Annotated in this window: 227 protein-coding genes, 2 tRNA genes and 2 pseudogenes (1 of these 231 only partly in view); 118 read left to right on the top strand and 113 right to left on the bottom strand. The window is 73.0% G+C overall.

Features of this window, described 5'->3' with window-relative positions; genetic code table 11:
* On the top strand, positions 1–531 hold the 3' portion of the coding sequence (locus A6A27_RS29195; protein ID WP_198940499.1) for a phosphatase PAP2 family protein. It extends 207 nt beyond the left edge of the window; only the last 531 of its 738 coding nucleotides appear in the window; the start codon falls outside the window, past its left edge; it ends in the stop codon at positions 529–531.
* Between the two features lie 4 nt (positions 532–535).
* Here A6A27_RS29195 and A6A27_RS29190 read toward each other — a convergent pair whose 3' ends face one another.
* Positions 536–2314 (bottom strand): potassium channel protein, encoded by a 1779-nt coding sequence (locus tag A6A27_RS29190; RefSeq protein ID WP_198940491.1) that lies wholly within the window; start codon positions 2312–2314, stop codon positions 536–538.
* 87 nt (positions 2315–2401) lie between these two features.
* Between A6A27_RS29190 and A6A27_RS29185 the strand changes: the two genes are divergently transcribed.
* From A6A27_RS29185 to A6A27_RS29175, 3 genes are all read left to right on the top strand, one after another.
* Entirely contained in the window at positions 2402–2893 is a 492-nt protein-coding gene (locus A6A27_RS29185; protein ID WP_073837839.1) for an MSMEG_6728 family protein, read from the top strand.
* A gap of 42 nt (positions 2894–2935) precedes the next feature.
* On the top strand, positions 2936–4459 hold the full coding sequence (locus A6A27_RS29180) for an FAD-dependent oxidoreductase (RefSeq protein WP_073837915.1): 1524 nt from the start codon (positions 2936–2938) through the stop codon (positions 4457–4459).
* Between the two features lie 257 nt (positions 4460–4716).
* The gene (locus A6A27_RS29175; RefSeq protein WP_073837838.1) at positions 4717–5160 is read left to right on the top strand and encodes an HNH endonuclease; all 444 of its coding nucleotides are present in this window, start codon (positions 4717–4719) and stop codon (positions 5158–5160) included.
* Between the two features lie 96 nt (positions 5161–5256).
* On the opposite strand, the gene A6A27_RS29170 is transcribed toward A6A27_RS29175, so the two are convergent.
* Together A6A27_RS29170 and A6A27_RS29165 are read right to left on the bottom strand one after the other, a co-directional pair.
* Positions 5257–6024 (bottom strand): enoyl-CoA hydratase/isomerase family protein, encoded by a 768-nt coding sequence (locus A6A27_RS29170; RefSeq protein ID WP_073837837.1) that lies wholly within the window; start codon positions 6022–6024, stop codon positions 5257–5259.
* A 98-nt stretch (positions 6025–6122) separates the two neighbouring features.
* Positions 6123–8516, bottom strand: coding sequence for a M4 family metallopeptidase (locus A6A27_RS29165; RefSeq protein WP_073837836.1), 2394 nt, complete (start codon positions 8514–8516; stop codon positions 6123–6125).
* Positions 8517–8687: 171 nt separating this feature from the next.
* Here A6A27_RS29165 and A6A27_RS29160 point away from each other — a divergent pair, with 171 nt between their 5' ends.
* Positions 8688–9236, top strand: a complete 549-nt coding sequence (locus A6A27_RS29160) for a hypothetical protein (RefSeq protein ID WP_073837835.1) — start codon at positions 8688–8690, stop codon at positions 9234–9236.
* Positions 9237–9339: 103 nt separating this feature from the next.
* Here A6A27_RS29160 and A6A27_RS29155 read toward each other — a convergent pair whose 3' ends face one another.
* The 4 genes from A6A27_RS29155 to A6A27_RS29140 form a co-directional block, all read right to left on the bottom strand.
* The gene (locus tag A6A27_RS29155; protein ID WP_083672953.1) at positions 9340–10002 is read right to left on the bottom strand and encodes a DUF998 domain-containing protein; all 663 of its coding nucleotides are present in this window, start codon (positions 10000–10002) and stop codon (positions 9340–9342) included.
* A gap of 13 nt (positions 10003–10015) precedes the next feature.
* Positions 10016–10435, bottom strand: coding sequence for a VOC family protein (locus tag A6A27_RS29150; RefSeq protein WP_073837834.1), 420 nt, complete (start codon positions 10433–10435; stop codon positions 10016–10018).
* A gap of 61 nt (positions 10436–10496) precedes the next feature.
* On the bottom strand, positions 10497–10898 hold the full coding sequence (locus A6A27_RS29145; RefSeq protein WP_198940490.1) for a helix-turn-helix domain-containing protein: 402 nt from the start codon (positions 10896–10898) through the stop codon (positions 10497–10499).
* Complete coding sequence (locus tag A6A27_RS29140; RefSeq protein WP_073837833.1) at positions 10895–11770, bottom strand: sigma-70 family RNA polymerase sigma factor; 876 nt, start codon at positions 11768–11770, stop codon at positions 10895–10897. The genes A6A27_RS29145 and A6A27_RS29140 overlap by 4 nt, the downstream gene beginning before the upstream one ends.
* 145 nt (positions 11771–11915) lie before the next feature.
* On the opposite strand from A6A27_RS29140, the gene A6A27_RS29135 reads away from it, so the two are divergent.
* On the top strand, positions 11916–12380 hold the full coding sequence (locus A6A27_RS29135) for a carboxymuconolactone decarboxylase family protein (protein WP_073837832.1): 465 nt from the start codon (positions 11916–11918) through the stop codon (positions 12378–12380).
* Between the two features lie 60 nt (positions 12381–12440).
* Here A6A27_RS29135 and A6A27_RS29130 read toward each other — a convergent pair whose 3' ends face one another.
* On the bottom strand, positions 12441–12908 hold the full coding sequence (locus A6A27_RS29130; protein ID WP_198940497.1) for a MarR family winged helix-turn-helix transcriptional regulator: 468 nt from the start codon (positions 12906–12908) through the stop codon (positions 12441–12443).
* A gap of 113 nt (positions 12909–13021) precedes the next feature.
* Between A6A27_RS29130 and A6A27_RS29125 the strand changes: the two genes are divergently transcribed.
* The gene (locus A6A27_RS29125; protein ID WP_073837831.1) at positions 13022–13240 is read left to right on the top strand and encodes a hypothetical protein; all 219 of its coding nucleotides are present in this window, start codon (positions 13022–13024) and stop codon (positions 13238–13240) included.
* A gap of 167 nt (positions 13241–13407) precedes the next feature.
* On the opposite strand, the gene A6A27_RS29120 is transcribed toward A6A27_RS29125, so the two are convergent.
* Positions 13408–13908 carry a helix-turn-helix domain-containing protein gene (locus A6A27_RS29120; protein ID WP_083672952.1) on the bottom strand — a complete coding sequence of 167 codons (501 nt, stop codon included), beginning with the start codon at positions 13906–13908 and terminating at the stop codon, positions 13408–13410.
* A gap of 208 nt (positions 13909–14116) precedes the next feature.
* Here A6A27_RS29120 and A6A27_RS29115 point away from each other — a divergent pair, with 208 nt between their 5' ends.
* The 40 genes from A6A27_RS29115 (at position 14117) to A6A27_RS28935 (ending at position 42685) form a co-directional block, all read left to right on the top strand.
* Entirely contained in the window at positions 14117–14368 is a 252-nt protein-coding gene (locus tag A6A27_RS29115) for a helix-turn-helix domain-containing protein (RefSeq protein WP_073837829.1), read from the top strand.
* The gene (locus A6A27_RS29110) at positions 14368–14646 is read left to right on the top strand and encodes a hypothetical protein (protein WP_083672951.1); all 279 of its coding nucleotides are present in this window, start codon (positions 14368–14370) and stop codon (positions 14644–14646) included. Before A6A27_RS29115 ends, A6A27_RS29110 begins: the two co-directional genes overlap by 1 nt.
* Positions 14647–14725: 79 nt before the next feature.
* Positions 14726–15262, top strand: a complete 537-nt coding sequence (locus tag A6A27_RS29105) for a hypothetical protein (protein WP_073837828.1) — start codon at positions 14726–14728, stop codon at positions 15260–15262.
* Positions 15259–16098: a hypothetical protein gene (locus A6A27_RS29100; RefSeq protein ID WP_073837827.1), complete on the top strand. Its 840-nt coding sequence runs from the start codon at positions 15259–15261 to the stop codon at positions 16096–16098. Before A6A27_RS29105 ends, A6A27_RS29100 begins: the two co-directional genes overlap by 4 nt.
* Entirely contained in the window at positions 16086–16625 is a 540-nt protein-coding gene (locus A6A27_RS29095; protein WP_073837826.1) for a hypothetical protein, read from the top strand. Before A6A27_RS29100 ends, A6A27_RS29095 begins: the two co-directional genes overlap by 13 nt.
* Complete coding sequence (locus tag A6A27_RS29090; protein ID WP_073837825.1) at positions 16622–16984, top strand: hypothetical protein; 363 nt, start codon at positions 16622–16624, stop codon at positions 16982–16984. Before A6A27_RS29095 ends, A6A27_RS29090 begins: the two co-directional genes overlap by 4 nt.
* Complete coding sequence (locus A6A27_RS29085) at positions 16977–17213, top strand: hypothetical protein (protein WP_143194239.1); 237 nt, start codon at positions 16977–16979, stop codon at positions 17211–17213. Before A6A27_RS29090 ends, A6A27_RS29085 begins: the two co-directional genes overlap by 8 nt.
* Entirely contained in the window at positions 17213–17542 is a 330-nt protein-coding gene (locus tag A6A27_RS29080) for a hypothetical protein (RefSeq protein WP_143194238.1), read from the top strand. Before A6A27_RS29085 ends, A6A27_RS29080 begins: the two co-directional genes overlap by 1 nt.
* Positions 17535–17744: a hypothetical protein gene (locus A6A27_RS43575; RefSeq protein ID WP_143194237.1), complete on the top strand. Its 210-nt coding sequence runs from the start codon at positions 17535–17537 to the stop codon at positions 17742–17744. The genes A6A27_RS29080 and A6A27_RS43575 overlap by 8 nt, the downstream gene beginning before the upstream one ends.
* 1 nt (position 17745) lies before the next feature.
* Positions 17746–18810 carry a hypothetical protein gene (locus A6A27_RS29075; protein ID WP_073837822.1) on the top strand — a complete coding sequence of 355 codons (1065 nt, stop codon included), beginning with the start codon at positions 17746–17748 and terminating at the stop codon, positions 18808–18810.
* The gene (locus A6A27_RS29070) at positions 18810–19112 is read left to right on the top strand and encodes a hypothetical protein (protein WP_073837821.1); all 303 of its coding nucleotides are present in this window, start codon (positions 18810–18812) and stop codon (positions 19110–19112) included. The genes A6A27_RS29075 and A6A27_RS29070 overlap by 1 nt, the downstream gene beginning before the upstream one ends.
* The gene (locus A6A27_RS43570; RefSeq protein ID WP_143194236.1) at positions 19109–19297 is read left to right on the top strand and encodes a hypothetical protein; all 189 of its coding nucleotides are present in this window, start codon (positions 19109–19111) and stop codon (positions 19295–19297) included. The genes A6A27_RS29070 and A6A27_RS43570 overlap by 4 nt, the downstream gene beginning before the upstream one ends.
* A gap of 123 nt (positions 19298–19420) precedes the next feature.
* Entirely contained in the window at positions 19421–20509 is a 1089-nt protein-coding gene (locus A6A27_RS29065) for a hypothetical protein (RefSeq protein WP_073837820.1), read from the top strand.
* Positions 20506–20787 (top strand): hypothetical protein, encoded by a 282-nt coding sequence (locus tag A6A27_RS43565; RefSeq protein WP_143194235.1) that lies wholly within the window; start codon positions 20506–20508, stop codon positions 20785–20787. Before A6A27_RS29065 ends, A6A27_RS43565 begins: the two co-directional genes overlap by 4 nt.
* Positions 20784–21437, top strand: a complete 654-nt coding sequence (locus A6A27_RS29060; protein ID WP_073837819.1) for a hypothetical protein — start codon at positions 20784–20786, stop codon at positions 21435–21437. The genes A6A27_RS43565 and A6A27_RS29060 overlap by 4 nt, the downstream gene beginning before the upstream one ends.
* 99 nt (positions 21438–21536) lie before the next feature.
* On the top strand, positions 21537–22607 hold the full coding sequence (locus A6A27_RS29055) for an HNH endonuclease (RefSeq protein WP_073837818.1): 1071 nt from the start codon (positions 21537–21539) through the stop codon (positions 22605–22607).
* Positions 22604–23704, top strand: coding sequence for a hypothetical protein (locus A6A27_RS29050; RefSeq protein ID WP_073837817.1), 1101 nt, complete (start codon positions 22604–22606; stop codon positions 23702–23704). The genes A6A27_RS29055 and A6A27_RS29050 overlap by 4 nt, the downstream gene beginning before the upstream one ends.
* Before the next feature lie 67 nt (positions 23705–23771).
* Positions 23772–24617 (top strand): DNA methyltransferase, encoded by an 846-nt coding sequence (locus tag A6A27_RS29045; protein WP_083672950.1) that lies wholly within the window; start codon positions 23772–23774, stop codon positions 24615–24617.
* 307 nt (positions 24618–24924) lie between these two features.
* Positions 24925–25176, top strand: a complete 252-nt coding sequence (locus A6A27_RS47740) for an HNH endonuclease (RefSeq protein WP_443190014.1) — start codon at positions 24925–24927, stop codon at positions 25174–25176.
* 126 nt (positions 25177–25302) lie between these two features.
* Entirely contained in the window at positions 25303–25671 is a 369-nt protein-coding gene (locus A6A27_RS29035; RefSeq protein ID WP_143194234.1) for a hypothetical protein, read from the top strand.
* Entirely contained in the window at positions 25655–26152 is a 498-nt protein-coding gene (locus tag A6A27_RS29030; RefSeq protein WP_073837814.1) for a phage terminase small subunit P27 family, read from the top strand. Before A6A27_RS29035 ends, A6A27_RS29030 begins: the two co-directional genes overlap by 17 nt.
* A complete protein-coding gene (locus A6A27_RS29025; protein ID WP_083672949.1) occupies positions 26109–27881 on the top strand; it encodes a terminase large subunit in 1773 nt (590 codons plus the stop codon). The genes A6A27_RS29030 and A6A27_RS29025 overlap by 44 nt, the downstream gene beginning before the upstream one ends.
* 10 nt (positions 27882–27891) lie before the next feature.
* Entirely contained in the window at positions 27892–28101 is a 210-nt protein-coding gene (locus A6A27_RS29020; RefSeq protein WP_073837813.1) for a hypothetical protein, read from the top strand.
* Positions 28101–30065 carry a phage portal protein gene (locus tag A6A27_RS29015; protein ID WP_083672948.1) on the top strand — a complete coding sequence of 655 codons (1965 nt, stop codon included), beginning with the start codon at positions 28101–28103 and terminating at the stop codon, positions 30063–30065. The genes A6A27_RS29020 and A6A27_RS29015 overlap by 1 nt, the downstream gene beginning before the upstream one ends.
* Positions 30065–30853, top strand: a complete 789-nt coding sequence (locus A6A27_RS29010) for an HK97 family phage prohead protease (RefSeq protein ID WP_073837812.1) — start codon at positions 30065–30067, stop codon at positions 30851–30853. Before A6A27_RS29015 ends, A6A27_RS29010 begins: the two co-directional genes overlap by 1 nt.
* Positions 30850–32154, top strand: coding sequence for a phage major capsid protein (locus tag A6A27_RS29005; protein ID WP_073837811.1), 1305 nt, complete (start codon positions 30850–30852; stop codon positions 32152–32154). Before A6A27_RS29010 ends, A6A27_RS29005 begins: the two co-directional genes overlap by 4 nt.
* 91 nt (positions 32155–32245) lie before the next feature.
* Positions 32246–32647 carry a hypothetical protein gene (locus A6A27_RS29000; protein WP_073837810.1) on the top strand — a complete coding sequence of 134 codons (402 nt, stop codon included), beginning with the start codon at positions 32246–32248 and terminating at the stop codon, positions 32645–32647.
* Positions 32631–33185 carry a hypothetical protein gene (locus tag A6A27_RS28995; protein WP_073837809.1) on the top strand — a complete coding sequence of 185 codons (555 nt, stop codon included), beginning with the start codon at positions 32631–32633 and terminating at the stop codon, positions 33183–33185. The genes A6A27_RS29000 and A6A27_RS28995 overlap by 17 nt, the downstream gene beginning before the upstream one ends.
* Positions 33185–33535: a phage head completion protein gene (locus tag A6A27_RS28990; protein WP_073837808.1), complete on the top strand. Its 351-nt coding sequence runs from the start codon at positions 33185–33187 to the stop codon at positions 33533–33535. Before A6A27_RS28995 ends, A6A27_RS28990 begins: the two co-directional genes overlap by 1 nt.
* Before the next feature lie 9 nt (positions 33536–33544).
* Positions 33545–33826, top strand: a complete 282-nt coding sequence (locus A6A27_RS45220; protein ID WP_198940489.1) for a hypothetical protein — start codon at positions 33545–33547, stop codon at positions 33824–33826.
* Positions 33826–34257, top strand: coding sequence for a hypothetical protein (locus A6A27_RS28980; protein WP_073837807.1), 432 nt, complete (start codon positions 33826–33828; stop codon positions 34255–34257). The genes A6A27_RS45220 and A6A27_RS28980 overlap by 1 nt, the downstream gene beginning before the upstream one ends.
* A complete protein-coding gene (locus A6A27_RS28975) occupies positions 34257–34523 on the top strand; it encodes a hypothetical protein (RefSeq protein ID WP_073837806.1) in 267 nt (88 codons plus the stop codon). The genes A6A27_RS28980 and A6A27_RS28975 overlap by 1 nt, the downstream gene beginning before the upstream one ends.
* 42 nt (positions 34524–34565) lie before the next feature.
* Entirely contained in the window at positions 34566–35096 is a 531-nt protein-coding gene (locus tag A6A27_RS28970) for a hypothetical protein (RefSeq protein WP_073837805.1), read from the top strand.
* Positions 35097–35186: 90 nt separating this feature from the next.
* The gene (locus A6A27_RS28965) at positions 35187–35849 is read left to right on the top strand and encodes a hypothetical protein (protein ID WP_073837804.1); all 663 of its coding nucleotides are present in this window, start codon (positions 35187–35189) and stop codon (positions 35847–35849) included.
* The gene (locus A6A27_RS28960) at positions 35732–36199 is read left to right on the top strand and encodes a hypothetical protein (protein WP_198940488.1); all 468 of its coding nucleotides are present in this window, start codon (positions 35732–35734) and stop codon (positions 36197–36199) included. Before A6A27_RS28965 ends, A6A27_RS28960 begins: the two co-directional genes overlap by 118 nt.
* Before the next feature lie 3 nt (positions 36200–36202).
* Complete coding sequence (locus tag A6A27_RS28955) at positions 36203–38866, top strand: phage tail protein (protein ID WP_073837803.1); 2664 nt, start codon at positions 36203–36205, stop codon at positions 38864–38866.
* Positions 38853–39719: a hypothetical protein gene (locus A6A27_RS28950; protein WP_143194232.1), complete on the top strand. Its 867-nt coding sequence runs from the start codon at positions 38853–38855 to the stop codon at positions 39717–39719. The genes A6A27_RS28955 and A6A27_RS28950 overlap by 14 nt, the downstream gene beginning before the upstream one ends.
* 10 nt (positions 39720–39729) lie before the next feature.
* Positions 39730–40809, top strand: a complete 1080-nt coding sequence (locus A6A27_RS28945; protein WP_073837801.1) for a hypothetical protein — start codon at positions 39730–39732, stop codon at positions 40807–40809.
* Entirely contained in the window at positions 40809–41939 is a 1131-nt protein-coding gene (locus tag A6A27_RS28940) for a hypothetical protein (RefSeq protein WP_073837800.1), read from the top strand. Before A6A27_RS28945 ends, A6A27_RS28940 begins: the two co-directional genes overlap by 1 nt.
* Positions 41936–42685 (top strand): hypothetical protein, encoded by a 750-nt coding sequence (locus A6A27_RS28935; protein ID WP_073837799.1) that lies wholly within the window; start codon positions 41936–41938, stop codon positions 42683–42685. Before A6A27_RS28940 ends, A6A27_RS28935 begins: the two co-directional genes overlap by 4 nt.
* On the opposite strand, the gene A6A27_RS43560 is transcribed toward A6A27_RS28935, so the two are convergent.
* Positions 42682–43215 (bottom strand): hypothetical protein, encoded by a 534-nt coding sequence (locus A6A27_RS43560; protein ID WP_143194231.1) that lies wholly within the window; start codon positions 43213–43215, stop codon positions 42682–42684. The two genes, A6A27_RS28935 and A6A27_RS43560, sit on opposite strands and share 4 nt — an antisense overlap.
* An 88-nt stretch (positions 43216–43303) precedes the next feature.
* Here A6A27_RS43560 and A6A27_RS43555 point away from each other — a divergent pair, with 88 nt between their 5' ends.
* On the top strand, positions 43304–44128 hold the full coding sequence (locus A6A27_RS43555; RefSeq protein WP_143194230.1) for an N-acetylmuramoyl-L-alanine amidase: 825 nt from the start codon (positions 43304–43306) through the stop codon (positions 44126–44128).
* A gap of 4 nt (positions 44129–44132) precedes the next feature.
* Entirely contained in the window at positions 44133–44660 is a 528-nt protein-coding gene (locus A6A27_RS28920) for a hypothetical protein (RefSeq protein ID WP_073837797.1), read from the top strand.
* A 10-nt stretch (positions 44661–44670) separates the two neighbouring features.
* On the opposite strand, the gene A6A27_RS28915 is transcribed toward A6A27_RS28920, so the two are convergent.
* Positions 44671–44997 (bottom strand): hypothetical protein, encoded by a 327-nt coding sequence (locus A6A27_RS28915; protein WP_073837796.1) that lies wholly within the window; start codon positions 44995–44997, stop codon positions 44671–44673.
* Between the two features lie 21 nt (positions 44998–45018).
* Between A6A27_RS28915 and A6A27_RS28910 the strand changes: the two genes are divergently transcribed.
* Positions 45019–45360: a hypothetical protein gene (locus tag A6A27_RS28910; RefSeq protein WP_073837795.1), complete on the top strand. Its 342-nt coding sequence runs from the start codon at positions 45019–45021 to the stop codon at positions 45358–45360.
* 142 nt (positions 45361–45502) lie between these two features.
* Here the strand turns inward: A6A27_RS28910 and A6A27_RS28905 are convergent, their stop codons facing one another.
* The 7 genes from A6A27_RS28905 to A6A27_RS28875 all read right to left on the bottom strand — a co-directional run bounded on the left by A6A27_RS28905 (position 45503) and on the right by A6A27_RS28875 (position 50015).
* The gene (locus A6A27_RS28905; protein WP_073837794.1) at positions 45503–46327 is read right to left on the bottom strand and encodes a ComF family protein; all 825 of its coding nucleotides are present in this window, start codon (positions 46325–46327) and stop codon (positions 45503–45505) included.
* Between the two features lie 21 nt (positions 46328–46348).
* On the bottom strand, positions 46349–47290 hold the full coding sequence (gene dprA / locus A6A27_RS28900; RefSeq protein WP_073837793.1) for a DNA-processing protein DprA: 942 nt from the start codon (positions 47288–47290) through the stop codon (positions 46349–46351).
* 199 nt (positions 47291–47489) lie between these two features.
* Positions 47490–47960, bottom strand: a complete 471-nt coding sequence (locus A6A27_RS28895) for a hypothetical protein (protein WP_073837792.1) — start codon at positions 47958–47960, stop codon at positions 47490–47492.
* Positions 47960–48565, bottom strand: coding sequence for a hypothetical protein (locus A6A27_RS28890; RefSeq protein WP_073837791.1), 606 nt, complete (start codon positions 48563–48565; stop codon positions 47960–47962). The genes A6A27_RS28895 and A6A27_RS28890 overlap by 1 nt, the downstream gene beginning before the upstream one ends.
* Positions 48565–48801, bottom strand: a complete 237-nt coding sequence (locus A6A27_RS28885) for a hypothetical protein (RefSeq protein ID WP_073837790.1) — start codon at positions 48799–48801, stop codon at positions 48565–48567. Before A6A27_RS28885 ends, A6A27_RS28890 begins: the two co-directional genes overlap by 1 nt.
* The gene (locus A6A27_RS28880) at positions 48801–49148 is read right to left on the bottom strand and encodes a hypothetical protein (protein WP_073837789.1); all 348 of its coding nucleotides are present in this window, start codon (positions 49146–49148) and stop codon (positions 48801–48803) included. The genes A6A27_RS28885 and A6A27_RS28880 overlap by 1 nt, the downstream gene beginning before the upstream one ends.
* A 72-nt stretch (positions 49149–49220) precedes the next feature.
* Positions 49221–50015 carry an ABC transporter permease gene (locus tag A6A27_RS28875; protein ID WP_073837788.1) on the bottom strand — a complete coding sequence of 265 codons (795 nt, stop codon included), beginning with the start codon at positions 50013–50015 and terminating at the stop codon, positions 49221–49223.
* Between the two features lie 175 nt (positions 50016–50190).
* On the opposite strand from A6A27_RS28875, the gene A6A27_RS28870 reads away from it, so the two are divergent.
* Positions 50191–50370 (top strand): hypothetical protein, encoded by a 180-nt coding sequence (locus A6A27_RS28870; RefSeq protein WP_143194229.1) that lies wholly within the window; start codon positions 50191–50193, stop codon positions 50368–50370.
* Positions 50371–50431: 61 nt separating this feature from the next.
* Here the strand turns inward: A6A27_RS28870 and A6A27_RS28865 are convergent, their stop codons facing one another.
* Genes A6A27_RS28865 through A6A27_RS43550 form a run of 3 tightly spaced genes read right to left on the bottom strand, consistent with a single transcriptional unit; the run spans position 50432 to position 51065 of the window.
* Positions 50432–50632 carry a DUF397 domain-containing protein gene (locus A6A27_RS28865; protein ID WP_073837786.1) on the bottom strand — a complete coding sequence of 67 codons (201 nt, stop codon included), beginning with the start codon at positions 50630–50632 and terminating at the stop codon, positions 50432–50434.
* On the bottom strand, positions 50632–50868 hold the full coding sequence (locus tag A6A27_RS28860) for a hypothetical protein (protein ID WP_073837785.1): 237 nt from the start codon (positions 50866–50868) through the stop codon (positions 50632–50634). Before A6A27_RS28860 ends, A6A27_RS28865 begins: the two co-directional genes overlap by 1 nt.
* The gene (locus tag A6A27_RS43550) at positions 50865–51065 is read right to left on the bottom strand and encodes a hypothetical protein (protein ID WP_143194228.1); all 201 of its coding nucleotides are present in this window, start codon (positions 51063–51065) and stop codon (positions 50865–50867) included. The genes A6A27_RS28860 and A6A27_RS43550 overlap by 4 nt, the downstream gene beginning before the upstream one ends.
* 174 nt (positions 51066–51239) lie before the next feature.
* On the opposite strand from A6A27_RS43550, the gene A6A27_RS28855 reads away from it, so the two are divergent.
* Together A6A27_RS28855 and A6A27_RS28850 are read left to right on the top strand one after the other, a co-directional pair.
* Positions 51240–51500, top strand: a complete 261-nt coding sequence (locus tag A6A27_RS28855) for a winged helix-turn-helix domain-containing protein (RefSeq protein ID WP_443190013.1) — start codon at positions 51240–51242, stop codon at positions 51498–51500.
* A 180-nt stretch (positions 51501–51680) separates the two neighbouring features.
* Positions 51681–51902 carry a winged helix-turn-helix domain-containing protein gene (locus A6A27_RS28850; protein ID WP_073837784.1) on the top strand — a complete coding sequence of 74 codons (222 nt, stop codon included), beginning with the start codon at positions 51681–51683 and terminating at the stop codon, positions 51900–51902.
* Positions 51903–52665: 763 nt separating this feature from the next.
* On the opposite strand, the gene A6A27_RS28845 is transcribed toward A6A27_RS28850, so the two are convergent.
* Positions 52666–53664 (bottom strand): tyrosine-type recombinase/integrase, encoded by a 999-nt coding sequence (locus A6A27_RS28845; protein WP_241825502.1) that lies wholly within the window; start codon positions 53662–53664, stop codon positions 52666–52668.
* Between the two features lie 133 nt (positions 53665–53797).
* Positions 53798–53871, bottom strand: a tRNA-Thr gene (locus A6A27_RS28840).
* 366 nt (positions 53872–54237) lie between these two features.
* Here A6A27_RS28840 and A6A27_RS28835 point away from each other — a divergent pair.
* A complete protein-coding gene (locus A6A27_RS28835; RefSeq protein ID WP_073837783.1) occupies positions 54238–55329 on the top strand; it encodes an ABC transporter ATP-binding protein in 1092 nt (363 codons plus the stop codon).
* 63 nt (positions 55330–55392) lie between these two features.
* On the opposite strand, the gene rlmB is transcribed toward A6A27_RS28835, so the two are convergent.
* Positions 55393–56508 carry a 23S rRNA (guanosine(2251)-2'-O)-methyltransferase RlmB gene (gene rlmB, locus A6A27_RS28830; protein WP_073837782.1) on the bottom strand — a complete coding sequence of 372 codons (1116 nt, stop codon included), beginning with the start codon at positions 56506–56508 and terminating at the stop codon, positions 55393–55395.
* The gene (gene cysS, locus A6A27_RS28825; RefSeq protein ID WP_073837781.1) at positions 56508–57923 is read right to left on the bottom strand and encodes a cysteine--tRNA ligase; all 1416 of its coding nucleotides are present in this window, start codon (positions 57921–57923) and stop codon (positions 56508–56510) included. Before cysS ends, rlmB begins: the two co-directional genes overlap by 1 nt.
* A gap of 63 nt (positions 57924–57986) precedes the next feature.
* On the opposite strand from cysS, the gene A6A27_RS28820 reads away from it, so the two are divergent.
* Both A6A27_RS28820 and A6A27_RS28815 read left to right on the top strand, forming a co-directional pair.
* Positions 57987–58634, top strand: coding sequence for an IclR family transcriptional regulator (locus tag A6A27_RS28820; protein ID WP_073837780.1), 648 nt, complete (start codon positions 57987–57989; stop codon positions 58632–58634).
* 131 nt (positions 58635–58765) lie between these two features.
* Positions 58766–59734: a hypothetical protein gene (locus tag A6A27_RS28815; RefSeq protein WP_073837779.1), complete on the top strand. Its 969-nt coding sequence runs from the start codon at positions 58766–58768 to the stop codon at positions 59732–59734.
* 91 nt (positions 59735–59825) lie between these two features.
* Here the strand turns inward: A6A27_RS28815 and A6A27_RS28810 are convergent, their stop codons facing one another.
* Together A6A27_RS28810 and A6A27_RS28805 are read right to left on the bottom strand one after the other, a co-directional pair.
* Positions 59826–60521: an HAD family hydrolase gene (locus A6A27_RS28810; protein WP_073837778.1), complete on the bottom strand. Its 696-nt coding sequence runs from the start codon at positions 60519–60521 to the stop codon at positions 59826–59828.
* Positions 60518–61477: an EamA family transporter gene (locus A6A27_RS28805; protein ID WP_073837904.1), complete on the bottom strand. Its 960-nt coding sequence runs from the start codon at positions 61475–61477 to the stop codon at positions 60518–60520. The genes A6A27_RS28810 and A6A27_RS28805 overlap by 4 nt, the downstream gene beginning before the upstream one ends.
* Before the next feature lie 85 nt (positions 61478–61562).
* On the opposite strand from A6A27_RS28805, the gene A6A27_RS28800 reads away from it, so the two are divergent.
* On the top strand, positions 61563–62108 hold the full coding sequence (locus A6A27_RS28800) for a CGNR zinc finger domain-containing protein (protein WP_073837777.1): 546 nt from the start codon (positions 61563–61565) through the stop codon (positions 62106–62108).
* 26 nt (positions 62109–62134) lie between these two features.
* Here A6A27_RS28800 and A6A27_RS28795 read toward each other — a convergent pair whose 3' ends face one another.
* The 4 genes from A6A27_RS28795 to A6A27_RS28780 all read right to left on the bottom strand — a co-directional run bounded on the left by A6A27_RS28795 (position 62135) and on the right by A6A27_RS28780 (position 67667).
* Positions 62135–63544, bottom strand: a complete 1410-nt coding sequence (locus A6A27_RS28795; protein WP_198940487.1) for a class II fumarate hydratase — start codon at positions 63542–63544, stop codon at positions 62135–62137.
* A gap of 340 nt (positions 63545–63884) precedes the next feature.
* On the bottom strand, positions 63885–65552 hold the full coding sequence (locus tag A6A27_RS28790) for a fumarate hydratase (RefSeq protein ID WP_073837775.1): 1668 nt from the start codon (positions 65550–65552) through the stop codon (positions 63885–63887).
* A 67-nt stretch (positions 65553–65619) separates the two neighbouring features.
* On the bottom strand, positions 65620–67068 hold the full coding sequence (locus tag A6A27_RS28785) for an outer membrane protein assembly factor BamB family protein (protein WP_083672957.1): 1449 nt from the start codon (positions 67066–67068) through the stop codon (positions 65620–65622).
* Positions 67069–67169: 101 nt separating this feature from the next.
* Positions 67170–67667, bottom strand: a complete 498-nt coding sequence (locus tag A6A27_RS28780; protein ID WP_073837774.1) for an Lrp/AsnC family transcriptional regulator — start codon at positions 67665–67667, stop codon at positions 67170–67172.
* A gap of 139 nt (positions 67668–67806) precedes the next feature.
* Here A6A27_RS28780 and hppD point away from each other — a divergent pair, with 139 nt between their 5' ends.
* The 4 genes from hppD to hisC are packed head-to-tail and all read left to right on the top strand — an operon-like array spanning position 67807 to position 71890.
* Positions 67807–69012: a 4-hydroxyphenylpyruvate dioxygenase gene (hppD, locus tag A6A27_RS28775; protein ID WP_073837773.1), complete on the top strand. Its 1206-nt coding sequence runs from the start codon at positions 67807–67809 to the stop codon at positions 69010–69012.
* Between the two features lie 10 nt (positions 69013–69022).
* The gene (locus A6A27_RS28770) at positions 69023–69736 is read left to right on the top strand and encodes an RDD family protein (protein WP_073837772.1); all 714 of its coding nucleotides are present in this window, start codon (positions 69023–69025) and stop codon (positions 69734–69736) included.
* 22 nt (positions 69737–69758) lie between these two features.
* A complete protein-coding gene (locus A6A27_RS28765) occupies positions 69759–70790 on the top strand; it encodes an RDD family protein (protein WP_073837771.1) in 1032 nt (343 codons plus the stop codon).
* Positions 70787–71890, top strand: coding sequence for a histidinol-phosphate transaminase (gene hisC, locus A6A27_RS28760; protein ID WP_073837770.1), 1104 nt, complete (start codon positions 70787–70789; stop codon positions 71888–71890). Before A6A27_RS28765 ends, hisC begins: the two co-directional genes overlap by 4 nt.
* Positions 71891–71975: 85 nt before the next feature.
* On the opposite strand, the gene A6A27_RS28755 is transcribed toward hisC, so the two are convergent.
* From A6A27_RS28755 to A6A27_RS28735, 5 genes are all read right to left on the bottom strand, one after another.
* The gene (locus tag A6A27_RS28755) at positions 71976–73241 is read right to left on the bottom strand and encodes an outer membrane protein assembly factor BamB family protein (protein WP_073837769.1); all 1266 of its coding nucleotides are present in this window, start codon (positions 73239–73241) and stop codon (positions 71976–71978) included.
* 62 nt (positions 73242–73303) lie between these two features.
* The gene (locus tag A6A27_RS28750) at positions 73304–73786 is read right to left on the bottom strand and encodes an SRPBCC family protein (protein ID WP_073837768.1); all 483 of its coding nucleotides are present in this window, start codon (positions 73784–73786) and stop codon (positions 73304–73306) included.
* A 116-nt stretch (positions 73787–73902) separates the two neighbouring features.
* Positions 73903–74112, bottom strand: coding sequence for a DUF397 domain-containing protein (locus tag A6A27_RS28745; RefSeq protein WP_073837767.1), 210 nt, complete (start codon positions 74110–74112; stop codon positions 73903–73905).
* Between the two features lie 138 nt (positions 74113–74250).
* Positions 74251–75450 (bottom strand): fumarylacetoacetase, encoded by a 1200-nt coding sequence (fahA, locus tag A6A27_RS28740; RefSeq protein ID WP_073837766.1) that lies wholly within the window; start codon positions 75448–75450, stop codon positions 74251–74253.
* 4 nt (positions 75451–75454) lie between these two features.
* Positions 75455–76321, bottom strand: coding sequence for a hypothetical protein (locus A6A27_RS28735; protein ID WP_073837765.1), 867 nt, complete (start codon positions 76319–76321; stop codon positions 75455–75457).
* 94 nt (positions 76322–76415) lie between these two features.
* On the opposite strand from A6A27_RS28735, the gene A6A27_RS28730 reads away from it, so the two are divergent.
* Positions 76416–77585, top strand: coding sequence for a homogentisate 1,2-dioxygenase (locus A6A27_RS28730; RefSeq protein WP_073837764.1), 1170 nt, complete (start codon positions 76416–76418; stop codon positions 77583–77585).
* Here A6A27_RS28730 and A6A27_RS28725 read toward each other — a convergent pair.
* Genes A6A27_RS28725 through A6A27_RS28715 form a run of 3 tightly spaced genes read right to left on the bottom strand, consistent with a single transcriptional unit; the run spans position 77578 to position 80101 of the window.
* Entirely contained in the window at positions 77578–78603 is a 1026-nt protein-coding gene (locus A6A27_RS28725; RefSeq protein WP_073837763.1) for a tetratricopeptide repeat protein, read from the bottom strand. The two genes, A6A27_RS28730 and A6A27_RS28725, sit on opposite strands and share 8 nt — an antisense overlap.
* Positions 78604–78641: 38 nt before the next feature.
* Positions 78642–79127, bottom strand: a complete 486-nt coding sequence (ispF, locus tag A6A27_RS28720) for a 2-C-methyl-D-erythritol 2,4-cyclodiphosphate synthase (protein ID WP_073837902.1) — start codon at positions 79125–79127, stop codon at positions 78642–78644.
* A gap of 17 nt (positions 79128–79144) precedes the next feature.
* On the bottom strand, positions 79145–80101 hold the full coding sequence (locus A6A27_RS28715) for a helix-turn-helix transcriptional regulator (protein ID WP_073837762.1): 957 nt from the start codon (positions 80099–80101) through the stop codon (positions 79145–79147).
* Between the two features lie 135 nt (positions 80102–80236).
* On the opposite strand from A6A27_RS28715, the gene A6A27_RS28710 reads away from it, so the two are divergent.
* Together A6A27_RS28710 and A6A27_RS28705 are read left to right on the top strand one after the other, a co-directional pair.
* The gene (locus tag A6A27_RS28710) at positions 80237–80788 is read left to right on the top strand and encodes a hypothetical protein (RefSeq protein ID WP_143194227.1); all 552 of its coding nucleotides are present in this window, start codon (positions 80237–80239) and stop codon (positions 80786–80788) included.
* Positions 80789–80814: 26 nt separating this feature from the next.
* The gene (locus A6A27_RS28705) at positions 80815–81411 is read left to right on the top strand and encodes a hypothetical protein (protein ID WP_073837760.1); all 597 of its coding nucleotides are present in this window, start codon (positions 80815–80817) and stop codon (positions 81409–81411) included.
* On the opposite strand, the gene ispD is transcribed toward A6A27_RS28705, so the two are convergent.
* Both ispD and A6A27_RS28695 read right to left on the bottom strand, forming a co-directional pair.
* A complete protein-coding gene (gene ispD / locus A6A27_RS28700) occupies positions 81391–82092 on the bottom strand; it encodes a 2-C-methyl-D-erythritol 4-phosphate cytidylyltransferase (RefSeq protein WP_073837759.1) in 702 nt (233 codons plus the stop codon). The genes A6A27_RS28705 and ispD overlap by 21 nt on opposite strands.
* Before the next feature lie 54 nt (positions 82093–82146).
* Positions 82147–82632 carry a CarD family transcriptional regulator gene (locus A6A27_RS28695; RefSeq protein ID WP_007073334.1) on the bottom strand — a complete coding sequence of 162 codons (486 nt, stop codon included), beginning with the start codon at positions 82630–82632 and terminating at the stop codon, positions 82147–82149.
* 328 nt (positions 82633–82960) lie between these two features.
* On the opposite strand from A6A27_RS28695, the gene A6A27_RS28690 reads away from it, so the two are divergent.
* A complete protein-coding gene (locus A6A27_RS28690) occupies positions 82961–83653 on the top strand; it encodes a hypothetical protein (protein ID WP_073837758.1) in 693 nt (230 codons plus the stop codon).
* Between the two features lie 3 nt (positions 83654–83656).
* Here A6A27_RS28690 and A6A27_RS28685 read toward each other — a convergent pair whose 3' ends face one another.
* The 4 genes from A6A27_RS28685 to A6A27_RS28670 all read right to left on the bottom strand — a co-directional run bounded on the left by A6A27_RS28685 (position 83657) and on the right by A6A27_RS28670 (position 87499).
* Positions 83657–84241: a hypothetical protein gene (locus tag A6A27_RS28685; protein ID WP_073837757.1), complete on the bottom strand. Its 585-nt coding sequence runs from the start codon at positions 84239–84241 to the stop codon at positions 83657–83659.
* Positions 84242–84289: 48 nt separating this feature from the next.
* Positions 84290–85339 (bottom strand): type III polyketide synthase, encoded by a 1050-nt coding sequence (locus A6A27_RS28680; RefSeq protein ID WP_073837901.1) that lies wholly within the window; start codon positions 85337–85339, stop codon positions 84290–84292.
* Between the two features lie 185 nt (positions 85340–85524).
* Positions 85525–86691, bottom strand: coding sequence for an acyl-CoA dehydrogenase family protein (locus A6A27_RS28675; protein WP_073837756.1), 1167 nt, complete (start codon positions 86689–86691; stop codon positions 85525–85527).
* 46 nt (positions 86692–86737) lie between these two features.
* Complete coding sequence (locus A6A27_RS28670) at positions 86738–87499, bottom strand: methyltransferase domain-containing protein (protein WP_073837755.1); 762 nt, start codon at positions 87497–87499, stop codon at positions 86738–86740.
* A 45-nt stretch (positions 87500–87544) separates the two neighbouring features.
* On the opposite strand from A6A27_RS28670, the gene A6A27_RS28665 reads away from it, so the two are divergent.
* From A6A27_RS28665 to disA, 4 genes are all read left to right on the top strand, one after another.
* Positions 87545–88384 carry a UbiA family prenyltransferase gene (locus A6A27_RS28665; RefSeq protein WP_083672945.1) on the top strand — a complete coding sequence of 280 codons (840 nt, stop codon included), beginning with the start codon at positions 87545–87547 and terminating at the stop codon, positions 88382–88384.
* 140 nt (positions 88385–88524) lie between these two features.
* The gene (locus A6A27_RS28660) at positions 88525–89271 is read left to right on the top strand and encodes a hypothetical protein (protein ID WP_073837753.1); all 747 of its coding nucleotides are present in this window, start codon (positions 88525–88527) and stop codon (positions 89269–89271) included.
* Between the two features lie 103 nt (positions 89272–89374).
* Entirely contained in the window at positions 89375–90829 is a 1455-nt protein-coding gene (gene radA / locus A6A27_RS28655; RefSeq protein ID WP_073837752.1) for a DNA repair protein RadA, read from the top strand.
* A gap of 141 nt (positions 90830–90970) precedes the next feature.
* A complete protein-coding gene (disA, locus tag A6A27_RS28650; protein WP_073837900.1) occupies positions 90971–92152 on the top strand; it encodes a DNA integrity scanning diadenylate cyclase DisA in 1182 nt (393 codons plus the stop codon).
* Between the two features lie 39 nt (positions 92153–92191).
* Here disA and A6A27_RS28645 read toward each other — a convergent pair whose 3' ends face one another.
* From A6A27_RS28645 to A6A27_RS28635, 3 genes are all read right to left on the bottom strand, one after another.
* On the bottom strand, positions 92192–92917 hold the full coding sequence (locus A6A27_RS28645; RefSeq protein WP_073837751.1) for a hypothetical protein: 726 nt from the start codon (positions 92915–92917) through the stop codon (positions 92192–92194).
* Positions 92918–93063: 146 nt separating this feature from the next.
* Positions 93064–93624, bottom strand: a complete 561-nt coding sequence (locus A6A27_RS28640) for a peptide deformylase (RefSeq protein ID WP_073837750.1) — start codon at positions 93622–93624, stop codon at positions 93064–93066.
* Positions 93621–94133, bottom strand: a complete 513-nt coding sequence (locus tag A6A27_RS28635; RefSeq protein WP_073837749.1) for a glycine cleavage system protein R — start codon at positions 94131–94133, stop codon at positions 93621–93623. Before A6A27_RS28635 ends, A6A27_RS28640 begins: the two co-directional genes overlap by 4 nt.
* Before the next feature lie 96 nt (positions 94134–94229).
* On the opposite strand from A6A27_RS28635, the gene A6A27_RS28630 reads away from it, so the two are divergent.
* Entirely contained in the window at positions 94230–95135 is a 906-nt protein-coding gene (locus A6A27_RS28630) for an A/G-specific adenine glycosylase (RefSeq protein WP_073837899.1), read from the top strand.
* A 450-nt stretch (positions 95136–95585) separates the two neighbouring features.
* On the opposite strand, the gene A6A27_RS28625 is transcribed toward A6A27_RS28630, so the two are convergent.
* The 3 genes from A6A27_RS28625 to lysS all read right to left on the bottom strand — a co-directional run bounded on the left by A6A27_RS28625 (position 95586) and on the right by lysS (position 100613).
* A complete protein-coding gene (locus A6A27_RS28625; RefSeq protein WP_073837748.1) occupies positions 95586–98117 on the bottom strand; it encodes an ATP-dependent Clp protease ATP-binding subunit in 2532 nt (843 codons plus the stop codon).
* A gap of 523 nt (positions 98118–98640) precedes the next feature.
* Positions 98641–98991 (bottom strand): histone-like nucleoid-structuring protein Lsr2, encoded by a 351-nt coding sequence (locus A6A27_RS28620; protein ID WP_073837747.1) that lies wholly within the window; start codon positions 98989–98991, stop codon positions 98641–98643.
* A gap of 113 nt (positions 98992–99104) precedes the next feature.
* A complete protein-coding gene (gene lysS, locus A6A27_RS28615) occupies positions 99105–100613 on the bottom strand; it encodes a lysine--tRNA ligase (RefSeq protein WP_073837746.1) in 1509 nt (502 codons plus the stop codon).
* A gap of 92 nt (positions 100614–100705) precedes the next feature.
* Here lysS and A6A27_RS28610 point away from each other — a divergent pair, with 92 nt between their 5' ends.
* Positions 100706–101446 (top strand): class I SAM-dependent methyltransferase, encoded by a 741-nt coding sequence (locus A6A27_RS28610; RefSeq protein WP_073837745.1) that lies wholly within the window; start codon positions 100706–100708, stop codon positions 101444–101446.
* A gap of 19 nt (positions 101447–101465) precedes the next feature.
* Here the strand turns inward: A6A27_RS28610 and A6A27_RS28605 are convergent, their stop codons facing one another.
* The 7 genes from A6A27_RS28605 to A6A27_RS28575 all read right to left on the bottom strand — a co-directional run bounded on the left by A6A27_RS28605 (position 101466) and on the right by A6A27_RS28575 (position 108283).
* A complete protein-coding gene (locus A6A27_RS28605; RefSeq protein ID WP_073837744.1) occupies positions 101466–102224 on the bottom strand; it encodes a type III pantothenate kinase in 759 nt (252 codons plus the stop codon).
* A gap of 93 nt (positions 102225–102317) precedes the next feature.
* Positions 102318–103214, bottom strand: a complete 897-nt coding sequence (gene nadC / locus A6A27_RS28600) for a carboxylating nicotinate-nucleotide diphosphorylase (RefSeq protein WP_073837743.1) — start codon at positions 103212–103214, stop codon at positions 102318–102320.
* Positions 103215–103269: 55 nt separating this feature from the next.
* The gene (locus A6A27_RS28595; RefSeq protein ID WP_073837742.1) at positions 103270–104955 is read right to left on the bottom strand and encodes an L-aspartate oxidase; all 1686 of its coding nucleotides are present in this window, start codon (positions 104953–104955) and stop codon (positions 103270–103272) included.
* A 61-nt stretch (positions 104956–105016) separates the two neighbouring features.
* A complete protein-coding gene (locus tag A6A27_RS28590) occupies positions 105017–105910 on the bottom strand; it encodes a septum formation family protein (protein ID WP_073837741.1) in 894 nt (297 codons plus the stop codon).
* An 89-nt stretch (positions 105911–105999) separates the two neighbouring features.
* A complete protein-coding gene (panD, locus tag A6A27_RS28585; RefSeq protein WP_073837740.1) occupies positions 106000–106428 on the bottom strand; it encodes an aspartate 1-decarboxylase in 429 nt (142 codons plus the stop codon).
* 32 nt (positions 106429–106460) lie between these two features.
* Positions 106461–107309, bottom strand: coding sequence for a pantoate--beta-alanine ligase (gene panC / locus A6A27_RS28580; protein WP_073837739.1), 849 nt, complete (start codon positions 107307–107309; stop codon positions 106461–106463).
* Positions 107306–108283, bottom strand: coding sequence for a Rossmann-like and DUF2520 domain-containing protein (locus A6A27_RS28575; RefSeq protein ID WP_073837738.1), 978 nt, complete (start codon positions 108281–108283; stop codon positions 107306–107308). The genes panC and A6A27_RS28575 overlap by 4 nt, the downstream gene beginning before the upstream one ends.
* 173 nt (positions 108284–108456) lie before the next feature.
* On the opposite strand from A6A27_RS28575, the gene A6A27_RS28570 reads away from it, so the two are divergent.
* Positions 108457–109707, top strand: coding sequence for an SAM-dependent methyltransferase (locus A6A27_RS28570; protein ID WP_073837737.1), 1251 nt, complete (start codon positions 108457–108459; stop codon positions 109705–109707).
* Positions 109704–110873: an NADH-quinone oxidoreductase subunit D gene (locus A6A27_RS28565; RefSeq protein ID WP_198940486.1), complete on the top strand. Its 1170-nt coding sequence runs from the start codon at positions 109704–109706 to the stop codon at positions 110871–110873. Before A6A27_RS28570 ends, A6A27_RS28565 begins: the two co-directional genes overlap by 4 nt.
* A gap of 25 nt (positions 110874–110898) precedes the next feature.
* Here the strand turns inward: A6A27_RS28565 and A6A27_RS28560 are convergent, their stop codons facing one another.
* The 4 genes from A6A27_RS28560 to A6A27_RS28545 form a co-directional block, all read right to left on the bottom strand.
* Positions 110899–112521, bottom strand: coding sequence for a hypothetical protein (locus tag A6A27_RS28560; RefSeq protein WP_073837735.1), 1623 nt, complete (start codon positions 112519–112521; stop codon positions 110899–110901).
* A gap of 195 nt (positions 112522–112716) precedes the next feature.
* The gene (locus A6A27_RS28555) at positions 112717–113721 is read right to left on the bottom strand and encodes a glycine betaine ABC transporter substrate-binding protein (RefSeq protein WP_073837734.1); all 1005 of its coding nucleotides are present in this window, start codon (positions 113719–113721) and stop codon (positions 112717–112719) included.
* A gap of 171 nt (positions 113722–113892) precedes the next feature.
* Positions 113893–114615, bottom strand: a complete 723-nt coding sequence (locus tag A6A27_RS28550) for an ABC transporter permease (protein ID WP_073837733.1) — start codon at positions 114613–114615, stop codon at positions 113893–113895.
* Complete coding sequence (locus A6A27_RS28545; RefSeq protein ID WP_073837732.1) at positions 114612–115298, bottom strand: ABC transporter permease; 687 nt, start codon at positions 115296–115298, stop codon at positions 114612–114614. The genes A6A27_RS28550 and A6A27_RS28545 overlap by 4 nt, the downstream gene beginning before the upstream one ends.
* Before the next feature lie 2 nt (positions 115299–115300).
* Between A6A27_RS28545 and A6A27_RS28540 the strand changes: the two genes are divergently transcribed.
* On the top strand, positions 115301–116296 hold the full coding sequence (locus A6A27_RS28540) for an ABC transporter ATP-binding protein (protein ID WP_073837731.1): 996 nt from the start codon (positions 115301–115303) through the stop codon (positions 116294–116296).
* A gap of 149 nt (positions 116297–116445) precedes the next feature.
* Here A6A27_RS28540 and A6A27_RS28535 read toward each other — a convergent pair whose 3' ends face one another.
* The 7 genes from A6A27_RS28535 to folP all read right to left on the bottom strand — a co-directional run bounded on the left by A6A27_RS28535 (position 116446) and on the right by folP (position 121245).
* Positions 116446–116946: a hypothetical protein gene (locus A6A27_RS28535; RefSeq protein WP_073837730.1), complete on the bottom strand. Its 501-nt coding sequence runs from the start codon at positions 116944–116946 to the stop codon at positions 116446–116448.
* A 75-nt stretch (positions 116947–117021) separates the two neighbouring features.
* Positions 117022–117330 carry a hypothetical protein gene (locus A6A27_RS28530; RefSeq protein WP_073837729.1) on the bottom strand — a complete coding sequence of 103 codons (309 nt, stop codon included), beginning with the start codon at positions 117328–117330 and terminating at the stop codon, positions 117022–117024.
* Positions 117331–117487: 157 nt separating this feature from the next.
* Positions 117488–118693 carry an ABC transporter permease gene (locus tag A6A27_RS28525; RefSeq protein ID WP_073837728.1) on the bottom strand — a complete coding sequence of 402 codons (1206 nt, stop codon included), beginning with the start codon at positions 118691–118693 and terminating at the stop codon, positions 117488–117490.
* Between the two features lie 119 nt (positions 118694–118812).
* On the bottom strand, positions 118813–119301 hold the full coding sequence (locus tag A6A27_RS28520; protein ID WP_198940496.1) for a DUF3180 domain-containing protein: 489 nt from the start codon (positions 119299–119301) through the stop codon (positions 118813–118815).
* Between the two features lie 141 nt (positions 119302–119442).
* The gene (folK, locus tag A6A27_RS28515; protein WP_073837726.1) at positions 119443–119970 is read right to left on the bottom strand and encodes a 2-amino-4-hydroxy-6-hydroxymethyldihydropteridine diphosphokinase; all 528 of its coding nucleotides are present in this window, start codon (positions 119968–119970) and stop codon (positions 119443–119445) included.
* The gene (folB, locus tag A6A27_RS28510; protein WP_073837725.1) at positions 119967–120326 is read right to left on the bottom strand and encodes a dihydroneopterin aldolase; all 360 of its coding nucleotides are present in this window, start codon (positions 120324–120326) and stop codon (positions 119967–119969) included. The genes folK and folB overlap by 4 nt, the downstream gene beginning before the upstream one ends.
* 55 nt (positions 120327–120381) lie before the next feature.
* Positions 120382–121245: a dihydropteroate synthase gene (gene folP, locus A6A27_RS28505; protein WP_073837724.1), complete on the bottom strand. Its 864-nt coding sequence runs from the start codon at positions 121243–121245 to the stop codon at positions 120382–120384.
* Between the two features lie 356 nt (positions 121246–121601).
* On the opposite strand from folP, the gene A6A27_RS28500 reads away from it, so the two are divergent.
* Genes A6A27_RS28500 through A6A27_RS28470 form a run of 7 tightly spaced genes read left to right on the top strand, consistent with a single transcriptional unit; the run spans position 121602 to position 130029 of the window.
* On the top strand, positions 121602–121916 hold the full coding sequence (locus tag A6A27_RS28500) for a hypothetical protein (RefSeq protein WP_073837723.1): 315 nt from the start codon (positions 121602–121604) through the stop codon (positions 121914–121916).
* A gap of 12 nt (positions 121917–121928) precedes the next feature.
* Positions 121929–122291: a hypothetical protein gene (locus tag A6A27_RS28495; protein ID WP_073837722.1), complete on the top strand. Its 363-nt coding sequence runs from the start codon at positions 121929–121931 to the stop codon at positions 122289–122291.
* A 49-nt stretch (positions 122292–122340) separates the two neighbouring features.
* Positions 122341–125757, top strand: coding sequence for an ATP-binding protein (locus A6A27_RS28490; RefSeq protein ID WP_073837721.1), 3417 nt, complete (start codon positions 122341–122343; stop codon positions 125755–125757).
* A 1-nt stretch (position 125758) separates the two neighbouring features.
* On the top strand, positions 125759–127687 hold the full coding sequence (locus A6A27_RS28485) for a hypothetical protein (RefSeq protein WP_073837720.1): 1929 nt from the start codon (positions 125759–125761) through the stop codon (positions 127685–127687).
* Between the two features lie 5 nt (positions 127688–127692).
* Complete coding sequence (locus tag A6A27_RS28480; protein ID WP_073837719.1) at positions 127693–128244, top strand: hypothetical protein; 552 nt, start codon at positions 127693–127695, stop codon at positions 128242–128244.
* Positions 128241–129416: a M23 family metallopeptidase gene (locus A6A27_RS28475; protein WP_073837718.1), complete on the top strand. Its 1176-nt coding sequence runs from the start codon at positions 128241–128243 to the stop codon at positions 129414–129416. The genes A6A27_RS28480 and A6A27_RS28475 overlap by 4 nt, the downstream gene beginning before the upstream one ends.
* A gap of 13 nt (positions 129417–129429) precedes the next feature.
* Entirely contained in the window at positions 129430–130029 is a 600-nt protein-coding gene (locus A6A27_RS28470; RefSeq protein ID WP_073837717.1) for a hypothetical protein, read from the top strand.
* 7 nt (positions 130030–130036) lie between these two features.
* On the opposite strand, the gene A6A27_RS28465 is transcribed toward A6A27_RS28470, so the two are convergent.
* Positions 130037–130594: a hypothetical protein gene (locus A6A27_RS28465; protein WP_073837716.1), complete on the bottom strand. Its 558-nt coding sequence runs from the start codon at positions 130592–130594 to the stop codon at positions 130037–130039.
* 249 nt (positions 130595–130843) lie between these two features.
* Here A6A27_RS28465 and A6A27_RS28460 point away from each other — a divergent pair, with 249 nt between their 5' ends.
* Positions 130844–133369, top strand: coding sequence for an FtsK/SpoIIIE domain-containing protein (locus A6A27_RS28460; protein WP_198940485.1), 2526 nt, complete (start codon positions 130844–130846; stop codon positions 133367–133369).
* Positions 133370–133433: 64 nt separating this feature from the next.
* Complete coding sequence (locus tag A6A27_RS28455) at positions 133434–134135, top strand: hypothetical protein (protein WP_073837714.1); 702 nt, start codon at positions 133434–133436, stop codon at positions 134133–134135.
* Positions 134136–134262: 127 nt separating this feature from the next.
* On the opposite strand, the gene folE is transcribed toward A6A27_RS28455, so the two are convergent.
* The 4 genes from folE to A6A27_RS44535 all read right to left on the bottom strand — a co-directional run bounded on the left by folE (position 134263) and on the right by A6A27_RS44535 (position 138199).
* Positions 134263–134928, bottom strand: coding sequence for a GTP cyclohydrolase I FolE (folE, locus tag A6A27_RS28450; RefSeq protein ID WP_073837713.1), 666 nt, complete (start codon positions 134926–134928; stop codon positions 134263–134265).
* Positions 134929–134963: 35 nt separating this feature from the next.
* The gene (ftsH, locus tag A6A27_RS28445; RefSeq protein ID WP_073837712.1) at positions 134964–136970 is read right to left on the bottom strand and encodes an ATP-dependent zinc metalloprotease FtsH; all 2007 of its coding nucleotides are present in this window, start codon (positions 136968–136970) and stop codon (positions 134964–134966) included.
* Positions 136971–137373: 403 nt separating this feature from the next.
* Positions 137374–137949 (bottom strand): hypoxanthine phosphoribosyltransferase, encoded by a 576-nt coding sequence (gene hpt / locus A6A27_RS28440; protein ID WP_073837711.1) that lies wholly within the window; start codon positions 137947–137949, stop codon positions 137374–137376.
* Between the two features lie 100 nt (positions 137950–138049).
* The gene (locus tag A6A27_RS44535; RefSeq protein ID WP_158074087.1) at positions 138050–138199 is read right to left on the bottom strand and encodes a hypothetical protein; all 150 of its coding nucleotides are present in this window, start codon (positions 138197–138199) and stop codon (positions 138050–138052) included.
* 138 nt (positions 138200–138337) lie between these two features.
* Here A6A27_RS44535 and A6A27_RS28430 point away from each other — a divergent pair, with 138 nt between their 5' ends.
* Entirely contained in the window at positions 138338–139297 is a 960-nt protein-coding gene (locus A6A27_RS28430) for a GlxA family transcriptional regulator (protein ID WP_073837709.1), read from the top strand.
* Here the strand turns inward: A6A27_RS28430 and A6A27_RS28425 are convergent, their stop codons facing one another.
* The 4 genes from A6A27_RS28425 to dacB form a co-directional block, all read right to left on the bottom strand.
* The gene (locus tag A6A27_RS28425) at positions 139298–140926 is read right to left on the bottom strand and encodes a gamma-glutamyltransferase family protein (protein ID WP_073837708.1); all 1629 of its coding nucleotides are present in this window, start codon (positions 140924–140926) and stop codon (positions 139298–139300) included.
* A 101-nt stretch (positions 140927–141027) separates the two neighbouring features.
* Positions 141028–142008 carry a tRNA lysidine(34) synthetase TilS gene (tilS, locus tag A6A27_RS28420; protein ID WP_073837707.1) on the bottom strand — a complete coding sequence of 327 codons (981 nt, stop codon included), beginning with the start codon at positions 142006–142008 and terminating at the stop codon, positions 141028–141030.
* 4 nt (positions 142009–142012) lie between these two features.
* Complete coding sequence (locus A6A27_RS28415; RefSeq protein ID WP_073837898.1) at positions 142013–143080, bottom strand: zinc-dependent metalloprotease; 1068 nt, start codon at positions 143078–143080, stop codon at positions 142013–142015.
* A 71-nt stretch (positions 143081–143151) separates the two neighbouring features.
* Positions 143152–144663, bottom strand: a complete 1512-nt coding sequence (gene dacB / locus A6A27_RS28410; RefSeq protein ID WP_198940495.1) for a D-alanyl-D-alanine carboxypeptidase/D-alanyl-D-alanine endopeptidase — start codon at positions 144661–144663, stop codon at positions 143152–143154.
* Between the two features lie 447 nt (positions 144664–145110).
* On the opposite strand from dacB, the gene A6A27_RS28405 reads away from it, so the two are divergent.
* The 4 genes and pseudogenes from A6A27_RS28405 (at position 145111) to A6A27_RS28390 (ending at position 150920) form a co-directional block, all read left to right on the top strand.
* Positions 145111–145611 (top strand): inorganic diphosphatase, encoded by a 501-nt coding sequence (locus tag A6A27_RS28405; RefSeq protein ID WP_073837705.1) that lies wholly within the window; start codon positions 145111–145113, stop codon positions 145609–145611.
* A gap of 136 nt (positions 145612–145747) precedes the next feature.
* Positions 145748–148684, top strand: a pseudogene (eccCb, locus tag A6A27_RS28400) (type VII secretion protein EccCb); the annotation flags it as partial.
* Between the two features lie 86 nt (positions 148685–148770).
* Positions 148771–150084, top strand: coding sequence for a type VII secretion-associated serine protease mycosin (gene mycP / locus A6A27_RS28395; RefSeq protein ID WP_073837704.1), 1314 nt, complete (start codon positions 148771–148773; stop codon positions 150082–150084).
* Positions 150085–150131: 47 nt separating this feature from the next.
* A complete protein-coding gene (locus A6A27_RS28390) occupies positions 150132–150920 on the top strand; it encodes a phosphatase PAP2 family protein (protein WP_073837703.1) in 789 nt (262 codons plus the stop codon).
* A gap of 58 nt (positions 150921–150978) precedes the next feature.
* Here A6A27_RS28390 and A6A27_RS28385 read toward each other — a convergent pair whose 3' ends face one another.
* The 6 genes from A6A27_RS28385 to A6A27_RS28360 all read right to left on the bottom strand — a co-directional run bounded on the left by A6A27_RS28385 (position 150979) and on the right by A6A27_RS28360 (position 156340).
* Positions 150979–152157 carry a MarP family serine protease gene (locus A6A27_RS28385; protein WP_073837702.1) on the bottom strand — a complete coding sequence of 393 codons (1179 nt, stop codon included), beginning with the start codon at positions 152155–152157 and terminating at the stop codon, positions 150979–150981.
* 86 nt (positions 152158–152243) lie between these two features.
* A complete protein-coding gene (locus A6A27_RS28380; protein ID WP_073837701.1) occupies positions 152244–152951 on the bottom strand; it encodes an NUDIX hydrolase in 708 nt (235 codons plus the stop codon).
* Between the two features lie 22 nt (positions 152952–152973).
* Positions 152974–153582: a TlpA family protein disulfide reductase gene (locus tag A6A27_RS28375; protein ID WP_073837700.1), complete on the bottom strand. Its 609-nt coding sequence runs from the start codon at positions 153580–153582 to the stop codon at positions 152974–152976.
* Positions 153579–154358, bottom strand: a complete 780-nt coding sequence (gene nth / locus A6A27_RS28370; protein WP_073837699.1) for an endonuclease III — start codon at positions 154356–154358, stop codon at positions 153579–153581. The genes A6A27_RS28375 and nth overlap by 4 nt, the downstream gene beginning before the upstream one ends.
* A gap of 57 nt (positions 154359–154415) precedes the next feature.
* Entirely contained in the window at positions 154416–155591 is a 1176-nt protein-coding gene (locus tag A6A27_RS28365) for a CapA family protein (RefSeq protein WP_073837698.1), read from the bottom strand.
* 86 nt (positions 155592–155677) lie between these two features.
* The gene (locus tag A6A27_RS28360; protein ID WP_073837697.1) at positions 155678–156340 is read right to left on the bottom strand and encodes an adenosylcobinamide amidohydrolase; all 663 of its coding nucleotides are present in this window, start codon (positions 156338–156340) and stop codon (positions 155678–155680) included.
* Between the two features lie 130 nt (positions 156341–156470).
* Here A6A27_RS28360 and A6A27_RS28355 point away from each other — a divergent pair, with 130 nt between their 5' ends.
* The 9 genes from A6A27_RS28355 to A6A27_RS28315 all read left to right on the top strand — a co-directional run bounded on the left by A6A27_RS28355 (position 156471) and on the right by A6A27_RS28315 (position 167295).
* Entirely contained in the window at positions 156471–157148 is a 678-nt protein-coding gene (locus A6A27_RS28355; RefSeq protein WP_007073398.1) for a Crp/Fnr family transcriptional regulator, read from the top strand.
* 181 nt (positions 157149–157329) lie between these two features.
* A complete protein-coding gene (locus A6A27_RS28350; protein WP_073837696.1) occupies positions 157330–158082 on the top strand; it encodes a metallophosphoesterase family protein in 753 nt (250 codons plus the stop codon).
* A gap of 46 nt (positions 158083–158128) precedes the next feature.
* Positions 158129–158782 carry a TetR/AcrR family transcriptional regulator gene (locus tag A6A27_RS28345; RefSeq protein ID WP_073837695.1) on the top strand — a complete coding sequence of 218 codons (654 nt, stop codon included), beginning with the start codon at positions 158129–158131 and terminating at the stop codon, positions 158780–158782.
* A gap of 32 nt (positions 158783–158814) precedes the next feature.
* The gene (locus A6A27_RS28340) at positions 158815–159618 is read left to right on the top strand and encodes a TIGR03084 family metal-binding protein (protein WP_073837694.1); all 804 of its coding nucleotides are present in this window, start codon (positions 158815–158817) and stop codon (positions 159616–159618) included.
* Positions 159615–161348, top strand: coding sequence for an acyclic terpene utilization AtuA family protein (locus A6A27_RS28335; RefSeq protein ID WP_073837693.1), 1734 nt, complete (start codon positions 159615–159617; stop codon positions 161346–161348). The genes A6A27_RS28340 and A6A27_RS28335 overlap by 4 nt, the downstream gene beginning before the upstream one ends.
* On the top strand, positions 161345–162484 hold the full coding sequence (locus A6A27_RS28330; RefSeq protein WP_073837692.1) for an acyl-CoA dehydrogenase family protein: 1140 nt from the start codon (positions 161345–161347) through the stop codon (positions 162482–162484). Before A6A27_RS28335 ends, A6A27_RS28330 begins: the two co-directional genes overlap by 4 nt.
* Complete coding sequence (locus A6A27_RS28325; RefSeq protein ID WP_073837691.1) at positions 162481–164082, top strand: acyl-CoA carboxylase subunit beta; 1602 nt, start codon at positions 162481–162483, stop codon at positions 164080–164082. The genes A6A27_RS28330 and A6A27_RS28325 overlap by 4 nt, the downstream gene beginning before the upstream one ends.
* A gap of 7 nt (positions 164083–164089) precedes the next feature.
* Positions 164090–166135 carry an acetyl/propionyl/methylcrotonyl-CoA carboxylase subunit alpha gene (locus A6A27_RS28320; protein WP_073837690.1) on the top strand — a complete coding sequence of 682 codons (2046 nt, stop codon included), beginning with the start codon at positions 164090–164092 and terminating at the stop codon, positions 166133–166135.
* Positions 166132–167295, top strand: a complete 1164-nt coding sequence (locus tag A6A27_RS28315; RefSeq protein WP_073837689.1) for an acyl-CoA dehydrogenase family protein — start codon at positions 166132–166134, stop codon at positions 167293–167295. Before A6A27_RS28320 ends, A6A27_RS28315 begins: the two co-directional genes overlap by 4 nt.
* 24 nt (positions 167296–167319) lie before the next feature.
* On the opposite strand, the gene A6A27_RS45215 is transcribed toward A6A27_RS28315, so the two are convergent.
* The 3 genes from A6A27_RS45215 to A6A27_RS28300 form a co-directional block, all read right to left on the bottom strand.
* A complete protein-coding gene (locus A6A27_RS45215) occupies positions 167320–168372 on the bottom strand; it encodes a hypothetical protein (RefSeq protein WP_073837688.1) in 1053 nt (350 codons plus the stop codon).
* Positions 168369–169310: a transporter substrate-binding domain-containing protein gene (locus tag A6A27_RS28305; RefSeq protein WP_073837687.1), complete on the bottom strand. Its 942-nt coding sequence runs from the start codon at positions 169308–169310 to the stop codon at positions 168369–168371. Before A6A27_RS28305 ends, A6A27_RS45215 begins: the two co-directional genes overlap by 4 nt.
* Before the next feature lie 66 nt (positions 169311–169376).
* The gene (locus tag A6A27_RS28300) at positions 169377–173144 is read right to left on the bottom strand and encodes a CHAT domain-containing protein (protein ID WP_073837686.1); all 3768 of its coding nucleotides are present in this window, start codon (positions 173142–173144) and stop codon (positions 169377–169379) included.
* A gap of 180 nt (positions 173145–173324) precedes the next feature.
* On the opposite strand from A6A27_RS28300, the gene A6A27_RS28295 reads away from it, so the two are divergent.
* Together A6A27_RS28295 and A6A27_RS28290 are read left to right on the top strand one after the other, a co-directional pair.
* Positions 173325–173702, top strand: a complete 378-nt coding sequence (locus A6A27_RS28295; protein ID WP_073837685.1) for a hypothetical protein — start codon at positions 173325–173327, stop codon at positions 173700–173702.
* Positions 173699–174634, top strand: coding sequence for a hypothetical protein (locus tag A6A27_RS28290; protein ID WP_073837684.1), 936 nt, complete (start codon positions 173699–173701; stop codon positions 174632–174634). The genes A6A27_RS28295 and A6A27_RS28290 overlap by 4 nt, the downstream gene beginning before the upstream one ends.
* An 18-nt stretch (positions 174635–174652) precedes the next feature.
* Here the strand turns inward: A6A27_RS28290 and A6A27_RS28285 are convergent, their stop codons facing one another.
* Together A6A27_RS28285 and A6A27_RS28280 are read right to left on the bottom strand one after the other, a co-directional pair.
* Complete coding sequence (locus A6A27_RS28285; protein ID WP_073837683.1) at positions 174653–175678, bottom strand: tetratricopeptide repeat protein; 1026 nt, start codon at positions 175676–175678, stop codon at positions 174653–174655.
* A gap of 86 nt (positions 175679–175764) precedes the next feature.
* Positions 175765–177552 (bottom strand): alpha/beta hydrolase, encoded by a 1788-nt coding sequence (locus tag A6A27_RS28280; protein WP_073837682.1) that lies wholly within the window; start codon positions 177550–177552, stop codon positions 175765–175767.
* A 202-nt stretch (positions 177553–177754) separates the two neighbouring features.
* Here A6A27_RS28280 and A6A27_RS28275 point away from each other — a divergent pair, with 202 nt between their 5' ends.
* Positions 177755–178081 carry a hypothetical protein gene (locus tag A6A27_RS28275; protein ID WP_073837681.1) on the top strand — a complete coding sequence of 109 codons (327 nt, stop codon included), beginning with the start codon at positions 177755–177757 and terminating at the stop codon, positions 178079–178081.
* Here the strand turns inward: A6A27_RS28275 and A6A27_RS28270 are convergent.
* The 7 genes from A6A27_RS28270 to A6A27_RS28240 form a co-directional block, all read right to left on the bottom strand.
* Positions 178068–179585 (bottom strand): serine/threonine-protein kinase, encoded by a 1518-nt coding sequence (locus A6A27_RS28270; protein ID WP_073837680.1) that lies wholly within the window; start codon positions 179583–179585, stop codon positions 178068–178070. The genes A6A27_RS28275 and A6A27_RS28270 overlap by 14 nt on opposite strands.
* 30 nt (positions 179586–179615) lie before the next feature.
* Complete coding sequence (locus A6A27_RS28265; protein WP_073837679.1) at positions 179616–180086, bottom strand: hypothetical protein; 471 nt, start codon at positions 180084–180086, stop codon at positions 179616–179618.
* A 186-nt stretch (positions 180087–180272) separates the two neighbouring features.
* Positions 180273–183845, bottom strand: a complete 3573-nt coding sequence (locus tag A6A27_RS28260; RefSeq protein ID WP_073837678.1) for an adenylate/guanylate cyclase domain-containing protein — start codon at positions 183843–183845, stop codon at positions 180273–180275.
* Positions 183842–184633 carry an MBL fold metallo-hydrolase gene (locus A6A27_RS28255; protein WP_073837677.1) on the bottom strand — a complete coding sequence of 264 codons (792 nt, stop codon included), beginning with the start codon at positions 184631–184633 and terminating at the stop codon, positions 183842–183844. The genes A6A27_RS28260 and A6A27_RS28255 overlap by 4 nt, the downstream gene beginning before the upstream one ends.
* 129 nt (positions 184634–184762) lie before the next feature.
* The gene (locus A6A27_RS28250; RefSeq protein WP_073837897.1) at positions 184763–185224 is read right to left on the bottom strand and encodes a RidA family protein; all 462 of its coding nucleotides are present in this window, start codon (positions 185222–185224) and stop codon (positions 184763–184765) included.
* A gap of 5 nt (positions 185225–185229) precedes the next feature.
* Positions 185230–185385 (bottom strand): DUF4177 domain-containing protein, encoded by a 156-nt coding sequence (locus A6A27_RS43540; protein WP_013736319.1) that lies wholly within the window; start codon positions 185383–185385, stop codon positions 185230–185232.
* A 61-nt stretch (positions 185386–185446) separates the two neighbouring features.
* Complete coding sequence (locus A6A27_RS28240; RefSeq protein ID WP_073837676.1) at positions 185447–185896, bottom strand: hypothetical protein; 450 nt, start codon at positions 185894–185896, stop codon at positions 185447–185449.
* 346 nt (positions 185897–186242) lie between these two features.
* Here A6A27_RS28240 and A6A27_RS28235 point away from each other — a divergent pair, with 346 nt between their 5' ends.
* The 3 genes from A6A27_RS28235 to A6A27_RS28225 are packed head-to-tail and all read left to right on the top strand — an operon-like array spanning position 186243 to position 189147.
* Positions 186243–186929, top strand: a complete 687-nt coding sequence (locus A6A27_RS28235; RefSeq protein ID WP_073837675.1) for an Rv0361 family membrane protein — start codon at positions 186243–186245, stop codon at positions 186927–186929.
* A 34-nt stretch (positions 186930–186963) separates the two neighbouring features.
* Positions 186964–187941, top strand: coding sequence for an ArsA-related P-loop ATPase (locus A6A27_RS28230; protein ID WP_073837674.1), 978 nt, complete (start codon positions 186964–186966; stop codon positions 187939–187941).
* Positions 187942–187995: 54 nt separating this feature from the next.
* Positions 187996–189147 carry an ArsA family ATPase gene (locus A6A27_RS28225; RefSeq protein WP_073837673.1) on the top strand — a complete coding sequence of 384 codons (1152 nt, stop codon included), beginning with the start codon at positions 187996–187998 and terminating at the stop codon, positions 189145–189147.
* A 25-nt stretch (positions 189148–189172) separates the two neighbouring features.
* Here A6A27_RS28225 and A6A27_RS28220 read toward each other — a convergent pair whose 3' ends face one another.
* A complete protein-coding gene (locus A6A27_RS28220) occupies positions 189173–189493 on the bottom strand; it encodes a WhiB family transcriptional regulator (RefSeq protein WP_073837672.1) in 321 nt (106 codons plus the stop codon).
* A gap of 399 nt (positions 189494–189892) precedes the next feature.
* Between A6A27_RS28220 and A6A27_RS28215 the strand changes: the two genes are divergently transcribed.
* Complete coding sequence (locus A6A27_RS28215; RefSeq protein WP_073837671.1) at positions 189893–192325, top strand: transglycosylase domain-containing protein; 2433 nt, start codon at positions 189893–189895, stop codon at positions 192323–192325.
* Between the two features lie 59 nt (positions 192326–192384).
* Here A6A27_RS28215 and A6A27_RS28210 read toward each other — a convergent pair whose 3' ends face one another.
* Entirely contained in the window at positions 192385–192840 is a 456-nt protein-coding gene (locus A6A27_RS28210; RefSeq protein ID WP_073837670.1) for a GatB/YqeY domain-containing protein, read from the bottom strand.
* A gap of 25 nt (positions 192841–192865) precedes the next feature.
* Between A6A27_RS28210 and A6A27_RS28205 the strand changes: the two genes are divergently transcribed.
* The 3 genes from A6A27_RS28205 to A6A27_RS28195 all read left to right on the top strand — a co-directional run bounded on the left by A6A27_RS28205 (position 192866) and on the right by A6A27_RS28195 (position 195144).
* Positions 192866–193759: a metallophosphoesterase gene (locus A6A27_RS28205; RefSeq protein WP_073837669.1), complete on the top strand. Its 894-nt coding sequence runs from the start codon at positions 192866–192868 to the stop codon at positions 193757–193759.
* A 71-nt stretch (positions 193760–193830) separates the two neighbouring features.
* Positions 193831–193907 (top strand) — tRNA-Pro (locus A6A27_RS28200).
* Between the two features lie 124 nt (positions 193908–194031).
* Complete coding sequence (locus tag A6A27_RS28195) at positions 194032–195144, top strand: calcium:proton antiporter (protein ID WP_073837668.1); 1113 nt, start codon at positions 194032–194034, stop codon at positions 195142–195144.
* 24 nt (positions 195145–195168) lie between these two features.
* Here A6A27_RS28195 and A6A27_RS28190 read toward each other — a convergent pair whose 3' ends face one another.
* A complete protein-coding gene (locus tag A6A27_RS28190) occupies positions 195169–195642 on the bottom strand; it encodes a hypothetical protein (protein ID WP_073837667.1) in 474 nt (157 codons plus the stop codon).
* 110 nt (positions 195643–195752) lie between these two features.
* Here A6A27_RS28190 and A6A27_RS28185 point away from each other — a divergent pair, with 110 nt between their 5' ends.
* A complete protein-coding gene (locus A6A27_RS28185; RefSeq protein WP_073837666.1) occupies positions 195753–197033 on the top strand; it encodes an MFS transporter in 1281 nt (426 codons plus the stop codon).
* 97 nt (positions 197034–197130) lie between these two features.
* On the opposite strand, the gene A6A27_RS28180 is transcribed toward A6A27_RS28185, so the two are convergent.
* The gene (locus A6A27_RS28180; RefSeq protein WP_073837665.1) at positions 197131–198870 is read right to left on the bottom strand and encodes a bifunctional metallophosphatase/5'-nucleotidase; all 1740 of its coding nucleotides are present in this window, start codon (positions 198868–198870) and stop codon (positions 197131–197133) included.
* A 289-nt stretch (positions 198871–199159) separates the two neighbouring features.
* On the opposite strand from A6A27_RS28180, the gene A6A27_RS28175 reads away from it, so the two are divergent.
* On the top strand, positions 199160–199963 hold the full coding sequence (locus A6A27_RS28175) for an alpha/beta fold hydrolase (protein ID WP_073837664.1): 804 nt from the start codon (positions 199160–199162) through the stop codon (positions 199961–199963).
* A 42-nt stretch (positions 199964–200005) separates the two neighbouring features.
* Here the strand turns inward: A6A27_RS28175 and A6A27_RS28170 are convergent, their stop codons facing one another.
* The gene (locus A6A27_RS28170; RefSeq protein ID WP_073837663.1) at positions 200006–200785 is read right to left on the bottom strand and encodes a metallophosphoesterase; all 780 of its coding nucleotides are present in this window, start codon (positions 200783–200785) and stop codon (positions 200006–200008) included.
* A 216-nt stretch (positions 200786–201001) separates the two neighbouring features.
* Between A6A27_RS28170 and A6A27_RS28165 the strand changes: the two genes are divergently transcribed.
* Positions 201002–202378: a diguanylate cyclase gene (locus A6A27_RS28165; protein ID WP_443190012.1), complete on the top strand. Its 1377-nt coding sequence runs from the start codon at positions 201002–201004 to the stop codon at positions 202376–202378.
* A 159-nt stretch (positions 202379–202537) separates the two neighbouring features.
* Here the strand turns inward: A6A27_RS28165 and A6A27_RS28160 are convergent, their stop codons facing one another.
* Both A6A27_RS28160 and A6A27_RS28155 read right to left on the bottom strand, forming a co-directional pair.
* Entirely contained in the window at positions 202538–203599 is a 1062-nt protein-coding gene (locus A6A27_RS28160) for an aspartate-semialdehyde dehydrogenase (RefSeq protein ID WP_073837661.1), read from the bottom strand.
* Positions 203600–203605: 6 nt separating this feature from the next.
* Complete coding sequence (locus A6A27_RS28155; RefSeq protein ID WP_073837660.1) at positions 203606–204871, bottom strand: aspartate kinase; 1266 nt, start codon at positions 204869–204871, stop codon at positions 203606–203608.
* A gap of 247 nt (positions 204872–205118) precedes the next feature.
* Here A6A27_RS28155 and A6A27_RS28150 point away from each other — a divergent pair, with 247 nt between their 5' ends.
* The gene (locus A6A27_RS28150; protein WP_241825501.1) at positions 205119–205895 is read left to right on the top strand and encodes a hypothetical protein; all 777 of its coding nucleotides are present in this window, start codon (positions 205119–205121) and stop codon (positions 205893–205895) included.
* 85 nt (positions 205896–205980) lie between these two features.
* Entirely contained in the window at positions 205981–206511 is a 531-nt protein-coding gene (locus A6A27_RS28145) for a nitroreductase family protein (RefSeq protein ID WP_073837659.1), read from the top strand.
* Between the two features lie 117 nt (positions 206512–206628).
* On the opposite strand, the gene A6A27_RS28140 is transcribed toward A6A27_RS28145, so the two are convergent.
* Positions 206629–207618 (bottom strand): ArsR/SmtB family transcription factor, encoded by a 990-nt coding sequence (locus A6A27_RS28140; protein WP_073837895.1) that lies wholly within the window; start codon positions 207616–207618, stop codon positions 206629–206631.
* 76 nt (positions 207619–207694) lie between these two features.
* Here A6A27_RS28140 and A6A27_RS28135 point away from each other — a divergent pair, with 76 nt between their 5' ends.
* Positions 207695–209005: an MFS transporter gene (locus tag A6A27_RS28135; RefSeq protein ID WP_073837658.1), complete on the top strand. Its 1311-nt coding sequence runs from the start codon at positions 207695–207697 to the stop codon at positions 209003–209005.
* 349 nt (positions 209006–209354) lie between these two features.
* Positions 209355–211106, top strand: coding sequence for a 2-isopropylmalate synthase (leuA, locus tag A6A27_RS28130; RefSeq protein ID WP_073837657.1), 1752 nt, complete (start codon positions 209355–209357; stop codon positions 211104–211106).
* A 120-nt stretch (positions 211107–211226) separates the two neighbouring features.
* Here leuA and A6A27_RS28125 read toward each other — a convergent pair whose 3' ends face one another.
* Positions 211227–212708, bottom strand: a complete 1482-nt coding sequence (locus tag A6A27_RS28125; RefSeq protein WP_073837656.1) for an MFS transporter — start codon at positions 212706–212708, stop codon at positions 211227–211229.
* Positions 212709–212817: 109 nt separating this feature from the next.
* Here A6A27_RS28125 and A6A27_RS28120 point away from each other — a divergent pair, with 109 nt between their 5' ends.
* The 4 genes from A6A27_RS28120 (at position 212818) to A6A27_RS28105 (ending at position 215041) form a co-directional block, all read left to right on the top strand.
* The gene (locus tag A6A27_RS28120; RefSeq protein ID WP_073837655.1) at positions 212818–213462 is read left to right on the top strand and encodes an HNH endonuclease family protein; all 645 of its coding nucleotides are present in this window, start codon (positions 212818–212820) and stop codon (positions 213460–213462) included.
* On the top strand, positions 213459–213887 hold the full coding sequence (locus A6A27_RS28115) for a hypothetical protein (protein ID WP_073837654.1): 429 nt from the start codon (positions 213459–213461) through the stop codon (positions 213885–213887). Before A6A27_RS28120 ends, A6A27_RS28115 begins: the two co-directional genes overlap by 4 nt.
* Positions 213888–214256: 369 nt before the next feature.
* Positions 214257–214586 (top strand): RNHCP domain-containing protein, encoded by a 330-nt coding sequence (locus tag A6A27_RS28110; protein WP_083672939.1) that lies wholly within the window; start codon positions 214257–214259, stop codon positions 214584–214586.
* Positions 214587–214600: 14 nt separating this feature from the next.
* Positions 214601–215041: an RNHCP domain-containing protein gene (locus A6A27_RS28105; RefSeq protein WP_073837652.1), complete on the top strand. Its 441-nt coding sequence runs from the start codon at positions 214601–214603 to the stop codon at positions 215039–215041.
* Between the two features lie 108 nt (positions 215042–215149).
* On the opposite strand, the gene A6A27_RS28100 is transcribed toward A6A27_RS28105, so the two are convergent.
* The 8 genes and pseudogenes from A6A27_RS28100 to A6A27_RS28065 form a co-directional block, all read right to left on the bottom strand.
* A complete protein-coding gene (locus A6A27_RS28100) occupies positions 215150–216247 on the bottom strand; it encodes an ABC transporter ATP-binding protein (RefSeq protein WP_073837651.1) in 1098 nt (365 codons plus the stop codon).
* Positions 216244–217230 (bottom strand): ABC transporter ATP-binding protein, encoded by a 987-nt coding sequence (locus tag A6A27_RS28095; protein WP_073837650.1) that lies wholly within the window; start codon positions 217228–217230, stop codon positions 216244–216246. The genes A6A27_RS28100 and A6A27_RS28095 overlap by 4 nt, the downstream gene beginning before the upstream one ends.
* Before the next feature lie 55 nt (positions 217231–217285).
* On the bottom strand, positions 217286–218326 hold the full coding sequence (locus A6A27_RS28090) for an ABC transporter permease (protein WP_083672938.1): 1041 nt from the start codon (positions 218324–218326) through the stop codon (positions 217286–217288).
* A complete protein-coding gene (locus A6A27_RS28085; protein WP_073837649.1) occupies positions 218323–219330 on the bottom strand; it encodes an ABC transporter permease in 1008 nt (335 codons plus the stop codon). Before A6A27_RS28085 ends, A6A27_RS28090 begins: the two co-directional genes overlap by 4 nt.
* 90 nt (positions 219331–219420) lie before the next feature.
* Positions 219421–221091, bottom strand: a complete 1671-nt coding sequence (locus A6A27_RS28080; protein WP_073837648.1) for an ABC transporter substrate-binding protein — start codon at positions 221089–221091, stop codon at positions 219421–219423.
* A gap of 376 nt (positions 221092–221467) precedes the next feature.
* The gene (recR, locus tag A6A27_RS28075) at positions 221468–222061 is read right to left on the bottom strand and encodes a recombination mediator RecR (protein ID WP_073837647.1); all 594 of its coding nucleotides are present in this window, start codon (positions 222059–222061) and stop codon (positions 221468–221470) included.
* Positions 222062–222069: 8 nt separating this feature from the next.
* Positions 222070–222378, bottom strand: coding sequence for a YbaB/EbfC family nucleoid-associated protein (locus A6A27_RS28070; protein WP_018786541.1), 309 nt, complete (start codon positions 222376–222378; stop codon positions 222070–222072).
* A gap of 108 nt (positions 222379–222486) precedes the next feature.
* Positions 222487–222897 (bottom strand): annotated as a pseudogene (locus A6A27_RS28065) (DNA polymerase III subunit gamma and tau); the annotation flags it as partial.

Genomic DNA, 222897 nt, shown 5'->3' with positions numbered 1-222897 from the left:
CTGCTCGCGGCCGGGCTGGGGGTGCTGGTGGCGATCCGGCTCCGCTCGGTCCGCCCGGTGCTGCCACCGGTCGCCGGGTTCGTGCTGACCTACCTGACCATCGGGCCGTTGAAGGTGTGGACCGCGCGGCCGGCGCCGAGCGCCAGCGTCAAGGAGCCGTTCCTGCCGCCGGACCAGACGTTGCCGCTGTTCCAGCACGACCTGCCGGTGCGCTTCGCCCAGTCGTACCCGTCGGGGCACGTGGCCAACGCGATCGTCTGGTACGGCGTGCTCGCCCTGCTCCTGGCGCCGCTGCTGCGCACCTTCGGCCGAACCGTCCCGCCCCGGCTGGTCACCGTGGTCCGGGTGCTGCCGCCGCTCATCGTGCTCTGCACGACCACGTACCTCGGCTGGCACTGGCTGACCGACTCGGTCGCCGGGCTGCTGCTCGGCCTGCTGCTGGACCGGCTGCTGCACCGGGTGCCCTGGGACGGCCTGCCGCTACCCGGGGCGCTGCGGAGGTGGGACCGCCCGTTCATCTCGGCCTCGTAGCCGGTCACTCGTCCGGCTGGCGCGGCGCGGGGGTGCCCGTCGGCTCGGGCGGAAGCGGAGTGGTCTCCCGGAGCAGGGCGCTCAGCCCGGCGCGCCGGGCCACCACGGTCAACCGGTCCCCCGCGTTGATCACCATCCGCGGGTCGGCGGACCACTCGGTGCGCTGCCCGGCGCGGGTGTACGCGAGCAGCCGCACCTCGCCGGGGCGGGCCACCGCGGCGAGGGGGCGGCCGTCCAGGGACGCACCCGCCATGACCGGCACGTCGGTGACCAGCAGCGCGTGCCGGTCGACCGGGATGGTGGCGATCACCGCGCGGTCCAGCAGCGCCGCCGCGAACGCGGGCGCGGCCAGGTACGACACGCTGCGGGAGATGCCGATGCCGAACGCCTGCTGGATCCGCTCGGCGAAGTCGCCGTCGAAGAGTCGCAGCACCACCCGCAGATCGGGGTCGAGGCTGCGGGCGTTCAGCGCGGCGCGCAGGTTGGCGCCGTCGTCGGTGGAGACCACCACCAGCGCTTGGCAGGTCGCCACCGAGGCGGCCCGCAGCGTCTCCTCCTCGCCGGCGTCCCCGACGATCAGCGGCACCTCGAGCCGGTGGGCGAGCGCCGCGCCCCGGGCGTCCGGGTTGCGGTCGATGGCGACCACCTCGACGCCGAAGTCGTGCAGTTGGGCCATCACCCGGGTGCCGATGTTGCCCAGCCCGACCACCACCACATGGCCCGTACGGTCGGGTTGGATCCGGCCGTTGTGCAGGGCGAGCCGGGCGTTGACGATGCCGTCAACCACGGCGGCCGTGATGAGCGGGATCAGCGCCAGCCCGGCCAGGGTGAGCACCACCTGCATGATCTGGGCGGCGACGCTCTTGTCGAGGTCCGGGTCCTGCCCGCTCAACGAGGTGACCAGGGTGAGGTAGAGGGCGTCGGACCAGTTCACGTGCGCGGCGCCGGAGTTCAGCCAGCCGAGGACGGCGATCATCGCGAGCAGCACCAGCACCGCCACGCCGATCTTGCGGGTGGCGAAGCTGCGGACCGCGCGGAGAAGCACCACGGCGGGCTGCCGGCGCCGCCGGGCCCGGACCAGCCGGCGGGCGGCCAGCTCGGCACCGGCCGGCTGCCCGGTCGCCTCGGCCAGCACCACATCGGCCGCCGCCTCGTCGGCGGGCAGCACCCGGATCAGCTCGGGGTCGGTGGTGACGGCCAGCCCGGTGAGCACGTCCTGCGGGCGTACGTCGGCGCGGCGGGCCACGTAGAGGGTGCGTCCGGCGTGCCGGAAATGGGTGGGGGCCAGCTCGCCGAGCGCGGCCGCGACGAACGCCGGGGCGGCCATCGAGGCGTCGGAGAGCACCGCCGAGTCGGGAAAGAGCTGCCGCAGGCCGTTGGCGAGGCTGGTGTTGAACATGCGTACCACCAGGCGGAGCCGAGGCTCGACCTCCCGGGCGCAGAGCGCGGCGTGCATGTTGCCCACGTCGTCCTGATGCAGCAGGGCCAGCCCGTCCGCGCCGGCCAGCCCGGCCCGGCGGAAGGCGGCCTCGTCGAGCCGGTCGGCCAGGACCACCTGGACGCCCTCGATGTCCCGGCCGTCGGGCCCCTCGGAGCGGCGGCGCTCGGGCACGATCAGCGTGACCCGGATCTGCCCGGTGGGCGAGTCGGTGGCGAGCAACGACCGGACCACCCAGTACGCCAGCGGATCGGAACCGCAGACCACGTAGTGCGGACGGACCTCGCCGTTCATCCGGAGCCGCCAGCCGGCGCGGCGCGCGCGGTCGCGCAGGGGGTCGGCCATGCCCGGATCGTAGTCACCCGCTCGCGGTGCGCGCAGCCCCATGATCGTGAACGCATGGCGTCCCGGGGTACGGGTAGATGGAGCGCCATGCAGACGTTCCTCCCGTACCCGGATTTTCTGGCGAGCGCCCGGACGCTGGACCAGAAACGGCTGGGCAAGCAGCGGGTGGAGGCCATCCAGGTGCTGCGCGGGCTGACCTGGCCGACCTACGGCTGGCGCAACCACCCGGCGGTGAAGATGTGGGCCGGGTACGAGGAGGCGCTGACCCGGTACGGGCTGGACGTGTGCGCCGTGTGGGGCGAGCCGGGGCGGGCGGACACCTGCGCGGCCACGCTGACCACGGACCTCGCCACCGCCTGCGGCGTCACCACCGTCCGTACCCAGCTGGAGCTGGCCGAGGCCGGGGAGCTGCCGCCCTGGCTGGGCCGGGAGGACCTGCACCGCAGCCACCGGTCGTCGCTGCTGCGCAAGGACCCGGCGCACTACGGCCCCCAGTTCGCCGACGTCCCGCCCGACCTCGAGTACGTCTGGCCCGCCTCCGACCGGGAACGACGCTGTCTGCCGCCGCCCGAGGGCTGAGCCGGGCAGACTGGAGATTCTCCTCGGGCGGAGGTGCACGCGGTGGCGCTGTCGCGAGCGGTCGGTCGACTCATCGGCGTACGCCGGCACGTGGTGGACCCGGGCGGCGGTGGCACCCCGCGCGTGCCGCGCCCGACGCGGGCGATGGTGGTCGGCGGCGGCATCGCCGGCATGTCCGCGGCGGTGGTGCTGGCCGAGCGCGGGGTGGCGGTGACCGTGCTGGAAGCGGCACCGGCCCTGGGCGGCCGGCTCGGCGCCTGGCCGGAGGAGCTGCCGGACGGCACCCGGCGCAACGAGCACGGCTTTCACGCGTTCTTCCGGCAGTACTACAACTGGCGGTCGATCCTCCGCCGGGTCGACCCGGCGCTGGGTTTCCTCAAGCCGGTCCCGGGCTATCCGGTGCTGTCCGCCGACTGGCCGGCGGAGGAATTCGGCCGGCTGCCGTCCGCGCCGCCGGCCAACCTGCTCGCCCTGCTGCTGCGCAGCCCGAGCCTGCGGCTGGCCGACCTGCGCGTGATGGACCGGGACGCCGCGCTGCCGCTGCTCGCCTACGATCCCGTAAGCACCTGGGCCGAGTTCGACGAGCGCACCGCCGACGAGCTGCTCGCCTCGCTGCGGCTGCCGGACCGGGCCCGGGCGATGCTCTTCGAGGTCTTCTCCCACTCGTTCTTCAACCACGAGGCGGAGATGTCGGCCGCCGAGATGATCGCCCAGTTCCACTTTTATCTGCTCGGCAATCCGGAAGGGCTGGCCTTCGACGCGCCGGACGAGGACTACGCGATGGCTATCTGGGCGCCGCTGACCCGGCACCTGCGCCGGCACGGCGGCCAGGTCCACACCGGTGTGACCGTCACCCGGCTGGACCGGGCCGCGGACGGCTGGCGGGTGAACACCGCCGACGGTGCGAGCCACGACGCCGGACACGTGGTGCTCGCCGTCGACCCGCCCGCGCTCGCCCGGCTGGTCGCCGCCTCGCCCGACCTGGTCGAGGCGGCGCCCCGGCTGGTGGCGCGGATGCCCGCGTTCGGCCGGCCCGGTCCCCCGTACGCGGTGGCGCGCTACTGGCTGGACGGCGACGTCCGCCCGGACCGGGCGGTGTTCAGCGGAGTGTCCCGGCAGCCCACCCTGGACTCGGTGACCCTGTACCACCGGCTGGCGGTCGAGCCGCGCCGCTGGGCCGAGCGCACCGGCGGTGCCGTGGTCGAGCTGCACGCGTACGCCTGCGAGCCGGACGTGCCGGCGGCGGAACTGGCCGAGCGGATGCGGGTCGAGCTGACCGCGCTCTGGCCGGAGGCGGCCGGCCTGCAGGTCCGCGCGCTGCGCGCCCGGGTGGAGGCGCGGGCCCCGGCGTTCCCGCCGGGCAGCCATCCCGACCGCCCGGGGGTTCGCACCGAAGTCAAGGGCCTCTACCTGGCCGGCGACGGGATCCGGACGGAGTTCCCCAGCGCCTTGATGGAGCGCTCGGCGGCGACCGGCATCCTCGCCGCCAACCACATCCTGAGGGCCGAGGGCGCGGCGGCCGAGCCGCTCCTCTCGGTCCGTCCCCGCGGCCTGCTGGCCCGCTAGGAATCGAAATGCGTTGCCCGCCTTTCCGGCCCCGATCTACCGTGAGCGCGCAAGGTCAACCACCGCTCTGGGAGCCGTCGATGTCGCTGCCACACCGCACCACCGTGCCGTCGTGGCTGGTCAACGTGGGTTGCCGAGCCGAAGGTCCCCGCCGGGGGTGGCCCGACTGACGCGTGCGCCCGTACGCGCCACAGCCGCCCCGTCGCCAGGACCGGGCGGCTTTTGCTGCCCGCCACCGATCGTGAAGGGAGAGCCCGGTGGACGCCGTCCTCGTTGTCAACGCCGACCTCGGCCCGCTGCACCGGGTCACCGTCCAGCACGCGATCAGGATGCTCTGCCGTCGGGTCGCCGAGATCCACGAGGCCGAGCCGGACCAGGTGATCGGGATCTTCCCGGTCCCCCGGGTGGTCCGCCTGGTCCGGTACGTGGTCACCCGCTGGCGGTTCAGCGCCGGGCCGGCCTGGTCGCGGGGCGGGGTGCTGCGCCGCGACGGCCGGCGCTGCGCGTACTGCGACGCCCCGGCCAGCACGATCGACCACATCCTGCCCCGTTCGCGCGGTGGCCGGAACACCTGGAGGAACACCACCGCCGCCTGCTACGAGTGCAACCAGCGCAAGGGCGACCGGACGCCGGCCGAGGCGGGCATGCCGCTGCGGCGCGAGCCGGTGACGCCGACCTGGGCGGCGCTCGCGGGGCGGTGACGACCGGCCGGCGGGCACAGGGGGTCGCGCCGGGGGTACGCCTCCGGCGCGGCGCCCGCCGGTCCCACAGTGGGATACCGCTGCTCCGGGGAGCGGTCAGGGGCGGCCGGGCGGCGCCCAGCCGAAGCGCGGCGGCCGGCGCTCGTTGGCCGCCGCCACCCCCTCGCGGGCCTCACCGCTGACCCGGACCTGGCCGTGCCACCAGGCGATCCGCGCGTCGTCGGCGCGCCCGTCGACGATCTCCTTGGCCGCGGCGACGGTGAGCCGGGACCGCTCGGCGATGGCCCCGGTGACCGCCGCCACCCGGGCAGCCAGCGCGTCGGCCGGCAGCACCTCGTCGACCAGGCCGATCCGCAGCGCCCGCTCGGCGTCGACCAGCTCGCTGGTGAAGAGCAGGTGCTTGGCGGCGGACGGGCCGACCAGGCGGGCCAGCCGCCGGGTGGTCGGCGCGGGATAGACCAGCCCCAGCCGCGCCGGGGGTACGCCGAACCGGGCGTCCGCCGCGGCGAGCCGCAGGTCGCAGGCGACGGCCAGTTGGCAGCCGCCACCGACGCAGGCCCCTTCGACGGCGGCCACGGTCGGCTTGGCGAAGGCGGCCAGCCGTTCCTCGGCGGCCACCGCGATGCTGCCGTCCCCGGCCTCCAGCAGTTCGTCCAGGTCGCCGAGGTCGGCACCGGCGCAGAAGGTGCCGTCGGCACCGGTCAGCACCAGCGCGCGCACCGCCGGGTCCGCCTCCAGGCCGTCGAGCAGCACGGGGAGCTGGCGCCACATCCCCGGCGTCATCGCGTTGCGGCGGGCCGGGTTCCGGATCACCACGGTCGCCACCGGCCCGGTCACCGTGACGGTCAGCTCAGCGTCCGACATGTCTCCCCCTCCGCCGCCGGTCCGGCTGACGATAACGGCGCGGGCCCGACGACCACCCGCGTGGGGTGGCCGCCGGGCCCGCCGACGGTTCGGTCAGGTCAGGAGACGTTGACCGCGGTGTCGTCGATCACGAAGGACGTCTGCAGCGAGACGTCCTCGGTGCCGAGGAACTTCAGGGTGACGGTCTGCCCGGCGTACGCGGCCAGGGAGAACGACTTCTGGCTGTACCCGGTGGCCTTGTTCAGGTTCGAGTAGGTCGCCAGGGTCGCCAGCACCGTCCCGGACGAGTTGAGCACCTGCACCCTGAGCGTGTCATACGCGATGCTGGTGGTCGTCTCGGCCGAGTCGATGTGCAGCCAGAAGCTGAAGTTGTACGTCGTGCAACCGGTCGGCAGGGCGACCGCCTGCGCGACGTTCTCACTGCTGCTGTAGCCGTAACCGTTCAGCCAGGCGAACCGGGTGCCACCGTGCGCGGTCTGGCCGGCGAACGAACCGATCGCGGTGGTGTTGCCCGTCCACGGGCTGGTCCCGGTCTCGAAGCCCGGGTTACCCAGCTTCTGCCCGGCACCCGTGCAGCCACCACCGGTGCCGTTCACGGTCAGCAGGTAGGTCGCCGAGTGGTTCACCGAGGTGCCGGTGCCGGTGACGGTGACCGAGTAGCTGCCGGGTGGGGTGCTCGCCGAGGTGCTGATGGTGAGGGTGGACGAGCCGCCCGAGGTCACCGAGGCCGGGCTGAACGACGCGGTGGCGCCGGTCGGCAGGCCGGACGCGGAGAACGTCACGGTCTGCGCGGTGCCGCTGGTGGTCGCGGTGGACACGGTGGTGGAGATCGCGTTGCCCGCGGTCACCGAGCCGGAGGCCGGCGAGAGCGTGACGGAGAAGTCGTTGCCCGTCGATCCGCAGGGCGCGTCGTTGCCGGCCACGTTCACCGCGGTCCACGCCGCCTGGACGGCCTTGTACTCGGTGGAGCAGTTGCCGTACAGGTCGGTCGCCGCCCGCAGCGTGTACGCCCGGGCGGTGTTCGCCGGGTTGCTGGTGTTGACGTACGTCGTGTTGGAGGTGAAGTACACGTCGAGCGCGCGGTACCAGATCTTCTCCGCCTTGGCCCGGCCGATGCCGGTCATCGCCGGGGCGGAGCCGCAGAGCGGCGAGGTGCCGTACGCGGTGGAGCCGGTGCCCTCGGCCAGGTTGAAGTAGAAGTGGTTGCCCGGGCCGGACGAGTAGTGCACGTCGACGTTCTTGGTGCTGGTCGACCAGCAGGTGTGCGACGCGCCGTCCAGGCCGGGGTTGTACATGTAGCGCAGCGGCGTGCCGTTGCCGTTGATGTTGATCTTCTCGCCGACGTCGTAGTCGCCCGGGTCGCTCGGCGCGGCGGCGTAGAACTCCACCATGTTGCCGAAGATGTCGCTGGTGGCCTCGTTGAGGCCGCCGGACTCACCGGAGTAGACCAGGCCGGAGAGCGCCTCGGTGACGCCGTGGCTCATCTCGTGCCCGGCCACGTCCAGCGAGACCAGCGGACGGGCGTTGCTCGACCCGTCGCCATAGGTCATCTGGGAGCCGTCCCAGAAGGCGTTGACGTAGTTGCTGCCGTAGTGCACCCGGCTCGGCACGCCGGCGCCGTTGCCGAAGATGCCGTTGCGGCCGTGCACGTTCTTGAAGTAGTCGAACGTCTTGGCGGCACCGAAGTGAGCGTCGACGCCGGCGGACTGCCGGTTGGAGTTGGCGCCGTTGCCCCAGACGTTGTCGGCGTCGGTGAAGGTGGTGCAGGTCGACGTGCCGTTGTTCATGTCGCAGGTGCGGCCGTTGCCGTGCGACGGGTCGACCATCTGGTAGGTGCTGCCGGAGAGCGTCGTGTCGATGCTGACCGTGCCGGTGTAGATGCCCTGGCCGCTGCCGACCACCGTCTCGATCTCGTCGTACGAGCCGATCACCTTGCCGGTCGTGGCGTCGGTGATGACGTGCAGCTTGGACGGCGTCTGCTTGTCCGCCTTCCAACCGGCGGCGACGGTCTCCCAGGCCAGGCGGCCCTTGCCGGAGCTGGCGTCGACGAAGAGCTCCGGGGCGCCCACCGAGGTGAGCGTGCCGGAGAAGGTCTTGCGCGCGCTCGCCGCGGCCGCGGCCGAGCTGACCTTGGCCGTGGTGCTCAGGGTGAGCGGCGCGGCCAGGCCGACCGAGGCACCGGCCATGGTGCCGTTCGGGGCGGTGTGGATGACGAAGTCACCGCCGTAGACGCGCAGGCCGTGGTAGGTGCGGGTGTACTTGGTGTGCGACGCGCCGTTCGGGTCCGTCTTCGTCCGGACGGCCTGGTAGGCCTCCCCGCTGGCACCCTGGACGGCACCGGGGTTGGCGCGGAGCAGGCTCTCGGCACGAGCTGCGGCAGCGGACTCGGGGGCGGGGGCACTGGGAGTTGCCGCGTACGCCGAGGTGGTGACGCAGGTCAGCACGCCACTGGCAAGCAGCGCGGCGCTGACGGCGGCAAGGGGTCTTTTCACGGGCCCTCCTGACAGGAGAAAGTTGTGACGGGGGTAGTCACTGATGTAGATATAGTGATACATCGAAGAAGATGGAAGAGGGCGAGCGCTTTCCTGCCGGCAACATTGGCCGTTCGGATGAGGTGGCCCAGGTTGACGGAACCGGAGGGCCCCGCCGTGCGTCCGAGCGGCATGAGAACAGCCCCCGTCGCGGCGGTCATCCTCGCCGTGCTTCTCGCCCCAGTCGCCGGCTGCGCGCAGACCGGTGGGACCACCGCCACGGAGACCGGCGGGACCACCGCCACCCGGACCGGCGGCCCGACCGCCCCGGAGCCCGGCGCCAGCGCCACTCCGGCGACCCCGCCCGCGACGGCCACCGACGCCGGCTCGCCGGGCCGCCCGGGCGTCGACGTGGTGCTGATCAGGACCGGCGGGATCGTCGGGCTGGAGGACACGCTGACCGTGACGCCCGGCGGCCACTGGACCAAGGTCGACCGGGCCGGGGCCTCCCGCACCGGCCAGCTCAGCCCCGCGGAACTCGACCGGCTGCGGCAGCTCACCGCCGACCCGCGTCTCGTCGCCGAGGCGACCGCCACCAGGACGACCATGTGCGCGGACGCCTTCACCTACCAGCTCACCGTGGGCCCGGTGACCACCGGCTACGTGGACTGCCCGCCGGAGGTCACCCCGCCCGCCGCCACCGCCGCCGTGGTCGAGCTGCTCACCGGCCTCCTCGACTGACGCCACGGCCCCGCGGCCTGCCGGGGATCGCCCACACGCACGAAAGAGTGGTCATCCCGACTCGGATGACCACTCTTTCCGTGACTCGGGCGGGCGTCCTAGCTCAGCCGGCCGCCTCCCGCAGCGCCCGCCGCAGCGTGGCCGACACCCAGCCCCAGCCGACCACCACCGCCACCGCGAAGACCACCATCGCCACCGGGTGCCCGCCGGCCATCAGCGCCAGCCAGGCCGCCGTGAAGAAGCCTCCGGTAACGCCGCTGTACACCGCCCAGCCGCGCTCACCGCGCCGGGCGAAACGGCGTGCGGCGACCAGGCAGGCCGCGATGAGCGCCGTGAAGGCGACCGCCCCGGCGCCGAAGTGGGCCGCACCGTGCCAGCTCACCTCGCCCGGACCGCCCGGCGTACCGGCCGGGAAGCCGTCCAATGGATCAGCCACGAAGATCCCGGCCAGCACCAGCCCGACGCCGTACTGGCCGATCAACCAGGGGCCGCTGACCGGACCGAGGCCGGGGTGCGGGATCCGCCGCAGGGCCAGGGCCGCCCCGACGCAGAGCAGGCCGGCCACCACGAAGTTGCTGATCTGCACCCAGCCCAGGTCGCCGGTGCTGAGCACGCTCACCGGGTGTCGGCGTGGGTCGAAGCCCTCCCGGGTCAGCGCCTGGACCAACGCGACCGCCACCCAGAGCGGACCGGCCAGTACGCCGCCCGCAAGCAGGGCCCGCTCCCCGGTCACCCGGTCCACCGACCGTTCGATCGCCTCGGTCACCGGCCCGCTCCCCTCAGGCCCGCGGGAACATCTGGCCGATGCGGATCTTGTTGCCGAACGGGTCCCGGATGCCGAAGTCGATGCCGTACGGCTGCTCGGTCGGCTCGTCGTAGACGTCCACGCCCTTCGCCACCAGGTCCTCGTACGTCTTGTGGGCGTCGTCCGTGGTCATGAAGAGGTGACCGCCGAGCGCCCCCTTGGTGAGCAGTTCGCGGACCTGCTCGGCGGTGGCCGGGTCCAGGGCCGGCGGCCCGGGCTTCTCCAGCAGGATCTCGCGGTCCGGCTCGCCCGGCAGGTTGACCGTGAGCCAGCGCATGAAGCCGAGGTCCGCGTCGGTGTTGACCTCCATGCCGAGCTTGCCGACGTAGAAGTCGAGGGCCTCGTCCTGGTCGAGAACGTAGATCTGGGAGCGGGAAATCGAGTTCATCGTCATGCCGAAGACGCTAGGCCAGACCGCCGGTCCGCTGCTTATCCAAAAGTGATGGATTGGCCGGTCAGGTGGGGATGCTCGGGCGCATCCACGCCTTGATGAAGCAGTTCGGTACCGGCGCCGGCACCGTCTTCCGCGTCCGGTACGCCGAGGGCGGCTCGCCGACGATGTCCCGGAAGGTACGGCTGAAGGTGCCCAGGCTGCCGAAGCCGACCGCGTGGCAGATCTCGGTGACCGGTTGGTCGGTCCGCACCAGCAGGTACATCGCCCGCTCGACGCGCCGGCGTTGCAGGTAGTGGTGCGGGGTCTCGCCGAAGGTGGCGCGGAAGGTGCGGATGAAGTGCGCCTCGGAGACGTGCGCGATCCGGGCCAGCGCGGGAATGTCCAGCGGCTCGGCGTACGCCCGGTCCATGGCGTCCCGGGCGCGAAGCATCGCGCGGTTGGACTCCTCGGCCGCCCGACTCACCGGCCCGCTCCCGCCACCCCGTCGACCACCAGATCGAGGGCCCCGAGCTGGTCGGGTTCGGCCACCACCTCGATCCCGATGATCCGGTCCGTGACGGTGAAGCTGAGCGCCAGCAGGATCAGGCCGTCCACGACCACCACGGCCCCCGGCATCCCGTCGACGAACGCGGGCACCGCGCCCTGGGCGCGGCCGTTGAAGAAGTCGGCCACCGGGGACGAGCCGCGGAGCTCGCCGGTCCCGCCCATCCGCACGGCGGTGGCGTCGGCACGCAGCACCACGTACGGGTCGAGGAGGCTCACCAGGTCGTCGAAGCGGCCCTCCCGCGATGCGGCGAGGAAGGCCTCGACGACCCGGCGCTTCCGGACCGGATCGGCCTGCGGGTCGGCCGAGCGGGTCTGCACCCGGCGCCGGGCGCGGCTGGCGATCTGCCGTACGGCGATGGAGCTGCGGTCGACCACCGGCGCGATCTCCTCGAAGGAGACGGCGAACATGTCGTGCAGCACGAACACCAACCGCTCGGTCGGGCCGAGGGTGGTCAGCACCACCTCGAGCGCCTGACCGACCGATTCGGAGAGCAGCGCCTCCTGCTCCGGGTCCCGCCCCCCGGGCGCCTCGGTGGCCGGCTCGTCCCCCGCCTGTTCGTGCCGGACGCTGCCGGACCGCAGCCGGTCCAGGCAGACCCGCCCGACCGTGGTGGTCAGCCAGCCCGGCAGGTTGTCGATGGTGTTCAGGTCGGCGCGGCTGAGCCGCAGCCAGGTGTCCTGCACGGCGTCGTCCGCCTCGGCCGGCGAGCCGAGCATCCGGTGGGCCACGGCGCGCAGCCGCGGACGCTGCTCCTCGAAACGCTGGGCCAGCAGCTCGGTGTCGCTCACGCCTCGCCATCCCGACCGGACGCGGCCCTCGGGTGACCGCTGTCACATCTGTCACGCCATCCGCCCCACGCTCGACATCCAGGCGACGGACGACAACGCGGCGGCGGTGAACGCCGGCCAGCCTAACAAGACAGGACCAACGGACATGGCTCTCGAAGCACGTATCCAGAATCCGGCGGCGCTGCTCCCGGACGCGGTGAAGGGGGTCAACCTGCTCTACAAGGCCGCGCACTCGGCGGGCGTACCGGCCAGCACCCTGGAGCTGGTCCACCTGCGGGCCAGCCAGATCAACGGGTGCAGCGCCTGCGTCGACTCCGGGGCGCGCAACGCCCGGAAGAATGGGGAGACCGAGGAGCGGCTGTTCGCGCTGGCCGCCTGGCGCGAGACGCCGTACTTCACTGACGCGGAGCGGTCGGCGCTGGCCCTGGCCGAGGCGGCGACCCGGCTCGCCGACCGGAGCGACCCGGTGCCGGACGACATCTGGGACGAGGCGGCCCGCCACTTCGGGGAGAAGGAGCTGGCGGCGCTGGTGCTCTGGATCGCCACCACCAACTTCTTCAACCGGATCAACGCGACGACCCGCCAGCCCGCGCCGCAGAACTGGGGCTGACCGCCGGCGTACATCCCGCGGGCGGTCGTGGTTCGACGGCGACCGCACCGCGGGGCCGGGTCACGACCGGCGGTCGCCCGGCGGTGGGGCGGCCTTCGAGGCCTGCTGGGCGGCCTCGATCACCTCGGTGAGGGCGGCGTGCAGCTTCCGGAGGTCGTCGAGCGGCATGCCGAGCCGCTCGACGATGGCCGGCGGGATCCGCTCGGCCTGGCTGCGCAGGGCCCGGCCCTTGGCGGTGAGCGTCACGGCGAGGCTGCGCTCGTCGGCCGGGTTCCGCTCCCGCTGGAGGTAGCCGCTCGCCTCCAGGCGTTTGAGCAGCGGCGACAGGGTGCCCGGGTCGAGCTGCAGCAGCCGGCTCAGGTCACGTACGGAGAGCGGCCCGTGCTGCCACAGCGCGAGCATCACCAGGTACTGCGGGTGGGTCAGGCCCATCGGTTCGAGCAGTGGGCGGTACACCGCCACCACCCCGCGGGCCGCGACGGACAGGGCGAAGCAGACCTGCTGCTCCAGAGCCAGCGGGTCGTCGATCCCGCTCAGGTCACCCGATCCTGCACCGCTTCTCGCCACCCTGTTACCGTACCAATAGTTGGTGCACCAATCGTTTGCCCACCAACGAGCGGACGCGGGACGGAGCGTGGACGATGGCTGGCGAGGAGAAGAAGGCACCCGGCGAGGGCGGCCGCATCCTGTCGTGGGTGTTCAAGAACCTGGCCGGCCCGCCGACCGTGGAGAACGCCATCCAGGGCGGCTCCCAACAGGCCCGCGACCTGTGGAAGCAGGACCTCGAGCGGCGTAAGCAGTGGAGCCGGGAGGAGCGCGAGCGCAAGCGCGCCGAACGCGAGGCCCGCCGTTCCAACTGAGGACGGCGGGCAGCCAGGTGCGAAATCGGCGGTGCCGTTGGAGCCCCCGGCCGGGATCGAACCGGCGACATCTCGCTTACAAGCAGACACCGGCCGAGCGTCGTTCGGTTGAGCGCTGCCGCGCTCCCCTCCGCACTGCACAAACCCGATAAGCGAATGGTCGCTGACTAGGCAGGTTCGGAACGGTCGCAGGGCTGCTCCGGATCAGCGCGGCCATCGACGTGCTCGGCCTGGAGCTCGCGCAGCGCGCGGATCGCCTTCACCTTGTTCCCGTCCGGCGCGTCTGCTAGCAGTAGCGCGTCGACCGGGTCGCCACCCGCGCGCAGCGCCTTGACCAGTAGGACCTTGACCGCGTCCGGGTAGCTGCTGTCCAGCACCGTCCCGACGAGATCGCCGCCCTGCAGCTGCGGCTCGACGCTCGCCTCTGGCGGCTCTTCTCCTGTCTCGACGTACCGGGTGAGCGATCCGAGCGGCCACCCGAATGCCGCCTCGACGCCGGCGTAGGTGCCAACACGGACAGCCTTGCCGTCCTCGACTCGTCCCCAGGTGACGGCACTCATGGGCGCCCGCCCGGCCATCGCCTCCTGGCTGATGCGCTCGGCAGCGCGACGCCGGCGCACCAGCGCGCCGATCGCCGCCCGCTCCTCGGGGCTCATCCGTTTGGTCATCCACCTGCGCTATCTCGGTCAGGTTCCCGCAACTGTCAACAGGATGCCAGGAAACCCCAGGAAACCGATAGCTAGTGCCGTAAGCGCGACAGCATCTGCGTACATGAATTAAGTACGTCCTAAGTTTAGGGTCAAGATCCCTACAGCTTCCGCAGTTTCCTACAGCTTCCTGTTGACACGCGGACCACAGTTTCCTACAGTTTCCCCCATGAAGACGCCCAGGAGGTCCCGCGCAAGCGCCTTCGTCGCAATCAACGGCGATGCGCTGCGCGAGGCACGCAAGGAACGCGGGCTGTCCATCGGAGAGCTCGCCACCCGCGTCGGCGTGACCAAGGCGTACGTCAGCAAGCTGGAGTTGGGCTACTCGCCCCGGTGCAGCGTCACCGTCCACGCTTCGCTCGTACAGGCCCTGCGCCCGAATCGCACCGACGCCTTCCGCACCGACAAGGCCGTCGCCTGATGAGCCGGGGATTCGCGGCTCTGCCGCCGGCGCAACGCCAGCTCTCCGCCGCGATCGGATCGCTTACCCGCTGGTCCCGGGTCAACAGCCAGGAGGAGCGCACCGCTGCCCTGGCGCCCGCCCGCGAGGCGCGCCGGCGCCAGTGGGAGCGCCAGGCCGACCCGGACGGCGTGCTCAGCCCGGACGAGCTGGCGGCCGCGGTCGACCGACTCAAGCGAGCGCACTACCGCCGCATGGCGCTGGAGAGCGCGAAGAAGCGGCGACGCGATGCGGCCTGAACGACACGAGCCCCCAGCCGCGGCAACGGCAGAGGGCCCGCAACACCTGTCCCTGACCCGCCAAGACCAGGAGATCCAGATGACCGAGAGCGTACCGGAGGCCGCCAACATGCGGCAGCCGAAGACCCCCGCTGACCGGGCGTACCTGCTGCGGGTGATCGCCCGCACGGTGACCGAGTCCCTGCCGGCCCCGATGAACATCGAGATGGCCCCCGAGTGCGGTGCCGTCAGCCTCCGCTTCGACGACGACCAGGTCGCCGCGGTCGAGGCGTGGGCGGACATGCTCGACGTCGAGGTCATCCACGACCAGGTCGGCAGCAGCTGGCACTGGATGGGCAACGACGACGCCGGCACGCCGTGGCACGGCTGGCTGCTGCACGTCTGGTGCAAGGTCAACGGCCTGACCCCGGGCCGGACCGCCGCCGCGAACGTGGCACAGAACCCGCCCGAGTGGCCGGCGGCCGCGTCGGCCGCCGCCGACGAGCCGGACGTCGCGACGCTTGCCCGGCCGGTGATGGGTCTGTTCGCGGAGGTGCCGGTGGAGTTCCCGCGGCTGATCTGGCCGGCCCCGGTTCAGGACCCGGCGCTGCGCGAGGACGAGGTGGCCTTCGCATGAGCGTCTCTGAGTGGTCTCGACGCTACGAGGCCAACCAGCGGGTGCCGTCCCTGCCGAGCGGCGACTACGACTTCGACCACGCGCTGTCTGAGCTTCGCACGGCGGTCGGCGAGATCGCTCCGGACGCGCCCATGTACGCGGTCTCGAGCGTCCTGCGGGTCCTGCGCCAGCGCCGGGGCCTGGCCGCGCAGGTCCTCGACAAGCACGAGCCGACCTGCCTGAGCTGCGGCGGCACCAAGCAGTGCTTGGGCTGCGATGACGTCCGCCCCGTGGCGGAGAAGTTGGCCCAGGGCTGGCGGTTCGTTTCCCCGCTGAATCGGTGGGAGACCGTCGAGCGCGTCGACCAGGCCAACGAGTACGCCGCGGTGCAGGTGTGGACCGACAAGACCGGGCCGGACTACTCGTGGTCCATCCCGCCCTGGCGCAAGCTCGACGCGGTCGCCCCGCCCTGGCGCCCGCACGGCGTCCCGGAGATCCGCGTCTGGGAGTACGACTACGCGCGTGACGCGCCCATGTACGCGGTCGTCACCCTCGACACGATCTACCGTCCCGACACCGATCACGCCCTGGTGGAGGCCCGCTACAGCCGCGAGGACGGGTGGAAGGTGATCCACCGGCCCGACGGCGGCGAGGTGGTCGTCATCCACTGCGAGAGCAAGGCCAAGGCGCGCAGCGCGCTGCGCGCCGCCGCCCGCCAGCACGCCAAGGCCCTCGGCGTGAAGGTCACCGTGCAGCCCAGCCGCCAGCTGCTGCAGCCACCGCCGGTTCGGACCCCGGTGGCCACCCGAGGAGCGCCTACGACCGTACCCTGCCGGGCACCGTCGTGCGCCTGGTGATCCCGGCGGCGACGATCGTCGCGCACGGCGAGCTGCAGCTGCAGGTGACCCTGCCTGACCACCCGGGCGACGTCGTGCACCTGCCCCTGGTCGACGAGCACTTCCAGCCGCTGGTGGAGATCCACCCGCACATTCCCGAGGTGCACCCGGGGCAGGTGTGGCGGGGTGCGGACGGGGCGCTGCTGTTCGCGATCCGCTACCAGCGTGACGACTCCGACCCCGGAGACACGCTGCTGATCGCCGTGAACGGCGGCCTGCTCTACGGGCCGGCGCTCGCGGTGGAGGAGTTCGGCCCGCTGACCCTGCTCGACGAGCGCCCGGCGTTCGACGAGGCCTGGTTCGGCCTGGCCGGTGACGACCCGATGACCTACGACCGCGGCCACGACGCCCCGACGGGGGAGCCCGTGCCCGCCGGCGTAGACGGCTTCGCCGTCGGCGCGCGCCGGCCGACGTCGCAGGCGGGCCCGGCCGCCGACGACACGGCGGTCCTGCCCCGCGTACCGATTCAGGAGGGAACCACCCGATGACGATCACTGTCCTGCCGCACCCGGACTGGTGCGAGCCAACGTTGTGCGACGCGGAGGTGCCGACGCTGCCGGCCTCCGGCGGCGTGCACCGCAGCTCACCGCAGCGCCTGGTCCTCACCCTGCCGCACGGAGACGCGGTCCTCGTGGTCGCGCAGCTGCAGCGGCCCGGCTCGCTGTGGTTCGGCGAGACCGAGCGCAAGCGCCGGACTCTCGACCAGGCCGCCGACCAGCAGACGGCACTCGCCGTGCAGCTCGGCGGCGGGCCGATCACCTTCGTGCCGATCTACGAGGCGCGGATGCTCGTCACCAACCTGGCGCCGCTGCTCGGCCTGACCGTCGAGGCCACCAGCGGTGTCTAAGGCGCCCCGCCCCGGCCGGCCCACCGTCTCGCCGCACGCGTACGTGGCGGCGGACGGTGTGCCGGCCGACCCCTGGTCACGGCTGGCTCCCTGCCAGGTCTGCCACAAGCTCGGCCGGGCCGGCGACGCCCAACACCCCGACTCCACCGCGGCCGAGGGTGCCGCTGACCCGCGTCACGACGCAGCACGCGAGCTGGAGGCTCGGATCCTCGGCGAGCGGGAGTGGTGATGGACGACGACCTGACCCCGCCGCCGGCGCTGCTGGCCCTGCTCGACCAAGACCGGGCCGTCCTCGTCGACCTGGTCGCCGCCGCGGCGCAGCACAGCGACGCCGAGGCATGCCCGCACGCCGGGATCTGCCCCGGCCAGCACGTGGTCGACGTGGTGCACGCGCTCGACCCCGCCGACCGGGACCGGCTGCTGCACCTGGCCGTCGCGGCGCTGGCCCTCGCCGGGTACGCCGCACCGGCCCGATACCGGCTCACCCGCGCCGGCTACGCCGCCCTCGACGCGCACCCACCGGGGCGCCGCTGGCCGTTCGGCGGCCGCCATGCCTAGCGCCAAGCCCCGCGCCAACTCTGCGCTCGGCCTGGAGGTGTGGGCCGTCGGCACCTACGAGGAGCTGACCGGGCTGCGGGCGCAGCTCGCCGGCGGCGGCCGGCTGCTCGAGGTCGGCGACCCGCACGTGCTCGCCGGCGCCGACGCCGGCCGCTACCGCCAGTACATCCGCGTCTACGTACGCACCAGCGAGGGAGCGTGAGATGACCGACCGACGTACGCGCTGCCCGGACGGCCTGCCTCTGTACCGGGTCGGGGAGATCCCCGAGCACCTGGCCACCAAGACGATGCTGGCCCGCCAGCGGCGCCGCCCCGCCGACAGGCAGAAGTCGGTGGCGACCCTGTTCTACCACGGCAACAAGCACGCGCCGCTGTACGCGATCGCGGACTCCGTGGAGCTGCCGGCACTGTCGCCGGCCCGGCAGGCCGCCTGGACGGCCGCCCGTACCTGCGCCCGCTGCCAGGCCACCAGCGACGCCCCACTGCCCATGACGAACGACGAGCGGCGGCGGTGCCTCGGCTGCGGGCGGGCGGAGCGCCTCGCCGCGGCACGCCCGTCGTGGCTCGCGCTGCGACAGCAGGCCGTCGACTGGGCCCGCGACGTCCTCTACCACCCCGACACCGTCCTGATCGCCCTGCACCGGCTCGGACACGGCTGCCCGATCGAGGTCCACGCCACCACCGTCGACGGCCAGGTGCTCGTCGACGTCCTCGTATGGCCGAAGTACCCGAGCAGCAAGCTCGCCCGCACCCCCGGTGCGGTCGACGCCGACCAGCTCGTGCCATACCTGACACCTCTGGTCGGTCGCCGCCTGATCCACCTCGGCGCGGCGTGGAACGGCACGCCGATGCGGGTGCTGTCCGACGCCAGCAACCTGTGGTGGCACTACGAGACGTCGCTGGCCGACCCGTCAATCCGCGAGGACCGCGACGACGCGTTCGCCCAGCGGTGGACCGACTGGCACGCCCGCACCTGGTCCAACGGCGACGGCCTCCACCGGGGCCACCACAACCGGTACGGCCTGCAGCACGTCGACGTCGACGGCGACAGCGCCGCCGCCCTCACTGCCGCCATGCGGGCCGGCCTGGACCTCATGGCCGGCGACCGGCACCCGGACGGACCGCCTGCCTGCCCCTGGCTGCCGCCGACCGGAATCACTCCCTGCGGCGCCCGCCCCTGGCTCAACGGCCTGTGCCGCGCCCACGGCGGCGACGTCGACCAGGAGGCGCGCCCGGTGGCCAATGACCGGACCAGCGAGGGAGCGTAATGGCCCACGATCGGCTGCTGGCCCGTACCAAGACCCGGATCGCGCTGCTGCGCGCCGCCGCCGCCGGCGACGTCACCCACGACTGCGGCGAGGGCTCCTACTGGCTGGGAGACACCTCCAGCGGCCAGAGCCGCGCCTTCCGCGTCACCGCCCGAGCCGAGGAGCAGCTGGCCGCCGAGTGGATCCGGATCGGCCCTGCCCTGCACGACCAGCGGTGCCAGCACCGGGTCGAACCCACCGAACTGGGACGACGGACCCTCGCCGACGTCGACGAGCAGGCAGAGAGGTTCCTCGACCGATGACACATCCTGATGCCCGTCTCCGGCAGGTCCTCGCCGAGCGATACGGCGACCCCGGCGACGTCTCCGTCGAGCAGACCGCCCCGCCGCCTGCGCCCGCGCCGCGGCCGGTCGACCCGTCCGACAACCCCCAGGAGCACCGCCGGGTGCTGCTAGAAGCCCTGCGTCCCAGATCCAGGGCTGCATGACACCGCCCAACAACAACGGCGCGGCACCTGGTCAGAGGTGCCGCGCCGCCTGCCCAACCTCGAAAGGCCAAGCGTGAGAAGCACCAACCGTACCGCGTGCCACCGACCGATGGGAGGTCAGGCGTGACGACCACCCGTAGCCCCGGCGCCGACGTCGACCTCAAGCGCGGCCGCGAGTCACCGCAGTGGACCGACGTGCACGACTGGGTCGCCTTGTCCGGGGTCAGCCCCGGCGCGATCGCCCTGTACGTCGTGCTGCGCATGCACGTCAACCGATCCCGCGACGACGACATGGTCAAGACCAGCACGCTGACCCTCGCAGTGCTGATGGGCATGTCTCGCGGCGACAAGATCAAGGGATACCTCGACGAGCTGGTGGACCTGGGCGCCGTCGACGTCGACCGCAGCGGCCTGCACCGCCGCAATACCTACACCGTGCACCAGCTCCCCCCGCCCGGCTACACCGGCAAGATCACTCTTAAGGCGTGGTACGACGAGCACCGGGCGCTGATCGCGCTCAAGCGCGCCGACGAGAAGGCCAAGCGGGACGCTCGCCGCGCCAAGGCGAAGGATAAGGAGCAGGTCAGCCCTGTCACCCCCGATCGGGGGGAACAGGCCGACAAGCCTGTCACCCCCGATCCGGGGGAACATGTCACCCCCGATTCGGGTGAACCTGTCACCCCCATTTCGGGGCGGGAACCTAAAGAAGTTGAACCTGATGAAGTAGAACCTCCTACTCCTCCTTCTGGTTCCTCGGCTGCCGGCCAGGAGGAGGAGAAGACGCCTTCGGCCGATCAACCCCAACCGGCGACCGTGGAAGACGACCTGGCCGCCGAGCTGATCGCCGCCCGCCCGGACTGGTCGCCCCGGGCGCTGCGCGACGTCCTGGCCGACAACGCGGTCCAGGAGCGCCGCTGGGACCTGGTCGCCGCAGCCTTCCGCTCGGCCGCCACCGACCCGAAGACGAAGACGCCGCGGCGGCTGCTGCACGACGCGTGCCCGCACTGGCAGCGCGCCGCGCACCAGCTCGGCCTACTGCCCGACCCCAGCCGCGCGACTGCCCCGCCGGCGGTGGCACCAGCGCCCCGGGTGGCGCCGGTCGACGACGGCCGGCCGGTCGTCGGCCGCACGCCGGCAGAGGAGTTCGCCGCGACCTCCCGTCGCGGCCGCGCCCTCGTCGAGGCCGTGCTGACCGGTGGGAGCGTCCGGTGAGCGCGCCGCGCCGGCGAGGCCGGCCCGCCTGGGAGGCCGACCTGGCCGCGCGGCAGGCCCGCAGCCCGACCGAGGCTGTCGAGAGGGCCCGCCGCGGCCGGGCCCTGGTCGAGGCCGCGCTCGCCGGCGACGCCCCACCTGAGGCCACCGAGCGCTCTGATCCGTCCCCGCCGGCCGGCTACGAGTACGTGGCCTGCGTCGGTTGCTACCGCCCCGTCTGGGGCCTACCCGGTTCCCGCTGCCCTGCCTGCAAACCCGCCCCTGGAGGAACCCCATGACCCACGCCGACACCGCCACCGACCTGGCCGCCCGGGCGGAGGCCCGCCGCGTGTACGGACCGACCATCGACGCGCTGCTCGACCACCGGATCCGCCTCGCCCGGGTCTGCAACGCCCAGCAGGTCAGCCTGAACATCGCGTGGGGCCGCGTCGACGAGCTGCACCGCGCGGTCACGAACGCCGACGCTGAGCGCGACCGGTACCGCGAGCAGGCCGACCGCGCCAACGCCGAGCGGCTGCGCCTGGCCGAGGAACTGACCGCCGCCCACGAGTCGGAGGCGCAGCTGCGCCAGCGGATCGCGCGGGACCTGCGGGGGACGCTGCTGACGAGCCTCGTCGCCGCGCTGATCGTCAACGCCTCCCCGTCCGGGCCCAGCGCGTACGAGCTGGCCGCGCGGCTGCTCGGTGAGCTGGCCGATCTCACGGACGGCTCGGAGCCGATCCTCGGCCGTCCGATCAGCGAGTGGCAGCGGCACGTCGACGACCTGCTGCTGCGCTCGCTCCCTGCGGCCCCGGTGCCGCCGGCGGCGCCCGCCGCCGCGCCGCCCGCGCTTCCCGCCGCATCGGCAGCGGCACGGGCCGAGCTGCAGGTGCGTGTCGACACCCAGCCGCGCCGGCGTTCGTGGTGGAGGCGCATCAACCCCATCTGACCGATCCGCCAACCGCGGCGCGGCCATCCCTCGACGGGTGGCCGCGTCGATCGCGTTTTAGAACACCCATCGAACAAAGTTGATCTTTAGGCGGACCGTATGCCCTACTGGTTGGAAAGCGACACCTTCGCGGACGAGGCCGTGTGGGACGTCCTCGCCGGCGGCGACGCCAACCTCGTTGACCACCTCCAGGCCGCCTACTGCCGCCTCAAGGCCAAGGCCAGCCACATCAAGAAGGACGGCTACCTCACCGAGCAGACCGCCATCCGCTACGCCCGCCGGCGCCGCTACCTGGAGCTGCTGTGCACGCCGGTCCTCGACGAACAGCCGCTGCTACACCGCCCCGGCGACGAATGCCGGTGCCTCGGCGACGCCTGGATCGAGGGCTACGCCTACCGGATCCACAACTTCCTGCGCCGCAACCCCTCCCGAGCCGAGTACGAGCGCAACCGCGCCCAGAAAGCCGACCTGCGATCCGCGCCGCTCAAGGCCATGGTCTACGCCCGTGACGGCGGCGCCTGCCGCTACTGCCGCTCCGGGCCGCTGTCGGCCAAGGCCGGCCGGGCCCGGGACCGCCGGAAGGTGCTCACCTTCGACCACGTCGACCCGGACCTGCCCGCCGGCGAGGACGGCGCCAACCTCGTCGTCTGCTGCGCCCGCTGCAACGAGCACAAGGGCCACCGCACCCCCTACGAGGCCGACATGGTCCTCCTGCCCGAACCCACCGCCCCCGAGCGGGCCGCCTGGGCCAGCCGCGACCAGGTCCTCAACGACCTCCCCGACCACCCGCCGATCACCGACGGAACAGCGACGGAACACCGATCAAACGCTGATCCGATCACTGATCCGATCACTGATCGAACAACCGACCGGATCGCCGATCCGAACGACAACACCATGGGTGAGGTGTATCCGCAGAACGGCGGTCACCAGCACGAACAGCGGTCCGCGACGGTCGAGGGGGGTGCCGGGGAGGGTCGGGTCGGGCACCGCCCCGATCGCCCTGATCCGACCCGCCGCCCCACCCAACCCGCCAGGCCCCCGGACTCCCCGGACATCTACCACCGGCGCTCCCGGCCGCCCAGCTCCGCAACCTCACCACCCGACTACGTCTGGCCCCCCGGCTCCGTCCCCGCCACCCCGCCCGCCCCCGAAGAGGAGAACCGGTGACCTCCTTCCACGACTGCGCCTGGTGTGGCCGGCCGGACCCGACCGGCGGCTACGTCTGCCCGAAGTGCTACCGGCCCGTCGGCCAGGCCCTCCAGGAGATGGCGGACCTCGCCGGCGAGCCCGCGGTCAACATCGCCCGGCAGGCCCGCTACGGCGACCGCGACGGCCCACGCTCGACCGAGCCCCCCATCCCCGTCGACCTCAAGGCGTCGAACGCGGCCTGGGCGGCCGCGCACGTCGTCGTCACCTGGATGGACCACATCGCCACCGCCCGCGGCGTACCCCTGCCCCGCCGCCGGCCCCGCACGGTCGGACCGCTCTGCGCCGGCCCCGGCTGGACCGCCCTGCCCGGCCGGTGTGGCCACCAGTCGTGCGACGAGATCCGCGACCGACGCGCCGAGCACCCGGTGGCGGCCGCGGCCCGGTTCGTCGTCGAGCACCTGCACTGGCTGCGCCGCCAGCCCGACGCCACCGACGCCGCCGAGGAGCTGCTCGGCGCCGCGCACGCGGTCAAGCGGCTGGTCGAGAATCCCGCCGACCGGTGGTACGCGGGCACCTGCCTCGCGCCGATCGACGGCGACCCGGAGCAGCGGTGCACCACCGACCTGTACGCCTGGCCCGGCGTCACCTGGGTCCGGTGCCCGGGCTGCCAGACCACCCACCAGACCGGGCCCCGCGTGCGGTGGCTGCTCGACGAGGCCCGCGATGTCCGAGGCACCGCGTCGCAGCTGGCCACCGCGGCGGCACGGCTCGGTCGGACGTGCACGCCCGGGCAGCTGCGAGCCCTGGCGCAGCGCGGCCGGCTGCGGCAGGCCACCGTCGCGCTGGACGACGAGGTCGAGGGCCCGCAGGAGCTGGCCTGGGACCAGTGGCTCAGGCCGCTTTACCGGTTCGGCGACGTGCTGAACCTCCTCGACGAGCTGGCCGAGCAGCGCCGGCGAGACGAGGAAGACCGGGCCCGCAGAGCCGCCGCCAGGGCCGAGCGCGAGCGGCAGGCCGCTGCCGTTGATCACGAGCCTGACCAGGGCGTACGCTCGGATGCCAGTGGGACCAGTGCGCCCACTTCTTCCGTCCCGGGCCCCGCCGCCGGCGGCTGACGCCGGGACGTCCGTGTCGCACGCTGGCGCGACAGACCATCCATCTGTGCAACGGGGGACGCCAGATATGACCATCCTTCACACCGACGACCGATCAACCCTGCACGCCGGCGACGCCCTGGTCGTGCTGCCCACCCTCCCGGCTGGCAGCGTCGACCTGGTCCTCACCGACCCGCCGTACAACAGCGGCGGCCGCACCCAGTCCGACCGCACCAAGCAGTCCGCCCGGGACAAGTACGTCTCCGGTGACGCCGTCCACCAGCTGGCCGACTTCACCGGCGATAACCGCGACCAGCGCTCGTACGTGGCCTGGCTGGCCCTGGTCCTGGCGCATTGCCTCCGGGCGGCCCGGCCCGGCGCCAGCCTGCTGGTGTTCACCGACTGGCGGCAGTTACCCGCGACGTCCGACGCGCTGCAGGCCGGCGGGTGGCTGTGGCGCGGGATCGTGCCGTGGCACAAGCCGATCAGCCGGCCCCGCCAGGGCGGCTTCAAGGCCGAGTGCGAGTACCTGCTCTGGGGATCGAACGGGCCGATCGACGCCACCCGCAACCCGGTGTACCTGCCCGGCCTGTACTCGGCCAGCCAGCCCCGGGGCCGCAACCGGCAGCACATCACCGAGAAGCCCGTCTCGCTGCTGGCCGAGCTGGCTCAGGTGTGCGTGCCCGGCGGCACCGTGCTGGACCCGTTCGCCGGCTCCGGGTCGACCGGGGTGGCGGCGCTGCAGACCGGCCGCCGGTTCGTGGGCGTCGAGCTGTCCGAGCACTACCAGCAGGTCGCCGCCCAGCGGCTGAGGGACGCAGCCCCTGGGCACGTCGAACTGGACGCTACGGCCGGCTCGAGCATCGCCCAGGTCCTCGACAGCCGCGTCCAGATCGACCGTCAGGCCAGGCAGGACACTCCCGCCACGGCATGACTTGATCACCCGGTGAGCAGGGCGTACGCTCACCTGCCAGTAGGACCAGTGCGTCCACGACAACTACCCATTGCCGGTGCCGGGGATAGGCTCCCGGCCGGAGGCCCCGACCACCAGGTCGGGGCCTCCGTCGTACCCCCCCCCGGGGGTGATACCCCTCCCCTGGCCAGGAGGTGGCCCGGTGCCGACCGCACCGAAGAGCCGATGCGCTGAGCCTGGCTGCCGGACGCTGGTCGACCGCGGCCGGTGCGGCACGCACGAGCGGCCGGCCTGGGACGGGCGGGTTCCCTTCGAGCAGCGGTACGGCATGAGCCGCAGCGAGTGGGACACGCTGGCCCAGCGGATCCTGAGACGGGACGAGCGCAGGTGCTACGTCTGCGGCAAGCAGGAAGCGACACAGGTCGATCACAAGATACCTGTATCCGAGGGCGGATCGCCTCGCGACGAGGACAACCTTGGCGCGATCTGCGCGACGCCATGCCACGAGGAGAAGAGCAGAGCCGAGCGCATCCGCGCAGCTCAGCGGGCACGCGCGGGGGTAGGGGAGTCGAGATCATGACGGCGGAGGCCGGGGGCACCGTCGACGGTAGTGAAGCTCTCCAAATCTCAGAATGAAATTTCCTGGGGCACCCCCGTGTCCGTGAACGCACATTGCCGGGCATCGATTACATGTCCATTTAGGACGGTGCTTGTGAAATCGTTCTGGGAGGTTGACGTGGCGGAACCGGGTGCGTTCGGGCCGCGAGTCGGCCCGGCCAGCGACGAGTACCGCGCGGTCTGCGGCTACTCGGACACGCCGGCGGACCCGCTCTGCGAGGCGCCGGCGCGGTGGCACGTGCTCGCCGACTCCGCGCAGTACGGCCCGGTGACGCTCGCGGCCTGCGTCGACCACGTGGAGATCGCCCGGCTCGCCGGCCGGTTCGTCGACGAGCACGAGTTCACCGGCGTCTGCGGCCTGCCGGGCACCCGGTGGTCGTTCGAGGACGACGCCTGCGTGATCGACGACAGCGGCGTCGAGCCCGAGCTGGAGGAGACCCATGGCGCGTACGCCTGAGCCGCCCGCGCTGCGGCTGCTCAAGGGCCGGGGCAACGGTACGGACTCGGGCGGCCGCAAGGTCGCGGAGCCGCCGGCGTTCGAGCGGAAGGCACCGAACCCGCCGACGTGGCTGTCGAAGGAGGCGGCCGCGGAGTGGCGGCGGGTCGTGCCGGACCTGGACCGGATGGGCCTGCTCAAGAAGATCGACCGGGCGATGCTCTCGGCCTACTGCGAGACCTGGGCGACGTACGTCTGGGCGTCCCGCGAGGTGCAGCTGCAGGGCCTCCTGGTCGAGGTCGTCAGCGTACGGAAGGACGGCACCGAGTCGAAGCGGCTCCAGGCCAACCCGAACGTCGTCATCGCGCGCTCGGCCGGCAAGGAGTTGCGGGCGTTCGCGACGCACTTCGGGCTGTCCCCGTCTGCCGAGGGTGGGCTGGTGAAGGGCGACGGCGAGGATGGCGAGGAGAACCCCTTCGGCGGCAGCAGCCGCGCCGGCTGACGAGGTCCCCACCGCGTTCCTGCCGCCGGCGGAGGAGCTGGAGCGGCTCAAGCTCTCCCCCGAGGTCGCCTGGTACCTCGTCAGCCGCGGCATCGCGCTGCCGGACTGCCCGCCGCGGTGGAAGACGCCGGAGCCGCGCGACGTCGAGGGCGCCGCCTTCGATCCGGACCGCGTCGACCAGGTCCTGGCCGCGTTCCGCCAGCTGCGCCACACGCAGGGCCGGCTGGCCGGTCAGCCGCTGATCCCGGACCCCTGGCAGGTCGCCTACATCCTCGCCCCGGTGTTCGGCTGGGTGCGTTGGGACGAGGACAGCGAGGCGTACGTCCGGATCGTGCGGACGCTGTACGTCGACGTGCCCCGCAAGAACGGCAAGAGCACCCTGTGCGGCGGCATCGCCATCTACATGGCGTGCGCGGACGGCGAGCAAGGCGCCCAGGTCGTCACCGCGGCCACCAGCGAGCGGCAGGCCGGCTTCGTCTTCAACCCGATCAAGACCCTGGCGCAGAAGAGCCGGGCGCTCGCTCGGTTCGTGAAGGCGCTGGCCAAGAAGGTCATCCACAAGCCATCCGGCTCGACGATCGAGGTCGTCTCCTCGGCGGCCGACGCGCAGCACGGCGCGAACATCCACTGCGGCGTCGTCGACGAGCTGCACGTCCACAAGACCCCGGACCTGCTGGAGGCGATCGAGACCGGGACCGGCTCCCGGACCCAGCCGCTGATCGTCATCATCACCACGGCTGACTCCGGCCGGCGGGAGACGGTCTACGACCGCAAGCGGCGCCTGGTCGAGCAGCTCGCCTCAGGCGTGCTCGTCGACGAGACGACGTACGGCGTCGTGTGGTGCGCCGATCCCGAGGACGACCCCTTCGCTGAGGAGACCCAGCGCAAGGCGAACCCCGGGTACGGAATCAGCCCGACCCGCGCCTACCTGCGGTCGAAGGCCACCGCGGCGAAGAACAGCCCGGCCGAGCTGGCGGCGTACCTGCGGCTGCACCTCGGCGTGCGGACCAAGCAGGAGACCAAGTACCTCACGCTGGCCAGCTGGGACCGCAACGCCGGCGTCGTCGACGAGCAGGCCCTGGCCGGCCGGGAAGCGTACGGCGGCCTCGACCTGGCCTCCACGTCCGACCTGATCGCGCTGTGCTGGCTGTTCCCCGACGACGAGGGCGGCTACGACGCCCTGTGGCGGCTGTGGACGCCCGAGGCGAACGTGGAGGCCCTCGACAAGCGGACGGCCAAGGCGGCCTCCAGGTGGGTCAAGGCGGGCCTGCTGCGCGTCACGCCGGGCAACGTGGCCGACTACGACTTCGTCCAGGCGCAGATCGAGGCCGACCTGGAGACGTTCGACGTCCGGTCGCTCGGCTTCGACCCCTGGAACGCGGTCCCGCTGACCAACAACCTCGCCCAGGCCGAGGCCCCGCTGGTCAAGGTGAGGCAGGGCCTGCAGACGCTGTCGCCTCCACTCAAGGAGGTCCAGCGGCTACTCCTGGCCGGCACCGAGGAACGCCCGCTGCTGCGTCACGGCGGCAACGAGGCCGTCCGCTGGCAGATCGACAACCTGTCGGTGTTCACCGACCCGTCCGGGAACGTCAAGCCGGACAAGGCCCGGTCCGCCGAGAAGATCGACGCCGCGTCGGCGCTGGTCACCGCCATGTCCGAAGCGATGGGCCGCCCCGTGGAGGCCCGGTCCGCGTACGCCGACGAGGACGCAGAGCTCGTCGTGATCTGAGGAGGCCCCTGTGGCGTCGTCGTACCGCCGGCTCGTCGGCAGCAAGGTCCTCGTCACCAGCGGCGACGTCACCTTCGCCGGCGAGCTGGCGGCCGCGCCGTCCGGCCGGCTGGAGCTGGTCGACGCGGCGCTCGTCGCCGATGACGGCGGCCGCACCCCGCTTTCCGGCCGGCTGCTCATCGAGGGCGCGCACGTGCGCTGGGTTCAGGTGCTGCCCTGATGGTCGCGTTCGCCACCCTCAACGAGCTGGGCGAGCACCTCGCGTCCCGGCCGGGGATCGAGGTCGTCGACCCGGGCGTGCCGCTCCTCGAGGCGGTCAGCCCGGACGTCGGCTCGTACAACGTCTGGAAGACCCAGCCGTCCGTACGCAAGGTCGTCGACTTCATCGCCCGCAACGTCGCCAGCGTGCCGTTCCACCTGTACCGGCGTGAGTCCGACACCGACCGCCGGCGGGTCACCGACCACGCCCTGGCGGCCGCGCTACGGGCGCCGCGGCCGCGGCTGTCGCCGTACCGGTTCTGGCACTCGGTCGTCGTCGACTGGATGCTCTACGACCGCTGGTGCGTCGCCAAGGTGCCCACCGACGACGACGGGCTGCAGCTCGTCCGCATCCCCGCCCGGCGCTTCCGGCTCAAGGCCGACGCGCTGGACTGGCCGGTCGCGGTGAAGATCCGCAACAAGCAGGGCGAGTACGAGGAGTTCCCGGTCGAGGACTTCCTCTTCGACTACGGCTACGCCAACCGGGGCGCGAACGGCACGAGCCCGATGGAGACGCTCAAGGACATCCTGGCCGAGAGCCGGGAGGCCGTGGCCTACCGGCGGCAGGTCTGGGCCAACGGGGCCCGGGTGCCGCTGGTGATCGAGCGGCCTATTGGCGCGCCGGACTGGAACAAGAACGGCGGCCGCGACCGGTTCGTGGCGTCCTGGCGGAAGTTCGTCCGGGGCGGCGGCCGTGAGGGCGGCACGCCGGTCCTCGAGGACGGCATGAAGCCGACCAAGGTCGACGCCTTCACCCCGAAGGACACCGAAGACCTGGAAGGCCGCAAGCTCACCGACGCCGAGGTGGCCGCGGCGTACCACATCGCCCCGGAGCTGGTGGGCGCACGCGAGGGCAACTACAGCAACCTCGACGCCTTCCGTCAGTCGCTGTGGAACATCTCCCTCGGCCCATACATCCTGCCGCTGGAGCAGGTCGCCAACGTGATGCTGGTGCCCGACTTCGGCGACGCGCAGCTGTACGTGGAGGCCCACGTCGACGCGAAGCTGCGCGGCTCGTTCCTGGAGCAGGCGCAGATCCTCCAGTCGGCGGTGGGCGCGCCCTACATGCTGCGCAACGAGGCCCGGGCCCGGCTCAACCTCTCCGCCATCGAGGGCGGGGACGAGCTGGTCACCCCGCTCAACGTCCTGATCGGAGGCCTGGCCTCACCACGGGACACCGCCCCGAAGGCCGGCCGCCGGCGCCGCGGCGTCAAGGCGGCCCGGCCAGACGACCTGGCCGACTACGACCGCGAGCTGGAGGCGCTGACCGCCGCGCTCACCACGTACGCGCAGCGCCAGGCCGACGCCCTGCTGTCCCGGCTCGACGCCAAGGCCGACGACGGCGCGCCGGACCTCTGGACGCTGTGGGGTGCCGATCAGGCCGACCGCGAGGAGCAGCTCGCCGCGCTGGTGCTGTCCTGGGGGCTGCGTCTCGCGGCGGTCGGCGCATGGGAGGTCCTGAGCCTCTGGAACCCGGACGCCGAGGGCTGGTCCGAGGACGTAATGACGGCGTGGCTGGCGAAGGCCGCGGCCGCGCACGCCCACGAGGTCGAGCAGGGCGGCTACGACGCCGCCGCCGCGGCGATCGCCGGCGCCGCCGGCGACCCGGACCGGTCGTGGAAGGACGCGCTGCGCACCGCCCTCGATGCCTGGGTCACCCGGGCCGCGGCGCACGCGGTCGGCGTGGCCACCGAGGCCCGCAACTTCGGCGGCCACGACGCCGCCAAGGCCAGCGGGCTGACCACCAAGACGTGGCGGGTCAAGTCGAGCAACCCACGGCCGTCACACGCCGTGCTCAACGGCCAAACCGTCGACATCGGCGACGTCTTCGGCAACGGCGGCCGCTTCCCCGGCGACCCGGCGCTGGAGACCGACGAGCGGGCCAACTGCAAGTGCACGGTCACGTACGCGAGAGGTGACGACTGATGCTGATCAAGACCGCGCCGGCGCGCATCAAGGCGGCCGGCAAGGCGGACGGCCTGGGCGACGGCGAATTCGAGGCGATCGTCTCGGTGTTCGGCAACCTCGACAGCTACGGCGACGTCGTCATGCCGGGCGCCTTCGTCGACGTCCTCGACGAGTGGAAGGCCAAGGGCGACCCCATCCCCGTGATCTGGTCGCACAACTGGTACGACCCGTTCGCCCACATCGGCACCGTGCTGGAGGCCAAGGAGACCGACGTCGGGCTCTGGGTCAAGGGCCTGGTCGACCTCGACCCCGAGGCCCGCACCGCCGCCCAGGTGTACCGGCTGCTCAAGGGCCGCCGCGTCACGCAGTTCAGCTTCGCGTACGACATCGCCGACGCCTCCTGGGCCGAGCGCGACGGCCAGGACGTCTACGAGCTGCGCAAGTTCGGCGCGCTCTACGAGGTCGGCCCGTGCCTGGTCGGCGCCAACCAGGAAACCGAGCTGCTCGCCGCCAAGGCCCGCCAGCTCGCCGCCGGCGTCAAGGAAGGCCGGGTCCTCGCCCAGGCCCACCTCGACCGGCTCAAGAGCGCGCACACGGCGCTGGGCGAGGTTATCGCCGCCGCCGAGACTTCCGACCCGAAGAGCGGGTCGGGCACCGCCAAGCGCACCGCCGGCCAGCCGGCCGATCCGACCAACGACGACCCGGCCGCGCCCGGGAAGTCGTCCGCCGCGTCCGATCGGTCCCGGTCCGCCCAGGCAGCCGCACGGCTCCAACTGATGACCCTCACCGAAGGAGACGCGCAGTGAACCTGCGACAGCAGCTCAAGGCCAAGATGGCCAGGGCCGCGGAGCTGGCGAAGGCCGCCAAGACCCGGGACCTGACCGAAGACGAGCTCGACGAGGTGGACACCCTCGGCGAGGAGATCCCCGCTCTGCAGGCGAAGGTCAAGAAGGCCGACACCGCCGCCAAGCGCCTCGCCGGCCTCGCCGGCGGCGACGACGAGGACGACGACGTCGACGACGAGGACGACGACCCGGACGAGCCGGGCGCCGGCCGCAAGACCGGCGGCGCCCGCGTCACCGACCGCCGCGAGCGGCTCGACGCCAAGCGGCTCGGCGAGGCGTTCATCAAGAGCGACCGCTACAAGGCGTTCCGCAAGGCCCACCCGGGCGGCGTCGGCAACGGCACGCCGATCAGCATCGGCCGGGTCAAGGTCGGCTCCATGGACGACTGGTACCACGGCCGCAAGGCCACCATCACCACCCAGGTCGCCCGCACCCAGCCGATCCGCTACCCGACCGTCGACATGGTCGAGCGGGACAACCTCACCATCCTCGACCTGATCAGCCGGGGCGAGGCGGACGGCGCCTTCGAGTACGTCCAGGTGACCGGGGTGACCCGCAACGCCGCGATCGTGCCGGAGGCCACCGGCCCAAACGACGCCGCGGCGCTCAAGCCGGTCAGCGACATCCAGACGCAGATCGCCGACGCCAAGCCGTACACCTACGCGGACGGCTACGACGTCACCAACCAGCTGCTGTCCGACGCGCCGGCGTTCGCCACGTACATGGACCAGGAGCTGAGCTACTCGCTCGACTCGGTGATCGAGGACAAGCTCCTGAGCGGCACCGGCACCAACGGGGAACCACGGGGCCTGCTCAACACCACCGGCGTGCAGCAGGAGACCTACACCGCGGGCGCCGACGCCCGGCCGCAGGTGGTGGCGCTGCGCAAGGCGATCACGCGGGTCACCCGGCTGCGCGGCGGCCAGGTCACCGCCGTGCTCATGTCGCCCGAGGACGACGAGGCGTGGGACCTGCTGCAGGACGACAACAAGCGGTTCCTCGGCCAGGGCCCGTTCGGCATCGGCCCTTCGACGAGCTGGGGCCGCGTCCGCGCGCTGTCCGAGCGACTCGCCCCGGGCACCGCGATCCTGGGCGACTGGCGGCAGATCGCCCTGCTCGACGTCGAGGGCCTGTCCATCCTCGCCTTCAACCAGCACAAGGACTACGCCCAGCGGAACATGACCTACGTCCGCGCCGAGCTGCGCGCCGAGCAGGTCATCTGGAAGCCCAACCGCCTGGTCGTGGTCAAGCCGGGCGCCTGAGCGCGCCACCTGACCAGCGTCACGCGGCCCCGCTCGGGGGAAGCCGGGGCCGCGTGACGCTGACTCTCTGAACCCGAAGGGAAGCATCAGCATGGTCGACCACAAGATGATCGTCATCGACGACGTGCGCTACCGGCTCGAAGACGCCAAGGAGCGCGGGCTCGTCGACGCCAACGGCAAGCCCACCCGCAAGGCCCGCAGCGCCCGCCAGGCCGCGGCCCGGCAGCGCGTCACGGGCGACGAGACCCTCAGCGAAGGCGCCGGATCCGACGACGGGGCCGACGACAGCAAGCAGGAGGCCGGCTCGGACGGCGGCAGCACCGCGTCGACCACCCTCACCACCGGCACCGCCGGCGGCGAGCAGGGCGCGGACCCGGCCGGACTGCCCGGCCCGGACGCCGGCACCGGCAGCACCCCGTCGACCACGCCCGCCGGCGGCAAGCGGGGCGCTCGCTCGGCCGGCAAGGGCGGGTCGGGTGACGGCACCAACTGAGCTGCCCCTGCTCGCGGATCCGGCCGAGCTGGCCCGGGCGCTCGGCTTGCCGGAGGACGACCCGGACATGCTCGACGCGCTGCGCCGAGCGAGCAACCGCTTCCGTGGGCAGGTGCACCACTCAGTGCACAAGATCGTCGGGGACGAGGTGTGGCTGGACGGGGACGGCTCCACGGAGCTGATCCTGCCAGCCGCGCCCGTCCTCGCCCGGCCGCTCGTCGAGGTCGACGGCCAGGTGCTGGCGGTCGCGGAATTCGAGTGGTCGCGCAAGGGCATCCTGCGGCGGCGCTGCGGCTGGCCTGACCGCCTGGGCGCGATCCGGGTCGTCTTCGACCACGGGTACGAGCCGATCCCGGAGGACATCCAGGAGGCGGTCATCGACCAGGCGCGCATCATGGCCGGTACCACGCCGGGTGTGCAGACGGTCCAGGCCGGCGGCGAGTCGGTCACCTTCGGGGCCACGGCGACCACCGGCGTGACCGCGCAGTGGTCGGCGGCAGTCGAGGCGTACCGGGTCGGGCGGGGTGATCAGGCGTGATGCTCTTCCGGCAGCGGCTGACGGTCGTTCGGCCCGGTACCCGCACTGACCGGTCCGGCAGCGTCGTCGACGACTGGTCGCCGGCGGTGGTCACCCGGATCCCGGTGACCCGGGTCAACGTCCAGCCCAACCAGCAGACCGAGCAGGTCGGCGACACCCGCACGGTCGTGACCACGGGCCTGCGGGTGATCAGCCAGCCGGGCACCAACCCGGACGTGCAGGCCAAGGACCGGATCGAGTACCAGGGCCTGACCTACCAGGTCGACGGCGAGGTAGCCCGGTGGCCCGACCCGGTCAACAGCACCCGGGTGCACCACGTCGAGTTCGTGATGGTCCGCGTGACCGGATAGGAGGCCACCGTGGCGCACAAGATCGAAGTGGAGGTGAACTTCGCCGGCATCGGGGAGGTCGCTCGCAGCGACGAGGTCCGGCAGATGGTCAACCAGGCGACCGAGCAGATTGCCAGCAAGGTCCGGGGCCTGGTCGGCGACGACGTCCCGGTCACAGTGTCGGAGTACACCACCGACCGGGAGGCGGCCGCGGTCACCATCGCCGACCGGCGCGGCGTCGGCCTGCAGGCCAAGCACGGCGTGCTCACCCGCGCAGCCTCCGGCATCGGCGCCGACATCCGGATCCGCTGATGGTCCGGCCCCTGGTGGTGTTCGGTGACGTCCAGGCCGCGGCCGCTGGCGTGCTCCGCACCAAGCTCCCCGCCCGGGCGGAGCCGTACACCGACAACGTCACGGTCGGCGGCCGCCTCCCGGCTGACCGGTCCCCGGAGCGGCCGCAGCTGCCGTTCGTCCTGGTGGCCGTCGACGACGACCGGCCCACGTACCCGGTCAGCAGCCTGGCCACCCTTCGGCTCACCGTCTGGCACCACGACACCGACCAGGCTTTCGACCTGGCGCAGATGTGCCGCGGCCTGCTGCTGGTGCACACCGGCCCCGTCATCCGCAGCTGCCGCGTCGCCGCCGGCGTCGGCCCGGTCCGCGGTGTCGACCCGGACACCGGCATCGACCTGGCCACCACCACCGTCGAGGCGTACGTACGCCCGACTCGTCTGGAGACCTGATGGGCCTGCGCGTACCGACCGAAGAAGAGATCCGGGCCAGGGCCGAGCAGCTCGGCATGCTCGCCCCGGACGGCACCGTGCCGCCGGCGCAGCGTGGCCGCGTCGCCCGCGCCATCGTCGACGAGGAGACAGCCGCAGCGGCCACCGCGAAGGAGTCCGCAGGCAGCCGGGAGATCGTGCTGTCCCGCTCCGTCGTGCGGGTCGCCGATGGCCACCTGGTCGTCGAGGTCCGGCACATCGCCGACCCGTCGACCCCGACGACCTGACCTGCGCACCACCTCATCCGCTCAACCACCAAGGAGGACGCCGTGTCCGGCGACCCGAGCAAGGCGTCTCTGTGGGCTGACGCCGACGTGTACATCGCTGACGACCTGACCACCGCCAACCCCGCCACCGTGGCGGAGGCCTTCTCGAACGAATGGGGCCTGGCCGGCCTGCTCAACGGAGAGGACGGCATCGAGGAGGGCCGCGACGAGGACAAGGGCGACCACTACGCCTGGGGCGGCATCCTCGTCCGCACCAGCCGGAAGAACTTCAAGATGACCAAGAAGTTCACCGCGCTGGAGGACAACGACGTCGTCCGCGGCCTGGTCTACCCCGGCTCCACCGCGACCACGATCGTGGTGCCGCGGCACGGGCCGAAGAAGGTCTCCTTCGAGGTCCGCGACGACGACCGGATCGAGCGGCTGATCACCCGCCGGTTCGCCATCGTCGACACGATCGGCACGATCAAGGACTCCGAGGACGAGCTCAAGAAGTACGAGATCACCCTCTCGATCTTCCCCGACGGCAACGGCGTGCTCTTCGACCGCCAGTCCACCGACGTCGTCACCCCGTAACCCACCCCCGAGCCGGGGCGGCGGCGTACGCGCAGGTCCGCCGCCGCTCCGTACCACCCCGACCTGCGCAAGATCAGGAGGACCTGCGCGATGGGCAAGAGCAAGAACCGACGCGGCACGCCGCGCCCGTACAACTCCCGGGCGATCCGGGCCGACGCCGCCCGGCCGGCCGCCGGCGGCCCGGTGCTCGAGGAGGGCGCCGGCTGGCGGCCGTCGCCGGCGGCGCAGGCCCGTCTGTCTCAGCTGCGACAGACGACGGCCGCCGCGGCCGCCGACGAGAGTGAGCCGTCGTACGCCGGGATGGACGAGGTCGCGATGGACGAGGCCGGCTGGCAGCCGTCGCCGGCGGCGCAGGCCCGCCTGGCCCAGCTGCGCCAGCCGCCGGACGTCGACGCTGACGGGCTGACGGCCGCCGACCGGGAGTGGATCGACCGGCAGCTGGCTCTGACCGGCAAGGGCCCGAACCGGGCGCAGCGCCGGGCCGGCCAGGCCGAGCAGATCGACGTGACGGTCACCTGGCGCGGCCGCCCGTGGCGGGTGCACGTCGACAAGAACAACCTCAGCGTCGACCTGCTGGAGTGGTTCGAAGAGGGCAAGACCACACTGGCGCTGCGCGAGCTGCTCGGCCCGCAGCAGTGGGTCCAGTTCAAGGCCATGCAGCCCGGCCACACCGGCCTGAACGAGATGTTCGAGCTGCTCGCCCAGGAGCTCGGGTTCACGAGCGCGGGGGAATCCTCAGCCTCGCCCGCCTGATCCGCGACCACGCGGACGCGGTCGAGGCCGACCTGCAGCGCTACTACCAGATCGACCTGGCCGACCTGTGGCGTGGCCGGCTGACCCTGCGCCGGCTGGCCACGCTGCTGCGCTACCTGCCGATCGGCGCGGCCACCCTCGGCACATACGGCGACCCGGACGCCGGGTGGACCCGCACGGACTACCTGCTGACCGACGTGTTTCACGCGCTGACCGGAAAGCCGCACCCGGCCCGGCCGGCGCCGCCAAGCACCCGACGCGACCCGGCCGAGACCCGCCGCCGCGACAACCTGATGCGCGAGCGGGCCACCCGCCGTGCTGCGGAGCTGGAACAACTGAACAGGAGGTGACCTGTGCCAACCGTCGGCTACGCCACCCTCCAGGTCATCCCCAGCTTCAAGGGTTTCGCCGGTCTGATGGTCCGCGAGACCACCGCCGGCACCTCCGACGCGGCCAAGAAGATCGAGGACGGGCTGACAGACGCCGGCGCGAAAGCCGGACAGTCGGTCGGCCAGCGGGTCAAGGCCGGGCTGGAGCAGGTCCGGTCGGTGGTGACCGGCATCGCCGGCGACATCGTCGGCCTGGGCGTGGCGGCCGCCGGCATCGGCGGGGCGATCGCCGCCAACTCCAACAAGGCGCAGATCCAGGCCGCGCTGGGCGTGTCCCCCGCCGAGGCGCAGGCCGCGGCGAAGACGGCCGGGGCCCTGTACGCCAAGGGCTGGGGCGACAGCCTGGAGACCGTCTCCAACTCGGTGGTCATCGTCAAGCAGCAGCTCGGTGGCCTCGCCGGCGGCGCCGACATCGAGGGCCTGACCGCCCGCGCCGAGACCTTCTCCAAGGTGTTCGGGGTCGACACCGTGGAGTCGGTGCGGGCGGTCGCCCAGATGGTCAAGACCGGCCTGGCACCGAACGCGCAGGCCGCCTACGACATCCTCACCGCCGGCGCGCAGAAGGGCCTCAACGCCAACGGGGACCTGCTCGACACCTACAACGAGTACGGCGTCATCTTCCAGCGCCTCGGGCTGGACGGGCCGAAGAGCCTCGGTCTGATCAACCAGGCGCTGCAGGCCGGTGCCCGGAACACGGACCTGGTCGCCGACGCCTTGAAGGAATTCTCGGTCCGGGCGCAGAACCTCGACGACCCGAACGCGGTCGCCGGGCTCCAGGCCCTCGGCCTCAATGCGAAGCAGGTCGCCCGAGACGTCGCTGGCGGCGGCGAGGCTGCCCAGGCCGCCCTGCAGAAGACCCTCGACCGGCTCGGCGCGATCAAGGACCCGGCGAAGCAGGCAACGATCGCCGCGCAGCTCTTCGGCTCCCAGGGCGAGGACCTCGCCGGCGCGCTGCTGGCCCTGGACCCGGCCACCGCGGCCGCCTCGGGTGGCTTCGACAAGGTCGCCGGGGCTTCCGGTGCCGCCGCCGACGCGCTCGCCGCCGGCGTCGACCCGGTCGAGCAGTTCAAGCGGTCTTTCTCCCAGACCCTGGCCTCGCTCGCCGCCGACGCGATGCCGACGCTGCAGCCGATCCTGAGCTGGCTGCAGCGCTCCGGGCCCGAGGTGGCCAAGGTGGCCGTGGCCTTCGCTGGGCTCGTCGCGGTCAACAAGGCCGTCGGCGCGGTCCGGGCGGTCGCCGGCGGCATCCGCGACACCGTGGCGGCCGCCCGGTCCGCCGCCGGTGCCGTGGCCACCGCCGGCCGGGCGATCGGCTCGGCCGGCGCCGCGTCGGGTCGCGCCGCCGTGTCGGCCGGCCGGTGGGTGGCGGCGCAGACCGCCTCGGCGGCGGCGTCGACGAGGGCGGCGGCGTCGGCCGTCGCCTCCCGGGTGGCCACCGTGGCCACCACCGCGGCGTCCCGCACCGCGGCGCTGGCCACCGCGGCGTGGACAGCGGCGATGAACAGCAACCTCGTCGCCAACGCCCGAGCCGGCGTGGCGATGGTCGCATCCCGGGTCGCGATGATCGCCGGCACGATCGCCACCGGCGCGGCCACGGCCGCGACCTGGTTGCTCAACGCCGCGATGGCCGTGCTGACCTCCCCGATCACCGCGGTGGTCGTGGCGATCGCGCTGCTGGTCGCCGGGATCATCTGGGCCTGGAACAACGTCGACTGGTTCCGCGAGGGCGTCCTCACCGCCTGGGAGTGGATCAAGAAGGCCGTGACCGCGGCGGTGAACGTCGTGCGGTCCGTGATCTCCACCGTTTGGGGGTGGATCACCACCTACATCACCACGGCCGTGACAGTGTGGCGGACGGTCATCAGTGCCGTCTGGACGGCGATCTCCACCATCGTCAGGACGTACATCAACGTCGTCCGGACAGTCATCACGACCGTGGTGGGGTGGATCACGACCTGGTGGCGGGCCAGCATCAACGCCTGGAAGACGGTCATCAGCACTGTCTGGTCGGCGATCGTCAGCCTGGTCCAAGGCGCGATCAACCGGGTGAAGTCGATCATCGGCGGCATATCCGCCGTGGTCGGTGTCATCCGTGGCGCGTTCGCCTCAGCCCGTGACGCCGCAGTTGACCGGCTGGAGGCGCTGCTGTCGTTCGTCCGCGGCATCCCCGGCAAGATCACCGGCCTGCTGTCCGGGCTCAAGGACAAGCTGGTCGGGATCGGCCGCAACATCGTCCAGGGCCTCCGCGATGGCATCGCCGCCGCCTGGCACCTGGTCACCGACAAGGTGCAGGCGCTGGTCAACAAGATCCCGAAGGCGATCCGAGAGATGCTGGGCATCGCTTCCCCGTCGAGGGTGATGCGGCGGCTGTTCGGCTACGTCGGCGAGGGCGCCGCACTCGGCGTCGCCGACGGGCAGGGCCTGGTCGAGCGGGCCGCGGCACGGCTGGCCAACGCCGCGGCGGTGCGGCCGCTGCCAGGCGGGGCAGTGCCGGCCGGTGGCCTGTCCAGCACGGGCCGGCTTGGCGCGGCCGGGCCGACCATCGAGAACCTCAACGTCCGCGCCTATTCCGACCGGTTCTCGCTCGGTCAGGTGATGACCGAGCTGGCCATGCATGGGATCCACTGACATGCCACTCACCGAGGGACAGGCGTCCATCCGCGGGCTCGTCATGGGCCCGGACACCCCGTACATGCTGCTGTCCGAGGTCAACCCCTGGACACGGAACACCCGCGCCGACCAGGGCGGCCAACGGGCGTGGGGCGACGGCACATGGTCAGGCGCCGAATGGACGGACGAGGTGGTCGTGCCGCTGCAGATCCTCGTCGAGGCCAACACCGGCGGCGAGTGGCTGGCCCTGCACCAGCAGCTCCTCGCGGCGTTCGCGCCGTCTCACGAGGACGTGGAGCTGCGCTTCGTGTGGGGCGGCGTGGAGTACCTGATGCGCGGCCGCCCCCGGATGGTCGACCCCGACGTGACCGCCATCGCCTACGGCTGGTCCGTAACCAAGGCCGCATTCGTGGCGCAGGACCCGACCATCTACAGCGGCGAGGAACACTCCGTCACGCTCGGGCTGCCGTCCACCTCCGGTGGGCTGACGCTGCCGCTCACCGTGCCGTTCACCGTCGGGGCGACGGTGACGTCCGGCCGCCGGCAGATCACGAACGCGGGCACGAAGGCGAGCGGGCTGCTGTTGCGGATCGATGGCCCGGTGCCCGAGCCACGGGTAAGCGTGCTGACGCCGGCCGGCACGGCGATCGTGCGGGTGTGGCTGACCCTCGACGTCGGCCAGTGGCTGGACATCGACACGGCCAGCAGGACCGTCTACCTCAACGGCACCGCCAGCCGCCGCGGCCTGACCACCGTGGAGGGCATCGGCTGGCCGGTGCTGCCCCGCGGCGACGCGGAGATCGCCTTCGACGCGCCGCTGTACAACGCAAACGCACAGCTCACCGCCAGGTGGCGGGACTCATGGCAGTAGGGAGGCACTGATGCCCGGCGACCCGCTCTGGGTAAACGCGTCCGGCGGCGCGCCCGCCTACTCGGCGAACGAGCTGCGGCAGGCAATGGCGCTGGCGCTGATGTACGACGGCCGCGCCCTGGGCGGCCGGCCCGGTGTGCGACCCGGCGGCAACCAGCTCCGCACGGAGCTGGCGGGGAGCACGATCACCGTCCGGTCCGGTGTGTGCTGCATCGACCCGGGCCTGTCCACCCCGCAGGGCCCGTACTGGCTGGCGCTGCCGGCCGACGAGACGCACGCCCTCGCCGCAGCGGACGCCACCAACCCGCGCAAGGACATCACGATCATCCGCGTGTACGACCACGACGAGGACTCGTCCGGGCTGCGGCTGGGCCGGTCGGAGTACCTGGTGGGGCAGGCGAGTCCGACGCCGGCCGCGCCTGACGTGCCTGCCGGCGCGATCCTGTCGGGCACCATCGACGTGCCGCGTCAGGGCGGCGGCGCGGCGGTCGTTACCGACGGGCGGCGGTTCACCGTGGCGCCGGGCGGCATTCTGCCGGTGGCGGCCGCCGGGCACGTCGGGGCTGCGGTGGCCGGCCGCTACCGGGACCGGCTCGACCTCAACGTGCTGGAGCGGGACACCGGTACGGCCTGGCAGACGATCGCCGACCCGACCGTGTTCACCGCCTGGACGAACTTCACCCCGACGTGGAACAACACCGGCGTGGCGCAGCCCGTGCTGGGCAACGGCGCGCTGGTCGGCAAGTACAAGAAGATCGGCCGGATTGCGCACGTCGTAATCAAGCTGTTCTGGGGTGGCACCACCAGCGCCGGTGACCCCGCCGGGTATTGGGGCTTTGGTGGTTTCCCGGCAGCGCTTAACGGCACCGTCACCGACATCATCCTCAGCGGCGCTTGCTGGGACAGCTCTGCTGTCGGTCTTTATGATGCGCGTGCGCAGCTCTCGAACGCCGCTGACCAGTTCGGCATCGTGCGAACCTTCACGACGACTCCCGCTACAGGAGCTGCACGAATTTCTTCTACGGTCCCATTCACCTGGGCTGCACAGGACTACCTATACCTGTCCGGCACGATCGAGACGCAGAGCTGATGGCCAGCATTGTCACCTGGCTGGGGTGCGACCTGGTGACCGGGCGGATCGTGGAAGAGCTGCCGGACCTGGCCACGTCCGGCAGCATCTCCGCCCTGCTTGGCGCGTACACGTCGACCAGCGCCGCCCTGCCGATCCCGCTTGGCGGCTACGGCCGGGCACCGAGGAACTGGGAGGCCGCGACGGAGCCGGGCCGGTCGATGATCGTGGCGGTGCTCGCCGGCGTGCCGGTATGGGCCGGGATCGTGCTGACCCGCCGCGGCGGCACCGAGGCGACCGTCGAGATGGGTTGTGTGTCGCTGGAGGGCTACCTCGACCGCAGGTTTGTCAGGGACCACGAGTTCGTCCAGGTCGATGACGCGTTGATCGCTGCGAGCCTGGTCGACGACGCCAACATCGAGGGAATCGGCTTGATCGTCGACGCGCCGGCGACCGGCACCCGGCGCGAGCGCACCTACAAAGACCAGGACGACAAGAGCGTGTATTCCACGCTGCGGGAGTTGATGGGAGTCATCGACGGCCCGGAGTGGACGATTGTCCTGGACTGGACCGACGCCACCCAGACCGCCGTCGCCAAGATCGCCCGTATCCGCAAGCGGGTCGGCTACCCGAGCAGCGCCCCGAACGCGGTGTTCACCACAGGCTCAGCGTCGGCGGTGGTGTCATCGCGGGGCGCATCGACCACCCGGTACACGTACAGCGAGGACTACAGCTCGGGCAAGGGTGCCAACCACGTGGTCGCCACCTCGAGCGGCGAGGGCGACGCCCGGCCGCAGTCCGACCCGGCCCGAGACGAGGCGATGTTCGCCGCTGGGTGGCCGCGCTGGGAGCACAGGTACAGCCCGTCGTCGTCGATCAGCAACAAGACGACCCTCAACGGGCACGCCGCCCAGGCGCTCGCGCTGATGGCCCGCGGCGCCCGCGTCGTGACCCTCACCAGCCGCGCCGACGTGTATCCGCTGCTGGGCACCGACTGGGCGATCGGTGACGACATCGGCCACGAGCTCACCGGGCACCGGCACCCCGCCGGCCTGACCGGCGTCGCCCGGGCCATCGGCTGGGAACTCGACCCGGCCGCCGGGACAGTGTCGCCGATCCTGCTGACTCCCGGAGAGGACGTGGTGTCGTGATCTCCTCCGACCAGGCTCCACCAGGCACCGATTGGCTCGTCCGTCGCATCGCGGACCTCGAACGGCAGGTACGCGAGCTGCAGGCCGGACGACGCCTGGAAGCGGCGACGATCGGCGCTGGCGGCCTCACGATCAAGGGCGGCGGGTCGGTCACGGTCACCGACGGCGGCCAGGTCCTCATCCACGACACCGCCGGCAACCGGATGATCTGGCTCGGCCTGGTGCCGTTCGGTGACGGCACCCGCAAACCGGGGCTGGTCGCATTCCGCGCCGGCGGCGGCAACGCCGCGCTGAGCCTGTACGACGGCGTCCCCGCCATCTGGGACAACACCGGCAACATCATCTTCAGCAGCGACGAGGTGTCCGGGCAGGGGATCGCCCGGCCGTGGCTGCCGGTCATGTGGGCGGGCAGCGACTATACGCAATGGCCGGGCACCACGTCCGGGTCATTCTCGATGGTGCTGGAAACGGCGGTGCCCCGTCAGCAGCCGAAGCTGTTCGTGCGGTTGCGGCACACGACCGACCTGAGCGGGACGACGGGGGAGCTGCGGCTGATGTGCCAAGGCGCGCAGCTCGGCCCCACCGTCACCGTCTCGTTCGCTGTCAACTACACGGACATCGGTCCCGTGGCCCTGCCTGCCGGCAACTTCGGCGAGACCTTGGGCCTGTCCGTAGATGGGCGGCGCACCGCCGGCACCGGCGCAGTGCGGGCGATGGTCACCGCATCCTGGACCCAGCAGTCCTAGCTGACCGGGCAGCGCGGGTTCTGGCCGATCTCGTCGGGCAGGCACGACATGCTCGGCAGCGGCGGCGGCGGATCGCCCACGGGCGGAGCGCCAGGCTCGCCGGCGTTAGCGGGCGGCGCCGGCGGCTCGGTGGTCGGCGTGGTGGTCGGATCCGGCTCGGTCACGGTGGTGGGCTCCGTCTCGGTCACGGTCACGGTCGTCGGGCTCCTCGTCGTCGCGGTCGCGGCCGGCCCCGCCGCCGGCCCGGTGGGCGTAGCCGGCAGCTCGGCGGGCGAGGCACCCACCGCGGTGGTCGCGGACGGGCTGGCGCTCGCCACCACGCTCGACGTCGGGCTGGCCGACGCCGTGGTGGGCGCAGCGCCGGCCTCCCCTGCGGGCGTGGCGCTGGACTCATCCGACACCGTACGCAGGTCCTGGCGGGCCGACTCCCCGCCGCCGGCCAGGGACAGGGCCGTCACGCCGCCGATGACGCCGGCCGCCGCGAGCGCCACCAGCCCCACGCCGAACGTTCTCGCTCTCGTCGTAGTCACGCAGTCCAGTGTGGGCTGCCACCGCAAGCCCGTCCATTCGGCCACCCCGTCGGGGTGGCCGTTCTCGCATGCCCTGGGAGGCGCAGTCATGCAGATCATCAGCCGCAAGCAGTGGGGTGCCCGCCCGCCGCGCAGCGTCCAAACCGTCGCGGCGTCGCGCCGGCGGCGGTTCGTCGTGCACTACAGCGCGGCGAGCCCGGACCAGACGCCGAAGGTCATCCAGGCGTACCACATGGACACCAAGAAATGGTCCGACATCGGCTACAACTTCCTCGTCGACGACGACGGCCGGATCTACGAAGGCCGCGGCTGGGACGTCGTCGGCGCGCACGCCGCCGGCTACAACACCGAGTCGATCGGCGTCTGCTTCATCGGCCGCGACCGCGCCGGCGTCACCGACGCGGGCCCGAAGGTCCGGGCCGCGATCCGGTGGCTGTACGACGAAGCGTGCCGCCGCACGGGCCGCACTCTGACCCGCAACGGCCACCGCGACGTCGGGTCGACGCAGTGCCCCGGCGACGAACTGTACGCCTGGGTGCACGCGGGGATGCCCGTCGACGACACGGCGCCCGCGCCATCCCCGAAGCCGCCGGCGACTTCGGGACAGCTGGTGGTCGACGGCCAGCTGGGCCCGGCCACCATCACCCGCTGGCAGCAGATCATGGGCACCCCGGTCGACGGAAGGATCACCGAACCGAGCGCCCTGGTCAAGGCCGTGCAGCGGCACCTCAACGCGAAGGTCCGCGCCAGCCTGGTGGTCGATGGCGCGGGCATCTGCCAGGACGGCCGGCCGTACAAGACCGTGCGTGCGCTGCAGCGGTACCTGGGCACCGAGCAGGACGGCATCATGTCCATGCCGGTGTCGGCGGTCGTCAAGGCTGTCCAGCGCCGGCTGAACAGCGGGCGGTTCTGATTAGATGGACACCGCCGTCGCTGTCGCCCTGGTCAGCGCGGCCGGAGCCGTCGGCGCCGGCGTCACCGGCACGATCGTCGCCCACGTGCTTGGCCGGCGGACCCGCGCCGTGCAGCAGCGGCTCACCGCGGCGCAGGCCCGCCAGGCCGAGGCCGCCGCCGAGCAGTTGCACGCCGAGGGCGACCGCATCCGGCAGGACATCTACCAGGAACTCACCGCCGACCTGCGAGCCGAGCTGCAGCAGGTGCGCGGGGCGCTGGCCGACGCCCGGCAGTCCCTCGCGACGACGTCGGCCGAGGCCGAGCGCCTGCGCGTGCGCGTCGTCGAGCTGGAGTCCCGCATTGCGCAGCTCGCGCTATCCGAGCAGCACCTGTCGGCCGAGCTACGCGCCGTCCAGACGGAGCGGGACCAGTTACGCATTCAGCTCGCCAGCCGCGAGGCCACGATCACCGCGCTGACCGGGCAGATCGGTGATCTCCGTGCGCAGCTCGCCGGTATCCAACAGCAGTCGCAGTCGTCAGCGACGACCTGAACAGGGACGCCTACACCTCGAAGGCGTGGTCGTATCGGATTCCCTGCGACTCCAGCCGGGCCCGCACCTCGGCCGCGTGCGCCTCGGCGACCGCCATGTCGGCGCCGGCAGCGCGGAGCAGCTCGACGGTTGGGCCGCTGATGCCCTGCGGGTCGGCCAGGGCCACTCCGGCCTGTATCCCGAGCAGTTGCGGGTCGCTCGTCACCCGGCGCACCGACGCGATCGCCACCTCACGAGGAGCGTCCCGGTCCACCCCGTTGCCGTACCGGCCGGCGACCCCGGACAGCTCCGCCAGCACCAGCCGCTGCCGTTGAGGCAGCTTGCTCACCTGCACCATCACCTCACCTTAGGAGACCCTGTGCGAATCTTCGGCCGTGAGCCGGCGCTGGTCATCGGCGCAATCGGCTCCCTCATTACCGTGCTGGCAGCCCTCAACCTGCCTGGCCTGTCCGCCGGCGCTGCTGCGGCGCTCACCGCGCTGGTCACCGCCAGCATCACCGCCTGGACGACCCGGCCGGTCGCGCCGTCCCTCTACGTCGGTGTGGTCGCCGCCGTGGCGACCCTGCTCGCCGAGTACGGCTTTCACGTGTCCGACCAGTCGGTGGCGGCGATCGGCGGTGCGATCGTGGCAGGGTTTGCTCTGTTCGGGGTACGCCCGCAGGTGACGCCGAAAGCCGATCCGGCAACGCGCGTCCGGTAGCCCGGTACGATCGGCCACGCAGCGCGCCTGGATGGATCCCCGGGCAGCGCCGACCAACACGGCAGCGCCCCGCTCCTGGCTACGGCCGGGGGCGGGGCGCTTTGTCATCGACGGTCAGCCGGTCGCCTTCGTTGGCGCGAGGCTACCGGCCGCCAAACACGTCAGCGGTCTCATCTTGACCTGGTGTGCGCGGCGGCGCGATAGCCGCCCTACCGCCGGACCAGACCTGTCGGGCGAGGGTCAGTCCGAACACCTCGGAGGCGCCGGCCGCCTTGAGTCGTCGGGCTACGGCGTTGAGGGTGTTGCCGCTGGTGAACACGTCGTCGTAGACCATGATCCGCTTGTTGCGCACACGTCCGGGGTCGGGCACGGCCAGGGACTGGAACAGTTGTTCCGACACCATCCGCCGTCCCTCGGCCCCGGACGTGTTGCGCATCCTGGTCGTGGTGCGCGTTTTGACGACCAGCGGCAGGTCGACCACGAACGGGAGGCCGGCCTCGTCCTGGTCCTTGGCCTGTTGGATGACGAACTTGGCGTGATCGGTGCGCGGATCGGCGCCGGCCGGTAGCAGGGCCGGCGTGGGGATGATGGCATCGACGCGCCGTACCAGCTCTGGGTGGGCGTACAGGTAGCCGAGGACGACCCGGGAGAACACGTAGCCCCAGGCCCATTTGCCGTCCTTGACCCGCCAGATCATGCGCTCAAGCGCGCCGGTCTTCATCGCGATGACCGCAGTGAACTCGAAGGCCCTGTCGGGGTCGGTGCACAGAGCGTTGCTGCACTGCTCGTCGGGCCCGGCCAGGGCCTGGTCGCAGATGGTGCAGCGGTGCTCGGCGGGCGTCTGCAGGGTCGCGCTGGCGCACTCGTAGCAGACCCTGATGGGGCCGGTCTCGACGTAGGCACACCCTCGGCAGTTGCCGAAGCCGGCAGGGTCGGGACCGTCGATGACGGCAGGGGGCTCAGGCATGCGGGGAGGGGTGCCTTCCGGTCAGAACTGGAACGCGAGCTGTTCGCGGCGGTTGTTCGCGGCGTGGATGCGCTCCGGGGCCGCCAGGAGCCGCACGACGTCGTCGACGTCGTCGACCATGACCGCGCCGCGATTGTCGACGTACTTGCGCGCCCACTCCTGGGCCTCGGTGAGGCTCTTGATCAGGAACACCTTCTTGCCGTGTTCCAGCGCCAGTCGGGCCTGCATCTTGGCGCCGGACGTGCTGGACGCCTCGATGACGACGGTGCCCTGCGCGATGCCGGACATGGTGACGTTGCGGCGCGGGAAGGTGTAGGAGGCGCCGTTCATGTCCGGCCAGAACTGGGACACGAGGGCGCCTTGAACGGCGATGGACTCGGCAAGCTCCCGGTTCATCGCCGGGTAGCACTTGCGAATACCGGTTCCGATCACGGCGATGGTGCGGCCGCCAGCGGCGAGGGCGGCGCGGTGCGCGGCGGTGTCGATGCCGCGGGCTAGGCCTGAGACGACGGTGACGCCACGCTCGACGAGCAGACGAGCCATCCGTCCGGAGCGTTTGACACCATCAGTCGACGCATCGCGGGTGCCGACGACGGCGACACTACGCAGATCCGCCTCAGTGAACTGGCCTCGCACGAACAGGAACGGCGGCAGATTGAAGATCAGCCGCAACGTGGGAGGGTAATCCTCGTCGAGCACCGTCATCAGGCGGGCGTCGACCGTTTGAGCCTTCTCGATCTCTCGCTCTGCCTCGCCCACGAGCGTCGACCACTGGGGTAGAGCGGAGCGAATCGCGTCTGCGGCGGCGACGGCCTCAGGGGAGGTCTCCGTCACTACGCCTTGGCGGAGGCGGGAGAGCCCGTCGAGACGCTGGGCCTCGCGAGCCAATAGATACCAGCTGACCTTGGGGATCCGGCACAGCGCAAGCAGCGCCACCCGATCCTCGTATGCGGCGAGGGTCATCGCATTCTACTCCTGTTCGATCGTATGTTCGAATGCGACCTTTTGTTACCACCGGAGTGTGACAGAAGCCGACACATGATGCATCATGCGTCCGGCCAACACGCGCTATGCCTCGTTTCGCCATTTGTGCGGATCGGTGAGACAAAGCGCCCCGCCCTCGGCGCTGACCGGGGCGGGGCTCGCTTCGTGGTCTTCGGGTCTATGCCGGCGAGCGGGCCTCCCGGCTACGCCGGATGGCCCGCTTGGCAGTGGACTCCGACACCTGGTGGTCGGCCATCACCCGGCGCACGATCTCCGCGTACGGCACGCCCTGGCGGTCCATCCGGTCGACGGCCTCCTCCAGCGTCTCCGCCGGCTCCTCGTCGTCCAATTCCAGATCGAGTGCCTCGTCACGCGGCGGACCATCAACCCGGACACGCCGGCCGCCATGCTCGACGATCCGACCCCACCAGTTGGTGTCACGGTCGGTGTCATCGGTGTCAGACACCTTGCTGACCTGCGCGGTGACACCATCCTCGGTGTCATCCCCCTCGGTGGGGGAGGGGAGGCCGCGGCGCATCCACACGTCGTGCAGCGTTGCGATGGTGATGAAGACGGCGACCGCGATCAGCAGGGCGACCGGGCCGCCCCAGCCGCGGTGCGGCTCCTGGGCAGCAGCGAGAGTGAACATCAGGCAGCTCCGAACAGCCAGGCGGGCAGGGGGGCAACGAGGCCGGTGAGGAAGTCGACGCAGCCTCGGGTGATGTCGCCGACGGTGCCGCCGGGCAGGTCGGCCATGAGGCCGAGGAGCACTGCGGCGATCCACAGGCGGGTGTTGAGCCGGTAGAGCGGGCTCTGCGGGAACGTGAGGGTGGCGAACCGGCCGAGCTTCTTGCTGGCCTTGACCGGCAGCATGCAGCCGACCACGTAGATGAACAGCAGTCCGACCAGCGCGCCGAGAATCGCGTTGATCGAGGCTCCCGCGATGTAGGCGCCGCCGGTGGCGTCTAGCAGCTGCTCGATGGCGCCGCTGGCGGTCTGCACGGTCCACTGGTCGAGGAGGGAGCCGTCGAAGCCTTCCCGGATGGCGGGTACGGCCAGGAGGAAAGCGAGCCGGTCTCGCAGGCTGTTGGGGCCGACGCTCATGTAGTCGATGACCAGGGCGAGCAGCAGCAGCACGGCCACTGCGGTCGGGGACATGGTGTGCTCCAGCAGAGCCGTTCCCGTGCCTGGGGCGGGCGTTCCGGGCGGGCTCGGACTCGGGGCGGGGGCGAGCAGCATGATCGTGCGCAGCATCAGGCGCCGCTCCAGTCGAGCACCTTGGTGCCAGTCGCGGCGTCCCTGACCTCGAGGCGCGGGACGTCCATCGGTTCGTTCGCGGCCAAGGCGTCGCGGGTGAGCGCCTGGAGCTGCTGGTTGAGGGTGGTTGCGTAGCCGGGGATCGACAGGTCGAGGACGACCACGTAGCGGCGGTTGGCCAGCACCTCGTACTGGCCGTCGAATACGTGCAGGCGGTACGGCAGGGCGGCCATCAGGCGTCCATCTCCTGGTGCGTGAGGACCGGGAACAGGGCGATGCCGAGGAGCACCATGGCGCCGGCGGCCACCCAGGCGGTGGAGTGGTGGCCGGTGAGGATCGCGACGAGCGCGGTGATGGTCGCGGCCAGGACGGCGCCCGTGAGCGCGAACGCGATCCGGGTCCAGGGCCACGGGCGCGGGGCGGCCATGACGATCGGCTGGATGCCTGCTCGGCGCATCTCCCGGACCCGCTCGGCCAGCTGCTGGAGCGACTTGGCGGGCAGGGTGACGGTGCGGCCGGCCAGCTGGCGCAGCGGCGAGTCTGCGGGGACATGCCCGCGGATCAGGTGGGTCGTGGTCATGATGGTGTTTCTCCTTCGGGAGGGCCCCGGGGCGCGGCATGGCTGTCCAGGCGTGAGCCGCGCCCCGGGGTGCTATTGGGCGGTGTCTTCGCGGACGAGGTGGGCGAGTGCGGCGCCCATGCCGAGCACGCCCACCGGCAGGATCGACACGGCGGTGGTGATCCACCACGGGGCGCCGGTCGGCGGCGCGACGAGTAGGTGGTAGGCGATCTGCCCGAGCGCGCCGACCGTGAGTGAGGCGATGGCGGACCACTTGGCGAACCGGCGGGCCCGGTCCGGCACCCGGCCGGACAGCCACACGTACAGGGCGTACGCGCCGTACGTCTCGACGCCGATGGGCAGGGTGATGGCGGTGTTGAGGCTCACCCGGTCGGCGATGCCGGGCAGCGGGTGAACGACGCCGAACCCGGTGAGTTCGCCGAGTCCGACCCACCCGGACCAGATGGCCACGAATGCGGGTAGGGCGAGCAGCACGATCGGCCAGGCGACCGCCCGGCGGGCCGTGACCGGCGCGGTGGGCGTACCCGGGTGACCGACCGTCGTGACCTGCTCGACCCGCTCGACGACCGGCGCCGCCGGGACGGGCTGCGGGTCCGGCCCGGCGGCCGGCACGGATTCGGGCACGACCGGGGCCGGCAGCGGGTCCGGGCCGAGCGGCTTGGCGTGCATCCACGGGTCCGCGGGCGGCTCGTCGTCGCGTAGCCGGGCGAGGAGTTCCTCCGCCTTCGGGGCGCCGATCCGGTACTCGCGCATCAGCCGGTTCCGCGACGGGAGCTCGCCGAGCTCGCGGGTGAGCTCGCGGGCGGCCGGCACCAGCGCGTCTACCGGCTGGGGGTAGCGGGTGCCGTTGATGGTCGGGGCAGTCATGCCGCGAATCATGGCACAGGGTTGCTAGGGTTGCAAAGGTTGCTAGGGTTGCGCCATGTCGCCCCCACCGCCTGAAGCGCTCGGCCCCCCGCGTCTGCGATCATCAGGAGACTCGCCAGGGTTGCGAGGGCCGGCAGAGAGGGCAGACGTGGCGGATTGGCTCACGGTGAAGCGGGTGACGGAGCTGGTGCAGGCCGCCGGCTACCCCGACAGCGTCGACACGATCCGCCGCCGGGTGGACTCCGGCGAGTTCGGGGCGCGCGGCCGGGACTGGTACCGCTCCGAGACCGGCTATCGGTACGTCGCCCCGGCCGCCGTTGAGGAGTTCATCCGGAAGCGCCGAGAGGCCCAGTAGGCCGCAAACGCCGAGCCGCCCCCGACCTTGCTGGTCGGGGGCGGCTTCGTCGTGCTGGGGCTCAGCGGCCGAACGCACCGCCCCGGGCGCTCGTGACGAACGCGCGCCAGCCACCCGGGGCGAACACCAGCGCCGGTCCGGTCTTGTCCTTCGAGTCGCGTACCCCGACCGCGCCGGTCACGTAGGCGACCTCCACGCAGTTGTCGCAGTTCGGGCCGGACTTCGAGCTCTTGAACCATGTGGCGTTGGTCAGGTCGATCATCACTGCGCTCCTTGGTATTCGGTCGGCCGCTGGTTGCGGCCGGTCGTTTGCTGGCGTCGCCAGGCCCGGTGCGCGGCGAGCAGCTGGGCAGCCCACGCTCCGGTCTCGCACCGGGGTACCGCGCGAGGCTTGCGGCGGTCGGCCTTGCAGTCTCGGCAGCGGCGGTGCGCCTCGACGATGAGGGACGCTACGGCGACGTCGCCGCGCTGGCCGATGTCGTCGACCATCCCGGTCATGGCCGCCATCCGGCGATACCGGCGACCGTGAGGACCAGGACGACGGTGGCGATGACGACACCGTAGATGACCTCGCGGGTGGCGAGGGGCAGGCGGCGGGGCGGCTGGGGGACGGTGTGCCCGTCGGGATGCGGCGCCCGGCCGTACGGGTCGGGGTGCACGGGCGGGAGCGGGCCTGTGTGGGGGCGCTCAACCATCGCCGGGTCCTCAGGGTGGAGGGGTGGGAGATCGCCGGGCGGGAGGCGGCACGGGGGGTCCGTCCCCGCCCGGCTGGATGCTCCGCCTGGTGCGACCCGAGGGGAGCGCCCGTAGACTACATCGACTAGGTCTACTAGGTCTACGTACAGCTACCAGGTTGATGCGGAGAAGTCATGGGTGATCTACTCGACATGCGACCCGAGGAGACCACCATGCCCGCCAAATACGAGCGGGTGGCCGACGCCATCCGCGAGCAAATCCGCACCGGCCAACTGAAGCCGGGCGACAAGCTGCCCTCCATCACCCAGCTCAAGGAGCAGCACGGGGTGAGCTACGGCAGCATCCGCGGCGCCATGCTGGTGCTGAAGGCGGAGCGACTCGTGGAGGGCCGGCCCGGCGAGGGCGTGTACGTGGCCGACCAGCCACCGAAGTAGCGCATGCGAAAGCCGGGAGGTGACGGGGGCCACCTCCCGGCTTAGGTTCGCCATCCGGCGCCAGCCAGGGACGGTCTACCCGCTGCTCAAGCTAGGCCACAGTGTGACCTAAGCGCAATCACTGCTTGAGGGTGACGGCACGGCGTGATCAGATTGGCGAGCCAGCCAGGAGAGTCCGCCATGCCCATACCTATGTCGTCGCGCGAGATCGCCGACGACCTGTCAGCGCGTATCCGCGCCGGCGAGTACGCGCCAGGGCAGAAGCTGCCCTCGCTTCGCGAGTTCGCCGAGCTGTACTCGGTCAGCATCTCAACCATCCAGCGAGCGCTGGAGCTGACCCGCGATCGGGGCCTGACGGTGGGCCGCGCCGGCGTCGGTGTGTACGTCGCAGAGTCCTGGTAGGCCCGTCACTTGGCACCTCGGATCAACCGCAGCTGAGGCGGCGGTTCCTGCTGGGCCCGCCGTACGGTGGCAGCCCCTTCGAGGAAGCCGCGATTTTCGGCGCGCCGCCGAACGATCGGCAACGCAACCGCGGTCCCCAGAGCGACGATCGCAGCTACTGCCAGCGGCGCGATGTGCCACACGGTCGGGACAGCCTTCGCGCTCTCCGCTCGCTGAACCTGCGGCCCAAGCGTTCCTGGCGCCGCGGGCGGCATGGGCGCAGCGGCCGGTACTGACGGCGTCGGTTCAGCGACGGCCTGGTCCTCACGCTGATCCGTTCGGCGAGCAGGAGCGGGCTCGACCTTCGGGCGGGCCGCCGGTCGAGTGGGCGGCGCGCTGGTGCCGGTCGGGGTGGCCGAACTGGAGGCTTCGGCCGCCGGCGGCGTTGACTGCACCGGTGCCGGGGCTACCGAGGGCGGCCCCGGCGACGCCGGGGCGGGCGAGGCGGTGGCGGCCGGTAGGTCGACGATGTCGCCTACGAGGTCGCGGAGAGGCTGGTCGGGGGTGGGGGTGGCAAGAGCGAGTGTGGCGAGGAGCGTGAGCGCGGTACGGCGCCGCATAGGGGCGATCCTCCTGTCCTGCTTAAGGAAACCCGGACCGTACCCAAAGTGATCTAGCAATTACCAGCGTGCAAGTTTCATCATCTGCGATTCCCGACTTTCGAACACCTGTTCGATTTGACCAGGGCTTAAATTCGCAGGTCACGAAGACCGTGTGATCTCCGTCAAATTCCGCCCATGACGTCGATCCTGTCGTAGGCGCGGCGGGCCCGAGCGGACTTGGCGGAGCGCCCGTAGTGGCGCAGCATCTGGTTGGAGTCCCACCCAGCCAGCGCCATGAGGTCGCCCTCGGCGCCGCCGGCGTCCAGCCAGCGGTGCGCGAAGGTGTGGCGCAGGAGGTGGGGATAGATCCGGATGCCGAGCCTCTCTCCCCGGCGGACGAGCATCTGGTAGACGCCGTTGGGCGTCATCGCCTGTCGCCGGCGCACGCCGAGCCATAGCGCAGGCAGGTACGCCGCCGGGTGCTTGCTTCGGACCCGGATGTACCGATCGAGGGCCAGGGCGGCGCGCTGGTCGAAGGGAACGGTGCGCTGCCGATTGCCTTTGCCGGTCACCACGGCCTCGCGCCGCTGCAGGTTGATGTCGTCGAGCTGCAGCAGCGCCAGCTCGGCGAGGCGGCCGCCGGTAGCGGCGAACAGTCGCAGCACTGCGGCGTCGCGCCGGCTCTCGAAGTCGCGGCCGCGCTCGGCGTCGCGGATGAGGGCCTGGAGCTGCTCGGGGGTGAGGACCGGCGGCGGCGCTTCGTCGGCGCGTGGCGCGGCGGGCACGGTCACCTTGACGAATGGGTTGGGGAGGTCCTCCTCCTCGGCGTACCACCCGAAGAACTGCTGCAGCGACCGGCCGACGTTGTTGATGTACCCCTTGCCGTAACCCTGGCAGGACGCCGGCGCCGCGGCCGAGTCGCGGAGGGCGTGCGGACAGGGCTCGCCGGCCTCGCGCAGCCAGGCGAAGAAGCCGCGCAGCTGGTCGCGGCCAACCTCGTCCCAGTCGCGGATCGCTGGCTGGGTGATACGCAGCCAGCCGCCGAAGAACTGGGCGACGTCGACGTACAGGGTGACGGTGCGGGCGCTGAGGCCCTCGGCCTCCATGCTCAGCTTCCAGGAGTTGATCCAGGTCTGATAGCTGCCCGGGTCGGGCCGGCGGATCTTGGGGTGGCGGGTCATGAGATCCACCGTGCCCGGGCCCGTGGCATGGGTGACACCAGGTCAGCGGGCATAAGCGATTGGTCTCTGAGCATCGTTCGGTAGTCCTCTCGTGGAGGCTTACCGGTGTTTGCGCAGGTGGTGGTGCAATCGGAGCCCCCGGCCGGGATCGAACCGGCGACATCTCGCTTACAAGGCGAGTGCTCTGGCCAGCTGAGCTACAGGGGCGCGTGGTGCCGTGGTCAGCATAGCGACTGAGGCCCGGAAATCCCGTTCCGCAGGGCTCCCGAGCACGGAAAACGTCAATTTCGTGACCTCGACGCCGACGTATCGACACCGGGCCGCCCGACGGCGGTGGGGATTGATGCCTCGGAGTGCCTGACTGACCGGAATGCGTATGCGGTCCGTCCCATCCCACGCACCCCGTCTTGGCACGATCGGAAAACCCGTTTACCGTGCAGTGACACGGACGACACCTCCGGTCCGCCTCGGCTGCCTGGGGTGACCGCCCGTTGGCCGGCACCGTGGGTGCCGGTCGCTCCTTCCACTCGGATCGTCCGGCACGTTCCTGCCGGTGAAAGGAAGCGCTCCACCATGGCTACGGTCACCTACGCGAAGGCATCCCGGATCTACCCGGGCACCGAGCGCCCCGCCGTCAACAAGCTCGACCTGGAGATCGGCGACGGGGAGTTCCTCGTCCTGGTCGGCCCGTCGGGTTGCGGCAAGTCCACCAGCCTGCGGATGCTCGCCGGCCTCGAGGACGTCGACGACGGCGCCATCTACATCGACGACCGGGACGTCACCCACCTGCCGCCGAAGGCCCGCGACATCGCGATGGTCTTCCAGAACTACGCGCTCTACCCGCACATGACGGTGTACGAGAACATGGCGTTCGCGCTCAAGCTGCGCAAGACCTCGAAGTCGGAGATCGACCGGCGGGTCAAGGAGGCGGCGGCGCTGCTCCAGCTCGAGGACTTCCTCAACCGCAAGCCGAAGGCGCTCTCCGGCGGTCAGCGCCAGCGGGTCGCCATGGGCCGCGCGATCGTCCGGGAGCCGCAGGTCTTCCTCATGGACGAGCCGCTGTCGAACCTCGACGCCAAGCTCCGGGTGCAGACCCGTACGCAGATCGCGTCGCTCCAGGCCAAGCTGGGCGTCACCACCGTGTACGTGACCCACGACCAGGTCGAGGCCATGACCATGGGTCACCGGGTCGCGGTCATGCTCGACGGCGTCCTCCAGCAGGTGGACACCCCGCGGGCGCTCTACGACACCCCGGCCAACGTCTTCGTCGCCGGCTTCATGGGCTCCCCGGCCATGAACATCAAGACCGTGCCGCTGACCGAGCAGGGCGCCGAGTTCGCCGAGTTGCACGTGCCGCTGACCCGCGAGCAGGTCGAGGCGGCCAAGGCCGAGGGCGGCGACGGCAAGGTCACCGTCGGTTTCCGTCCGGAGGACTGCGACCTGGTCAGCCCGACCGAGGGCGGCATGCCGGTCGTGGTCGAGCTGGTCGAGGACCTGGGCTCCGACGCCAACGTCTACGGCCACGCCGCGCTCGGCGGCAGCTCCGAGCGGTTCGTCGTGCGGACCGACCGCCGCACCATGCCGAACATGGGTGACACCGTGTTCGTCAAGCCGCGCCAGGGCCGCAGCCACGTCTTCCACGCCGCCACCGGCAGCCGGATCTGACGTACGGAAAAGGGGCGGTCCGCCAAGGCGGACCGCCCCTTTTCGTGTCTTCCGAGAAGGGCGTCAGACCTCGACGGCGCGGCGCCGGGCGACCTCGGCGAGGGTGACCGCGGCGGCGACGCTGGCGTTGAGCGACTCGACGTCGGAGACCATCGGGATGCGCACGGTAAGGTCGCACGTCTCGCCGACCAGCCGGGACAGCCCGCGTCCCTCCGAGCCGACCACCACGACCAGCGGGCCCACCGCGGCCTCCAGGTCGTACAGGTCGGTCTCGCCGTCGGCGTCCAGGCCGACCACGACGAAGCCGGCGTCCTTGCACGCCTTCAGCGACCGGGTCAGGTTGGTGACCTGGGCGACCGGCACCCGCGCGGCCGCGCCGGCGCTGGTCCGCCAGGCGGTCGCGGTGATCCCGGCCGCCCGCCGCTCGGGTACGAAGACGCCCTGCGCGCCGAACGCCGCGGCGGACCGGATCACCGCGCCGAGGTTGCGCGGGTCGGTGACCCCGTCCAGCGCGACCAGCAGCGGGCACGCCTGCTCCAGCGCCGCCGCCATCAGGTCCTCGAACGGCTCGTACGCGAACGGCGGGACCTGGAGGCCGACGCCCTGGTGCAGCACCCCGCCGGTCATCCGGTCCAGCTCGACCCGGCTGATCTCCAGGAGCGCGATGCCCCGGTCGGCGGCTGTCCGGACGATCTCGTTGACCCGGTCGTCGATGTCGATGCCCTGCGCCAGGTAGAGGGCGGTGGCCGGCACCTGGGCGCGCAACGCCTCCAGCACCGGGTTCCGTCCGACCAGCAGCTCCGGGCTGTCCTTCGCCGGGTTGGACCGGCGGCCCGGGGCGACCCGGGGACCGCCGCGGGCGGCCGGCTTGCCCTTGCCACCCTTCACCGGGACGCCGGCGCGGCTGCCCTTGCCCCAGGTGGTGTCCTTGCTGCCCGGTTGGCCGATCTTGGGGGCGCGCCCCTCCTCGGCCGCCGAGCGGCGCTCCTTCTCCTGCTTCCAGGCGGTGCGCTGGGGCAGCTTCTCGGTGCCCGAGTATGCCTTGTGCCAGGGTCGCTCGTCGGCGGGCAGGGTGCGGCCACGGCCCGCGAGGGCGTCCCGCCCCTTGCCGCCGGAGCCCTTCGGCGCACCAGCCTTCGGCGTCAGCCGTCGGCCACGGCGCTGCGAGTTGCCGGCCATCAGTCCTGCTCTCCAATAGTCCAACGGGGGCCCTGGGGGGTGTCCTCGACCACCACGCCGGCCTGCTTGAGCTGGTCGCGTACGGCGTCGGCGGCGGCCCAGTCCTTGCGGCTGCGGGCCTGGGCGCGCTGCTCCAGGGCCAGCGCGATCAGGGAGTCCACCACGCCGCGCAGGTCGCTCGCGCGGCCACCGCCGGTCCAGGCCGGGTCCAGGGGGTCGACGCCGAGGATATCCAGCATCGCCCGGGCGGCGGCCAGCGTCGTGCGGACGGTCACATCGTCGCCGGCGGCCAGCGCGCTGTTGCCGTCCTTGACCACCTCGTGCAGCACGGCCAGGGCGGCCGAGGTGTTGAGATCGTCGTCCATCGCGGCGGCGAAGCCAGCGGGCATTTCGCCGCGCTGCCCGCCGCCGACCCGCTCGGCGGCGCGCTGCACGAAACCCTCGATCCGCCGGTACGCGACGGCGGCGTCGCGCAGCGAGTCCTCCGAGTAGTCGATGCGGGACCGGTAGTGCGCGGCGACGTAGTAGTAGCGCAACTCCACCGGGCGCACCCCGAGGGACGCCACGTAGTCCAGGTCGAGGGTGTTGCCCAGCGACTTGCCCATCTTGGCGCCGCCGATGCTGAGCAGCCCGTGGTGCACCCAGTAGCGGGCGAACGCCAGGTCGGCCGCCTGCGACTGGGCGATCTCGTTCTCGTGGTGCGGGAAGGTCAGATCGAGCCCGCCGCCGTGGATGTCGAACTCGGCGCCCAGGTAGCGCCAGCACATCGCCGAGCACTCGATGTGCCAGCCGGGCCGGCCCCGGCCCCACGGCGACGGCCAGTACGCGTCCACCGGCTCGTCCGGCTTGACGCCCTTCCACAGGGCGAAGTCGCGCGGGTCGCGCTTGCCCCGCTCGGGTGTGTCCCCGGCGGGCTGCATGTCCTCCGGCGACTGCCCGGACAGCGACCCATACGCCGGCCAGGAGGCCACGTCGAAGTAGACGTCACCGGTGCCGTCGGTGGCCGGGTAGGCGTGCCCGGTCTCGATCAGCTGGGCGATCAGCTCGTGCATCTCCGGGATGTGGCCGGTGGCCCGCGGCTCGTACGTCGGCGGCAGCACGTTCAACGCCCGGTACGACTCGCCCAGGATCTGCTCGTTGGCGTACGCGATCGACCAGAACGGCCGCTCCTGCTCCACCGCCTTGACCAGGATCTTGTCGTCGATGTCGGTCAGATTGCGGATGAAGGTCACCTCGAAGCCGGAGGCGAGCAGCCAGCGCCGCAGCACGTCGTAGTTGACGCCGGAGCGAAGGTGGCCGATGTGCGGCGGGGCCTGGAGGGTGAGACCACACAGGTAGACCCCCACCTTGCCGGTTTCCCGCGGGACGAAGTCCCGCACCGATCGGGTGGCGGTGTCATACAGGCGTAGCGTCACCGTACAAGGGTAGCCGTCCGCGACATTTCGAGGTTGTGCGGAGCCGGTCGTACGCTGCGTGCTGTGGACACGGCGGCACGGGCGGGAGAGACGGCCCAGACTCTGGACCGGGGGCTGCGCCTGCTGCACCTGGTCGCGGACGCACCGGGCGGGCTGACGGTCACCGAGGCGGCGAACCGGCTGGGCATCGGCCGGGCGGCGGTCTACCGGCTGGTCGGCGCGCTGACCGGGCACGGCATGCTGCGGCGCGACGGTGCGGGCAAGCTCCGGCTCGGTGCGGGCGTGCTGCACCTGGCCCGCCGCGCCCAACCACTGCTCGCCGAGGGGGCGCTGCCGGCGCTGCGGCGGCTGGCCGAGCAGACCGGGGCGACGGCCCACCTGACCGTGGTCGAGGGGGGTGAGGGGGTCGCCCTCGCCGTGGTGGAGCCGAGTTGGACGTCGTTCCACGTGGCGTACCGGACCGGGTCCCGGCATCCGCTGGAGCGGGGCGCCGCGGGGCGGGCCATCCTCGCCGGCCGGTCGGGCGCCGCCGGCCCGGTGAGCACCAGCGGCGAACTGCAGTCCGGGGCGTACGGGGTGGCCGCGCCGGTGCTCGGCGTGCCCGGGTTAGAGGCGAGCGTCGGCGTGGTGTCGCTGGCCCCGCTCGACGTGGCGGTGGTCGGCGACCAGGTCACCGTCGCCGCCCAGGCGATCGCCACCGCCCTCGCCTGACGCTGCCTGGCAGGTGCCGATAGCACACACGACGACCATCGTGATGGTTGTCCACAGGCCGGCGACAGCGCCAGAACGGCGGTTGTCCACAGGGATGTCGGCGGAGGGTCCTGGTCACCAGGCTGGTCGGCATGCCTCCTCAACCGCATCGGCCGAAGCTCCTGGCATGGCAGGTGTTCCGTGGCTCGGACGTGATTCGGCACGGCCTCCTCACCGCACATCAACTCCGCAGCTCGGCCTGGGTGCGGGTGCGACATGACGTGTACGCCGACGCCCGCCTTGACCGGGACCACGCGCTGGCCTGTCGGGCGGCCACGCTTCAGCTGCCGCCGGACGCCCTGATCGCCGGGCCGTCGTCCGCGTATCTGCACGGCGTCGAGCACGCCGCTGATTTCACCGACGAGGTTCACGTGCTCGCGCCCCGTCCGGCTGGGCTCCGGAGCCAACACGGGCTCCGCGTGCACTCCACGCTGCTCGCGCTGCCGCCAGCGGCGCAGGGCGCGGCCGGACTCGTGGCGCCCGACCCCACCCGGCAACTGCCGGCGGACGGCCTACCGGTGCTAGCCGCCGGCACGCCGCTCCGCACCGGTCCGACGGCGGCCGCCTGGGAGACCGCGGTCTGGCTGGAACCGATCCGCGCGATCGGCATCGTCGACGCCCTGCTCGGCCGGGGCCTGACCACCCCGGCAGCCCTCGCCGAGATCGCCCGACGCAACGCCGATCGTCCCGGCGGGCGCCGGGCACGGTGGGTTTTCGGATTGGCGGACGCGGGAGCCGGCTCCCCGGCCGAGTCGGCGCTGCGGGTACGCCTGGTGCTGGCCGGGCTGCCCCGGCCTGCGGCCCAGCCCCCTGTCCGCTTGCCGTCGGGTCTGGTGCTGCACCCGGATCTCGCCTGGCCCGCCTTCCGAGTCGCGGTCGAGTACGACGGCCACTGGCACGCCGACCCGGACCAGCTCCATCGGGACCGGCGGCGGCTGAACCAGCTCGTCACGGCCGGTTGGGTCGTGTTGCACGTGACGAGCCGACGATTCCGCCACGAGTTTCCCGCGGTTGTACGCGAAATCCGCGCGGCCCTGACCTCCCGGGGCTGGCGGCCCTGACGGCCGGTTGATCAACTCGGGGTGCGGCACATTGGGCTTACGAGCGGCCACGAGAGCGCACCTTGCCGCACATCGAGTTGATCGATGAGAGTCAGGGGCGGCCGAAGAGGTCGAGGAGGAGGTCGGGTAGGTCGGCGAGCGTGGACACCTCGGCGTCCGGGATCAGCCCGGAGGGGCGGGGCAGGCCGGCCCGGTTCAGCCACACGGCGCGCAGTCCGACACGCTGCGCTGCCACCACGTCGTGCTCTGGCGAGTCCCCGACGTACACGATCCGCTCGGGCGGCAGTCCGGCCGCCGTCACCACGGCGGCGTAGAACTCCGGGGCGGGCTTCTTCGGCAGGCCGTTCTCGTGCGCGTACAGCTCGAAGGTGAACTGGCCGGCGAGCCCGCAGCGTTCGGCGCGGCTGTTGCCGTTGGTGGCCAGGCCCAGCAGGTGCCGCGGGCGCAGCGCGGCCAGCGCGGGCACCGCGTCCGGGAACGGCCGGCTCAGCGCGAAGCGGCGGGCGAAGAAGAGCGCGGCGAACTCGTCCAGGTGCTCGTCGAGGCCGGCCCGGGCCAGCGACCGGGCCAGCGCCGCCCGCCGGATCTCCTGCACCGGCGCGGCGCTCAGCGCGCCGAACACCGCACCCCAGTCCGACTCCAGGTTCGCCAGCGAGACCCCGGCGGCCGCCGGGGTCCACCGCCGCATCTCCTCGAGTACGGCCACCAGCGCGCCGGTGACCGCCGGGCGCAGGTCGATCAGGGTCTCGTCGGCGTCGAAGACGATCGCGGTACGCGGTTCGCTCATCGCTCGCCGGCCAGCGCCGGCTCGGCCGGGGCCGGCGGGACCGTCTCCGGCGTGCGCAGCTCGTCCAGCCGGACCAGGGCGACCCCGACCACGATCAAGGCCCCGCCGAGCAGCTGCACGGCGGTCGGCAGTTCGGCCAGCACCAGCCAGGCGATCAGCACCGCGAACATCACCTCGGTCAGCCCGACGAAGGAGGACAGGCGCGCGCCGAGCAGCCGGGCTCCCGCGACCCCGGCCAGGTACGCGACCACCGCGGCGATCAACGACAGCCCGGCGATCGGCACCAGCCAGCTCACCTGGTGCCCGGCGAAGGTGACGTCGGCGGTGTCGGCGCGCAGCGGCAGCAGCCGGGCCATGCCGAGCAGGGCGAGTGCCAGCGCGCCGATGGCCATCCCGCAGCTCGCCATCACCACGGACGGCAGCGCGGCGTCGACCCGACCGGCGATGACGTAGTAGCCGGCCAGCCCGACCCCGGCACCGAGCCCCCAGAGCACCCCGATCGGGTCGAGCCGTCCGGCGCCGGTCAGGTCCAGCACGAACGCGAGCCCGCCGAGCGCGGTCAGCGACCCGATCACGGTGAGCAGTCGGGGTCGCTGGCCGTGGACCAGCCACATCCAGCCGACCACCAGCACGATGCCCAGATACTCCAGCAGGAGCGCGACACCGACCGGCAGGTAGCGGACCGCGTTGAAGAAGCACGCCTGGGCCACCGCCACCCCGAGCAGTCCGAACACGACGATCGTGCCGGCGTTGCGCCGCAGCACCGGCCACCGCCCGCGCAGCGCCAGCAGCGCCGGCACGGCCAGCACCAGCGCCGCGATGCCGACCCGGGCCAGCACCACCGCCTCGGCGGACCAGTCGCCGGCGATCAGGGAACGGGCGAAGGTGCCCGATGTGGCGAACGTGAGCGCGGAGAGCAGGGCCAGGCCGAGGCCGACGCCGGACCGTTCACGCATCGACAGCTCCTTGATCGAACGACCGGTCATTGGTGAAACATGGTTATGCTGATGACGCTAGGCCGGCATCCTGACAGGAGTCAAGTTGCTATTCGCCCATGACACCGAGTGTGGCCTGGTCGCGGCCGCGGGACTGGTGAACACCGCCGGGCCGGACCGGGAGGGCCTGCCCGACGTGCCCGCCCTCGACGAGTTCATCGCCGCGCACGGCTGGAGCGGCCGGCACGAGCACACCGACGCGGAGCTGCGCGAGGTCCGCGCGCTGCGCCCCCGGCTCCGCCGGATCTGGTACGCCGACACCGACGAGGTGGTGGCCATCGTCAACGGGCTGCTCCGCGAGTCGCACGCGCTGCCCGAGCTCATCCGGCACGACGGCGAGCCGTACCACCTGCACGCCGTGCCGCGCGACGCGCCGCTGGCGACCCGGATGGCCGTCGAGGCCGCCATGGCCATGGCCGACCTAGTCCGCACGGCTGAGCTCAGCCGGCTACGGCTGTGCGAGCACCCGGACTGCGACAAGGTACTGGTCGACCTCTCGAAGAACCGGTCCCGCCGGTTCTGCGACGCCGGCTGCGGCAACCGTGCCGCCGTGAGCGCCTACCGAGCCCGCAAGGCGGCATCCCACTCCTGACCGGCCGGCACGATCCGGAGCCCCGGTCAGGGGTGGGTCATCCGGAGCAGGTCCAGGGCCTCGTCGAGCTGGGCCTCGCTGAGCCTGCCCGAGGCGACGTGTCCCCGGGAGATCACCACCTCCCGGATCGAGACCTGCCTGGCCAGCGCCTCCTTGGCGATCGAGGCGGCCTCGTCGTACCCGAGGTGGCGGTTGAGCGGGGTGACGATCGACGGCGAGCCCTCGGCGTACGCCAGACAGACCTCGGCGTCCGCGACCAGGCCGACCACCAGGCGGTCGGCGAAGAGGCGGCTCGACGCGGCCAGCAGCTTGATCGACTCCAGCAGGTTGCGGCCCATCACCGGAAGCATCACGTTCAGCTCGAAGTCGCCCTGCGAGCCGGCGAACGCGACCGTGGCGTCGTTGCCGATGACCTGCGCACAGACCTGCCGCATCGCCTCGGCGACCACCGGGTTCACCTTGCCCGGCATGATCGACGAGCCGGGCTGGAGATCGGGGATGCGCAGCTCCCGCAGGCCGGCCCGGGGGCCGGAGCCCATCCACCGGATGTCGTTGGCGATCTTGTACAGGCCGACCGCGATGGTGCGGAGCTGGCCGGAGGTCTCCACCAGCGCGTCCCGGGCGCCCTGCGCCTCGAAGTGGTTGCGCGCCTCGGTCAGCAGCAGCCCGGTCGACTCGCGCAGCTTCTCGATCACCCGGCCCGCGAAGCCGAGCGGGGTGTTGATGCCGGTGCCGACGGCGGTGCCGCCGAGCGGCAGTTCGGCCAGCCGCGGCAGCGCGGATTCCAGCCGCTCGATGCCGTAGCGGACCTGGGCGGCGTACCCGCCGAACTCCTGGCCCAGGGTGACCGGGGTGGCGTCCATCAGGTGGGTACGTCCGGCCTTGACCACGGTCTCGAACTCAGCCGCCTTCTCCTCCAGCGCCCCGGCCAGATGCTTCAACGAGGGAATCAGATCCTCCACCACGAACTGGGTGGCGGCCAGGTGGATCGACGTCGGGAACACGTCGTTGCTGGACTGCGAGGCGTTGACGTCGTCGTTCGGGTGCACGTTCCGGCCCAGCTCCCGGCTGGCCAGCGTGGCGATCACCTCGTTGGCGTTCATGTTGGACGACGTGCCGGAGCCGGTCTGGAAGACGTCGACCGGGAACTGGTCGTCGTAGCCGCCGTCGGCCACGTGCGCGGCGGCGGTGGTGATCGCCTCGGCCACGTCCGCCCCGATCACCCCCAGCTCGCCGTTGACCTGGGCGGCGGCCCCCTTGATCTGCGCCAGCGCCTTGATCTGGGCCGGTTCCAGGCCCCGCCCCGAGATCGGAAAGTTCTGCACGGCACGCTGGGTCTGCGCTCGCCACAACGCCTCGGCTGGGACCTCCACCTCGCCCATCGAGTCGCGTTCGATCCGGTAGCCGGTCGCCTCTGGAGTCGTCACGCGTACCATCCTGCCGCGCTGATCCCCGGACCGCAGGGAAAGCAGGCCGCACCGGCACGGGCTCAGCCCAGCTCGGCGAGGAGCTGCTCCACCTCGTGCCGCTCGGGGCCCCGAACTCACGGAACAGCGCCAGCGCCCGGATCCAGTGGGCGCGAGCGGCACCCGGATCGGGGCATCCCAGGATCCCGAACCGCATCTGCTTCCCGTACGCCTTCCTGTGCAACTTCGAGCAGAGCAGCCCGGGGAGGGCGGGTACTGGTTCCCCGTGGCCAACCCGGGCTGACCGGCGGCGAACGGAAAAGGGGCGCCGGGTGGGATCCCACCCGGCGCCCCTTTCGCATCGCCAGGGTCAGCGCCGGCCGACGGTGAGCACCGGCTTGGTGACCTCGGCGAAGAAGTCGTTGCCCTTGTCGTCAACGACGATGAAGGCCGGGAAGTTCTCCACCTCGATCTTCCAGACCGCCTCCATGCCGAGCTCGGGGTATTCGAGCACCTCGACGTGCTTGATGCAGTCCTGGGCGAGCCGGGCGGCCGGGCCGCCGATCGAGCCGAGGTAGAAGCCGCCGTGCTGCTGGCAGGAGCGGGTGACCTGGGCCGAGCGGTTCCCCTTGGCCAGCATCACCATCGACCCGCCGGCCGCCTGGAACTTCTCCACGTACGCGTCCATCCGGCCGGCCGTGGTCGGGCCGAACGAGCCGGAGGCGTAGCCCTCGGGGGTCTTGGCCGGACCGGCGTAGTAGACGGCGTGGTCGCGGAGGTACTGCGGCATCGGCTCACCGGCGTCCAGCCGCTCGGCGATCTTGGCGTGCGCGATGTCCCGGGCCACCACCAGCGGGCCGGTCAGCGACAGCCGGGTCTTCACCGGGTACTTCGACAGCTCGGCGCGGATCTCGTCCATCGGCCGGTTGAGGTCGACCCGGACCACCTCGGACGCGTCGAGCTGCGCATCGGTCACGTCGGGCAGGTAGCGCGCCGGGTCGGTCTCCAACCGCTCCAGCCATACCCCGGACGGAGTGATCTTGGCGACGGCCTGCCGGTCGGCGGAGCAGGAGACGGCGATCGCCACCGGGCAGGAGGCGCCGTGCCGGGGCAGCCGGACCACCCGTACGTCGTGGCAGAAGTAGCGGCCGCCGAACTGCGCGCCGATGCCGAAGTTGCGGGTCAGCTCCAGCACCTCGGCCTCCAACTCCAGGTCACGGAAGCCGTGCGCGCTCATCGAGCCAGAGGTGGGCAGGGTGTCCAGGTACTTGGCGGAGGCGTACTTGGCGGTCTTCAGCGCGTACTCGGCGGAGGTGCCGCCGATGACGATGGCCAGGTGGTAGGGCGGGCAGGCCGCGGTGCCGATCAGCCGCAGCTTCTCCTCCAGGAACTGCATCATCCGCGTCGGGTTCAACAGCGCCTTGGTCTCCTGGTAGAGGTACGACTTGTTGGCCGACCCGCCGCCCTTGGCCATGAACAGGAACTTGTACGCGTCCGGGTGCCCGTCCGGGTCCTCGGCGTAGAGCTCCACCTGGGCGGGCAGGTTGCTGCCGGTGTTCCGCTCCTCCCACATGGTCAGCGGGGCGAGCTGCGAGTAGCGCAGGTTCAGCCGGGTGTACGCCTGGTAGACGCCGCGCGAGATGGCCTCGGCGTCGGTGCCGTCGGTGAGCACGTGCCGGCCGCGCTTGCCCATCACAATCGCGGTGCCGGTGTCCTGGCACATCGGCAGCACGCCGCCGGCGGCGATGTTGGCGTTGCGCAGCAGGTCCAGCGCGACGAACCGGTCGTTCGGCGAGGCCATCGGGTCGTCGATGATCGACCGGAGCTGGGCCAGGTGCGCCGGGCGCAGGAAGTGGGCGATGTCGTGCATCGCCTCGGCGGTCAGCGCGGTCAGCGCGGAGGGCTCCACGGTGAGGAAGCGACGGCCACCCGGGCCGTTGACGACGTCGACGCCCTCGTCGGTGACCAGGCGGTATTCGGTGTGGTCGGGACCGGTCGGCAGCAAGGGGGCGTACGAGAACGCGGCGGCACTGCTCATGACGGAAAAGCCTAGGGCAGCGGCGTCGATCGGTGGCACCCGCCGGGGGCGTCCTGGGATGCCGCTCTCACCCACCGTTGCCCGGCGAGTCGCACAGCTCCCGCTTCGGTCCGCAGTTCCCCTGATCCGACGGGGGGACGTAGGTGCTGCCGCCCGGGTTCGGGCCGGGGCCGCTGCCCCCGTCGACCGGCGGGGGCCCCGCCGACGTTCCGGCCCCCCAGCGGACGTACCCGATCTCCCGACCCTCCCCGATGATCATGCCGTTCGGGCCGACCGCCAGGGCGTTCGCCGAGGTACGCAGCACGGCGAGCTCCCGTCCGGTACGCGGGTCGACCGCGACCAGCCGGGACGGCTTCTCCTCGGCGATCACCGCCGCGTACGGGGTGAGGGCCGCCCCGCTCTTCGATCCGGCGGCCCGGGTCCACTGGTTCCGGTCGACCGACAGCTCCCGGCCGAGGATCGAGCGCTTGTCCGCGCTGCGCACCAGCGCGTACCGGTCGTCGACGGCGAGCAGCTTCTCGCCGTCCGCGCCGACGTGGAGCAGCCGGCCGTCGTACCCGTCGAGCACCGCCTCGCGGCCGTCCGGGGCGACCCCGATCAGCACGTTCCGGGCGCCCTGCGGGTCCTCCCGCTGCACGCAGCCGGCGTAGTCGGCGGTCCGCAGGTTCACCCCGTTCCGCTGCCACACCTGCCGGCTGGTCGCCGGGTCGACGGCGGAGACGGCGAAGTAGCAGCTGCCGTCCCGGGAGGTGGCGTTGATCCGGAGCAGCCGGCCGCCGATCACGGCCAGCCGCTCCTCCCGGCCGGGCTGGACGTTCTGCAGCACCCGGCCGGTGGCCGTGTCCACCACGTGCACCCGCCCGTCGACGGGGAAGCCGAGCAACGGCGGGACGTCCTCCGGCCCGGCCACGCCGCCGTCGATCCGGGGGGCGCTCAGCCGCCGGGTGCCGAGCAGGTCCGGGTTGTCGGCGAGCAGCCCGCTGTGCACGCCGGGCAGGAACGCGGTCCACAACGGCTTGGTGCCGCGCGGTTCCCAGGCGCTCAGCGTGCAGTCGGTGGCGTCCGCGCAGCGCGCGTCGAGCAACAGGTTCCGGTACGTCCAGACCGCCACCGCCCGGTCGTCGCTCCGGCGCACCGCACCGCTGGTCGGGTCGAGCAGCTCGTACCCCTTCACGAGGAGCTTGCCCACGGCGACGACCGGGTCCCGGTCGCCGCCGGCGACCGCCGCCCAGTCCGCCTTGCGCTCCCAGAGCTGGGTGCCGGTGGCCAGGCTGCGCGCCTCGACCCGGGTGCGTTGCTCGACGACGACGGTGTCGCCGGCGATGGTGACGCTCTTCGGCGTGCCGCCGACCCGCTGCTGCCAGACCACGTCCGGCTCGGCGATCGGCTCGCTCCGGTCGACCCAGTCCCACAAGGTCGGGAACGGGTTCCACACGCCGGTGGCGGCGAGCACGATCACGGTGATGAGCCCCAGCAGCAACCAGCCGCGTACGCCAAGGCCCTTCACACCGCACACGGTAGCGACGATCACTGCGCCGCCGAGCCCGCGCGGCTGCGTGTCGCGCCGGTTTCTGCGCCGGCCAGCGTGTTAAGAGGGGCGCCGGGCCGCGTGAGGCGTCAGGCCGGGGCCCGGCGGGCGGCGGAGCGGACCAGGGGAAGCGTGCGGTAGGGGATCTGCTCGGCGAGCGCGATGATCGTGGAGGCGCGCCGGATCCCCTCCGACGAGACGATCTGGTCGATCACCCGCTGCAGGTCGGTGTTCGACCGGGCCACGATCCGGCAGAGCAGGTCGCTGGAGCCGGTGATGGTGTGCGCCTCCAGCACCTCGGGGATGGCGGCCAGGTGCGCGGTGACCGGATCGTGGCCGTGCCGCTGGCTGATCTCCAGGGTCACGAAGCTGGTCACCCCGAAGCCGATCGCGGCCGGGGTGATGTCCGGGCCGAAGCCGGTGATCACCCCCCGGTCGACCAGCTTGTCGAGCCGGGCCTGGACGGTGCCCCGGGCCACGCCGAGCCGGCGGGAGCACTCCAGCACCCCGATCCGCGGCTCCTCGGCGAGCAGTTCGATCAACCGCGCATCCAGTTCGTCGAGCTGTACATCCTGACCAGCGTTCATGGGGTTTCACTTTACGGAATGCACAAGCTGACCAGCAATTCTGGCAACTGTTGCCCAACCGGTGGCGGGAAAGCAATCCTCGCCACAACAGCAGTCAACGGCGGCCCACGAGGCCGGCCGGTACGCAAGGGAGGCCACCATGACCCAGGCGATCGACCGACCCCAGTCGACCGAGGAGGTCGACGTCGACGCCCTCGTCGGCGCGGTCGACCACGACATCAGCCGGGACCCGTTCCCGGTCAAGGGGCTCGACCACGTGCACTTCCTGGTGGGCAACGCCAAGCAGGCCGCCCACTACTACTCCACCGCGTTCGGCATGACCTGCGTGGCGTACCGGGGCCCGGAGCAGGGCTACCGGGACCACGCCCAGTACGTCCTGACCAGCGGCTCGGCCCGGTTCGTGCTGACCGGCGTGGTCCGCCCGGACGCCGAGGGCGCCGAGCACGTGGCGAAGCACAGCGACGGCGTCTCCGACATCGCGCTGGAGGTGCCGGACGTGGACGCCGCGTACGCCCACGCCATCGCGCAGGGCGCGACCGGCCTGGTCGAGCCGCACGACGTCACCGACGAACACGGCACCGTCCGGCTGGCGGCCATCGCCACGTACGGGGACACCCGGCACACCCTGGTCGACCGGTCCCGGTACACCGGGCCGTTCCTGCCCGGCTTCGTGGCCCGCGGGCCGATCGTGGACCGGCAGCCGATGATCGACGCGGGCATCCAGCCGAAGCGTTTCTTCCAGGCCGTCGACCACGTGGTCGGCAACGTGGAGCTGGGCCGGATGGACGAGTGGGTCGAGTTCTACAAGCGGGTCATGGGCTTCAGCAACATGGCCGAGTTCATCGGTGACGACATCGCAACCGACTACTCCGCGCTGATGAGCAAGGTGGTCGCGAGCGGTACCCGCAAGGTGAAGTTCCCGCTCAACGAGCCGGCCGTCGCCCGCAAGAAGTCGCAGATCGACGAGTACCTGGAGTTCTACCAGGGGCCGGGTGCCCAGCACATCGCCGTGGCCACCAACGACATCCTGGCCAGCGTTGACGCCATGCGGGCCGCCGGCGTCGATTTCTTGGACACCCCGGACTCCTACTACGACGACCCGGAGCTGCGCGCCCGGATCGGCCAGGTGCGGGTGCCGATCGAGGAGCTGAAGGCCCGCAAGATCCTGGTCGACCGGGACGAGGACGGCTACCTGCTGCAGATCTTCACCAAGCCGGTGCAGGACCGCCCGACCGTCTTCTTCGAGCTGATCGAGCGGCACGGCTCGCTCGGCTTCGGCAAGGGCAACTTCAAGGCCCTGTTCGAGGCGATCGAGCGGGAGCAGGAGAAGCGCGGCAACCTGTAACACTGTCCGCGTGACCCAGCCTCCCCCGAACGCGTCTCCGCCGCCCGCCGGGTCCCCGCCCCCGGGCGGCGGCTTCGCGCCCCCTTCCGGACCGTCGTACGCGCCCCCCACGCAGTACGCCCCGCCGACGTACGCCGGGCTGCCGGGGTACCCCCCGCCCGCGCATTCGCCGTACCCGGGATTCGTGCCGCTGGCGCTGGCGCCGAACGGTCAGCCGCTCGCCAGCTTCACCGACCGGCTGCTCGCCTGGCTGATCGACACCGCTGTGGCGAGCGCCCTCGCCATGGTGCTCTTCCTGCCAGTCTTCGTCTGGCTGGTTGTCCGGATGGTGGACCAGATGCCACCGCCCGGCCCGGACGGGACGCTGGCCGAGCCCGACCCGTCGATGCTCATCACCGACGTCTTCCTGCCGGTGCTCCTCGCCGAGCTGGGGATCTTCGCGCTCCTGCTCGTCTTCTACTGGCTGTACCACGTGGAGTACGCCCGCCGGACCGGCCAGACGCTCGGCAAGAAGGTGATGAAGATCCGCATCGTCCCGGTCGAGCCGGGCGCCACCCTGACCCGGGGCGCGCTGGGCAAGCGGTACCTGGTGGAGTTCGTCGCCGGCTCGCTGGTGCCCTTCGCCAGCTACCTCGACGGTTTCTGGCAGCTCTGGGACAAGCCCTGGCAGCAGTGCCTGCACGACAAGTTCGCCGGAACCGTCGTCGTTAAGGTTGCTGCGTGAGCGAGCGCAACGAGGCACGACCGTGAGCGTGGAACCCGGCTGGCACGTGGACCCCGCCGACCCCGAGACCCGACGGTACTGGGACGGCGAGGGATGGATCGGCGCGCCGATCCCCGTCGACGCCACCCCGCCCGAGGGCCCGCCGCCGCCCGAACCGGCCCCCGCCGCCGCGCCGGCCCCCACCGCCCCGGCCCCGTACCCGGGCCAGCCCCCCGCCGCGCCGCATCCAGAGCAGCCGGTCAGCGGGCCGTACCCCGGGCAGCCGGCCGGCGGGCCCTACCCCGGGCAGCCGGCCGGCGGGCCCTACCCCGGGCAGCCGGTCGGCGGGCCCTACCCCGGGCAGCCGGTCGGCGGGCCGGCCCAGTGGCCGGGGCAGCCGAGCGGACCGGGCCAGCCGGCGGGACCGCCGCCGGGCTGGCCGTACCCGACCTGGCCGGTACGCCCGCCCGCGCCGCAGCCGCACGGGCTGCCGCTCGCGTCGTACGGCGCGCGGCTGGTCGCCCGGCTGATCGACCTCGGCGTGGTGTTCCTGCTCAACGTCGTGGTGAACGGCTGGTTCGTCTGGCGCTACTTCGAGGAGATCTCGCCGTACCTGCGCGAGTCGGTGCGCCGGTCGCTGGCCGGGGAGACCTCCACCGACGGGCTGCCCCAGCCGGGCGAACAGGCCGCCGCGCTGCAGATCGTCATCCTGCTGATCGCCACCGCGCTCTGGTACGCGTACGAGGTGCCCTCGATGGCCGCCCGGGGACAGACCTTCGGCAAGCGGGTGATGGGCGTCCGGGCGCTGCCGATCGAGGCCGACCAGCCGCTCGGCTTCGGCCGGGCCACCCGGCGGTGGAGCACCCTAGGCCTGCCGACGCTGCTCTGGTACTGCTGCGGCTTCGGCCTGCTGCTGCAGTTCGTCGACGCGGTCTCCCCGCTCTTCGACCAGCCGCTGCGCCAGGCGCTGCACGACAAGCGGGCGCAGACCGTGGTGGTCCAACTCCCCCGCACCAGGCCCGAAACCCGTACCACCTCGCGCGACAGCGCCAATCCCCCGGGAGACACCCCATGACCGACACCGGACGTCACCAGCCTCCGCTGCGGCTGACCCGCGCCGACCTGGACGCGCTGCCCAGCTACGTGCCCGGGCGCAGCCCGGCCGACCTGGCCCGCGAGCTGGGCCTGCCCGAGGCGATCAAGCTGGCCAGCAACGAGGTTCCCTACGGCCCGCTGCCGGGCGTGGTGGAGGCGGTGGCCGAGGCGATGGCAGGTTCGCACCGGTACCCGGACATGGGCGTGGTGGCGCTGCGCCAGGCTCTCGCCGAGCGGTACGGCGTGGACCCCGACCGGATCGCCACCGGCTGCGGCTCGGTGGCGCTGGCCGAGCACCTGGTCCGGGCCACCTGCCTCCCCGGTGACGAGCTGCTCTACTCGTGGCGGTCGTTCGAGGCGTACCCGATCATCGCGGCGACCAGCGGCGCGACCAGCGTGCGGGTGCCGAACGACGCCGGCCACGGCCACGACCTGGCCTCGATGGCGGCGGCGGTGACCGACCGGACCCGGATGATCCTGGTCTGCAACCCGAACAACCCGACCGGCACGGCGGTCCGCAAGGCGGAGCTGGACCGGTTCCTCGACGCGGTGCCGGATGACGTGCTCGTGGTGATCGACGAGGCGTACCGGGAGTTCGTCACGGACCCGGAGGTGCCGGACGGCCTGAGCTACCTGGACCGCCCGAACGTGGCCGTGCTGCGCACCCTGTCCAAGGCGTGGGGGCTGGCCGGCCTGCGGATCGGCTGGCTGGTCGCCGAGCCGAGCGTGGCCGCCGCCGTCCGCAAGGTCGTCACGCCGTTCTCCACCAGCCTGGCCGCCCAGGCCGGTGCGCTCGCCGCGCTGGCCCAGGCCGACGAGGTCGAGCGCCGCTGCGCGCGGGTCGTCGCGGAGCGGGACCGGGTCACCGAGGCGGTGCGCAAGCTCGTCCCGGACGTGCCGACCAGCCAGGCCAACTTCGTCTGGCTGCCGCTCGGCGAGCGGGCCGTCGAGTTCGGCCGGGCCTGCGAGGCGCGGGGCGTGATCGTCCGGCCGTTCCCGGGCGACGGGGTCCGCGTCACCATCGGCACCCCGGCCGAGAACGACGCCTTCCTGGCCGCCGCCGAGGCGGCGCTGGCCTGACGGAAGGAGGGCCCCCGGCGTTGCGGGGCCCCCGCCGACCACACCGCCGGCTCGGCCGCCCCGCAGCGGTCGGCAGAGCCGGCGGTCAGGGGGACGTTCCCGTCGCCGCCAGCAGCACCGTCTCCGCCATCAGGTAGTACGCCTGGTCGTCGTCGTCCGGGGTCGCCCGCTGCCGGACCCGCTCCACGGCGACGTAGCCGTCAGCCGCGTATGCCCGGCCGGGCATCCAGCCGACCCCGTCGTGGCCGAGGTCCAGGACGAAGCGGGACCGTTGCGCACCGGTCGCCGGATCGAGGGTGACCAGCTCGTTCCGCTCGGTCAGCAGGTGCACCCGGCCCGGCTCGACCGCGATGATCCGTACCGGCCCCAGGTCCGCCCGCCGCCACAGCTCCTTGCCGGTGCGCGCGGAGCGGCCCGTGATCAGCCCGGCCGACGTGCCGACCGCCCACTCGCCGTCGAGTTCGGTGTCCGTGCCGTCGAGGGCGGGCGCGGGGACCGGGTCGCCCGGGCCGACCAGCCAGCCCCGGCCGGTGTCGTCGCCGGGGCCGGAGACCCGCAGCCCCCGGCAGTTCGAGTGCCCGTCCGGGCAGCCCACGGGGACCACCATCAGATCCTCCGGGCCGCCGGGCGGCTGCCAGCGGGTACGTACCGCGCCGGTGGCGGCGTTCCGGAACTCGACCCGCGCCGGGCCGTCGCAGGCGTCCACCGCGAGCAGCTCGCCGGCCACCGTGGTCCCCACCTCGGTACGGCAGTCGCCGCCGACGTCGGCCCGCCAGAGCCGCCGGCCGTCGGCCAGGTCGTACCCGCCGGCCCGGCCCGGGCCGGCCGCGACCAGCACCCGCCGGCCGTCGGCGGTACGGGTGACGTACAGGTCGGCCGGGTCCCAGACGGTCGAGGCGTAGGTCCGGCGGGGCTTCGGCACCGGTCCCGGCACCGGCCCGTCGGCCCGCCAGGCGACCCGTCCGGTACGCGCGTCGAGCGCCACGAGGAGCCCGTCCGACCAGCGGCTGACCACGGTGGTGCCGTCGGCGAGCACCCCGACGAGCTGCGCCGGCCAGCGGCGGTACGACCAGAAGGGGGTCACCCGGTGCTGTCCGTCGACCGGCTGGTCGGCGTACACCTGGCGGTTGCCGGCGTAGACGCGGAGCCGGCCGTCCACGACCAGCGGCGCCACCGGCAGGCGGCCGATCACCCCGGTCTGCGGGCTCGGCGCCGGCGGGTATGCGCCCCGGGCGACCGTGTCGACCTCGGCGGGCGCGAGCACCCGGTAGGCCACGACGGCCGCCGCGCCGACGGCCAGCACCGCCGCGAGCGCCATCGTGATCCACCGCCGCCGCTTGGGCCACCTCATGCCGCACCTCCGCCCGGCACCCTACCCACCGGCGGTGCCAGGTCCCAGCGAGGTGGGGCGGGTCAGGCGGCCTCCGCCGAGCGGGTGGGGCCGACGGCCTGCGCCAGGTCGGCGAGGTCCCGCCGGAGCGCCCCCTCCACGGCACGGGCGGCCAGGCCGCCGAGGATCAGGGCCAGCATCCGGCCGTACCGGGCGGTCGGCACGGCCTCCTGCTCGACGGTGACCTCGGTGCAGCCGCGCCGCCGGCGCTCGACCCTCCGCAGCGTCCAGGTGATCCGGTAGTCCGCGCCGGCACCCCGCGAGCTGAGCACCAGCCGCCCTGGGGCGACCGCCTCGACCACCACGAACTCCTCCGGCGCCTCGGCGCCGTCCGGCCGGACCCGGGTCTCCCGCCAGGCGGTGCCGGGCCGGAAGTCGCCGGGGGTGAGGACGTCGACCGCGCCGACGGCGGAGAGCCACCGGGCTCGCGCGGGCAGATCGGTGAGGAGCCGCCAGACCTCGACATCCTGCGCTTCGATGAATGCGGAAACCGTGACCGTCGACATGGCACCTCCCGTGTCGTCCACGGTACGGCGCGTGAACGGGAAACGGGGAGCCTGGGGTGACATTTCCACCACCGGTGCCCCCCGGGGCGGGACACCGGGCGTGCGGCGGCCGGGGGTCAGCGACGGAACGCGTCGGCCCGGATCGCGGCGACGAACGCCGTCCAGCCCGGCGGGCGGACCGCCAGCGTCGGCCCGCTCCGATCCTTCGAGTCGCGCACCCCCACCACGCCGTACGCGGCGACCACGTTGGTCGCCACCTCGACACAGAGACCCTGGTCGTTGGAGCGGCTGCTGGTGCGCCAGACGGCGCCGGTCAGCTCGGTCATCCTCGTTCCCTCCTGTTCCGCTCGGGTGCGCCCCGGCCCGCACCGCCGGGGCGTACCGGATCCCGGACGATCAACGCGGGACGCAACGGCCCCGGTCGCACAGCCGGTGCGACCGGGGCCGGAGGGTGAAGACGCTGCTCAGCGGGGCGGAAGGATGGTGCCGGTGACCTCGCCGAGGGCGATGGTGGTGCCGTCCGGGCCGGGGGCGGTGGCGGTGACGGTGACGGTGTCGCCGTCCTCCAGGAAGGTGCGGGTGGTGCCGTCGGCGAACTTGACCGGCTCGGTCCCGCCCCAGGCCAGCTCCAGGAACGAACCGACCTGGCCGCGCTCCGGGCCGGACACCGTGCCGGAGGCGTAGAGATCGCCGGTACGCAGCGAAGCCCCGTTGACCGTGAGGTGGGCGAGCTGCTGGGCCGGCGTCCAGTACATGGTGGCGAAGGGCGGCTCGCTGACGCGCTCGCCGTTCCACTCCACCGCCAGGGCCAGGTCCAGCCCGAGGTGCGGGCTGTCCTGCAGATAGCCCTGCACCGGCGGGTCTTGGTCGGGGGCGGGGACGAAGGCGTCCGTCAGCGCGTCCAGCGGGGTCACCCACGCCGAGACCGAGGTGGCGAAGGACTTGCCCAGGAACGGGCCGAGCGGCTGGTACTCCCAGGCCTGGATGTCGCGGGCGGACCAGTCGTTGACCAGCACCACGCCGAAGACGTGGTCGGCGAAGTCCGCGACGGACACCCGGTCGCCGAGCCGGCTCGGCAGGCCGATCACGAAGCCGACCTCGGCCTCGATGTCCAGGCGTACGGAGGCGCCGGTGGTCGGGCCCTGCGGGGTGGCCCGCTGCCCGGTGGGCCGGACCACCGGGGTGCCGGAGACCACCACGGTGCCGGCCCGGCCGTGGTAGCCGATCGGCACGTGCTTCCAGTTCGGCAGCAGCGGCGGCTGGCCCGGCCGGAAGATCTGCCCGACGTTGGCCGCGTGGTGCTCGGACGAGTAGAAGTCGACGTAGTCGGCCACCTCGAACGGAAGCAGCAGCTCCACCTCGCGCAGTGGCACCAGCAGCGGCTCCACCGCCGGCCGGTGTCCGGCGTCGGTGAGCAGTTCGGTGATCCGCTGCCGGACGGCGGTCCACTGCGGACGGCCGAGCGCCATGAACTCGTTCAGCGTGGGCCGGCCCAGCGCCCCGGCCGCCAGCACCAGGCCGGCGGCCTCCGCGCCGGCCAGGTCCAGCACGAAGTCGCCGATGCGTACGCCGATCCGCGGCTCGCGGTCGCCGTGCCGGAACACCCCGTACGGCAGGTTCGTCACCCCGTACGGGGAACCCTCGGTACCCGTCACCCAGCTCATTCGCTCACTCCTCGAAGCCCCCGTTCACCAGCCCCAGCCGGATCAGATCGGTCAGTGGTTCCTCGATGCTGCACGAGCCGTACCCGACCCAGAGCGGGCGCTCGGTGTCCCGGTGCGCCCGGACCAGCTCTACCACGCGTACCGGGTCGGTGGCGGCGAGCAGCTCGGCGGCCGCGTCCACCTCACGGCCGGCGGCGGCGGCGAGGGCCGCGGCGAGCACGTTGACGAAGCCGTGGTGGGTGAAGCCGGTCTCCGGGTCCCGGTGGCGGATCGCGTGGTGCAGCCCGGCGGTCAGCTTGAACGGCAGCTGCCGGTCCCGGCAGGCGCAGATCACCGCGGCCAGCTCGACCGGGGTGGGGAAGAGTTCGGCGGCCAGCCCGCCGGTGCGGAACTTGGCCGCGACCGGCAGCCCGCCGGCCCGCGCCTCGGCGAGCGTGTCCAGGGCACCCAGCAGGCCGAAGGTCAGCGGGATCTCCGCGTAGATCCGGGTGCCGTCGAGCCGCTCGGTGAGGTTCAGCAACTCGGTCAGTCCGGGCTGCGGGTCCTCACCACGCTTGGCGACCGGCACCTCGACCTGCCGGACCGTGACCCCGTCCGGCGCGAGGAATGACAGCGCGACGGGCACGCCCGCGACGCCGGTGTCGCCGATCAGGCCGGTGACGAATCCCTCCGCCGGATCGACCAGCCCGCTGAGTTCACCGGCGGCGACGGCGGAGGCGGGCAGCAGGAGCGGGCCGACGAGGTCGGCGTACCAGGCGGTGCGATGCCCCCGGTGGGCGACCACCGCCTCCGGCAGCGCGGCACTGCCGGGCGGGAAGACCGCGGCGTCGTCTACCAGGCCGGCGAAGAGTCGGGGCACCTGCGTTGACACGAGACAAGAATGTACGGGACGCTACGAGGAACGGACAACCGCGTCCGATTATCGGACGCTGCTGGCCGGAGAACGGGACATATCGGGAGGCGAGATGCCGTACTACCGCAGGGTCGGCGAGGTGCCCCGCAAGCGCCACACCCAGTTCCGCCAGCCCGACGGCACCCTCTACGCGGAGGAACTGGTCGGCCAGGAGGGCTTCTCCTCCGACTCGTCCCTGCTCTATCACCGGCACGCGCCGACCGCGATCGTCGCCGCCGAGGAGTTCACCCCGCCCACCGTCGCCCGGGTGCCGAACCTCCCGCTCAAGCCGCGCCATCTGCGTACCCACAAACTCGACGGGGCCGGTGCCGACCCGGTGCTCGGCCGCCAGTACCTGCTCGCCAACGACGACGTGCGGATCGCGTACGTGCTGGCCGACCGGCCGTCCCCGCTGTTCCGGGACGCCACCGGTGACCACTGCCTCTATCTGGAAGCGGGCTCGCTGCGGGTGGAGTCGCCGTTCGGCGTGCTGGACGCGGTGGCCGGCGACTACGTCATCATCCCCACCTCGACCATCCACCGGCTCGTCCCCACCGGCGACGGGCCGGCCCGGCTGCTCGCCATCGAGGCGGCCGGGCACATCGGCCCGCCCAAGCGCTACCTCTCCGTACGCGGGCAGTTCCTGGAGCACTCGCCCTACTGCGAGCGGGACGTCCGGGGGCCGGACGCGCCGCTGCTGGTGGACGACGAGGACGTCGAGGTGCTGGTCCGGCACCGTCGGGGCTGGACAAAGTACAGCTACGCCCACCACCCGTTCGACGTGGTCGGCTGGGACGGGCACCTCTACCCGTGGGCGTTCTCCATCCACGACTTCGAGCCGATCACCGGCCGGGTGCACCAGCCGCCGCCCGTGCACCAGACCTTCCAGGGCCCGAACTTCGTGATCTGCTCGTTCGTGCCGCGCAAAGTGGACTACCACCCGGACGCCATCCCGGTGCCGTACAACCACCACAACGTCGACTCCGACGAGATGCTCTTCTACACCGGCGGCAACTACGAGGCCCGGCGCGGCTCCGGCATCGAACAGGGCTCGATCTCGCTGCACCCGTCCGGCTTCACCCACGGCCCGCAGCCGGGGGCGGCCGAGCGCTCCATCGGGGTGGACTTCTTCGACGAGCTGGCGGTCATGGTGGACACCTTCCGCCCGCTGGACCTCTGCGACGCCGCGTCGGCCTGCGAGGACGACGGGTACGCCTGGACCTGGGCGCGGCGGGTCAGCTGACCGGGCGGGTGAGGACGGCGAATTCGGCGATCAAGGTCACCGTGATGGTGGCCACCAGGGGCCAGGGGCCGCCGACCAGCGCATAGAGGACCAGCAGCAGGGGCGCGGCGGCGACCGCGTAGACCGCCAGGGCGAGGCTGCGATCGGCGTGCAGCAGCCCGGGCAGGATCGTGTTCAGCAGAGCTGGCACCCGGGCCGCGTACCGCCAGACCACCAGCGCCCCGCCGAGCGCGGCCAGCACGGCGAGGACCCGGGAGAGACCCGGTGCGCCCGGGGCCAGAAAGGCCACCACCACGGTGGCGACCAGCGACCAGCCGGCGCCGTAGAGCACCAGCCGGCGCAGGCCCGCGGAGATCGTCCGGCCGGCGTCGAGGCGCGCCGGGTCCATCGCCGCCGCCTGCGTCAGGTGCTCCAGCGCCTCCGCGTAGCGGCGTTGCTCCAGCCGGATCACGCCCATGTCGTGCCGCGCCTCGGCGAGCTGCGGGTCGAGCCGCAGCGCCTCCCGGTAGGCCCGCTCGGCCAGGTCGTACAGCTCCAGCCGGGCAGAGACCAGGCCGAGCACCAGGTGCGCCTGCGGTGCCTCGGGCGCCAGCTCCACCCCCCGCCAGGCGGCGTCGAGCGCCTGCTGCCCGTTCCGCGAGCCGGCCAGGATGGCGGCGGCACTGCGCTGGGCGTACGGGTCGGTCGGGCCGAGCGCCAGGATCTCGTCCGCGGTGCTCGCGGCGGCCTTCCACCGCTCCAGGTCGACCAGGGCCGTCCCACGCGCCACCAGCGGCGGTACAGCCCCTGGCGCCGCGGCCACGGCCGCCTCGGCGGCGTCCAGCGCCTCGGCCGCCCGGTCGGCGGCGAGATGCACCTGGGCCAGCATGGTCAACGCCTCGGCGTTACCGGGTTCGGTCGCGAGCGCCGAGCTGAGCTCCCCGGCGGCCTCGTCGTACCGGCCCAGCTCGGCGAGGAGCTGCGCGCGCTGGAGGTAGCCGTCGGCGGCGGACTGGTCGGGGGCGGCGTCACTCGGCATCCCGGCGAGCGTAGCCGCCCGCGCCCCGCCCCGCCGACCTACTCCGTCGGGGCCTCGTACACCAGGGCGACCGCGATGCCGGTCAGCCCTTCGCCACGGCCGGTGAAGCCGAGGCCGTCGGTGGTGGCGGCGGAAACGGTGACCGGAGCACCCACCGCTGCGGAGAGCACCCGCTGCGCCTCCTCCCGGCGCGGCCCGATCTTCGGCCGGTTGCCGATCACCTGGACCGACACGTTGCCGATCCGGAACCCGGCCGCCCGGACCCGCCGGGCGCTCTCGGTGAGCAGGGCCACCCCGGAGGCACCCGCCCACTCCGGCTGGTCGACGCCGAAGTTCGCGCCTAGGTCGCCGAGGCCGGCGGCGGAGAGCAGCGCGTTGCAGGCGGCGTGCGCCGCCACGTCGGCGTCCGAGTGGCCGGCCAGGCCGTCCTGGTCCGGCCAGTGCAGGCCGGCCACCCAGCACGGCCGCCCCGGTGCGAAGGCGTGCACGTCGGTGCCGATGGCCACCCGAGGAACGATCATGATCCGAGGGTACGCCCGGATCAGTCCAGCCAGCCGGACCGGGCCGCCACGACACCGGCCTGGAACCGGGTACGCACGCCCAGCTCGGCCATCACCCGCGCGACCCGGGCCCGGACGGTCCGTACGGAGAGACCGAGCCGGCGGGCGATGGCGTCGTCGGTGAGTCCCTGGGCCAGCAGCGCCACCACCCGCCGGTGCGGATCGGTCGCCGCGCCCAGCGGCACCGCGGTCCGCCACAGCTCCTCGAAAAGGCTGGTCAGCGCCGCCACCAGCACAGCCGAGCGGACCAGGTGGAACTGGTACGCCGAGCCGGCCAGGTCGTCGCCCCACTTCAGCGGCAGAGCGGCGTGCTCGCCCATCACGTAGTAGCCGCTGGGCAGCCGGCCACGGACGCGTACCTCGATGCCGGCCGCGGCGAACCGGCTCAGCGTCCCCGACGCCGCCGGGGACTCCAGCACGTCGGCTTCGACCAGCAACGACATGACCAGTAACCGCTCCCGGGCGGCGTGCAGCAGGTCCTCCATCCACGGCACCACCGCCCCGTCGAACGAGCGCGGGTCCTTCTGGCAGCAGTACGACCGGACCGGCGGGTTGGTCAGCGCGACCGCGAGCGGCACGTCCCGGGCCTCGCCGACCCCGGAGACCAGGCTGACCGACGCGTCTGCGACGACCCGCTGGCCGGCGGCATGCTCCCGGCTGAGCGGCTCCAACTCGGCGACCAGCCGCTCGACGTCGGCGAGCCGGCGGGACACCCCGTCCAGTCCATCGCGGAGCAACCGGCCCAGGCCTGCGCCGGGCGGCACGGCCTCGACCCGCCCGTCCACCTCACCGACCAGGCCCAGCGCGGTCAGCCGGCGCAGGCCGTCGGCCACCTGCGCCTGATCTCCGCCGAGCGCGAATGCCAACTCGTCCCGACCGGCACCGGGCATCCGCAGGGTCAGGGCGTAGAGCCCGCACAGTTCCTCGTCGAGGTCCACGGCGGCACGCTACCGCCGGCCGTCCACGTCGGATTCCTGACCCTGCAGCTTGCTGAAGCTGCAGCTAGTGACCTGGATCGTCGGGTCCACCAACCTCACCATTGGTCCGACCCGACCGATCTATGGAGGAGAAGGATGAGACGAGGCAGGGCACTGCGAGCCGGCGTGGCGGTCGTCGCGGTCGCCGTACTGCTGACCGCATGCGGGCCGGAGGACGTCGACCCGGGCGCCCGGGAAGCGGTGGACGCGGCCGCGTCGGCCGGCGTCGAGCCGGACGTACGGCCCACCGGGGCGGGCACGATCGACCTGATGATCACGGGCGACCTGCCCCGCACCGAGCTGCGCGGGTCGATCACCGACACCTACGGGGAGCACTGCCGGCTGGGCCGTACCCCGCCGTTCGTCGGTGGGCGGGGCGCGGACGTCGTCAAGGCGAAGGTCGCCAGCGGCGGCGACCCCGCAGTGGCGCTGAAGGTCTGGACGCCCCGACAGGCCGAGGCGGGCGAACTCCAGGGCGACCCCCAGGTGATCGTCGAGGTGAACCTCGACACCGCGTTCGTCGCACCGCTGCCCGCCGGGGCGGTCGACGGCTCCGCGCTCCGGCTCGACCTGGACCTGCCCGGCGTCGACGCGTACGCCGGGAAAACGGCACACGTCGTCGCTTCCGTCACCTGCCCGGCCGCCTGACCCGCCCGTACCAGAAAGGACCCAGCATGCGTACCCGACACCTGGCCACGGCCCTGGCCGCCCTCGTCCTCCTCGCGGGCTGCGGCGACCAGCCGAGCTCGGCCACCAACGATGCGGCGGCCACCGCGACCAGCACGGACACCGGCCCTGCGGACCCGGCGGCTGGTACGGACACCGACGCCGCCGAGCCGGCGACGACCGCCCCGGCCGCTTCCGGAGTGGACGCCCCCGGGCCACCGGACCCGTGCCTGCTGACCAAGACCGAGATGTCACGAATGGCCGGGGTGGAGATCGTCGCCACCGACACCGACGAGTCCAGCAAGGAGGTGGCGGTCTGCGCCTACCACTTCCACTCGGCGGACGGGCCGGCCATCCTGCTCCAGTACCACCGGGGCGGCGCGGCAATGATCAACAATCCGCTCTTCAAGGGCACCGAGAAGGTGTCCGGGCTCGGCACCCCGGCGGAGTGGTTCGACGGCCAGGCCGGTCTGCACGTGGCCGTCGGGGACGGCGACGCGCTGGAGGTGATGCTCGGGGTGTCCAGCGTCAAACTACGCGGCGGTGACCTGAAGGGTCTCGCCGTGGACATCGCGAAGCTGGCGCTAACCCGCCTGGCCGGCTGAGAGTAGGTGCTCGGCGAGTGCCAGGTCGAACGGCCGGGTGACCTTGAGGGCGTACTCCGAGCCGGGCACGCAGACCACCGGCACGCCCTGCTTCTCCACCAGGCCGGCGTCGTCGGTCAGCGGGTCGCCGGCCGTCGCGTGCGCGGCGGTCAGCACCGCCCGACGGAAGCCCTGCGGGGTCTGCACGGCCCGCAGGGCGGACCGGTCCGCCGTGGCGAGGACCAGCTCGCCCGCGCCGACCTCCTTGATCGTGTCGACGACGGGGAGCACCGGGATAACCGCATCGTGCCCGGAGCGGACGGCCGCGGCCACCGACTCGATCAGCGCCGGCGGGGTCAGCGCGCGGGCCGCGTCGTGCACCAGGACGATCTCCGGGCCGGCGGGGACGGCGGCCAGCGCGGCGGCCACCGACGCTTGGCGCTCCGCGCCGCCGGGCACCACGATCACCGGGGCGACCGGCGCGAGCATCGCCTGGACCGAATCGACGTCGGCGGCCGGGGCGGCCACCACGACGGTGTGCACGGAGGGCGCCGCCGCGATCCGGCGTACCGCGTGCACCAGCAGCGGCTCGCCGGCGAGTGGCCGGAGCGCCTTGGGGGCGCCGGGGCCGAGGCGTACGCCGGCACCGGCCGCAGGAACAAGGACCGCGACGTCACCGCGCGGATTGAGCTGCGCGGTCACGTCGCGGTCCTCGGATTTCTTTGCTACGGGGTGGGTACGACGATGCTGTGGAACTCAGGCCTCGGTCAGCACCTTGTCGAGCAGCGTCTCCGCCTCGTCCTTGGTGCTCTTCTCGGCCAGCGCGACCTCGCCGACGAGAATGTCGCGGGCCTTGGCGAGCATGCGCTTCTCACCCGCGGACAGACCCCGCTCCCGCTCCCGGCGCCACAGGTCGCGGACGACCTCGGCGACCTTCAGCGGGTTGCCGGAGGCCAGCTTCTCCAGATTCGCCTTGTAACGCCGCGACCAGTTGGTCGGCTCCTCGGTGTGCGGTGCGCGGAGCACGTCGAAGACCTTGCCGAGGCCCTCTTCGCCGACCACCTCACGCACACCCACGATCTCGGCGTTCTCAGCGGGCACCCGGACCGTCAGGTCACCCTGCGCGACCCTCAGGACGAGGTACTGCTTGGGCTCGCCCTTGATGACCCGAGTCTCGATTGCCTCGATGAGTGCGGCCCCGTGGTGGGGGTAAACAACGGTCTCGCCGACACTGAAAACCATAGGTTCGAAACCCCTTTCGCTGTGTCTAGGGTAACACGCTCAGGCACCGATGTCTCACCGCTGTCCTGACCGTTGGCGCAGCTCAGGGGCCCTGTGAGAGGTATTTCTTCAGCTTGACAGGCGGTCAAACCGATGGTTTCCACACGCTCCGTGACCAACGGATGACAACCCGATGCGGGTGACGGAGCGTGGATGTCTAGGGCGATGCGCTCCTCCCATGGTAGCCCCGGAATCCCGAGTGCGCCCAGGTGTGGCGGTACGCCGACCGGTGCGGGACCCTGGGAGGTGGACGCGACGTCCGCTCACCGAGACGGTTCCTGGGGGTCCGATGGGCATGCCTGACGCTGAAGGCCAAGGGCCGCCGGACGGGCTGCCCGACCTGCCCCCGGAGTGGGGTCGGGTGGTCGTCCCCGACGACGCCTCGGCCCTCGCCGAGGAGGCCCGACAGGTCCGTCGCGAGCTGCGCCGCCGGACCGGCCGCACCGCCCGACCGGGCGGCCGCCCGCCGCTGGGGCTGCCGCTGCTGGTCCTGCTGGTGTCCGTGTTGATCACCCTCACCGGGCTGGCCGCGGTCACCTGGCCCCGCTCCTCGCGCTCCGGCGGCAGTCCCACGGTCGTCCCCTACCCGAGCAACTGGGTGGCGGTCGGGCCGCTCCCCGCGCTGGACCTGGTCGGCGCCGACGATTCCCCGGTGCCGCTGCGCAGCCTGCTGCCGGCGATGATCGTCCTGGTGGACGCCTGCGCCTGCGCCGAACAGGTCACCCAGGCGGCGGCCGCCGCACCCCCGGGCGTCACCGTGGTCACCGTCACCGAGGGCCGCCAGGCCGAGCCCGCCACCGCCCCCGGCGTACGCACCCTCGCCGACCCGGCCGGCGGTCTGCGCGCCTACTCACACCTCGCGGCCCGCCCCGGCACGGCCCCCGCGCTGCTCGTGGACCGGGAGGGCACCCTGGTGCGGGTCGTACCCGAGCTGGGCCCGGTCGAGCAGTATCGCGACGATCTGGCGCGGATCGCCGGCTGACGGTCAGAACAGGGTCACCAGCCGGGCATCCAGGTCGAGCTCGCCGTCGGCAACCGTGAACCGCACCAGCAACGGGCCGCCGCTGGCGGTGAAGTGAAGGGCGAGCGTCCTCGTGCAGGTCGTCATGTGTGGCGGATCGTCCTCGTCCGAGCCGGAGAGGGCCACGGTCAGCGTCCCCGAACCGGTGCAGGACACGGTGAGGAAGTGGCGCTCGCCGGCCGTGGGGTTGGTCTGCCGGACCATCCGCTCGTTTCCCGCGTCGAGATGGGACCGCTCCGTCCAGACGGCGTGCGAACTCAGCGTCTCGCCGGGGGCGCCCGGCTCCTGATGGACGACCAGTCCCTCGTCCGGGTCGGCCTCCGGCCCCGCGATCACCTGCCCGGTGTCCAGGTTGACGAACACCCGGCTGGTGTCCGGGTCGGCCAGCCGCACCCCGGGCTCGAGGAAGGCATCCGCCGACGGGCTGGGTGCGGCGCCCGTCGGGCCGAGCACCGGTGCGGCCTGCCGCCACCACCAGCCACCCGCGGCCAGCCCGGCCACCGTCAGCCCGGCCAGCAGCGCACCCCGTACCCGGTCGTCGGCGCCCATGCGGTCAGGGTAGCCGCGCGGCCCGGCCGGCACCGACCCGTGCCACCGTCACCCGGTGCGGTCGAGCAGGGCGGCGTACAGGGTCAGGCCCGGTCCGAACGCGAGCATCACGATCCGCTCCGGCGGCGTCTGGGCCCGGCGCAGCCGATCCAGGATCAGCAACACGGTCGGAGACGAACAGTTGCCGTGCTCGTCCAGCGTGGCCCGGGACGCCGCGAGTGCGTCCGGCGGCAGGGCCAGTTCCCCGTCCACCACGTTGAGGATGCGCGGGCCGCCCGGGTGCACGGCCCAGCCGTCCACCTCGGAGACCGTCCGCCCGTGCCGGGCCAGCAGCTCGTCGACCAGCCCCCGGACGTGGCGCGAGAGCACCTGCGGGACCTTCGGCGACAGCCCCATCCGGAAACCGGTGTCGGTGACGTCCCAGGTCATGTGGTCGGCGGTCGAGGTGTCGGTGACCGAGGTGACCTCGCGCAGCGCGTACCCCCGGCCGCCAGGGACGAGCACGGCGGCGACCGCGGCGTCCGAGAAGAGCGCGTGCGAGACGATCTGCTGGGTGTCCACCCGGACGCCGGCGGGTTGGATGTGCAGGCTGGTCAGCTCGGCGCAGAGCAGCAGCGCCGGGCGGCCGCGGGCGCTGACGAAGTCGCTGGCCGCGCCGAGCCCGGGCAGGGCCGCGTAGCAGCCCATGTGGCCGACGAACATGCGCTGGGTGTCCGGGGCCATGCCCAGGTCCCGGGCGAGCAGGATGTCCAGCCCCGGGGTGGCGTACCCGGTGCAGGAACAGACCACGAACAGCCCGACGTCACCGGCGTCCAGTCCGGCGGCGGTGAGCGCACGGCCCACCGCCTCCTTGCCGAGCGGCAACGCCTCGACCTGGTAGCGCCGCATCCGGCGCTCGGTCGGCCACTCGGAGACGTCCTCCAGCAGCGGGTTCACCGCCGCCTGTCGCCGGGACACCCCGGAGTTGGCGAAGATGCGCTCGGCTAGGGCGTACGTGGTCCCGGAGAAATGCTTCGCGAAGAAGCCGTCCCAGAGCTCGTCCTGCGTCGTGGCCGGCGGCAAGGCCGTACCCACACCCGCGATCACCGGCACGGCCATGTCGCCCACCTCTCGTTCCCGATCCCACGCTTCACCAACGACCATCTCCCGTTCGCGACTGCGGGATTCGCAAACCCGGCTCACTCCTCGCGCTCACCAACGACCATCTCCCGGTCGCGACTGCGGGGTCCGCCCGCCGCGCTCACCAACGGCCGGCTCCCGTCGCCGGTGCAGGCCCGCCACGCTCACCAGCGGGGCGTCGCGCCATCGCGGTCCGGGTCGCCGCCGAGCGCGGCGATGCCGAGCCAGTCGGCGCAGACGTCGGAGGTCGCCGGGTGCAGCGAGCCGCACCGGGCGTCCCGGTAGAGCCGCTCCAGCGGGTGGCCGCGGCGGGTGGCCGAGGTGCCAGCGGCCTCCAGCATGGACGCCGCCACGTCGGCAGCGGTGGTGCCGGCCAGCAGCTTGGCCCGCCACACCCAGCGGTTGGTCTCCGGGTCGCCGGGCGCCTCGTCGACCCGGCGGGCCGCCTCGGCCACCACCAGCTCGGCCGCCGCGGCCGCCGCGTCCGCCCGGCCCAGTCGGGCCCGGACCGCGGGCAGGCCGGCGAGGTTACGGGCGTTCAGGTGCTCGGCCGCAGCCTCGATCGCCGCCCGGGCCACCCCGGCGTACACCGCGGCGTAGCTGGCCACCAACCAGTGCGGCATGAGCTGGGCGACCACCAGGGCCAGTCCCTCCACCCCGCCGAGCAGCCGGTCGGCGGGCACGGTGACGTCCAGATGCAGGTCGTGCGAGGAGGTGGCGCGCATGCCCAGCGAGTCCCAGGTGGCCTCGACGGTGATGCCCTCGCCGGCCGGCACGAGGAACTGGGAGACCACCGACTGGTCGGCGGCGCTGCGGGCGGCGACCAAATAGCCGTCCGGATGCCCGGCACCCGAGCAGAAGGTCTTGCTGCCCTTGATGTGCCAGCCCCCGTCAACCGGCTTGTACACCGTGCTGAGCTGCGACAGCCGGGCGCCGGCGCCGCGTTCGCTCATCGCCACCGCATACCAGGCGCCGTCGGCCGCGGCGCGGAGCAGCCGGTCCCGGGCGGCCAGCGCCTCGTCCGGTACGCCGAGCGCCTCGGCCAGTTCCTCGGTGACCGCGCCGAGCGCCCCGGTGACCGAGGCGTGCATGTTGAACACCAGCGCGGTGGCGCCGTTGCCCCGGGCCAGCTCCGTGGCGACGGCGGCGTACTCGGCGAAGCTGGCCCCCGCGCCGCCCAGCTCCCGGGGCACCATCAGCCCGAAAAGCCCGGCCTCCCGCAGGTCGGCGAAGTCGTCGACCGGAAAGGAGCCGTCCCGGTCGTGGCCCGCCGCGCGGGCAGCCAGTCGCGGCGCCAACCGGCGGGCCGCTTCCAGCGCGTGCACAGTCATGTAGAGCCCCCTTCTCGACGTCCCCGCTACCCCGGCCCGGCCCGGGCTACCGGTTCCGGACCCCGTGGCCCTGATAAAGCACGGCTCGGGACCAGGTCGGCACGATCCGTGGCGTCCGCCCCACCGGACGATCGGCGGCGCCACTCCGCAACCGGCGCAGCAGCCAGGCCAGCGTCCCGCCCAGCTCCGGCCGGATCCCGCGCAGCCGCAGCGCGACGCCGTGCCGGGCGCACTCGGCGACCAGGGCTCGGGCGTCCACGAACAACCGTGGATCGTGGATGCCGCGCGGCACGGTGGGCAGCCGTTCGCCGATCTCCACCGCGATCAGCCGGGCCAGCACGGTGTCGTTGAGGGTGTCCAGCACCAGCAGGCCGCCCGGACGCAGCAGGCGGCACGCCTCGGCCACCGCGCGGCGCCAGTCCGGCACATGTTCCAGCAGCTCGCCGGCCGAGACCACGTCGGCGCAGCCAGCCGCGAGCGGGACGGCGGTGGCGTCGGCGCGGAGCGCGGTCACCCCGTGCGCGGCGGCCTGGACGAGGGCGGAACGGGTGAGGTCCACCCCGATGTGCCGGTAGCCCTTGCCGGCCAGGTGCGGGGCGAGCAGCCCGGCACCGCAGCCGAGGTCGACCAGGACGGCGTCCGGCCCGGACGCCGGGGGCACCAGGTCGGCCCGGGCCCGGGCCAGCCAGTGCAGCATCGCGAACGCGCCGTCGGGCCGCCACCACTCGCCGGCCAGGTCGTCGTACTGGCGGGGGTCGTTGGGTGGCAGCACCCGGAGCGGGGTGGACACGGGGGCCGCGTCGCGCATGGACAGAGCGTGACACGGCTCCCCGGTAACGACCAGACTTCTCTTATGTCGTCGTCGGTGTTAGGGCTGGTCAGGGCGAGCCATCCGGAGCCGGCCGCCGCGGTCACCGTGGTGGCCGGGCTGCTGGCCTGGGGTGTCGGGCACCGACCCGTCGGGATCGCCGTCGTGGTGCTCACCGTGCTGGCCAGCCAGCTCGCCGTCGGCTGGAGCAACGACCTCATCGACGCCGACCGGGACGCCGCGGTGGGACGTACCGACAAGCCGGTGGCCAGCGGCCTGATCGGACGGCGTCCCCTCGCCCGAGCCGCGGTCGCGGCCGCCGTCGCCACCCCGCTGGCGGCGCTGCTCACGGGCGGCACGGCGGCGCTCTGCGTGACGCTCGGGCTGGTGTCGGCGCTGCTCTACAACTGGCCGCTGAAGTCGACCCCGGTGTCCGTGCTGCCGTACGCGTTCTCCTTCGGCACGCTGCCCGCGTTCGTGGTGCTGGCCCTGCCCGGCGCGCCCGCACCCCCGGTCTGGCTGGTGGCCGCCGCCGCCTGCCTGGGCGCCGGGGCCCACTTCGCCAACGTCCTGCCCGACCTGGCCGACGACGCCCGGACCGGGGTGCGCGGGCTGCCGCACCGGCTCGGCGCGGCCGGCAGCCGGGCGGCCGCCGGCGGGCTGCTCCTCGCGGCCACCGTCATCCTGGTCGTCGGGCCGCCCGGGCCGCCGTCGTGGGCGGGCCTGGCGGCGGTCGCCGCCGCCATCCTGGTGCCGGCCCTCGGCTGGTACGCCGGACGGGCCGCGGCCCGGGCCGGTGGCCGGCCGGTGGCCGCCTTCCGGGCGGTGATGCTGGTGGCGCTCATCGATGTGGTCCTGCTGGTGGCGAACGGACGGGTGGTGTGACGGGTCCCCGGAAGGTGGCATCACCGGGTCGGCGTGCGGGCCTCGATCAGCCCCAACTACCCTGGAGCGCGGTCTGCGCGGGTATGACCACCCCGTGCCCGGCGTACGGCCGGGTGGGGATCGTGACGAGGAGGACCGACGTGACGCGCTCGATCAGGGGTTCCCGGCGGGCGGCCCTGTTGCTGGCCGGTACGGCGGCGGCGACGAGCCTGCTGCTGTCCGGGTGTGGCGCCGGCCAGGTGGCCGAGACCGCCAAGAAGATCCCGTCGGTGCAGGGCGTCAACGTCCAGACCCCCGACAACGTCTACGCGGTGCGCGGCCTGTACGTACAGTTCCCCGGCGTCGAGGGCTACCAGGCGGGCGCCAACGCCCCGCTCAACATGGTGATCTACAACGACGGCGAGTCCCCGGTCACCGTGACGGTCACCACCGACAGCGCCCGGGACGTGGTGCTGGCCGGTGCCACGCCGAGCGGCGCCCAGGCTAGCCCGAGCGAGTCGGCCACCGAGCCCGCGTCCGCGTCGCCCAGCCCGACCGAGCCGTCGGCCTCCGCCAGCGCCCCCGAGTCCGCCAGCCCGTCGGCCTCGCCGAGCGAGTCGGCGCCGACCCAGCCGGCCCGGATCGAGATCCCGGCGCTCGGCTACGCCCAGCTCAACAGCAACAGCGGCCGGTTCCTCGAGCTCGTCGGCCTGAACGACAAGCTGCTCTCCGGCCAGCAGGTCAACCTGATCTTCGACTTCGGCAACGGCAAGACCATCAAGACCGCGGCCCCGATCGGCGTCCCGCTGACCCCGGCCGCGCGCCCCTCGCCGGTCGTACAGCCCCGGGAGGAGGAGGGTGGCGCCGGCCACCCCGGCGGCCTGGTGGAGGGTGGCGGCCACAGCTGACCGACCCGTTCCTCGACGGCACCGCCGGTGTGGCCAGCGCCACGCCGGCGGTGTCGTCGTTTCCAGGTGGGCTTTCGTCGTACCGCCCGGTTAGCGTCCTGGGGTGAGCACCTCTCGATCGACGTCCCCCCGCACCACCGCCGCCACCGGCCGGAGCCGGGGCGCCGCCCGCGAGCCGCGCCCGGCGTACGAGTGCGACGCCTGCGGCCACCAGCCACCCAAGTGGGTCGGGCGCTGCCCGGAGTGCGGCGAATGGGGCTCGGTGGTCGAGTGCACCGTCACCGGGCCGCTGGTCTCCGGCCGGGTGGTCAGCTCCCGGATGCCTGCCGAGCCGGCCCGCCCGATCGCCACCATCAGCGCCGCACCGGCCCGGGCCCGGCCGACCGGGGTCAGCGAGCTCGACCGGGTGCTCGGCGGTGGCCTCGTGCCCGGTGCGGTGGTGCTGCTCGCCGGCGAGCCGGGGGTCGGCAAGTCGACGCTGCTGCTCGACGTCGCCCAGCAGTGGGCGGCCAACGCCGGCAGCCCGTCCCTGGTAGTCAGCGGCGAGGAGTCGGTCAGCCAGGTGCGGCTGCGGGCCGAGCGGATGGGCACCCTGCACGAGCAGCTCTATCTGGCCGCCGAGAGCGACCTGTCGGCGGTGCTCGGCCACCTCGACGCGGTCAAGCCGGGGCTGCTGGTGCTCGACTCGGTGCAGACGATCTCGACCACCGGTATGGAGGGCGTGCCGGGCGGGGTGACCCAGGTCCGGGCGGTCACCGCGGCCCTGGTGGCGGTCGCGAAGGAGCGGGGCATCGCCACGGTGCTGGTCGGCCACGTGACGAAGGACGGTCAGGTCGCCGGCCCCCGGGTGCTGGAGCACCTGGTCGACGTGGTGCTGCACTTCGAGGGCGACAAGCACTCGTCGCTGCGGATGGTCCGGGGGGTGAAGAACCGGTTCGGCGCGGCGGACGAGGTGGGCTGCTTCGAGATGCACGAGGGGGGCATCAGCAGCCTGGCCGACCCGTCCGGGCTCTTCCTGACCCGCTACGCCGAGCCGGTGCCGGGCACCTGCGTCACGGTGGCGATGGAGGGCCGGCGGGCCCTGGTGACCGAGGTGCAGGCGCTGATCGGAGCCACCGTGGCCGGCTCGCCGCGGCGTACGGTCTCCGGGCTGGACGGGGCCCGGCTGGCCATGGTGCTGGCGGTGCTCCAGCGGCGGACCGAACGGCTGACCCTGCACGACCGCGAGGTGTTCGCCGCCACCGTGGGCGGCATCCGGGTGGTGGAGCCGGCGGCCGACCTGGCCGTGGCGCTCGCGGTCGCGTCCGGCGGCCTCAACCTGGCCATCGCCCCGCATCTGGTGGCGATCGGCGAGGTCGGGCTCACCGGCGAGGTGCGCCGGGTCGGTGCGGTCCCCCGCCGGCTGGCCGAGGCGGCCCGGCTCGGTTTCCGGTTGGCCCTGGTGCCGCCGGGCTGTGGTCCGACCAGCAGCGGGGTGACTCAGGACAACATGCGGGTGATCGAAGTCACCGACGTCCGTGCGGCACTTCAGGCGGCCGCCCGCGCGTCCGCGGAGTGACGCGTGGGACGGCGGGGGCGGACCGGCTGGGCGATTTCGGGCACCGAGCGCACCCGGTTGTTGATCACCGAAGTAGGACATCGTGACACATCACAGTAACCACGAGAGCACCCACCGCACGGCAGTCCGTAGACTGTGCCCGTGCCGATCGACCGCGATGCCACCAAGCCCGCCGCGGCGACGCCGCACGCCCGCACCGGCGCGGTGGGCTCCCCCGCCCGTCCGATCAACGTGACCGTCACCGGAGGCGCCGGCGCCGGCGGAGATCCGCTGCGCGCCAACCTCGCCCTGATGGCGCCGGGCACCGCGCTGCGCGACGGGCTCGAGCGCATCCTGCGCGGCCGCACCGGCGCGCTCATCGTGCTCGGCTACGACAAGGTGGTCGAGCAGATCTGCACCGGCGGCTTCCCGCTGGACGTGGAGTTCTCCGCCACCCGGGTCCGTGAGCTGTGCAAGATGGACGGCGCCGTGGTGCTCTCCAGCGACGGCACGCGGATCGTCCGGGCCGCGGTGCACCTGATGCCCGACCCGTCCATCCCCACCGAGGAGTCCGGCACCCGGCACCGCACGGCCGAGCGGGTGGCCCGGCAGACCGGCTACCCGGTCATCTCGGTGAGCCAGTCCATGCGGATCATCAGCCTCTACGTCAACGGCCAGCGGCACGTGCTGGACGACTCGGCGGCCATCCTGTCCCGCGCCAACCAGGCTCTGGCCACCCTGGAGCGCTACAAGCTCCGCCTGGACGAGGTCTCCGGCACCCTCTCCGCCCTGGAGATCGAGGATCTGGTGACCGTACGCGACGCGGTGGCCGTGGTGCAGCGGCTGGAGATGGTCCGCCGGATCGCCGACGAGATCGCCGGGTACGTGGTGGAGCTGGGCACCGACGGCCGGCTGCTCGCCCTCCAGCTCGACGAGCTGATGGCCGGCGTGGACGCCGACCGCACCCTGGTCATCCGGGACTACCTCCCGGTCGGCCGCAAGTCCCGCACCCTCGACGAGGCGCTCGTCGAGCTGGACCTGCTCAGCGCCACCGAGCTGATCGACCTGGTGGCGGTGGCCAAGGCAATCGGCTACCCGGCCGCCTCCGACGCCCTCGACGCGGCGGTGAGCCCGCGCGGCTTCCGCCTGCTGGCCAAGGTGCCCCGGCTCCCCACGGCCGTGGTCGACCGGCTGGTGGTGCACTTCGGCAGCCTCCAACGGCTGCTCGGCGCCACCGTGGAGGACCTGCAGGCGGTCGAGGGAGTGGGCGACGCCCGCGCCCGGGGGGTCCGCGAGGGCCTGTCCCGGCTCGCCGAAGCGTCCATCCTGGAGCGCTACGTCTGAGCCCGGGTCCGCCCCGGCCGCCGGCCAGCCGGCGTCCGGTCAGCCGGAGATGGTCAGCTTCACCGGCTCGCTGAGCTTGGTGCCCACCCGGGCGAAGACCTGGTACGCGCCGGGCTGCGCGTACGGGCCGTCGGCCAGGCCGTTCGCGCACTTCGTGCTGTACCGGCTGTTCCAGCCCAGCTCGTAGGAGCGCTCGAAGTTCGGCGTGAACGACTGCACATCCGAGCCCTTGCCGGTGCCGCAGGTGTCCGAGGACCAGACCTTCTCGGCGCCGGCCTTGACGAACAGTTCCTGGAGGTCGGCGCCCACGTCCCGGCTGCAGGTACGGTTCGACACGTTCTTGACCTTGAGCCGGAGGGTGACCACCGTGCCCTGCCGGGCGGTGGCCGGCAGGGCCACCGGGGTCACCCGGATCTCGGAGTCGGCGCAGGTGCCGTCGTCGACCACCGGGGCGGCCGGCACGTCGTTGGACCCGCCGCCGCTCTGCCCGCTGTCCGAGCCGCCCGAGTCGCCCGAGCCGCCGCCTGCGTCGCCCGGCGTCGGGGACGGGCTGCCGGAGGTCGGCGTCAGCACCGACCCGGTCGGCTGCGGCGCCGGGCCGGACGCCTTCGCCGAGGGATCGGCACCCGTCGCGCCGGTGTTGTTGCGCTCCGTACCAGTGCAGGAATAGAGCAGGACAATCAGGAAGAGAAGCCCCGCTCCGAGCACGACGGCGCGACGCCGCCAGTACACGGCGGGTGGCAGGGGGCCGACCGTCAGACGCATGATGCGTTCACCGTAGCGGCGTACCGCACGACGCGGGGCACGACGCGCCGGTACGGACGAACCCGGCCGAGCCGGCCCTCCACACTCGACGGCAGGTCGTCACCGAACGGCTCCGGGCGGGCGCGCAGCGCCATGACCAATACGGCTCAGAGATAGACCTTGCGCTGGTAGACGGCGTGCGCCCCGGCGACCCGATCGAGAAAGAGCAGTCCGGCGCAGTGGTCGATCTCATGCTGGAGCGCCCTCGCTTCGAACCCATCCGTCACCAGCCGCACTGGCGCGCCGCTGCCCGGCAGCACCCCCTCGACCACGAGCCGGCCGGCCCGCTTCACGTCGCCGGTCAGGTCGGGCACCGACATGCAGCCCTCCCGGCCGGCCTTCCAGCGGCTCGCCTCCACCACCTTGGCGTTGCAGAGCACGAAGGTGCCGTGCACCGTGACCGCCTTCGGGTGGCCGGTGACGTCCACCGCGAACACCTGCGCGCCCACCCCGACCTGCGGCGCGGCGAGGCCGACACAGCCCGGCGAGACCCGCATGGTGGCGACCAGGTCGGCGGCGAGGCGGATCACCTCGGTCGAGGTCGGGTCGACCTCCGGCCCGGGACGGCTGAGCACCGGGTCGGGCGCGGCGACCACCGGAAGCACCTCACCCGGCACGCCGAGCGCCTCCGGGGTCCAGCCACCCAGGCCCACGTACTCGGCGGTCACAGCAGGTCCGGGTCCGCCGGCCGGAGGCTGACGCCCACGCCCAGCTCGGCAGCGGTACGGGCCAGCCGGCCGGCCACCTCGTCGGAGCTGCCCGGCGGCAGTTCCACCTCGGCGACCACCACGTAGAGGGACCCGGTCAGCCGGGTGCTCAGGTCGGTGACGTTGCCGCCCTCGTCGGCCAGCACCCGGGTCATCGCCGCGACGATACCCATCCGGTCCGCGCCGTGCACCGCCATCACGTACGGCTCGCCGGCCGGCGCGGTCCGCCCGTCGGGGGTGACCGCGCGTACGGTGGCCAGCAGTTGGCCGTCCGCGGCGAGCGGGGCCAGCGCGGCCTCGACCTCGGCGGCGGCCGGGCCCACGCAGATCAGGGTCATCGCGAAGTGTCCTCGCAGCCGGGTCATCGTGGAGTCGGTGAGGTTCGCGCCGAGCCGCGCGAGGGCCTCGGCGACGTCGGCCACGATGGCCGGCCGGTCCCGGCCGATGACGGTGATCGCGAGCTCGTTCATCCGGACATTCTGCCCCGTCGGCCCTGGTCCGCCGCGGGGGCCCGGCCCGCCCGCCCATCCAGCGGGAAAGCCGCCCGTGACATGATCGGCAGCGCGATGTCTAAGCCCACCTTCGCCACCCTGGTCAGCCGGTGGTACGAGCGGAACGCCCGCGACCTGCCGTGGCGCGAGCCGGGCGTCGACGCCTGGGCCATCCTGGTCAGCGAGGTCATGCTCCAGCAGACGCCGGTGGTCCGGGTGCTGCCCGCCTGGGAGGCGTGGCTGGCCCGCTGGCCCGTCCCGGCCGCGCTCGCCGAGGACACCCCGGCCGAGGCGATCCGGATGTGGGGCCGGCTCGGCTATCCCCGCCGGGCCGTCCGGCTGCGGGACTGCGCGGTGGCGATCGTGGAGCGGCACGGCGGTGCGGTGCCGGACCGGCTGGACCAGTTGCTGGCCCTGCCAGGCGTCGGGACCTACACGGCCCGGGCGGTGGCGGCGTTCGCGTACGGGCAGCGGCACCCGGTGGTCGACACCAACGTGCGCCGGGTGGTCTGCCGGGCGGTCGCCGGGGAGCCGGACGCCGGACCGGCCACCCGCCCCGCCGACCTGGTGGCCACCGAGGAACTGCTGCCGGCGGAGCCCGCTGCGGCGGCCCTGGCCAGCGCGGCGTTCATGGAACTCGGTGCCATGATCTGCACCGCCCGCGCCCCCCGCTGCGCGATCTGCCCGGTCGAGTCCGTCTGCGCCTGGCGGGCGTCCGGGCAGGAGGCCCCGGCCGGCCCGACCCGCCGCCCCCAGCGCTACGCCGGCACCGACCGCCAGGTACGCGGCCTGCTGCTCGCGGTGCTCCGCGAGGCGACCGGCCCGGTGCCGCACCAACGGCTGGACCAGGTATGGCCCGACGACGTGCAGCGGGCCCGGGCCCTGGCCGGGCTGGTCACCGACGGGCTGGTCGAACCCGTCGGCGAGGAGTCCTTCCGCCTGCTCGGCGACGGCCCCCCGATCCCCCTCCCCCACCCCTGATCCCCACCCCGGGCCGCCGTGGCGGCACCCGATCGCCGAGCTGGCGGCATTGCGCGCCCCCGCGAGGGCGCCGAATCGCCGAGCTGGCGGCATTACGCGCCGCCGCGAGGGCACCGGATGGCCCATCTAGCGGCATTACGCGTCGCCGTCGGGCGCCGGATCGCCGACCTGGCGGCAATACGCATCGCCGTCGGGCGCCGGATCGCCGACCTGGCGGCAATACGCATCGCCGTCGGGCGCCGGATCGCCGATCTGACGGCATTATGCCGCCGCGGACACCACCACATCGCCGACCTCGCGTCGATCAAGCGCGACGGCGATGCGGCCGGATTTGCGCCGAGCCGGCAAGGCGGGCCGGGCGGCGGGACGCGGCGAGGCGGGACGGGGAACGAAAAGGCGACGGCCCCGGTGGCTTTCGCCGACCGGGGCCGTCGCCCTGTTCGATGTGACTTACTCGTCCGCACCTGCGGTGGCGGCGCCACCGAGGTCCGCCGGGACGGCGTCCGGAACGGCCACCGGCCGGTCGGCGCCCCGGAAGACGAGCTTGGACTTGTCGATGTTGCTCGGGTCGCCCTCGCAGTCCACCACCACGATCTGACCCGGGGTCAGCTCGTTGAAGAGGATCCGCTCGGAGAGGTTGTCCTCGATGTCGCGCTGGATCGTGCGACGCAGCGGCCGCGCGCCCAGCACCGGGTCGAAGCCCTTCTTCGCCAGGTACTTCTTGGCGTTGTCGGTCAGCTCCAGGCCCATGTCCTTGTTCTTCAGCTGGGTCTCGATCCGCTGGATCATGATGTCCACGATCGACAGGATCTCGTTCTCCCGCAGCTGGTGGAAGACGATGGTGTCGTCGATCCGGTTCAGGAACTCGGGCCGGAAGTGCTGCTTGAGCTCGTCGTTGACCTTCTGCTTCATCCGGTCGTAGTTCGACTCGGAGTCCTCAGAGGCCTGGAAGCCCAGCGAGACCGCCTTGGCGACGTCCCGCGTACCGAGGTTGGTGGTCAGGATGATGACCGTGTTCTTGAAGTCCACGATCCGACCCTGGCCGTCGGTGAGCCGCCCGTCCTCCAGGATCTGGAGGAGCGTGTTGAACACGTCCGGGTGGGCCTTCTCGATCTCGTCGAACAGGACCACCGAGAACGGCCGACGGCGCACCTTCTCGGTCAGCTGCCCGCCCTCGTCGTAGCCGACGTAGCCGGGAGGGGCACCCACCAGCCGGGACACCGTGTACCGGTCATGGAACTCGGACATGTCCAGCTGGATGAGGGCGTCCTCGCTGCCGAACAGGAACTCGGCGAGCGCCTTGGACAGCTCGGTCTTACCCACACCGGACGGGCCGGCGAAGATGAACGAGCCGGACGGGCGCTTCGGGTCCTTCAGGCCGGCCCGGGTACGCCGGATCGCCTTCGAGACCGCCTTGACCGCGTCCTCCTGGCCGATGACGCGCTTGTGCAGCTCGTCCTCCATGCGCAGCAGGCGCGAGGTCTCCTCCTCGGTCAGCTTGTAGACCGGGATGCCGGTCCAGTTGCCGAGCACCTCGGCGATCTGCTCGTCGTCGACCTCGCTGACGACGTCCAGGTCACCGGCCTTCCACTCCTTCTCCCGCTGGGCCTTCTGGCCGAGCAGCTGCTTCTCCTTGTCGCGGAGCTGAGCGGCCCGCTCGAAGTCCTGCGCGTCGATCGCGGACTCCTTGTCGCGGCGCACCTGGGCGATGCGCTCGTCGAAGTCACGCAGATCTGGCGGCGCGGTCATCCGGCGGATGCGCATCCGGGCACCGGCCTCGTCGATCAGGTCGATCGCCTTGTCCGGCAGGAAGCGGTCGGAGATGTACCGGTCAGCCAGGGTGGCGGCGGCCACCAGGGCGGCGTCCGTGATGCTCACCCGGTGGTGCGCCTCGTAACGGTCCCGCAGGCCCTTGAGGATCTCGATGGTGTGCGCCAGCGAGGGCTCACCCACTTGGATCGGCTGGAAGCGGCGCTCGAGAGCGGCGTCCTTCTCCAGGTGCTTGCGGTATTCGTCGAGCGTGGTGGCGCCGATGGTCTGCAGCTCGCCACGGGCCAGCATCGGCTTGAGGATGCTGGCGGCGTCGATCGCGCCCTCGGCGGCACCCGCACCCACCAGGGTGTGGATCTCGTCGATGAACAGGATGATGTCCCCGCGGGTGCGGATCTCCTTGAGCACCTTCTTCAGGCGCTCCTCGAAGTCACCGCGGTAGCGCGAGCCCGCCACCAGGGCGCCGAGGTCCAGCGTGTAGAGCTGCTTGTCCTTCAGCGTCTCGGGCACCTCGCCCTTGATGATCTTCTGGGACAACCCCTCCACCACGGCGGTCTTGCCGACGCCGGGCTCACCGATCAGGACCGGGTTGTTCTTGGTACGGCGGGAGAGCACCTGCATGACCCGCTCGATTTCCTTCTCGCGCCCGATGACCGGGTCGAGCTTGCCCTCGCGGGCGGCCTGGGTCAGGTTGCGGCCGAACTGGTCCAGCACGAGGCTGGTCGACGGCGCGGCCTCACCCGGCGCGGCACCCGCCGCGGCCGGCTCCTTGCCCTGGTAGCCGGAGAGCAGCTGGATCACCTGCTGGCGGACCCGGTTGAGGTCCGCGCCGAGCTTGACCAGCACCTGGGCGGCGACGCCCTCACCCTCGCGGATCAGGCCGAGCAGGATGTGCTCCGTGCCGATGTAGTTGTGGCCGAGCTGCAGCGCCTCACGCAGCGACAGCTCCAGCACCTTCTTGGCCCGCGGCGTGAACGGGATGTGCCCGCTCGGCGCCTGCTGGCCCTGGCCGATGATCTCCTCGACCTGCTGACGGACGCCCTCGAGGGAGATGCCGAGGCTCTCCAGGGCCTTTGCCGCGACACCCTCACCCTCGTGGATCAGGCCCAGCAGGATGTGCTCCGTACCGATGTAGTTGTGGTTGAGCATCCGGGCCTCTTCCTGGGCCAGGACGACAACCCGTCGCGCTCGGTCGGTGAACCGCTCGAACATGCCCTCGTGCTCCTCACGTGCCGTGCGCCTTGATGGTCAAAATCTTGGCGGGGCCGGTGCGCGGACGTCCGGGACGGGCGTCCGTGCCTCCTTACTCTATCGCCGCGGACCGACTCCGCTGAGGTCGTGCGACCCCGCGAATGGCCGTTCACGCGTCGTTTCTGACAACCGTCCACGCTCAGGAGGTGTTCCGGTACCCCTGCCTGTACGCGCAGAGCGAAATTCGACCGCAGGTGGAAAAGCCCGGTCGGGGGCTCCCCGGACGTCTCCGGGCCGGGGCGGGCGGCGTCGGTGCCGACCGCCGGCCATCCACAACCTGTGGACAAGTTCTCCACTGCCTGTGGACAACTTGCCCCACGGCGGTTTTCTTCCCGGTCCCGGCCCAGGTTTCCCGGCACTCGACCGCCGCTCCCGGCGGCCTGGGGATGTACCGGACAGACGGCGCGGCGGGGCGGAAACGGCGACGCCGGCCCGGAGTGGCACTCCGGTCCGGCGTCGGTGTCGCCCGCTACGGCGCGTCGGCTCAGTGGCCCGCCTTCGCGTGGTACTCGTCGACGATCTCCTGCGGGATGCGGCCCCGGTCCGAGATGTCCTTGCCGGCCTTCTTGGCCCAGGCCCGGATGGCCTTGTTCTGCTCGCGGTCGGCGGTCGCGCCGCCCCGACCACGCGCGGCCCGGCCACCGACGACCACCCCACCGCGCCCGACCTTGGTGCCGTGCGCGACGTACGGAGCGAATACGTCGCGCAATTTCTCGGCATTGGGAGCCGACAGGTCGATCTCGTACTGCACGCCGTCGAGCGCGAACTTGACGGTCTCGTCAGCGTCCCCGCCGTCCAGGTCATCGACCAGCTTGTGAATGATCTGCTTGGCCACGTCCTACATTCCTTTCGAGCAGGGTGGTGCTCCCGTTAATACAGGAGCACGATAACCCCCCCGACACTTGCCGCGTCAATAGGACTCGGTAACGACCCGGCGATGCTTCGCGGCTACTCGGGGCGGACCAACGGGAACAGGATGGTTTCCCGAATTCCCAGGCCGGTCAGCGCCATCAAGAGCCGGTCGATTCCCATTCCCATGCCGCCGGCCGGCGGCATTCCGTACTCCATCGCCCGGAGAAAGTCCTCGTCCAGTCGCATGGCCTCGTCGTCGCCGCGGGCGGCGAGCTGCGCCTGGGCCACCAGCCGCTCCCGCTGCACCACCGGGTCGACCAGCTCGGAATACGCGGTGCCCAGCTCGAAGCCGAGCACGTAGAGGTCCCACTTCTCGGCCAGGCCCGGCTCCGTGCGGTGCGCCCGGGTCAGCGGGCTGGTCTCCTCCGGGTAGTCGCGCACGAAGGTGGGCGCCTGCAGCGACGGAACGACCAGTTCCTCGAACAGCTCCTCGGCCAGCTTGCCCGGACCCCACTTGGGGTCGACGCCGAGCCCGACCTTGTCCGCGTACTCGACCAGGCGAGACCTCTCAGTTCGCACGGTGACCTCCTCACCGAGCGCTTCGGAAAGAACACCGAACAGCGTCACCGACCGCCACTCGCCGCCGAGATCGAACTCGCGACCGTCGCCGTGGGTCACCACCGTCGAGCCACCGACCGCGATCGCGGCCTGCTGCACGAGATTACGGGTCAGCTCGGCCATCGTGTCGTAGTCGCCGTACGCCTGGTAGGCCTCGAGCATCGCGAACTCGGGCGAGTGCGAGGAGTCGATGCCCTCATTACGGAAGTTGCGGTTGATCTCGAAGACCCGGTCCACACCGCCGACCACGGCGCGCTTGAGAAACAGTTCCGGCGCGATTCGCAGATACAGATCGGTGCTGAGCGCATTGCTGTGGGTCACGAATGGGCGGGCCGCCGCGCCACCGTGCAGCAACTGGAGCATCGGGGTCTCCACCTCGACGAAGTCCTGCGCGTGCAGGGTGTCGCGGAGGCTGCGCACGGCGGCGGCGCGGGTGCGTACCATCTGCCGCGCCTGCGGCCGGACGACCAGGTCCACGTAGCGCTGGCGGACCCGGGCCTCCTCGCTCAGCGGCTTGTGCGCCACCGGCAGCGGGCGTAGCGCCTTGGCGGTGACCGCCCATTCCTCGACCAGCACCGACAGTTCGCCGCGCCGGCTGGTGATCACCTCACCGGTGACCCCGACGTGGTCGCCGAGGTCGACCAGGCGCTTCCAGTCCTCCAGCCGCTCCGGGCCGACCCGGTCCAGCGAGAGCATCGCCTGCAGCTCGGTGCCGTCACCGTCCCGCAGGGTGGCGAAGCAGAGCTTGCCGGTGTTGCGTACGAAGATCACCCGGCCGGTGACCGAGACCCGGTCGCCGGTGGCGGTGTCGGTGGGCAGGTCGGCGTACTGCGCCCGGATCCGGGCCAGCGTGCTGGTCCGGGGGTATCCGACCGGGTACGGCTCGACGCCCTCGGCGAGCATCCGGTCCCGCTTCTCCCGGCGGACCTTCATCTGCTCCGGAAGGTCGTCGGCGGGGTCGACTGGCACGGCGTTCTGCTCGGTCACGGCACGCTTCCTCAAGCCTTGGGAAAATCGGCGGGTCAGCCCATGAGCGTACTCAAGCGGCCCGCCGGCCGTTACGGGATAACCTGCCGCTCATGACGGACCCCACTCAGGCGCTCTCCTTCGGCGCTGCCGCCGCCGAATACGACCGCTTCCGCCCCCGCTATCCCGAGGCAGCCCTGCGCTGGGCGCTCGACGGGCTCGCGGTGCCGGCCACGGTGGTGGACCTGGGCGCGGGCACCGGCATCCTCAGCCGGGGCGTGCTCGCGCTCGGGCACGAGGTCGTACCGGTGGAACCGGATCCGGGAATGCGGGCGCAACTGGCGGTCGCCACCCCGGGTACGACGCCGCTGGCCGGCAGCGCCGAGGCGGTGCCGCTGCCGGACGGATCGGCGGACGCCGTCCTGGTCGGGCAGGCCTACCACTGGTTCGACAAGGAGCCGGCACACGCCGAGATCGCCCGGGTGCTCCGCCCCTGTGGCACCTTCGCCCCGATCTGGAACACCCGCGACGAGCGCGTGGCCTGGGTGGCGGAGCTGGGCCGGATCGCCCTCCTCGGCGACAACGCCGGCGACGTCACCGCGAAGTACGGCGACTTCGGCCCCGCCTTCGAGCCGGTCGAGCTGGGCGAGTTCGCCCACACCACCACACTCACGCCCGACGAGGTGGTGGGCATGCTGCACACCCGCTCGTACTGGCTCACAGCCCCGGCGGCGGAGCGGGAAAAGATCGACCGGGAACTCCGGGACCTCTTCGCCACCCACCCCGACCTCGTCGGACGAGAGACTGTCGAACTCCCCTACCGCACGTTCGTCTTCCGCTCCCGGCGGCGCTGAACCACCGAAGGTTTCCGGGTCAGACGTTGCGCTCGTACACCATCCGCAGGCCGATGAGCGTGATCATCGGCTCGTGGTGGGTGATCGTGCGACACTCGTTGAGCACCAGGGCGGCCAGGCCACCGGTGGCGATCACCGCCTTCACCTCGCCCAGCTCCTCGGTCATCCGCTCGACGATCCGGTCCACCTGGCCGGCGAAGCCGAAGTAGAGGCCGGCCTGGAGGCACTCGACGGTGTTCTTGCCGATCACCGACCGGGGCATGGTGGCCTCCACCTTGCGCAGCTGGGCGGCGCGGGCGGCCAGCGCGTCGAAGGAGATCTCGATGCCCGGCGCGAAGGCGCCGCCGAGGAACTCACCCCGGCCGCTGATCACGTCGAAGTTGGTGGTCGTGCCGAAGTCCACCACGATCGACGGCCCGCCGTAGAGGGTGTACGCGGCCAGGGTGTTGACCACCCGGTCCGCGCCGACCTCCTTGGGGTTGTCGATGGCGAGCTGCACTCCGGTGCGTACCCCGGGCTCGACGATCACGCTCGGCAGGTCCGCGTAGTAGCGGGCCAGCATGGTGCGCAGCGAGCGCAGCGCGGCCGGCACAGTGGAGCAGGCGGCCACCCCGGTGATCTCCACGGCGTCACCGGCCAGCAGTCCCCGGAACATCAGACCCAGCTCGTCGGCGGTCGAGCGGGCGTCGGTCTTGATCCGCCAGGAGTGCACCAGCTTGTCGCCGTCGAAGGTCGCCAGCACGGTGTTGGTGTTTCCGATGTCGATGCAGAGCAGCACGCTGGCAGCCTAGACGGCGCTCGCGCCGCGGGTGAGCGCGAGGAGTGAGCCGGGTTTGCGAGCCCCGCAGTCGCGAACGAAGACCAGCACAGCTCACTCCGTGCGCAGATCCAGGGCGATGTCCAGGATCGGCGAGGAGTGGGTCAGGGCGCCCACCGAGAGGAAGTCCACCCCGGTCGCGCCGTACTCGGCCGCCACCGGCAGGGTCAGCCCACCGGTCGCCTCCAGCTCGGCCCGGTCGCCCACCGCCGCGACCACCTCGCGCAGCTGCGCCGGGGTCATGTTGTCCAGCAGCAGGAAGTCGGCGCCCGCCTCGACCGCCTCCACCGCCTCGGCCAGGGTGTCCACCTCCACCTGCACCGGCACGTCCGGGAACGCCTCCCGGACCCGGCGGTAGGCGGCGGCGATCCCGCCCGCGGCGACCTTGTGGTTGTCCTTGATCATGGCGACGTCGTGCAGGCCCATCCGCTTGTTGGTGCCGCCGCCGGCGCGGACCGCGTACTTCTCCAGGGCGCGCAGGCCGGGGGTGGTCTTGCGGGTGTCGAGCACCATCGCCTTGCTGCCGGCCAGGGCGTCGGCCCAGGCCCGGGTGTGGGTGGCCACCCCGGACATCCGGCACAGCAGGTTGAGCGCCGTCCGCTCGGCGGTGAGCAGCAGCCGGGTCGGGCCGGCCGCCGTGGCCAGCACATCGCCGCGGGCCACCCGCTGCCCATCCTGGGCCACCAGCGACACCTCCACCGTACGGCCGGCGCCGGTCACCTCGCCCACCAGCTCGAACACGGCCGCGGCCACGGCCAGCCCGGCCACCACGCCGTCGGCCCGGGCGACCAGGTCACCGGTGTCGTGCTGAGCGGCCGGGATGGTGGCGACGCTGGTCACGTCGAGGAAGTCGGGACCCAGATCCTCGGCGAGCGCGTTGACGATCACCCGCCGTACCCGCTCCGGGTCCAGGCCACCGGCCCGCAGGGCCCGCTCCGTCGACTCCCTCACCGTGCCTCCTTCGTTCGCGACTGCGGGGCTCGCAAAACCGGCTCACTCCTCGCGCTCACAGTGCCTCCCAGCGCTCGGTCAACCGTCCCTCGGTCCCGACCCCGGCGACGAGATGGCCCAGCCACCGGTCGTCGGCCGTCGGGAAGTCCTCCCGCCAGTGGCAGCCCCGGGTCTCCCGACGGGTGTACGCGGCGGCGACCAGCGCCGACGCCACGGTGATCAGGTTCGTCGCCTCCCAGTCGGCGGTACGCGGAACCCCCCGGCCCTGACCCAACTCGGTGAGCGTGCCGGCGGTCGCGGCCAGGCTCTGCGCCGAGCGGAGCACCCCCGCCCCCCGGGTCATCGCCCGCTGCAGGGTGGCGGTGGTCGCGGCCGGCAGCACCCAGCCCTGGCCACCCACCCAGGCGCCGGTCTCGGCCGGCTTCGCCTGCTCGGGCAGCCCGGCGGCGACGTCCTCGGCGATCCGGCGGGAGAAGACCAGCCCCTCCAGCAGCGAGTTGCTGGCCAGCCGGTTGGCACCGTGCACCCCGGTGCAGGCCACCTCGCCGCAGGCGTACAGGCCGGGGATCGAGGTGCGGCCGTGCAGGTCGGTACGGACGCCGCCGGAGGCGTAGTGGGCGGCCGGGGCGACCGGGATCAGGTCGGTCGCCGGATCCACCCCGATCGCCAGGCAGGACGCCACGATGGTCGGGAAGCGCCGGGCCAGGAAGTCCCCGCCGAGGTGCCGGGCGTCCAGGAAGACGTGGTCCGCGCCGGTGGCCAGCAGCACCCGGTGGATGCCCTTGGCGACCACGTCCCGCGGGGCCAGCTCGGCCAGCTCGTGCTGGCCGACCATGAACCGCTTGCCGTCGCCGTCGACCAGGTGGGCGCCCTCGCCGCGCAGCGCCTCGGAGACCAGCGGCTGCTGGGCCCGGGCGGCGCCGGGCGCGCCGTCCGGCACGATCAGCGCGGTCGGGTGGAACTGGACGAACTCCACGTCGGTGACCGCCGCGCCGGCCCTTATGGCGAGCGCCACGCCGTCTCCGGTGGAGACCGCCGGGTTGGTGGTGGCCGCGAAGATCTGGCCCATGCCGCCGGTGGCCAGCACCACCGCCCGGGCCAGGAGCGCCCCGACGCCGTCCTCGCTGCCCTCGCCCAGCACGTGCAGGGTGATCCCACAGGCCGGGCCAAGCCCGTCCGGTCCGTCCCCGGGGGCGCGCAGCAGGTCCAGCACGAGGGCGTGCTCGACCAGCCGGATCCACGGGTCGCGGTGGACCGCCGCGTGCAGCGCCCGCTGCACCTCGGCCCCGGTGGCGTCGCCGCCGGCGTGCACGATCCGGTCCGCCCGGTGGCCGCCCTCGCGGGTGAGCATCAGCGAACCGTCCGGGTTCCGGTCGAACTCGGCCCCGATCCGCATCAGCTCGCGCAGCCGCGTCGGGCCCTCCTCCACCAACACCCGGACCGCCGCCGGGTCGCACAGGCCGACCCCGGCCACCTCGGTGTCGTACGCGTGCGCCGCCGGGGTGTCGGTCGGGTCGAGCACGGCGGCGATGCCGCCCTGCGCCCAGCGGGTCGAGCCCTCGTCCATGTTGACCTTGGTGACCACCGTGACATGCAGCCCCGCCTCGCGCAGGTGCAGCGCGGCGGTCAGCCCGGCGACCCCGGAGCCCACCACGATCACGTCCGTGGTCTCCACCCAGCCCGGTGCCGGCGCGGCCAGCAGCCTGGGCAGGGCCGGCAGGTCGACGGTCGGAACGTCCATGAGCACAGTCAACCCGAACGTCCCTCGCCCCGGGCGGCGGGGGCGGGACGAGTGGTTTCGGCTACCTCGTCCGCACCGGCAGGCCGGCTGGCCCGGCACCCTTCAGGGAGGCGGTGACCGTCCGGTCGCTGAGCCACAGGTAGCAGCGGACGCCCCGGTCACCGACGGCCCACCGGCCGGCGCCGGGCGGGCGTACCACCACTCCGCTGCGGAAGCGCAGGGTCGCGTCGTCGGGCACGCCGACGTACCGGGCGAGAACCTTGTTGCAGCCGGCGTAGAGCGGGACCCAGTCGGCGTCTCTCGTCGGGTACGGGCGGTCCGGCGCCGGCCACACCCCGACGAACTCGGCGTCGTGCGCGGTGCCGCAGTCCACCGGGGTCAGCGTCCGCACCCGCCGGGCGTCGCTGCCGGTGCGCTGGCAGCCCAGCCGTAGCGCGGACGGCCCCTTCAGCGCGTCCCGCAGGCTGCCCGTCCGGGTCACTACCTGCGCCGCCGCCTCGACCGTGGTCAGCTCGGTCAGGTCGCAGCGGTACCACCGGGAGCCGGCCGCCCAGCCGGACCCGGTGGGCAGGGCCACCGCCAGCCGCAGCCGCCCGGCCCGCCAGTTGTCGCCGACGTACCCGCTGGCCCGGGCGTCGCAGTCGGCGAACGCCGTCCGCAGCTCCGGCGAGGCGGGGGCCGGTGGGGCGGTGCGGTCGGCCGGGAAGGTGCCCACGTGCACCGTCTCCACCCGGTGCGGCAGGTCGCAGCCCACCGGGTCGTAGCCGGCCAGGCCGACCGTGGCGGTGAAGTCGGCGACCTGGCAGACCCCGGCCGCCGGGGTGAACGCCCCGGCCGCCGGCAGCGCGGCCCAGTCGTCGGTGAGGTCTCCGTCCAGCCCGCCGGCCCGGGCGCAACCGACCAGCGCGGCCCCCGCGACCAAGGCGGCGACCAGGATCGTCATCGCACGGCGCATCGCGGCCTCCCCCAGCGACGACCGTCAACCCGACGGTCCGCCCAGGGTAGCCGGAAATGACCTTCCGGTGACAGACCGTGCTGTCCGGGTCAGTTCAGGGCGGCGGCGAGGGGGTTGGCCACCGGGTCGCCGGCGGTGCCGGCGGCGGCGGTGGTCGGATCGGCGGTCAGGTCGACCACCTTGTTGTCGGCGTCGACGTGCACCACCCGCGGCTGGTACGTCCGCGCCTCGGCGTCGTCCATCTGCCCGTACGAGATGAGGATCACCAGGTCACCGGGGTGCACCAGGTGCGCCGCGGCGCCGTTGATGCCGATCACGCCGCTGCCCCGCCGCCCCGGGATCACATAGGTCTCCAGCCGGGCCCCGTTGGTGATGTCGACGATCGCCACCTGCTCGCCGGGGAGCAGGTCGGCGGCGTCGAGCAGCTCCTCGTCCACGGTCACCGAGCCGACGTAGTGCAGGTCGGCCTGGGTCACCGTGGCCCGGTGGATCTTCGACTTGAGCATGGTCCGGAGCATCGGGTCCCTTTCCCGGGGTGTGGTGGTGCGGTTCAGGAGCGCGGCGCGAGCCGGATCGCCGTGTTGTCGATCAGACGGGTGGCGCCCACCCAGGCGGCGATCAGCAGCCGCGCCGGACCAGCCACCGGCCCCGGCTCCAGTTCGGCGTCGGTGAGCACCAGGTAGTCGAGGCGGGCGCCGGGCGTACCGGCGTCGAAGGCGCGATGGGCGGCGGCCAGCACCCCGCCCGCGTCCGCACCCTGCTCGGCGGCCTCGACGCCGGCCCGCAGCGCGGCCGACAGGCTCAGTGCCGAAGCCCGCTCCTCCGGCGAGAGGTAACGGTTGCGGCTGGACAGGGCCAGGCCGTCCGGCTCCCGTACGGTCGGCACGCCGACGATCTCGGTCGGCACGTCCAGGTCGCGGACCATCCGCCGGACCAGGGTGAGCTGCTGGTAGTCCTTCTCGCCGAAGAAGGCCAGGTCGGGGCGGGTGAGCTGGAGCAGCTTCAGCACCACGGTAAGCACGCCGTGGAAGAAGCCGGGGCGGCTCAGCCCCTCCAGGTCCTCGCCGAGCGGGCCCGGATCCAACCGGACCGTCGGCTGGCCGTTCGGGTACATGTCGGCAACCGCCGGGGCGAAGACCACGTCCGCGCCGGCCCGCCGGCAGATCTCCAGGTCGGCGTCGAGGGTGCGCGGGTAGCGGTCGAAGTCCTCGTTCGGGCCGAACTGGAGCGGGTTCACGAAGATCGTGACGAGCACATGGTCGGCCTGCTCGCGGGCGGCCCGGAGCAGCGTCTCGTGCCCGGAGTGCAGCGCGCCCATGGTCATCACCACGCCGACCGTGCCGGTCAGCCCGTCCCGCGCCGCCGCCAGTTCCTTGCGCGTGTGCACCAGCTCGGTCATGCGGCCACCTCCCCGTAGATCCCGGTCAGCACGTCCAGCAGCGACTCCGCGTCCGCCGGGCGCAGCCGGCCGGCCGCGATGGCGCGGTCTGCCGTCCGTCGGGCCAACGCCAGGTAGGGGGCCACGGATTCCGGCGCGGTCGCCGCCAGCCGCTCCAGGTGCCGGCGTACGGTGCCGGCATCGCCCCGGGAGACCGGGCCGGTGAGCGCGTCGTCACCGAGCCGCAGGGCGTTCTCCAGGGCGGCCCGCAGCAGCGGGGCGAGCACCTTCTCCGGCCGGTCCACCCCGGCGTCGCGCAGCCGGTCGGCCGCCTCGTTGACCAGGGTCACCAGGTGGTTGGCGCCGTGCGCCAGCGCCGCGTGGTAGAGCGGGCGGTCGGCCTCCGCCACCCACTCCGGCACCCCACCCAGGTCGGCGACCAGCCGGGCGGCGAGCGGACGCAGCTCCGGCGGAGCGGTCACCCCGTACGAGATGCCGGGCAGGCGGGTCAGGTCGTCCGGCGTACCGGTGAAGGTCATCGCCGGGTGCAGCGCGAGCGGCCGGGCACCGACCGCGGCGGCCGGGGCGAGGACGGCCAGCCCGTGCGCGCCGGACGTGTGCGCGACCACCTGGCCGGGGCGCAGCGCGCCGGCCTCGGCCAGGCCGGCGATCACGCCGGCCAGGGCGTCGTCGGGGACCGCCACGATCAGCAGGTCCGTGGCGGCGCGGGCGACCGCGGTCACGGACCGGTTCGGGGTCTGCGGCAGCAGCAGCGCCAGCCGGGCCTTCGCGGCACCCGAGACGCCGGAGACTGCGGCCACCCGGTGGCCGGCTGCGGCGAGGGCCGCGCCGAGCACGGCGCCGACCCGGCCGGCGCCGAGCACGCCGACGGTGAGGGCGCGCGGAAAGACGAGCGGGGCGCCGGAGGGGGCGCCACCCGGCGGTACGGCGAGCCCACGCGGGGCGGCCGCACGCGGGCGCAGCGGTGCGCTCATGACAATCGATCCAGTCCTCGATGGGGGTACCGGTCGATCGCAAGTATGCGCCGGGGTCACGGACCCGGAACAAGCATGTGTGAAAACCTTCACGGAGCGTGTGGAACGAGGAATTCTGGGCACCGGGCGGGCCGGCTCCCGCACGGGCCAGCGCCCGGTCGTACCGTCAGCGAATGACGTTCCCCGAGCAGCCGCTGCCGTGGCGGGAGGCGATGGAGCGGGCGCTCTACGGGCCGGGCGGCTTCTTCGTCTCCGGGGCGGGGCCGGCCGCCCACTTCCGCACCAGCGTGCACGCCTCCCCGGTGTTCTCCGCTGCCATCCTGCGTCTCCTCGACTCCCTTGATCGTGCGCTGGGTCATCCCCCTCAGCTGGACGTGGTGGACGTCGGCGCTGGGCGGGGTGAGTTGCTTCGGGCGCTGCTCGTGGGGGTTTCCGGGGAGCCCGCCCGCTCCGGGCGGTCAGGCTTGATCCCTCCGCGGGCGGGCCCCCCGGAAACCCTGCCCACCACGGCCGCCACCCGCCCGTCACCCTCCGGGCTCGGTTCGCTCTCCGCCGGTCCGTCGCCCGCCGCGCCGGTCCCGCTCGCCGACCGGGTACGCCTCACGGCCGTCGAGAAGGCACCCCGCCCAGTCGACCTGCCGACTGAGATCAACTGGACCGAAGAGATCCCCGACCGGATCACCGGACTGCTGCTGGCCACAGAGTGGCTGGACAACGTCCCGCTGGACCTGGCCGTGGCCACTCCCGAGGGCTGGCGGCATCTGCTGGTGGACCCGACGGGTGAGGAGTCGGTGGGTGACCTGGTCGACGCCGAGGATGCCGGCTGGCTGGACTGGTGGTGGCCGACGCCGGTGAGCGACGAGACCAGCCGGACCGAGTCGGGGTTCCGGGCGGCCCGACCGGCGGAGGGATCAAGCCTGACCGCCCGGAGCCGGTCGGGCCGCCCGGAACCCCCCACCAGCGCGAGAGCCGAGATCGGCAGGAGTCGAGACGAAGCCTGGGCCGACGCCGTCCAGCGAATCGAGAAGGGCTGCGCGCTGGCCGTGGACTACGGGCACCTGAGGGACGGTCGGCCGGTGGACGGAACGTTAACCGGGTATCGGGGTGGGCGGCAGGTGCCGCCGGTGCCGGACGGGTCGTGTGACGTCACCGCGCACGTCGCCATGGACTCCGTCGCTGCCGCCGGTGCGCGGGTCGCCGGGTGCGCGTACACCCTGATCACACAGCGGGAGGGGCTGCGGGCGCTCGGGGCCGACGGCGGGCGACCGCCGCTGAGCCTGGCCGCCCAGGATCCCGCCGGGTACGTCCGGGCGCTCGCCGCCGCGTCGGCGGTGGCCGAGCTGACCGACCCGGCCGGCCTCGGCGGGCACTGGTGGCTGCTGCAACCAGTCGGCATCACCCTCGATCGCGTCATGGCACGATGACGGGCATGACCACGGACGCCGGCGACCTCCGCGAACTGACCGTCGGCACGGGCGCCGGCGGGGAGCAGCTCGGCACCGACATGGTGCTCAACATCGGCCCGCAGCACCCCTCCACCCACGGCGTGCTACGGCTGCGGCTGGTGCTCGACGGCGAGCGGGTGGCCTCCGCCGAGCCGATCGTCGGCTACATGCACCGGGGCGCGGAGAAGCTCTTCGAGGTACGCGACTACCGGCAGATCATCGTGCTGGCCAACCGGCACGACTGGCTCTCGGCCTTCGCGAACGAGCTGGGCGTGGTGCTGGCCGTGGAGCGGCTGATGGGCATGGAGGTGCCCGAACGCGCGACCTGGCTGCGGATGGCGCTGGCCGAGTTGAACCGGGTGCTCAACCACCTGATGTTCCTCGGCTCGTACCCGCTGGAGATCGGCGCGATCACCCCGATGTTCTACGCGTTCCGCGAGCGGGAGACCCTGCAGGCGGTGATGGAGGAGGTCTCCGGCGGCCGGATCCACTACATGTTCAACCGGGTCGGCGGTCTGAAAGAGGAGGTGCCGGCCGGCTGGACGGGCCGGGCCCGGGCGGCCATCGCCGAGGTCCGCCGGCGGATGCCGGACCTGGACCAGCTGATCCGACGGAACGAGATCTTCCTGGCCCGGACGGTCGGGGTGGGCGTGCTGTCAGCGACGGACGCCGCCGCGTTCGGCGCGTCCGGGCCGGTCGCCCGGGCCTCCGGCCTGGACCTGGACCTCCGCCGGGACGACCCCTACCTGGCGTACGACCAGCTCGACGTGCCGGTGGTGACGAAGACCGCCGGGGACTGCCACGCCCGCTTCGAGGTGCTGCTCGACCAGGTGTACGCCTCGCTCGACCTCGCCGAGCAGTGCCTGGACCGGGTGGACCGGCTCACCGGGCCGGTGAACACCCGGCTGCCCAAGGTGGTCAAGGCGCCCGAGGGGCACACCTACGCGTGGACCGAGAACCCGCTCGGCATCAACGGTTACTACCTGGTGTCCCGGGGCGAGAAGACGCCGTGGCGGCTCAAGCTGCGCACCGCCTCGTACGCGAACGTGCAGGCGTTGGCGACCCTGCTCCCCGGCTGCCTGGTGCCGGACCTGATCGCCATCCTCGGCTCGATGTTCTTCGTGGTCGGCGACATCGACAAGTAGCCCTCGGCTTCAGGGGGCGGCGGCGTCAGCGCCAGCGGTCGGCGGAGCGGGGGCTGGCAGCCCGGGCCGCCTCGCCGCGCGGCGGGTAGCCGTGCCGGTCGTCGCCGTACCGCGCCGGTTCCGGCTCGGCCTGGTGCCATTCGGGCTCCACCTGGCGCCACTCGGCCTGCCCGCTGCGCTGCGTCGGGGGACGCCACTCGTCGGGCACCGGCACCCCACCGACCGGCAGGGCCGGCCGATTTTCCCCCGCCCAGCCGGATCCCGTGTCGGCGGGCGCCCCGTGGCCCCGGTGGGGCTCGCGGACGGACGCCCAGCGATTCTCGACCCGGTACTCGGTGCCGGCGCCGTCGGCGTGCACCGCGGCGTGCCGCTCCCCGACCCGGAGCTGCCGGCCATTCTCGTCGTCGCGGACCGACGCCCAGCGGTTCCCCGCGCGCAACTCGGACCAGTACTCGCCGTCCGGATCCTCAACGGCGGCCCGGCCAGACGGCGCGGGCGAAACCTCGGCGCCGTCCGGCGACGTCCAGCCCGCCCGCGGGCCGGCCCAGGAGCGCTCGTCCTGCGTCGCCGACCAGGACTGCTCGGCACGGGCTGCGTCCCGGCTCGTCGACCACTGCTGGTCGCCGTCGCGGTCCGCCGACCAGGACCGCTGGTCCGCCGGTCCGGCCGGTTCCGTAAACCGGTCCCGCTCACCGCCCTGGCCGGACCAGGCGCCGCCGTGCCGCGCCCCACCCTGGCCGGACCAGGTGCCGCCGCCGTGGCCGGTCCGGCGGTCGCCGGATGGCCAGGCGTGGTCGTCCTCCGCCTCCCGGTATCCGGACCACGGGCGTTCCTCCGGCTCCGCGCCGCTCCACGGCCGCTCCTCCGGCACCGGGGACCAGCGGCCGGCGTAGCCGCCGTAGTGGCCACCCGTGGCCGGGTCCGCGGCACCGTCCACGATGGTGTGCCGGGTGGTGACGTGCACGGTCTCGGTGCGATGCACCACCCCGACCTGCCAGGGTTCCGGCCGCCCGTCCGGCTCCGGCGTACGCGGGGCGCCGTAGACGCCGGGCTGCGAACGGTCGGCGGGCGGGGCGGGCCGTTCCGTGCCGTAACGGGTGCCGGACTCCGGGCGGCGGGCCGGCTCGTCCTCGTCCCGGCCGGCGGGCTGCCCCCAGCCCGGCTGCTCCGTGGCGGCGTAGCTGGCCCGGCCGTCGTCGTGGGTCTCGGCGGACGGCACCCGGGCGCGGCCACCGGCGGGTTCCGCGGCGGCGGGCATGCCGGTCCCGGCGGCGGCGGCCGCCGCGGCGTCCAGCCGGCGGCGCAACCCGGTGACCGTCTCCTGGGTCCGGTGCGCCTGGTCGAGCGCCTGGTTGCCACGCTGCGCGGCCGCTACGATCTCGCTGCGCAGCTCGTGGCGAAGCTGCTCGATCTCCTCGCGCACCTCGTCGACGCCGGCCGCGCCGCTGCCCTCGGCGCGCAGCGCGATGGAGAGACCGATCAGCACCACGGCGAGGATCGCCAGCACGGCACCGAACCGCAGCGGCCCGCCGCCGTCGGCGACCAGCAGGAGAAGCGCCGCCAGGGGCGCGAACGCCACCCCGATCCAGAACAGCACGTTCAGTAGCGATGGCGTGCGCTTTTCGGCGGGGGCGACCGGGGCGGGCATGGCTGAGCAGACTACCGAGAGTTGCCCCGGTAGGGAACGGGCCGAAAGCACCGATGTAACGACGGCGACCAGGCGTTCGGTGGCGGGCGTCCCGGCCGGGTCCGGTCGCCGACGGACCGGGTTCGGTCCGTCGGCGACCGGCGGCTTTCCGGGTCGGCGGCACGGCGTCAGACGCGCCGAGCCGGTCGCGGGAGGTCAGCTCGCAGCGAGCGCGGCGTCGGAGGAGAAGACCAGGCCGACGCTGGCCGCCCCGGTCTTCAGCGCGTTCTTGGTCTGCGGGCCACCCGCGTCCAACGAGCTGAACGAGCCGGCCTTGAAGTCGTAGACCTGGACCAGGCCGGCCTGGCACTTCGGCCGCTGCGGGCATTCCGGCGGGCCGGCCAGCACGGTGGCCTGGCCGGAGCACTTGCTCGCCAGGTCGGACAGCGTGGCGAGCTGGTACTTGTCGGCGAAGGCCTTGGTGACCGCGAAGGCGTTCTGGTCCTGGGCCTGGGACGGCTGGCCGAAGCTGATGCCGACCTTGTCACCCGCCGCCGCCAACGCGCTGACCGTCTTGTCCAGCTCCGGGGAGGAGATCGGCTCGGCGTCCTTGCCGTTGGCCTTGGTGTTGAGGAACTCGGCCATGGTCGCCGCGTACTCGGGGACGACCTGGATCTCGCCCTTCTCCAGGGCCGGCTCGTAGAGCTCACGGTTGCCGATCGTCTGCACCTTGACCTGGTAGCCGGCCGCGGTGAGCGCGATCTTGTAGAGCTCGGCGATGGTCTGGCTCTCGCTGAAGTTGCCCGCGCCGACCGTGACCTGACCACCCGGGCCCTGCTCCACGCCCTGGGTGACGCCGTTGGCGTCGGCGAACGCCTTCGCCGCGACCTGCGGGGTCTTCCGGTCGACGTCGACCGCCCGGTTCAGCTCGATCAGCTTGGGGGTGTCGAGCGCCGCAGAGACCTTGTCCAGCGCGGCCACCAGCTGCGGGGTGGCGGCCTTCTTGTTGATCGCGGGAAGGACGTTGTCGGTGTTCTGCAGCTTCTTGTCGTCGGTGAGGACGACCAGCTGGTCGCCCGCGACCGGGGCGCAGCCGGCCCCGGAGGCACCCTGCTGGGGTGCGTCGGTGCCCGAGGAACCGGCGTCACCGCAGCCGGTGAGCAGGCCCGCCGCGGTGAGGGCGCCGAGCGCCCCGACGGCCAGGCGTGTACGTGCGCGCATCGATTGCCCGCCTTCCGTGTCCCGGCGCGACCCGTTTCGGGGCCGGCCGCGTGTCCGACGGGCGATCCGGTCGGCCGCCCGCGATTCCAGCCAATATCCTCCGGGCCGGACCGACAAACTCCGAGCCAATTTCGTCACCGGATCGTCACCCGGCACGTGGTTTCGCCCGGTTCAGGCACCCGCAGTGGCGTCCGTCACGCGCCGGTTCGCCGCCCCTCGGGCCCGCCGCAGCGGGCGCGGCGTCACGGCCCGCTCCACCAGCGCCAGCACCCCCTCGACCAGCAGCGCCAGCCCGGCGACCAACACGCCGCCGGCGATGATCTGGCCACCGCCGGCCGCGATGTCCAACCCGAAGCCGGCCCGGATGATCTGCCCGAGCCCGCCGCCGTTGACGAAGGAGGCCAGCGCCGCGGTGGCCACCACCTGCACCGCGGCGGTACGGAACCCGGCGGCCAGGTACGGCACCGCGAGCGGCAGCTCCACCCGGCGCAGCAACTGCCCGCCGGACAGCCCCATGCCGCGCGCCGCGTCCCGGGCCTCCGGGTCGGCCTGCCGCACCCCGGTGTACGCGTTGGCCAGCAGCGGCGGCACCGCGAACACCGCGAGCGCGACCACCACGGCCGGACGGCCGAAGCCGAGGAAGGTGAGCGGCAGGATGGTCAGCAGCGCCAGGGTAGGGACGGCCAACGTGACGTTGGACACCAGCAGCACGGCACCACCGCCCCGGCCGGTGTGCCCGAGCCAGAGCCCGACCGGCCAGGCCACCAGGCAGCCCAGCAGGACGGCCAGCGCGGAGATGCTCAGGTGCTCGCCGAGCCGGTCCAGGATGCCGCCCGGGTTCGTCCAGTTCAGCGGGTCGTTCAGCCAGACCACGGCCTGCTCGACGGGGTTCATGCAGCCCGCCGGCGAAGCCAGGGGGTGAGCAGCCGGCCGACGCCGGCGAGGACCAGGTCCAGCACCAGCGCCAGCAGGACGCAGAGCACCGTGCCGGTCATGATCTCCGCCTTGTAGAAGTTGTTCTGGAAGCCGGCGAAGATGAGCTGCCCGAGGCCGCCCCGGCCGACCACCACCCCGACCGTGACCAACGCCACCGTGGAGACGGTGGCCAGCCGTAGGCCGGTGAGGATGCCGGGCAGGGCCAGCGGCAACTCGATCCGGAACAGGCGGCCCCAGCGGCCGTACCCCATCCCCTCGGCGGCCTCCCGGACCTCGGGCGGCACCTGGTTGAGCCCGGCCAACGCGTTGCGCACGATGACCAGCAGCGCGTACAGCGCCACCACGCTGAGCACGGTGACCGCGCCGATGCCCAAATACGGCGCGAGGAAGGCGAACAGGGCCAGCGACGGGATCGTGTACAGCGCCCCGGCCAGCGCCAGGATCGGCCCGGACAGCGACCGGAACCAGTACGCGGCCACCGCCAGCGGCAGCGCCACCAGCGCGGCGATCAGCACCGCCCGGCCGGTCAGCCAGGCGTGCTCGCGCAGCGCGGCGAGGATCGTGTCAGAGTTGTCCCGCACGTACTGCCAGGAGAACCACGGGTTACCCGGCGCGGCCCGGTAGCTGAGGTGGAGGGACACACGTGGACGTTACCCCGGGATCCGCCGGCGGACACAGCGCGGCATCGATCACTCTCGAGCGCATCCGCAAGCGCTACCCCGACGGCACGGAGGCGGTGCGGGAGCTGAGCCTGGAGGTGAAGGCCGGCGAGCTGGTGGTGCTGATCGGCCCGTCCGGCTGCGGCAAGTCCACCGTGCTTCGCATGATCAACCGGCTGATCGAGCCGACCGACGGCCGGATCCTGCTCGGCGACGACGACGTCACCCGGGTCGACCCGGTGGCGCTGCGCCGCCGCATCGGGTACGTCATCCAGAACGTCGGCCTCTTCCCGCACCAGACGGTCGCCGCCAACGTGGCGACCGTGCCCGGGCTGCTCGGCTGGCCGCGCGGGCGGACCCGGGACCGGGTGAACGAGCTGCTGGAGCTGGTCGGCCTCGACCCGGCACAGTTCGGCCGCCGCTACCCGCACGAGCTCTCCGGCGGCCAGCGGCAGCGAGTGGGGGTGGCCCGCGCGCTCGCCGCCGACCCGGTGGTGCTGCTGATGGACGAGCCCTTCTCGGCGGTCGACCCGATCGTCCGGACCCGGCTGCAGGAGGAGTTCCTGCGGCTCCAGGCCGAGGTCCGCAAGACCATCGTGCTGGTGACCCACGACCTCGACGAGGCGGTACGACTGGGCGACCGGATCGCGGTGCTCTCCCAGGGCGGCCGGCTGGAGCAGTACGACACCCCGGCCGCCCTGCTCGGGTCGCCCGCCTCGCCGTTCGTGCGCGAGTTCGTCGGCGCCGACCGGGGCATCCGCCGGCTGGCGGTCACCCCGGTCACCCACGAGGTGCTGGAGCCGCTCCCGGCCGGTGACGAGCCGGACCTGCCGGCGGTGCCGCTGGGCGGCTCGGCGTACGACGCGCTGGGCGCGCTGCTCAGCTCGGCCGCCGAGCACGCCGTGGTCACCAAGGAGGGGCGGCCGGTCGGGCTGCTCAGCCGATCCCGGCTGCTGGAACTGGGCGCCGTGGCGGACTGAGCGGCGGCGGGGGCGGAACGCCGTGAGCGGGCGGCGGGCGCGGGGCGCCGCGGCCGAGAACGGGCTCGGCCGCCGCCGCGTGAGCCGGTTCAGGCGCGACCACCGCGACGTGAGTCGGTTCACTCGCCGCCACCGCGGCGTGAGTCGCCTCAGGCGCGGCCGCCGAGGCTGGCCAGGCCGATGATCCAGCCCGCGAAGAACCCGTAGCCGACCCCGGCGCTGGCGGTCTGGAAGGCGGCGAGGAGCGATCCGCCCGGCCCGAGGAGGGTGGCCAGCAGCCCGGTGAACCCGCCGGCCAGGGCGTACGCCGCCCAGCCGGAGAGGAACTGGCTGGCCGAGCCCTGCACCCTGGCCACCTGTGCGGCGGGCAGCAGGTAGAGGAGGGCGGCGGCCAGGATCACCAGCAGGATCGCCCGCAGGTCGGCGGCGAGCACCCCCTGGGACGGGTCGTCGGCGTGCAGCCGCCAGGCCGGCCAGGCGAGCAGCCGCAGAAACCAGCCGCCGGCCCCGTTCGGGTCGGTGTGATCCTGCACCCAGCCCACGTACATCGGGCTGCCGCACACGCCGACGAGGAGGAGCGCGGCGACGGCGCCGGTGCCGGCGGCCGTGCCGTACCTGCTGACGGTCCGGGGGCGGTTGCTGAGTGCCATGGGACGGTCAGTGCCCGACGCACCCCGCCGGGCAAACCTGCGTGCGACCGCCCTGGGCCGGCGGACGGCCATCCGTCAGTGCTTCAGCAGGTAGTCGATGAACGCGGCCCGCAGCAGCGGGGCGGACTCCTCGTAGCCGTGGCCGGTCAGCTCCCGCCACAGCGCGTTGGCCTCGTCGATGGTCGGCCCGACCGAGTTGGGGGCGCCGTCCAGGGCGGCGGCCTCGTCCGAGTTGGGCAGGTGCCGCAGCACCGACCAGAAGAACCCGACGTCGCGGCGCTCCCGGGCCCGGGCGAACGCCTGCTCGCGCAGCTCCTCGGTGGGGAGCCTGTCGAGCTCGTCGAAGCTACGGCCGCCGGCGCCGGTGGCAGGAGTCTCGCTCATGCCGCCGCCCCGCGTCGCTCGGCGACGGCATGAGGCACGACCGGGCTGTGCTGATGATTCGCTCGCTGGCGCTCGCTCATGCCGCCGAGCCTAACCGGCGAGATCAGGTTCGGCCCGTCATCGCCGGCGGCGACCTCGATCGACCCGTCCGGCGCCGTCAGCGGTCGTCGGTGTCCCAGCGGCGCGGCTCGCTCTCCCAGCGCGGGGCGTCCCACGTGTCGACGGTCGGGTCAGTGCCCACCGGCAGCACCGAGGGCCAGTCGTCGGCCGGCTCCGGCGGCCGGGCCAGCGCCCAGCCGGAGCTGATCGTGGGGTCTCCGGGCGGCCCCAACCCGGCCGGGACGAGGGCCGGCCGCGGCCGGCCGAACGCCTCGACCAGCCGGGTGACCAGCAGCCCGGTGCCGAGCGTCGCCCCGCCGACGGCCCACCGGCTGATCGTCCAGCCCTGCGCCGCCGCCCAGACCAGGAAGACCTCCACCAGACTCACCGCGAACAGCGTGCCGAAGATCCCGCCGCGCCGGCCGTACGCGCTGGTGCCGCCCAGCATCGCGGTGCCGACCGCCAGCACCGACCAGTCCAGCCCGGTGGCCGGCGCGACCGGGCCGCTGCCGTTCGCCGCGATCAGCATGCCGCCGAGCATCGCCAGCACGGTGGAGCCGATCATGGCGAACGCCGCCACCGTGGCGGCGACCGCGCCCCGGCGCCGGGCCGGGTCGGCGACCGGCCGGAACCGCCCGACCAGCCGCCGGATCGGCCGTATCGCGCCGAAGAGCCCGCCGAGCACGGCCACCGCGGCGAAGCCGATGACGAGGTACAGGGCGGTGGGCCGGGGGTCGTACCCGCCCTGGACCACGACCGGGCCGGTACGCCGCTCGATGTAGACGATCACACCGGCCGCACCGGCCAGGCTCGCCGCCCAGGCCGGCACGTGCAGCACCACCACCGCCAGGGCCAGCGCCAGCCCGCCGAGCACCGCCACCGCCAGCGCGGGGAGCAACGCCTCCCGGACGCCCCGATCGCCCTGCTCGGCGTAGTGCAGGGCGGCGGCCACCGCGACCGGGCCGACGGCCAGATTCACCACGGCGGCGCGCAGGCTCAGCCCGGCGGCGAGGGCGAGCAGCCCGAGCCCGGCCACGGCCACCAGGAGGGCCTTCAGGCCACTGCCGCGCAGCGCGTCCGCGTCCGCGCGCCAGAGCAGCCAGGTCAGCGCGGCCAGCCCGGCCAGCAGCAGGAACTCCCAGACCACGTGTACGGCGATCCGGTCGCGGCCGGGTTCGCCGTGCGCGGGGTCGTCGAAGACGTTCTCCAGCACGGCGGCGGGCACCCCGGACGACTCGGCCCGGCCCGTTTCGTCGTACCCCATGACCCGCGCCTCCCACGTCGCCCGGCCGTGCCGTCCGACGCTCGGGCGGACCGGCGGCGGCCGTTGCTCTCCGGTCGCCAGGCACGGTACCTGCGGGCGCGGGTGGTGGGAACCCCTGATCAGAGGCGGCCGCGCGGAGTCTCCCGGTCGCCGGGATCGCGGTCCTCGTCGTCCTCCTGCTCCGGCACCCGGCAGGACCGCTCCAGCCAGAGCGCCGCCGCGACCAGGGCGAGCGAGGCGACCAGCCCGGCCACGGCGGCCGGTCGGTCGCCCACGGCGGCGTTGGTCCGCTCGACGAAGAGCCACCCGGTCAACCCGGCGTAGAAGCCGGCGAAGATCGCCCCGGCCAGCGATGACGCCTTGGCCAGCACCACGAACCGGGCGACCAGCAGCGGATTCACCGGGTCCCGTCCGGGTCGGCGTTCGATCCGGCCGCGGGTGTTGACCGCCGCGTACCCCTCGAGCACGGCGAGGCCGGCCAGCGTGACCACCGGCAGCCAGGGCAGGTTCGGCGCGCTGGGGTAGTAGAAGCTGCTGATCAGCAGCCAGGCCAACGCGGCGGCGGCCAGCCCGGCCACCACCAGTGTGGAGATCCGGGTGGGACCCATCCGCCATCGTTCGGGGTCGCGCGGGAACTGCGCCTGACTCATGCGGTCGCCTCGCTCCGCTCGGCACCCGCCTGAGGCTGTGCGGCACAGTGCCGGATGATTCGCTCGCGGCGCTCGCTCATGCCGTCCGGCTCCACTGGGTCATGGGTCCGACTGTAACGCCAGATCCGGTCGAGGGCTGAGTTCCAGGGCGTCCCCGGCCAGCGGCTCGGCGTTGAGCAGGTCGGTCAGCCAGCCGTGCCCGGGCAGCCGGCCGTGCGGTTCGATGTCGATCCACGGTCGCAGCACGAAGGCCCGCAGGTGGGCGCGGGGGTGCGGCAGGGTCAGCTCCGGGTCGTCGCTCAGCACCGGCGCCCCGGCGTCGTCCCAGACCGCGATGACGTCGACGTCGAGGGTGCGCGGCCCGTACCGGCGCTCCGGGTCCCTGGTCCGCCCGGCCGCCCGCTCCGCGGCCCGGGCCCGGGCCAGCCAGTCGCCGGGGGTCGCCGCCGGGTCCCCGACCAGCACCGCCGCGTTCAGGTACGCGGGCTGCTCGGCGTCCCCCCACGGTGGAGTCTCGTAGATGCCGGAGACGACCAGCACCGCGTCGCCGAACGCGGCCACCGCCGCGCGGAGGTGGGCCAGCCGGTCACCGAGGTTGCTGCCGATCGACAGCACGGCCCGGGTCACCGGGTACGCCGCATCGTCACGGCCACGTCCCGGAAGGTGTGCGGGATCGGTGCCTCGGGCTTGTGGACGGTGACCGTGGCGGCGGCGACCAGCGGTTCGGCCAGGCAGACCGCGAGCAGCCGGTCGGCGAGTGTCTCGATCAGGTTGACCGGCTCGCCGGTGATCACGGCGACCAGCCGCTCGGCCAACTCGCCGTAGTGCACGGTGTCGGTCACCTCGTCGGAGCGCGCGGCCGGGGCGAGGTCGAGTTCGAGCACCGCGTCGACCACGAACTCCTGCCCCTGGGCACGCTCGAAGTCGTACACCCCGTGCCGGCCGTGGGCGCGCAGGCCGGTCAGCTCGATCCGGTCGGTCACCGGTCCCCCTTCGTTCGCGACTGCGGGGCTCGCAAAACCGGCTCACTCCTCGCGCTCACCGGTCCCCCTCCCGCACGGTGGTCGCCAGGCACGGGCGGCCGGTGGCCCGCCAGACGGCGAGCGCGTCGGCGGTGCCGCGGACGTCGTGCACCCGTACCCCCCAGGCCCCGGCCGCCACGGCGAGCACGCTGGTGGCGATGGTGGCCGCCTCGCGGCCGGAGGTGGGCCGGGGGGTGCCGTCGGCGTCGGCGAGCAGCCGGCCCAGGTACGACTTCCGGCTCGACCCGAACAGCAGCGGAAAGCCGAGGTCCACCAGCTCGGGCAGGCGGGCGCTGAGCTCCCAGTTGTGCACGGCGGTCTTCGCGAAGCCCAGTCCGGGATCGACGATGATCTTCTCGGCGGCGATCCCGGCGGTGAGCGCCTCGTCGACCCGCTGGCTCAGCTCGGTCCGGACGTCGGCCACCACGTCGCCGTAGCTGGCCAGGTCGCGCATCTCGCGTGAGTGCCCCCGCCAGTGCATGAGCACCCAGGGGCAGCCGGCGTCCCGGACCACCCGGGCCATGTCCGGGTCGGCGAGGCCCCCGGAGACATCGTTGACCACGTCCGCGCCGGCGGCGAGGGCCGCCTCGGCCACCCGGGCCCGGCTGGTGTCGATGCTGACCGGGATGCCAGCGGCGCTCAGCTCACGGATGACCGGCAGCACCCGGGCCGTCTCGGTCTCCGCGTCGACCCGGTCGGCGCCCGGCCGGGTGGACTCGCCACCCACGTCGACCAGGTCCGCGCCGGCCGCACGCAGTCGCACTCCGTGTCCGACGGCCGCGTCGAGATCGGCGTACCTGCCGCCGTCGGAGAAGGAGTCGGGCGTGACGTTGAGGACGCCCATCACCACCGGGGCCTGCGCCCGTACCAGCTCGGTCACGACCCGACAGTACCGGTCGCCAGCAGGGCTTCCGGCGGCCCGGGCGGCAACCGGCCACGATGGCCCTGACATGCGGATTGGAACAGGTGTACGATCGGTCGTCCGGGTCGCTCCGGGTCGACTCTTCGCGGGTTGTCGCAAAGGGGGCCGGGCCGTACGCTTTGGAATTGCCCAGCATCGAGATGGCGAAGCCTGGAGGGAGGGCCGAAGCGGGAAGAATCCCCCCAAAGCTCGCCACTCTCCGTGGTGGGTGACAAACACAGCGTCGCACACGCTGTGCCCAATGAGCACCATCCCGCCAGGCTTGCCTACTGCACCGCCGCGGCGCCGCCGGCCGCGACATGGGGAGGTTTCCAGTGATCGCCACCGAGCTCATGGGGGCGGCGACGGCAGCCGTCGACCACGCGCTCCACACCCTGGCGTCGACTCCACTCGCCGAGCCGGCACCCAAGGGCATCGCCACCGCGAACATCGTCAGCTTCTTCGCCAGCAAGATCGCGCCGATCCTGCTCGCGGTGCTCGGCGTCATCTTCATCGGGCGGGCCAGCCGGGGCGAGATCTCCAAGGTGCTGACCAGCTCCGCGATCGCCATCGTCGGCCTGGCCTTCATCGCCGGCGCCGCCACACTCTTCTTCGTCGGCGACTACCTGATCAACCTGATCTTCGAATAGGCGCGGGCGACCATGCGGCTGCGCACCGACGACGACATCTACCGGGCTCGTCTCGTCTACCTCGGGCCGCCCGGGTACACCCTGCCCGTCCACCTGCCGTACGCCCAGTACGGCCTGTTCATGCTGCTCGTACCCCTCTACATGTTCATCCACTGGCTGTTCACGTTGCAGGTGGAGCTCTTCCCCGCCTGGGAGATCTCGCTGGCCATCGTGACCACCTCGTTCATCTTCCGGCACGTCGACCCGGACCGACCGGCGCGCATGGTCATCCGGACCGCGCTGACGGACTGGCGACGCACCCGGGAGCCGGCCGCCGAGCTGCGCGACCCGCGGCTGGTGGCGAGCCGGATCAGGATCCGGGAGGAACTGGCATGACCGGGCGTACGCCGCCGGCGCGGACGAACGACGCGGGTGAGGCGGTCGCATGAGTCGCTCTTCCACGCCGGGTTCCCCGGCCGGACGTCCGGCCGGGCCGCACGGTAACCGAGCGCGATCGTTCGATTACCCGCAGGACGAGGAGTTCGACGAGGTCGCGCTCGACCCGGCCCTGGCCACCAGCCCCGGGCACGGTCGGGTCGGGGTCTTCCAACCGCCCCGCCCGGTGTCGCCCCGCCCGCCCGGCTCGGAGCAGCGGATGCCGGCGGCTGGCGACAGCGGCGACATCGACTCGCCGTTCCTCGACCTGTTCGGCGGCGCGCAGCCCGGCGTACGGCGCCCGGCCCGGCCCGCCAGCCCTCCGGCCGGCCCACCCACCGCGACGGAGCCGACGCCGGTGGTGGCGCCGCCCCGCCGGGGCGTCGGGCGGGAGGCGCTGCCCATCCCGCACCAGCCCGCCGCCCCGGCCGAGCCGCTCCCGCCGTCGCAGGGCGAGCACGGTGGCGCACCGGAGGACGAGCCGCCCAGCGCCCGGCGCCGGGAGAGCGCCCCCGGCGTACGGCCGGTGGGCCGACCCCGGGAGGCCCCCGAGGCCGCGCCGTCGCACGGCGCCTCGCCGGTGGAACGGCCGGCCGCCCTCGACCCGGCACCCGCCCGTACCCGGGTACCGCACCAGGCCGGCGACCGGCTCCCCGCGCTCCGGCCGACCGCCGAGCCGGAGCTGGCCGACCCGACGCCCCCGGTCGACCGCCCGGCCCGCCGCACCGACCGGCGGGTGGAACCGGCCACCCGGTCGAACGGTCGCGAGGTGGCCACCGCGCCCGGCCGGGAGGTGACCCCGCCGCGGCAGCGGTCCGCCGAGCTGAGCGGGAAGCCCGTCAAGCCGGTTCGGGTCCGCCCACCGAAGATCAAGTTCGGCGACCGGGACCCGTCGGTCGAGCTGGCTGTCACCGAGATCGCCGGCCACCTCACCTTCACCCCGAACACGGTCACCGCCTGGTACTGGCTGCCCGAGGTGCGCTGGGCGTTCCGCCCCGACGCCGAGCGCGAGGCGCTGCTCTCGGCGATCTCCGAGCAGTACGCCGGCCTGGCCGGCTTCCGGCTGCACCTGCGCCGCACCACCCGGCCGTTCCCGGCCGACGAGTGGGCCCGCACCATCGACGCGCACACCGCCGCGCCGCTGCCCGACGTGCCCGGTACGCCCGGCTGGGCCGACCACCTGGTCGCCGCCCAGCGGCACCTGATGGCGGTCAACCACGCCGAGGGGCAGACCTACCTCGGGGTCACCTTCGCCCGCCGGTCGCTGGGCGACTCCCTCACCGAGCGGCTGCTGCGCACCTTCGGCCGGGGCACCGCCGACAGCGAACGCCGCCGGCTGGGCCGCACGGTCGAGCAGTTCGACGAGGTGCTCGGGGCGTTCGGCATGCGGGGCCGCCGGGTCACCGCGCAGGAGCTGGAGTGGCTGCTCTACCGCTCCGTCGCGCTCTGCATGGCGCCACCCGGCGCGCTCTCCCCGGTGACCAACGGCCGGTGGGAACGCGGCGACCTGCTCGCCCTCACCGAGCAGGTCGAGCGCTACCGCACCCCGTACGGCTCGACGGTGAAGCTGGTGAACCGGATGACCGGCGAGGAGCGGCACGTGGCCGTGCTCGCGGTCGGCCGGATGGAGCCACTGGAGATCCCCGAGCGGCACGAGCCCTGGCTGCACTTCCACGAGCGGCTGCCGTGGCCGATGGAACTCTCCACCCGGGTGGACATCCTCGGCCCCGGCGACTCCTTCCGGAACCTCGAGCACCGGCTCCGGATGATCCGCTCCCAGCAGCTCGACTACGCCGAGCACGGCATCGACGCCCCGCCGGAGCTGGAACGGCTCGCCAAGCGGGCGCTGGTGATCGGCGACGAGATGACCACCGGCCTGCCGGTCGACTCGGCCCGCGCGCACGGCTGGCACCGGATCGCGGTCGGCGGCCGGACCCGCGAGGAGTGCCTGGAGCGGGCCCGGCGGCTCATCCAGCTCTACTCCCGCGAGCTGCGGATCTCGCTCCAGCATCCGAAGAACCAGGACTGGCTGGCCCGCGAGTTCATCCCCGGCGAGCCGATCGCCAACACCGGCTACGTCCGGCGGATGCCGGTCAACCTGCTCGCCGCGGCGTTGCCGCAGGCCGCGTCCACGGTCGGCGACCGGCGCGGCGACCTGATCGGCCGCACCGCCGGCACCTGCCGCCGCCCGGTCTTCCTCGATCTGCACTTCCCCATGGAGGTACGGGAACGGTCCGGGCTCGCCGTCTTCGTCGCCGAACCCGGCGGCGGCAAGTCAACCCTGCTCGGCGCGCTCGGCTATCTGGCCGCCCGACGCGGCGTCCAGGTGACCCTCCTCGACCCGTCCGGCCCGCTGGCCCGGCTCTGCGCGATGCCGGAGCTGGCGCCGTACGCGCGGGTGCTCAACCTGACCGGCTCCGACCAGGGCACCCTCGCCCCGTACGCGTTGATCCCGACGCCGCTGCGCAGCGAGTTCGCCGCCGGCTCGGCGGGTGATCGGGAGTTCGAGATCGCAGTCTCCAACGCCCGCGCCGAGCGCCGGATGCTGGTACAGGACATCTGCATGATGCTGGTGCCCCCGCAGGTGGCCCGGGAGGCGTCCACCGCCACCCTGTTCCGGCACGCCGTACGCCAGGTGCCGGCCGAGGAGACCGCCACGCTGGACGACGTGGTCGCCTGCCTCCAGGGGCTGGACGACGACGCCGGCCGGGAACTGGCCAACCTGCTGCTGGACACCGCCGAGATGCCGCTGGCCATGCTCTTCTTCGGCCGGCCGCCGGAGGGGCTGCTCGGCGCGGACGCCGCGCTCACCGTGATCACCATGGCCGGGCTGCGGCTGCCCGACCTGAAGATCGAGCGGGAGTACTGGTCGGCCGAGGAGGCCCTCGCCCTGCCCATGCTGCACACCGCGCACCGGCTGGCCGTCCGCCGCTGCTACGGCGGCTCGATGTCCTCCCGGAAGCTGGTCGGCCTGGACGAGGCGCACTTCATGGAGGGGTGGCGTTCCGGGCGGTCGTTCCTGGTCCGCCTCGCCCGCGACTCCCGCAAGTGGAACCTCGCCGCCCTGGTCGCCTCGCAGAACCCGAAGGACATCCTCGGCCTCGACGTGCAGAACCTGGTCTCCACCGTCTTCGTCGGCCGGATCGCCGAGGACACCGAGATCGCCTCCGAGGCGCTGCGGCTCCTGCGGGTGCCGGTCAACGACGGCTACGAAGCCACCCTGGCCTCGCTCTCCCAGGCGGACTCCGGATCGGCCGCCCGGCTCGGCTTCCGCGAATTCGTGATGCGCGACGTCGACGGGCGGGTGCAGAAGGTCCGGGTCGACGTGTCGTACGTGGACGGGCTGCTGGACCACCTGGACACGACCCCCGCCGCCGCCCAGGCAGCCGGGCAGCTGCCGACCGTCCTGGCTGATCTGGAGGCGTGACATGGCGAGGGCCCGGGCACGGATCGCGGCGCTCCTCCTCGCGCTCGGCGTACTCGCCGTGGCCACCATCGCCTGGCCGGTGGTCGGGGCGACACCCGCGTACGCCACTGAACCCACCCCGGCACCGGCCGAACTGTGTACCACCAAACAGTGGCAGGTCGACTTCCGCGCCTGCGTAGCCAAGCTGAACGCAGTCACCGAGGATGCGGCGGCCTGCCGCAACGCACCCGTACCCGGCGCGCCCGACTCGGGCCTGGCCGGCTGGTTCGCCTCCCGCCCCGACTCCGCCAAGCTCCCCGGCCCCAAGGGGCTCTACAGCGACTACGGCTACGCCGGGTACAGCTACACGACGTACGACGTCGACGGCGGCTGCGCCTCGGCCGTGCTCCATCCCGACTACCGCTTCACCACCATGGTCGCGAACGGCGAGTTCATGTTCGCCAACGCGGTCATCGGCGCGTCCAACGCGTTGCGTGAACGGGCCTGGGATCCGCGCTCCATGTGGGCCTGGGCGGACCCGTTGGTGGAGCAGGCCACGAAGGCCGTCTACCAGAAGGTGTTCAGCGTCTTCGGCATCATCACGCTCTGCGTGGTCGGCCTCTACCTGCTCTGGCGGTCACGCCAGTCGGACATGAGCAACGCCATGACCACGGCCGGCTGGGCGTTGCTGGTGATGGTGGCGGTGACCGCCCTGGCGGCCTGGCCGGTGAAGTCGGCGAACGTCGCCGACAGCACCCTGATCACCACGCTAGGCGTGGTGCACGACGCCGTCGGGCCGGGGTCCAAGGACATCCCGGCGGGCAAGTGTGCGCTGCCGAATCCGGACGCCTGCGTCGACAAGCGGCCGCCCGCCGTACGGGCCAGCGACACCGCCACCGAGACGATGCTCTACCGGAACTGGCTGCGGGGCGTGCTCGGCTCGGCCGACAGCGAGACCGCCAAGAAGTACGGTCCGGCGCTCTACGACGCCAAGTCGCTCACCTGGGAGGAAGCGGAGAAGCTCCGCCAGAACCCGGCGACACGGCAGGCCACCATCAAGGCCAAGCAGCAGCAGTGGGCCCGAGTCGCCGAGCAGATCAAGTCGGAGGACCCCGAGGCGTACGAGTACCTCCAGGGCGTCCGCGACATGGACCGGATCGGGGCCGGGTTCATCGCGGTGCTGGCCTCGCTCCTCTTCGCGATGTTCGATCTGACCGCCTCGCTGCTGGTGCTGCTCGGCTTCCTGATCTTCCGCTGGGCGGTGATCGCCGCGCCGATCCTCGGCACGGTCGGTCTGCTGCGTCCGGCGAGCGCCGGCCTCCGCCGGCTGGCGAACGCGGTGGTCGCGGCGGTCTTCAACATCGCCATCTTCGGCACCGGCGCGGCCATCTACCTGTTCGCGGTCGACCTCATCATGAACACGCCCGCGCTGCCCGGCTGGCTCCAGGTTGTCCTGGTCTGGCTCTGCGGCGTGGTGGGTTGGCTGCTGCTCCGCCCATACCGGCGGATCACCCAGCTCGGCGGCAAGGACAGCAGCGAGGCGATCAGCTCGGCCGGCTCCTGGCACCGCCGGTTCTTCCGCGACATGCGGGTGGCGGCGCGGCTGGACGTGGCCGAGCCCGGCGGCACCGCCGAGCCGGCGATCGGCCGGCGGCGCGGCGTCGCGCTCGAGCAGAGCAGCCTCCGGCCGGAGGCCCGGCACGAGGACCCGTCGCACGCCGGGGTCGCCGAACGCCAGCGGCCGGACGGGCGGGAGCGAGCCGAGGAGACACCGGCGCCCGAGCCGCAGGGCGAACGCCGCAGCACCGCGCCACGCCCCCGCCGGCAGCCGGCGAGTTGGACGGAGCCCGACGTGCCCGAGGAGGCTCCCTCCTTCGCCGTCTACCGGCCGGGCTCGACCGACCGCGCGCCGGCCGACCCGGCCCCCCGGGTGCGCTCCGAGGCGCGGTGAGGCCGATGGGTCGGGCACTGGAATTCCTAGTCACCCGGGTCCTGCGGTCCCGGCTCGGCGTCGCGCTCGTGATCGCCGCCCTGGTCTTCGGCGTGATCGGCGCGGCCCGGCTGTTCTCCGGTCCGATCGACCCGACCGCCGGCCTGAGCAACCGGCCACGCGAGCCGATCAGCACGGTCGACCCGGAGGCCGGTGACGACGGCGTGCTGGCGAGTTCGGCGCCGCCGCCCTCACCGAAGACCCGGCCGGGCGAGTTGACCCCCGAGCAGACCGCCGGTCGCTTCACCACCGCCTGGCTGACCGGCCCCGGCAGCAGCGGGGAGGACTGGCAGAGCCGCCTGCGGCCGCTGTCCACGAGCGCGCTGACCGAGAAGCTGACCGGCGCGGACCCGGAGAGCGTGCCGGCCCGGCGGGTGGCCGGCCAGGTGACCCTCCGGCCCCGGACGGAGTCGTTCGTGGAGGCGCTGGTCCCGCTCGACAACGGCCGGCTCCGGCTGGAACTGGTGGTCTCGGACGGGCGGTGGCTGGTGGACGTGGTCGACTGGGAGCGGCAATGAGCCCCGCGGCGGACGAGACGGTCCCGCGCCGCGGGCGGTTGCGGCTCGGCGTGCTGGTCACCGCGCTGACCACGGTGCTCGCCCTGCTCTGCTGCGTCGGTGGCGCCGGCGCGTTCTTCCTCACCGAACTGGGCGGCGACGAAAAGGACGGCCGAACCGCCGGCCTGGGCTGCGACGTCGCCTACCAGGTCGACGTCACCGGGGACATGCCGCGTTTCACCGAGTACGGCGAGGGGCAGCTGCGCAACGCAGCCGTCATCATCAAGGTCGGCCAGGACATGAAGGTGCCCGCCCGGGGCTGGGTCATCGCGCTGGCCACCGCCATGCAGGAGTCCGCCCTGCGCAACCTCGCCAACAGCACGGTGCCGGCGTCGCTCACGCTGCCGCACGAGGGCGTCGGCTCCGACCACGACTCGCTGGGCCTGTTCCAGCAGCGGCCCGGTTGGGGCAGCGTCCAGCAGCGGATGACGCCGTCCTACGCCGCCGGCAAGTTCTACGAGAAGCTGCTGAAGGTGCCGGACTGGCAACGGCGCCAGCTGACCGTGGTGGCGCAGCGGGTGCAGGTCAGCGCCTTCCCGGACGCGTACGCCAAGCACGAGGACCTCGCCGGCCGGATCGTCGACGCGCTCGCCGGGGGTGCCGCCCGCACGGTGGAGATCGCCGGAAAGGCGGTCTGCGACGCCGCCGCCGGCGCCCGGATCGCCGCCTCCGGCTGGACCGCTCCGCTCCCGGGCGGCATCGTCTCCGGCTTCCGCACCGCCGAACGCCCCAGCCACAACGGGGTCGACCTGGATGCGGACAAGAGGACGCCGATCCACGCCGCGGCCACCGGCCGGGTGCTGGTGGCCCGCTGCGACCCCGACCACTCAGGACGGCGGGACTGCGACCGTGACGGCTGGCCGGGCAAGGGCGGCTGCGGCTGGTTCGTGGACATCCTGCACGCCGGCGGTTACGTCACCCGCTACTGCCATCTGATCCAACGGCCCGCGGTGGCGCCCGGGCAGGCCGTGGCCGCGGGCCAGGTGATCGGCTACTCCGGCAGCAGCGGAAACTCCTCCGGGCCGCATCTGCACTTCGAGGTGCACACCGACGGCGACCGGTCCAGCCGGGGCGCCATCAATCCCGTGCCGTTCATGCGGGAGCGCGGCGCACCGCTGGTCGGCACCGCGTGAGGCTCGCCGGCACATGAGCAATCCCCTGCCCGACCCCTTCGCGGACCAGCCCGACTGGGCGCCGCGGCCGCCCCGACCGGTCGAGATCGTCCCCGCCGCCGGCCGCGTCGACCTGCGGGGCCGGCGGGTGCTGGTCGGCCTGCCCGGCCTCGGCTGGCGCGGCGACCTCCGCGCCGACGAGCAGGTGGTGCAGGGCAGCCGGACGTACGTGCCGGTCATCCCGGAGCACGAGTGGTACCGCGCCGAGGCGGAGCAGGTGGAGGTCTTCGCGCCGCTGGTGCCCGTGGAACGGGTCTGGGTGGAGACGGTGGGCGGGCGGGAGCCGGCGGCCCGACCGGCCGGGTCGGGTCTCCGCCTGGTCTCCCTCGACGCGCCCACCCGTCGCCCGCCCACCCCGGTCGTCGAGGCGGACTCGGTGGCCGGCCGGCGCGTGGTGCACGTGACGGGAGCGACCGAGCAGCGCGACCTCCGCGCGGTGACCGAGACCTACGCCGGCGCGGACGGGGACATCTGCGTCCGGGTGGCACCGGAGCTGGAGTGGTACCGGTGGGCGTGGCGCGGCCAGGCACCGATCACGTTGGAGGTCCCGGTCCACCTGCTCTGGCTCGAGTAAACCACCCTCACCCGGCGCGCTCGGCCGTGCAGACACCCCAGCCGTCGCCCCGCCTCGTCTCGAACCGCCAGCCCTGCCGATCGCTCTGCGAAACGCCGTCGACAAGGGCCGAGATGATGAGATCAACCTCGACCACGGCGACGTCTCCCGACTGTTGAACGCTCAGTGCGCCCCAGCTCACCGAGATCGTCGTGCCGAACTTCTTCTCCCGCGCCACGAGATCATCGCGGAGCGCCCGCAGGCCGTCGAAATTCGTCCTGCCCTCGCACCTGAACTCCTGCGCCTTCGTGTCGTTGCGGTCCATCAGGAACGCACGAAGGTAGTTGTCCACCACCACGTCGGGGGCGCTGCGGTCGGGCGCGGTGGCGCGGTCGTAGAGCACGAAACCGACGACGGCGCCGCCGGCACAGAGCAGCGCCAGCACCCCGGCGACGACCGTGAGGACGGTACGCAGCGGCCGGCGCGGACGTTCCGGCGCCGGGGCCGGCGCGGGTGGCGCCAACTGCTCGGGCGGGGTCCGCTGCGCCGGTACGCGGGAGACCTGGGAACCGGCGGGGGGCTGCACTGATTCCACCTCCTGAGGCTATCGGCTGCGCGCCGCGTACCCAATGCCCCAGATCCCCGGATCGTGGCGAACCGCCGGGACGGCCACCGCCCGGCGTGGGCGCCCCGGCGGCCCGGCCGAACGGCATCGGGTGAGCCGACTCACCACCACGGCAAAGACCGGCGCAGCGCCGACCGACATCCCGGAGGACGGACCTCGGCTGGGATACCGTCACACCTCGGGGAGGAGATGTCGGCCTCGGGAAGAGAGGTGGACGCGGTGGCGAGTCCGAAGGCGCGAGCCGGTCGGGCCGCCGCGCTGCACCGGCGGGCCGAGGCCGCCGCGACCGCCGCCGCCGGCATCCTCGACGAGATCCGTCCGGCGCCCGCGGACCACCACCGGCAGTACGAGCTGGCGGAGCGGCTCCGGGCAGCCTCGGCCCTCGCCGCACCCGGCTGGGCCGGCGATCCGCTGGAGACCCTGGCCGTGGCCACCCCGCCCGGGGACGGCCCGCCGCCCGTCGTCCGGGTCGGCACCGCCGCGCCACTGGACGACGCCCGGTTCCCCGCGCTGGTGCCGCTGTTCGGCAGTGGACATCTGAGCATCGACGCCGGCGCCGACGATCCGCGGGTGGCCGGCCTGCTCCGGGCCCTCCTGCTCCGGCTGTTCGCCGCGACGCCGGCCAGTGCCCTGCTGGCCCGCGCGGTCGACGGCACCGGTGCCGGCGCGACCTTCGCCGGGTTCGCGGCGCTCGCCGATGCCGGGCTGCTGCCCCCGCCGGCGACCGACGTGGCAGGACTCCGGGCGGTCCTCACCGAGGCCGAGCAGTGGGTGGCCGCGGGCACGGCCCGGCAGCGCGGGCACGACCGTACGTTGCTGCTGGTGGTGGCCGCGCTGCCCGACGGCACGGCCCCCGCCGACCTCGCCCGGATCGGGGAGCTGGCCGCCCAGGGGCACCGGGCCGGGCTGCACCTGGTGGTGGCCGGCTGGCCGGCGGAGGACCCACTGCCACAGGCCACCCCGCTGGCGGTGCGCACCGCATACGCATTGCTCGGCGATCCGCCGGCCGCGGGCTTCAGCAGCCCGGGCGCGGACCCGCCCGGCGGGCTCAACTGCCCGGTCTTCGTGGCGGAGGACCCGCCGGAGGAACTGGTCGTCGGGGTCTGCCTGCGGCTGGCCCGGCAGATCGAGGACGGCAGCCGGCTCGCCCTGACCGACCTGCTACCGGCGGGCGAACTGTGGGCCGACCGCGCGGTCGACGGGCTGTCCACCATGGTCGGTGACGCCGCCGGGCGACCGGTCAGCCTCGGCTTCACCGAGCTGACCCCGCACTGGCTGGTCAGCGGCCGTTCCGGGGCGGGGCGGTCGACGTTCCTCACCAACGTGCTGTTCGGCTTGTCCGCCCGCTACGGCCCCGACGAACTGGCCCTCTACCTGGCCGACCTGGGCGACGGCGAGTCCTTCGTGGAGTTCCTCCAGACCGAGCGGGACCGCTCCTGGGTGCCGCAGGTCCGGGCCGCCGGGATGGCCGCCGACCGGGAGTACGTGGCGGACCTGCTCGACGAACTGACGGCGGAGCTGCGTCGCCGGGAGGAGGCCGGCCGGCGGGCCGGCGGGCAACGCTACCCGGAGCTGCGCCAGCACCAGGAGCTGCCGCGGATCGTCTGCGTGATCGACAACTTCCCGTTGCTGCTACACGAGCGGGACCGGTTGGCCACCGACACCCTGGCCCGGCTGGACGCGCTGGCCCGCGCCGCCCGGGCGTACGGGATCCATCTGGTCCTGGCCGGCGAGGGCGACCTCGGCATCGGCGGCCCGCGCGACCCGTTGCTCGGCCAGTTCCCGGTCCGGGTAGCGCTGGCCGGCGGCTCGGCGGTGCTGGAGCCGACGAACGACGCGGCCGCCGGCCTGCCGGTGGGCAGCGCGGTGGTGAACACGGCCGGCGGGCTGGGCGGGCCGCGCGGGGCGACCCGGGGGCACGAGCGGATGATCCGGTTCCCGGACCCGCACGCGGACCTTGAGGTCCTCGCCGAGCTGCGGCACCGGCTCTGGTCGGCCCGACCCGAGAACGCCGCCCCGCCGGTGGTCTTCGCCGGGTACGCGCGCCCGCTGCTCGCCAACGACCCGCGCTACCGGGCCGCGCTGGCCGGTCGGGCGCACACGCCGGCCGCGTTGCCGGGCCGGGCGGTGGATGTGCGCCGCTCGACGGTGGCCGTACCGCTCGGGCCGGCGGCCGGCCGGAACCTCGCCGTGCTGGGCCGGGACGAGGAGGCGGAACGACTGCTGGTGACCGCCGCGAGGAGCGTGGCGGCACACCACGGCGCAGCCCGGTTCGTGCTGGCACCACTGGCGCACGGGTCGGCCGAGCCGGCTGCGGCGCTCGCCGCCGAGCTGGCGGAGCGGCACGAGGTCGACACCGTCGACGTGGCGGGCCTGCGGGCGGCGATCGAGGCGGACGAGCCCGGCTACCTCGTGGTGTTCGGGTTGGACGTGCCGGACGCGGCCGAGCTGCCGCCCGATCGGCTGCGGTCGCTGCTGCTGGAGGGGCCGCCGGCCGGGCGGCACCTGCTCGGCTGGTGGCGCTCGGTGGGGCCGCTGGTCGGGGTGCTGGGCCCGGAGGGCGAGGTGGACAAGCTCACCGCCGTGGTGGTGACCGACGTGCCGGGCAGCCGGCTGGAGCAGCTCTTCGACCGCCCGGTGCTGTGGCGGCCCCGGCCAGGGCGGGCGATGCTCTGGGACGGACCGGGTGAGCAGGGGACGGTGCTGGTGCCGTTCGGGGAGGGGCCGGTGCCGTGAGCGCGGACGTTCGGCTCGGCGGCGTGGCGCCGCGCGCCGCCGGGGAGCGAAGCGAGGCGACGGCGTGAGCGAGACCGGCACGCCCGTGCCCACGCCCCGGTCCGGCGGACCGACGGCCGACGTCGACCCGGCCGAGGCGGCCTGGGCGGGCTACATCGCCGCCGCCCGACTGCTCGACGGGGTACGCCGGGCGGCGGCGACCGCCGCCAGCGAGCAGGCCCGGTCGGTGGCGGCGGCCCGGGAGGAGCTGACTGCCGTCCGGGAGCGGCTGGCCCCGCAGCAGTCGCGGCTGCGGGAGCTGGGCGTACCGGCGATCTCGCTGGTGCCGACGCCGCCGGAGGTGACCGAGGCGGCCCGGTCGATGGCGGCCGGTCCAGCGGCGGTGCTGGCCGGCCTGCGGACCGCCAGTGGGTGGGCGGACGCCGCCGACGACACGCTTGCCGCGCGCGGCCTGCCCCGGCTGGCGCGGTGGCCGGCGCGCCCCCGCAACCTGCTGGTGTACGGGCCGCTGGCGCTGATCGTCCCGCTGATCCAGGTGGTGCTCTTCCTCGCCACCGGCACCGGCCCGGCTAGCGTGCTGGCGCTGGTGGTCGGGCTGCCGATGCCGGCGGTCGCGTTCATGGTGGGCTGGCTGGCGGTCGGGCGGCTGTTCCGGCCCCGCCCGACGGACCGGGTGGACCGCACCCCCCGGTTCGGCGCGTTGGTATGCCTGGTCCCGGCGGTGCTGGCCAGCGCCGGGATCGTCCTGGCCATGCTGGCCGCCTGAGCGCGGCCTGACGCCGGACGGCGACGGGCGCTCCGCCGGCTGGAGGGCGCATGCTCCGGGCAGTCGTCCTACGACGGCGGCCGCGCGCTCCGGGGCGGGAGCGCGCGGCCGTCGGGATGTCGAGCGGTCAGCGGGGGATGATCAGGGACATCGCCTCGGCCCGGGACTTGGCGTCGTGCTGGAGGGTGCCCCGCACCGCCGAGGTGATCGTTTTGGCACCGGACTTCTGGATGCCGCGCATCGCCATGCACATGTGCTCGCACTCGAGCACCACGACGACGCCGCGCGGGGCCAACCGGCTCATCAGCAGGTCGGCGATCTGCGAGGTGAGCCGCTCCTGCACCTGCGGTCGGCGGGCGAAGACCTCGACCAGCCGGGCCAGCTTGGACAGGCCGGTGATCCGGCCGTCCGGCCCGGGGATGTAGCCGATGTGCGCGCTGCCCCGGAACGGGAGCAGGTGGTGCTCGCAGAGGCTCATCACGTCGATGTCCCGGACGAGCACCAACTCTTCGTGGTTGGCCTCGAAGGTGGTGCTGAGCACCTGCGCCGGATCGACCCGCAGGCCGGCGAAGAGCTCGGCGTACGCGCGGGCGACCCGGGCGGGCGTCTGCTGGAGGCCGTCCCGGTCCGGGTCCTCACCGACGGCGATGAGGATCTCCCGGACCGCCTTCTCGATCCGCGCGAGGTCGATGGTCTCCTCCACCGGGCGCCCGGTCAGCTTGCCGCTGATCAGGCGCGCGGCGACGTAGTCCAGGCCGTCCTCGCCATCGGGTTCGGTCGCGGAGACGGCCAGCTCCCGGTTAGGGGAGCTGGCCGTCGAGTCGGTGCTCAGTGGGTACCGTCCGAGTTGTTCGCGGATCCGCCGACCGAGGCGCCGTCGGCCTGGGCCTGCGCCTTCAGGGCCTCCTTCTCGGCGGGGGTGAGCACGGGCGGCTCGGTGGAGGGCTGGCGCTTGCCGAAGCCGTGGTACGGGGCCATCGGCGGGCGCTTCGCCACCCGGGCGCAGATCCGGGCCATGTCGGCTGTGGAGAGGGTCTCCTTCTCCATCAGCTCGAGCACGATGTTGTCCAGGACGTCCCGGTATTCCACCAGGATCTCCCAGGCCTCGTCGTGGGCCAGCTCGATCAGCGCCCGCATCTCGCCGTCGATCTCGGCGGCCACCGCGTCCGAGTAGTCCCGCTCGTGGCCCATGCTGCGGCCGAGGAACGGCTCGTCGCCGCTGGTGCCGTACTTGATCGCACCGAGCTTGGAGCTCATGCCGTACTGGGTGATCATCGCGCGGGCCAGCTGGGTGGCCTTCTCGATGTCGTTGCCGGCACCGGTGGTCGGCTCGTGGAAGACCAGCTCCTCGGCGGCCCGCCCGCCCAGCGCGTACGCCAGGGTGTCGACCATTTCGGCCCGGGTCTGGGTGTACTTGTCCTCGGTCGGCAGGACCAGGGTGTGGCCCAGCGACCGACCCCGGGACAGGATCGTCACCTTGTGCACCGGTGCGGCGTGCGGCAGCGCCCAGGCGACCAGCGCGTGCCCACCCTCGTGGTACGCGGTGATCTTCTTCTCCTGGTCGCTCATCACCCGGGTCCGGCGCTGCGGACCGGCGATCACCCGGTCGATCGACTCCTCCAGGGAGTCGTTGGTGATCGCCCGCTGGTTCTTGCGGGCGGTGAGCAGGGCGGCCTCGTTGATCACGTTGGCCAGGTCGGCCCCGCTGAAGCCGGGGGTACGCCGGGCGACCGAGTCGAGGTCGACGTCGGGCGTGAACGGCTTGCCCTTGGCGTGCACCCGCAGGATGGCCTTGCGGCCCTCCATGTCGGGGGCGTCGACCGGGATCTGCCGGTCGAAGCGGCCGGGGCGCAGCAGCGCCGGGTCGAGGATGTCCGGCCGGTTGGTGGCGGCGATCAGGATGACGCCGCCCTTGGTGTCGAAGCCGTCCATCTCGACCAGGAGCTGGTTGAGGGTCTGCTCCCGCTCGTCGTGGCCGCCGCCCATGCCGGCGCCACGGTGCCGGCCGACGGCGTCGATCTCGTCGACGAAGACGATCGCCGGCGCGTTCGACTTGGCCTGCTCGAAGAGGTCGCGGACCCGGCTGGCGCCGACACCGACGAACATCTCCACGAAGTCCGAGCCGGAGATGGAGTAGAACGGCACCCCGGCCTCACCGGCCACCGCCCGGGCGAGCAGGGTCTTACCGGTACCGGGCGGGCCGAAGAGCAGCACGCCCTTGGGGATCTTGGCGCCCAGGGCCTGGTACTTCGCCGGGTTCTGCAGGAAGTCCTTGATCTCGTGCAGTTCCTCGACGGCCTCGTCCGCCCCGGCCACGTCCGCGAAGGTGGTCTTCGGCGTGTCCTTGGTGATCATCTTGGCCTTGGACTTGCCGAAGTTGAGCACCCGCGAGCCGCCGCCCTGCATCTGCGACATGAAGAACAGCAGCAGGAGCACCAGCAGGGCGATCGGTAGCAGGTTGACCAGCAGGCTCACCCAGATGCTGTCCGACGACACCTTGGTGTCGGCCGGACCGGTGATCTTGTTTTCGGACTTGGCCTTGAGAACCTCGTTCCAGACCTGGTTGCCCACCTCGTACGGGAACTGAGCCTGGATCTTGTCGGTGGTGGTGTCGTCGAACTTGGCCTTGTCCTTCAGGTCGAGCTGGAGCGTCTGCTCCTTGTCCTGGAAGACGACCTTCTCGATGCCGCCCTTGTTGAGCTGCTCGAGCGCGACCGACGTGTCCACCCGGTGGTAGCTGGGGCCAGCGGTGAACAGCTGACTGAGTACAACGGCGCCGAGGATGACCAGGATGATCCAGACCACCGGTCGGCGGAAGAAACGCGTACGTTCCATACTGTCGTCGGGCATCGAGACGCCCGCATCCTCCTGATCGACGTCCTGACCGTCTGAATGGTGTCGCCGCCTCGGGCGGCGGCCGCAGCCGCCGTGCGGGCCGGCCCCGACCCCGAGGCGCGCCTACTGCCGCGCCGCGGTCATTCGACGGTACACCGTTCGTGCCAGATGTGAGCTCGCGAGCCCGGCACTTACGCGTACGGCGAACCCGGGTTTGAGCCGGCGTGGCGGGGAGCTCCCCACCCGGCCCGCCCGACCGCACGGTCACGCGGTTCGAGGGGTCGGGCATGGAGGGTGCCTCCACGTCACCGGCATCTACCGTAGACCGGAAGGCTGAAAGCCCGCTGAACGTCCGCTTGACGTAACCAGAGTCTCCCCGTACGGGGTCCGGCCGGCGGGGAGTTCAGGCCCGGGCATACACCTCGGGCTTCAGGACGCCGACGTAGGGCAACTCCCGGTACCGCTCGCCGAAGTCCAGGCCGTAGCCGACGACGAACTCGGTCGGGATGTCGAAGCCGACGTACTTGACCGGAACGGGCACCTTGACCGCGTCCGGCTTGCGGAACAGGGCGACCACCTCGACGCTGGCCGCGGAGCGGGACTCCAGGTAGCGAAGCAGCCAGGAGAGGGTCAGGCCGCTGTCGACGATGTCCTCGACCACCACCACGTGCCGGCCAGCGATGTCCCGGTCCAGGTCCTTGAGGATCCGGACCACGCCCGAGGAGGTGGTGCCCTGGCCGTACGAGGAGATGGCCATGAAGTCCAGCTCGGCGGGCGGGCCCTGGCGACCCAGCGCGCGGGCGAAGTCGGCCATGAACATGACCGCGCCCTTGAGCACGCAGACGAGCAGGAGACCGTCGTCGACGTGCGCGTAGTCCGCCGAGACCTGCTTGGCGAGTTCCGCGGTCTTCTCGCGGATCTGCGCCTCGGAGATGATCACGTGGTCGATGTCGGCGTCGTACCAGGAGCCGTCAGCCATGCTCCTAGCCTGCCGTACGCCGGATCTCCTCCGTCGGCGGGGCCGCCCCTTTTGGCGCGGTCCCGCCGGGGGATTTTCGGTACGGGATGGGCAAATCACCTCAGCAGGTACGGGAGTTCCACCGGCGGCCGTCGTCGGTGGGCTTCCAGTCGGCCGAGTCCCGCGAGTCCGCGGTCAGCCCGGCGGCACTCGCGACGACGAGTGAGAGCAGCAGGAGCAGGAGCAGCAGGACGGTCATGGCGGCGCTCACTTTCATATGGTTGCTGTCGGTTTCGCCGCCGGTGCGCACCGGATGTAATCCAGTCTGCGCCCGGAGTCCCGGCCCGGACAGCGGCAGGAATGCCACTGGGCATCGATTTCCTGCCACCTGTCGGGTTACCCTCGTCACATGCTCCGATCCGTGGCCGTCATCGCGCTCGACCAGGTCGCCGCGTTCGAACTCGGCGTCCTCGCCGAGGTTTTCGGCACCGACCGCACGGCCGACGGCTTCCCCGGCTACCGCTTCGACGTCTGCACCGTCGACGGCCGGCCGGTCCGCAGCCGCTCCGGCTTCCTGCTCACCCCGCACGCCGATCTGAGCCCGGTGGACGAGGCGGATCTGGTGGCCGTGCCGGCGCACGCCGAGGGGGCACCCGTCCCGGAGCCGGTCCTGGCCGCGCTGCGCCGGGCCGCCCACCGCGGCGCCTGGCTGCTCAGCGTCTGCTCCGGCGCGTACGTGCTGGGCGAGGCGGGGCTGCTCGACGGGCGGGACTGCACCACCCACTGGCGGCACGTGGACGACCTGCAACGCCGGTTCCCGGCGGCCCGGGTGCGGTGCAACTCCCTCTACGTCCAGGACGGGCGGCTGCTGACCAGCGCCGGCACCGCCGCCGGGATCGACGCCTGCCTGCACCTGGTCCGCCAGGAACACGGGTCGGCCACCGCCACCCGGCTGGCCCGGCGGATGGTCGTCCCCCCGCACCGCGACGGCGGCCAGTCCCAGTACGTCGAGGCACCGATCCCGAAGGCGCCGGAGGCACCCACCCTGGAACCGGTGCTGGAGTGGCTGATGGGGCACCTCGACCGGTCGGTGACCGTGGACGAGCTGGCCGCCCGGGCCGGCATGGCGCCGCGTACCTTCGCCCGCCGGTTCCGCGCCGAGACCGGCACCACCCCGCACGACTGGCTCACCAACCAGCGGGTGCTACTCGCCCGGCGGCTGCTCGAGGAGACCCGGCTGAGCGTGGACAGCGTCGCCGACCAGGCCGGCTTCGGCGACGCGGCGGCGCTGCGGCACCACTTCACCCGCCGGGTGGGCACCACCCCGCACGCCTACCGGACCACGTTCCGGGAACGGGTCGAGGCCTGATCACCAGCCCAGCATCGCGCCGTCGACCCGGGACTCGGACCCGGCCACGTACCCGCCGGACGGCGAGCGCCAGATCGCCTGGCCGTACCCGAAGACCGACGGCTCCGCCGCGATGATGACCTCGTGCCCGTGGGCCCGCAGGCCGGCGACCAGCTCCGGGTCGAGCGCCGGCTCGACCAGCAGGGTCCGCCCGGCGTGCCAGTACCAGCGCGGGGCGTCCAGGGCGGCCTGCGGGTCGCGCCCGTCGTCCAGGGTCGCGGAGACCAACTGCACGTGCCCCTGCGGCTGCATGTGCCCGCCCATCACGCCGAACGGCCCGACCGGGGCGCCGTCCCGGGTCAGGAAGCCCGGGATGATGGTGTGGAACGGGCGCTTCGCCGGACCCACCACGTTCGGGTGGTCGGGGTCGAGCCGGAAGCCGAGGCCCCGGTTCTGCAGCGCGAAGCCGTGCCCGGGCAGCACCACGTGCGAGCCGAAGGCCAGGTAGGTGGACTGGATCAGGCTGACCATCATGCCGCCGGCGTCCGCCGTGCAGAGGTAGACGGTGCCGCCGCGCTCCGGCTCGCCGGCCACCGGCTCGCCCGCGCGCCCGGTGACCAGCGCCCGGCGGGCCGCCGCGTACGCCGGGTCGAGCAGGGCCGCCGTGGGCACCTCCGCCCGTTCCGGGTCGGCGACGTACGCGTGCGCGTCGGCGAAGCCGAGCTTCACCGCCTCGATCTGCCAGTGCAGCCATTCCTCCGGGCTCAGCGCGGCCAGGTCCACCCCGTCCAGGATGTCCAGCGCCAGCAGCGCCGCGATCCCCTGCCCGTTCGGCGGCAGCTCCCACACCTCGTGCCCCCGGTAGCGGACGCACACCGGATCCACCCAGGTGGACCGGTGCCGGGCCAGGTCGTCGCCGGTGACGAACCCACCGGTCCGGGCCGCGTACCCGTCGAGCGCGGCTGCGATCCGCCCCCGGTAGAAGTCCTCCGCACCGCTGCCGGCGATCCGCCGGAGCGTCCCGGCCGCGTCCGGGTTTCGCCACCGCTCCCCCGGTCGCGGCGCCCGGTCGCCCACGGTGAACACCCGGCGGAACTCGGCGTACTCCGCGCCCACCAGTCCGTCGTTGGCGGCGACGCCGCGCGTCCAGGTGGCGGCGGTGCCGGCGGCGACCGGGTAGCCGTGCTCGGCGTAGCCGATCGCGTCGGCGAAGAGGTCGGCGAAGGGCAGCGACCCGAACCGGTCGTGCAGGTCCCGCCAGCCGGCTGGCGCGCCCGGCACGGTCACCGGCAGCCAGCCCCGAGCCGGCATGGTCGGCCCGGCGGCCTGCGCGCCGCCGAGCGCGTCGACCGGTGGCGCGCCCCGCCGGTCGGTCGCGGCCAGCACCAGCTCCCGGGTCAGCGCCGCGGGCGACCGGCCGGAGGCATTCAGCCCGTACAGCCGCTCGCCGTCCCAGACGATGGCGAACAGGTCGCCGCCGATGTCGTTCGACGGTGGCTGCACCACGGTCAGGGTGATCGCGGCGGCCAGCGCGGCGTCGACGGCGTTGCCGCCGCGCCGCAGCACGGCCAGGCCCGCGGCCGCCGCGAGCGGCTGGCTGGTCGCGACGGCACCGTTGGGGGCGAGGAGCGGCTGTCGGGGGTACGCCATCCGCCCTGTCTACCGCCTCCGGCGGCTCCCGGCGAGACCCCGGCCCACTGATCACCGCCACCTCGGCGAGGTGGGGGCATCAGTTGCCGGCGGCCACGGGGTCAGATGGTCAGGCGGCCGTCGCGGCGGAGCACCGGCAGCCCGCCGGGCAGGTGCACGGCGCCCTGTCCGTGCCAGTCGGTGACCAGGGCGTCCAGCGCGGCGACGTGCCGGTGCGACAGGGCGGCCGGAACGGCGCCCAGTTCCCGGGCCCAGGCGTGCAGCACCCGGGTGCGGACCGCCGGCGGCAGCGCGGCCAGCGCCTCGACCGCGAGCCCGCCCCCGGCCGCCCGTACGTCGGCGAGCGCGGCCGCGGCGCGGGCGTCGAGGGCGGCGGCGTCGGCCGCCACCAGGCGGGCGGTCCGGGCCAGGTTGTCCACCACTCCCGGGCCAAGCGCGCGGACCAGCGCCGGCAGCACCTCGGCCCGGACCCGGGACCGGGCGTACGCCGGGTCGGTGTTGTGCGGGTCGTCCCACGGGGTGAGCCCGAGCGCCGCGCACGCCTTGCGGGTGTCCTCCCGGGGGACGTCGAGCAGCGGACGCAGCAGCGGCACCCCCGCCAGCTCGCGGCGCTCCGGCATGCCGGCCAGGCCGCGCGGGCCGGCGCCCCGGGCCAGCGCGAGCAGCACCGTCTCGGCCTGGTCGTCGCGGGTGTGCCCGAGCAGCACCGCGACGGCCCCGTGCCGCCGGCCGGCGGCGACCAGCGCCTCGTACCGGGCCTCGCGGGCGGCCGCCTCCGGGCCGCCGGTACGCCCGTCGACCCGCACCGGCACTGCCTCCACCGGATCCAGGCCCCGCTCGCGGGCCCAGCCGGCCACCGCCTCGGCCCGCTCCACGGAGCCCGGTTGCAGGCCGTGGTCGACGGTCACCAGGCCGGCGCGCCGGCCGAGGCGGGGCGCCACGAAGGCGGTGGCCGCAGCCAGCGCTAGCGAGTCGGCACCACCGGAGCAGGCCACCAGCACCGGCCCGTCCCCGGACAGCCCGGTCAACGCCCGGCGGACGGCGACCCGGACGGCGGCGACCGGCGGGGCGAGCGCGGCCACGGGCTCAGGAGGCGGCCGGAGTGGCGCCGGTCGGCCCGTGCACCCGGGCCACCCACGCGTCCGGGTCACCCAGCTCGTCCAGCCGGGGCAGAGTCAGCGGCGAATCGAAGATCTTGTTGAAGCCGGCCATGCCGACCCGGTCGACCACGCCGTGCACGAACTTGCGGCCCTCGGCGTACTGACGCATCTTGACCTCGATGCCGAGCAGCCGGCGGATCGCCTTCTCCAGCGGGTTGCCCGACTCCCGGCGCCGGTTGAACGCCGCGCGGATCGACTCCACGCTCGGGATGACCTGCGGGCCGACGCCGTCCATGACGAACTCGGCGTGCCCCTCCAGCAGAGTCATCAGCGCGGTGAGCCGGTCGAGCACGGCCCGCTGCGCCGGGGTCTGCACGATGTCCAGCACGCTCGCCCGGCTGTCCGGGTCCTTCACCGCGTCGGAGAGCGTGGCGATCCCCCGGCGCAGCCGTTCCAGCAGGTGTTCGCCCGCCTGGGCGGCGTCCACGAACGCCTGCACCTCGCTCAGGAAGTACGCGCGCATCCACGGCACGGCGGTGAACTGGGTCCGGTGGGTCACCTCGTGCAGGCAGACCCAGAGCCGGAAGTCCCGAGAGTCGGCCGCCAGCTTCCGCTCCACCTCGACGATGTTCGGCGCCACCAGCAGGAGCTGGCCGGGGTCGCCGGCGAAGACCTCGTACTGGCCGAGCACCCGGCCGGAGAGGTACGCCAGCACGGTCCCGGCCTGCACCCCGGTGAGGCGGGAGCCGATCGCCTCGGTCAGCGGCCCGGGGCGCTTGTCCCCGGAGAGGCGGTTCACCAGCGGGCTGATCACCTCGCGCAGGCCGGCGATGTTCGCGGCCGCCCAGTCCCGGCGATCGACCACCCGTACGGGCGGGTGGGTGACCTGGGCCCGCAGGCCGGTGTAGTCGGCGACGTGCCCGGCCGCCTCCTCGGTCAGCCGTCGCAGCTCGCTGACCACGTCGGTGGCCTCGGCGTACGACACCCGGGGGCCCGACTTGCCCAGTGCCCCCGCGGTGGCGGCGGCCAGATCCCAGTCCACGAACTGCGCCATGAACCCACCGTACCCGCGCCGCGACACCCCGACCTGCGCTCGCGCCCGCCGATCGACGCCGGTCGCGCCGGTCAGCGGCAGCCGCAGCGGGCCAGCGCGGAGCTGATCCGGTCGAGGGCCTCCCGGGTCTCGTCGAGGCTGCCGGTGGTCCGGTCGGTGAGCACGGCGAAGGTGAGCAGCCGGTTGTCGGCGGTCGTGACCAGGCCGGCGATCGCGTTGACCCCGGTCAGCGTGCCGGTCTTGGCCCGGACCACGCCGGCCCCGGCCTTGGTCACCGACGCCTGGTAGCGGTCGCCGAGGGTGCCGGACCAGGCACCGACCGGCAGGCCGCCGAAGATCGCCGCCAGCTCGGGGTGGCTGCCGTTGCCGGCGAGGGTGATCAGGTCGGTGAGCAGCGACGGGCTGATCCGGTTGGTCCGGGACAGGCCGCTGCCGTCCGCCAGGCTGATCTCGTCGGCCGGCAGGCCCAGCTCGCCGATCACCTGGTCGGTGGCGGCCGCACCCCCGACGAACGACGCCGGCTTGCCCTTGGCGAGGGCCACCTGCCGGGCCAGGTACTCGGCGATCACGTTGTCGCTGTCGCTGATCATGATGTCGACCAGCCGGACCAGCGGCAACGACTCGACCTTGCCCAGCTCGGCGCCGGGCGCGGGCGCCGCCCCGGCCGAGGCGCCGGAGGCGGCGGGGGCGCTGCCCCGCTTGACCTCGGCGGCGGCGCCGGAGAGCCCGAGCAGCTTCGCGAACTGCCGGCCGGCGGTCAGGTCCGGCTGGGGCACCCGCTCGGCCGCGCCGTGGGTGTCGTCGAAATTCTTCCGGGCCCCCTCCGGGTCCTTCCGGGCGGCGTCCGTCGTCAGCGCGCTGATCGCCGCGCCGAACCCGCCGGTGGGGATGTCGTCGTCCCAGCCGGGCTCGTAAACCGGGCCGCTGAACAGCGACGAGTCGACCGTGACCTTCGTCGGAGCGGTGCCGCCGAGCGCCTTGCGGACCTGGGCGGCAAGGTCGTCCAGCCGCGCCGCGTTCGGGTAGAAACCGTTCTTGTCGACCGCGAGCGTCGGGTCGCCGCCGCCCACCAGGACCACCTCGCCGGGGGCCGCGCCGGCCACCGCGAGGGTGGGGATCCGGTACGCCGGCCCCCGGGCGACCAGCACCGCGACGGCCGTCGCCAGCTTGGTCACCGAGGCGGGAACGGTGGGGCTGTCCTGGCCGCGACCGTAGAGCTGCTGGCCGGTGGTCACGTCGGCCACCGACAGGTTCACCCGGTCACCGAGCGCCGCGGCGCCGACCAACGGTTCGAGCGCGGCGCGTACCCCGTCGGGGGTCGGCAGCGGCGCGTTGGCGTCGAGGCCGGCCAGCACGGCCGGCGGGTCGGGCTCGGGTGGTTGGGCGCTCGCCCGGGGCGCGCCGGCCTCGCCGCCCAGCCAGCCGGCGAGCGGGCCGGGGCGGACCACGACCAGCCCGACAGCGGCCAGGGCGATCACCAGCACGGCAGCCAGCACCGTCAGCAGCCGGACCCGGTTCCGGCGCGGGGGCGGGGGCGGAACCGGGGCGGGACCGTACGGCGGGGCGGGCGGGCTCACCGGCATCCCACCGGCCGGCGGGCTCACCGGCACCCCGCCCGGTGTGTCGTGCGTGGGCCAGTTCAGCGGGGCGGTCGGGCCCGGGCCGTACTGCCCCGGGTCGGCCCGGCCCACCGGGTTGGCGCCGTACCCCTGCGGGTCGCGGCCGACGGAGGCGGACCCGGTCGCTCGTCCCGGGGTACGCGGAAGATGCGCGTCGGGGATCGGTACCCGGCCGGTGGCGCCGCCGGAGCCGGAACCGCCGAAGTTCCGCCCGTCAACCCCTTCCGGGCGGTAGTGTGAATCTTCCCTCCCCACGACCCCCTCCTCCCCCGCTCAAAAGCACCCTGGGTGACACTACTTCGGTCCGAACACTATGCGGCGGCCGGAGCCGGCGGGGGTCATTCACCCTTCCCCGGGAGCGGCGCCACTGGTTTCCGTTAGCCAGCGTGGGCAAACGAGGGAGCGTGCGAGATGGATTTCGACGTCACGGTTGAGATCCCCAAGGGTCACCGCAACAAGTACGAGGTGGACCACGCGACCGGCCGGATCCGGCTGGACCGCACCCTCTTCACCTCCACGCAGTACCCGGCTGACTACGGCTTCATCGAGGGCACCCTGGGCGAGGACGGCGACCCGCTGGACGCGCTGGTGCTGGTCCCCGAGCCCACCTTCCCGGGCTGCCTGATCCGCTGCCGCACCATCGGCATGTTCCGGATGACGGACGAGAAGGGCGGCGACGACAAGGTCCTCTGCGTCCCCTACGAGGACCCGCGCCAGGAGCACCTGCGGGACATCCACCACCTGGGCGAGTTCGACCGGCTGGAGATCCAGCACTTCTTCGAGGTGTACAAGGACCTCGAACCGGGCAAGTCGGTCGAGGGCGCGACCTGGGTGGGCCGTACCGAGGCCGAGGCCGAGATCCAGGCCTCGTACCAGCGCGCCAAGGAGGCCGCCGAGCGCGGCGAGCACTGATCTTCGACGTCGACGGGCCCGGGCCGCTCAGCCGAGCGACCCGGGCCCGCGCGTTGGGGCCGGTGGTCAGCCGAGCAGCCCGCGGGCCCGGTCGTAGAGGTCGAGCACCGCGCAGGCCACCGGCACCAGGGACACCACCGGCATTGACGCGGTCACCGTGCTCGATCTGGACCCCCGCCGCCCCGCCTGCTCGACCGGTACGCCCTCCTGCTCGACCTGGCCGACGGCCGGCTGCATTCGCACTCCGCCGAGGGGCACGCCGAGGTCGGCACCGCGGACGGGCTGGCCCTCGCCGACGCCGAGGCCGTCGCCCGCCGGCTCGCGCCGCTGCGGCTCGCCGGCACGGTACGCGGACCCGACGCCCCGCCCGGCGCCGAACCCGGCCTGCCCGAGCTGCTCGGCACCGGTGACCCGGAGAACTTCACGGCCGAGCAGGGCTGGGCCCCCCGAGCCGCCCGGGACCGGCTGCGGGTGCCGATCGGGGTGGGCGCCGACGGCGGCGCGATAGAGCTGGACCTCAAGGAGTCCGCGCAGGACGGCATGGGCCCGCACGGCCTGCTCATCGGCGCGACCGGCTCCGGAAAATCGGAGCTGCTCCGGACGCTGGTGCTCGGGCTGGCCGCCACGCACAGCTCGGAGCAGCTCAACTTCGTCCTGGTCGACTTCAAGGGCGGGGCCACCTTCGCGCCCTTCGAGCGGCTGCCGCACACCTCCGTGGTGATCACCAACCTGGCCGACGCGCTGCCCCTGGTCGACCGCATGGTCGACGCGATCAACGGTGAGCTGACGCGCCGACAGGAGCTGCTTCGCCGGGCCGGCAACTTCGCCAGCCTGCGCGACTACGAGCGGGCCCGGGCGGCCGGCAGCCCACTCGCCCCGCTGCCGTCGCTGCTGCTCATCTGCGACGAGTTCTCCGAACTGCTCTCGGCCAAGTCGGACTTCATCGACCTCTTCGTCCAGATCGGCCGGGTCGGCCGGTCGCGCGGCGGACACCTGCTGCTGGCCTCGCAGCGGTTGGAGGAGGGGCGGCTGCGCGGGCTGGACACGCACCTGTCGTACCGGATCGGCTTGCGGACCTTCTCGGCGCTGGAGTCCCGGACGGTGCTCGGGGTGCCGGACGCGCACGAGTTGCCCCGCTCCCCCGGGCACGGCTACCTGCGCTCGGGCACCGACCCGCTGGTCCGGTTCAAGGCCGCGTACGTCTCCGGCCCGGTGCGCCGCCGGTCCGACGCGGCGGGTACGCCCGGCGCCGGCCCGCCCCGGCTGCACACCTTCTCCACCCATCCCGTGCCGTTGCCCGAACCGGCCGCCCCGGCCGCGCTCCCCGCCGCGGAGGAGGTGACCGAGTCCCTGCTCGACCTGCTGGTCGGGCGGCTGGCCGGGCAGGGCCCGCCGGCGCACCAGGTGTGGCTGCCGCCGCTGGACGAGTCCCCCGCCCTGGACGAGCTGTTCGGTCCGGTGGGTCCCGACTCGGTTCGCGGGCTGGCCGTGGGCAACCCCGAGCTGCACGGCGCCCTCCAGGTGCCGGTGGCCGTGGTGGACAAACCGCTCGAGCAGCGGCGGGACCTGTACTGGCTGGCCCTGGACGGGGCGGCCGGGCACGTCGCCGTGGTCGGCACCACCCGCAGCGGCCGGTCCACCCTGCTGCGGACGCTGATCTGCGCGCTGGCGCTCACCCACACCCCGGCCGAGGCACAGGTCTACTGCCTGGACCTCGGCGGGGGCGCTCGCCGCGCTGCGCGACCTGCCGCACGTGGGCGGGGTCAGCGGGCGCGCCGACGCCACCGCCGTACGCCGGACCGTGGGCGAGATCGCCGCCCTGCTGGCCGAGCGGGAGCGGCGCTTCGCCGAGGCGGGCGTGGAGTCGATGGCGGCCTGGCGCCGGCGGCGGGCGGCGGCGCTGGCCGGCGGGCAGCCGGGCATCGACCCGTTCGGCGACGTCTTCCTGGTTCGTGGACGGCTGGAACAGCCTGCGCAACGACCACGAGGACCTGGAGCCGCTGGTCACCGAGTTGGCCACCCGGGGCCTGGCCTACGGGGTGCACGTGGTGGCCACCGCCCTGCGCTGGTCGGACTTCCGGCCGGCGATCCGCGACCTCTTCGGCTCGCGGCTGGAACTGCGCCTCGGCGACCCGGCCGACTCGGTGGTGGTGAAGCGACCGGTCGCCGCGACCGTGCCGGAGGAGCAGCCGGGATGCGGGATCACCGCGAGCGGCCTGCACTTCCTCGCCGCCGAGCCGCGCGTGGCCGGCCTGGGCGCGGAGACCACCGACCTGGTCAAGGCGGTCGCCGGGGCCTGGGCCGGGCCCTCCGCGCCCCGGGTCCGGCTGCTCCCGCCGGTGCTGCCGTACGCCGAGCTGGACCAGCAGGCGACCAGCGGGCTGGCCTTCCCGATCGGGGTGGCCGAGGCGGACCTGCGCCCGGTGGTGCTGGACTTCGCCACCGAGCCGAACTTCGTGGTCTTCGGCGACGCCGAGTGCGGCAAGTCGTCGTTCCTGCGCGCGCTAGCCACCTCGATCGTCAACCGGTTCTCCCCGGAGCAGGCCCGGGTAATCCTGGTGGACTACCGGCGCAGCCTGATCGGCACGATCGAGACGGCGCACCTGATCGGGTACGGCACGGCCGCGCCGCACACCACCGAGCTGATCGAGTCGGCGGCCGGCTACCTGCAGGGGCGCCTCCCCGGGCCGGAGGTCACCCCGGCCGAGCTGCGCAGCCGGTCCTGGTGGACCGGGCCCGAGCTGTTCGTGCTGGTGGACGACTACGACCTGGTGGCCGGTGGCCCCAGCAACCCGTTGTGGGCTTTGGAGGAGCACCTGCCGCACGCCCGGGATGTCGGCCTGCACCTGGTGCTGGCCCGCCGCTCCGGCGGTGCCGGCCGGACCTCGTACGAGCCGATCATCCAGCGGCTGCGGGAACTCTCCACCGCCGGTCTGGTGATGTCGGGCGCCCCGGAGGAGGGCCCGCTCGTCGATCAGGTGAAGGCCGGTCCGCTGCCGCCCGGCCGGGGCCGCCTGGTCACCCGCCGGGAGGCGTACGCCTGGTGCAGCTGGCCCACCTGCCGGCCGGGTGACGGTGTCCGTGACCGGCACCGTGCCGTACGGGAAAACCGGTAATCTCCGAGCAGCATGTTTCGGTGGCGATGAACGGCTGGGGAAAGTGACCGGGGATCGGCAGTCAGCGAGGGCGGCCCGACGGCTCGTCGGGCGCGCGCTGCTCGGTGCGGCGGGTGCGCTCGCCACCGTGGCCGGCCCGCTGGCCCCGCCCGCGCACGCCGCCCCGGCCACCGCCGCCCCGGGGCCGGCCTGGCTGTCGCCGGCGCCCAGCCAGGTGGACCAGGTCCGCGAGGAGCAATGGCAGCTCGACGAGCTGCGGGCGAAGACGGCCTGGCGTGGGTCGACCGGACGCGGTGTGGTGGTCGCGGTCATCGACTCCGGAGTGGACGGTTCCCATCCGGACCTGGCCGGCCAGGTGCTCCCCGGCATCGACCTGGTCTCGCCCGACGGGGCCGACGGCCCGGACCCGGTGGGTCATGGCACCACGGTCGCCGGGCTGATCGCCGGACGCGCCGACGACGACCGGGGCGTGGTCGGCCTCGCGCCCGATGCCAAGATCCTCCCGGTCCGGGTGCTCGACGACGAGAACCGGTACGACGACGCGATGATCGTCGCCAAGGGGGTGCGCTGGGCGGTCGACAACGGCGCCCGCGTGATCAACCTGTCCCTCGGCGGCAGCAGCGACAGCCCCGCCCTGGCCGCCGCCCTCGACTACGCCTTCGCCCGCGACGTCGTGGTGGTCGCCTGCACCGGCAACCTGGCCACCTCGAACAGCCCCAAGGTCTGGTACCCAGCCCGGGAGCCGGGCGTGATCGCCGTGGCCGGCCTGGAACGCAACACCAAGAACCTGTGGTCCGGCTCGATCACCGGCCACGAGACCGTGGTCACCGCGCCCGCGACCGCGCTCTACGGAGCCCGCCCCGACAACGGCTACTGGCGGGTCCAGGGCACCAGCTTCGCTTCCCCGCTGGTCGCGGCGACCGCCGCCCTGATCCGTGCCCGGTACCCGCAGATGTCCGCCGGGGACGTCGTCAACCGGATCATCAGGACCGCGCGGGACCTGGGCCCGACCGGCCGCGACGACCGGTTCGGCTACGGCATGGTGGACCCGGTGGCCGCGCTGACCACCGACGTGCCGTCGGTGGGGCGCAACCCGCTCGACGACAACGACTCCCCCGGGGTGGTGGGCTTCGGCCCGGCACCCGGCACCGGGCCGGACACCCGGGCCGCCGCCGGGCAGGGCGCCAATCCGTTCGGCTTCGCCGCGCCGAAGAAGCAGCCCCCGTGGGCGGCCCACCCGGCCGGCCAGACCGACGACCCGGCGCCGGAGCGGCTCTGGACCGGGCTCGCCCTGTTCGTCGCCCTGGTCACCGGTGCCGCGCTGGTGGTCCGCCGGTTCCGCCAGTCGCGCCGCTGACCCGGCCCGCGGTCTGGCCGGGAGCTGCCGTGGGTAGTGGTCAGCACATGAAAGCGTCGGCTGCGGGCGGCCAGCGGTCTTGGCGGACCCGCCGATTGGACCCGGACGATTCGCTGGGGCTCCGGCTCACCCTGGCCGCCGCCGCGGCGTTCCTGGTGCTGGTGCCGTTCGCCCTGCTGTCGCTCCTGGTGCTGGCCGCCTGGCCGCCCCTGTTCCGGCTGGATGTCACGGTCACCGACGCGCTGCACCGGTACGCCCTCCACCACCCGGCATGGGTGCGGCTGATGAGCGTCTGGACGGACGTCTTCGCGCCCAACCCGCTGCGCGCCGCCACGGCGGTCGTGGTGGCCTGGCTGCTGCTCCGCCGGGCCCGGCGACTGGCCCTCTGGGTGGTCACCACGATGACCGTCGGCGGACTGCTCGGCGCCCTGCTCAAGGTGCTGGTCGGCCGGCAGCGGCCGGACCTGCTCGACCCGGTGGCCCGGGTGGCCGGGTTCGCCTTCCCGTCCGGGCACGCGTTGAACGCGACCCTGGCCGCCGGGGTGCTGCTGCTGGTCTTCCTACCGTTCACCCGGGGCCGGCGGCTGCTGCGCTGGTCGCTCTGGACCGCGGCGGTGCTGATCGCCGTGGTGACCGGCCTCAGCCGGATCGCGCTCGGGGTGCACTGGACCAGCGACGTGGTGGGCGGGTGGCTGCTCGGCCTGGCGGTGCTCGCCGCCACCACGGCCGCCTTCAGCACGTGGCGGGCCCGGACCGGTCACCGCCGGGCGCGGACCGTCCGCGAGGGTGTCGAGCCGGAACTCGCCGATCCCCGCCGGAACGGCACGCAACTGTAGGTCGATCCGGCCGCGCCGGAGGTGGGCTGCCGGCGCCGGTCGGGCGCCGCCGGTCGGCTCAGGTGCAGTCGCCGGTGCCGACCGCCCGGTTACGCTCCGCGCCGGCCAGCGCCACCGGCCGGGCCTCGGCGGCGGTCACCGCGAAGCCGGTGTTCGGGTCGTCGGCCGCCGCCGCGAAGATCACCCCGAGCACCAGCCCGTTCGAGGAGACCAGCGGTCCGCCCGAGTTGCCGCTGCGCACCAGCGCCCGGATCGTGTAGATCTCCCGGGTCACGTCCCCGGAGGAGTAGATGTCCGGCCCGGTGATCCGGTCGACGTCCCGGATCCGGGCCGGGCGGGCGTCGTACGGGCCGTCGAGGGGGAAGCCCAGCACGATGGCGTCCGCCCCGCTGCCGGCCGACCCGGCGGCGAAGCGCAGCGACGGACCGGGCAGCCCCGGCACGTGCAGCACGGCCAGGTCCCGGGCCGGGTCGTAGACGACCACCTCGCCGTCGTACCGCTCGCCGCGCAGCTCCACCGCCACCGAGCGGGTGCCCGCCACCACGTGCGCGTTGGTCATCACCCGGTCGTCCGCGTACACGAAGCCGGAGCCCTCGATGCGGCGGGCGCAGCCCGGCGCGGAGCCCAGCACCTTCACCACCGACCGCTGGCTGTTCGCCACCACCTCGGAGCCGGCCAGCGCCGGGTCCGGCGGGGCGACCTGGCGGGCGCGGGTCGGTGCCAGGTCACCGAAGACGTCCGGGAAGCCATTGGTGTCGACCGTGTCGCGCAGCGCCGTGGAGAGCTGCTGCGCCTTGTCGGGCAAGACCCGGTCGACCACGGTGAGCAGGGCGCTGTTGCGGACCGAGGAGGCCAGCCAGGGCAGAGACGAGGAGCCCAGCGGCACCGCCACCAGCCAGGCCACCAGCATGACCGCGAAGACCGAGATGAGCGCCCCGCCGATGTCGTCGATCTTCCGCCCGGCGCGGCCGGTGATCGCGGCCCGCAGGTTGGCGCCGAGCCAGCCGGCGAGCGCCTGGCCGATCACGGCGAGCCCGAAGATCGCCACCAGGGAGATCAGCACCCGGGCGCCGCTGTCGGTGAACTGCCGGGCCGCCAGCGGGCCGACCTGGAGCCCCAGCAACGCGCCGAGGAAGAAGCCGGAGAAGGACAGCGCCCCGATGACGAAGCCCTGGCGGTATCCGCTGATCGCGAACACGAGCATGAGCAGAAGCAGGACCAGATCCACGGCCGACACCCGTCAAGGGTACGGGCAGCCGGCCCGCCCGGGGCTCAGCGCTCGCGGAACGTGACCGTCCGGTCGGTGGAGGTCACCGCGACGGCTCAGCGGACCGGGCTCTCGTCGACCTCGTCGGTGCCGGCCGAGGGCGCCGGGGCGGCCCCGGTCGGGGGCAGCTCCACCACCCGGGAACGCGGCCACGGACGGGCCCAGCCGCCCATCTCCAGCAGCGTGTTCAGCACCCCGGCGGTGAAGCCCCAGACCAGCATCCCGCGTACCGAGAAGGCCGGTCCGATCCAGCCGCTCGGATGGCGTACCCGCATCCGGTTCTCCGGGTCGACCAGCTCGGCGACCGGCAGCCGGGCGACGTGCGCCACCTCGGCCGGCTCGCGGGGGTGCACCGGGTGCGGGGCGTGCCACCAGGCGAGCACCGGGGTGACCACGAAGTCGCTGACCGGGATCCAGAGCCGGGGCAGCTCGGCCAGCACGGTGACGCTGCCCGGGTCGAGCCCGACCTCCTCGTTCGCCTCGCGCAGCGCGGTGGCTCTGGCGTCGGCGTCCTCCGGGTCGGCCGCGCCGCCGGGGAAGGCCGGCTGCCCGGCGTGGTTGCGCAGCGTTGCGGCGCGCTGGAGGAGCAGCACGTCCGGGCCGGCCCCCGGCTCCTCACCGAGCAGCACCAGCACCGCGCTCTCCCGGCCGCCGCTCTCTGGAGTGGTGAGCCGGGTGAAGTCCTCGGCCCGGGCGGTGCCGAGGCGGTCGAGCAGGGGGTCCAGCCACCCCGGCGGCTGCCGGGTCTCGCTCCGCTCGCTCACGCCGCCGCCTCGCTCCGCTCGCTCACGTGACCTCCGCGCCCAGGTGCATGCGGACCAGCTCGGCGAGGCGGGCATCGTCCAGCGCGCCGGTCGAGTCGGTGTGCCGGATCCGGCCGTCCGCGTCGACGAAGACGGTCAGCGGGAAGGCGTTCCGGTGCAGCGCCCGCTCGAACGCGTCCCCCTGGTCGACCAGCATGGGGAAACGGACGTCGAAGTCCTCGCCGATCGACTGCGCCCCGCCGCGGCTGTCCCGGCTGTTCACCCCGATCACCTGGAACCGGCCCTCGGCCCGCTCGCTGAGCCGCTGGAAGGCGGGCAGCTCCTTGCGGCAGGGCGGGCACCAGGACGCCCAGACGTTGATCACCGCCGGCCCCTTGACGGCACGCAGCGACACCGGGGCGCCCCCGGTGAAGCAGGAGAGGGTCAGCTCGGGCAGCGGGTCACCCGGGCTGCCGGCCGGGGCCGGGGCGGCCGAGGGCGGCGCGACGGTCAGCGGGGCGCAGTCGGCGAACGGCGAGGGGCGCTCCGGCCGGGCCGCCGGCACCGGGCTCTCCTGCTGGGCGGTGGTGCCGGTGCAGCCGGCCACCGCGAGCAGCAGCGGGACGAGCAGGTACGCGAGGCGACCGGTCACGGCACGTCCGCCGCGGCCGCCTGCTGCGGCACCAGGTCCGGGTCGAGGCCGACAGCCGCCGCGAGATCCCGGGCGCGGGGCCCCTTGAGCAGCTTGGCGGCGGCCACCGGATCGGTCGGCCCGGTGCCGTACGCCGGGCAGAGCTTCGCCAGCGTGCAGGCGCCGCAGGCCGGCTTGCGGGCGTGGCAGACCCGCCGCCCGTGGAAGATGATCCGGTGCGACAGCATCGTCCAGTCGCGCTTCGGGTACAGCGCGCCGATGGCGTGTTCGATCTTCACCGGGTCGGTCTCGGCGGTCAGCCGCCACCGCTGCACCAGCCGCTGGAAGTGGGTGTCCACGGTGATGCCGGGGACGTCGAAGGCGTTGCCGAGGATCACGTTGGCGGTCTTGCGGCCGATCCCGGGGAGGGTGACCAGGTCGGCCAGCCGGCCGGGGACCTCGCCGTCGTACCGCTCGCAGAGGGCGCGGCCGAGGTTGATCAGCGAACTGGTCTTGTTGCGGTAGAAGCCGGTCGGCCGGATCAGCTCCTCCAGCTCCGTGCGGTCCGCCCCCGCATAGTCGGCGGCGGTGCGGTAGCGGGCGAAGAGCTTCGGGGTGACCTCGTTGACCTTCTTGTCCGTGCACTGGGCCGACAGGATCGTGGCGACCGCCAGCTCCAACGCGTTGGAGTGGTCGAGTTCACAGTGCGCGTCGGGGTGCGTATCGGTCAGCACCCGGCCGATCCGCCGGGCGCGGCGGGTACGGCCGAGGTCGGTCTCGGGGGAGCGCGTGGTCACGCCGGCCAGCCTACGTCGCGCGGCTGACCTCCTGGCGGGCCCACGCGGGGGCCGGCGCTACGCGCCCGCCGGGGGACTGATCCGGCCCGACTCGTCGATCTCGGGGCCCGTCTTCGGGAAGTCGGCCCCGCTCACCTGGCGGACCAGCCCGAGGCCACGGTGCTGCCGGTCGACTGCCGGCCGCCCCACGCTGTTCATCGCGGTCGAGGTGAACTGGCCCTCGACGAAGCTGCCGTCCGCCTTGAGCGACACCTTCAGCACCCCGCCCCAGCCCAACCGGCCGGAGGGGTTCAGCGACCTCCCACCGCCGGCGAAGTTGCCCAGGCTGTACGCGATCAGCCGCCCCCGGTAGACCTCCATCCCGCGCAGCACGTGCGGGCCGTGCCCGATGACCAGGTCGGCACCGGCGTCGATCACGGCGTGCGAGAACCGGATCGGGTCGCCCCGGTTCTCCCCGTAGAACATCTCGGTGCCCGGCTTGACCCGGGTCTTGTCGGCGCCCTCGGCGCCCATGTGCACCTGCACCACGACCACGTCGGCCATGTCGGTGGCCGTCTTGACCACCTTCTTCGCCGCGTCGAGGTCGACCAGGCTGTTCGACCACGGGTACGACGAGAAGCCGAGCACTGCGACCTTCACGCCCTGCACCTCGACCACGGTGATCTGGTCCGGCGCGCCGGTGTGCTTGAGCCCCTGCGCCTCCAGCGCGGCCTGGGTGTTCTCGTAGCCCTGCTTGCCGTAGTCGTAGCCATGGTTGTTGGCCTGGTTGAGCAGCTCGAACCCGGCGTCGCGCAGGTGCGCGGCGTAGCCGGGGGGCGCCCGGAACTGGAAGCAGTTCGTCGCGTTGGCCCCACACTTGCCGGTGCCGGTGTCGTCGGTGAGCGGCTCCTCCAGGTTGCCCATCACCAGGTCGGCCTTGAGCGCCGCCTTGACGTCGTCGAAGAAGCCCTTCCCGCCGTTGGCCGGCAGCCGGGACGGGGCGTTGCCCATGATCACGTCACCGGTCGCGGCCAGCGAGATCGTCCTGCCCGACTCGTCCGCCGACTTGGCCGGCTGGTCCGCCTCGTTCGGGACAGTGCTGCCGGCCGACCCGTCGGCCGCGCCCGAGTGCCAGGTCGAGCCGTCCCCGCCGGACTTGCCGCAGCCGGCGGCGAGCAGGGCGACGAGCAGGACGCCGAGGACGGCGGTGCGGCGACGCGGGAGACGGTAGGCGAGAGTAGCGGAAGCGTACATCGACCGCGACGCTACCGTCCGGAAAGCGCACCGACGATGGCCGATCGGTCGGAAAACCCGTCTGGTCGAGCGGGAACCCATCCGGCTCAGCCTGCCTGACGGTCGGACCAGGGCACAACCGCGCCGGTGCCGCCGGCCCGCACGGCCGCGTGCACGGCCCGGGCCAGCGGGGCACCCCAGGCCGACCGGGGGCCGCCGTACGGGGCGACCTCGCCGTCGGCCGGGCAGAGCACGGTGACCGCGTCGGTGGGGGTGCCGGTGGCCGGCAACCCCAGTTCCCAGATCGCCTGCGCCTTCGCCTCGGTGGCCGTGGCCACCGCGTTGACCAGAGCCGCCTCGCTGAGCCGGGCCGGGACGTACACGACGATGTTGACCGTGCCGACGCGCTGGGCGGGGGTTGCGGGCGCGGGCGCGGCGGCCCAGACGGGGGTGCCCAGCCCGACGGTCGCCCAGGCCCGTACGCCGGTGTCGGCCCGGGCCACCACCTCGGCCACGTCGACCCCGGTCAGCAGCCCCACCCCGGGTCCGGCCAGGTCGAGGCCGTCGGCCAGCTCGGCCAGGTGGGCGGCCGGGTCGTCCCGGGCGTACGACATCGGCACGGTCGCGTTGACCACCCACCGGCGTACACCGATGCCACCGCCCAGCGGGGCGCTGCCGACCGCCAGCAGCGGCTCCGCGGCCCGCCAGACCAGCAATGGGATGTTCCACCCGTCCTCGGCACGGGTGGTCAGGAACGGCTCGCTCAGCACGCCCCAGAGCCTATGATCCGAGGGGGTGCACCTCTGATTCCCGCTCAAGTGGGCCTAGACTGGCGGCGCGCGAGGGATCAGCGGACGGCGGACCCGGCCGACGGACGGCACGCGCAGGCGGAGGTGCGCGATGGACGAGGTACTGGCCCGCAGCGGGATCTTCCAGGGTGTCGACCCGGAGGCTGCCGAGGCGCTCGCCAAGGAGATGGAGACGATCGAGGTCCGTAAGGGCGAGGTCGTCTTCAACGAGGGTGAGCCCGGCGACAGTCTCTACATCCTCCTTTCCGGCAAGATCAAGGTGGGCCGCCGCGCCGCCGACGGCCGGCAGAACCTGATCGCCGTGATGGGCCCTTCGGACATGGTCGGCGAACTGTCGCTCTTCGACCCCGGCCCGCGTACGGCGACGGCCACCGCGGTGACCGACACCCGGCTGGTCCGGCTGCGCAAGCAGGCGCTCCGGCCCTGGCTGAACAACCGGCCGGAGATCGCCGAGCAGCTGTTGCGGGTGCTGGCCCGCCGGCTGCGCCGGACCAACGACTCGCTGGCCGACCTGATCTTCACCGACGTGCCGGGCCGGGTCGCCAAGAACCTGCTCCAGATGGCCGGCCGGTTCGGCACCCGGGACGGCGGCGTGCTGCGGGTGACCCACGACCTGACCCAGGAGGAGATCGCCCAGCTCGTCGGCGCCTCCCGGGAGACCGTCAACAAGGCCCTCGCCGACTTCGCCTCGCGCGGCTGGCTGCGGCTGGACGGCAAGAGCATCATCATCCTCGACCCGGAGCGCCTCGCCCGCCGCGCGCGGGTCTGACGCCCCGCCCGGCCGGTCCGACCCGGCCATCGGCTCGTTCCCGGCCCGGCCCGCCCCGAGCGGTCCGGGCCGTGCCGTTCCCAGCCCCGAACCATGCCCGGGCAGCACGGGCCGATGCCGATCCGTCTGCCCGGCGCAGAATCGCTGGACCGCGACCCGGCGGGGCGGGAACGCTGGGGCGATGCTCGAACGTGTCGCAGTCCTGTCCGACATCCACGGCGCGCTGCCGGCGCTGGAGGCCGTCCTCGCCGAACCGGACGTCGCCGCGGCGGACCTGATCGTGCTCACCGGTGACATCGCCAGCGGCCCGCAGCCGGTCGAGGTGCTGGACCGGCTCGCCGCGCTCGGGGACCGGGCCTGCTGGGTGAGCGGCAACGGCGAGCGGGAGCTGGTCGAGGCGCGGGCCGGCAGGAAGTCGCCGTTCGAGGTCGCGAACTGGGCGGCCGAGCAGCTCCGGGAGGACCAGCTGGCCCGGCTGGCCGCGCTGCCGCTGACCGTCACCTTGCCGGTCGTCGGCCTCGGCGACGTGCTCTTCTGCCACGCGACGCCCCGGGACGACGAGGAGGTCGTGCTGGTGGACTCGCGGATGGAACGCTGGGCGGAGGTCTTCGCCGGCGTACCGGCCGAGGTGGCCACGGTGGTCTGCGGGCACACCCACATGCCGTTCACCCGGCTGGTCGACCGCCGGCTGGTGGTCAACCCGGGCAGCGTCGGCATGCCGTACGGCGGGGCGGGCGCCTGGTGGGCGTTGCTCGGCCCAGGCGTGCAGTTGCGCCGGACCGGGTACGACGTGGACGCCGCCTGCGCCCGGGTGGTGGCCGAGTCCGGCTTCCCGGACGCCGCCGAGTGGGCCGACGAGTACCTCCGCGCGCGGCACAGCGACGCCGAGGCCCTCGCCGTCTTCGGCCCCCGCGACGGCCGCGCCGACGCCTGAAAAAGTCAGTCTTGACTGTTTGTTTCGGGGGCGGCACCCTGTCCCCGTGTTCATCGCATCGACCCGCGTCCCTCAACAGGAACGCAGCCGCGCCACCCAGGCCCGGCTGCTGGAGGCGACCGTCGAGTGCCTGGTCGAGCGCGGCTGGTCCGGCACCACCACGACCGTCGTGGCGGCCCGGGCGGGCGTCTCCCGGGGCGCCCAGCTGCACCACTACCCGACCAAGGCCGCCCTGGTCACCGCCGCCGTAAGCCACCTCACCGAGCGCCGGGCGGCGGAGCTTCGCACCGAGGCCGACGCCCTGCCGGCCGGCCCACGCCGGCTGGACCGGGTGGTCGACCTGCTCGCCGCCGCCTTCACCGGGCCGCTCTTCGTCGCCGCCCTGGAGCTGTGGGTGGCCGCCCGCACCGACGCCGAACTGCGGGACGCCCTGGTGCCCCTCGAAGCCCGAGTCGGCCGGGAGATGCACCGGCTCACCGTGGAGCTGCTCGGGGTGGACGAGCGCCGGCCCGGCGTACGGGAAGCGGTGCAGAGCACCCTCGACCTGCTCCGCGGCCTCGGCGTGGCCAACCTGCTGAGCGACGACTCGGCCCGCCGTACCGCCCTGCTGCAGAGCTGGAAGCGCCAGCTGACCGCCCTGCTCACGCCCGACGACGGCCCGCCGGACGCCGGCGGAGCCTCCGGGAGCGCGCGGCCCTGACCCCTGACCCGCCCACCCCACCCGGAGGCACCATGGTCGACCTGACCGCACTGCTCGCGGACCTGGCCGCCGAGTCCGCGCAGCTCGACGCCCTCGTCGCCCCGCTGCCCTTGGTGGAGTGGGACCGGCCGACGCCGGCCCCGGGCTGGACGGTCGCCCACCAGATCGCCCACCTGGCCTGGACCGACCACGTGGCCCACCTCGCCGCGACCGACGCCGCCGCGTTCTTCGCCTCGGTCACGGACGCGCCGGACCCGGCCCGCCTGGTCGACGACGGCGCGGCGGCGTTCCTCGCCCCGCCGGCCGAGCTGCTCGCCCGCTGGCGGGACGGCCGGGCCGCGCTCGCGGCGGCCCTGGCCGCCGCCCCGCCCGGCGAGAGACTGCCCTGGTACGGCACCGGGATGTCACCCGCCTCAATGGTGACCGCCCGGATCATGGAGACCTGGGCGCACGGCGAGGACGTGGCCGAGGCGCTCGGCGTCGGTCGGGCGCCAACCGCTCGCCTGCGGCACGTCGCGCATCTCGGCTTCCGTACCCTCGGGCACGGCTTCGCCGCGCACGGCCGCCCGATGCCGGCGGCGCCGGTGCGGGTGGAGCTGGCGGCGCCCGACGGCGCGCTCTGGACGTTCGGGCCGGTGGACGCGGCCGACCTGGTCACCGGGCCGGCGCTCGACTTCTGCCTGCTGGTCACCCAGCGCCGGCACCGCACCGACCTGGCCCTGGTCGCCACCGGGCCGGTCGCGGACGAATGGCTGGACGTGGCGCAGGCGTTCGCCGGCCCACCCGGCGCCAAGCGGGCCGCGGCCGGCAGCGGGCGCACCAAGGAGACGGCATGACCCCGGTGCTGCGGGTCGGCAACGCCTCCGGCTTCTACGGCGACCGGCTCACCGCCTGGCGGGAGATGCTCGACGGCGGCGAGCTGGACGTGCTGACCGGCGACTACCTGGCCGAGCTGACCATGCTGATCCTCGGCCGGGACCGGATGCGCGACCCCGCCCTCGGCTACGCGAAGACCTTCCTCCTGCAGTTGGAGGGCTGCCTCGGCACCGCGCTCGACCGCGGGGTGCGGCTGGTGACCAACGCCGGCGGGCTCAACCCGGCCGGCTTGGCCGCCGCGCTCGCCGCGCTCGCCGACCGGCTCGGCCTCCGCGTCCGGATCGGGTACGTCGAGGGCGACGCGCTCGCCCGGCCGGACGCGCTGACCGCCAACGCGTACCTGGGGGCGTTCGGGATCGCGGCCTGCCTCGACGCGGGGTCGGACGTCGTGGTCACCGGCCGGGTCACCGACGCCTCGCTGGCGGTCGGCCCGGCCATCGCCCGCTTCGGCTGGACCCGGGACGACCTGGACGCGCTGGCCGGGGCCACCGTCGCCGGGCACCTGATCGAGTGCGGGGCGCAGGTCACCGGCGGCAACTTCAGCTTCTTCACCGAGCTGCCGGACGGCGGTCACCGGCCGGGCTTCCCGATCGCGGAGATCCACGCGGACGGCTCCGCGGTGCTCACCAAGCATCCCGGCACCGGGGGCGCGGTCGCCGTCGAGACGGTCACCGCCCAACTGTTGTACGAGGTGGGCGGGCCGGCGTACCTCGGGCCGGACGTGGTGAGCCGGCTGGACACGGTGCGGCTCAGCCCGGACGGCCCGGACCGGGTACGAGTCCACGGCGTCCGGGGCACGCCCCCGCCGGACACCCTCAAGGTGGGCGTCAACAACCTGGGCGGATTCCGCAACTCGATGACGTTCGTGCTCTGTGGGCTGGACATCCCGGCCAAGGCGGCCCTGGTCCGGGGACAGGTGGAGGAGGCGGTCGGCACGGAGGGGCTGGAGTTCGTGCTGGCCCGTACCGATCATTCGGACGCCACCGACACCGAGGCGGCGAGCGCGCTGCTGCACGTACACCTGCGGGACGGCGACCGGGCGCGGGCCGGACGGGACTTCTCGGCGGCGGCGGTGGAACTGGCGTTGGCCTCCTACCCGGGCTGCACCCTGACCACCGTGCCCGGCGACGCGACGCCCTACGGCGTGTTCACCGCCGACACCATTCCGCAGGACGCTGTCGCGCACGTGGCGGTGCTGCCCGACGGGTTACGCGTGCCGATCGCCGCGCCGGCGCGGACGACGACCGCGCCGGAGGCCGCGCCGCCGCACGGGACCACGGCGGCGCCCGCCACCGGGCCGGCCCTCGGGTACGGGCGCCCGGCGGGCCCGACCCGGCGGGCGGCCCTCGGCGAACTGGTGGGTGCCCGGTCCGGGGACAAGGGTGGAGACGCCAACCTGGGCGTCTGGGCCCGGACCGGCGCGACCTGGACCTGGCTGCGCGGCTGGCTCACCGTCGAGCGGCTGGCCGAACTGCTGCCGGAGACCGCCCCGCTGACCGTCGAGCGGTACGAGCTGCCGAACCTGCGCGCGGTCAACTTCGTGATCCGGGGGCTGCTCGGGCCGGGGGTGGCCGCCTCCACCCGGTTCGACCCGCAGGCCAAGGCGCTCGGCGAACTGCTCCGCTCCCGGATCGTGGATCTGCCGGCGGACCTGCCCGCTGGGCCGGCTATGGAGGAGGGACGGTCGTGACCATCGTGGACACCCCGGAACGCCGGCAGCTCCGCGAGCTGGCCCGCGCCTTCGTGACCAGGGAGGTGCTGCCGTACCTGGACGACTGGGAACGGGCCGGCGAGGTGCCCCGGTCGCTGCACGAAACCGCTGCGAAGGTCGGGCTGCTCGGCATCGGCTTCCCCGAGAAGGTCGGGGGCAGCGGCGGCGACCTGCTCGACTCGATCGTGGTCACCGAGGAGATCATCCGTTCGGGCGGCTCGTCCGGGCTGGTCGCCGCCCTGTTCACGCACGGCATCGCCCTGCCGCACATGGTCGCCGCCGGGGACGCGGACCTGATCGATCGGTACGTCCGGCCCACCCTCGCGGGGACGATGATCGGCGCCCTGGCGATCACCGAACCGGACGGCGGCTCCGACGTGGCGGGCATCCGCACCACCGCCCGCCGGGACGGCGAACACTACGTGGTGAACGGGTCGAAGGCCTACATCACCAGCGGCACCCGGGCGGACTTCGTGACCACGGCGGTGTGCGCCGATTTTCCAGGCAGCGGCGAGCTCAGCCTCCTGCTGATCGAGAAGGGCACGCCCGGCTTCACGGTCGGCCGGCCGCTGGAGAAACTGGGCTGGCACTGCTCGGACACCGCCGAGCTGTCCTTCACCGACGTCCGGGTGCCGGTGGCGAACCGGGTCGGCCCGGAGGACACCGGCTTCATTGCGATCATGCAGCACTTCGCCACCGAGCGGCTGTCCCTGGCCACCCAGGCGTACGCGATCGCGCAGCGCTGCGTCGAACTGGCCGTCCGCTGGTGCCGGGACCGATCCACCTTCGGCCGGCCGCTGGCCAGCCGGCAACTGATCCGGCACCGGCTGGCCGAGATGCACACCCGGGCCGAGGCCGCCCGGGCTTACGTGCACGACGTGGCCGAGCGGGTCGCCGCCGGGCAGCCGGTGGTGACCGAGGTGGCGATGGCCAAGAACGTCGCCGTCGCGGCGTGCGACCAGGTCGTCGACCAGGCGCTGCAACTGCACGGCGGCTTCGGCTATCTGCGCGACGCCGAGGTGGAACGGCACTACCGGGACGCCCGGATCCTCGGCCTCGGCGGCGGCACCACCGAGATCATGAACGAGATCATCGCGAAGGGCATGGGGCTGTGACCACACTGGACAGCTCGCTCGATCCATCCTCGCCGGCCTATCAGGCCAACCAGGCGGCCCTGCTGGCCCGCCTCGCCGAGCTGGACGCCGCGCTCGACCAGGCTCGGGCCGGCGGCGGCGAGAAGTACGTGACCCGGCACCACAAACGCGGCAAGCTGCTGCCCCGGGAGCGGATCGAGCTGCTGCTCGACCCGGACAGCCCGTTCCTGGAGCTGTCGCCGGTGGCCGGGTACGGCACCGACTTCCCGGTCGGCGCCAGCGTGGTGACCGGCCTCGGGGTGGTCGAGGGCGTGGAGTGCCTGGTCGTCGCCAACGACCCGACCGTACGCGGCGGCGCGGTTAACCCGTGGTCGCTGGCCAAGACCCGGCGGGCCGGCGAGATAGCCCTGGCCAACCGGCTGCTGATGGTCAACCTGGTCGAGTCGGCCGGCGCGGACCTGCCCACCCAGGCGGAGATCTTCATCCCGGGCGGCCGGGTGTTCCGCGACCTGACCCGGCTCTCCGCGGCGAAGATCCCCACGGTCAGCGTGGTGTTCGGCAACGCCACCGCCGGCGGCGCGTACATGCCGGGGATGTCCGACTACACGATCATGATCCGGGACCGGTCCCAGGTGTACCTGGCCGGGCCGCCGCTCGTGAAGATGGCCACCGGCGAGGTGACCGACGACGAGTCGTTGGGCGGGGCGGTCATGCACGCCACGCGGTCGGGCCTGGCCGACTTCCTCGCCGAGGACGAGCGGGACGGCATCCGGCTGGCCCGGCGGTGCGTACGCCGGCTCAACTGGCGCAAGCAGGGCCCGCCGCCGCGCACCGCGCACCCCCAGCCGCCGAGGTACGACCCGGAGGAGCTGCTCGGCCTCGCCAGCGCCGACCTCAAGGTGCCCTTCGATCCCCGCGAGGTGCTCGCCCGGGTGCTCGACGGCAGCGAGTTCGACGAGTTCAAGCCCAGCTACGGCAGCGCGCTGGTCACCGGCTGGGGCGAGCTGCACGGGTGGCCGGTCGGGGTGCTCGCCAACGTCCGGGGCGTGCTGTTCAGCGAGGAGGCGCAGAAGGCGGCCCAGTTCATCCAGCTCGCCAACGCCACCGACACCCCGCTGGTCTTCCTGCAGAACACCACCGGCTACATGGTCGGCACCGAGTACGAGCAGCGCGGCATCATCAAGCACGGCGCCTTGATGATCAACGCGGTGGCCAACTCGACCGTGCCGCACCTGACCGTCAACCTGGGCGCCTCGTACGGTGCCGGCAACTACGGCATGTGCGGGCGGGCGTACGAGCCGAGGTTCCTGTTCACCTGGCCGAACGCCAAGTCGGCGGTGATGGGCCCGGCACAGCTCGCCGGGGTGCTCTCCATCGTGGCCCGGCAGGCCGCCGCCGCCCGGGGCCGGGAGTACGACGAGGACTCCGACGCCGCGATGCGGGCGATGGTGGAGCAGCAGATCGAATCCCAGTCCGGGGCGCTCTTCCTCTCCGGCCGGCTCTACGACGACGGGGTGATCGACCCCCGGGACACCCGTACCGTCCTCGGGCTCTGCCTGTCGGCGATCCACAACGGGCCGGTCCGGGGCGCCGACGGCTTCGGCGTCTTCCGAATGTGAGGCGGAGATGATTCGGAGACTGCTCGTGGCCAACCGGGGCGAGATCGCTCGCCGGATCTTCGCCACCTGCCGGGCGCTCGGCGTCGAGACGGTCGCCGTGTACTCGGACGCGGACGCCGGGGCTCCCTTCGTCGCCGAGGCCGACCGGGCCGTACGCCTGCCCGGGCACGCGCCGGCCGAGACGTACCTGCGGATCGAGGTGATCCTCGACGCGGCCCGCCGGGCCGGCGCGGACGCCGTCCACCCGGGCTACGGTTTCCTCGCCGAGAACGCCGAGTTCGCCGCCGCGGTGATCGACGCGGGGCTCACCTGGGTCGGGCCGCCGGCCAAGGCGATCGCCGCGATGGGCGACAAGCTGGCGGCGAAGGCGCTGCTCGCCGACGCGGGCGTGCCGATGCTGCCGAGCTGGACCGACGGCGACCAGGTCACCGGCTTCCCGGTGCTGGTCAAGGCCGCCGCGGGCGGCGGCGGGCGGGGCATGCGGGTGGTCCGCGACGCCGCCGGGCTGGCCGAGGCCGTCGCCTCGGCGCGGCGCGAGGCGGCCGCGGCGTTCGGCGACGGCACGATCTTCATCGAGCGGTACGTCGAACGCGGCCGGCACGTGGAGGTGCAGATCTTCGGCGACACCCACGGCACCGTGGTGGCCCTCGGCGAACGGGACTGCTCGATCCAGCGCCGGCACCAGAAGATCGTCGAGGAGGCGCCCGCCGTCGTGCCGTCCGAGCTGCGCGAAAGACTGCACGCGGCGGCGGTGGCCGCCGGCCGGGCGGTCGACTACGTCGGCGCGGGCACGGTCGAGTTCCTGCTCGCCCCGACCGGCGAGTTCTTCTTCCTGGAGATGAACACCCGCCTCCAGGTGGAGCACCCGGTCACCGAGGCGGTCACCGGCCTGGACCTGGTCCGGCTGCAACTGCTGGTCGCCGAGGGCGAGCCGCTGCCACTGGCGGCGACCTCGCCGGCCGACGGCCACGCGATCGAGGTACGCCTCTGCGCCGAGGAACCGGGCCAGGGCTTCCGCCCGGCCACCGGCACCCTGCATCGGTTCGCGATTCCCGGGGTGGCCGGCGAGTTCACCCCGACGAAGGGGTTGCGGCTGGACTCCGGCGTGACGGATGCCTCGACGGTGAGCGTGCACTACGACTCGATGCTGGCCAAGCTGGTGGCCTGGGCGCCCACCCGCACCGAGGCCGCCCGGGCCCTGGCCGGCTCGCTGGCCCGGGCCGAGCTGCACGGCGTCGCCACCAACCGCGACCTGCTGGTCCGGGTGCTGCGCAGCCGGGAGTTCGGCGCCGTGGAGATCGACGCCGGCTTCCTGGAGCGGCACCCGGAGGTCCTCGCCCCGCTGCTCCCGGCCGACCACCTCCCGCTCGCCGCGCTGGCCGCCACGCTCGCCTCCGCCGCCGGTCGGCGCGCGGCGGCGACCGTGCTCGCCGGGCTGCCCTCGGGCTGGCGCAACGTGCCGGCGTTCCCGCAGGTCACCCGGTATGCAGGGACGGACGGCGGCGAGATCGAGGTGCGGTACCGGCTGGACCGCAACGGGATGCTCGCCGAGTGGTCAACCTCGCCGAGCGCCGCGCCTACCCCACTGGAACCGGCAGCGGTGGGCCGGGACGCCACGTCGGGCGGCGACGCGGCCCGTGGCCTGCCGCCGGCCGTGACCCTGGTCGAGGCCGCTTCGGACCGGGTGCTGCTCGACGTCGGCGGGGTACGGCGGGTGTTCCGTGTACACCGGGTCGGGTCGGCGGTCTTCGTGGACGGCCCGGACGGGGCGGCGAGCCTCACCGAGCTGCCGCGTCTCCCGCTGCCCGCGGCGGAGCTGGCGGCGGGGTCGCTGCTCGCGCCGCTGCCCGGCACGGTGACCCGGGTGCACGTCGAGGTCGGCCAGCGGGTCGCCGCCGGTGACCTGCTGCTGACCCTGGAGGCGATGAAGCTCGAACACCCGGTGCTCGCCCCGGCCGACGGCGTCGTCGGCGAACTGCCGGTGCCGCCAGGCGGCCAGGTCGACACCGGGGCCGTGCTGGCGGTGGTCAATCCCGAGGAGGACGCGCGATGAACTTCGACCTCACCTCCGAGCAGGAGCAGCTCCGCGACGCCGTGCGGACGCTGGGCCGCCGGTACGGCCACAGCTACTTCGTCGAGAAGGCCAAGGGCGGCGCGCACACCACCGAGCTGTGGCACGAGGCCGGCCGGCTCGGCTACCTCGGGGTCAACATCCCCACCGAGTACGGCGGCGGGGGCGGCGGCATCACCGAGCTGGCCATCGTCTGCGAGGAGCTGGCCGCGGCCGGCTGCCCGCTGCTGCTGCTCGTGGTCTCCCCCGCCATCGCCGCCACCGTGATCGCCAGGCACGGCACCGAGGCGCAGCGCAAGCGGCACCTGCCCGGGCTCGCCGACGGCTCCCAGAAGATCGTCTTCGCGATCACCGAACCGGAGGCCGGGTCGAACTTCCACCGCCTCGGCACGGTGGCCCGCCGGGACGGCGACGACTGGCTGCTCGCCGGCCGCAAGTGCTACATCTCCGGCGTCGACGAGGCGGGACATGTGCTCGTCGTCGCCCGTACCGAGGACGCCACGACCGGCAAGCTGAAGCCCGCGCTGTTCCTCGTCCCCACCGATGCCCCCGGACTGACCTGGTCCAAGCTGGACATGGAGATCGTCTCCCCGGAGAACCAGTTCCTGCTCTACCTGGACGACGTTCGGCTTCCCGCCGACGCGCTGGTCGGCGAATCCCTGGACGCCGGGCTGCCGGCGCTCTTCTCCGGGCTCAACCCGGAGCGGATCACGGTGGCCGCGATGGGTGCCGGCACCGGCCGGTACGCGATCGAGCGGGCCAGCGGATACACCACCACCCGGAAGGTGTGGGGCGGCCGGAGCATCGGCTCGCACCAGGGCGTCGCCCACCCGCTCGCGCACGCCGCCGTGCAGGTGGAGCTGGCGCGCCTGATGATCTACAAGGCGGCCACCCTGTACGACGCCGGCCGTGACCTGGAGGCGGGCGTCTCCGGCAACATGGCCAAGTACGCGGCCGGCGAGGCCGCCGCGCTCGCCGTGGACACCGCCGTCCAGGCGCTCGGCGGGGCCGGCATGACCACCGAGTACGGGGTGGCCACCCTGCTCGGCGCGGTGCGGGCCGGCCGGATCGCCCCGGTCAGTCGGGAGATGATCCTCAACTTCGTCGCCCAGCGCGTGCTCGGCCAGGAGAAGTCCTACTGACCCGGCGGCCGAGGGCCGGCGAGGTTACACCGGCCCTCGGTCTACCGTCCGGCAGGCGGCGTCGATGCGGTTCACCGGGCGGACCCGCCGGCCCAACCCCTCCAGCAGCGAGTCCTCGACGTGGAAGTCGCGGATGCGCAACTGGCGGCGGGGTAGTTCCTCCTCGCTCGGGCAGAGCACCTGGGCCCGTACCTGGTCGACCGGCAGGTAGCGGACGCCGCCGCGCTCCTGGAGCAGCACGACGTTGACGTCGTCCACCGTCACCACGTGGCCGCGGATGTCCTCGCTCACACCTGGGGCCGACTCGATCGTGGTGACGGTGAGCGGCAGCACCGGGGTGCTGATCACCGGGAGCGCGGCCCACACCAGCGTGGCCAGCACCGCCGCCTCGGTCACCGAGGCCAGTGGCCGGATCACCGCCGCCGGCAGCGGCCCGGTGACGAAGAGGGCCAGCACCGGCGGTACGACGAGCAGCACCAGGGCGAGCAGCTCCCGCTGCTGCCAGGCGTCCAGCAGGGTCGGCGCGAGCAGCCACAGACAGCCGGTGAAGCCGGCGCAGAGCAGCAGCACCCGGGGCACCACCTGCTCGTGCAGCCGCTCCGGGCTGAGCTGGAACGCCGCCGCGAACGCCGGGACGAGCAGCGGCAGGTAGAGCAGCGGCCAGGTGACCAGGGCCAGCAGGAAGCTGGCCACCGCGAACCAGGCCGGGGTGACGTCCACCCAGCGGACGAAGAGCGGACGGCGGACGCCGGGCGGCATCCGGTCCACGCTGACCCGAAGCACCGCGCCGAGCGCGAAGACCGCGACCAGCCCCGCGGAGAGCAGCCGGGCGGCTGTGGTGAGGAAGCCGGCGAGCAGGTTGACCGTGCCGACGTTGGCGACGAGCAGCAGGGTGGTCTGCAGTTCCCCGCCGGCCTCGACGCCCAGCCGGAGCACGGAGAACACCGCCGGGACACCGACCACGGCCGTCCAGAACGACTGGCTGGCCCGGGCCCGCCGTTCGGCCTGGTCGTGGGCGGCCGGGACGGGCGGGAGCGGATCTGCCTTGGCCGGGACGGTCGCCGCTGGGGCGCTCATCGCCGGGGTGCCTTGTCATCGAAATCGACAAGCTTGGGCACATCCAGCGGCTGCGGCTGCGACCGGCCGCCCTTCAGCCACGGCCCCAGCGTCCGGTTGTACGCGGTGAGCCACGGGCTGCTGATCCCGCTCCGCCCCTCCAGATAGCTCTTGTGCAGGAAGAACGCGACCAGGTCCCGCAGCGCCGGGTCGCCGATCGGCACCCCGATGCCGAGCTGTTCGCTGGTGCCGAAGGGCATGTCGACGATCTCGAACTCGGTGGGATAACGGGAGAGGAAGCCGGCGAGGATGGTCTCGTCGGAGCTGACCGCGTCGTAGCGCCCCTTTCGGATGCCCTCGACGCAGTCGCCCACGTCCTTCACCACGTACGCCTTGACCGCGTGCTTCTCCAGTTCAGCCTCGGTGGTGGAGCCGCCGCTGGTGCAGATCCGGTAGCCCGGCTCGCGAAGGTCCTCGATGGTGCGGATGCGGTCCTTGAGCCGCGTCGGCACCATCACCTCCTGGGTGGTGACGAAGTACGGCCCGGCGAAGCTGACCAGCTTCTTGCGCTCCTCGGTGATGGAAAAGCTGGACACCACCAGGTCCACCGTGCCGGCCTGCAGGGCGGGGATGCGGTCCTCGGTCGACAGCGCCACCCACTCGATCCGCTGGTCGCCCTCGAAGCCGAGGGACGAGGCGATGTAGCGGCCGATCTCGACGTCGAAGCCGGTGTGCGTGCCGTTGCGCAGCTCGCCCATCAACGGCTCGGTGGTGGCCACCCCGATCTTGATCCGGGGTTGGCCGTCGATGTGCGACTCGCGCAGCTTGTCGAGCACCGACGGCAGCGGCGGTTCCCGGCGGTTGTCACAGCCGGCTGCGGCGGCCAGGGTCAGGGTCAGCGCCACCGCGACGGTGGTGGCGACGGACCGGAGCCGGTGACGGGGCGGAACCTCGTTCATGGGCGACCTCGATCACGGACACGGCGGGGTACCCAGGGTAGCGGCACAGGCGAGCGGCGCGACGGTTCACAGTGGTCGGTTCAGTCCGACGTGGAGATGGCTGGCCCATCGGGTCGGCGTCGCCGGGAATTCGTCGCGGACGGACCGAACCGTGTCGGTGAGCACCCGGGCCGCCGCGGCCGTGTCCGGGCGTCGTGTGCCGCCGTTCGTCAGTCCGGCGTAGAAGGCCTCGGCGATCCGGGCGCTGTCCGTGGTACGCCAGGTCGTACCGATCACGCTGCGGAAGCCCGCGAGCTGGAACGCCGCGGCCAGGTGCAGCGGTTCGTCGGTGAACGTCGGGTGCGTCTCGGCGGTGCTGCACGCGGAGAGAAAGGCCAGTTCGGCCCGCTCGAGGTGAGATGAGCCGACCCGGTGCGGGCTGAGCGTGCCACCTCCGCCGAGGCGCAGGCCGCCGGTCAGCATCGCGCTCAGGCCGGCGTCCGCCTCGCCGTGGCAGGCGAAGTGCGCGATCGGGTGTGCCCGCAGCGCTTCCTCGACTGCGCGCGCCGCCACCTCGGTCCCGGTGAGCACGGTCGAGCCGGGGACCAGGCGGGCGACGTGCTCGACCTCGGCGCGTACCTGGGACAGCGCCGGCAGGTCCCGCGCGGTCGGTACGCCGACGACGGCGGCCGTGGCGGTCGCCGGTGGCCGTGGGCGGTCCGCGGCGGCGTGCGCCAGGGCGGTGAGGGTCGGCGTGTAGGACGACACGGTGCGGTCGAGGACGGTGCGCCTGCGGCCCCGGTCGCGGTGGTGACCGGCGGCGTGGAGCGGGAGGCGGGCCAGCGCGCCGACCGGGGACCACCAGATCCGGGGTGCCGGATCATCCACGGGGGCCACCCGGTCGAGCACCGGCCCGGTGACGGCGTCCCAGAGCCAGGCCAGGATGCCGTGCAGCTGCTCCTGCGCGGACGCGCGCCGGGCGAACGGCACCGTCGGGTCGGTCGCCTCGGACACCGCCGCGTACCACCGGACGACGTGCCGCTGGACGGCGGCCTCCGACAGCTCGGGCAGGCGGATCACCTGCACGGGCCGCCCTGGGTCCGCCGGCACGACGAGAGCGTCGCCCTGGTCGCCGTGCGTGTTGACCACGACGACCGGCATTCCCGCGAGCCGCTGGCGCAGGCCCGCCACCGACGGTGGACGCAGGAAGTCGGCGAATCCGGGGAGCCCGCGGATCCGCTCGATCAGCCGGTCCCGTTCGACGGCGAGCTGCCGGGTACGGGCCTGCCAGACCGGTCGGGGGTCCCATTCCGTCGTCGAGCTGCCCAACACGTCGCCGGCCGCCGACCGGCGTTCCACCTCGATGGTGAACTTCCGGACGTGGGTGTAGGCGTCCGCCTCCGCCAGCTCCCGGTCGACCCGGTCGAGTTCCGTGGCGAGTTGAGGGCTGACCGTGCGCAGCGCCGCCCGCCCGCTGCGGATGCCCAGGGCCTCGTGGAACAGCAGGCCACGGCCGCGTTCCAGGAGCTCGACTGCTCCGTCGGCGTCCCCAGCCGTGATCGCGACCGCGGCGGCCTCGGCCGCCAGCCCGCCCAGTGCGGCGACGGCTCCGAGCCGACGGCGGGCGCTTGACGACCGGCTGACCGAGGTCGGCATGCGCCGCACCGCCCGCTCCAGGGCGGCCAGTCGGGCGGCCGGGTCGCCGGCCTCACGGGCCAGCGCGGCCTGCTGGCGTTCGGCGTCGATCCGGGTCTGCGCGTCCGCCCTGGGCGACGCGGCGATCGCGGCGTACGTGGCGATGGCCTCGGCCCTCGCCCAGTTGGCGTCCGGCTCTTTCGATCTCGACAGCTCGGCGGCTGCCCGAGCCAGCAGCCCGGCCCGCAGCGACCACCAGTGGTGCTCGGTCGGCGTCTCCTCGACCGCCTGCCTGGCCAGCTCCACGGCGTCGGCCAGGACCATGAGGTCGCCGCCGACCAGGTAGCGCTGGTACCGCGTCTCGGCGACTGAGCTGAGGATCCGGGGCTGGTCGGGGTGGTCCGGCGGCAGCAGGGCGAGCGCCTCGCGGTAGGCGCCTTCGGCCATCGCCAGGCCGGCCTCGTCGTTCCGGCGGACGGCCTGCCGGGACAGGCTGCTCGCGTGGTTGAACAGGAAACCGATCCGGCGGGAATCGTGACCCGGCAGGGCCTCGACGGCGCGCCGGCTGGTCTCCACGGCTTCGGTGAGGAGCGTGTCGTCGGGTGCCAGTACGTCCCGGTGGGACAGCAGGTTGGCGAGCTTCATGAGCCGCAGCGGGTACAACCCGTGCCGGGCGGACGTTTCGCTGAGGGCCTCCCGCTGGCACCGCAGCGCCTCGTCGAGGAGGTCCGGGTCGTCGGCCAGCCAGCCGGCGTCGGCCAGCGTGTCGGCGAGGACCACGAGCTGGAACGGGCGCAGGTCCGGCTGCGCGTCGGTCAGTTCCAGTGCCGCGCGGGCGGCCGACACGGCGGCCGCGACCATTTTCTCGTCCCGCCCGTGCACTCCTGCGTGGCCGGCGGCACCGGCCAGCAGGTTCAGCGCGTCCCGCCATAGCGGATGCGACGGCCCGGTGGCGTCCAGGGCCACCTGCGCCCAGGTTGCCGCCCACGCGGCGCCGTCCAGCTCACCGCCGTGTTGCCAGCGATCGAGCTCGGCCCACCCGAGCGACAGCAGGGCCTGCGGCCGGGCCGGATGGAAGCCGGGCACCGTGGCGAACAGCAGTGCGGCCGACTCGTGCCGCTCGGCCAGTGCCCGTGCTGAGGCGTCCACCGCGATCCGCGCGGCCGTCTCCTCGACCTGCTGCAGGAGCCGGTCGATCACCTCGGGTTGGTTGGCCGCGGTGGCGACAGTGAGGGCCGGTTCGGGGCCGATCTCCCGGGCCAGCAGGTTGACGACCGTGTTCAGCCGCTCAAGAGCCGAGGCCGCCTCGGGCCGGTCCGGCGCGGCGGCGTGGACCGCGTCCCGCCAGGCGGCGGTCGCCTCCAGCAGGAGCAGGGCCGATGCCTTCTCCGGAACCTCGTGCAGCCGGCACAATGCCACGCCGAGCTGTGCCACCACCTGCGGGTCGGTCGGATGCCGCTGCCAGCTGAGCTGCGCCGCCCGGCGGTATTCCCCGGCGGCCAGCTGCAGCGCCTTGGTGCCGGCGCCCCGGTCGAAGTAGAGCTCCAGCAGGCGACCGCGGCGGGCGAGCCGGTGCATCCGGTGCGGGTCCTGGGCGGAGGTGGCCGCCAATGCCTCCGTGGCGGCATCCAGCGCCTCGTCGTACGTCGGCCCGTCCCCGGTCGCCTCGGCCAACGTGACCAATGCTTCGGAGAGATCGGTCAGCAGCGCGGCACGGATCAGAACGGCCGACGCGTCGCGCTCCCGTGCCAGGGGCCGAAGCCATTCCCGGTACAGCGTGACGAGCATTCGGAGGGCCTTCTCCGAACCGGCCCGGTACCGATGCCAGAGCCCTGCGACCCGGTCGGCCTGCTGCTGGCTGAGCAGGACATCGAACAGTCGCGGTGAAACCGGCCGATCGGTCTCCCGGCATTCGTCCCGGATCAGCTCGGGCACCAGGTCCAGGTCCCGGCGGCACCCGTGCCGGAACTGCTCGACCGCCATTCCGCGCTCCCGCAGACCGTCCAGGCCGGGCAGGTTGAGGTAGCGGTTCCAGTGGAGCCCGGCCAGTGCCCGCGCCGCCTGGCGTCCGGTACCACGGTCACCGGCTGCGTCGGCGAGGGCCTGCTGTTCGTGGGAGAGGTCCGCTCCGAACAGGACGCCCGGGTCGCCGGTGCGTTCGTACTCCGCGATGACCGCCGTGACCCGGTGCGCGGCACTGCCGGTGGTCCATCTCGACATCGCTGCTCGATTCCCCGTGGCTGGCGTCGGCCGGCGATCTCCTCGTCCCGCAACGATCCTGCCCGCTCCGGACCGGTCGACGGAAGTGGAAACACGACTCCGGTCCGCGAATGGTGTGCTGGCTTCCCGCGATCGTTACTGTGACAGCGGAAGCACCCAACCGGGGTACGGGGAGCGGCCTTGGAACTCGTTCCGGAGCGCATCAATCGACTGTGCCGACAGGCCGGCGGGCAGTTGCGTGAGCATGCCGAGCGGTACGGCGTCGCCGACGTGCTCGACCGGATCGTCGACGCGGTCGGCCAGGGACGCCTGGACCGGCAGCTGGAGGAGGACCTCGACCGGCTCGACGGGGCATTCGCCCGCAACGGCATCGACGGGCTCACCATCGGCGTACGCATGTTCGAGCCGTGGCTCGGCGGAGGCGGCCATCCGGCGGTCCTCGCCTGGGGCTGTCCGAGCCCCCGGCCGTGCCCTAGGAAGGCCCCGATCGACGACGGCGACCGACCGGTGTGCGGGCTGACCGGCACGCAGTTCGTGGAGAGCCGGACCACGTTGTGAACGCGTTCCTGGCCGAGTTGGGCAAGCAGCTGGTGACCCGGTGGACGGTGGCGCTGATGCTGCCGGGGGCGCTGTTCGCCGCCGCGGTGGTCCTGGCCCACGTCCTCGGCCACCAGCACGCCGTGAATCTCCGGACCCTGCCGGTCTGGTTTGCCGGGCTGGCCGGTGGACGCGGCGGGCCCCTGCTGATCACCGCGGCCGCGTTCCTGCTCGGTGCGGCGGCGGCCGGCCTCACCGCGCAGTCGGTGGGCGTGTTCGTCTCGTGGACGTGGAGCCTGACCGGATCCGTGCCGGTGCTGCGCCGGCTCGCCGACCGGCGCCGCCGCCGCTGGGAACGGGCGGACGCCGAGGTGGTGGCGGCCGAGCGGGCGCTCCTCGCGGACACCGCCGACCCAACGGCGCGGGACCGGGCCCGCCGGGCCATCGCCCGCCGCACGGCGGTCTGCCTCGTGGAGCCGGCGCGACCCACCTGGGTCGGTGACCGGCTGCACGCGGCCGACATACGGGTCCACCGAAGCTACGGGATCGACCTCGCGGCCGTGTGGCCGAGACTGTGGCTGCTCCTCCCCGCCGAGGCGCGCGGCGAACTGACGGCGGTGCAGGACCGGTGCGCGTCGGCGGCCCGGCTGGCCGGCTGGGGCGTCCTGTACGCGGTCCTCGGGGCGTTCTGGTGGCCGGCCCTGGTCATCGGCCTGGCGACCCTGCTCATTGCCCGGTACCGCGCCCGCCTCGCCGTGAGCGTGTACGCCGACCTGGTCGAAGCCGCCGTCGACCTGTACGCCCGAGAGTTGGCGGTCCAGCTCGGACTGTCGTGTCCGGACCGGCTCACCCGGGAGGTCGGCGAACAGCTCACCGCGATCGTCCGCAAGGACGGCGTCGTTCCACACGCCCGCCGGGCCAGATCCGCCGAGCCGTCGCCGCCCCGCACCTGACCTTCGGCCCTCGGGCCGTCACGGTTGCCAGGACGGATTGTGCAGGATGGCGAGGTTCTGCCGGGCGTTGACCGCCAGGCTGTGGTCGCCGGCGATCTCCTGCACCGAGTCGAGCACCGTCCAGTACAGGTCGATCGCCCGTTTCCGGTACCCGGCCAGCGCGAGGGTGGCGGCCAGGTTGTTGCGCCGGCCGATGGTGTCGAGGCTGTCCCGCCCGAGGCTCCGCTCGCTGTGCCGGATGTTCTCCGTGTGCAGCTCGATGGCCTGCGCGTACTGGCCGGCGTGCTGGTAACCCACCGCCAGGTTGTTCCGGACGACGAGGGTCAGTTCGCCGTCGCTGCCGTGCAGCTGCTCAGCGGCGGCCACGACCTCCCGCAACACGTCCAGCCCGTCGTCGACCTGCCCGGCTTCGAAGTACGCCTGACCGAGCGCGTTGCGGACCTTCAGGGTGCCCTCGTCGACCGGGCCGAACGCCTGCGCCGCCCCAGCGGCGAGGGGCTCGAGCAGGGCGATGGCCTCGGTGAACCGTCCCCATCGGCGATGGTTCTCGGCGAGGCTCAGCCGGTACGCCAGCGTGGCACGGTCGCGGACCGCCTCCCGGCCCAGTCCGGCCGCACGCCAGACGTCGAGGGACGCCCGGACCACGTCGAGCGGACCGCCCGCCGCGCGCGGGGGCGGCGGGGGCATGGCGGGCAGTGGCTCGGGCGGCCCTGCCTCGTCCGCCACCCACGTCGCGAGCCGCGCCCGCAGTTCCCCGGCGGGGACGCCGTCGACGTACAACCGGCACACCCCGTGGTCCAGGGACAGGTCCAGCAGCGAACCACCGCCGGCCACCAGGCGGAGGTGAGTCAACGCCATGATGTGGCCGGGGGCCCGGACGTCCAGCCCACGCAATGTGGGCCAGGCGACGGTCAGGAACTGACGGATCCGCCGGCGGAGCCGGATGCCGGAGCGGTCGAGGACCACGGTGAGCCCCGGTGTCTCGCCCGCCCCCCGCGGATGCCCGCCGAGACAGGTCACCTGGGGTATCGCGAGCGACGACATCACGTCATCCTTTCAGCCGGACGCGCAGATGCCCACGGCCCGGGGTACGGCGGGCGCCCGATCGCCCGCCGTACCCCGGGGGTCCGTCAGCGGACGGTCAGCGTGCCGACCGCCGGCAGCGGCGCGACCACCGGCGGGAGCCGCTTCGGCTCGCCCCGGCCCGGCGCGCCCGCCCGGGCGAGGTCGCTCTTCGACGCGGTCGCCCGCGCGTCCGGCGTGTCCGGCGCGGCCACGAACGGCTGGTCGTCACCGGTGCAGACGGTGCCCTTCGCCGGCAGCGTCCCGTTCAGCAGGTACGCGTCGACGGCGCCGGTCACGCAGGCCGAGGTGCCGTACGCGGTGTGGCCCCAGCTGTCGCTGCTGAGCAGGCGGCTGTTCGGCAGCAGCGCCGCCGAGCTGACCGCACCCTGGTAGTTGGTCGCCGGGTCCCAGTAGTTGCCGACCACCAGCACCGGGGCGCTGGTGCGCCGGTTGAACGGGCCGGCGTAGGCGTCCTCGTCCCGCACGGTCCAGGTGTTGCGGGCGCAGGGCGACGTGGCCCACGCCCAGGTCCGCCCGAAGTACGGGGCCCGCTTGTCCTCCTTGGCGGCCAGCGCCGGCCAGGCGTCGGCGCTCTTCGGGTGGTACGCGTCGGTGCAGTCCACCGTCAGGAACGTCTCCAGCCCGTTGTCGTACGGGAAGTCGTACCCGCGCTGCTTCCGGGCCTGCGTGGCGCGCTCGGCCACCGCGGTCTGCGCCTGCGACCGGCGGGCCGCCGACGCGGACGCGGGATCGGTCAGCACCAGCAGCTCGCTGGTGAGTCCGTCGATGTCCGCCCAACCGAACGGGCTGTAGAGCGCGCTGAGGCTGGCGCCGACGAAGTCGGCGTAGCTGATGGTGAACGTGCCTTGGTCCGGGTCGTCGATCACCACCGGCTTTTTGCGCAGCCGCTTCGCCACCGTCTCGTACGCGGCGACCGGGTCGCCGGAGGACGCCAGCTCACACTTGTCCGCGCCGGCCTTGGCGCAGCGGACCAGGATCTCGTGCAGCGCCCGGTAGGCGCCGTCGGCGCTGCGCAGCCGGCTCTCCTGCAGTTGGTCGCGGGCCTTGCCCTGGCCGACCCAGGCGTTCGGGTTGAGCACCCCGTCGATGACGAGGGCGCGGACCCGGTCCGGGAACATGTTGGCGTAGTACTGGCCCAGCGCCGTGCCGTAGCTGAAGCCCAGGTAGGTCAGCTTCTTGTCGCCGACCGCGCGGCGCAGCACGTCCATGTCGCGGGCCACCTCGGCGGTGGACGCCGCGCCGGTGAGCGGCTTGCCGGTGGTCGAGCAGGCCTTGCCGACCGCCTTGGACGAGGCGATGTACGCCTTCTCCTCGGCCTTCGTCCATGGGAAGGCGACGTTCAGCCCGGCACCCGCCTTCGTCTGGTCCTTGACCGAGCGGAAGCATCTGACGTTGTCGCTGGCGGCGACGCCGCGCGGGTCGACGCCGACGATGTCGAAGCGGTCGAGCAGGGTGTCGCCGAGGAAGTACGGCGCGGCGAGCGCGATGCTGGTGCCAGAGCCGCCCGGGCCACCCGGGTTGAGGAAGAGGCTGCCGATCTTGTGCTTCTGGTCGCGGGCCTTGACCCGCAGCACCGCGATCTGGGTGCTGGCGCCCTTCGGGTTGTCGTAGTCCAGCGGCAGGCGGACGGTGGCGCACTCGGCGTAGCCGTAGCAGGCGTACCAGTCGAGCTTCGGCACCGGCACGCGGTCGACCCGGCGGGCCTCGACGGCGCTGGTCCGGTCGGACGCAGCCGGCTGCGCCGTGGCGGCCGCGGCGGGCGTGACCGCCGATCCGGCGAGGACGATGCCGGCGATCCCTGTTGCGGTCAGGGACCGGATTGCACGTGGCATGTGGCTGCCTTCCGGTGGGGAACGGGATCTGTCAAGGTGACCTCGACCCCCGTCACTCTAGGGATCACCGCCAATGCAGGCCGCCCGTCAAACGCGGACCAAACCGGCAAATTGCCGATTGATGTAACGAACTTTTCTCGATCGACGCTTTTATTACCTCCGCCGTCCTCTTGCGAGGATGGTCTTGGGTCATGCTTGTCGGGTGAGTTCGTTTCCGAAGCCCGATGCGCGGGTGAAGGCCCTCATCGCGTCCCTGGCGGCGGTGGCGGCGTTGGTGACGCTGGTGGTGTGGCGCCCCCCGGGCATCAGGTCGGTGATCCTGGCCCTGCTCTGCGTGGTGCTCGGGATGATCGCCGGCGTGGCGGTGGCCGCCGCCCGGCAGGCCCCGCGGCAGGCCCGCGGCGACGGCGCCCCGACCGATGACCTGCCGGCACCCGGTGGGTACGCAGTGGACGCCGACACGCTGGAGGCGCTCGATCCCCGGGAGGTCCGGGAACATCGGACGGTGAACGGGCTCAGCGACCGGTGAGGGTCGGCACGGCGAGCGCGTTCACGCCCTGCCCGGCCAGGCAACGGTAGGTGCGGTCCCCGTCCTGGTCGGACGGCGGCAGCACCTCCAGGTTCCACCCGGCCGCTTGGTTGATGCCGCTGACCAGGCGGAAGGTGCTGACATTGCAGACCTGCCGGACGGCGGGGTCGGCGGCGACCGCGTCGTGGCCCGTCCCCGCCAGGTTCGCCGGCAGATCACCCTCGGCGTACGTCTCCCAGGTGTGCTGGCCGTCGCACGACACCCGGTCCGCCTCGGCCCGGTCGCGGCGCAGCCGTACCGGTCCGAAACACTCCAGTTCGGACGCGCAGCGAGCGCCCGCCGGCAGCCTTACCCCGCCGGCCGCGCAGCCCGGCAGCACCTTGCCCGCGTCGACGACCCCGCTGACCACCGGCGTGGGCGATGCCAGCGGGACGGGCGGGCCGCTGGCCAGCCACGCCCCGGCGCCGGCCGAGGCGGCCAGCGCGAGGACCCCCGCGCCGCCGAGGAACCAGCGGCGCCGCCACCGGCGGCCCGGCGTGGGCACGGTCGGGTGGGCGTCGTCCGCCGGCGGGCGCGGGCTCGGCCCGCCGCTCCGCCCCACCGTGTACGGCCGGCCGGTGCCGGGACCGCTGACCGGAAACGCGGAGATCGGGCCACCGCTGACCGGGGCGGTGCCCGGGTCGAGCGGGAGCGCGGCGAGCATCCCGCCCAACTCCACGGCGGACGGGCGCTCGGCCGGGTCGTTGGACATGCCGAGCCGCAGCACGTCGATCAGCTCGTCGGGAATCCCGGGCAGGCCGGGGATCGGCTGGTGGAACATCTCCAGCACGGTGACCAGGCTCGGGTTGCGCTCGGACTGCCAGCGCGGCGGCCGGCCGTGCATCACCGCGTAGAGGGTGGCGCAGAGCGCGTACACGTCGACCGCGGGCGTCGGCGGGCTGTGGTTGAACATCTCCGGCGGCGCGTACGCCGGGGTGAGCACCTCCAGGGTGACCGAGGCGTCCCGCACCTCGGCCAGCACCGCCAGCCCGAAATCGGCCAGCACCGCCGGATTGAAGTGGGAGTAGAGGATGTTGGCCGGCTTGACGTCCCGGTGCAGCACCCCGGCCGCGTGCGAGTGGGCGAGCGCGTCGGCGATCTTGACGCCCAGGTCCCGCGCCTCGACCGCGCCCAGGGGCGAGGTGCGCATCCGCTCCGCGTACGACCCGTCGCACAGTTCCATGATCAGATACGGGTGCTGGTCGACGGTGACCCCGACGTCGAAGAGGTCGACCACGTGCGGATGCGACGACATCTTGCCGGCCGCCCGCGCCTCACGCAGAAAGCGTGCCTGGTCCCGCTCGCTGTCCAGTGTGCGGTTCTCCACCTTGACCGCGACCTCGCGCCCCACCGAGATCTGGGTGGCCCGGTAGACGGTGGCGTAGCCGCCCCGGGCAAAGACCCCCAAGTCGGTCAGACCGGGCACGATGGGCAGCCGCAGGGCACCGGGCGGGGTCTCGGTCACGACTCGAAAATACCCAACCAGTCGGGGCGCTCAGCGCACCGCGTCGGCCGCCGGCACGGGGCCGGAGCCGGCAGCGTCGTCGTCCGGGCCACCCGCTGCAGCCACCCGGCGGGCGTCCCACCGGAGGCCGACCGCGGTCGCGACCGCACCCAGCCCCTCCCAGGCGGCCACCCCGAAGAACCGGTCCGGAGCGATGTCGGAGAGCACGGCGATGCTGAAGACGGTGAAGGTGACCAGCCGGAACCAGACCGTGAACCGGTAGAACGGCCGCCACTCGGTGGCGACGGCGAGCAGGTAGTAGACCCCCATGTTGAACGAGGCCATCGAGGACGCGGTGAGGAACGTGCCGGTGTAGTCACCCGGGGCCCGCTCGGCCGGCACCTCGAAGCCGAGCATGCGCAGTTGCGCCTCCGGCCAGATCAGCCCGAGCGCGCCGAGGAGCAGCGCCAGCACGCCGAAGACCGCCATCGTCCAGCCGGCGCCCGAGCGCGGCAGCCTCATGAGTCCTCCCCACCCACGACCGCCGACGTGTGCGGCCTCCTCGGCCACCGAGGCTAGCCGCCACCCCCGCCGCCCACATCCCCGAAACCGCCAAAACTGCCCGCTCCGCCCCGCACGTGGCGGCAGCCTCACGGAGGGCGTGGCGCGTTTTCCGTGAATCTGCGCGGACCTCAGCGTAGGCGTGGGTCAGGGGATCAGGCGGGTGTGGAGGGCGTCGGCGATCGCCCGCTCGCTGCGCTGCTCGGTGGCGTACGCCAGGCGTACCGCCTCTTCCGCGCTGGCCAGCGCCTCGGTCGGGCGGTCGCACGCGGCCAGCGTCTCGGCCAGCACGCAGGCCCCGATCACCTGGCTGCGAACGTCCTCGGCCGGGGCGGCGACCGCCCGCTGCGCCCAGTCCAGCGCCTGCACCGGCTGTCCGTGGGCGAGCAGCGCGGAGGCGTACCGGGCCATGGTCTGGCGGCGGGAGAAGAGCAGCGAGGGGGTGTGGGCGGCGGCGGTGGCGACCGGGGCGAGCAGGCCCACCGCGGTCGCCGGGTCGTCGTCGGCGAGCCGGGCCAGGGCGAGCAGCACCCGGGGCGCCACCTGGGCGGGGGCCTGCGGGTTGTGCGGCTCCACCGTGGTGAGCACCGACCGGGCCGCCTGCTCGGCGGTCTCCCAGTCGCCCAGGTCCAGCGCCACGAACCCGCGCAGCGTGCCGGCCATCCCGGTGAGCAGCGGGTGCGACGTCCGACCGGCGTACGCGAGGGCGTCGGTGAGCAGGTCGGCGGCGTGCTCCGGCTCGCCCAGCCCGCGTGCCACCACCCCGCGTACCACCAGGGCGAAGCCCTGCCCCCAGTCGTCGCCGACCTCGGCGAAGTCCCGGTACGCGCGCCGCGCCGCCCGGTCCGCCTCGGCCAGCTCACCCAGCTCCGCGGTGGCGTACGCCTCGACCGCGCGCAGCGTGCCGACCGCCCACGCCTCGCCGACCCGCTCGCCGAAGGGGAGGAAGACCTGCGCCATCCGGCAGGCCTCCCGGAGCCGGCCGGCGAGCAGCCGGGCGAACGCGGTGGTGCCGCGCAGCCAGGCCCGGCCGTACGGGTCCTTCAGCTCGGCGAAGAGCCGGGCGGCCCGGCCGAGGACCGCGTCGGTGCCGGCGAAGTCGCCCCGGGTGGTTGTCACCCAGGCCAGGTTCTGCAACGACCAGGCCTGCCCGCGTGGGTCCTTTGCGGCGAGGCTGACCTGGTAGGAGGCGGCCAGCCGGCTGCTCGCCTGGCCGAGCCGGCCGGCGATGAAGTCGGCCATGCCGAGCCGGCGCATCGCCGAGGCCCGCATCGTCGGCAGCTCGGCGGCCGTGGCCACCTGAAGAGCCTCCTGCCAGCAGCGTTCCGTCCGGGCCTGGTCGCCGAGGGTCTGGTGGGCCTGCCCGGCGAGCAGCAGGGCACCGGCCCGGGTGGCCGCGTCGCCGGTGTTGGCCGCGATCTTCTCCGCGAAGGCGAGCGCGTCGTGGGGGCGGCCGACCTGGAGCAACGCCCGGGCGTGCACCACCTGGTCGGCCAGCGGCACGCCGTCGCGGGCCAGCTCGGCGGCGCGCTCGGCGTACTCGACGGCCAGGGCCGGCTCGCCGGAGCGCAGCGCGCGGCGGGCGGCCCGGCCGAGCGCGGCGACGCCCAGCGGGGTCACCGCGCGGGCCGGCGCGTCGGGGCGCAGCTTCACCGCGTCGGCGAGCGCAGCGGCCCGCGCCACGTGTTCGGCCACGAAGTCGTCCCGGGCCGCCTCGCTGAACCCACCGGGCAGGGCGGCGCCGTCGGCGCTCTCCGGAGCGGCCCAGCGGGCCAGCGCCGCGTGCCGCTCGGCCAGCTCCGCCTTGCTCACCCCGGCGTACGCGGCCTCGCGCATCAGCGGGGTGGCGAAGGCGAAGCCGGTGCGGGTGCGGTGCAGCATGCGGCGCTGCAGCAACTCCTCCACGGCCCGCTCCAGCTCGACCGCGACCACCGCCGCCGGGCGGCCGTCCCGGCCGGTGCGCTGCTCGCGGAGCGCCTCCAGGGTGCCGGCCGGCACGGTGTCGCCGACCACAGCCGCGTCGCGCAGCACCGAGCGGGCGTCCACCGGCAGCGCGTCGATCCGCGCCGCGAGCACGGCGGCCAGGTCCCGGGAGAGCAGCCGGCTGCCCAGCGAGCCGGGCGCCAGCCGCCAGCCACCGGGAATGTCCCGGTCCGCGCCCGCGGTCAGCGCGCCCCGCTCCATCAGCAGGGTAACCAGCTCGGCCAGGTAGAACGGGTTGCCCTGGGCGGTGGCCAGCAGCCGGTCGGCGTCGGCCTGGGGCAGCTTCCCGCCCCCCAGGTAGCTGGTGAGCAGCCGGGCCGCGTCGGCACCGCGCAGCGGCGGCAGCGCGTGCACCTCGGCGTCCGCGACCCGGGTCAGCGCGCCGGCGGTACGCACCAGTTCCGGGCGGCCGAGCAGCAGCACCAGCACCGGGCCGGTGAGTCGGTTGAGGGTCACGCCGAGTGCGTTGACGGTCTCGGCTGTGGCGTCGTGCAGGTCGTCCACCACGATCACCAGTGGCGCCTCGACCGCGAGCGCGCTGAGCAGGCCGGTGACCGCGTTCGGCACCGCCTCGGCGTCCGCCGGCGGAGCGGCCGGGTTCCACTCGCCGTTGCCGGTGGCAGGCGGGAGTTCGGCGTACCCGAGCAGCGCGAGGAGCTGGTCGACGGCGAGCGGGGGCAGTTCGCCGGGGAGCCGGCCGAGTCGCTGGCCGAGCCGGCGCAGCCGCTCCTCCACGGCCGGACGGGTGAGCGCGGTGGCGGCGTCGTTGGGCAGACCGACCGCGGCCCGGACCAGATCGGCCAGCGGGGCGAGCCGACGCCGCTCGCCGAACGCGGCGCACCGTACGGAGAGCACCCGGGCACCGGTGTGCGCGGCATACCGGCCGGTGCCCACGTCGTAGCCGGCGGCGAGGCGTTCCACCTCGGCGGCGAACCGGGACTTGCCGATCCCCGCCTCGGCGGTCATCAGCAGCACCCGGGGCTCGCCCCGGTCGATCACCTCGGCGAGCCGGCCGGCGACCCGCCCGATCTCGGTCTCCCGGCCCACGAAGGGCGCCTCGTCGCCGAGACCGGACCGGGTGCCCGGCGCGTCCAGGAGACCCAGCAGCTCGTACGCCTCGACCGGCTCGCGCTTGCCCTTGAGCCGCAGCGGGCGCAGCGCCCGCCAGGAGGCGACGTGCCGGGTGGCGGCGGCGGTCCGCGCACCGGCGTAGACCGCCCCGACCGCGGCGGCGTCAGCGAGCCGGGCCGCGGTGTTCACCGTGTCGCCGATGACGGTGTATTCGATCGCCGCCTGGATGCCGGCGATCACGTCGCCGGTGTTCAGCCCGACCCGCAGGCCGAGCGGCGCACCGCCGCCCCGCTCGTCGTCGAGCACCCGGCGGACGGCCCGCTGCATGGAGAGCGCCGCCCGGACGGCGCGCTCCGCGTCGTCCTCGTGCGCGACGGGCGCACCGAAGACCGCCATGATCCCGTCGCCGGTGAGCTTGTCGACGTGGCCGCCGAAGGTCTTGACCGCACCGGCGAGGGCGGCGAGCACCCGGTCCGTCACCGCGCCGACCCGTTCCGGGTCGAGGTCCTCGGACCAGGAGGTGAAGTCGGAGAGGTCGCCGAAGAGCACGGTGACCACCCGCCGTTCGGCGGCGGGCAGCGTCGCGGCGGCCGGCAGCGCAGCCCCGCAGTTGTGGCAGAACCGCGCGCCGGGTACGGCGACGGTTCCGCACACCGGGCAGGTCACGGCTGCTCCACTCCGAGGTACTCGAGCTGCGCGCGGACCGACCACTCGGCGGCCCACCAGAGCGACCGGTCGACGTCGGCGTACACCTTGGCGACCACCTCGGGCGCGGTGGTGGCGCCCGCGGCGACCGCCGCGCGGACCTGGTCGAGCCGGGCCCGGCGGTGGGCGAGGTAGAAGTCGGCCGCCGCGCCGCAGTCGGCCAGCGCCGGGCCGTGCCCCGGTAGCGCCGGCACCCCCCGGTACGTCGACAGCAGCTCCAGACTGGCCAGGTAGTCCCCGAGGTGCCCGTCAGGGTGGGCGACCACGGTGGTGCCCCGACCCAGGATGGTGTCGCCGGTGAGGACCACCCGCTCGTCGCCGTGCTCGACCAGGAAGCAGACCGAGTCGGCGGTGTGTCCCGGGGTGGCCAGCAGGCGGATCTCCAGGCCCGAGCCGTCGACGGGCCCGGTCAGCGGCCCACCGCCGATGGTGTGCGCCGGGTCGGCGGCGCGGACGGGCGCGCCGCCGAGCAGCTCGTGCAGCCGGGCCGAGCCCTCGGTGTGGTCCGGGTGCCCGTGGGTGATCAGCACGGACCCGACCGGCCCGTGCGCCGCGATGGCGGCCAGGTGCTCCTCGTCGGCCGGGCCCGGATCAACGACGACCGCGTGCTCGGCGCCGGGGGCGCGCAGCACCCAGGTGTTGGTGCCGTCGAGCGTCATCGGCCCCGGGTTCGGCGCGCGCAGCAGCGTCACCCAACCCGGCAGCTCGTCCGCGAGCGCCCCTGCCGCCCCGGTCACATGCCCGCCCATGGCAGCGATCGTACGACCCCGCTCGCCGCTCCCCGCGATCTTGCAGTTCTGGCCCGTGATTTGTGGTCGTTCACGGCTTTCGCCAGGGCGGAATCCGCAAGATCGCGGGGACGGAGCGTGAGCGGCGGCTCAGCCGACCTCGACGATGACCTCGACCTCGACGGGGGCGTCGAGCGGCAACTCGGCGACGCCGACCGCGCTGCGGGCGTGCCGGCCGGCCTCGCCGAAGACCGCGAGGAACAGGTCGGAGGCGCCGTTGATCACGCCCGGCTGGCCGGTGAAGCCCGGCGCGCTGGCCACGAAGCCGGTCAGCTTCACGATCTTGACCACGTTCTCCAGGCCGACCAGCGAGTCGATCGCGGCGATGGCGTTCAGCGCGCACCGCTGCGCCAGGTCCTTCGCCTGGTCGGCGGAGACGCCGTTGCCGACCTTGCCGGTGGCGAGCAGCTTGCCCTCCGCCATCGGCAACTGGCCGGAGACATAGACGTGCTGCCCGGATTGGACGGCCGGCACGTAGCTGGCCACCGGCGGCACCACCTCGGGCAGGGCCAGGCCCAGCTCGGCGAGCTTCGCGTGCGGTCCGCTGCTCATGCCGCTCACGCCTTCGGCCGCTTGAGGTAGGCGACGAGCTGCTCCGGGTTCGGGCCGGGAACCACGGAGACCAGCTCCCAGCCATCCTCGCCCCAGTTGTCGAGGATCTGCTTGGTCGCATGGACCAGCAGCGGGACCGTGGCGTATTCCCACTTCTGCATCAGGTTAAGGCCTCCTTGCCTGGCGTGGATTCGGTCAGGCACAGCCTACGGGCCGCCGGTGTCAGCGGGACGCCGGACGCTGCCCCGGCGGCGAGGGCGGCTCGCCACAGGGACCCTCGTGCTCGTAGGGCTGGGGGCAACGGGACCGGTCGGGCAGCGGCAGGTCGCAGAAGACGCGGTGCCGGTTGTTCTGGTCGTCCGCCGTGGAGACCGTCGTCTCACCGGCGTCCAGTTCGCTGAGGAAGCCGAGCGAGGTGGCCACGGTGCCGGCGAGCGCGGTGGCCGCCGCCAGGTCGGCGACCCGGACCGGCAGGTGGATGACGTACCCGGGCTCCTCCTCGTCCCGAACGCGGTCGCCTGACCGGACCAGCGTGCGGAGCGCCTCGGCCGGATGGCGGTACGACCGCTCGTTGAACGGCAGTGCCAGACCGATCCCGTCGGCATCACCGGGCCGCCGCACCCGGTCAGCGGGGACGAACTGGGCTCGAGGGGTGTTCTCCGCGTCGCGCAAGCGATCCTCCGGGCGTCGTACCTGCTCACCGTCAGCACCATCCGGCTCGGACCCACCGCCGCTCCGGTCCCCGCGTCGCGACGAACGTAGGACCTGATGGCAGTCCCAGCAACGGGACGCGCAGGCACGATCACGTTCAGTCACATATGCGACACATCTCTCGACGGGAATGCGACGGCAGGACCGCCTCGACCCGCTCGTGCAGGCGACCGGCCGGTACGCGGGGCAGGCAAGGCGCCCATCGACCGCTACCCTTCCGATCTGGACGGGCGCCAGCGCTCGCCCGCCACGCTGGTCCACGTGTCCGTCGCCTGGGGCGGCGACGCGCCGCACCCCGGGGGATGACATGACCCAACCGCCCATCGGTGGCGCCGCCGGTTCTCCCGGCGGTCCGTCCCACCACGAGCCACCCGCCGGCGCCGCGCCACCTCCCGGGGCGGCGTACCCCCCGCCGGCCCCCGGGGCATTCCCCGCGCCGCCCCCCGCGGCGTACCCCCCGCCCGCTTCCGGGGCGTACCCCCCGCCGGCGCCGGGGTCGTTCCCCGGGCCGGCGCCCGGCTACCCGCCACCGCCGACGCCGGCGGCTCCGAAGAAGCGGCGCGGGCTGCTGATCACCTCGATCGTGCTGGCCGCGGCGATCCTGCTCTGTGGCGGTGGCGGCACCGCCGCGTTCCTGACTCTGCGCAAAGCCGAGGAGGGGCAGGGCGCGAAGGAGCCGGCAGTCGCCGTGGACGGCTTCCTCACCGCCGTCTACAAGGACCAGGATGCCCGGAAGGCGGCCACCTTCGTCTGCTCCGCGGCACGGGACGACAAGAAGATCGCCGCCAAGGTCGCCGAGGTGCAGAAGTACGCGACGCAGTACCAGAACCCCCGGTTCCGCTGGACCACGCCGAAGGTGGACAACCAGACCGGGGAGCGGGCGACGGTGACCACCAAGGTCACCATGGCCACCTCCGACGAGAAGGTGGCCGACCAGGAGTTGCGCTTCACCGTGGTGCAGAAGACGGGTTGGTGGGTCTGCGAGGTCGGCTGAGCCGGGCGGCCGGCGCGCGCTCTAAGCTCAACGGGTGGCAGCAGCTGAGCACCCGGCCGAACCGGCCGGCACCGCATGGCCGGCCCGCCTGCACGTGGTGACCGGGAAGGGCGGTACGGGCAAGACCAGCGTGGCCGCGGCGCTGGCCCTCGGGCTGGCCGCCGGCGGCCGGCGCACCCTGCTGGTCGAGGTGGAGGGGCGGCAGGGCATCGCCCAGCTCTTCGGCACCGACCCGCTGCCCTACGAGGAGCGGCACCTGACCGACGCCCGGGACGGCGGCGAGGTGCGGGCCCTGGCGGTGGACGCCGAGGAGGCGCTCCTCGAGTACCTGGACATGTTCTACAAGCTCGGCGCGGCCGGCCGGGCGCTGCGCAAGTTCGGCGCCATCGACTTCGCCACCACCATCGCCCCGGGCCTGCGGGACGTGCTGCTCACCGGCAAGGTGAAGGAGGCGACCACCCGCACCAACGGCCAGCGCCGGGCGTACGACGCGGTGGTGCTGGACGCGCCGCCGACCGGGCGGATCGGCCGCTTCCTCAACGTCACCGCGGAGACCGCCCGGCTGGCCAAGGTCGGCCCGATCAAGACCCAGAGCGAGGGGGTCGCCGTGCTGCTTCGCTCGCCCATGGCGGCGGTGCACGTGGTGACCCTGCTGGAGGAGATGCCGGTCCAGGAGACGGTCGACGCGATCGCCGAGCTGACCCAGCTGGGCTTCCCGGTCGGCCGGGTGATCGTCAACGGCGCCCGGCCGCCGGTGCCCACCGGCCGCGCGGTGAGCTCCGCCGAGCTGAAGCGGGGGCTGGCGGCCGCCGGCCTGCCGGCCGACGCGCGCACCGTCGCGGCCCTCGCCGGCGAGGCGCGCGACCAGCAGGTACGGCGGGAGCTGGAGGACTCGCTCCGAGGCGACCTGGTGGAGCTGGGGCTGCCTCTGACCGAGCTGCCGCTGCTCCCCGACGGGGTCGACCGGGCCGGACTGGAGACGCTGGCCGAGGCGCTCGTCCGGGCGGATTGACTCACACCTGCGGCCGGCACGGAGCAGAGACACCCGGAAGACCGATACGCTCGATTGGTGCCTTCCGAAGACGCGGCGCCACCGCTGGACGTCGACCAGATCCTCGCCGACCCCGGCGTACGGATCGTGGTGTGCTGCGGGGCGGGCGGAGTGGGCAAGACCACCACGGCGGCCGCGTTGGCGCTGCGGGCCGCCGAGCGGCACGGCCGGCGGACGGTGGTGCTCACCATCGACCCGGCCCGCCGGCTGGCCCAGTCGCTCGGCCTGACCGAACTGGACAACACCCCGCGCCAGGTCAAGGGCATCGACGTCGAGGCCAGCGGCGGCGAGCTGCACGCCATGATGCTCGACATGAAGCGCACCTTCGACGACGTGGTGCTCCAGCACACCGATCCGGCGAAGGCGGCGGAGATCTTCGCCAACCCCTTCTACCAGGCCATGAGCTCCACCTTCGCCGGTACGCAGGAGTACATGGCGATGGAGAAGCTGGGTCAGCTACACGCCCGGGGCGAGTGGGACCTGATCGTGGTGGACACCCCGCCGTCCCGTTCGGCGCTGGACTTCCTGGACGCGCCGGCCCGGCTGTCCCGGTTCCTCGACGGCCGGATGCTGCGGCTGCTGCTCGCCCCGGCCCGGAGCGGTGGGCGGAGCATGTTCAGCTTCGTGACGGCCGGCTTCGGGATGTTCTCCAAGGCCGTGCAGAAGGTGCTCGGGGCGCAGCTGCTCACCGACCTCTCCGGCTTCGTCGCCGCGCTGGACTCGATGTTCGGCGGTTTCCGGCAGCGGGCCGAGCAGACGTACCGGATCCTGCAGGCGCGGGAGACGGCGTTCCTGCTGGTCGCGGCGCCGGAGCCGGACGCGGTGCGGGAGGCCGCCTACTTCGCGGGCCGGCTACGCGAGGAGCACATGCCGCTGGCCGGCCTGGTGCTCAACCGGGTGCACCGGCCGGCGGTGCCGGAGCTGAGCGCGGCCGACAGCCGGGCCGCCGCGGCCCGGCTGGAGGACGCCGGCGGGCACGAGGGCACCGTCGAGGTGTTGCGGGCCCACGCGGCGCTGGCCCAGCAGGCGGTACGCGAGCAGCGGGTGGCGGCCCGGTTCACCGAGGCGTTCCCGGCCGTGCCGACGGTGTCGGTGACGGCGCAGCCCGCCGACGTGCACGACGTCGACGGGCTGCGGACGATCGGCGAGGCGATCAGCCAACGGTGAGCCGCGGTGACCGACAGGCCGGCGGTCAGTTCGCGGTGGTCACCAGGACCTTGTCCTTGCCGGTCTTGTCCTTGGCGTTCTTCTTCATGGCCGCCTCGAACATCTTCCGCCAGCTGGTCACCTGCGGGTGACGGCGCAGCAACGCCCGGCGTTCGCGTTCGGTCATGCCACCCCACACCCCGAACTCGATCCGGTTGTCGAGCGCGTCGGCCAGGCACTCGTACCGCACGGGGCAGCTCCGGCAGATCCGCTTCGCCACGTTCTGTTCAGCGCCCTGTACGAACAACGCATCCGGGTCACCGTTCTGACACGCCGCCAGTGACGGCCAGTCAGTGATCATGCCCATGTGTAAACGTCCCCCCTTGCAGTACCTACCGACGTCACGCGACCAGCCGTCGAACTCCCCCCGGTCGTCCGGCCTGCCTCCCCAGGGCGGCACGGACGACATGCGGCTCTGTCGCCGCCAACCATCATGCTGTGTAGTCACCTGATTACGCAACGTTGTCGGCGAAATCCATCATTCCGGACACTCCCGGCTTCCCGGGCTCTCGCCCGCCGTCTACCCCACCCGAGTACGTGAAAACGCTGCGCAGCTCCCCCTTTCGGGGGAGACTTCTGCGGGTCCACGCAACCATCCGCCTGGGTTCGTGCGTTTAGCACAACGAGGCCGGCGCGTGCTGGAAATGGGGAAAGTTCCCCGCGCGCCCCTCATTCCCTACTCGCGTACCCTGTCGAGGTGACCTGGATGCGGAAACGTGACCACAATGTGCTGACCAACGCCGCATCGCTACTCATCTGTGGCCTGTTGGCCGGCGTGGTGGTCGCGGCGGCGGCCTTCCCCGCAGTGGCGATGTCCGGACTGGCCGCCAAGGCGGGGGCCGAGACCTTTGGCGCGCTGCCCAAGGAACTGACCGTGGCCCGGTCCCCGCAGGCCAGCGTTCTGGTCGCCGCGGACGGCAAGACCCCGTTGGCCGCGATGTATGACGAGTACCGCAAGGAGGTCAAGCTCAAGGACGTCTCGCCCTACATGCAGAAGGCCATCATCGCGGCCGAGGACCACAACTTCTACAAGCACAACGGTGTCGACTTCAACGGCGTCGCCCGCGCGTTCGTCAACAACAGCTCCGGGGTCAACTCCCGGCAGGGTGCGTCCACCCTGACCATGCAGTACGTCCGGCTGGCCATCTCGTACTCGGCCACGCACCCGGCCGACGTGGTCGCCGCGACCGAGGACACCAGCGCCCGCAAGCTGCGCGAGATGTCGCTAGCCATGCAGGTCGACAAGGAGTTCTCCAAGGACGAGATCCTGGAGCGCTACCTGAACATCGCCGCCTTCGGCAACGGCGCGTACGGCATCTTCGCCGCGAGCCAGACCTACTTCGGCAAGCCGCCGAGCAAGCTCGACATCCAGGAGTCGGCGCTGCTGGCCGGCCTGGTGAAGGCGCCGACCGCGTTCGACCCCACCACCAAGTCCGGCTACACGGAGGCGGTCGGGCGACGTAACTACGTCATCGACAACATGGTGCAGATCGGGGCGATCACCAAGGATGAGGCCGAGCAGGCCAAGAAGATCACGCTGAAGGTCAACAGCAAGCGCGCCCCGAACGGCTGTGTCCAGGCCAACACGCAGAGCTGGGGCTTCTTCTGCGACTACTTCTACCGCTGGTGGATGCAGCAGGAGACCTTCGGCGCCAACTCGTACGAGCGTGAGCGCCGGCTGAAGAGCGGTGGCTACACCATCAAGACCAGCCTGGACGTGCAGGCGCAGACGGGTGCCGACAAGGCGGTCCGTAACCACCTGAGCGCCAACAACAAGGCCGCCCGGATGGTGGCGGTCATTGAGCCGGGCACCGGCAAGGTCCGCGCCATCGCGGTCAACCGGAACTACAAGCTCGACGATCCGAACCATCCGCAGAACCAGCTCAGCAGCGACCCGAAGAAGCGCAAGAAGGGCATCCGGGGCACCTACCCGAACACGGTCAACCCGCTGGTCACCGGCGGCGGTGGCGCCAACGGCTACCAGGCCGGCTCGACCTTCAAGATCTTTACCCTGGTGGCGGCCCTGGAGAAGGGCATCCCGCTCAGCTACACCATCAACGCGCAGCCGGTCTTCAAGTCCGACTACATCATCAAGCAGGGCTCGCCGGCGGCCTGCCCCGGCACGCACTTCTACTGCCCGCAGAACGCCTCGAAGTCGATGGCCGGCGTGCACAACATGTGGAGCGGGTTCGGCTTCTCGGTCAATACCTACTTCATCCCGCTCCAGCAGCAGGTCGGCGCGGAGAACGTGGTGAAGGCCGCGGAGAAGCTCGGCATCACCTTCCGCTCCTCCGACGACGCCAAGCTCGCCGCGGACGCGCACCAGTGGGGTGCGTTCAGCCTGGGTGTCTCGCAGACCACGCCGCTGGAACTGGCCAACGCGTACGCCACCCTGGCCGCCGACGGCAAGTACTGCGAGCCGATCCCGGTCGAGGAAATCCGCAGCCCGGACGGCGACAAGCTGGACGTCGCCAACCCGCGCTGCGAGCAGCGGATCGACACCCAGGTGGCCCGGGCCGCCGTGGACGCCGCCCGCTGCCCGGTGGGTGACCGCTCCTCGACCTCCGAGTGCAAGACCGCCACCGCCGGCGAGGTCCACCGCATCGTCAACGCGCCGGTGGCCGGCAAGTCCGGCACCACCGACTCGGACAAGACCTCGGCCCTGGTCGCGATGACCAAGCAGTACGCGGTGGCCGGCATCATGGCCGACCCGGACTGGCCGCAGACCAACCAGAAGATGGGCCACAAGGAGCTCACCGGCATCAACCCCGCGGTAACCGAGACGCTGCGGGACGCCATGAAGGGCAAGGAGCGGAAGGAGTTCACCCCGCCGAGCGGCAAGATCATCAAGGGTGACCAGCGCTCCATCCCCAACGTGAAGTGCCAGTCGATCGACGCCGCCAAGTCGCGGCTGCGCGGCGCCGGCTTCGACCCGGTGGTCTCCAACAACCCGAGCCCGTCGGAGTGCCCGGCGGGCACCGCCGCCGGCACCAGCCCGGACGGGCGCACCATCAAGGGCGGCGTGGTGATGATCGAGGTCAGCTCCGGCCAGCCCAAGCCCGGCACCAGCACGGGCCCCGGCGGCCCGACGGTCCCGCCCGGCAACGGCAACGGCCGGGGGCCGCGACCGCGCGGCTGACCGGCCAAGGACGAAGCGGGCGGGCACCCTGGTGGGGTGCCCGCCCGCTTCGTCGTTGGTCAGAGACCGAGCTGTCGGCGTACCTCGGCGGCGACCCGGCCGCCCTCGGCCCGGCCGGCCACGGCCGCCTGGGCCGCCTTCATGGCCGGGCCCATCTGCGCCTTGCCAGTGAAGCCGCCCGCAGCCAGCGCCCCCGTGACCAGCTCGGTCAGCTCGGCGTCGGAGAGCTGCTTCGGCAGGTAGCGCTCCAGCACCTCACCCTCGGCGGTCTCCTTGCCGGCCTGCTCGGTACGGCCCGCGTCGGCGAAGGCCGTGGCCGCCTCGCGCCGCTTCTTCGCCTCCTTGGTCAGCACCGCGAGGACCTCGTCATCGCTGAGCTCGCGCTTTTCCTTGCCGGCGACCTCGGCGTTGCCCACGGCCGCGAGGGCCATCCGCAGCGTAGAGGTGGTCAGCTCGTCGCGCGCCTTCAGGGCGGCGCGCATGTCGGCGGTGAGGCGATCCTTCAGCGTGCTCATGGACGGTCAAACTACCCTGAACGGCATGCGAAAGCGCACACTATTCCGGCTCGCCGCCGGGACCGTCGCCGCCGGCGCGGCCACCCTGGCGTACGCGTCCCTCGTCGAGCGCAACCTGTTCACCCTGCGGCGGTACGACGTGCCGGTGCTTCCGACCGACGCCGAGCCGTTGCGCGTGCTGCACCTGTCGGACCTCCACATGATGCCCAACCAGCGGCGCAAGCAGGACTGGGTGGCCTCGCTGGCCGCCCTCGACCCCGACCTGGTGGTGGTCACCGGGGACAACATGGCGCACCCCGACGCCGTCCCCGGCGTGCTGCGGGCCCTGCAACCGCTGCTCGACCTGCCCGGCGCCTTCGTCTTCGGCTCCAACGACTACACCGGGCCGGTCTGGAAGAACCCGTTCACCTACTTCCTGCCCGACCGCGAGTACACCGAGGGCGTGCCGCTGCCGTACGAGGAACTGCGCGACGTGTTCACCGGCGCCGGCTGGGTGGACCTCAACAACGCGCGGACCACCCTGAAGGCGGGCGGCCGGGAGATCGAGCTGGCCGGCGTGGACGACCCGCACGTCGAGCGGGACGACTACGACGCGGTGGCCGGCCCGGTCAGCTCCGGGACGACGCTCTCCATCGCCCTCAGCCACTCCCCCGAGCCGGCCGTGCTCGACCGGATGGCCGCCGACGGCTTCGGGCTGCTGCTGGCCGGCCACACCCACGGCGGCCAGGTCTGCGTGCCCGGCTACGGCGCGCTGGTGACCAACTGCGGCCTGCCCCGCTCGATGGCCCGCGGGCTGCACCGCTGGCCCGGCTCGGACTCCTGGCTGCACGTCTCCGCGGGCCTCGGTACGCACCCCACCGCGCCGGTGCGGTTCGCCTGCCCGCCCGAGGCGAGCGTGCTCACGCTGATCTCCCGCTGACCGGCCCGCGCCCGGGTGGGGTACCGAGTTTGACCATCGGAGCGGGTGGGCTACTATTTGTCGGCACGCCTCGGGGTGTGGCGCAGCTTGGTAGCGCGCTTCGTTCGGGACGAAGAGGTCGTCGGTTCGAATCCGGCCACCCCGACCAGAGGTAAATGCATCAGGGCCCCTCCACGGAGGGGCCCTGATCCGTATCTGTCATCGGCCCCGGTGGCCGAGGACGCGATCCTGCCCACGGGCAGATGATCAATTTTCCTGGCAAGGTTGGTGGCATGCCCGGCCTCATCCGCTCCCGCCTGACCGACTGGACCACCCTCGTACCCCTGATCGCGGTCCTGGTGCTCGCGGCCGCCTGGGGGCGCCAGCTGCCCGGCCCGTTGATCGCGGTGGTGGCCGCGCTGCTGGCCGGTGCGGTCCTGGCCGCCGTGCACCACGCGGAGGTCGTGGCGCACAAGGTGGGGGAGCCGTTGGGCTCGCTGCTCCTTGCCGTGGCGGTCACGGTGATCGAAGTCGGACTGATCGTCACCCTCATGATCAGCGGCGGGGAAAAGACGCAGGCGCTGGCCCGCGACACCGTCTTCGCCGCCGTCATGATCACCTGCAACGGGATCCTCGGCCTGTCGCTGCTGATCGGCGCGCTGCGTCACCGGGTCGCGGTCTTCAACCCAGAGGGCACCGGTGGGGCTCTCGCCACCGTGGCCACGCTCGCCACGCTCAGCCTGGTGGTGCCCACCTTCACCACCAGCCGGCCGGGCCCGCAGTTCTCCCCCGCGCAGCTCACCTTCGCGGCGGTGGCGTCGCTCGCCCTCTACGGCCTCTTCGTGATGGTGCAGACCGGCCGGCACCGCGACTACTTCCTCCCGGTCACCCACGAGGGCAGCGTCGTGGCCGTCGATGCCGACGGCGACGGGCACGCGGACCCGCCGTCGGCCCGGACCGCGCTGGCCAGCCTGATACTGCTGCTGGTGGCGCTGGTAGCAGTGGTCGGCAACGCGAAGATAATCTCTCCGGCGATCGAGGCGGGTGTCTCGGCGGCCAACCTGCCGCAGGCGTTCGTCGGGGTGGTGATCGCCCTGCTGGTGCTGCTGCCGGAGACCCTCGCCGCGGCCCGGGCCGCCCGGCGGGACCGGGTCCAGATCAGCCTCAATCTGGCCCTCGGCTCGGCGATGGCCAGCATCGGACTGACCATCCCGGCCATAGCGCTGGCCTCGATCTGGTTGGAGGGGCCGCTGCTGCTGGGCCTCGGCGGCACGCAGTTGACGCTGCTCGCGCTCACCGCCGTGACCGGCGTTCTCACCGTGGTGCCGGGCCGGGCGACCGTGCTCCAGGGCGGGGTGCACCTGGTGCTGCTCGCCGCGTTCGTCTTCCTGGCGGCCAGCCCCTGAGCGGTCCGGTCCGTCCCGCCGCCGTCAGTCGTGCAGCTCGGTGCGCGCGACCTCGGTGAAGGCGGCGGCCAGGTAGTCCGCCAGCGGCCGGTCGGTGGCGGCCAGCAGGTCGGCGACGAGCAACGGCGCGTGCCGGGCGATCGCGGCCGGGTCGGGTGGCCCGTCGTCGTCGCCGGGTTCGTACACGCCGAGGGCGCTCGCCAGCAGGACCAGCAGCACGTGCGGGTCGACGTCGGTCCACCACGGCGTGGTGGACCGGACGCAGCGCTCCAGCACCTGGCGCACGTCGTCCCCGTCCAGCCCGTCCGGGTGGGTCTGCTCCAGCAGCAGCCGGACCACCCCGCCGAGCACCAGGCCGGCCCGGTCGGCGGCGGCCAGCCGTTCCACCGCCGGCCGGTACGCCTCGGTGTCCCGCTCGCGGGCGGTGGCCACCGCCTCGGTGGCGGCCGCGGCGATCTCGCGGGCCGGTGCGGGCAGGTGGCGCCAGGTCACGGTCACCGGGCCAGCATGTCAGACAGCGTGTTCTTGCTCACGGACCGGCTCTGCCGAACGCGGAACCGGCCGAAATCCGCTCGCCGCCTGTCACACCCGGGCAACAGAATCCAGGCATGCTGCGCCGCGCCCTACCCGCTCGCCCGGAAGCCCGTCGGATCCTGCTCGGCACCCTGTTGTCGGCCATCGGGCGCGGCCTGACCCTGCCGTTCCTCTTCATCTACCTCACCGACGTACGCGGGCTGACCGACAACCAGGCCGGCCTGGTCATCGGTTGGTTCGGGGCGGTGACGCTCGCCCTGTCGCCGCTGGGCGGGACGCTGATCGACCGGTTCGGCGCCCGCCGGGTGGTGCTGCCCTGCCTGGCGATCGAAGCCGTCGGCACCGGCTCGCTCGCGCTGGTCGACTCGATCGGCACGGCCTTCGCGGTCAGCACCCTGATCGCGATCGGCGGCTCGGCACTCTGGGCCGGGCAGACCACCATCCTCGCCTCGTTGACCGGCGACGGTGAGCGGCAGCGGGTGTTCGGGCTCCAGTTCGCCCTGCTCAACCTCGGCATCGGGGTGGGTGGCCTGATCTCCGGCGCGGTCGTCGACATCGCCCGCCCGGTCACCTTCCAAGCCATCTACCTGCTGGACGCGCTGAGCTACCTGACGCCGGGCCTGATCCTGCTGACCCTGCCGCACGTCGGGCACCGGCTGGTGCAGGCCCCGACGGCGGCCGCACGGTCGGCCGGGGGCTACCTCACCGTGCTGCGGGACCGGCCGTTCCGGCGCCTGGTCATCTTCGGTCTGGTGCTCACCACCTGCGGCTATGCGCAGATCGAAGTGGGCTTCACCGCGTACTCGGTCCGGGTGGTGGAGGTGACGCCGCGGGTGGTGGCCTGGGCCCTCGCCTGCAACACGGTGATGATCGTGCTCGCCCAGCTGTTGGTGATCCGCCGGATGGAGGGGCGCAGCCGGACCCGGGCGCTCGCCGCGGTGGGCGCGGTCTTCGCGGCGGCCTGGCTGGTCCTCGGCGCGGCCGGCCTGGTCGGCACGGGCAACGCGCTGGTCGCGGCGCTCGGCGTGGTGGCCTGCGCGGCGATCTTCGGGTTCGGCGAGACCATGCTCTCGCCGGTGATGCCGGCGCTGACCAACGCGCTCGCCACCGACGAGCTCCGCGGCCGGTACAACGCAATGAGCTCGATGATCTTCGGAATCAGCGGGATCATCGGCCCGGTCACGGCCGGCCCGCTGCTCGGGGCGGCGCACGGGCGGCTCTGGGTGGCCGTCGTGGTGGGCGGCTGCCTGGCCGCGTCGGCGCTGGCCCTGTCGCTGCGCCCGCTGCTGACCGCCGCCCAGGACGGCCGCACCGCCCCGGCCCCGGCGACCCAGCCGCAGCCCGTCGTCGCCTGAGCGCCCTGCTGGTGGCCTCTGCGGGCGAGCGGAGTACCGGAACGCGAACGGGCCCCGGAGCGGCTGGCTCCGGGGCCCGTCGTGGTGCGGGTCGCCGTCAGGCGGCGGGAACCTCCGCGGTGGTCTGGATCCGGTCCAGCGCCGGCGGCGAGACCGGCGACTTCGCGGTCAGGTACGCGGTGAAGGCGTCCAGGTCGATCATGCCGGTGACCTGGTTCTTCCCACCCGGGAGGACGCTGAAGCCGTCGCCGCCACCGGAGAGGAAGTTGTTCACCGTGACCCGGTAGGTCGCCGTGTCAACGACCGGGGCGCCGTTGATGGTGAGGCTGCCCCGGACCACCCGGGTGCCGCTGCACGGCGAGGTGGCGGGCGCGGTGGTGCCGTTGACGTCGACGACGTAGTGCACCGTCGAGGACGCGTACAGCACCCGGGCGACGGTGAACTGCTGCTCCAGCATGCAGTAGAGCTGCGCGCCGGTCAGGTCCAGCGTCACGAGGTTGTTGGCGAACGGCTGGACCGTGAACGCCTCGGCGTAGGTGACCGGGCCGGCATCGACGTCGGCGCGGACGCCACCGGGGTTCATGAACGCGGCCACCGCGTTCTGCTCGTTGTCGGTGGCGGCGAGTTGGGCGTCGGCGATCAGGTTGCCGAGCGGCGACTCACCGGTCTGGTACGTCGGCTTGCCGTTGGCGTCGACCCCGGTCTGGTACAGGTTCTCCTGGGTCTTGGTGATCGCGGCGGTGGTCTCGCCGACCACCTTGTCGGCCACCGGGCCGAGCGCGGTCTTGTAGTGGGTGATCAGGTCGGTGGTGGCGGTGTCCTTCGGGACGTCCCGGGTGACCACGACGTTGTTCGCCTTGGCGCTGATGACGTCCTTGGTACGCCGGTCGATCTTCAGGTCGATGTCGGTGACCAGGCGACCGAACGAGCTGGCACTGGTGACCAGCTTGCCGTTGACGTTGCAGTTGTACGCGGCGTGGGTGTGCCCGCTGACGATCACGTCGATGGCCGGGTCCATCCGGTTGGCGATGTCGACGATCGGGCCGCTGAACCCGGTGCAGTCGTTGATGCCGCCGCCGTTCTGCACGCCGCCCTCGTGCAGCAGCACGACGATGGCCTGCACACCCTGGGCCTGCAGGATGCGGGCGTACTTGTTGGCGGTGTCGGCCTCGTCGGCGAAGGTCAGGCCGGCGACACCCTGCTGGCTGACGATCTGCGGGGTGCCCTCCAGGGTCATCCCGATGAAGCCGACCTTGATGCCGTCGACGTTCTTGATGCCGTACGGCGGCAGCAGCGGCTGGCCGGTGGCGGTCTTGAAGGCATTCGCCGAGAGGTACTGGAACTTGGCGCCGTTGAACGGAGTGCCGTCGGCGCAGCCGTCGACCGGGTGGCAGCCGCCGTTCTGCATGCGCAGCAGTTCGGTGGCGCCCTCGTCGAACTCGTGGTTGCCGACGCTGGTGAAGTCGAGGCCGGCCAGGTTCATCGCCTCGATGGTCGGCTCGTCGTGGAAGGCCGCGGAGAGCAGCGGCGAGGCGCCGATCAGGTCACCGGCGCCGACCGTGATGGTGCGCTCCCGCTCCTCCTCGGTGGTGCCGCGCAGCTTCTTCAGCTGGGTGGCCAGGTATTCGGCGCCACCCGCGGTTTTCCCGTCGATGGTGCCGCTGGAGCCGGTCGGCGGCTCGAGGTTGCCGTGGAGGTCGTTGACGGCGAGCAGCTTGACATCAACCGGCTTCGGATCGGCTTCAGCCTGATTTGGGTGGACAGCGACCGCGGTGAACGCGGTCGCGGCGAGTGCGGCCAGGCCGACAGCGGCCCGGCGCATGCCGGGGACGGACATGGGACTCCTCGTGAGATACCGGCGCGTGGCGGGTCCGGACGATGGTTCGCCCGGCGACCCTGCTGTGTGCCGTGACAGGGGTCGGTCGGCGGACGGCGTGAATCGGGGAAACGCCGCCCCGCCGGGGGCAAGCTTCTCATCCGCCGGGCGATCGGTCGACCGGGACGGCACTCCTGGATGCTGGACGGGGGCGGCGACGTGCACCGGTCTGCCCGAAGAGTCCGACATGACGGGCAGATGAATTCCTTCACGGCCCCCCACGGTCCCGGGCCGGCAGTAGAAAGTAGCCATGACGTCGAACGGGACCACCTGGACGGTGGATACGGTGCGGTCCGCCGATGGCACCATGATCGCGTACGAGACCGCCGGGGAGGGGCCGCCGATCATCCTGGTCGGCGGGGCCTTCAACGACCGCGGCACCACCCGTCCGCTGGCCGCCGCGCTGGCGTCCGACTTCACGGTGTACGGCTACGACCGGCGGGGACGCGGCGCCAGCGGCGACACCGGGCCGTACGCGGTGCAGCGGGAGATCGAGGACCTGGCGGCCCTGATCAACCGGACGGGCGGCCGGTCCCACCTCTACGGCCTCTCCTCGGGAGCGATCCTCGCCGCGTACGCGGCCGCCGAGGGGCTGCCGGTCATCGCGCTGGCGCTCTTCGAGCCCCCGTTCCAGGCCGGGCCGCACGGCGGCCCCAAGCCGGGGCTGGCCGTACGCCTGGCCGAACTGGTGTCGGCGGGTCAACGCGACGACGCGGTCGGGCTGTTCCTGATCGAGGCGGTCGGGGTGCCGGCCGAGGCGGTCTCCGGCATGCGCGGCACGCCGGAGTGGGCCTGGATGGAAGGGCTGGCGCACACCCTGGCGTACGACACCACAGTGACCGGCGGCGGCGAACTGCCGGCCGCCCGGCTCGCCACGATCGCCGTACCGACGGTCGTGGTGGACAGCACGGGCAGCCCGGGGTGGCTGCGGGACGCGGCCGCCGCGACGGCCGGGGCGATCCCCGCCGCCACCCACCTCAGCCTGGCGGGCGGTTTCCACGAGGTGCCGCCGGAGACGCTGGCCCCGGCGCTGCGCGCCGCCCTGCTGCACTGAGCCGGTCGGCTCGTACGCGACGGACCAGAGCCGGCCCCGGCTTCAGAACCAGCAGGTCTGCCCGGCGGCGTGGCTGACCTGGACGGTGTGCGTGACACAGCCGCCGTCGGCCACCCGGTGCAGCAGGAAGGCGGTCGGCTCGGCGACCAGCCCAATCTCCTCGTCCTCGCTCATGGTCAGGCTGGCCTGCACCCAGGTGCTCGGCGCGGTGGTCAACACCGTCCCGGCGAACGCGCTGGTCACCGCCCGGTGCAGGTGACCGGCGGTGACCCGGACGACATGGGGGTGCCGCCCGATCACCGCGGCGAGCGCGTCGGCGTCGGCGAGCCGGATGGCGTCGGCGGCCGGGACGCCGACGGCGACCGGCGGATGGTGCAGACACACGACGGCGGGCGCGTCCGGCCGGCCGGCGAGCACCCCGTCGAGCCAGCCGAGCTGCTCCTCGCCGAGCCGCCCACCGCTGCCGCCGGGAGCGAGCGAGTCGAGCACCACCAGCGTCGCGTCCGGGTGGTCGACGTGGTAGTACGCCGAGAAGCCACCGCCCAGGCAGGGGGTGCCGCCGAAGGTGTCGAGCAGGGACTCCCGATCATCGTGGTTGCCGGTGGCGAGGTGCACCGGCAACGGGAAGCGCCCGATGATGTCGCGCAGCGCGACGTACTCGTCCGGGCGGCCGTTGCTGACCAGATCACCGGTGATCACCACGCAGTCCGGCCGGGGTCGCACTGCCAGGACCCGGCCGAGGGCGCGGTGCAGCCCGGACGCCTGTTCGGCGGCGAGCGGGCCGGTGGTCACGTGCGGGTCGCTGAGCTGGGCGATGAGCATCGACGCCTCCTCGGGCCCGGGACCCTCACGCTATCGTCGCGGGCCCCACCGCGCGGCCCCGCCTTACCCACAGGCGGCGTCCACACCCTGTGGATAGCACATGTGTACGAAGGTCGGTGGACCGTCCGCTGAGTACCCTTGATCGCACCCCGGCCCCTGACCAGGAACGACGTGGATCACGAGCGAGTCCTCCGAGACGTCACGGTCCGCCTCCCGATGGCGTCGACCGCCCTGGAGGCGTGCCGGTGGACGGTCACCGCGCTGGCCCGGCACACCCCGGCGGCCATCTCGATCCTGCTCCAGGTCCACGACCGGCTCCGTTGCGTCGCCGCGACCGGCGCCTGGCAGGTCTTCTCCACCGTGCCGCCGAAGACCGGGATCGTCGGCCGGGTGTACGCCTCCGGCGAGCCCGCCATCGTCGCCGACGTCACCACCGACCCCGACCACCTCCCGGTACGCCCCGACGTCACCGCCGAGATCTGCGTGCCGCTGCGCGGCCCGACGGGCCGGCCGATCGGTGTGCTCGACCTGCAGTGGAGCGGCCCGGTCGAGCTGGACCGGTGGCGGGAGACCGCCGAGCGGCTGGCCGCCCGGCTGGGCGCCCGGATCGTGGCGCTGGACGGCCCGCCGGCCGAGAGCCGCAGCGAGAAGCTGCTCCGGCACGCTGCCGCGATGACCGCCGCGCCCACCGAGTGGGACCTGGTGACCGCCGCGATCGCCGCGGCCCGGGACGTCTCCGGCCTCTCCGCCGCCGTGCTGGTCCTCGGCGACCAGCAGGAGCCGCGGCTGAGCGCGCCGACCGGCACGCCCGGCGAGCTGGAGTCCCGGCTCCGGGCCGAGCTGACCGACGCCGACCCCGCCGTGCTCGGCCGGCTGATCGCCCGGGCGCACCGGCAGGGCTCGGCGTACACGCTGGGCGAGGCGGGGCACCCGCCGACCGAGGACCACCTGCCGCTGGCCCGGGCCGGGGCGCGCACCCTGGTGACGGTGCCCGTCGGGCCGCCGGACACCGGCGGCGTGCTGCTGGTCGCCGACGAGCGGCTGCTGCGCCCCGACCCGACCACGGTCAACCTGATGGAGCTGCTGGCAGGGCAGGCGTGGACCTGCCTCGACCGGCTGCGTACGCTCGCCCGGCTGCGCGAGCAGGCCAACTCCGACCCGCTCACCGGGCTGCGCCACACCGGGCCGTTCGGCCGGCGGATCGCGAGCGCCACTCCCGGGCGTACCGCCCTGCTGGCGATCGACGTGGACGGCTTCAAGGACGTCAACGACACATACGGCCACCAGGCCGGGGACCGGCTGCTGGTCGGGCTGGCCCGGGCGCTGGAGGGGGCGTTGCGGCAGGGCGACGAGCTGTACCGGACCGGCGGCGACGAGTTCGTCGCGGTGATCGAGGTGAGCCGCCCCGAGGAGGCGGTCCGGATCGCCGAGCGGCTCACCGAGGCGGCCAGGCGGACCGGCCGTACGATCAGCGTCGGCGTCGCCCTGCCCCAGCCCGGCGAGTCTCCCGACCTGACCCTCCGCCGCGCCGACCAGGCCCTCTACGCGGTCAAGCGGCACGGCCGCGACGGCGTCCGCCTCGCCGCCGCCTGACCGCTCATGCCCGGCGCGCCTTGGCGCGATCCGCTCCACCTCGGCGCAGTGGCGGCATCCCCCGCCCCCTGATCCACCCCACTTCGGCGAGGTCGCCAGCGTCCGCTGCCGGCCGGTCGTCGCCCGCCAGTGCCGACGCTGACGGCGCCCCGGGCCGGGTCAGGAGCGGGTGAGTTCGGCGGCGAGGAGTTCGGCGATCTGGGCGGTGTTGAGGGCGGCGCCCTTGCGCAGGTTGTCGCCGGTGACGAAGAGGTCGAGAGCCCGCGGGTCGTCCACGGCGCGGCGGATCCGGCCGACCCAGGACGGGTCGGTACCGACGGCGTCGATCGGCATCGGGAACTCGCCGGCGGCCGGGTCGTCGACCAGGATCACGCCGGGCGCGTTGCGCAGCGCCTCCCGGGCACCCTCGGCATCCACCTCGGTGGCGAAGACCGCGTGCACGGCGATCGAGTGGCCGGTCACCACCGGCACCCGTACGCAGGTGGCGGAGACCTTGAGGTCGGGCAGCCCGAGGATCTTGCGCGACTCGTTGCGCATCTTCAGCTCCTCGGACGACCAGCCGCCGTCGGCCAGCGAGCCGGCCCACGGCACCACGTTGAGCGCGAGCGGGGCCGGGAACGGACCCAGCTCGTCGCCGACCGCCTGCCGCACGTCGCCCGGACGGGAGCCGAGCACCCGGTCCCCGGCGATCTTGCCGAGCTGGGCGTGCAGCGTGTCCACGCCGGCCTGCCCCGCCCCGGACACCGCCTGGTACGACGCGAGCACCAGTTCCCGCAGCCCGTACTCGCGGTGCAGCGGGGCGACCGCCACGATCATCGCCAGGGTAGTGCAGTTGGCGTTGGCGATGATCCCCTTGGGCCGGTTACGGACCTGCTCGGGGTTGATCTCCGGCACCACCAGCGGGACGTCCCGGTCCATCCGGAACGCGCCGGAGTTGTCCACCGCGACCGCACCCCGGCTGACCGCGATCGGCGCCCATTCGGCCGAGACCTCGTCCGGGACGTCGAACATCGCCACGTCCACACCGTCGAACGCCTCGGGACTGAGCGCCTGGACGGTGAGCAGCTCACCCCGGCACTGCACCTGCCGGCCGGCCGAACGCTCGGAGGCGAGAAGCCGGATCTCGCCCCAGACGTTGCGCCGGGCGGAGAGCAGCTGGCACATCACCGTGCCGACGGCACCGGTCGCCCCGACCACGGCGAGGGTGGGCAGCGACGGCATGGCCGGCTACCGCCCGGTGCCCGCGTAGACCACGGCCTCGGACTCGCCGCCCAGATCGAAGGCGTCGTGGATGGCCCGGACCGCCTTGTCGAGGTCGGTGTCCCGGCACACCACGGACACCCGGATCTCCGAGGTGGAGATCATCTCGATGTTCACGCCGGCCGCGCCGAGGGCCGCGAAGAAGCCGGCCGCGACGCCCGGGTGCGAGCGCATGCCGGCGCCGATCAGGGAGACCTTGCCGACATGGTCGTCGTAGAGCAGGCCCTTGAACTTGACCACGTCCTGGATCTTGCTGAGCGCGGCCATCGCGGTCGGGCCGTCGGTCTTGGGCAGGGTGAACGAGATGTCGGTGCGACCGGTGCCCTCGGTGGACACGTTCTGCACGATCATGTCGATGTTGATCTCGGCGCCGGCCACGGTGTCGAAGATCCGCGCGGCGGCACCCGGCTCGTCGGGCACCCCGACAATGGTGATCTTCGCTTCGCTGCGGTCGTGGGCGACCCCGGTGATCAGTGCCTGTTCCACAGGAAGGTCCTCCATCGATCCGGTGACCATCGTGCCGGTGTTGGTCGAGTATGACGAACGGACGTGGATCGGCAACCCCGCGCGCCGGGCGTACTCGACGCTGCGCAGGTGCAGCACCTTGGCGCCGCAGGCGGCCAGCTCCAGCATCTCCTCGTAGGTGATGTGCTTGATGTGCCGGGCGTTCGGCACGATCCGCGGGTCGGCGCTGAAGACGCCGTCCACGTCGGTGTAGATCTCGCAGACGTCCGCGTCGAGCGCGGCGGCGAGCGCCACGGCGGTGGTGTCCGATCCGCCCCGGCCCAGCGTGGTGACGTCCTTGGTGTCCTGCGAGACGCCCTGGAAGCCGGCCACGATGACCACTGCGCCCTCGTCCAGCGCGCCCTTGAGGCGGCCCGGGGTGACGTCGATGATCCGCGCCTTGCCGTGCACCGAGGTGGTGAGCACGCCCGCCTGCGATCCGGTGAACGAGCGGGCCTCGTACCCGAGGTTGTGGATGGCCATGGCGAGCAGCGCCATGGAGATCCGCTCCCCGGCGGTGAGCAGCATGTCCAGCTCGCGGCCGGGCGGCAGCGGGCTGACCTGGTTGGCCAGGTCGAGCAGCTCGTCGGTGGTGTCCCCCATCGCGGAGACCACCACGACCACGTCGTCGCCGGCCTTGCGGGCGGCCACGATGCGCTCGGCCACGCGCTTGATCCGCTCGGCGTTGGCGACGGAGGACCCGCCGTACTTCTGCACCACGAGTGCCACGACGGCGCACTCCCTCCCAGCGACGACCCTGAGCGTGCCGACGCCGCCGGATTCCGGTCCGGCGGCGTTTGTCAGACCTCCTCAGGGTATCGGGCGGCGCGCGTCACCGGGCCGGGTGATCCCACCATCCGGCCCGGCGTGGGGCGGCTCACCAGCGCCGGACACCCCGCCGGCGGGCCCGCGACACGCCGGCGGAACAGACGTACGGCGGGCTCCGCCAGCCCGTCCGGCACCGCAGAATGTCCCGGTGCACGCTCACCTCCGCACGGCCCGGCGACTGACCGGCGTCCCGGCGATCGTCCTGCCGGCACTGCTGGCCGCCTGCACCGCCAGCCCGCCGGAGCCGGTCCCACCCGGCGCCACCGACCCGGCGCCCGCGGAGGTGGACGCGGCCCGCGACGAGCTGGCCGCCCTGGCGGCCGCCGCCCAGGACCGGCACCTCACCGCCACCTACACGTTGACCGGCCCGGACGGCTCGGCCCGGACGGTCTCGGTGACCAGCGCGAACGACGGCACCTGGCGGGTGGACGTGCCCGGTTGGGGGCTTGGCGGCACGGTCGACGTGTCGCTCGCCGCCACCGCCGAGGGGCTGTTCCAGTGCGCGCTGCCCTCGGCCGGCCGCCCGGAGCCGACGAGCTGCGTACGTCTCGGCGAGCCGGACGACGCCGTGCCCCGGAAGCAGGACATCAGGGTGCAACACCCGTTCACCGACTCGCTGGAGGTGCTCACCGACCGGCGGGCCCCGCTCGCGGTGTCACCGGCCACGCCGCCGGCCGGGATCAGCGGCCAGTGCTACTCGGTCGAGTCGACCTCCGCGTCGCTGAACGCTCCGCTGGACGTGGGCATCTACTGCTACCGGCCGGACGGCACCCCGACCGCCGTCCACGCTGCCTTCGGCACCCTGAAGCTGGCCGGCGAGCCCGGCCCGGCCCCGGCCACCGTGCGGCTGGCCGGCCCGGTCACCGAGGGCGAGCCGATCGGCACCGACTCGCCCACCGTCGGCCCGAGCCCGGAAACGCCTTGACCCTATTGTCCGTTACAGGTGCTCTTAGCCACATCTGACCGGCCCGGTCGGGGGCATCCAACGCCCATCCGGGACGCTCTACCCCATGGCCGACCTCACACCGCTGCTCGCCTTCCGCTGGAGTCCCCGCGCCTTCGACCCGGAGGTGGAGCTCACCGGCGACGATGCCGCCTCGCTGCTGGAAGCCGCCCGCTGGGCGCCGTCGGCCGGGAACGCGCAGCCGTGGCGGTTCGCCCTGGGGCACCGGGAGGACGAGACCTGGAAGCGGATCCTCGTCAACCTCCCCGAGCACGACCAGACCTGGGCCCGGCACGCCGCCGCGCTGGTGGTCGGCGCACACACCGGCGGCGACCCGGAACGCGCCGCGTACGACCTGGGCCAGGCGGTCGCCCACCTGACCGTGCAGGCCAGCGCGCTCGACCTGCACGTGCACCAGCTCACCCGCTTCGACCGGGCCGGCCTCGCCACCGAACTGGATCTGGCACCCGGGATCCGGCCACTGGTGGTGGCGGCCGTCGGCCGCCTCGGCGACCCGTACGCGCTCCCCGCGGAGCTGCGCGCCCGGGAGACCGCGCTGCGCCGCCGCCGCCCCCTCGCCGCGCTCCTCCTCCGGTGAGCCGCGCCGCGCCGCGATCGTGCTCGAACCAGGAAGTAGTGCCCTCGGAGTGACCGGGATGCCACTCGATCCAGGATCGAGCACGATCTTGCAAAACCGGGCCGGGCGGGGGGCGGGTCAGCCACCGCGGCTGGCGCGGAGCAGGGCCATGCCGGCCTCGGTGTTCCGGTAGAGGACGTGCCGGCCCTGCCGGGTCCGGGTGATCAGCCCGGCGGCGAGCAGCGCGGAGAGGTGCTGGGAGACATTGCCGCAGGACATCCCCACCCGGCGGGCCAGGTCGGTGGTGGTGGCCGCGGTGTCGAGGAGGCTGAGCAGCGCGGCCCGGCCCGCCCCGACCACCCGGGCCAGCGGGTCGCCGGGTGGCACGGGGGACACCTCCCAGAGCGTCCCCACCGCCCGGACCGGGTACGTCCCGGCGGGCGGCGAGTCCTCCAACAGGTTCCATAGCACCCGGCGGTCGGTGAAGATCCCCGGGTTGAGCACCAGCCCTCGCCCGCCCAGGTCGAAGTCGAGCCGCCACGGATCATCGCTGATTACGCAGTCGCCGAGCCAGCGCAGAGTCGGGTGGAGCTGGCCGAAGAACTGGCCCGCGCCGGCGTCGGCGAGCAGGGCGGCCCGGTGGGCTATGTCCGCCTCCAGCAGCGCGCGGATCCGCGGCCAGTCCGGGGCGATCGCCTCGTCGTACCAGACCCGCAGGGCGGTGACGAGCTGCGGCAGCAGGCCACGGGGGTCGTTGAGCAGAGCCCACCCGAACGGACTCAGCGGGCGCCTCGGCGCGGTGGCCAGCAGGTCCCGGACCACCACATCCGGCGGGGTGGCGGCGATCTGTTCGAGTTGCTCCGCCAGCTCGACGTCGGGGCGGGCCGCCGGTGGGGTGAGGAAGTCGGGCAGCCAGCGGCGCGGCCGGGTCAGCTCGACCAGTGGCCGGACCCGGACCGCGATGTCCGGGCGGCGCAGCGTCGCCCGGGCCGGGTCGATCCAGGGCAGGTGCACCGCGTGCCGGACCGGGTCGTCCAGCGCCCACATGCTGGAGACGGTCTCCCCGACCGGGGAGATGGCGAGGCGTACCCCCGCTACGTCGGCCGCACCGAACCGCAGCTGTGACATCACCACCCCCGTCGAGGATTCGGCTCAGCCTAAAAGGCTCGACCGGGCCGCGGGGGGCACGGTTTGCTCGACGCTCATGGGGGCCAGGGACACCATCCGCATCGCCGTCCGGCACGTCGTACCGCCCGCCGGCCTGACCCGCGCCCTGGCCGTGCAGGCCATGGTGTACGCCGTCGGCCACGGCCTCTTCCAGGCCGGCAGCGCGGTCTTCTTCACCCGGGCGCTCGGGCTCAGCCCGACCCAGGTCGGACTCGGCCTCTCGCTGGCCGCCGGGGTATCGCTGCTCGGCACGGTCCCGCTCGGCGCGGTCACCGACCGGTACGGCGCGCAGCGGGTGTGGCTGGTCGGCATGCTGGCGGAGGCGGCGCTCTTCGGGGCGTACCCGTTCGTGGGCGGCTTCGCCGGGTTCCTGGCCGTGGTGGTCGCGCTGGCCGTGGTGGACGCGACCACGGGGGTGGCCCGGCAGGTCTACTCGATCAACGTGCTCCCCCCGGAGGACCGGGTGACCGCGCTGGCCTACCAGCGCTCGGCGCTCAATGTCGGCTTCGGGCTGGGCGCGGTGATCAGCGGCGTGGTGCTGGCCGTGGACACGCTGGCCGCGTACCGGGGGATGGTCTGGTTCAACGGGGCGATGCTGCTGGTCACCGCGATCTTCGTGCACCGGCTGCCGCGGGTGCCGGTCGCAGCCGCACCGGCTGACGGGCCCAGTCGCTTCGCCGTGCTGCGCGACCGGCCGTTCATGGCGGTGTCCCTGCTGGCCGGGCTGCTCGGCGCGCACGGAACGCTCTACCTGGTGGTGCTGCCGCTCTGGGTGCTCAGCCACACCGACGCACCGCGCGTCCTGATCGCGGCGCTGGTGCTGCTCAACACGATCCTCGCGGTGCTGCTCCAGGTACGCGCCAGCCGGGGCGCCGACACGGTGGCCGGCGCCGGCCGGGCGCTGCGCGTCGGCGGCCTGTTGATCGCCCTGTTCTGCCTGGTCCTGCCGATCTCGGCGGTGACCGGTGGGGTGCTGACGATCGTGGTGCTGGTGGTGGCGGCGGTGGTGCTCACCCTCGCCGAGCTGGTCCAGTCGGCGGGTGCCTGGGGGATCACCAGCACCCTTCCGCCGGCCGCGCACCGGGGCGCCTACGTCGGCGCGTTCCGGCTCGGCGGGCAGCTCCAGTACCTGGCCGGCCCGGCCGGGCTGACCGCGCTCGGGGTCACCACCGGCGGCTGGGGCTGGTTCCCGATGGCCGCGCTCTTCGCCGGCGCCGCGGTCGCGGCGGTGCCACTGGTCGGCTGGGCGGCCCGCCGCCCCCGTCTCGGCGAGACCGCGCCGGTCGGGCCGGGCGCCCGGGCGGTGAGTGGACCAGAGGCCGACACGCCCACCCAGGTACCGGGTTGATCAGGGGCCGGGCAGCGCGCCTGGGGTCGTCGAGCGATCCTGGATCCGTCCCCGAGCCCGGGCGCGGACGCTGTCCCGTGGCACGGCGGTGGCTGGGATCCACGTCTCACATGACGGACCCACCTACCACCGGGCCTTGTGATCACGTAGGGTCACCTTGTCATGTGGCAGGCGCACCTTCTCCTTGGCTGCCGCGACGAGGCCTGACCGGCCGGCACCTCGTCGCGGAGTTGAACCGCGCCGTCCAGCACATCCGAACTTTCTCTCGGCACCGCCCGGCAACGTCGCCCGGCATCTCGCCGACACCTTCCGATCTGCTGACGCCACATGCCCCAGGGAGCACTCTGAGATGGCTGAAACCGCCACCGAAGCTGAGACCGACCCGATCGCCCGGCAGCGCCCCAGCCGGATGCCGTTCCACCGTTACCTGCCGTACCACCAGCAGTTCCGCCTCGACCTGCCGGACCGCACCTGGCCGACCCGCCGGGTCGAGGCCGCGCCGCGCTGGTGCGCGGTGGACCTCCGCGACGGCAACCAGGCGCTGATCGACCCGATGTCGCCGGAGCGCAAGCGCCGGATGTTCCAGCTGCTCGTGCAGATGGGTTACAAGGAGATCGAGGTCGGCTTCCCCTCGGCCAGCCAGACCGACTACGACTTCGTCCGGCAGCTGATCGAGCAGGACCTGATCCCGGAGGACGTCACCATCCAGGTGCTCACCCAGTGCCGGGAGCACCTGATCGACCGGACCTTCGAGTCGCTGCGCGGCGCCCGCCGGGCCATCGTGCACTTCTACAACTCCACCTCGACGCTGCAGCGGCGGGTGGTCTTCGGCCTGGACCGGGACGGCATCACCGACATCGCCACCACCGGCGCCCGGCTCTGCCAGAAGTACGCGGAGATCCACACCCCGGACACCGATATCCACTACGAGTACTCGCCGGAGTCGTACACCGGCACCGAGCTGGAGTACGCGCTGGAGGTCTGCGCCAAGGTCATCGAGGTGGTCGACCCGACCCCGGACCGGAAGCTGATCGTCAACCTGCCGGCCACCGTCGAGATGGCCATGCCGAACGTGTACGCCGACTCGATCGAGTGGATGCACCGGCATCTGCCCCGGCGGGACAGCCTGGTGCTGAGCCTGCACCCGCACAACGACCGGGGCACCGGCGTGGCCGCCGCGGAGCTGGGCCTGCTGGCCGGCGCGGACCGGATCGAGGGCTGCCTGTTCGGCAACGGCGAGCGCACCGGCAACGTCGACCTGGTGACGCTCGGGTTGAACCTGTTCTCGCAGGGCATCGACCCGATGATCGACTTCTCGAACATCGACGAGGTCAAGCGGGCGGTTGAATACTGCAACCAGCTGCCCGTGCACGAGCGGCACCCGTACGCCGGCGACCTGGTCTACACCGCCTTCTCCGGTTCGCACCAGGACGCGATTAAGAAGGGCTTCGACGCGCTGCACGCCGACGCCGCCGCGGCCGGCGTGCCCGTCGACGGGTTCACCTGGGCCGTGCCCTACCTGCCGATCGACCCGAAGGACCTGGGCCGCACCTACGAGGCGGTGATCCGGGTCAACTCGCAGTCCGGCAAGGGCGGCGTCGCGTACATCATGAAGAGCGAGCACCAGCTGGACCTGCCGCGCCGCCTCCAGATCGAGTTCTCCGGCGTGGTCCAGCAGGTCACCGACCACGACGGCGGTGAGGTCGAGCCGGCCACCATGTGGGAGATCTTCGCCCGTAACTACCTGGTCGACCACCAGGTCGACCCGGCGGTCACCCTGACCAGCTACGCCATCGGCACCGCCGACGGCAAGGTCGAGATCGAGGCCCAGGTCGGCTTCGGCGGCGAGGTCCGCCCGCTCACCGCGGTCGGCAATGGCCCGATCGACGCGTACGTCAACGCGCTGCAGTCCCTGGGCGTGGCGGTGCGCGTGCTCGACTACCACGAGCACGCCCTCTCCTCGGGTGGGGACGCGCAGGCCGCCGCGTACGTGGAGTGCGAGGTGGACGGGCGCACGGTCTGGGGCGTCGGGGTGGACCCGAACATCGTGACCGCCTCGGTGAAGGCGGTCACCAGCGCGGTCAACCGCGCCCGCAACTGAGTGGCGCGAAGGGTCCCCGGTTGGTGCCTCGGGCACCAGCGGGGACCCTTCCCGCACGCCGGCCCGACCGGCCGTTGACAGCCCCTTCCGCCACTGAAGACGTCGAGAAACGGTCCGTCCTTACCGCTTGTCGGGCGGGGTGGAAGCGGGCAGCGACGGGCACGGCTGGCCGCCGGGCGCCTTCCTGGGCGGCCGGTGGATCAGCATCCCGGCCATCGCGGCGCCGACCACCAGCAGGCCGGCACACCAGAACATCGCCGCCCGGAAGGCCCCGGTCAGCGCCGCCTTCTGCTCGTAGCCGGTGCCCGAGAGTCCGACCAACAGGGGCAGTGCGGCCACCGCCAGCAGGTTTCCCGCCCGGGAGGCGGCGTTGCTGAGCCCGCTCGCCACCCCGGCGAACCGGTCGGCCACCGAGGCCAGCACCGAGGCGGTGAGCGGGGCCACCACCAGGGTCAGCCCCGCCCCGAACAGGCCGACCCCGGGCAGCACATCGGTCCAGTACGACGCGCCCGGGCCGACCCGGCGCAACAGCAGCAGGCCGACCGCCGCCACCAACGGGCCGACGGTGAGCGGCAGCCGGGGACCGATCCGGGCGGAGAGCGCGCCGGCCCGGGGCGAGCCCACCAGCAGCAGCAGCGTCATCGGCACGGTGGCCAGGCCGGTGAGCAGCGCCGACCACCCGACGACGTTTTGCAGATACACGGCGAGGAAGAACGTGAAACCGCCGAGAGCCGCGTAGACCACCACGGTGAAGACGTTCAGCACCGAGAAGAGCCGGCTGGAGAAGAGGCCGGTGGGGAGCATCGCACTGTCCCCGCGCCGTCGTTCGACCAGCACAAAGAGCACCGCCGCGACCACCCCGACCAGCGCCGCCGCGACCACCGCCGGCGAGCCGGCGCCGCGCGCCGGGGCATCGATCAGGGCGTACGTGACCCCGCCCAGGGCGAGCGCGCCGAGCAACGCGCCGGTCATGTCGAACCGCCGCCCGCCGCCGGTACGCGAGGCGGTCTCGTCCCGGCTCTCCGGCACCCAGCGCAGCGCGGCGAGCACGACACCGACCGCCAGCGGCAGGTTGATGAAGAAGATCCACCGCCAGGAGAGCGCATCGATCAGCCAGCCGCCGAGCAGCGGGCCGAGCGTGGTGGAGACCCCGGAGAGCCCGGACCAGATGCCGATCGCCCGGCCCCGATCGTCCGCGTGGAAGCTGGCCTGGAGCACGGAGAGCGAGCCCGGGGTCAGCAGCGCCCCGCCCGCGCCCTGGAGGACCCGGGCCACGATCAGCCAGCCAGTCCCCTGGGCCAGGCCGCAGAGCACGGAGGCCGCGGCGAACCACGCCACCCCGAGCAGGAACAGCCGCCGGCGGCCGAACCGATCGCCGAGCGCACCGCCGAGCAGGACGAACGAGGCCAGCATCAGCAGATAGCCGTTGACGGTCCACTGCAGATCGGCGACGGTCGCGTGCAGCGCGGAGCCGAGGTGGGGCAGCGCCACATTGACCACCGTGCTGTCCAGAAAGACCATGCCGGAGGCCAGGATCGTGGCGAACAGGGTGCCCCGCCCGGCGGCGTTGCTGGTCCGGAGCGCGGGAGCAGGTGCCGTCATGGGTATCCACTCTGCCCGGCACCCCCACGCGACGCCACGAATCACAGAAACCGGGGCCGGGGTACTGTGCGGACTCGCCGGGAGCCCGCAAGCTGGAGAGGTGTCGTCTGTGCGTAGGAGAGCATTGGTCCGTACCGGGTTGGCGGCCGCGCTCGCCGCGGCGCTCGCCCTCGTCTCGGCCGGTTGCGTGCCGGTCGTCGACGAGCCGGACGCGGCGCCGAGCGGCGCCGGCAACGCCATCCAGCAGCTCGACGAGCTGACCGTCGCCGCCGCCGGCTCGATGAAGGGCTACAGCCGGACCCGTTTCCCGCATTGGCGGGGCACCGGCAAGAACTGCGACGTGCGGGACAGCGTGCTGCAACGGGACGGGGCGAGCATCAAGCTCTCCGGGTGCAACGTGGTCGGCGGCCACTGGGAGAGCCGGTACGACGGACTGGTCCTGACCGACCCGGCCGACGTGGACATCGACCACGTGGTGCCGCTGGCCAACGCCTGGCGCTCGGGCGCGGACGAGTGGGACGACTCGAAGCGCGGCGACTTCGCCAACGACCTGACGCGGCCGCAGCTCGTGGCGGTTTCCGCGCGCTCCAACCGGGCAAAGGGTGATCAGGACCCGTCCCAATGGAAGCCGGCGAACCGGTCGTACTGGTGCCAATACGCTGCGGACTGGGTGACGGTCAAGCACTACTGGCGGCTGACGGTGACCAGTGCCGAGAAGGCCACCCTCACCGACATGTTGGAGGGCTGCAAATGAGCGAGCGTGAGGCGGACGCCACCGGCGCGGACGCGGCGGCCGGCGGGACGCCGACGGGGCCGGCCACGGCCGGGATGTCCGCGGACGGCACTCCGCCCGCCCCCGCCGACGTGTCCGGGGCGGGCATGTCCGCGGACGCCCTTTCGGGAGCGCCCACCGGGGGCGCGCCGGCCGGGCCACAGCAGCGGATCACCGACATCACGGCCGGCCCGGGCGGGGTGATGACGGACGAGGTCGGTGTGGTGACCGGCGAGCTGACCCTGCGTACCGAACTCGCCGGCGGCCAGGTCACCCTGTCCGTGCAGTACAAGGACGCCGACGAGTGGTACGCGGTGACCGGCGGCCGGGCACCGCTGACCGACCCGGCCGGGCTGGACGCCGTGCACACCATCGCGGTGGCCCTGCTCAACCGGCCCGAGGGCTGACCCGATCTCGTCGTGGCTGCGAGCTGGCTGGTCGGGGCGGGTGCGGGTGCGGCCGGCCGGCGTACGCGACAAATGGATTGCGTGTTCGCGCCAACTCCACGAACATCGTTCGCGTGGTGAGCCCAAGTACCGCCCAACCCGCTGGAGCATGGTGTACGCCCTGGTCAGCGCCGAGTGCATGTTGTCGCCTCGGCGAAGGCTCCTGCCGCTGACCCATCTCCACTACCGGCGTTCACCGGCAGTGAGTCTCCCCGCGAGGCCGAGCATCATCGCTCGGCGCGTTTCCTGACCCGTTCGGAAGCTCTCGCCAGGAGATACCACTTGTCCTCCGATAAGAACGGCTCCCCGCTCCCTGCCGTTTTCAGCTGCATGCGGTGCGGGATCAGCGTTTCCACGAACACCCCTTCGAGCCGCATCCGAAACCACTGCCCCAACTGCCTGACCAGCAGACACACCACGATGCGCGAACCGCGCGGGACCGACGATAGGTGCGGCGCCCGCATGCGACCGATCTCGGTCGCGGTCCTGCTTGGTGGCGACTGGACGCTCATCCACCGCTGCACCGGCTGCTCCGAGCTCGCCGATGACCACATCGAACCGGATGACAACCAGTTGCTCCTCATCCGCCTCGCGGTCCGGCCACTCGCCCAGCCACCGTTCCCGCTGGAGCATCTCGGCGCCCTCTGGGCGGCGGGTTGATCAGGGGTTCCGCCATGCCACGCCGGAACCATCAGCGACCGGGGCGGCGACAGCCGCACGGCCGAGCGCAACGCCAGAAACGGATGCACGGCAGGAACCGCGACGAGTACGGCGAGTCGTTTCGGTGCCTGCACTGTCGCCTCGACGTGTCGATGTCCGCCCCGGGCACGGCACACCGTAATCACTGCCCGAACTGTCTGAGCAGCAAGCACGTCGACCGGTCCTGCCCCGGCGACCGCGCCTCGACCTGCCGTGCCCGGATGGAACCCATCTCGATCGCCGTTCGCGGCGACGGCGAGTGGGTAATCATCCACCGCTGCGTCGGCTGCGGCGACCTTGGCTCGAACCGGGCCGCTGGGGACGACAACGCACTGGCGCTGACCAGGCTGGCCGTCACGGCGATCCGCCATCTCGGGTCGCCGTTGCGGATCCAGTTGGCCGTACCCCCCGAATGACGCGATCGGCGGGTGGGCCCGGACGTCCAGTCCGGGCCCACCCGCCGGTTCGCAATGTGGCCGGTGGCCGACCCGGTGGGCGCCCCGTCCGGGCCGGATGACAAGTTGTCAGAGTGTGGGGATCAGCTCGCCGGGGTCGCCCGGCGCCGCGCCCTCGTCCGGCCGGACCAGCTCCGGCTCCACCTCGTGCGGCCGGATCCGGCCGGCGGCGATGTCCTCGGCGTAGTGGCAGGCCACCCGGTGTCCGCTGAGCACCTCGCGCAGCGCCGGCCGCTCCTCGGCGCAGCGGGTCGGCTGGGCCCACGGGCAGCGGGTGTGGAACCGGCAGCCGGCCGGCGGGTTCGTCGGCGAGGGCAGGTCACCGGCGAGCAGGATCCGCTCCCGGCGGTCCTCCACCACCGGGTCCGGCACCGGCACCGCCGACATCAGCGCCTTGGTGTACGGGTGCATCGGCTCGCGGTAGAGGTCGTCGCTGGACGCCTCCTCCACCAGGCCACCGAGGTACATCACCCCCACCGTGTCGGCGATGTGCCGGACCACCGCCAGGTCGTGGGCGATGATCAGGTACGTCAGGCCACGCTCGTTCTGCAGGTCCTCCAGCAGGTTGAGCACCTGGGCCTGGATCGACACGTCCAGCGCCGACACCGGCTCGTCGGCGACGATCAGGTCGGGGTCGAGCACCAGCGCCCGGGCGATGCCGATCCGCTGCCGCTGGCCGCCGGAGAACTCGTGCGGGTACTTGCTCAGTGCGGAGGCGGGCAGGCCGACCGCGGCCAGCGCCTCCCGGAGCTTCTTGGTGGTGGCGGCCTTGTCGCCGGCCAGGCCGTGCGCCTTGAGCCCCTCGACCAGCAGCGACTCCACCGACTGGCGGGGGTCGAGGCTGGACAGCGGGTCCTGGAAGATCATCTGCATCCGGCGGCGGGCCCGGCGCATCGACTCGCCCTTGAGCGAGCGGATGTCGGTGCCGTCGAAGACGATCTCGCCGGCGGTGGGCTCGACCAGCCGCAGCAGGCCCCGCCCGAGGGTGGACTTGCCACATCCCGACTCGCCCACCAGGCCGTACGTCTCACCCTTGTTGATCGACAGCGAGACGCCGTCGACGGCGTACACGTAGCCGACGGTGCGGTCGATGAACACGCCGCTCTTGATCGGGAAGTGGACCTTGACGTCGCGCAGTTCGACCAGTGGTCCGGTCCGCTCGGTCACGGCACCGCCACCTCCTCGGAAACGGGGTTGTTGCAGCGCAGGTCGCCGCCGGTGGCGGTGGATTCGAGCGGAGGCGTGCCCTCCAGGCAGGCGTCCACCACGTTGTTGCAGCGGGGGGCGAAGGCGCACCCCTCGGCCCACGGGATGTTGTCGGCGACGGAGCCGCGGATGGCGTGCAGGGGCTCACCCCGGGGCGAGTCCAGCCGCGGCACCGAGTTGAGCAGCCCGTGCGTGTACGGGTGCCGCGGCCGGGCGAACAGCTCGTGCCGGGCGGCCCGCTCGACCACCTTGCCGCCGTAGAGCACGTTGACCGTGTCGCAGAGGCCGGCCACCACGCCCAGGTCGTGCGTGATCATGATGAGCGCGGTGCCGGTCTCGTCGACGAGCTGCTTGAGCAGGGTGAGGATCTGCGCCTGGATGGTCACGTCCAGCGCGGTGGTCGGCTCGTCGGCGATCAGCAGCCGCGGCTTGCAGGCCAGCGCGATGGCGATCAGGGCGCGCTGCCGCATGCCGCCGGAGATCTGGTGCGGATATTCCTTGAGCCGCCGGTTCGGGTCGGGGATGCCGACCGCGTCGAGCAGCTCCCGGGCCTCCTTCAGCGCCGCCTTGCGGTCCATGCCGCGGTGCCGCTCCAGCACCTCGGCGACCTGGACGCCGATCGGCACGACCGGGTTCAGCGAGGAGAGCGGGTCCTGGAAGATCATGCCGATGTCCCGGCCGCGCCGGTCCCGCATGTCGTTCGGGCGGAGCTGGAGCAGGTCGGTGCCGTCGAAGAGCACCCCGCCGGTGACCTTGTTGCCGCGCCGGGGCAGCAGGCCCATGATCGCCAGGCTGGTCACGCTCTTGCCGCAGCCGGACTCGCCGACCAGGCCCACGGTCTGCCCGGGCTCCACGCTGAAGCTGACCTTGTCGACCGCGGTGAACGACTGCTCACCGCGACGCTGGAACACCACGCTCAGATCGCGTACGTCGAGCAGGCTCATCGGGTCACTTCCTCTCGCCGATCGGCGGCGGTCGTGCTGGTCCCACGCATCGCCGTCACCGCCGGTTCTTCGGGTCGATCGCATCGCGCATGCCCTCACCCAGCAGGGTGAAGCCGAGCGCGACCACGATGATCGCCAACGCCGGGTAGTAGGCCAGCTCGGGCCGTACCTCGAAGTAGCGGACGCCGTCCACACCGAGCATCAGGCCCCACTCGGCCCGGTTGATGTCCGGGTCGCCGAGCCCGAGGAAGGAGAGCGACGCGGCCTCCAGGATCGCGGTGGAGAGGGTCAGCGTGGCCTGCACGATCACCGCGGTCATCGCGTTGGGCAGCATGTGCCGGAGCACGATGGACCGTTGCTTCACGCCGAGCGCCCGGGCGGCCAGCACGTGGTCGCTCTCCCGCTGGGCCAGCATCGAGCCGCGCAGCAGCCGGGCGAAGATCGGCACGTTGACGATGGCCACCGCGAGGATCACCGTCCACTGGCTCGACCGGCTGGCCATGGCGACCAGGCTGATCGCCAGCAGCAGAGCCGGCAGGGCCAGCATCACGTCGGTGAGCCGCATCAGGATGTTGTCGACCCAGCCGCCGAAGGCGCCGGCGACGGCGCCGATCAGCGCCCCGAGCGCCAGCCCGATCAGCGTGGCGAACACGCCGACGAAGAGGGTCTGCCGGCTGCCGTAGATCAGGCGGGACAGGAAGTCCCGGCCGAGCGGATCCGACCCGAGGGGAAAATCGCTGCTGGCCCCGGGAATGCTGTCGACGGTGAGGTTCTTGGTGAGCTCGTCGAAACGCTGCGCCGGGTCGTGCGGCGCGAGCAGCGGCGCGAAGATCGCCACCAGGACGAACACCGCGACGATGGCCGCGCCGAACATGGCGACCGGGTTGCGCCGCAGCCGGCGGAAGGCGTCCCGGACGAGGCTCACGCCACCCTTGTCGGCGCTGGCGCGAGCCAGCTCGTCCAGCCGCGCCTTCTTCCGGTCGCCGAGCCGGCCGATGCCGCGCTCGGTCGCGCTCGCCGGCCGTTCGCTGGTGCCGGTTGGGTCGGCGCCGTCGCGGGGGGCGGCCACCCCGGGCCGGGTGATCGGGTCGCTCATCGCACACGCACCCTCGGGTCGATGACGGCGTAGGAGAGGTCGACGAGGAGGTTGACCACCACGAAGACCAGCGCGGCCAGCAGGATCAGCGCCTGCAGCACGGGGTAGTCGCGGCCGCCGCTGATCGAGTCGGTGATCAACGTGCCCAGGCCGCCCCAGTTGTAGACCTTCTCGGTGAGCACCGCGCCGGAGAGCAGCGCCCCGGTCTGCAGGCCGATGGTGGTGACCACGGGCAGCAGGGCGTTGCGCAGGACGTGCCGGCCCCGGATGGTCTTGTGCCGCAGGCCCTTCGCCTCCGCGGTGCGGACGTAGTCCTCGTTGAGCACGTCCAGCACGCTGGCCCGGGTCATTCGGACGATCACCGCCAGCGGGATGGTGGCCAGGGTGAACGCGGGCAGAATCAGGTGCCACAGCGCGTCGGCGGTGACGTCGAACTCCCGGGTGAGCAGGCTGTCGAGGAGGAAGAACCCGGTGATGTTGGTGTTGTCCACGCCGGTGCTGATCCGCCCAGAGGGCGGGAACCAGTGGATGTTCTGGGTGAAGACGTCCTTGAGCAGGTAGCCCAGGAAGAAGATCGGGATCGAGATGCCGAGCAGGGTGCCGGCGATGCTCAGGTTGTCCAGCAGCCGGCCCCGGAAGCGGGCGGCGAGGTAACCGAGCGGTACGCCCAACCCGATCGCGATGATCATGGCGGCCAGGGCCAGCTCGATGGTGGCCGGGAAGGCCCGCCCCATCACCTCCGTGACCGCGTCGCCGGTCCGGATCGAGTTGCCGAAGTCGCCGGTCAGCACCCGCTGCATGAACTTGGCGTACTGCACCATGATCGGCTGGTCATAGCCGAGCGCCTTGGTCAGCAGGGCGCGCGTCTCGGGGGTGGCCCGCTCGCCGAGCAGCGCGTCGACCGGACCGCCGGGCAGGTTCCGCAGCCAGATGAAGATGAGCGCCGACAGCGCTATCAGGGTCACCACCAGCTGGAGCAGGCGGCGGACTATGACTCGCAACATCTCTCACACCAGATTCTCGATAACAGCGGGTCGGCCCGGGCCGGGGAAGCCCGGCCCGGGCCGATTCCGCGTACGGCGTCAGTGGCGGTGTCAGCCGACGCTGACGCTGTTGAACCGCTCGTCGGTCAACGGGCTGGCCACCATGCCCTTGACATCCTTGGTGACCACGATGGCCGGCGGGGCGTGCCAGACCGGCACGGCCGGCAGCCACTTGGCGGCGATGTCCCGGTTGACCTGCTCCCAGGCGGCCTTCTTGCCGGCCTCGTCGACCGTGCCGTCGGCCTTGGTGATGGCGTCAAACATCTCGGTCATCGCCTGGTCGCCGAACTCGATCTTGCCGCGGCCGAAGAAGGTCCCGACGAAGTTGCCCGGGTCGTTGTAGTCACCGGTCCAGCCGAGGATGTGCAGGTCCTGCTTGCCGAAGGTCTGCACGTCGTCCTTGAAGCCACCGTTCCACGGGCGCGGCACACCGTTGACCTTGATGCCGACGGCCTGCAGGTCGTTGGCGAGGACGGTGAAGATCTCCTGCGGGTTCGGCATGTACGGCCGGGAGACGTCGGTCGGGTAGAAGAAGTTGAGCGTCAGACCCTCGGCGCCCGCCTCCTTGAGGAGCTGCTTGGCCTTGTCCGGGTTGTAGTCGTACTTCTGCACGTCCGGCGCGTAGCCGAGCACGGTGTCCGGCATGAACTCGTCGGCGACCTTGGTGCCACCCGGGCCCTTGGTCTGGACGAGCTGCTGACGGTTGAGGGCGTAGGCGATCGCCTGACGCACCCGCAGGTCCTTCAGCTTCGGGTTCTTCTGGTTGATGCCCAGGTAGAGGATGTTGAACGCCGGGCGGTTGATGACGTTGAAGCCCTCACCCTCCAGCGCCTTGCGGTCGGCCGGGGCCGGGAAGTCGATGCCCTGGACGGTGCCGGCCCGCAGCTCCTGCTTGCGGGTGTTCTCATCCTTGATGACCTTGATGATCAGCTTGTCGACCTTGGCCTTGTCGCCGAAGTAGTCGGCGTTCCGGTTCAGGGTGATCTCGCCCTTGGCCTTGTCCCAGCCGCCGAAGGTGAACGGGCCGGTGCCGACCGGGTGCTCGTTGGCGAAGGCGCCGTACTCGAAGGAGTCGCCGTTCTGCTTGACCGTGTCGGCGTCGTACTTCTTCAGCGCGTCCGGGCTGGCGATCGACAGCGAGGTCAGCGCGAAGGCGCCGGGGAAAGCGCCCTTGTACTGGTTGAGGGTGAGGACGGCGGTGTTGTCGTCCTTGGCCTCGCACTTGTTGTAGAGCGCCTTGCCGGCACCCTCAACCTCGTTGTTGGCGAAACCGCCGAAGACGTCCATGTAGTAGATCATGTTCGCCTGGGCCGCGGCGCCCTTCATGTTGTACCAGCGGTCGAAGTTGAAGCAGACCGCCGCGGCGTTGAACGCGGTGCCGTCGTGGAACTTCACGCCCTTGCGGAGGTTGAAGGTCCAGACCTTACCCTCGGCGTCGTGCTCCCAGCTCTCCGCCAGGCCGCCCACCAGGTCCGCCGTGCCCGGCTTGTGCGTGACCAGGGTGTCGAACATCTGCCGGATGGGGCGGAAGGACTCGCCGTCGTCGTTGAAGATCGGGTCGAAGTTCTTCGGGTCACCGGCACCCGCGAACACGAAGGTGCCGCCGGTCTTGGCCCCACCGCTCTCACCGTCGCGCTCGCTCTTGGCGCAGCCGGACGCCCCGACCGCCAGAGCGGCTGCGGCCGCGAGGGCCACGGCCGCTTTACGCCTGCTCGCCTGCATCTCTCACCTCTGTCATGCGCCTGTCCACGCCGAAGTTGTGGCTCAGTCCGTGTGCGGGAGGCTATGACACGACACACAGAAGCGGAACGCCCGTTAGGCAATCTCTATCAAGCCGACACCAAGCCGCCGGTCTGACAGGGACCTATCTCGCGACAAACAGGACTGTCACAGCCGTGAGCAGATGGCGGGATCGGGCGTATCCCCGCAAATCGCCCTGGTCGGCCGGCAGTGCGTCGAACGGCACTCATCCCACATTCCGGTTACGGCACCATCGGTGCCGTAACGCGGGTGAGGGCCCGAGTAGGGCGGGGCCGGAGGCGTGGCGCCGGCCGGGCAAGCGGCCCGCCGCCACCACCTCCGTGCCCGGAGCAGGCGCTCAGATCGCCCGACGCCCCTCGAACGCCCGGCCGAGGGTGATCTCGTCGGCGTACTCCAGGTCGCCACCGACCGGCAGGCCGCTCGCCAGCCGGGTCACCGCGATGCCCATCGGCTTGACCATCAGCGCCAGGTACGTCGCGGTCGCCTCGCCCTCGGTGTTCGGGTCGGTGGCGAGGATCAGCTCGCGGACCCCGCCCCCGCCCAGCCGGGTCATCAGCTCGCGGATCCGCAGGTTGTCCGGGCCGATCCCCTCCAGCGGGTTGATCGCCCCGCCCAGCACGTGGTAGCGGCCCCGGAACTCGCCGGTCCGCTCGATCGCCACCACGTCCTTCGGCTCCTCCACCACGCAGAGCACCTCGTCGGTACGCCGCGGGTCCCGGCAGATCCGGCACTGCTCCGACTCGGCCACGTTGAAGCAGGTGGTGCAGAACCGCACCAGGTCCTTGACCTTGCGCAGCGCACCGGCCAGCCGGTTCACGTCGGCCGGATCCGCCGACAGGACGTGGAACGCGATCCGCTGGGCGCTCTTCGGGCCCACGCCCGGCAGCCGGCCCAGCTCGTCGATCAGGTCCTGGATGGCACCCTCGTACATCTGCCGGCTCAGAACCCGGGCAGGCCGAGGCCGCCCATCCCGCCCGCGACCGGGCCCATCTTCTGCTCGGTCAGCTCCCGGGCCGCCTCGGCGGCGTTGTGCACCGCGGCGACGACCAGGTCCTCCAGCGTCTCCACGTCCTCCGGGTCGACCGCCTTGGGATCAATCTTGATCGCCTTCAGCTCACCGGTGCCGGCGACGGTGGCGGTGACCAGGCCACCGCCCGCGGTGCCGGTCAGCTCCGCCTCGGCCAGCTCGGCCTGAGCCTTGGCGATCTGCTGCTGCATCTTCTGCGCCTGCTTCAGCATCTGCTGCATGTTCGGCTGTCCACCTGGGCGCACGGATGGCTCCTTCTCGCACTCGACTGTTCGGCCGCGCCCAGCCTAGTCGGGCGGCGGCACTGCTCCTCGGCGGTCGACCCGCGCTCAGCGCGCGTCCACCTCGTCGATCTTCTCGGCGCCGAACGCCTCCCGGAGCAGCTGCACCGCCTGCTCCTCGCTGGACTGCCGGGCGGTCCGCTCGTCGATCACGTCGTCCAGCGGCTCGTCGCCGGGATCGAAGCCCTCATAGACGGGGGCGGCGGTCGATGCGCGTACACCCGCCGGCCCGTCGTAGTCCGGGTCGTAGGGCGGCTCCCCCGCCCAGTCGGCGTCCGCGGTCTTCGGGGCCGCCTGTGCCGCACGCGGTCCCTTCCCCGGCCCACCCGCCGCCGCGGCCGCCGCGGCCGCCCGGGCCGCTGCGATCGCGCTGCTCGCCGGCGCGCCGCCGGCCGCACCCGCCGTGGGCTGCGGCGGCGTTGGCGGACCGGCCGGCCTGGGTACGGCGGGAGCCGCCGG

Source organism: Micromonospora sp. CB01531 (assembly GCF_001905095.1).
Lineage (GTDB): Bacteria > Actinomycetota > Actinomycetes > Mycobacteriales > Micromonosporaceae > Micromonospora.
This window is presented reverse-complemented; position numbering and strand designations above follow the sequence as displayed.

Coding starts and splice junctions, on each gene's coding strand:
- A6A27_RS29190 (WP_198940491.1), bottom strand. CDS start 2,314: ATGGCCGACCCCCTGCGCGACCGCGCGCGCCGCGCCGGCTGGCGGCTC.
- A6A27_RS29185 (WP_073837839.1), top strand. CDS start 2,402: ATGCAGACGTTCCTCCCGTACCCGGATTTTCTGGCGAGCGCCCGGACG.
- A6A27_RS29170 (WP_073837837.1), bottom strand. CDS start 6,024: ATGTCGGACGCTGAGCTGACCGTCACGGTGACCGGGCCGGTGGCGACC.
- A6A27_RS29160 (WP_073837835.1), top strand. CDS start 8,688: ATGAGAACAGCCCCCGTCGCGGCGGTCATCCTCGCCGTGCTTCTCGCC.
- A6A27_RS29150 (WP_073837834.1), bottom strand. CDS start 10,435: ATGACGATGAACTCGATTTCCCGCTCCCAGATCTACGTTCTCGACCAG.
- A6A27_RS29135 (WP_073837832.1), top strand. CDS start 11,916: ATGGCTCTCGAAGCACGTATCCAGAATCCGGCGGCGCTGCTCCCGGAC.
- A6A27_RS29125 (WP_073837831.1), top strand. CDS start 13,022: ATGGCTGGCGAGGAGAAGAAGGCACCCGGCGAGGGCGGCCGCATCCTG.
- A6A27_RS29120 (WP_083672952.1), bottom strand. CDS start 13,908: ATGACCAAACGGATGAGCCCCGAGGAGCGGGCGGCGATCGGCGCGCTG.
- A6A27_RS29115 (WP_073837829.1), top strand. CDS start 14,117: ATGAAGACGCCCAGGAGGTCCCGCGCAAGCGCCTTCGTCGCAATCAAC.
- A6A27_RS29110 (WP_083672951.1), top strand. CDS start 14,368: ATGAGCCGGGGATTCGCGGCTCTGCCGCCGGCGCAACGCCAGCTCTCC.
- A6A27_RS29105 (WP_073837828.1), top strand. CDS start 14,726: ATGACCGAGAGCGTACCGGAGGCCGCCAACATGCGGCAGCCGAAGACC.
- A6A27_RS29100 (WP_073837827.1), top strand. CDS start 15,259: ATGAGCGTCTCTGAGTGGTCTCGACGCTACGAGGCCAACCAGCGGGTG.
- A6A27_RS29090 (WP_073837825.1), top strand. CDS start 16,622: ATGACGATCACTGTCCTGCCGCACCCGGACTGGTGCGAGCCAACGTTG.
- A6A27_RS29080 (WP_143194238.1), top strand. CDS start 17,213: ATGGACGACGACCTGACCCCGCCGCCGGCGCTGCTGGCCCTGCTCGAC.
- A6A27_RS43575 (WP_143194237.1), top strand. CDS start 17,535: ATGCCTAGCGCCAAGCCCCGCGCCAACTCTGCGCTCGGCCTGGAGGTG.
- A6A27_RS29075 (WP_073837822.1), top strand. CDS start 17,746: ATGACCGACCGACGTACGCGCTGCCCGGACGGCCTGCCTCTGTACCGG.
- A6A27_RS29070 (WP_073837821.1), top strand. CDS start 18,810: ATGGCCCACGATCGGCTGCTGGCCCGTACCAAGACCCGGATCGCGCTG.
- A6A27_RS43570 (WP_143194236.1), top strand. CDS start 19,109: ATGACACATCCTGATGCCCGTCTCCGGCAGGTCCTCGCCGAGCGATAC.
- A6A27_RS29060 (WP_073837819.1), top strand. CDS start 20,784: ATGACCCACGCCGACACCGCCACCGACCTGGCCGCCCGGGCGGAGGCC.
- A6A27_RS29055 (WP_073837818.1), top strand. CDS start 21,537: ATGCCCTACTGGTTGGAAAGCGACACCTTCGCGGACGAGGCCGTGTGG.
- A6A27_RS29045 (WP_083672950.1), top strand. CDS start 23,772: ATGACCATCCTTCACACCGACGACCGATCAACCCTGCACGCCGGCGAC.
- A6A27_RS47740 (WP_443190014.1), top strand. CDS start 24,925: ATGAGCCGCAGCGAGTGGGACACGCTGGCCCAGCGGATCCTGAGACGG.
- A6A27_RS29030 (WP_073837814.1), top strand. CDS start 25,655: ATGGCGCGTACGCCTGAGCCGCCCGCGCTGCGGCTGCTCAAGGGCCGG.
- A6A27_RS29025 (WP_083672949.1), top strand. CDS start 26,109: ATGGCGAGGAGAACCCCTTCGGCGGCAGCAGCCGCGCCGGCTGACGAG.
- A6A27_RS29015 (WP_083672948.1), top strand. CDS start 28,101: ATGGTCGCGTTCGCCACCCTCAACGAGCTGGGCGAGCACCTCGCGTCC.
- A6A27_RS29010 (WP_073837812.1), top strand. CDS start 30,065: ATGCTGATCAAGACCGCGCCGGCGCGCATCAAGGCGGCCGGCAAGGCG.
- A6A27_RS29000 (WP_073837810.1), top strand. CDS start 32,246: ATGGTCGACCACAAGATGATCGTCATCGACGACGTGCGCTACCGGCTC.
- A6A27_RS28990 (WP_073837808.1), top strand. CDS start 33,185: ATGCTCTTCCGGCAGCGGCTGACGGTCGTTCGGCCCGGTACCCGCACT.
- A6A27_RS28980 (WP_073837807.1), top strand. CDS start 33,826: ATGGTCCGGCCCCTGGTGGTGTTCGGTGACGTCCAGGCCGCGGCCGCT.
- A6A27_RS28975 (WP_073837806.1), top strand. CDS start 34,257: ATGGGCCTGCGCGTACCGACCGAAGAAGAGATCCGGGCCAGGGCCGAG.
- A6A27_RS28965 (WP_073837804.1), top strand. CDS start 35,187: ATGGGCAAGAGCAAGAACCGACGCGGCACGCCGCGCCCGTACAACTCC.
- A6A27_RS28950 (WP_143194232.1), top strand. CDS start 38,853: ATGGGATCCACTGACATGCCACTCACCGAGGGACAGGCGTCCATCCGC.
- A6A27_RS28945 (WP_073837801.1), top strand. CDS start 39,730: ATGCCCGGCGACCCGCTCTGGGTAAACGCGTCCGGCGGCGCGCCCGCC.
- A6A27_RS28940 (WP_073837800.1), top strand. CDS start 40,809: ATGGCCAGCATTGTCACCTGGCTGGGGTGCGACCTGGTGACCGGGCGG.
- A6A27_RS43555 (WP_143194230.1), top strand. CDS start 43,304: ATGCAGATCATCAGCCGCAAGCAGTGGGGTGCCCGCCCGCCGCGCAGC.
- A6A27_RS28920 (WP_073837797.1), top strand. CDS start 44,133: ATGGACACCGCCGTCGCTGTCGCCCTGGTCAGCGCGGCCGGAGCCGTC.
- A6A27_RS28915 (WP_073837796.1), bottom strand. CDS start 44,997: ATGGTGCAGGTGAGCAAGCTGCCTCAACGGCAGCGGCTGGTGCTGGCG.
- A6A27_RS28905 (WP_073837794.1), bottom strand. CDS start 46,327: ATGCCTGAGCCCCCTGCCGTCATCGACGGTCCCGACCCTGCCGGCTTC.
- dprA (WP_073837793.1), bottom strand. CDS start 47,290: ATGACCCTCGCCGCATACGAGGATCGGGTGGCGCTGCTTGCGCTGTGC.
- A6A27_RS28895 (WP_073837792.1), bottom strand. CDS start 47,960: ATGTTCACTCTCGCTGCTGCCCAGGAGCCGCACCGCGGCTGGGGCGGC.
- A6A27_RS28890 (WP_073837791.1), bottom strand. CDS start 48,565: ATGCTGCGCACGATCATGCTGCTCGCCCCCGCCCCGAGTCCGAGCCCG.
- A6A27_RS28885 (WP_073837790.1), bottom strand. CDS start 48,801: ATGGCCGCCCTGCCGTACCGCCTGCACGTATTCGACGGCCAGTACGAG.
- A6A27_RS28880 (WP_073837789.1), bottom strand. CDS start 49,148: ATGACCACGACCCACCTGATCCGCGGGCATGTCCCCGCAGACTCGCCG.
- A6A27_RS28875 (WP_073837788.1), bottom strand. CDS start 50,015: ATGACTGCCCCGACCATCAACGGCACCCGCTACCCCCAGCCGGTAGAC.
- A6A27_RS28865 (WP_073837786.1), bottom strand. CDS start 50,632: ATGATCGACCTGACCAACGCCACATGGTTCAAGAGCTCGAAGTCCGGC.
- A6A27_RS28860 (WP_073837785.1), bottom strand. CDS start 50,868: ATGACCGGGATGGTCGACGACATCGGCCAGCGCGGCGACGTCGCCGTA.
- A6A27_RS43550 (WP_143194228.1), bottom strand. CDS start 51,065: ATGGTTGAGCGCCCCCACACAGGCCCGCTCCCGCCCGTGCACCCCGAC.
- A6A27_RS28855 (WP_443190013.1), top strand. CDS start 51,240: ATGGGTGATCTACTCGACATGCGACCCGAGGAGACCACCATGCCCGCC.
- A6A27_RS28850 (WP_073837784.1), top strand. CDS start 51,681: ATGCCCATACCTATGTCGTCGCGCGAGATCGCCGACGACCTGTCAGCG.
- A6A27_RS28845 (WP_241825502.1), bottom strand. CDS start 53,664: ATGACCCGCCACCCCAAGATCCGCCGGCCCGACCCGGGCAGCTATCAG.
- A6A27_RS28835 (WP_073837783.1), top strand. CDS start 54,238: ATGGCTACGGTCACCTACGCGAAGGCATCCCGGATCTACCCGGGCACC.
- rlmB (WP_073837782.1), bottom strand. CDS start 56,508: ATGGCCGGCAACTCGCAGCGCCGTGGCCGACGGCTGACGCCGAAGGCT.
- A6A27_RS28815 (WP_073837779.1), top strand. CDS start 58,766: ATGCCTCCTCAACCGCATCGGCCGAAGCTCCTGGCATGGCAGGTGTTC.
- A6A27_RS28810 (WP_073837778.1), bottom strand. CDS start 60,521: ATGAGCGAACCGCGTACCGCGATCGTCTTCGACGCCGACGAGACCCTG.
- A6A27_RS28805 (WP_073837904.1), bottom strand. CDS start 61,477: ATGCGTGAACGGTCCGGCGTCGGCCTCGGCCTGGCCCTGCTCTCCGCG.
- A6A27_RS28795 (WP_198940487.1), bottom strand. CDS start 63,544: ATGGTACGCGTGACGACTCCAGAGGCGACCGGCTACCGGATCGAACGC.
- A6A27_RS28790 (WP_073837775.1), bottom strand. CDS start 65,552: ATGAGCAGTGCCGCCGCGTTCTCGTACGCCCCCTTGCTGCCGACCGGT.
- A6A27_RS28780 (WP_073837774.1), bottom strand. CDS start 67,667: ATGAACGCTGGTCAGGATGTACAGCTCGACGAACTGGATGCGCGGTTG.
- hppD (WP_073837773.1), top strand. CDS start 67,807: ATGACCCAGGCGATCGACCGACCCCAGTCGACCGAGGAGGTCGACGTC.
- hisC (WP_073837770.1), top strand. CDS start 70,787: ATGACCGACACCGGACGTCACCAGCCTCCGCTGCGGCTGACCCGCGCC.
- A6A27_RS28755 (WP_073837769.1), bottom strand. CDS start 73,241: ATGAGGTGGCCCAAGCGGCGGCGGTGGATCACGATGGCGCTCGCGGCG.
- A6A27_RS28750 (WP_073837768.1), bottom strand. CDS start 73,786: ATGTCGACGGTCACGGTTTCCGCATTCATCGAAGCGCAGGATGTCGAG.
- A6A27_RS28745 (WP_073837767.1), bottom strand. CDS start 74,112: ATGACCGAGCTGACCGGCGCCGTCTGGCGCACCAGCAGCCGCTCCAAC.
- fahA (WP_073837766.1), bottom strand. CDS start 75,450: ATGAGCTGGGTGACGGGTACCGAGGGTTCCCCGTACGGGGTGACGAAC.
- A6A27_RS28730 (WP_073837764.1), top strand. CDS start 76,416: ATGCCGTACTACCGCAGGGTCGGCGAGGTGCCCCGCAAGCGCCACACC.
- A6A27_RS28725 (WP_073837763.1), bottom strand. CDS start 78,603: ATGCCGAGTGACGCCGCCCCCGACCAGTCCGCCGCCGACGGCTACCTC.
- A6A27_RS28710 (WP_143194227.1), top strand. CDS start 80,237: ATGAGACGAGGCAGGGCACTGCGAGCCGGCGTGGCGGTCGTCGCGGTC.
- A6A27_RS28705 (WP_073837760.1), top strand. CDS start 80,815: ATGCGTACCCGACACCTGGCCACGGCCCTGGCCGCCCTCGTCCTCCTC.
- A6A27_RS28695 (WP_007073334.1), bottom strand. CDS start 82,632: ATGGTTTTCAGTGTCGGCGAGACCGTTGTTTACCCCCACCACGGGGCC.
- A6A27_RS28690 (WP_073837758.1), top strand. CDS start 82,961: ATGGGCATGCCTGACGCTGAAGGCCAAGGGCCGCCGGACGGGCTGCCC.
- A6A27_RS28685 (WP_073837757.1), bottom strand. CDS start 84,241: ATGGGCGCCGACGACCGGGTACGGGGTGCGCTGCTGGCCGGGCTGACG.
- A6A27_RS28680 (WP_073837901.1), bottom strand. CDS start 85,339: ATGGCCGTGCCGGTGATCGCGGGTGTGGGTACGGCCTTGCCGCCGGCC.
- A6A27_RS28675 (WP_073837756.1), bottom strand. CDS start 86,691: ATGACTGTGCACGCGCTGGAAGCGGCCCGCCGGTTGGCGCCGCGACTG.
- A6A27_RS28670 (WP_073837755.1), bottom strand. CDS start 87,499: ATGCGCGACGCGGCCCCCGTGTCCACCCCGCTCCGGGTGCTGCCACCC.
- A6A27_RS28665 (WP_083672945.1), top strand. CDS start 87,545: ATGTCGTCGTCGGTGTTAGGGCTGGTCAGGGCGAGCCATCCGGAGCCG.
- A6A27_RS28645 (WP_073837751.1), bottom strand. CDS start 92,917: ATGCGTCTGACGGTCGGCCCCCTGCCACCCGCCGTGTACTGGCGGCGT.
- A6A27_RS28635 (WP_073837749.1), bottom strand. CDS start 94,133: ATGAACGAGCTCGCGATCACCGTCATCGGCCGGGACCGGCCGGCCATC.
- A6A27_RS28630 (WP_073837899.1), top strand. CDS start 94,230: ATGTCTAAGCCCACCTTCGCCACCCTGGTCAGCCGGTGGTACGAGCGG.
- A6A27_RS28625 (WP_073837748.1), bottom strand. CDS start 98,117: ATGTTCGAGCGGTTCACCGACCGAGCGCGACGGGTTGTCGTCCTGGCC.
- A6A27_RS28610 (WP_073837745.1), top strand. CDS start 100,706: ATGACGGACCCCACTCAGGCGCTCTCCTTCGGCGCTGCCGCCGCCGAA.
- A6A27_RS28595 (WP_073837742.1), bottom strand. CDS start 104,955: ATGGACGTTCCGACCGTCGACCTGCCGGCCCTGCCCAGGCTGCTGGCC.
- A6A27_RS28590 (WP_073837741.1), bottom strand. CDS start 105,910: ATGCGCCGTGCGATGACGATCCTGGTCGCCGCCTTGGTCGCGGGGGCC.
- panD (WP_073837740.1), bottom strand. CDS start 106,428: ATGCTCCGGACCATGCTCAAGTCGAAGATCCACCGGGCCACGGTGACC.
- panC (WP_073837739.1), bottom strand. CDS start 107,309: ATGACCGAGCTGGTGCACACGCGCAAGGAACTGGCGGCGGCGCGGGAC.
- A6A27_RS28575 (WP_073837738.1), bottom strand. CDS start 108,283: ATGAGCGCACCGCTGCGCCCGCGTGCGGCCGCCCCGCGTGGGCTCGCC.
- A6A27_RS28570 (WP_073837737.1), top strand. CDS start 108,457: ATGACGTTCCCCGAGCAGCCGCTGCCGTGGCGGGAGGCGATGGAGCGG.
- A6A27_RS28565 (WP_198940486.1), top strand. CDS start 109,704: ATGACGGGCATGACCACGGACGCCGGCGACCTCCGCGAACTGACCGTC.
- A6A27_RS28560 (WP_073837735.1), bottom strand. CDS start 112,521: ATGCCCGCCCCGGTCGCCCCCGCCGAAAAGCGCACGCCATCGCTACTG.
- A6A27_RS28555 (WP_073837734.1), bottom strand. CDS start 113,721: ATGCGCGCACGTACACGCCTGGCCGTCGGGGCGCTCGGCGCCCTCACC.
- A6A27_RS28550 (WP_073837733.1), bottom strand. CDS start 114,615: ATGAACCCCGTCGAGCAGGCCGTGGTCTGGCTGAACGACCCGCTGAAC.
- A6A27_RS28535 (WP_073837730.1), bottom strand. CDS start 116,946: ATGGCACTCAGCAACCGCCCCCGGACCGTCAGCAGGTACGGCACGGCC.
- A6A27_RS28530 (WP_073837729.1), bottom strand. CDS start 117,330: ATGAGCGAGACTCCTGCCACCGGCGCCGGCGGCCGTAGCTTCGACGAG.
- A6A27_RS28525 (WP_073837728.1), bottom strand. CDS start 118,693: ATGGGGTACGACGAAACGGGCCGGGCCGAGTCGTCCGGGGTGCCCGCC.
- A6A27_RS28520 (WP_198940496.1), bottom strand. CDS start 119,301: ATGGGTCCCACCCGGATCTCCACACTGGTGGTGGCCGGGCTGGCCGCC.
- A6A27_RS28495 (WP_073837722.1), top strand. CDS start 121,929: ATGCGGCTGCGCACCGACGACGACATCTACCGGGCTCGTCTCGTCTAC.
- A6A27_RS28490 (WP_073837721.1), top strand. CDS start 122,341: ATGAGTCGCTCTTCCACGCCGGGTTCCCCGGCCGGACGTCCGGCCGGG.
- A6A27_RS28485 (WP_073837720.1), top strand. CDS start 125,759: ATGGCGAGGGCCCGGGCACGGATCGCGGCGCTCCTCCTCGCGCTCGGC.
- A6A27_RS28480 (WP_073837719.1), top strand. CDS start 127,693: ATGGGTCGGGCACTGGAATTCCTAGTCACCCGGGTCCTGCGGTCCCGG.
- A6A27_RS28475 (WP_073837718.1), top strand. CDS start 128,241: ATGAGCCCCGCGGCGGACGAGACGGTCCCGCGCCGCGGGCGGTTGCGG.
- A6A27_RS28470 (WP_073837717.1), top strand. CDS start 129,430: ATGAGCAATCCCCTGCCCGACCCCTTCGCGGACCAGCCCGACTGGGCG.
- ftsH (WP_073837712.1), bottom strand. CDS start 136,970: ATGGAACGTACGCGTTTCTTCCGCCGACCGGTGGTCTGGATCATCCTG.
- hpt (WP_073837711.1), bottom strand. CDS start 137,949: ATGGCTGACGGCTCCTGGTACGACGCCGACATCGACCACGTGATCATC.
- A6A27_RS28430 (WP_073837709.1), top strand. CDS start 138,338: ATGCTCCGATCCGTGGCCGTCATCGCGCTCGACCAGGTCGCCGCGTTC.
- A6A27_RS28425 (WP_073837708.1), bottom strand. CDS start 140,926: ATGGCGTACCCCCGACAGCCGCTCCTCGCCCCCAACGGTGCCGTCGCG.
- A6A27_RS28415 (WP_073837898.1), bottom strand. CDS start 143,080: ATGGCGCAGTTCGTGGACTGGGATCTGGCCGCCGCCACCGCGGGGGCA.
- dacB (WP_198940495.1), bottom strand. CDS start 144,663: ATGCCGGTGAGCCCGCCCGCCCCGCCGTACGGTCCCGCCCCGGTTCCG.
- A6A27_RS28405 (WP_073837705.1), top strand. CDS start 145,111: ATGGATTTCGACGTCACGGTTGAGATCCCCAAGGGTCACCGCAACAAG.
- A6A27_RS28390 (WP_073837703.1), top strand. CDS start 150,132: ATGAAAGCGTCGGCTGCGGGCGGCCAGCGGTCTTGGCGGACCCGCCGA.
- A6A27_RS28365 (WP_073837698.1), bottom strand. CDS start 155,591: ATGTACGCTTCCGCTACTCTCGCCTACCGTCTCCCGCGTCGCCGCACC.
- A6A27_RS28355 (WP_007073398.1), top strand. CDS start 156,471: ATGGACGAGGTACTGGCCCGCAGCGGGATCTTCCAGGGTGTCGACCCG.
- A6A27_RS28350 (WP_073837696.1), top strand. CDS start 157,330: ATGCTCGAACGTGTCGCAGTCCTGTCCGACATCCACGGCGCGCTGCCG.
- A6A27_RS28340 (WP_073837694.1), top strand. CDS start 158,815: ATGGTCGACCTGACCGCACTGCTCGCGGACCTGGCCGCCGAGTCCGCG.
- A6A27_RS28335 (WP_073837693.1), top strand. CDS start 159,615: ATGACCCCGGTGCTGCGGGTCGGCAACGCCTCCGGCTTCTACGGCGAC.
- A6A27_RS28320 (WP_073837690.1), top strand. CDS start 164,090: ATGATTCGGAGACTGCTCGTGGCCAACCGGGGCGAGATCGCTCGCCGG.
- A6A27_RS28315 (WP_073837689.1), top strand. CDS start 166,132: ATGAACTTCGACCTCACCTCCGAGCAGGAGCAGCTCCGCGACGCCGTG.
- A6A27_RS45215 (WP_073837688.1), bottom strand. CDS start 168,372: ATGAGCGCCCCAGCGGCGACCGTCCCGGCCAAGGCAGATCCGCTCCCG.
- A6A27_RS28305 (WP_073837687.1), bottom strand. CDS start 169,310: ATGAACGAGGTTCCGCCCCGTCACCGGCTCCGGTCCGTCGCCACCACC.
- A6A27_RS28300 (WP_073837686.1), bottom strand. CDS start 173,144: ATGTCGAGATGGACCACCGGCAGTGCCGCGCACCGGGTCACGGCGGTC.
- A6A27_RS28285 (WP_073837683.1), bottom strand. CDS start 175,678: ATGTCGTCGCTCGCGATACCCCAGGTGACCTGTCTCGGCGGGCATCCG.
- A6A27_RS28280 (WP_073837682.1), bottom strand. CDS start 177,552: ATGCCACGTGCAATCCGGTCCCTGACCGCAACAGGGATCGCCGGCATC.
- A6A27_RS28265 (WP_073837679.1), bottom strand. CDS start 180,086: ATGAGGCTGCCGCGCTCGGGCGCCGGCTGGACGATGGCGGTCTTCGGC.
- A6A27_RS28255 (WP_073837677.1), bottom strand. CDS start 184,633: ATGGGCGGGCATGTGACCGGGGCGGCAGGGGCGCTCGCGGACGAGCTG.
- A6A27_RS28250 (WP_073837897.1), bottom strand. CDS start 185,224: ATGAGCAGCGGACCGCACGCGAAGCTCGCCGAGCTGGGCCTGGCCCTG.
- A6A27_RS43540 (WP_013736319.1), bottom strand. CDS start 185,385: ATGCAGAAGTGGGAATACGCCACGGTCCCGCTGCTGGTCCATGCGACC.
- A6A27_RS28235 (WP_073837675.1), top strand. CDS start 186,243: ATGACCCAACCGCCCATCGGTGGCGCCGCCGGTTCTCCCGGCGGTCCG.
- A6A27_RS28220 (WP_073837672.1), bottom strand. CDS start 189,493: ATGGGCATGATCACTGACTGGCCGTCACTGGCGGCGTGTCAGAACGGT.
- A6A27_RS28215 (WP_073837671.1), top strand. CDS start 189,893: ATGCGGAAACGTGACCACAATGTGCTGACCAACGCCGCATCGCTACTC.
- A6A27_RS28210 (WP_073837670.1), bottom strand. CDS start 192,840: ATGAGCACGCTGAAGGATCGCCTCACCGCCGACATGCGCGCCGCCCTG.
- A6A27_RS28205 (WP_073837669.1), top strand. CDS start 192,866: ATGCGAAAGCGCACACTATTCCGGCTCGCCGCCGGGACCGTCGCCGCC.
- A6A27_RS28195 (WP_073837668.1), top strand. CDS start 194,032: ATGCCCGGCCTCATCCGCTCCCGCCTGACCGACTGGACCACCCTCGTA.
- A6A27_RS28185 (WP_073837666.1), top strand. CDS start 195,753: ATGCTGCGCCGCGCCCTACCCGCTCGCCCGGAAGCCCGTCGGATCCTG.
- A6A27_RS28180 (WP_073837665.1), bottom strand. CDS start 198,870: ATGTCCGTCCCCGGCATGCGCCGGGCCGCTGTCGGCCTGGCCGCACTC.
- A6A27_RS28175 (WP_073837664.1), top strand. CDS start 199,160: ATGACGTCGAACGGGACCACCTGGACGGTGGATACGGTGCGGTCCGCC.
- A6A27_RS28170 (WP_073837663.1), bottom strand. CDS start 200,785: ATGCTCATCGCCCAGCTCAGCGACCCGCACGTGACCACCGGCCCGCTC.
- A6A27_RS28165 (WP_443190012.1), top strand. CDS start 201,002: ATGGCGTCGACCGCCCTGGAGGCGTGCCGGTGGACGGTCACCGCGCTG.
- A6A27_RS28160 (WP_073837661.1), bottom strand. CDS start 203,599: ATGCCGTCGCTGCCCACCCTCGCCGTGGTCGGGGCGACCGGTGCCGTC.
- A6A27_RS28145 (WP_073837659.1), top strand. CDS start 205,981: ATGGCCGACCTCACACCGCTGCTCGCCTTCCGCTGGAGTCCCCGCGCC.
- A6A27_RS28140 (WP_073837895.1), bottom strand. CDS start 207,618: ATGTCACAGCTGCGGTTCGGTGCGGCCGACGTAGCGGGGGTACGCCTC.
- A6A27_RS28135 (WP_073837658.1), top strand. CDS start 207,695: ATGGGGGCCAGGGACACCATCCGCATCGCCGTCCGGCACGTCGTACCG.
- leuA (WP_073837657.1), top strand. CDS start 209,355: ATGGCTGAAACCGCCACCGAAGCTGAGACCGACCCGATCGCCCGGCAG.
- A6A27_RS28125 (WP_073837656.1), bottom strand. CDS start 212,708: ATGACGGCACCTGCTCCCGCGCTCCGGACCAGCAACGCCGCCGGGCGG.
- A6A27_RS28115 (WP_073837654.1), top strand. CDS start 213,459: ATGAGCGAGCGTGAGGCGGACGCCACCGGCGCGGACGCGGCGGCCGGC.
- A6A27_RS28110 (WP_083672939.1), top strand. CDS start 214,257: ATGCGGTGCGGGATCAGCGTTTCCACGAACACCCCTTCGAGCCGCATC.
- A6A27_RS28105 (WP_073837652.1), top strand. CDS start 214,601: ATGCCACGCCGGAACCATCAGCGACCGGGGCGGCGACAGCCGCACGGC.
- A6A27_RS28095 (WP_073837650.1), bottom strand. CDS start 217,230: ATGAGCCTGCTCGACGTACGCGATCTGAGCGTGGTGTTCCAGCGTCGC.
- A6A27_RS28090 (WP_083672938.1), bottom strand. CDS start 218,326: ATGAGCGACCCGATCACCCGGCCCGGGGTGGCCGCCCCCCGCGACGGC.
- A6A27_RS28085 (WP_073837649.1), bottom strand. CDS start 219,330: ATGTTGCGAGTCATAGTCCGCCGCCTGCTCCAGCTGGTGGTGACCCTG.
- A6A27_RS28080 (WP_073837648.1), bottom strand. CDS start 221,091: ATGCAGGCGAGCAGGCGTAAAGCGGCCGTGGCCCTCGCGGCCGCAGCC.
- recR (WP_073837647.1), bottom strand. CDS start 222,061: ATGTACGAGGGTGCCATCCAGGACCTGATCGACGAGCTGGGCCGGCTG.
- A6A27_RS28070 (WP_018786541.1), bottom strand. CDS start 222,378: ATGCAGCAGATGCTGAAGCAGGCGCAGAAGATGCAGCAGCAGATCGCC.